This window comes from Parageobacillus caldoxylosilyticus (genome assembly GCF_019272935.1).
GTDB lineage: Bacteria > Bacillota > Bacilli > Bacillales > Anoxybacillaceae > Saccharococcus > Saccharococcus caldoxylosilyticus.
The window spans coordinates 1,483,358-1,714,043 of record NZ_CP040553.1; the positions used below are offsets into that span (position 1 = coordinate 1,483,358).

A 230,686-nucleotide genomic window follows, 5' to 3' on the forward strand; every position below is an offset into this window, starting at 1 on the left:
ATGTTTCGCCATAAACACTTCATGGACGGGAATCCCTGTTACGATAATCCGTCTTTCCTCAATATGATACTTCGTCATCAGCTCCCGTTTTGCGTCGGCATGCGGAACAAAGTGGTAATCAATATTTCGCTTCCCCCACACGCTATTAATAAAAAAATCTGTATAAACGTTGAGCACTGGTGTGCGAATCACTTTCTTCCGCTTAAGCCGCTGCAAAATGCGCGATGGAAAGGAGTGCGTGCAAATAATAAGCTCTGGCTTCTCTCTTTCTAGCATTTTCCTCATCTTACTTTCAAAATAAGGAAGCCACGGCTCGAAAGAAACGAATTCCAACCGATGAACATCATGGTACATGAACGTCTTATAAACACGATGGTACGAAGCAGGATGAGAGCGAATCCAGCGCAAATACATTTCCGATACCATTTTCTCCATTAATTCATTACAATAGCTTAAAAAATCGATTTTTTTGCAAAATACATACGGAAACTGCCTTTGCAGAAAATCGATCAACGTATCGGCTACTTTATGATGTCCTGTATTCATCTGGAACAGCGGTAATACAAGAATTTTCATCATCGTTAGCTCCCTTAGTTTTCCAAAGATTTTTTGCGCAGTCGCTGCCCAATCCATGTTGCAAATAGAAACAATACGAACAATGTCAACCCAATCAGAGGAAAATAAAACAGCGGAATTTGCATATGCCGTCCGAGCAACATTCCGGCAAGCATAACGGGAACAATCCACACCGTTGCGCCAAGCGAAGCAAGCAATAAAAACGAACGAAACGGGAAGTGAATAACCCCTGCCATATACGGAGAAATTTGCCGAACTCCCGGAATGTAATAGCCGAATAAAATACCCCATTTTCCATAGCGATGAAACAGCTGTTTTGCCCGCTCCCACTTTTCTTCTTTAATCCCTAAATACTTTCCGTACTTTTGAATAAATGGCGCTCCAAAAAAGCGCCCGATGCCGTAAGCGGTGATCATCCCGATCACTACGCCGCACCAGCTGGCGATCATACAATATTCCCATAAAAGCTGTTGCCTGGCAATTATGATGCCAAGAAAAAACAATAAACTCTCTTCCGGCGCCGGAATGCCGACAATGCCGAAAAACAAAAACACGAAAATAATGACATATCCGTATGATTCCACATACGAAAAGAGAATACTCGTATCCATAGATCCCCCCATTATATTGACGAGATTTGTTTATTAGTTTGCACGTTCATAACATCTGTAATCGTCACCCAGCGCATTTTTTTCGCCGCTTCTTCCTTTAGCAACAGCTCCAGCGCCGCAAGCATTTGTTCCGGCGCCCGTTTGTCAGCGCCAAGCGCATCACCGTTGTCATGCAGAACAATAATGGCTCCACCCTTCATACTATTTCGAAGGCGGCGGAACAATTCCATCGTGCCAAGCTTTGCATTCCAGTCACCAAGAATGTAAGTCCACAGCACCGTAATATATTTCTTTTGCACAAGCGGGGTAAATAAATTAAAATGCCCCCAAGGCGGACGGTAATAGATGGGCCGCTTTCCAATAATATCTTCAATAATATCTGCTGATTTCTGCAATCCTTTTTCCAAAAAAGGCGGAAGTATCAGCCAATTGCTGATATGCCGGTAATTGTGCATTCCGATTTCATGACCTTCCTCATGCATCCGTCTGACAATATCAGGATATTGTTTTGCTTTGTTTCCAACCACGAAAAATGTCGCTTTCACTTGATGTTTTTTTAATAAATCCAATAATTTTGGTGTATAATACGGGTCAGGACCGTCATCGAACGTCAAAGCAATGTTATTCTCGGACGCTCCTTCGCGATAAATACGAAACTTTTTTTTGCGAATAACAATCGTTGGAACGATGCCATATAATAGTATCCCGCCAATAAGACACGCCAAAATCATCCACAGCATCGTTTTCACCTCTTTATTTGTACTTTACCAATATTTCTTATCTTTGAAAATAGAAAAAAACAAACCGATTTGAATCTATCACCATATCAAAACAATATTTACAGATTAATTATCATATAACACGTTGATAAAAATTAAAACAGAAAATGATGAAAATTTGATGAAACATGAGAACCTGATTCTTTAGCATACGTAAACAACGCCGATCGGTTTTCGCGTTTTCACACATGAAACGGAAAGTATCTGCTATAATACAATACGATACATGGAAAAAAGCTAATAAGCCATTGCATCATGCTGAAAAAGACAGGTGATCAACGTTGAGCAAAAAAATTATTCTTACCGGCGGCGGCACAGCCGGACATGTTATGGTGAACGTCGCTCTGATTCCGAAATTAAAAGAACAAGGCTGGAACATTGCCTATATCGGTTCCCACCAGGGCATTGAACGGGAAATTATCGCAAAAATGGACGGTGTGCCTTACTTTCCGATTTCGACTGGAAAGTTGCGCCGCTATTTCGATTGGAACAACTTTAAAGACCCGTTTAAAGTGCTGAAAGGCACTTGGCAAGCGTACCGCATCATCAAAAAAGAAAAGCCGGATATCATCTTTTCCAAAGGCGGATTTGTGTCCGTCCCTGTCATCATCGGCGCGTGGTTAAGCGGGGTGCCGTCCATCATTCACGAATCGGATATTACCCCAGGACTGGCCAATAAAATCGCGATGCCATTTGCGACCAAAATTTGCGTCACATTCCCGGAAACGATGCGCCACGTCAAGGAAGAAAAAGGCGTTTACATTGGGGCGGTCGTTCGTGAGGAATTAAAGCGTGGGGACGCCGACAAAGGACGAAAGCTTTGCCAGTTTGAAAAAGGAAAGCCGGTTCTTCTCGCCATGGGCGGAAGTCTAGGCTCGAAACGGATTAATGACGCGCTGCGCGCCAATTTGCAAACGCTTCTTTCCGATTTTCAAATCGTGCATATTTGCGGAAAAGGAAATGTCGACGCCAAATTGGCGAATGAAAAAGGCTATAAGCAGTTTGAATATGTTCATGAAGATCTTCCTCATCTGCTGGCGATGGCTGACATCGTCTTATCGCGCGCCGGCGCCAACTCGATTTTCGAGTTCCTCGCCTTGCGCAAGCCGATGCTGCTCATTCCTCTATCCAAAGAAGCGAGCCGCGGCGACCAAATTTTAAACGCCCGCTCTTTTGAAAAATCAGGTTACGCCGAAGTGTTGATGGAAGAAGACTTAACGAACGAATCACTGCAAAGCGCCATTTATCATCTTTACCAAAACAAAGACCGCTACCAGCAAAACATGGAGCGGTCCGACGCAGGAGATGCGTTAGAAAAGTTGTTGACGCTGATTGAAGGGACACGGGAAATGAAATGAAGCTTGAATATTTTGTAAAAACAGTTATAATAATGTAAAAACCATATTTCAGTTCGATGACGAAGAGAGTAGTTATATAGAAAGCGACAGCGAGTCAGGGATGGTGGAAGCCTGATGCGGACTATATAACGAACCGCACTTCCGAGAAGCTCGTCTGAACCCCTTATCGGTTAGTAGGACGGTGCCGGGGATATCCCCCGTTATCCATAAGAGTTGGTTTCCATGTAAACAAGTAGAGTGGTACCGCGGGTGAAACGCTCGTCTCTATACAGAGGCGAGCGTTTTATATTCATGAACAAAGGTGGGAAGCAAAACATGGACTATAAAAAGAACGTTACTAGTTGTCTTGTCTCCTTGCTCGGTGAACATCTTTCCGAACAACAAATTAATGAACTGCTGGAAACTCCAAAACATCCTTCTTATGGGGATGTTGCATTCCCGTGCTTTACGCTCGCCAAACTATTTCGGAAACCTCCCGCCGCCATCGCGACAGAGCTTGCCGAAAACCTTCGTCATCCTCTTTTTGATAAAGTCGAGGCGAAGGGAGCATACGTGAACGTCTTTTTGAACAAATCGGCAATCAGCAAACAAATCATCGAAACCATTGTGAAACAACAGCGTCATTACGGTGATCTATCGTTAGGACAAGGGAAAACGATCGTTCTCGATTTCTCGTCACCGAATATCGCGAAACCTTTTTCAATGGGGCATCTCCGTTCCACCGTTATTGGAAACGCCATTGCCAATATCGCCGAAAAATGCGGCTACCGCACTGTCAGAATCAATCATTTGGGCGATTGGGGCACCCAATTCGGAAAACTCATTGCTGCCTATAAACATTGGGGCGATGAAAACAAAATTAACGAAAATCCTATTCAGGAATTGTTTCGTCTGTATGTGAAGTTTCATGAGGAAGCGGAAACAAACGAACAGCTGGAGCAGGAAGGAAGAGCATGGTTTAAAAAACTCGAGGATGGGGACGAGGAAGCATATCGGCTCTGGAAATGGTTCCGCGACGAGTCTTTAAGAGACTTCAATCGCATCTATGAGTTGTTGGGAATTTCCTTTGACTCCTATAACGGGGAGGCATTTTACAATGATAAAATGGATCGTGTCATCCAGCTGCTGGAGGAACAAGGACTATTAAGCGAATCCGATGGAGCACTGGTCGTTCGCCTAGACGAATATGAATTGCCGCCTTGTCTCATCAAAAAATCAGATGGTGCTACTTTGTATGCTACCCGCGATTTAGCGGCGGCTCTTTATCGCTACGAAACGTATGCATTTTCGCGGGCTCTTTATGTCGTTGGGCACGAACAGCGTCTTCACTTTCAGCAAGTATTTTCCGTGTTGAAAAAACTTGGATTTGCTTGGGCAAACGCCATGACTCATGTTCCATTCGGTCTTATGCTAAAAGACGGCAGAAAAATGTCCACAAGAAAAGGCCGAGTGATTTTGCTTGAAGATGTTCTTAAAGACGCAATCGCCCTGGCGAAGAAAAACATTGCCGAAAAAAATCCGAACGTCAAAAACGAAGATGAAGTAGCGCGTCAAGTTGGTGTTGGCGCTGTCATTTTTTACGATTTAAAACATGAACGAACAAACAACATTGAATTTTCGTTGGAAGACATGTTGAAATTTGAAGGAGAAACTGGACCATACGTGCAATATACACACGCAAGAGCCTGCTCGATTTTACGTAACGCTCCATCGCCTGTAACGGATCATATCCAAGGGCTAACAGACGAAGGGAGCTGGGAGATCGTCAAACTCCTTGCCGCGTTCCCAAACATCATTCAAAATGCTTACGAATATCTCGACCCTTCTCTTATTGCTAAATATCTCATCGATGTGTCCCAAGCCTTTAACAGCTATTACGCTCATACAAAGGTCCTTACCGAAGACGAGCAATTACACTCACGGCTTGCCTTAGTGTACGCGACAACGGTTGTATTAAAAGAAGGGTTGCGGCTGTTAGGAATTCACGCTCCTGAAGAAATGTAACACAAAAATAGTGCTGTCTCTCAACTAATGGACACGGTATCCTGCCGATACCGTGTCTTATTAGTCTAGCTACACGTTTCTTCCATCCTTTAAACTCCTCTTGTCGTATTCATAATGCTTTTCTCCTTTCAAGCGATTCGTAGCTATCTTGCCAACGGAGAATTCGGCGTCCTGCCAGTTCCAGGAGATAATCGGTCAATTTTCCAAGCAACGCAAACAACAGAATGCTGGCAATGATGATCGCCGGACGCCCCGTCGTTTGACCATCAGTCAGAAGAAAGCCCAACCCTTTGCTTGCACCCATAATCTCCGCAGCTACGACAAACATCCATCCTAGTCCGAGACCGCTTCTTAGTCCGACAAAGAAGGAAGGAAGGGCCGCTGGAAGAAAAAAATGGCGGATCAATCTCCACCCTTGATAACCGTGCACCCATCCCACTTCCAGCAGACGGCGATCCACTCCTTGAATGCCGGACACCAAATTTAGATAAACCGGGAAAAAGACACCCAAAGCAATTAATGATATTTTTGAAGCCTCACTGATTCCCATCCATAAAATAAACAACGGCACCCAGGCCAAGGAAGGGATATTGCGCAGCGCTTGGATGAGAGGGTCTAACAAATACCGGATCGTACGAAAATATCCGTTCAGTACCCCAAACAATAAAGCGATAGCCGTACCAAGCAGAAATCCCATGCTTACCCGGTATAATGTAATTCCGATATGTTCTAGAAGCTCTCCTTCACGAAACAAATCCACGATGGTGGAAACGATCTTCAAAGGGGAAGGCATGATATTGGTGGCAATCAAGCCGCTAACCGAGAAGATATGCCACAAGATCACAATAGATACTGGAATGATGAGCCCCATTCCTGTGATAACGAAGTTTTTGTTCCATTGACGCAACCGCAATCCCCCTTAATTCGTGTCGATGTGTTCTATATACTGCGGATCGATTAAATCGTCGATCGTTTTCTTTATATCCACGGATTTGTCAATGACGCCGCTTTTCAATAGGACTTCACCTGCCGCTTCAATTGCCTGCTTATGGATTTCGCCGATTACCGGATTCGTGAAATCTGTACGGCTGAGCACTTTGGCCGCGACTTCTTCGCTCTGTTTGCTTTCCGCAGCCACAATTTTTACGAATTCATTCGGGTTTTCCAATGCCCATTTTCTAGCCTTTTCATAAGCTTTCAGTACTTTTTCCACAATCTCGGGATGGTCTTTCGCGAAAGCTTCCCTGACATTCAGGAATCCGTACGTATTCCAATCCGCGTTGCGGAAAAACAGCTTGGAGTGCTTCTCTATCTCCGTCTGTGCCATATACGGATCGAGTCCCGCCCATGCGTCCACATCTCCTTTTTCCAGGGCAGTTTTGCCGTCAGGGTGTTGCAGCTGGACGATTTCCACGTCTTTTTCGCTCAATCCCGCAGCATCCAACGCCCGTAGCAAAAAGATGTAAGGATCCGTTCCACGTGTGACGGCGATTTTTTTCCCCTTCAAATCTTTTACCTTTTCTATAGGAGAACCAGCACTTGCAACCAATGCTGTCCATTCCGGTTTAGAATAAATATAAATCGATTTTATCGGGTTTCCGTTCGCCTTTCCGAGCAGAGCAGCGGAGCCTGCTGTCGAACCAAAATCAATGCTCTTGCTGTTCAAAAGCTCCAGCGCTTTATTGCTTCCAGCGCTGAAAACCCATTCGACTTCGATGCCGTCCTTCTGCAGTTCATCCTCCAACCATTTCTTTTCTTTTAATACTAGACTGACTGGATTGTAGTAAGCGTAATCGAGTTTTACTGTTTTCACTTCCGACGCTGTTGAAGCTGAACGGCTGCAGCTGCTGAGAACCCCAATTGCGGCAATAATCAGAAAAATGAAGGCGACTTTATACGTTTTTGAAATCATCGCGAAGATCCCTCTTTCATTCGGTAATGATATAAATCGGTAATGATATAAATATGAAACTCTTGAGAATGATTATTTAGGAGGAGACCGCCGATACGGATGCGGGAGCTCCCCGCTCCATGAGGTGATCGAGAATCAGTTTTTCGTAGTATGCGAAGTCGCTGTTTCTTTCCCTCGGTCGCGGTAGAGGTACCGGTATATCGATTGCAATCGCGCCGTTTTGGATGAGAACGATGCGATCTGCTAATGCGACTGCCTCGCTGACGTCGTGTGTTACCAGAATAGCTGAAAATTGCTGTTCCCACCAAATCTGTTCGATCAGCTCCTGCATTTCGATACGTGTCAGCGCATCTAGTGCGCTGAGCGGCTCATCCAACAGCAGGAGACGTGGGGAGCCTGCCAGCGCTCTCGCCAGAGCAATGCGCTGACGCTGTCCTCCGGATAACACGCTAGGCCATTCTTTGGCTTTATGTTCCAGTCCCACCAGTCGCAGAGCTTCTTCCGCTCTAGCTTTGTCTCCATTTCTTGCACCAATTTGTACATTGTCAATGACTCTTTTCCACGGAAGCAATCTGGCATCTTGGAACAAGATCCTAGTATCCGGATGAATTCCATTGACTCTCTCGCCGTCTAGAAGAACTTCCCCTTCTGTCGGAACATCAAGTCCGGCGAGCAGACGCAACAACGTGCTTTTGCCACAGCCGCTGCGTCCGACGATGGCGATAAATTCGCCCGGTTTGATTTCTAAATCCAAGCGTTTCAGCACTTCGACGTTACCAAACCGTTTTCCAACACCTTTTACCTGCAAATGGGAACCTATAGACTTTATACCCAATACTCATTCCTCCCCAATTCTGATTATGCTATTTTGTGGAATATGGTGGATGATCTGATCAGAAAAAATCAACGAGTGTTCCAAGCCGACGCTACACTTCTTTTAATCAGCTGCTTATTACCATGAGAATGAGATGCCACAGGGCACTTTGTTTGAAACGGCCTAAGGGAGTCCCTCAGGCCTGAATTCAACCATACTCTTTCATATGCGTTAAGTTTTAATCTCCACCTTCATACCACAGCTCGAGGGGCAAACCAACAAGGGATTTCCCTATCCATTCACGGGCAATATTGTTGGAAGGTCCCATGGCAATACCGGCACGGGCATCTCTAAACAACCGTTCAAATATTCCCCGCTTATATCCGTACCCCCCTGTGACATCCAGTGCGGCCTCCGTCGCTTTATTGGCGACTTCCGATGCATGAATTTTGAATTCGACAAGCGGTAAAAATAGCTCTACTTGCGGTTTGCCTTGCGCTTGCAACTCGTCCAACTGTTTGGCCAATGTATATTGCCACGGTTTGAGGCTGTCAATCAAAACCTTTACCTCGGCTAACTGTTGGCGGATCACTTGGTAATCCGCAAGACGTTTGTTGAAATCGCGATGAATCATCCCTTTGACATATGAGACTGCCGCTTCCAAGGCTGCCTCCGCAACTCCAAGCCAAGTAGAGCCAAGTCCGATCAAATAAATGGGAGAAACGCCGCTCTCTAGTATTTCTCTTCCCTGGCCTTCTTTCCCAAGTTTGTCTTTTTGATGAACGCGGACACCTTCGTAGGTAATCGGACCGCTGTGATTTCCCCGAACTCCTAGAGCTTCCCATACTCCGGGCTTAATTCCTGGCAACTTCCCGTCTACGATGAAAAAACTGATATCTGTTGGTGACTGTGCTCCCGGCGAACGGGTCTGAACGACATAAAAATCTGCTTGTCCCGCGCTGGTAGTAAATGATTTTTCGGCATTGAGAATGTAATATTTTCCATCGTGGGAAGCTTGGCTCAAATTGAACCACCAGTGGCCTCCCGTCGCTTTTTCGCTCGTGGAATAGGTGCCGATGAGTCCTTGGCGGATCGGCTTCAACCAGCGTTCCTTTTGATCGTCGTTTCCGTACAGCAAAATAGTTTGGGCAGCACCTACATGCATGACGTAAACAAGTGATGTCGAAGGGCAACCTTTGGCGATTTCTTCCGCAGCAATGGCAAAAGCGACATGATCTAGGCCCCGTCCGCCCCACTGTTCGGGAATCAATACGCCATTCCACCCTGTTTCGGCAAGCACTTGAAGATTTTGTTTGGGGAAAATGCCGTCCCGGTCGATGATGTCGGCATTCGGTTTAATGACTTTCTCCACAATGGCGCGGATTTCTTCCCGCAGCGTTTCATAATGCGGTTGTACGATCGAGCTATTCACTGTTACGCTCATATTCACAATCTCCTTTGTAAGTAATTTTTTATACGGCATCCACGTTTAACGTTGCTTCCTTTTCGCGAACTAACGGAATCACTTTTTCACCGAATAGTCGGATGTCTTCGTCATAATGAAGGAACCCAGTCAAGATGAGGTCAACGCCGATTTTTTTGAGCTCGATAATGCGGTCTGCCACCTGTTCCGCCGTACCGATTAATCCGGTTTTGAAACCGTCATTGTATTGGACTAAATCGTTAAAATCTGAATGAGCCCACATACCTTCTCTTTCTGGGGAAGCTTTGCCGGCAAAGCGCACTTGGCTGCGGAAGCCTTCCACAGCTTCGGCATCTGCGTATGCAATGATGTCGCGAAGCACCTGCTTAGCTTCCTCTTCCGTGTCCCGCACGATAACAAACGCGTTGACGCCGAATTTCACCTTGCGGTTGTTTGCTTTAGCCAGCGATGACACTTCATCGATTTGCGCTTTGAGACCGTCGATCGTATTACCGTTCATGAAATACCAGTCGGACACTCTGGCAGCCATCTGCCGGGCGGCACGGGAATTGCCTCCTTGGAAAATTTCCGGAACGTTATATGGCTTCGGCTTTAGAGGGGCGCCGTTAATTCGGTAAAAATCACCGCGAAAATGGGTCTTTTCCTCCGTCCACATGCTGCGTAGGACACGAATGAACTCTTCGGATCTCCGGTATCTTTCGTCGTGATCGAGCCAAGGCTCACCGTACGCGTGAAATTCTCCTTTAAACCATCCGCTCACTACGTTAATCGCAGCACGTCCATGGCTGATTTGGTCAATGGTGGAGAGCATTTTGGCTACCGTTCCCGGATGCCACAAGCCGGGAAGAACAGCCGAAATCAGCTTTAGCTTCTTAGTCACCGCCGCTAAAGCTGCCGCCAACGTGATGGCCTCCAGTTGATTTTCCGCACCGTAGCTTGCAATAAACCTGGTCTGCAGCAACGCATATTCAAATCCGACTTCTTCGGCAATTTGGGCATACCTAGCATTGTCTTCAAAGGACCAGCCAGTTTTTTGAGGAATCTTCGAAATGACCAATCCTCCGCTGACATTGGGTACCCAGTAAGCAAACTTCAAAGACATATTTTTCACCTCTGTTTAGATTTATTTATAGACAAAGGGTTAGACCCTCTGCTATTTAACGAATAATTGGAACGGATAAAAAAGCATTATTCTGAGTGGAATTGGAATAGGTGCATTGAGTTGACTAATAGATGTGCTTCCTTCATCTTGTTGAAATGAAGGTACTGTCTGCTTTACTTGACACTTTCCGGCGATAATCCGGTTCTTCGTTTGATTTCTTCAGCAAATTCCGTGGCCGCTTCATCTAATCTGTGGATCAAATCTTCTGATAGATTGTAACTTTCTTGTTCATGTCGGGTTATCCAAGTATCGACCGCATACACCCCGCCAAGAATGTGCCTGCTGCCCAATGCGGATAGCACCGGCTTCAATGCATAGTCGATGGACAAAAGATGGGCGATCGTGCCTCCGATAAACAGTGGAAGAATAATTTTTCCTGATAACCCTTTTTGCGGAAGCAAATCGAGATAGGCCTTCAATACTCCCGTATACGCCGCTTTATACACCGGACTTGCGATAACGATCGCCTCCGCTTCCTCCACCTTTTTGTTAGCATGCAGAATGGCTTCACTGTCAAATTTGGCTTTGATTAAATCTTCCGCGGGCAATTCCGCGACTCGGATGTGTTCAACTTCAATACCCGCTTGTAACAACCGTTGTTCTACGTATTGAATAATTCCGTTGAGTCTTGATGCCAGAGAAGGACTCCCGTTGATAATGACTGCTTTACCCATATGAAATTCCCCTTTCTACAGTCGGTTCTTATAACATATAAATCCTATATGATTAGTATGTTTTATGTCTGTAATCATACCATCGTTCCCATTTACTGTCAATATCCAAAAGAAAAAAACACTTAACACTCGCTAACGTGCCGAGAAAAAATGAAAGTCTCTCCGGACTCACGAAATTCTCCCCATATTCAATAATGGATCATTCATTTTTACGGCAAGCTCTTCGGAAGTAAGAGCAGGGGACCTTCAAAGCGCTTTTGACAGTGTAAAGCAAAGACATGCTAAATCTCCGTAAGAAGCATGTTTAGGAGTTTCGATCAATTCGTACACTTGTTCTGTGAAAAGAGATGTACTGGCAGTAAAACGGCAGCGCGATTTTGTGGGCTGGCCTCTATACAACCAACTATTGGGTGAGTTTTTTAACGGTTATAGACAGGATAAAATTAGCAAGAAATTCTTAAGAAAAAACATAGTTGTTTTACAGGAGAATTTTTTATTTAATTCAATAATCTAACCATACATAATCCTAATGTAAGCATGGATGATGTTTTGCTTGCCAAAAAAAGAGCACAGATACATGAAGATATTGAGGCTAATACCTATGAGGTATCAAACAATAATTTCAGAAGGTGGATCCAATCTATCTGGCGGTAAAAGGCAGCGGCTTGCTTTAGCTAGAGCTTTAATTGGAAAACCCTTCTATCTTGTTGCTAGACGAGGTGACTGTGCTTTAGATACTGTTACGGAGAGAAAAATCGATGATGCAATTCAGCAATTAAATTACACAAAATTGTAATGGCATATCGTATTAGTACAATTTATAAACTCAGATTTGATTGTAGTTCTCAGTCAGGAAAGTATTGTTGATATAGGTACATACCAACAATTACTCTCAAGATGTGACTATTATAGGGAACTTTATTACAGTAATTTTTTGAATGAATGTAATGAGAAAGATGCCCTACAAGGCATCTGCTTTCCAACAAAAAACGGAAGATAAACCTTATTATCTTCCGTTTTCAACAGTTGTGAATATATGGTATAATTAGGAAAGCAATAGTACGGGAGAACTCAAGGGTGGGTCGGCATGTACCCCTTTATATGCAGAAAGGGGGTGATGCCGATAACAGTGTTTGAAGCGTTAATGTTTGCGATATCTTTTGCAAGTCTTATCGTTTCAATACTGTCTTACAACCAAAAGAAATAATCCACCCTTGAGTTTCCGGAGCTACGGGTGGATTATTTCCGCTCTGCTGCCGATCCCCCTTGCAGGGAACCGTTCTATTGCAGGACCGAGGGTGTTGCAGCACCCTTGGTCTTATTTTATTTATACGAACCTTCTATGTATATTATACATGATTAGTGTTGTAAAATGAAGGCTTTTGTTTGATGCCGCGTATCTTCGATTTTGCGAAAATTAGACGTCGACTCGCGGGCTGGGGCGGTCGTCAAAGCGATGAAGCTTGGACTATTGGAATAAAAACACCCGATGGAATGCATCCATCGGGCATAAAAGCAGTATTCTCCAATCATTCTAGAAATACAAAACGTAAATGACCAGCGCCAAGACAATGCGGTACACCGCAAACGGCACAAGGCGGACGCGGTTGATGAGATGCAAGAAAAAGCGAATCGCGAGCAAGGCAAACAAAAATGCGCTAATAAACCCAGCGATGAAAAACGGGATATCGGCCGCCGTCACGTACTGCCAGTTTTTTAACAGCGACAAGCCACTTGCGCCGGCCATAATCGGAACAGCCATAATGAACGTGAAGTCGGCCGCGGCCCGGTGGCTCATTCCCGCCAACACCCCGCCGGAAATCGTCGAGCCGGAACGGGAGAATCCCGGCCATAACGACAAGCATTGAACAAGGCCGACGATGATCGCCTGTTTGTATGTAATTTGGTCGACCGTTTGCGCTTTCGGAGTATTCTTTTTAGCAAACCAATCAGCGGCAATCATCAACAGCGCCCCAAGCACTAATCCGATCAACACGGTTGCGGTCGAAAATAAGTGCTCGTCAATATAATCATCAAACAACACTCCTAATACCCCTGCTGGAATGAGTCCGACAATCACTTGCATCAGCTTCAGACGCGGCTGTTCATCGCGATGGCGTCCACGCAGCCCAAGCAAGTCGATAAAGCGGTCTTTAAACACGACAACGACCGCCAAAATCGAGCCAAGCTGAATGACAACTTTAAAAGTGTTTGCTGCATACTTCCCTAAAAATTCCTGCGATTTCAGCCACATATCATCGACAATAATCATATGGCCCGTTGAGGAAACCGGTGCAAACTCCGTTAATCCTTCAACCATTCCTAAAATAATGGCCTTTATAATCTCTACAATGTCCATTCGCTAGCATTCCTTTCTTTTCGAAATTATAAGTTGTCTCTACTTATATAGCATATTTTTCCGCTATGCCAAAATATCACGCTTCGCTTTCTCTTTATAGCACTTTCCTGCTCTTTTCCTTTTACCAAATCAATACATACCAAAAAGTCAGCACGCTTTATTTTACTATAAATCTTCTATTTCTACCACCGCCAAAAGAGGTATCTATCTGCCTATAAATTTCCTCTCACTCTAAACTCTTGGAAATTCTTTCTTCACAAAAAAATCCGACGGGCTCTTCTTTGCGAGCCGTCGGACTGTTTTCATCATCATCGAGCGACAAGACCTCCTCTTCAGCCAAAGAAAGGAAAGTGATGAAAGAGATCAATTCACTTTTTTCACCGCACCTATCCAAGTACGCGCCATCAGCATATTGCCGATGGAATTCATGTGAACACCGTCTGTTGTCAGTCTATATGGCGAACGCGCTTGTAAATAGGCGAGAAACGCCTGATGGGTAGGCACTAAAATACCTCGAAACCGCTGCGCCATTTTTTGCACAATTTTCACATACGGTTTCAGCTTTATGTTTCCTTCTGAATGAATATCCTCGCCGATAATGGTCGGCTCCATAAATATCAGCTGCGCTTTCGTTTGTTCCTTCGTTTGCACAGCCAGCTGCGTATATACCTGTTCAAATTGGTCCGGATATACTTGCTCCTTTTCTGGATGGTCGAGCTGGCGCCATACATCATTGATGCCGATCGAAATGGAAACGATATCTGGCTGAAGATCGATAACGTCCCGCTCCCATCTCGCCAGCAGATCGGGAATGCGGTTGCCGCTGACGCCGCGATTAACAACATCAAAGGAGCGGTGCGGATAAGCGGTAATAAGATAGTCGCGGATCAGCCGGACATATCCGTAGCCAATTTGTTCCGGGTCTCTCCATCTTCCCGATTCGGTAATGCTGTCGCCGATGAATACGATTCTTCCTTCGAGTTTCATCTTCTTCCCTCGCTTCCTTATCGTAAAATGACGGTTTTAAATTCAAACGCATCGTAGCGGTGCACGGAAAGCGAATATTCAAACGCCTGTCCGTTATCTAAAAACGCAACCTGTTCGACTTCGGCAACCGGGTCATGCTCTTGCATGTGCAAATGCCTCTGTTCTTCCGCTGTTGATTTGCGGACGCGAATCGTGCGGTGGGCGCTTTGAATTTTCAGCCCCAAGTCTTCTTCAATATATTTGTAAACAGACGCTTCTAAATGTTCCTTTTTTAACCCCGTAATCACATGAATCGGCATATACATCGACTCAATGACCAGCGGCTGATCGTCTACGCAGCGAACTCGGCGAATGGCATACACAAACGAGTCTTTCTGGATATTTAAATAAGTCGCCACCCTTTCCGGTGCGCTGATGACAGAAAAATCCAAAACGATGCTTGATACTTTCCGGTCCGCGTACGTCGCGGTGAATCCGCGGAACTGATTGGACAGCATCATGCGCTGCATTTCCTGCGTTTGAATGTCTTTGACGAACGTGCCCGACCCTCGCTTTTTGACAATCAGCCCTTCGGCGACAAGGAGGTCGAGCGCTTTTTTGACCGTCATTTTGCTGGCATGATATTTTTCGCATAGTTCCTTTTCAAACGGCAGTTGCTCGTTTTCTTTATATATTCCTTTCAAAATTTTACTCCTGATATCGTTGGCAATTTCCCTATATTTTGTCAATCCCATCACCTAATTACAAAGAATTTATATAAACACCGATGATTGTTCTCGATCGGACCGATAAATGGAACCGATGATAGCCCTCGTGCACATCACGTAAATAGACGGGGCAAAGAAAAGGAAAAAAACCGCATTATAGCCACTTAACCATATGATAGCCAAAAACACTAGCAACAGTGCAAAAGAACGAAGAAAATGTTTAACCATTAAATAAAATCCATATAAAGCAGCTTGTTTCGCTGGCAGTTGTAGTTTCACCATCGTATAAGACGTATACATGAACAAAATCCATATAAGCAACAGCATATACAAACAAACAAATTTAATCGTAGCAACAACGGCAGAACTCCATCCTTTAGGAAAAGGAAGAATGACAAAGGCACTAAAATAGATCGTCAATCCGATAAGAAGAAGCGATAGGATCTTGCTGTTGCGATATCTTTTGCTTTTTTCCCGAAATAACTGACGTATCGCCTGCGCGTTGCCACCTAAAATTTCCTCGACCACATCAATCAATGTACAAAAAGAAATAGAAAATCCTAGAACAATGGCATGCTTAAATAAATAAACCCAAAACAACAAACTGGATTTAATCAGGCGATAAGTAGTATCCATAAAGGAAAAATATTTACTGTCCAAAAATGACCGTTTTTTTGTTTTTTTTCGCATTCTCACAACATATCGCCTACCTCTGCTTTCTATTATAAACCAATAGTACAAAAGGGCTATACTTTTTTAATGCGTTCGATAGAAATGTGCTACAATCTGCTCTGCCTGTTTCCATTTGATGCTATACTGTCCAGGTTGTTCGATTTCTTCTTTTGTTGCCGGCGATTTGATTGGCCAATCCCAGAAACAAAATCCGCTTATAAACTCCTTTTTTGCACATATCGATAAAAACTCCGTGTAGTAGTCCGCCTGCTCCTTCTCACTTGGAATTCCCTTATCAATGATTTTCCAGTCATTTGGCACCGCGGAAGCTCCAACGACGGCAGGACAGCCCGCCTCGGCGAAGAAAAACGGCTTTCCATAATGGCGGACGACTTGTTCAATCCGTTCTAACTCATTTTCAATCATTCCTTTCGGATAGTAGCCCGATGAAGAAATATAATCGAGGGCGTCCCACCATTTTACGTTATGCTCTTGATATTTATCACAATTATAGGTTAATGCCCCACCATATACTTGCCGCAACTGGCTAATTAAATAACGCCATTCTTGTTCACGATGATCGGTTCCTACCATTTCACAGCCGATAATTAGCATATCCACACCGTTCTGCTCGCAAAATTGGCCATACGCCAGCATGTATTCATTATAATGGCGAAACCAATCGCTCCATTTTGGCTCGCATGGAACATCTTCATCAAAAAAGCGAATATAGGCGCGCCAGTATCCATCATTGACGTTTACCATTGGTTTGACAATTGTTTTTAATCCTTTAGACTTTGCATAATGAATCAGTTCACTTAATTCATTTAGATTGGGCATGAACCCGCTTTTCCAGTCGATATAAGTGGAATAACAATGCTCTTGTCTTGCCGCAAAAGCAAACGTCACCGTATTGATAGCACACCGTTTCACCATCTCATCTATTTCACGCTTTGCTTGATCCAGTTCCACGTCTTTTGACCAATCCCACGTAACGAAATTAAAACTCTTGATCTCCCAGTTCGTGCCCATCATACCGTCTCCTTTCCTGTACGCCATATTTGTGCGAGGAAAAAGGTGTTTGTTTTCACTGGAAAACAAACACCTCCCTTTAAAAACTAGATTTATTGTAAGTTATATTCTTTTCTGATTTGATCCGCTATTTTCTTCAACTCTTTTTCCACATCTAGATTTTTTAAGTTGATATTATCAATGACTGGCTGTATTTTGTTCACAATTTCTGCATATTCCGGAGTATACGGCGCATTTCGCACGGTTTTCCCTTCTTTTAACGTTTTTGCCAGTGATTTTGCGTTTTCCGGCGCGTTTTTCATGCTTTCAATTTTATCCGCATTTCGCTTCATCACAGATACAGCAGAGATGGTATTTAATTGCAGGTCTTGACCTTTTCCATACGTTAAAAATTTCAACAGTTTCCATGCTTCTTCCGGATGCTTTGTGCCTTTCGAAATACCGATTGGAAGGTAGGATGCAGCAGCTACGTTTCCAGCTTTTCCTGCCGGCATTGGCACAACATCCCATCTAAAATTAGCATTTTTCGCGGTATCGGCCCAGTCCCAAGGACCTAGTAATCTCATTGCCGCTTTTCCAGCTAGGAACATATTCGTCATGCCTTGCGATTGCGCAGAAGTTGGTTGAACATGGTACTTATGAATAAGGTCGCGACCAAATTGAATCGCTTCTATCGATTCCGGGCTGTCAATAATCACTTTTTTGCCGTCTGGGCTGACAAATCCACCACCATTTTCGACCAATAACTCATTCGTATAGAAATTTTCAATGCCAAATTGAACAATTTTCCCGTTTTCTACTTTCGTCAATTTTTTAGCTGCTTCTAAAAAGTCTTCCCATGTCCAATCATCTTTTGGATAAGGGACGCCGGCTTTATCAAATAAATCTTTGTTATATCCCATTTGGAAGGCAGAAGCGTCGCGGATCAATGCATACTGCTTTCCATTTACCTGTCCTAACTCTAAAACGTTCGGCAAAAATTCATCTTTGTTGATTTCTTTTTCCACCCGGTCGGTTAAATCCATCAACAATCCTTTGGCTACAAATTGACCAAACGCGGCAGGCTGAATCCATACTAAATCCGGTTGATCTCCTCCTGCGGACATTGTTAAAAACTTATCATTAAATTTGTCGTAAGGGGCATAAACCGTTTTTACCTTGATACCAGGATTCTCCTTTTCAAATGCCCTGAAAATCTCATTTTCCAGTTTTGTTCCTTCCGGATTGTTGTTCCAAATTAAAATTCGTAATGTAACATCGCCCTTTTTCCCTTCCGAAGCTTTTTCGGAATTAGAACATCCTGCTAAAGCGATAGATAAAATAAGTGCTGCGCAAATACTGAGGATGCTCCACCATCTTTTTGTTTTCTTCATTGTTACAATCCCCCTTTTTATATAAAAATGAATTACTACCTTAATTGGTTGTTTTATCCTTTTACCCCTGTGGTGGCAATTCCGCTGATAAAGTATTTTTGCCCAACAAAGAAAAGGATAATTAGTGGTAAAAGAACTAGTACACTAGCTGCCATCATTGGTCCCCATGAAACAATGAGAGCGCCTTTAAATTGAAGAATACCTAACGCAAGCGTATATTTTGATTCATCATTTAAGTAAATTAGTGGTCCTAAAAAGTCATTCCAATATCCCATAAAGCTTAGCAATGCTACGGTAATGACGGAAGGAATCGAAAGTGGAATGATAATTCTCCAGAAGATCCCAAATGTCCCGCAGCCATCCAGATAAGCAGATTCCTCCAGCTCTCTTGGAATAGTTTTAAAGAATTGACGCAACAAAAATATATAATACGCATTTCCAAAGAACGATGGCACAATAAGCGGCAAAAATGTATTAATCCAACCAAGTTTTGAGAAAATCATATAAACAGGGATCATAGTTACCTGTGGCGGAAGCATCATGGTCGCCAACAGCACGGCAAACCAAAAATCTCTTCCTTTCCCTTTAATGCGAGCAAAACCATAGGCAACAATCGTACACGAAATAACGGTTCCTATCACACCGCCAACGGTAACAATAAGTGAGTTAATATAATATTTAGCAAAAGGGACAATTTCAAATACTTCTTTATAATTCGCCCAATCCCATTTCTTTGGCAGTAATGAAGGCGGAAACGCCATCGCTTCGCTTTCCGGTTTAAGAGATGTGCCGACCAACCAAAAGAACGGAAAAATAAATACAATCGATAAAATAATGAGCAAGGCATAAATAACGATTCTTTCTATCCGCTTGCCTCTCTTCATGCTTCGCATTTTTACCGGCTTTGTCTCTACCCTTGCTTCAGCCAGTTCCACCATACTCCCTCCTCTCTAAGCGAATTATTCATCAAATTCGTAATATACCTTCTTGCCGAATATCTTGAACTGAATTACCGTCACAATGAGAATAATCACGAATAAAATCCAAGCTAGCGCAGAAGCGTAGCCCATCTTGAAAAATTTAAACGCTTCTTGATAAAGATAGAAAACGTAAAACAACGATTTGTAGTTCGGGCCACCGTTTCCGTTACTTACTACATATGCCTGTGTAAATATTTGAAACGAACCGATCAAACCCATAATTAAATTAAAGAAAATAACATTGGACGTCATTGGAACGGTAATATGCCAAAATTTGTGCCACTTTCCTGCACCGTCTAATTCTGCTGCCTCATACAGTGACGATGGTACGCTTTGCAAGCCTGCTAAGTAAATGACCATCCCACCACCTGCTCCCCACAGGCTCATAATAATTAACGTCGGCTTCACCATTGCTTCACTTAACAGCCAGTTGGAAGTCGGCAAATGGAAAAAGGATAAAATAGCATTGGCAATTCCAAATTCCGGCTGAAAAATCAAAATCCATAACAATGAACTAGCTACGGCAGGGACGATGGAAGGTAAATAAAAAATCGTCCGAAATATCCCCATAAATTTTACTTTTGTATTTAATAAGACTGCTAACATGTACCCAACAACCAACCCAAGCGGCACACCAATAATCGTATAAAAGAAAGTATTCCATAATGCTTGCCAAAACAATGGATCGTCGGTAAAGATTTTTTTATAGTTTTCTAGCCCCACCCAATGCGCTTCACCAAAACCGGAATAGTCGGTAAACGACATGTAAAGGGAATAAATCATTGGTCCGGCAGTAAAGATAAAAAACCCAAGCAACCAAGGCAAAATAAACATATAAAAGACAAACGTTCGTGACTTTGTCACCACTCTCTCCCACCTTTCTTGAAAGACATTCCCCCTATTAAAGCGCTTGCAAATAACAAAAAATTTAAATTAATTATTCTATTCAATTAAATTATATACATAAACATTTAAAAAGTCTATACTTTTATTTAAATATATTTATATAATTCATCACCTCCTTCGCTTTCGCGCAAAATAAAAACCTGCTCTATCCGCAGATAGAACAGGTTCTTTTCTTACTCTATTAACTCCCCGCGCCGTTGCATATAATGATAAAGCGCGCCGAGCAGATTGGCGTCGTTTTTAAAATGGCATTTTTCGATGACCGGTCTTACTTTAGCAATACCTATATGGGACATAAGCAAAGATAGTCTTTTCTCAATTTGTTCAATAAAATCCTCGCGATTGCTGATCGCACCGCCGAGAATAATTTTTTCCGGGTCGTATACATATTGAATATTAAAAATTCCCCGCGCTAACGCAAAATAAAATTCATCAATTGCCTTTTGTGCCTGCAGGTCTCCTTGTTCCGTCATCGCAAAAACCTTTTCACCGTTTAGCTCATGGACGCTTAATCCTTTTTCTTTAGCAACACGGCAGACAAGCGCTCCGGTCGCACCAATGTCGCTCCATGTTTTGCATTCTATATTCCCGTTTTCGTTGCGGACATCCATAATCATATAACCAAACTCCCCGCCATGCAGGTGGGCACCTTTATGAATTTTTCGGTCTTTGACAACCGCTCCGCCGATTCCCGTTCCTACTACGACAAATAAAACATCTCGATTATGTTTCGCCGCTCCTTTCCAAAGCTCCCCAAGGGCCGCGCAATTCGCGTCATTTTCCAATTCCACCGGAAGACCGGTTTCACTCCCAAATACTTCTTTAAAATTCGGGCCATGAATGCAAGGAAGAGCACTGCTCCCTCCGATCACACCGCTGTCACTATCCACTCCGCCAGGGCAGCTCATTGCAATTCCCACCACTTCATAACGCTCCTTTGCCTGCCGTACGACAGCCAGCAAATCTTCTTTAAATTTCTCAAAATCATTTCGTTCGGAAGGGTAACTTCCCTTTTCTAAAAAACTGCCTGTCTCATTCATGACGGCATGTTTTACATGGGTGCCGCCAATATCAAATACCATATAATGTTTCATCGTATCCCCACCCCCGTGCTACCTGATTCATTATCATTCATCGAAGCGAAACGGTTTCTTTCCGTTTTTCCACAACGAAAGTAAAAATGACGGTGTCCCTTCCGTATAAACTTAAGATATTGCCTTCAACACGAAAACTTGCGAAGCAAAATCGCCTTTCTTCTCACGCTGCCAATATTCATGGGCACGGTCTGTGTAATTCTCAGCAAAAATCATCCCAACGTTCATCAGCTCATCGCCGTAATGGGTAGTCCCTTTTCCTTCTACAACATAAAGGAAATCCGGATGCAATCCCTTTAACTTGAGACGGTGATAACGATCATTTGGTTTGGCCAGTACTTGATAATAGCCTACGATGGCTTCTTTTTGGTCTTCTGATACAACCATCCATGCCACTTCATTCGAGTGGAACGGGTCAAGCAGCCGATAAAAACGGCCGTGATGAATAAGTTGTCTCTTTTCTTTAAAAAAGGTGACTTGCTGCTTCACCTTTTCTTTTTCTTCGTCCGTTAATTTCGTAATATCCAACTCATATCCAAACGTTCCGAAATAAGCAACATTAGCTCTTGTGTCAAGCGGAGTTATCCGTCCAACTTGATGATTTGGAACAGCTGAAACATGGCTGCCAATCGAACTTAACGGGTATACGAGGGAAGCACCATATTGAATTTTCAGCCGTTCCACCGCATCGGTGTCATCACTCGTCCATGCTTGCGGTGCGTAATATAGCATCCCTGGATCAAACCTTCCGCCACCACCCGCACAGGATTCAAATAAAATGTGAGGAAACGCTTCCAACAATCGTTCGTATAATTGGTAAACTCCTAATATATAACGATGGAATACTTCCCCTTGTCGGTCGGCAGGCAATCCATTGGAGTATGGTTCAGTTATATACCGATTCATATCCCACTTAATATAAGAGATCTTTGCATTTTCTATTACGTGACTCATTAAGCCGAAAATATAATCTACCACTTCCTGTTTGGAAAAATCCAAAACAAATTGATTTCTGCCATGGGACATGCGGCGGTTCGGTGTAGCAATCACCCAATCGGGATGTTCTTGGAACAGTTTTGTGCCTTTACAAACCATTTCTGGTTCAAACCATAAACCGAACTTCATCCCTAACGCTTCAATTTTTTCCGATAATCCTTTAATACCACTTGGGAGTTTCTCCCTATTTTCAAACCAGTCGCCCAGCGAGCTTGTATCATCATTCCGATTGCCAAACCAGCCATCGTCCAACACGAACAATTCTATTCCAAGTTCTTTTGCCGTTTTAGCGATTTGCAAAATTTTTTCTTCATTAAAATCAAAATAGGTCGCTTCCCAGTTATTAATTAAAATAGGGCGAGGACGATCCCGCCATGGTCCTCTTACTAAATGGGTACGGTATAAATCGTGATACGTTTGGCTCATTCCATTTAATCCTTGGTCGGAATAAACCATCACACATTCGGGCGTTTGAAACGATTCGGTCGGATACAGCTTCCAACGAAACTGAAATGGATGAATGCCCATTAGCACGCGGGTCACATCATACGTATCGACTTCGACTTGCGCCAAGAAATTTCCGCTGTAGACAAGACTAAAACCGTAAACTTCCCCCTTATGTTCCGTTGCATCCGGTCGTTTTAAAGCAAGAAATGGGTTATGAATATGACTGCTTGCCCCGCGAACACTATATACAGACTGGATTCCCTTTGTTATTTTTTTTGTTTCCAAATGAAACTCTCTTGCCCATGCTCCCGATAACTGCACCATTTCAAAATCACTGTCCGGAAAATCAACACTGCTGCTCATGGCATGGTGGATATAAAACGCCTTTTCCCCTTCATTCACTAATTTGGCATTTCGACAAATAACATTGCGATGACGATAAATCGTATAGCTTAAAACCAACTTACACTGTAGGACATCGTCGATTAATGTCACTTCCAATGTATCTGCTTCTTCTGGGTTCTCCACATATGTAGCCGGCAGAAAAGGAAGTTTCGGCTTTCCAGCAATAATTCGATAACTATCATATTGGAAATTCGTCACGGTGCTCCCGATATCATTCATGATCACATAGGACGGATAGCGATAGTCCGTCGTTCCGTAGCTTGGATATTCCTGTTTAATATGTTCAAGCGATGAAGTATAGTCGCCTTCAAACATATTGCAAGACGGCCGTACTTCCCGTTCAATGAGATGCTGAAAAGAATCACGATGTTTGATTCGCTTTCCATAGTACAAATGTTCCAATTGGTTGCTTTTTTCTAGCACCCGAAAAATATAACTGATATTCTCATTAAATAAATGAAATTCTTTTGTTTCCTCATTTACTTGAATCGGCACAGCTATCCCCCTCCGCTTTTTGTTATGCCATCTCAATCATTTATACGTTGGACAGAGTCCCGATAAATAATTTGTCCTTTCACTAAAACCCTGCCATACTTTTTATTCCGGTCTTTACTTTTCTCGATGATCATCTTTACAGCCAAATCGGACATTTCTTCCATATTCACTTGTACAGTCGTTAAGTTAGGCTCCGCCAATGTGGCATAAATGTCATTATCAAATCCTACAACAGAACAATCTTCGGGAACACGGTACCCTAACTCTTTGAGCGTATGAACCAAATGATAGGCTACTTGATCACAGTTGCATACAAAAGCAGTCGGCATGTTTTTCGGCAATACAAAATCAATATATTTCCCTTTTTCATCACGGTCGCTAATGATATATTCCTCTCGTAAAGGAATACGATGTTCCAACAATGATTTATAGTAGCCTAAAAAACGGTCTTGAATGCTGCTTGTAGAGTAAATATTCCCGACAAAAGCAATTTCCCGATGGCCACATTGAATTAAATGATTAGTCAACTCATACATACCAAAAAAGTTATCCGTTAACACGCAGTCAACATCTTGGTCATGATAGAAATCAAGAAATACGACAGGCAGCTCAATTTGTTGAAAAAGCGAGGCATATTCTTTATTTACTTGTCCAAGCATAATGAAACCGTCTACTTTCCGTTCATTATACACCCGCGGCAGCTGCAGCTGCTCCTCGTCTTCCGCAGTCAAAATGTGTAATATACTGCAATAGCCGTAATGATCTAATGCTTTGGCGATATGCTGGTAAAACCGCAAATAAAATGATTGTGTATCTCCAATAAATCGTTCCGGAATGACGACACCAACGTTATACGAATACCCTTCCTTCATCGCTTTGGCCAGCGTATTCAAACGATACCCCATCTCCCGGGCCGTTTCCTTAATTTTTTTCCGCAGCTCTTCACTGACACCTTCCTTATCATTTAGTGCTTTTGAAACAGTGACGCTGCTCACTCCAAGTTTTCTGGCTATATCACGCATCGTTACACGTTGTTTCACGATGTTCAACCCCGTCCTCAAAGAATGATAGAATTTTTTAAGATTTACTTAACGTTTCTCTTTTGGATTGGAAAGAAGATCGGCAAAAAACAGATAAGCACGGTCTCCCATAGTCGGTAAATACTCATGACCATACTCGTAAAACAAAACCATGTCTTTTTTTGACTTAATTTTATTATAAACAGCAAATTGTGTGGACGGGGGACAAATATGGTCTTCTAGCGCAACAGCCCATAAAACATCGGCACAAATCCGATCGGCTAAGTGTTGAATATCAATATAGCCTAGTTTGTAAAATACTTCTTCTTCCCGCTCATGTGTGGGATCTAAAAATCGAAAATAATAATGAATTTCCTCATACGCGGTATTTTTCATATCCAACTCTTGCGCCCGCTTATAATCCGATAAAAATGGATAGAGCACAACCGCTTTTTTCACCACCGATGGTTCCAGAGCAGCACACGCTAATGCCAACGCTCCTCCTTGGGAAGCGCCATATACACCAATTCGTTCACGATCAATATGATCCATAGAGCATAAAATTCTTACCGCCTGAACTGTATCTAAAAAAACATTTCGATAATAAAGATGATGAGGATTTGGATCCTCAATTCCGCGAATAATATGGCCCTTCAATGTTGGGCCTTTCACTTGCAAATTATCCTCTGATTTTCCTCCTTGGCCGCGGCAATCCATCGCCAATACAGTAAAACCTGCCGCAGCATATGCCAGTTTATCGACCCAATCGCCGCTATTCGTATGGTAGCCATGAAACCATACCAACCCCGGGCCTTTCTGCTTCTGCTCTCTCGGTTTTACTAACTGACAATGGACTCTAGCCCCGCCGACTCCCGTGAAATACAAATGGTAGCAACTCGCCACTGTCGTTTGAAATGTTGCCGGAATCAGCTCATAATGCAACGATTGGGCAGATAATTCCTCCAACGCTCGACTCCAAAAGTCAGCAAAATCAGCCGGCTTCGGATTTGTCCCCATGTATTTCTGTAATTGTGCTAACGGCATATCGAACATGGTGAACGTTCATCCTTTCTCTACTTAAATAACACAATACAACGATCTATAGGTTTATAGATTCGGCATTTTTATTTTATATTCCTGCTAAATTAACTTCATTTAGTTATAATTTTAAACTTAACGATTACTTAAATTTAAGTTGACAACATAGAAAACGTTTTATAAAATTTCCCTAACAGCATCCAGATATTTCCCCTATATCCACCACGAGTTAATTACCTGTCTTCCTACAAACCTTTCATTCTCCACTACACCATGGTTTGACTGCCCAGATCTTTCACTTAGAAATTCATAAAAGAAGGAGGAGTTTAATCCATGAACAAAAAATGGAGTTACACCTTCATCGCGCTTCTTGTTAGTATCGTTTGTGCTGTAGTACCTATCTTTTTCTCCCAAAACAACGTACATGCAAAAACAAAGAGGGAACCTGCCACTCCAACAAAAGACAATGAATTTGTTTACCGCAAAGGCGACAAATTAATGATTGGCAACAAAGAGTTTCGCTTTGTCGGAACCAATAACTATTACCTTCATTACAAATCCAATCAAATGATTGATGACGTCATTGAATCAGCAAAAAAAATGGGAATAAAAGTGATTCGTCTTTGGGGATTTTTTGACGGGATGACTTCGGAAAACCAAGCGCATAACACGTACATGCAATATGAAATGGGCAAGTATATGGGAGAAGGACCCATTCCTAAAGAATTAGAAGGGGCGCAAAACGGTTTTGAACGTTTAGACTACACCATTTACAAAGCCAAGCAGGAAGGAATTCGCTTAGTCATCGTATTAACAAACAACTGGAATAACTTCGGCGGCATGATGCAATACGTCAACTGGATTGGAGAAACGAATCACGATTTATTCTATACAGATGAAAGAATTAAAACCGCTTACAAAAATTACGTTCATTATCTAATCAATCGGAAAAACCAATATACCGGCATCATTTATAAAAATGAACCGACGATTATGGCATGGGAATTGGCTAACGAACCTCGCAACGACTCTGACCCAACAGGGGATACGCTTGTTCGCTGGGCCGATGAAATGAGCACATATATTAAATCAATGGACCCTCATCACCTTGTTGCAGTAGGAGACGAAGGATTCTTCCGCCGTTCGTCGGGTGGATTCAATGGTGAAGGTTCCTATATGTACACTGGTTATAACGGGGTGGACTGGGACCGGTTAATTGCTTTAAAAAATATAGACTACGGGACATTCCATTTATATCCTGAACATTGGGGAATTTCGCCGGAAAACGTCGAAAAGTGGGGAGAACAATATATTCTTGACCATCTTGCTGCCGGAAAGAAAGCGAAAAAACCAGTTGTGCTCGAAGAATACGGAATTAGCGCCACAGGAGTGCAAAACCGTGAAATGATATATGATACATGGAATCGGACGATGTTCGAACACGGCGGCACCGGTGCAATGTTTTGGCTTCTGACTGGCATCGATGACAACCCTGAAAGCGCGGATGAAAATGGTTACTATCCTGATTATGACGGATTCCGGATTGTCAATGATCATAGCTCGGTTACTAACCTGCTAAAAACATATGCTAAATTGTTTAACGGAGATAGACATGTCGAAAAAGAACCAAAAGTATATTTTGCCTTCCCTGCAAAACCACAAGATGTTTGCGGCACTTATCGTGTAAAAGTAAAAGTGGCGAGTGACCAGCACAAAGTGCAAAAAGTACAGCTGCAACTTAGCAGCCATGATGAAGCTTATACGATGAAATATAATGCTTCATTCGATTGTTACGAATTTGACTGGGATACCACAAAAGAAATAGAGGACAGTACAGTTACCTTAAAAGCAACTGCCACTTTAACGAACAAACAAACGATTGCATCCGATGAAGTGACGGTCAATATCCAAAATGCTTCCGCATATGAAATCATCAAACAATTTTCTTTTGATTCGGATATGAATAACGTATATGCAGATGGCACATGGCAAGCCAACTTTGGAATTCCTGCATTAGCACGCGAAAACGAGATGCTGCGTGTAAATGTAGATCTTCCTGGGAATGCAGACTGGGAAGAAGTAAAGGTAAAAATAAGCCCTATCTCTGAATTAAGCGAAACATCCCGTATATCATTTGACTTGCTTCTGCCTCGCGTGGATGTCAATGGCGCTTTACGTCCTTACATCGCCTTAAATCCAGGTTGGATCAAAATCGGTGTCGACCAATACCATGTCAATGTAAATGACTTAACCACTGTTACAATCCATAACCAACAATACAAATTGCTACACGTTAATGTTGAATTTAATGCTATGCCTAATGTTAACGAGCTGTTTCTTAACATCGTCGGAAATAAATTAGCTTATAAGGGTCCTATTTATATCGACAACGTCACGCTATTTAAAAAAATATAACATTTTATGTAAAAGATCCGATGCCCCTTTTCATGAAAGGCCATCGGATCTTTTTCGTCTTTCTTAACGCTCCTCACGATGATGGACGCAGAAAAAAGGGTGTCCCATCATTTTGCTTTTGGAAACACCCTCTGTGATGCTTATATAATATCGTCGTCGCCGTCAAACCAATCGCCGACATCCAGCATGTCTCCTAGGTCATGATCATCAAGCGCATCCTCAACGACGTCCTCCAACAATTCCTCCGTCACCATGCCCGCAAGCATTCCCGCCGCAAATCCGCCAATCGCTCCCATCATGCTATGCCCACCATGATGATGTTGGTGATAAGGATGATGTTGATGATAAGGATCGTATGCATGTGGAGCGGTATAAGGCGGCGCATAGGTAGTGCCCATATGGAAGGAAGGGTTCTGAGCAGCTTGAACCGCTTCTTCGATTGCACGTTGCAACGCTTGAGCTGTTCCGTCCACATCGTCTAACTCTTCATAACGCAAAAACATCTCTTGTTTCATCTCTTTTTCACGTAGCCCAGCAAATCCGTTCCATACGTCTATTTCTAGATACAACCGAACCCCTTCCTCTTCGAGCAGGGCAAAAAATTCTACTTCCTGTACCGTTCCTCTAAACATGTCGGTCGGGAAGAAGGCAAATTCTTGGCCGTACGCACTTATTTTGCCCGAAGAAGGCTTCTCGCGGAAACCAAGTTTCGCAAACGCTTGAAACAATTTCTCAAGGGCTAACGGCGGAAGAATATGAATCGCATCCTGGTCAAAGGCGTCGGCTCCATCGGCAATATCCAAACGCGTCACAAACGTATAGCGCACACTATGACGGGTAATCGGCAAATGCAACGGTAGAACATAAGAAAACGGCAATACCTTTCTTTCCCCGGGCTGAATGGTAAACGCGGGAGCAACGGGAATGACGGCCACCGTTCGGCGATATGCTTTTCCATCAGCCTGAACGGTGAGTTGCAGTTCCACTTCCAGCTTGCGAATTTGTTGTGCCACCGTCCCCCCTTCAATCAAAAATTCTCCTTCCAATTTTTCACCTAGACGTACGTGAGGACGGTGCAGCACAAGGTCTACTTTTGCAGCTCCTACTCCAAGTTTAGACAACAACTTTTTCCACATTTGTTCATCTCTCCTCATGGAAATATTGTTTCTATGAATAGTTACGAATATAACGGCCAAAGAGATTCAATATAATCCATCCTAAAGGCAACGGCTTTTAGGATGGTCAAAAAAATATTTTCGTGATGCCGAGGCAGATTAAAATCGCTCCAGGGATGACCGTAGCCTTTTTCACTGCCTTTGTCTTGGAGAGCAGATTTCCAGCTTTTAACCCTAAACCAATAAAAATGATATTTAATGTGCATACAAGCAAGGCAAGCAGCAATGGCGAATACCCTAGAAACGAGGCACTGATTCCCGCGCCAAACGCATCCATCGACAGCGCGAAACCAATCAATATCGCCTCTGTCATACTGATGCTTCCGGAACGGTCCAAATCCCCTAGCGTCGGGCGTTTTAGCACTTGAACGACGATGCCAAATCGCTCCAATTGAAACCTCCATACTTTAATGCGAGGCGGAGCCGCCACCAACGGTTCAATCCTTTCGTGCTTATCCTCTTCTTTAACTACATTATAAATCGCCCAAATGCCAAGGGCAATTAATATAGAGGAAGCCAGCCATCGCTCCGCCTGCACCGGCAAAAACAACAAAAGAACGCTGCCGACATACATGGATGACAATAACATCGTGCCGGACATGCATGCGATGACGAGCCTTGAGCGAAGCGGAAATTGAATTTTCCTAATTCCGTATGTCACCCCAACGCTTAAACTGTCCATACTGACGGCAAAGGCTAACATGATCATTGATATATATTTCCACATTATTCGTTCCTCCTGCGTTACTATATGCAATGATCCACACAGGGGGAACTTTTTTTGCCCATTCGACACATGTCGATTTCCAAGGAAATATTTCTGCTTCTGTCGACACATTATTTCCGTAAATGATACGGTAATGTCGCAATAACAATGTCCTTTTTCATAATCAAGAAAAAGCGCAAAATAATCGCCGTTTGGTTATGCAAAAGCGTATGCCACCATTTTTTTACGATAAATTGCGGCATTAAAATCGTAATCGGCGAACCATTTGCTTGTTTTTCCACCTCGTTAATATAGTCTAATATTGGAGACAGAATCGTCCGATAAGGAGAATAGATCACCTGCAATGGAATATCAGGATAAAATTTTTCCCATTTTTCTCTTAGCTTTTGTTCCTCCTCCTCGTAGAAAATTACAGAGATCGCCGTAATATCGTTGGAGATGCTGCGTGCGTACTGCACTGATTGCGCGACTACTTTACTTACCCCTGAAATCGGAATAATCACTTTCGGCTTTAACATTTTTTCGCGACGCGCCCACTCCGGTTCGTCCAGTTTTAGCTGCTCTCCTAATTTTTCATAATGATCGTGAATGCGGTAAAACATCCACACTAATAATGGAATGGCGACAATGACCAGCCATGCGCCTTGCGTAAATTTCGCCACCACTGTAATAATGGTGACCAGCCCCGTTACAATCGTTCCTGCCCCAATGGTCAGAATCGTGGTCGCACGTCGCATTTCTTTATCTTTCCATATTTTCTTTAGCATTCCGCTTTGGCCGATCGTGAACGAAAGAAACACACCGACTGCATACAGCGGGATCAGTGAGTGAGTTTCACCGTGAAATGTAACAATCAGCACGATGGCCAAAATACTTAGCAGAATAATTCCGTTCGAAAATACAAGGCGGTCGCCGCGCGCCGCCAAGCTTCTCGGCAAAAATCGATCGTTGGCAATAATGGAAGCCAGCTGCGGAAAACCGGCAAAGCTTGTATTTGCGGCCAGTACTAAAATAAGCATCGTAATCATTTGAAATAGGTAAAAGAATATACTATTCCCGAAAACATGATGGCCAATTTGGGAAATGACCGTCTTATGTTCTAATGGCGTCACACCAAACCCTGCCGCTAAAACGGTAATTCCTAAAAACATCGTCCCTAATAAAACGGACATCCAGCCCATTGTTATGGCTGCATTTTTTGAGCTATTCGGTCTAAATGCCGGGACACCGTTGCTAATGGCTTCTATCCCTGTCATCGCCGAACATCCTGATGCAAATGCTCTTAATAAAATAAACACACTATAACCTGAAGCAAAAAAATGTGCAGCAGAAGCATGCTCTTTGTAATTAAACCCATGCCATCCTTCATGCCACAGCTGCCATCCCCCTACAGCAATAAGCACTAACACGGAAATAATAAACAAGTACGTTGGGTACGCAAACACTGTGGCTGACTCGGTAATTCCACGCAAGTTTAAAATCATCAGCAGCAATACGAGCGCTACTCCGATTTGTACTTTCCACGGCAGCAAGCTTGGAAACGCCGATGTTAACGCCGCCACGCCTGAGCTAATGCTGACCGCTACAGTAAGAATATAATCAATCATTAATGCCGCGCCGGCAACGAGGCTGGTCGCCGTTCCTAAATGATCTCTAGCAACTACGTAAGCTCCGCCTCCGGACGGAAATGCGTAAATAATTTGGCGATAGGATAACGTCACAAGCAGCAGCAGCACTAAAATGGCAACTGCAATCGGCAGCGAATAAAAAAACACGCTCGTTCCTAACAACATTAATACTAATAAAATCTCTTCCGTTGCGTACGCAACCGATGAAAGCGCATCGGATGAAAACACGGCTAAAGCCTTCCATTTTGGCAACTTTTCGTGTTTTAGCCGTTTTGTTTCCATCGGCGAACCAATTAGCCATCGTTTCAAAGAAGCCATCGTTCTATCTCCTCCTTACGTATTAGCTTTCCTTTTTCATCCATCATCATTCAAAAAGAAAAAAACCGTTGAGGATGTACTCAACGGTTAGATTAGGCGAACATTTCCCTTTACATCCCTCCCCAGAACGCTTACGAGGTTAGCTGTCGGGTTAGGGCATGGAGAGATAGCCCTTCCTTTTCAGGATTCACCCCAAGTAACGGACGTTACAACATTGGGTCCCCCGCTCCATTAAGGATTCAGCGATTTTCCTATATAGTGTTGCATCATAGCAGCTATATTACTCGCTTCTTGTTTCCCTGTAAAGGAGCAATAAGGAAGGAATTGAACACGATTTGGCTCATTTTATCTTTTCTTTTTCTTTCTTTCTCACACTTTTGCTTATTTTTGCATTCCTGCTTAACCAATCATAATTTTCCCTTTTGGATAGCGGAACGGATCCGGCTTGCGATGCAATGTTACAGCGTAAGCGATCGTTAATGGCCCGACTCTTCCCGCAAACATCGTAAATATAATTAACACCTTTCCGAATGGAGATAGCTCCGGTGTCAGTCCCATAGACAATCCTACCGTGCCAAATGCTGACGTCGCTTCAAATAAAATCATTAAAAAGTCTTTCCCCTTTTCCGTAATGGTTAATAACATCGTGACAAACATGACGATAAACAACCCGCTGATAGTAACAGTTAGCGATTTATAAATGGTATCGTATACAATACGCTTTTTAAAAAAAACGACATCTTCCTTTCCCTTTATTTGTGACCAAACCGCTCCCAACAAAGTCGCAAACGTGGTCGTCTTGATGCCGCCGCCAGTTGAACCGGGAGAGGCGCCAACAAACATAAGAAATATAATCAAAAACAATGTCGGCTGCGTTAAATCAGCAATATTCAATGTATTAGATCCAGCAGTCCTTGGTGTTACCGCTTGATAGAAAGAGGCCAAAAACTTGCCAAGCGGCGACAACGGTTGCAGTGTTTTCGGGTTATGGAACTCTAGCAAGAAAATAAACAAAGTGCTGAACACTATCAATAAGCCGCTCGTTGTTACCGCGACTTTCGTATGCAGCGAAAAGCGGCGCGTCTGCCGATATTCGTACACCTCATTTATGACGATAAAACCAATGCCACCTAAAATAATAAGGGCGCATACAACAAGCGTAACAACTGGATCTTCCACGTATCCTGTTAGACTTCGGAAATCTCCCATTAAATCAAAACCTGCGTTATTAAAATTGGAGATCGCATGAAACATCCCAAAATAGAAAGCCTTTAGCGGCGGCATATCAAATGCAAAACGAATGGCCAATATAAGGCCGCCGATCCCCTCAATTATTACCGTAAAAATTAATACCCTCTTCACTAAACGGACGATTCCCTCGAGTGTTAAATTATTCATCGCTTCTCGAAGCAATAACCGTTCTTGCAACGAAATCCGCTTTCCAAGCAGAAAGGCAAACATCGTTGCAAATGTCATAAATCCAAGTCCGCCTACTTGAATAAGCGCTAAAATAACAAGCTGCCCAAATAGGGTAAACGTCGTTCCCGTATCAACAACCACTAATCCCGTTACACATGTAGCCGATGTTGCCGTAAATAACGCATCTAAAAAAGACAATCCTTTTCCATCATTCGTCGCCACTGGAAGCATTAACAACATAGCGCCGATGAAAATAATCACGGCAAATCCAGTCACCAATACTTTCGGTGGGTCTAAATAATATTTCCGTGCCGTGGTCATCCTAGTATCCCTTCCTCTTTTCTTCATTCTAATTTCTACATAGTTATAGGTTATGCATAGAAAAATATACCAAAAAACAGCAAAATCCGGTACATCCAATTATTTTTTATCATAATGCGTCACTCGCTTAATAAAATGGTTAGAGGGCATGGCCGTTCAATTGGACAGAATTTTTTCCATAAACGTGAAACCATTTCCTTTCCACTTTCGTCTATATAAAACAGAAAGAAACGCTTGGCAAATGGCAGAGAAAGGGGGGACAGACAGCGAGGAAAGCGAAAATAAAGTGGAAATAGAATAAAAACATTCCATTGACTTTATATAAAATAGGTATTATGCTACTTGACGTGGAGATTTTTCAACGTAAAATGATGACAGAATGCCTCGCATGCTGCACGCGGCACTTTGTGCAGCTGTTGTTCATATATGTATATGTGCTATCCATTGCACTAGGCGTTCAAATAATAAACAAGGAGGCGAAGAGAACGTGAAGAGGATTGGTACAAAACTGTTAAACAAATACCGTTCTCTCCCTAACCAATATATTGGTTTTTTTATTTTTGCTGTATTTTTGTTTTGGATGAAAACGTATGTAGCTTATCTAGCTGAATTTAATCTGGGCATCAGCAATTCCATGCAGGAGTTTCTGCTGTTTATTAACCCGATCAGCTCTGCTGTTTTCTTTTTAGGATTAGCGTTATTGGCGAAAGGAAAACGAGCGTATACATGGCTCATTATTATTAATTTCATCTTATCGTTTATTTTATACGCCAATATTGTATACTACCGTTTCTTTAGCGACTTTATTACATTTCCAACGCTCACGCAGACGAAAAACTTCGGCGATCTTGGCGGAAGTATTTGGGAATTGCTCAAGTGGTACGATATTTTCTATTTTTTAGATACGATTATTTTAATAGCGATTGTCGCTTCGAAACGTTTCTCCCTGCCAGCGGTGCAGGTCGGACGCTACAAAAAAAGCATTGTGTTCGCGACTGCTGCCCTCATTTTTACCGCGAACCTTGCGCTGGCTGAAGTGGACCGCCCGCAACTGCTGACAAGAACGTTTGACCGAAACTACATCGTGAAATATTTAGGGGTCTACAACTACTTAATTTATGACGCTGTGCAAAGCATGAAATCTTCGACACAGCGCGCGTTTGCGAATAAAAGCGATATTACAACGGTTTTAAACCATGTACAAGCAACATATGCGAAACCAAATCCGAAGTATTTCGGTGTCGCAAAAGGAATGAATGTAATTTACATTCATTTAGAATCGTTCCAAAACTTTTTGATTAACTATAAATTGCATGGCCAAGAAGTAACTCCATTTTTAAATTCGCTTGTGCATGATCCGAACACCTTTTACTTTGATAACTTCTTCCATCAAACCGGTCAAGGGAAAACATCGGATGCAGAGTTCATGTTAGAAAACTCGCTGTTCGGCTTGCCACAAGGAGCTGTGTTTACAACCAAAGGACAAAACACGTATCAAGCAGCACCGGCAATTCTTCGCCAGTATGGATATACGTCGGCGGTGTTCCATGGTAACTATAAAACGTTCTGGAACCGTGATGAAATTTATAAATCGTTCGGGTTCGATCATTTCTTTGATGCAAGCTACTATGATATGAATGACCACGATGTGCTTAACTATGGATTAAAGGACAAACCGTTCTTTAAAGAATCGATTCCATTGTTGGAATCGTTGAAAGAACCGTTTTATGTCAAATTTATCACGCTATCAAACCATTTCCCTTATCCAATTAGCGAGGAAGACGCAACGATCGAACCGGCGGATACAGGCGATGGCTCGGTAGACCGTTATTTCCAAACCGCCCGTTATTTGGATGAAGCGGTAAAAGAGTTCTTTGATTATCTGAAAAAATCCGGCTTATACGACCGTTCCGTCATCATTTTATATGGTGACCATTATGGAATTTCCGAAAATCATAATAAAGCAATGTCGCAACTACTAGGAAAAGAAATTACGCCGTTTGAATACGCGCAATTACAACGAGTGCCTTTGTTTATCCATATTCCTGGCGTCAAAGGCGGCGTTATTCATAAATACGGCGGACAAATTGACTTATTGCCGACAGTTCTTCACCTGTTAGGCATTGATACAAAAAATTATGTCCATTTCGGTACAGACCTGTTGTCGCCGGAACATCAGGAAATCGTGCCGTTCCGCAACGGCAACTTCGTCACTCCGACCGTAACGGCGGTAAACGGAAAATATTATGATTCGAAGACGGGCGAACCGTTGAAAGAAACTCCAGAAATTAAACGAATGGAACAAATTGCCCGTACGAAACTGGACCTTTCCGATAAAGTCGTATACGGTGATTTGTTGCGGTTCTATACTCCGAAAGGATTTAAGCCGGTCGATCCGTCCAAATACAATTACAACAATAATCGCAAAGATAAAGAAGAGGGAAGCGGCGAATAACGCTTTCCTCTTCTTTTTTATGCTTTTAGTAATTCAATTGCTTTTTTGGCGTTGACATACCCCGCTCCATATACATTAGGGTCAAGCCCTTTCCATAGATCAGTACCTTCTTTTAGGGCCTGTTTAATTTCATCTGGCGTGGCATTTGGTTTATGCTGCAGCATTAAAGCAACAATGCCCGCGCAAATCGGTGTCGCCATGGATGTTCCTGACATGCTCGTATAATATTGGTCGATGCGACTTTGTTTCTGATATTTGTCCAACGTGGATCTCGGCGCGCGCAGCGAAATGATATTGACTCCCGGCACGACAATATCAGGCTTTGTCACCCCGTAATTGGTAGGCCCTCGGCTGGAGAAATCGGCAACTTTATCATCCGCCCTTGTCTCGGCCGTATCAAGGTCATCGAGGGCTCCGACGGTAATAATTTTATCGCTGATTCCTGGACTAGAAATCGTTCTATATTCCGGCCCCGCATTTCCAGCTGCAGCACAGACGACAATGCCATGATCCCATGCCTTTTCCACCACCTGCACAAGCGGATCGTCATTTTCGGCAGGAAACGGCTGCGGTTCGCCGCCTAGTGACAGTGAAATAATATCAATCTTGTTGTTTGGATTCGTTTCATTATATTGGATGCACCATTCAATTCCGCGAATGATTGTATCAAGGGTGCCAGCTCCTGCCTTGTTCAGCACTTTTACTCCTACCACATTTGCCTCATATGCCGGCCCCGCATACAATCCGGAAGACATGCGGCCGTTTCCCGCCGCATCGCCGGCGCAATGGGTTCCATGTCCATTATCATCATACGGGGCAGTACGCCCATTAACAAAATCGACAAACTCAACAATCCGTCCTTCCAAGTCCGGATGCGGATAAATTCCTGTGTCAACAATCGCAATCGTTACCCCTTTTCCGCTTAACGTTGTCCCGTTCACTGTCACATGTTTCGCATTCGCTGATGGAACAGCATTATTCAATAGCGCGCTTACTTTTCGGTTTAAGTATACTTTTTTCACATCGGAGCGCTGTAAAATTTGCTCTAACGCTTGCGGAGTCACCTCGGCACTGCACGAAGGGATATAACGGAATTGATGATGAATTTTCATGCGAAAATGTTGTTTTTCGATTTCCTTGAGAGCGAAAATACCATCCTCATCATGAAAATGAATGATGACCGGAATTTTTTTCGTCTTTTTCATCCATCTTTCTAGATGTTTATGAATAATACACGGAGTATATATAAAAGGCTTATACATACTTACCATAAAATGACGCAAAGGACGGTCTAATTTATGTGCGTAATTACGCGCTAGCTGAACAATAGAATATCCGTACATTCGATCTCCTCCTCTAGTGAAACCTTGATATACTCTATGAAAAAGGAGGGGATTGGCAACGGCTTGTATCTTGAGACAAACCAATCAAAAAAGCCTATCGCACTTCACAAAGTGCGATAGGCTTTGCTATACAAACTCATCTTTTCACTCGTTCCAGCTCGATTTTATTAGCCTTTTCTAAATAGTATTCTACTTGTTTCAATACATTTTCCTTGTCTTCATAGACACCGATTTGTTTCCCATCGACAATGACACGAATCAAATCGTTCGCATCTGACTTTTTTGTTAAGTGGAATGCTTTCGCTAACCCATTCACATGCCCTCTTGCGATCGTTTGCAGAAAAGCAGGATCTTTCAACTTTTCCGCGTCTTCCTCTCGATCGACAAATCCGTTTTCCGTAAGCACCGCTGGCATGGCCGTTTCTCTTAGCACGTAAAAGTTTGCTTTCTTTTTCCCGCGGTCGCGGAATCCTGTCGCCCGTACCACTTCTTCGTGAATGATATCGCGAATCCGCGCTGTTTTGGAATGATCGGAAAGTCCTTCATAAATATAATCCTCATACCCCGTTCCTCCCCCAGCATTTACGTGAATGGCTAGATAAACGTCGGCACCCCAGCGGTTCGCTTTTGCCGCCCGCTGACTTAATGGTACAGCCGTATCGCTCTTACGGCTTAACTGCACAGAAACGTTTTCATATTCGTCTTGCAATATGCGTTGCATCTCCAATGCAATGGATAACGTAATATCTTTCTCTTGCAGCCCGTTTCCAACCGCGCCTGTATCTTTGCCGCCATGCCCCGGATCGATAAAGATTTTGGGCATGTTTTCACCTCAATCTATTCTTCATGGTATCGTATCCTAATACTAATATATAGTGATGTTTTGTAAAATGATCACCTATATTTGCCTAACCATGGGAAAGAGACATTGGTTATAAAAAATTGCCCACAAAACATCATCATTGAACAGGCGAGGATTGAACGGAAACGATCACTGTATATTTTGGTCTGTCCACAACCTCATCCCTTTGATTTACGATGGCGTAATTGATACAAAAAATGGGCGACAATAGTAGACGGCAGATTCGCTATGTTTCCTTGTATATGGAAATGTAATTGCTCTTCCTCAAACGACATGTTTTGATACATTTGTTCTTGCGAAAGCTTCCATTTTCTTGCCCGTTCTTTTATTCCCGATATATACAAATATTGAATCGGGATCATCACAAGAAAATATAGCAAAGCAAGGCTTCCAAAAAATAGCCATGCAGATGACATCATACACTCCCCCTTTTTATTATATTACGAAAAAATTTTCCAAAAGTTTCATTGGATTCATGATGCCGAGCTTTGCTATGCTTTGCTGCAGGCGATGTTGAAAGGATATATATAAAAACGCTTGGACCATTAACAATCCAAGCGTTTTCTTACCGCACCGATGAGGCACGAACGCGTAATCGGGGCGGAACGGGACTGGGTCTGGCAATCGCCAAAGAATTCGTATTGGCCCACGATGGTACGATCGACGTAGAAAGCGCCCCAGGGCAAGGGACAACCTTTATCGTCAAACTTCCTTACTAACCATATCCTGTTCTTCTTTGGTATAATCAGAAAGGGAAACAAATTCCAAAAGGAGGAATGCACATGAGCCGGGCGCAAAAACTTGTGCAATACTTTTTATCCCACCGCAATGTCACGGTAGAGTTAATTAACAAAATCGAAGAAAAGCATTATGATTACAAACCGACACCAACGTCGATGACGGCAAAAGATTTAGCCACTCATATTCTTCTCAGCTTTTATAAATTCGCCAACACTGCAAAACATGGAGATCCAACGCTATTTACAGAAAAAATCGAAGAAACGGAGACCAATTTGCAAAAGCTTGCCCAAACATATACAGAAAAAACGAAGCAATTGCTGGAATCCCTTACCGATGAAGATTTCGAGCGTGTTTTAGATCTCACGAACGTATTTGGCGCGAAAATCCCGACAGCGCAATTTTTGCAAATGGCGATGGACCATGAAATCCACCATAAAGGCCAGCTTTTCGTATACGTCCGCGAAATGGGGCATACCAACTTGCCATTGTTTGTCAAACGCGGATAACAAAAACACAACCAGGCGGCTCTCTCCAAAGACCGTCTGGTTGTGTTTTCATACACTCGCCTATTCCAATTGGCAGCTGCCGTCCGTGCATTGTCCTCCTCCATCCGCTGCCAGCGGCTGCAATGGCGAGTTTTCGTTTTCCTCTTCCCATACTTTTTCAAGCGCCTGTATAAACACTTCTATCGGCTGCGCTCCGGAAATCGCGTATTTTCGGTTCAGCACAAAAAACGGCACGCCGCGGACGCCAAAACGGGCCGCCTCCTCCTCGTCCTTTCTCACCTCATCGGTATAGCGACTGCTTTCGAGAACTTGTTTCACTTCCTCCCGGTCCAGCCCGGCTTCGCCAGCCAGCTCGACGAGTACATCATGGTCGCTAATCCATTTCGAATCGGTAAAATAAGCTCGAAACAGCCGTTCCGTCATTTCTGAAAGTTTTCCTTGCGCTTTGGCATATTTGGCAAGGCGGTGAGCGTCAAACGTATTCGTCGGCTTCATCGTGTCAAATCGGAACGTCAGCCCGACGGACTCTGCCTGTCTGCCAATATCGGCATTGACCCTTTTCGCCTCTTCAACCGAAATACCGTATTTTTTCGCGATAATTTCATGGATTGTCATATCGTACTGTTTTTTCGCATTGGGATCCAGCTCAAAGCTGCGGAATACGACTTCGACCTGATCTTTATGCGGAAACTGCTCAAGCGCTTCTTCCAACCGGCGTTTCCCAATATAGCAAAATGGGCAAACAAAATCGGACCAAACCTCTATTTTCATCGTATATGCACCTCGGTTTAGGCTCTCCGTTGCATCAACAACAAGAAAGCGAAATATTCATGTTTCCACCTTATTGTAGCGAATCTCCAGGCAGGCATTCAAATAAATGAACTTGGCATGCGTAAAAGAAATGCCGCTCATTATCATTTTGTAATGCGAAACTTCTTATTGAGCCACCATGTCACAGCCAATACAAGCAAGCCGAAAAGGATGCAAATCATTCCTCCCGCTTCGATACGGTAACCAAATTCATGGACAAATTGATATATCAAAATCGATATGGCTGTCGTAAAAATGATAATAAACATGAGGATGGTAAAAGGTCTTTCTCTCACACGAATGGTAAAAAATTACTTTTTACAAAAACTGCAACACAATCGCGACGCCGGAGAAAATAATAATACAATCTACCATAAAAGTGATGAACTTAAGGCTGCTTCTTTCGTTTCTTGAGACGGGCTATTATGGTGTACAAAAAAGCCCAGGTAAACGCCTAAACCTTTACCTTGGATAAAACAATTATACTCTTACTTTGGAATATTCTTTCCTTAATTCATTGGCGATAATATTGCGCTGGATTTCCGATGTTCCTTCATAAATTTTCGTAATCCGCGCGTCACGGTAGAAACGCTCAATTGGATAGTCTTTCATATATCCTAATCCTCCGTGAATTTGGACGGCCAAATCGGCAATTTTGTTATATACTTCAGAACCAAACAGCTTAGCAATCGCCGCTTCTTTGACGACCCGCATTTTTTGGTCCGTCATCCAAGCGACGCGATATGTAATCGATCGCAACACTTCGATAAGCATGCTCATTTCCGCCAGCATATGCTGAATGGCTTGCTGTTCAAAAATAGGCTTGCCAAATTGCTCGCGCTGCTGCGCGTATTCCATACAATATTCCAACAATCTAATGCATGATCCTAAATTTCTTGCCGCCAATCCAGCGCGGCCGTTCGCCAATATTTTCAAGGCATTGACATACCCTTCTCCCTCTTTGCCGAGCACGTTTTCAACCGGGACTTCCAAATTATCAAAGAAAATTTCCGCCGAATGCGAGCCTCTTAGTCCCATTTTCCGTTCCACTTTTCCTAAAATAAAGCCCGGAAAGTCTTTTTCGACGATAAAGGAAGTGATCCCCTTCGCCCCTTTGGAAGGATCGGTAACCGCCATTACGGTAAAGACATGAGCTTCGACCGCATTTGTAATATAATGTTTCGAGCCATTGATAATGTAGCGGTCTCCTTTTCTCACCGCTGTCGTTTTCAATGCGGCCGCATTGGAACCCGCGCCAGGCTCGGTAAGCAAACGCGCCGATCCATTCTCCTGTCGCCATTTTCGGCAAGTATCTCCGCTTTTGTTCCTCCGTGCCAAGTTCGACAATGCCAACGGTGCCGATGCCGGTATGTGCGCCAATCAGTGTCGTATAGCCGTTGTGCGTTTTCCCAAGCTCCTCGTAAATCGCGCATTTGCCGACCATTGACAAGCCTAAGCCGCCGTATTCTTCCGGAATGCTCAGCCCAAACAAGCCCATTTCTTTCGATTTTTCGATAATGTGCTCCGGAATTTGATCGTTTTCTTCAATTTCCATCGCGACCGGGTCGACTACTTCTTTCACGAATTTTCGAACATTTTCTTTTAAAAATTCAATCTCTTTCGGCAAAGTAAAATCCATTGTATATCCCCTTCCTATTTTTCTTTGTCGTATTTTTCCATTTGCAATCCAAATAAAATTTCCGTTTCTGTAAATCCCCCGACTAAATCGCCAAAACGGTTATATACCAATCCCCCTTTGCTTTTTTGTTGACTAGGAAGTTAGCGGTTTCTTCGATAGAATCATTTCCATAAAACTTTACAAAAGTTCTCGTCATCACTTCCTTCATAATCATCGTTTCACTCCTCAGTGCCAAAGCACCCGTTATTTTATGGTGCAAATCCCGTACCAGCATTTTAAAAGAATTAATATTAAAAATTTTATTAATTTTATTTATTATTTTTTATATTATCATCTAAAATTGTTGCAAAACAACAACATATTGTTGCTAATATGCAACAAAAACGGAAACTGCAAACAAAACACCACATGAATCATGGCTGTATCCTTCAGAAAGTGTTGCCTTTTTGCAACACGTGAAGAAGGCAAATGTTTGCGGGTATTAGCCATTCATTTCCGCCAAAACCAAAAAAATCAAGTCATTTCATTGGAGAGCCTAAAATACACTAAACCCCAGGTCTAAAACCTGGGGCTTAAAATAAATGGTTGAATTTTTACCTGACAAAGAATAAAAAAATAGGCGCTTATCCCACCATGGTGGAAAGACTTACTTAAGCAACTGCCTTAATTCCTCGGTCATTTGCTTGACTAACTCAGGCCTTCCATGAAACTGAGCCGGAGTATTCTGAAAAAGCTCGATCCGCCAGCCCTCTTCGCTCTTGACTGCGACAAGTGTATGATGTGCGTTGAGTTTAGGATCGATGTCTGAGTGTCCAGGCGGCACCATTCCTGCTATAGCGCGTAAAATGGCAATATCAGAACCGAGAAAACGCACATTTTTCACTTTGCTCACATATGGGGGAGTGGGATGATTTTCAGAGATGGGTTGAAGATGAGAAAAGATCTCTTCTCGTCCAATCGCCTGGCTCCCATCAAAGCCGATAAGCTCGCCCTTCTCTGTAAACTGCTCTGCCATTGCATCGGCACTTCGGTTATTCCAAGCATCTAATAGCTTTTGATAGAGTGAGATGACTTCATTTGATGCAGAAGATTTCACAATCATGTTCTCCTTCCCCGCTTGATAGGATGGCTCTATTATAGCACATATGTTCGTTTTCAGGGAATCAAAAACTTCCCGATTCATCTCCCCTTCTCTTCGTTTCGAGGAGGGAGACTTCTCAAACCCCTTTTAAAATCGGCCAATTATATTCTACAATATGAAACAAGCGCTTTATTATCAAATTCAGAGGTTTTCTTCGCATAAATTTTTGCATTTTGTACGAAATATCACTGCGTTATACGAGCATAAATGGTGTATGATTAAGGTAGAAAGCGCAACTTACCTCAGCAGAGAGGAAGATTCTTATGACAACATTTTATAAAATTCTTGTTTTTATACATATTTTTTCAGCGATATTAGGGATGGGGCCGGGTTTTATTTTAATTCATGTCGTAAAATCGGCAAAAACAATGACGCAACTTAAATATGCTTACGCAATTAGACGGAAGTTGCATACGTTCGTTATGATCGGGGGGACGCTTTTACTTATTACAGGTTTGTTAATGGGATTTTTAAATCCAGGCTTATTTCAAATGGGTTGGTATGTGACAAGCCTTGTTCTCTTCTTAATTGCACTCGCGATGGGACCGCTTGTATTAGCACCTAAATCAAAACCATTAAAACATTTGTTAGAAACTTATAAAGGAGAAGACATACCAGAGGAATATATACGTTTATCCAATCAGCTTTTTCGTTACGAGCACATAGAAAATGGTATTTTTTTAATCATTATTGCACTTATGATTCTAAAACCATTTTGAGCATGTGCGGATATGCAGAAAATCTATTTAAAAATTCATAAATAGCCTATAAACCCCTCATCCGTCTATCAAAACTTGAGCCCCTAGGTCATAATGACTTGGAGCTTCAACAGTCTGAACAAAAACAGGGCAATGCCCTGCTTTTGTTCACATTATTTTTTGTTTTGATCCGCGAAAACCGCCATGGCATCGCGCATAAATTTCGCTAAGCCTTCACCAAATTGGTCGATATTTTTGGTGAATCGTTCATCATCCACATACATTTGACCTAATCCTTTGAATGCTTCGAGTGAGTAATTGCCGAAGTTATGGTTCAAAAAGTCATACCATTCTTTAATTGCGGCTTGTGCCTCTTCTGATTCAGGCGAACCGTGGCGAAGGGCCGCAAGTTTTTTATAGATCGAATTCATTGCTCGAACCATAGCTTCTTGTTCTGCTTTAGACATGCTCCCGATTTTAGCGTTTGCTTTGTCGACAGCTTCATCTCCCCAAAGTTCACGGGCTTCTTGTTCGTATGGATTATGACGAAAATCAAAACCTTCAAATTTCTCTTTGTTCGTCATTTGAATTTCCCCTTTCATATGCTGAATGGTCTTATCAATCGTAGCAATCATTTTATCAAGCTGTCTGCGTTTCTCCAGCAACATTTTTCGTTGCAGCACCAACGCCTTATGCCGATCAAATGAAGGATTATTGATAATTTCTTTAATTTTCTTCAAAGGGAAGCCAAGTTCTTTAAAAAATAAGATTTGTTGCAATTCCTCAAGGTCATCATCCGTGTAAAGGCGATAACCGGATTCCGTTGTCTTCTCTGGGGTCAATAACCCGATTTCATCATAATAATGCAGTGTGCGCACACTAATGCCAACTAAATCCGCAACCTCTTTTACTCTCATCGCCATCCTTTTGGCCTCCCTTCAACACTCACTATAAAGTATCACGTGGCGTGAGAGTCAACACAAGTTTTGAAAAAATATTGCACTCGATGCACAAAATATGCATAACACCGTTCAGAGATCCGAACGGTGTGAAAAAGTAGCCATTTTCTTTCTGTTTATCCGTCTCCTGAAACAAAGCCATTTGTAAACGCAAAATGACCTTATTTTGTTTTATTTTTTCCAACTAAAATATCTAGATCGATGGTTATTTCGCCTACATTCATATTTAACAATGCCTGTACCTTTTCCGCTGTTGCAGACCATGATAAAGGAGTCATACGAATCAGCGGCGGAATCAGCGATTGATTCAAGGAAACACTATAACACAATCGAAACTTATCTACAGCCTCAAAGTTAGCATTAAATCTTCGAACGGTCTTTTGATTAGAATAAGACTGCTTTTCCGGTTCATCAAAGAAAACTTCTCTTAGTTCTTTTAGATAATCACTTCGAGGAATCACTTTTATGACGATACCATTGCCATTCAACAGTCTTTGGAATTCTCTATAATTTGCTGGCGACAAGATGTTAAGGATTACATCAAATGTGTTATCCTTAAAAGGGCTGTGAGCAAGATCAGCGACGCACCAAATCATGTTGGAATGATTCTTAGCCGCTACCAAAATACCTTCTTTAGCTATATCAATCCCCACTCCCAAGACTTCGCCGGCGGAAGGAAAGCTGATTTTCTGCTTGATGCTGGATAAATGCGAACCTTCTCCGCATCCCGTATCTAGTATTTTCACCGTTTCTCCCTCTAAACGCACTTCATTTTTTATCCATTCACTAATCATCTTGTGCAATGGTTCAAAAAATCCATTTTCAGCAATAATCTTACGTGATTCAAATAATTCCTTATCGTACTTCGTTGCGAGAGGACGAGTCATCAAATTTACATATCCCTGCTTAGCGATATCAAAAGTATGGTTGTTAGAGCAAACTAAACTTTTCAAGTCCACGATTCCCATAGGGGATGAACAAATGGGACATTGAAAAATCTTTTCAAATTTATTGATCAGTTTGGCACATATTATTTTTTTGCTCATTTTAACAATGCCTCCCACCCTTCATCATAATTAGTTATTTTTGTACTTTTTTGCTTTTCATATATATCCTTACTTTTACAAAATAAAAAACACAGGCGATCTGCCTGTGTTTCAGTAAAGGAATGTGGACCTATCTAAGAAACCAAAAAAGATAAGTTATTTTCAGAAGAAAACAAAAATCCTTCCCTGGTTATCATTCTGGTCTTCCAACAAAGAATGGCATACTTAACAAAGCTGATCCACTCGTAATAAATCTTTAGCAACCATCCTGAACTGCAGCACAAAATTCAAGCATATCTTTACGTGGATAAGCATACTAAGAAGCATTCCTTACCTTTGTATGGCTTTCTATTTTTAAAGACATAAAAGGGGGACAGATTCGTCCCCCTCTTTTTCTCATATTCTCATAATCGTATAACAATAGGTTTCCTTAAAAATAGGCAGACCAATCCCATTTGCTCTACACACAGGCAGAGCCTTTGAACGTATTCAATTACCCGTTCAAAGCTTGGGATCGAAGTCTATAAAATGCCACAAGGAAACCCTCCATTCTCAAAAGTCGATAGTAGTATAACATAATAATTACCTTATCATCAACAGTAAAAAATATTAAAGCAAAAAAGGCTCTCAATCAATCTTAGTGATTTTTTTGTTTTTTTAAGATAAGCCACTCAACGATAACGAAGTTAAGAACGATGCCGACTCAAATGTTCACATTTAATGCTTCTTCGACAATTTAGATTTCTTTTCCCTTTTTCCCCATGGTTTGAACACTGAAAGGATAAACATCGCTATAAGCGAAACAATCTGTAGTGATATTCCGATGAAAAGGTATGTTCGATTAACCAAAAAATCGGGATTTTGCAGGGATTCCATTCCTTGAACAGTTATAATAGAAACGGCTTTTAATGACCATAAGTACATCCCCACCATACCAAGACCGATCGAAAGAATCGTTAGCAACTCTTTGACGATGATCCAATAATATCGGAAGAAACCCCAATGGGTAAGCAACGAAAGCAATACGCCAGTAACTACGGTGCCGATCGTGGATGCTCTAACCGACGTTTTGGCTAAAAGATGCATACTTGTATAGGAAGCCTTCAGCACGCCCTCATCCGTCGTGACCGCCGCGGCAATGCTTAAAACCAAGAAAGTGACGGTTACGCCAAACATGATAGCCGCAAATAAGATGTGCAAGGTTAACAGCCATTTCTTAGGTGTTAATCCGATTTTCTTCATACCAGTATCCTCCTATCTATAAGTTAAATCGGTAACCCACTCCCCAAATAGTCTGAATGTATTGCGGGTTGGACGGATCGAGCTCAATTTTCTCACGCAGTTTACTGACATGCACGGTAACAGTGGCCATATCACCGAACGAATCCATCCCCCATATTCGTTCAAAAATCTGTTCCTTGCTAAAAACCTGATTCGGGTGCGTTACAAACAACAGCAACAAGTCATATTCTTTCGATGTAAGCATTACTTCCTTTCCGTTGATGAAAACCTTGCGTGACCCTTTATCAATGACAATACCCCGGATGCGAATTTCCTCTGTTTTTCGTTCAACACTACCGACCAGCCTTTCGAAACGAGAAAGATGGGCTTTAACCCTAGCGACCAGTTCGCCGAGGCTGAAAGGTTTGATGATGTAATCGTCAGCCCCCATCCCTAAACCAAGGATTTTATCTACATCTTCTTTCTTAGCCGAAACCATTAGAATAGGAATGTTCTGTACTTCACGAACCTGTCTGCATATTTCAAATCCATCTGTATGCGGAAGCATCACATCCAGAAGAATAAGATCATACGACCCGTTCAACGCCATCTCTAAACCTTTGTCTCCGCTTGAAGCGATATCTACCGAAAAGCCGCTTGCCTCTAAGTAATCCTTTTGTACTTCTGCGATCACGGTATCATCTTCAATGATTAATATTCGTTTCATACCTATTCCTCACTTCATTACCTTTGATTTTTGCAACGTGAAATATATGGTTGTACCTTTTCCTGCTTGGCTTTCCGCCCATACCTTCCCGCCATGTTCTTCGATGATTTGCTTCACAATAGCCAGTCCAAGCCCGCTGCCGCCAGTCTCGGTATTCCGTGATTTCTCCGCCCGGTAAAATCGCTCAAAGATACGTTGAAGCGCTTCTCTTTCGATTCCAGGCCCGTTGTCGCAAATAGCGATGGTAACATCCTTTTCTCCAACGATTAGATCAAATCCGATTTCCAGCGTTTTATCCCGTTTATATTTGATACTGTTATCCACGATATTCATAATGACTCGACGAAGTTGTTCGCGATCCGCGACGACGGTTACGGGCTCCTTTCCGTCATATAGAAAGTTCATCTTCACGCCATTCAGATTCGGATCATACCGCAGTTCATCCACGCAATCGGTTAAATAATCAACAATGTCGATATTCTCAAAGTGGAATGGCACCCTTTTTAGGTCCAGTTTAGAGAACAAAAACAAATCATCGATTAGACGATCCATGTCATCCGCCTTTTTGTAAATCATGTTCATATACTTGTCCAGCTTTTCTTTCGTATCGGCAATCCCGTCCATCACTGCTTCGACGCACCCTTTTATCCCTGTAATCGGAGTTTTCAGATCATGGGAGATGTTAGCCAACAGCTCTTTTCGGTTCTCTTCGTATTGTAGTTGAAGCTGTATCGATTCTTTTAACCTGCATCTCATTTCTTCAAACGCTTCACTCAATTCGCCGATTTCGTCTTTGCGCTTCATGTTCACTTCGTAATTCAGATTCCCTTCCTTGATTTGTTCCGCTGCATGTTTGAGTGAATATATCGGTTTAATGATGCTTCGGGAAACAAAGAAAGTAAGTAATCCGTTGGTCAAGCCGATCACTAACAGCAAAGACAATATTACAAGAGGAAAAAACTTTTCCATAAAGTGGGCAAGCGGACTGGTGTCAGTGAACAAATACACTGTTCCGACAGACCCATCTTGAAAATGAAAATCGTGTGTTTGAATCACAAAAAAACGATCTTTTTCTCTTTTCCACATCTCCCATCTTTCTGTATCTTTTCTTAAGAGTTCTTTTGACAAATCTACGTCTTTTAGGAATGCAGATGCAAAAACGGTTTTATTCTGTTTCGTGATAAGAAGACCAGAATTATTCGTACGCAGTTCTTTGTCTACATTTTGCAAAAAAGTATGGTCCATTAGACGTTCAGGGTCATACCTAGATACCATTTTGATTCCCGAAAAAATCTCATCCCGTTTCTTAAACGTTTCTATGAAAGAAAACACCCACTTCTTTTGTTGATCGTCCTTGTAATATTCGTTGATTCCTTTAATGTCGTCCAAAAAGATTCCAATCAGCATCATAACCGACAAAATAAACAAAACTATTGGAATCAGCACCATGCCAATGTATGATAGCAGCAGTTTTGTGCGAATAGACATCATCAACTCTCCCGTATGATGAATAAATGATCTAGTTCTTATCTTAGTATTAAGCTTTAAAAAAACTCTAAACAAATTCTAAAAAAAGTATAAAATCCCGAATAAATAAATCGTTTTAATACTATTGTGCTTTTTCATAATGCTTATTCTTCCGACCGGAGGTTTTCACTTCCAACAAAACTTTGAATAGAATCCTCTTTATAGCCGCTTCCCCATTTATGCAATTCGAGCAGTTTCAGCGCTGGTGTTTCCTTCTTCTATGATTAGTTTGACAGCATGAAGGTTCAAGCGTTTTCCCGCGTTGAACACTCTCTTCTCCATGTAATTAGTTTTGTTATATTGGCGTGTCCACTTTTAGGCTAACATTCACTATCCCTTCCTCCTCTTTTTGTTCCAAAATAAAAAGGAATCGAGAAAAGCACTGTCAGGTACTTTCCTCGATTCCCTTCAATCCCATTCCTTCTCCCTTGTTTTATTTTCCAACATCGTCACACTTTTTTGTGTCGTCAGGGTTTTTTGTAGGGAGACAAACGGGACGCGTGTTTTTAACTTTTATTCGACCGTCACGCTCTTTGCCAAGTTGCGCGGTTTGTCAACGTCGCAGCCTCGGTGCAATGCCGCATAGTACGCGATCAGCTGCAACGGCACGACGGAAACGAGCGGAGTAAGCATTGGATGAACCGCTGGAATAACGAAGCGGTCTTCCTCTGTCTCTAAACCGCGCATCGAAATGATGCATGGATTGGCGCCGCGGGCGACGACTTCTTTGACGTTACCGCGAATGCTTAAGTTGACGTGCTCCTGTGTCGCCAAGGCGATGACCGGCGTGCCGTCTTCGATTAAAGCGATCGTCCCGTGCTTTAATTCGCCGCCGGCAAATCCTTCCGCTTGGATATAAGAAATCTCTTTTAGCTTTAACGCGCCTTCCAAGCATACATAATAGTCAACGGCGCGACCGATAAAGAAACAGTTGCGCGTTACCGCTAAATATTCACGCGCGATTTTTTCCATTTCTTCTTTCGCATCGCACAGCATCTCCATCACATTGGCGACAATGGCAAGTTCTTTTACAAGATCAAAGTCAAGCTCAATGCCTTTGGCCTTCGCAGTTGCAACCGCTAAAATGGCAAGCACGGCAATTTGCGCTGTATATGCTTTCGTGGAAGCAACGGCGATTTCCGGACCGGCGTGAAGCAATAGCGTATAATCGGCTTCACGGGACAGCGTCGAGCCTGGAACGTTCGTAATCGTAATTGCTTTATAACCAAGTTTATTGGTTTGCACTAGCACCGCCCGGCTGTCTGCTGTTTCGCCGCTTTGCGAAATGTAAATGAAAAGCGGCTTTTCCGACAGCAATGGCATATTGTACGAAAATTCGCTTGCGACATGGACTTCAACTGGAATTTTCGCCCATTTTTCGATCAATTGCTTGCCGACCAAACCGGCGTGATAGCTCGTTCCGCACGCAATAATATATATGCGGTCCGCATTTAGAACTTCTTGAATGATTTGCGGATCAATCGTCAGCTGGCCGTTCTCATCCTGATATTTTTGGATAATGCGGCGCATCACAAACGGCTGCTCATCGATTTCTTTTAGCATGTAATGCGGATAGGTGCCTTTTTCAATGTCGCTTGCATCCAATTCGGCCGTATATGGTGCGCGTTGGACGATATCGCCGTTCAATGTTTTAATCGTAATGTCTTCACTTGTCACAATCACCATTTCTTTGTCCATTAACTCGACGAATTGGTTGGTGACTTGAAGCATCGCCATCGCGTCGCTCGCCACCACATTGAAACCATGGCCGAGCCCGACAAGCAACGGGCTTTTATTTTTCGCGACATAAATAACTTCTTGATTTTCCGCATCAATCATGGCGATGGCATAAGAACCCTTCAACAATGTTAATGTCTTGCGGAACGCTTCTTCGACAGAAAGACCATCGTTTACAAATTTTTCAACAAGCTGCACGATCACTTCCGTATCCGTATCACTGCGAAACGCGACATCTTGCAAATATTCGCGTTTTAAAATCGCATAGTTTTCAATGACACCATTGTGCACTAACGTAAAACGTCCCGATGCGCTTTGGTGCGGGTGTGCATTGACACGGCTTGGCGCCCCGTGCGTCGCCCAACGCGTATGGCCGATTCCGATCGACGCGCTCACCGTCGGGTCAACGACATTACGTAAATCAGCAATGCGGCCTTTTTCTTTAAACAAATGGATGCCTTCATCGTTTAGCACGGCAATGCCTGCCGAGTCATAGCCGCGATACTCTAATTTTTCCAATCCACGCAATAAAATTTCCTTTACGTCTTGGTAGCCAATATAACCAACAATTCCGCACATAGATATAGTTCCTCCCTTTAGTGGGAGCCCGTCTTACAAAACGACCCAAAAACGTTTATTCTCTTGTCAAAGAACGATATCAGGGGTCTGACCTTTTTGTATAGACAGACTCCCTACTTTTTCGTTTTTTTGCGATTACATCCTCCCCTTTGTCCAAAGGGTCACCCCTTTGTTTTAAGGAAGGACTTGCGGCTGTAATCGCCACAGCCGGGAGGCATCCGCCGAAACCTCGATAAACCTCCTCCTCGTCAACTAAGCGTTTTGCCGTCCCACGCTTAGTCCAGGCGCTTTGAAAAAAGAACTAGTAACTCTTTATCCTCCTTTCCTTAAAAATAACAACAACGTTAATATTACAGTACATCCAAAGAAGCGTCAACTGTAATATGGTTATTGTTCATAAACTGTAATATTTGTTATTGTTCATAAAATAACCTATGCATAAATGGAATACAATGTTCCATTTATGCATAGGTTGGCGATAAGCCATTCTTTTTATTCCACTCCCATTTCTTCACGAATGACCGCAACAATCCGCTCTACATAGCTTCGGCAAGCTTCTTCTGTCGGCGCCTCCGCCATAACACGCACGACTGGCTCCGTTCCCGAAGGGCGGACAAGCACGCGGCCATTTCCATTCATTTCTGCTTCCACCTCTTGAATGGCTGCTTTTACTTTTTCGTTTTCCATCACTTTCTCTTTATCCGCCACCTTTACATTAACAAGCAGCTGCGGATATTTTTTCATTTCGCCTGCCAGCTCGGACAGCGGTTTTCCTTTGATTTTCATAATATTGACAAGCTGCAGCGCCGTCAGCAACCCGTCCCCTGTCGTGTTATAGTCAAGGAAAATAATGTGTCCTGACTGTTCTCCGCCTAGATTGTAGCCGTTTTTCTTCATTTCTTCGACTACATAGCGGTCGCCGACCTTGGTTTGCACGCTTTGAATTCCTTGGGCTTCAAGCGCTTTGTAAAACCCAAGGTTGCTCATCACGGTAGTAACGACTGTTTGATGTTTCAACCGCCCGATTTCTTTGAGATATTTGGCACAAATGTACATAATTTGATCGCCGTCCACGATATTGCCATGTTCATCGACAGCAATGAGGCGGTCACCGTCGCCGTCAAAGGCAAGTCCAACATCGGCGCCTTTTTCTTTCACAAATGCTGCTAATGCTTCCGGATGAGTGGAGCCTACTCCTTCGTTAATGTTAAGTCCGTTTGGCGATGCGCCCATCGTGACAACATCGGCTTCTAAATCGGCAAATAAATGCGTCGCCAACGACGAAGTAGCTCCATGCGCGCAGTCCAGTGCGATTTTCAGACCGGAAAAATCTTCATCAATGGTTTGCTTTAAATATTGTAAATACTTTTGCCCGCCCTCAAAATAATCATTCACTTGTCCTAAAGCTTTGCCGATCGGTCTTGGCAGCATATCTTCCGGACTGTCAATCAATTCTTCAATCTCTCTTTCTTGTTCGTCGGATAGCTTAAAACCATCTGGACCGAAAAATTTAATCCCGTTATCTTGAACAGGATTATGAGACGCCGAAATCATAATCCCTGCCTGTGCTCCCAACGCCTTTGTTAAATAAGCAACCCCTGGAGTGGAGATGACGCCGAGGCGCATGACTTCCGCTCCGATGGAAAGCAATCCAGCGACAAGCGCTCCCTCGAGCATATGGCCGGAAATCCGGGTGTCACGACCGATTAACACTTTCGGACGTTCTTCGCTTTTAGTTAATACATATCCGCCGCAGCGCCCGATTTTAAACGCTAGCTCTGGTGTCAGTTCTCGATTCGCTACCCCGCGTACACCGTCAGTACCAAAATATTTGCCCATTATGTCAATCTCTCCTTACATCCATGAAATTATATTATTGTTCATTGTTTTTTTCGCTTATTTTAATTTTTACATTTTCTTTTGGCAGTTCCCATTTTATATTTTGTGGTCCATTCCATTTTATCTTTACCTCATGTTCACCGAGGTCTAAACCGCTAACATCAATATATAATTCCACGTCATCTTCTTTAATATCATTTAGGATGTCAGGCGCTCCATGAAGCCGAACATCCATTGCTTGTTCTTTTGGGTCTATAAATTCCACTGTATATGGTTCTCCTAATCCTAACACATGAATTGGCACGCCCTTGAGCGTTTTTGTTTCTTCTTTTTGCACATCGATATGGATTTTTACTTTAGATGGATCAACGCTTTTGACTCCTTCCGGCAACGGAACAGCCATTTCCAACGTCCTATCTTCAGTAATTTCATCTAAATGAATCGTAAGCCCATCGATAAATTTAATAGAATCAATTTTTTCTTTAGGACCGAAGATCGTCACTTCATCTGGAACTGTTTTTATTTTTACAATGTTTACTCCTTCCGGCAACGTTCCTGTCCGGTTGATTTTTAGAGGAACGGTTTTGCTTGGACTTTTTATCGGAACGGTTACTTCAACAATCGAAGGATGCGCATGGATATTTAATACCCTGCCGCTATGGTCATAAACAGTTACTTTTGATTCTTGGGTTATCGTATCCGTGGCGCCTTCTAAATTCACTGTCGCTGTTACCGATGAGATGCTATCAATTAATTCTTTGGCGCCCGTGATCATAACCGAGTTGGGCTTAACAACCGGCTGTTCCACGGCATAGCCTTCTGGTACTTTATTTTTATTAATGAATGCAACCCCGACATGGAAATCTTTTGAAACTTTTTCTCGAATGGTTACTTTTGCTGTCGAGGGCTGAATGTTTACCTTTAGTTTGTCGGATATGTCCTTATACTTGATCGGAACAGTATATGTTCCTAACGGTAAATCAGTTAAATCCATATATACTTCGAAATTCCGCTGCAAAGCGGTCGGTTTGACAATGCTTGCCGGCCCTTGCAACGTCACGTTGACGTATTTTGGAATGCCGGAAACCATTAAATTTTCCTCGTCATAGTAAACGACGACGGGGACATTCGTCAGCGTTTCCGTATCCTCTTGTCCGATCGCATTGCGAATGATCTCTCCGGATTTTGCTCCTTTTTCAATATTGGCTGACATATAGAGCATGATGGCTACTAGTAAAGAAAACACTTTAATAAACCAATGATTGTTCATTAACTTATCCATGTTTCTTCCCCCTCCATTGCCAACGGGATGAGGAAGTCGCTTTTGTTTTTGTTGCCGGCACTAATTCTCTTGTAAGCAACTCCCGAAACTGCTCCGGAGTTAAATCCCGATGTAGCTCCCCATTTTTTGTAATCGATACCGAGCCGGTTTCTTCCGATACCACAACCGTTACACTGTCAGTCACCTCACTAATTCCCAATGCAGCACGGTGGCGAGTTCCTAATTCTTTCGAAATAAATGGGCTTTCTGAAAGCGGCAGATAACAGGCTGCGGCAGCAACATGGTTTTTTTGAATAATCACCGCTCCATCATGCAGCGGAGTGTTCGGAATAAAAATATTAATTAATAGTTCGGAAGAAACACGCGCATTCAAAATAATTCCCGTTTCAATATAATCCCCCATTCCTGTTTCCCGTTCAACAGAAATTAACGCGCCTATTCGTCGCTTTGCCATATATTCGGTGGCTTTAATAATGGCTTCAACCATTTTCACCTGTTCTTCATCCTCATTCACGCTACTTCGAGAAAACAGCTTTCCCCGCCCTATTTGCTCAAGCGCACGCCGCAATTCCGGCTGGAAGATAATAATAATAGCAAGAAATCCCCATATAATCGCCTGATCCATTAGCCACTGCAAAGTAGTAAGCCCGAGAAAGTTACTAACGATTCGCACTAATATAATAAGAATAATTCCTTTTAAAAGCTGGACTGCTTTCGTTCCGCGAATCATCATAATTAATTTATAAATCACGTACCAAACAACGAGAATATCGACGATTTTCGCTAAATAATCTATAACCGGGAGCTCTCCGAAAGGCATTTTCACACTTCCTTTATCACTAATTCCAACATCCATGTTTATGGAAACAGCTCTTTTATTATAACATATCATTGAAAAAAGCCATCAAAAAGATGGCTGACACTATTCGAACGTTTCCATTGTATCCTTGATCCGTTCCTTAATATTATACCAAATCCATTCAAATACTTGATTAATTTCTTCAATTTCCCCTGTTACTTGCCCTGCGGAAGCTAAATATTTTTCTCCGTGAATCACGGTAACATCGCCTTCCACTTTCCCTTCTATCCTAATAGAACCATTGCGGACAACGATATCCCCTTTCACCGTCTCCCCTTTTGGAACAATGACGGTATGGCCGCGAATAATCACATTTTCGCGTGTAGAAACCGAAAATTGTTCCTCTCCATTCCATGCCGTAAACAGACTTCCGGTAGTTAAAAGAATAAACAGCGACGCAGCAGTAAGAAACGGGTGGCGTTGCATCCATCTTTGCACTCGAATCCTCTTCTTTTCTCTCGGTAACTTCTCCATCACCCGCATCGTAAAATCAGATGGCGAAGGGACATGAGAAGCATACTGAATAAAGGCCACTGTTTTTGTTAATTCATGGAAATGAGCGGCGCATGCTGGGCATTGCTGTAAATGCTCTTTTAATTGTTTTTCATCACCCGGACCTATATCGCCATCTAGGTAATCATGCATAAGATTTATAATATGCTCTGGACACTTCATGTTTTTCACCCTCTTACAGATGACCCAAATGCTTTCGTAATGCTTCCCTGCCGCGATGAAGCCGTGTTTTCACCGTACCGATCGGCAGCTCTAAAATCTCGCTAATTTCTTGTAATGATAAATCTTCTATATACTTTAGCACGATCACGCTGCGATATTTTTCCGGCAGCTTTTCGATCGCCTCCTGTACCGTTTCACGCAGCTCCAGGGTTTCTACTGTTTCCTCGGGGGAAGCTTCGCGAGAAGAAAGCTGGGCATACATCGTAAGCCCATCGGTGCCGCTGACTTCCTCATCCAAATACGCATCTGGCTTCTTCTTCCTAATTTTATCAATCGCCAAGTTCGTTGCAATGCGGTAAAGCCATGTCGAAAATTTCATCTTCGGGTTATACGTATCAATATGAACATAGGCGCGGATGAATGCTTCTTGCGCCACGTCTTCCGCCTCATGGCGGTTTCCTAGCATCCGATAGCATAGACGATATATTTTATCTTTGTAAAGATCAACAATATCGGCATAGGCATTTTGATCGCCTTTTTTTATCGCTTTAATCCGTTTTTTCACAAATATATCCATAATAATACAATACCCCCGCCCCTGCGGCTACAGTATACTACGGTTCTTCTCTAATAAAAGTTTCATGAAAACATATAATTTATTTTATCATAATCGAGCAAAAAGAGCTCCACTTCATCCAAAAGAAAGTGAGGGAGGAGGCCAGCATATGCAAAAAGAAATACAGCAGATTTTCCGGAATCTGCTGTTTTTATGCCATTACACTAACTTTTCGCCAAAAAGAGACCCCATCAATCCCACGGCGACAGAAGCAGTCTTATTGCGCTCATCTAAAATAGGATTTACCTCGACAAATTCTGCCGATGTAATTAACTGCGCCTCGGCGAGCATTTCCATTGCCAAGTGGCTTTCCCGATAAGTAAGACCGCCAATCACTGGAGTGCCTACCCCTGGTGCATCATGAGGATCCAATCCGTCTAAATCAAGGGACAAATGCACCCCGTCTGTCCGCCCTTTCAAATAAGCAATGGTTTCTTCCATCACCGTCGTCATCCCAAGGCGATCTACTTCATGCATCGTATATATTTTAATCCCTTTTTCGCGAATTAATCGTTTTTCGTCTTCATCAAGGGAACGAACACCGATCAGAACGATATTTTCCGGCTTTACTTTCGGACTATAACCGCCAATATGCGTTAATGCCGGATGTCCTAATCCGAGACTTGCAGCCAGCGGCATTCCATGAATGTTTCCAGACGGCGACGTTTCAGCGGTATTCAAATCGCCATGGGCGTCATACCAAATCACTCCTAAATTTTTATAATGCTTGGCAACACCGGCCAACGTGCCAATGGCAATGCTATGATCGCCGCCCAAAACGAGAGGAAATCTTCCCCGTTTAATCACACCATCCACAACCGTAGCCAATTTTTCATTCGCTTCCGCAACCGCTTTCAAATTTCGCAAGTTAAGACAAATCCCTCCATCATCAGGCCGTTCAGCTCTTCCTATCGAAATATCTCCCAAATCTTCAATATCATAATGAAGGCGCTCCAAGCGCTCAACGACCCCTGCATAGCGCATGGCACTCGGCCCCATATCGACGCCGCGGCGCGTCTGTCCTAAATCCATCGGCACACCAATAATCGATATTTTCTTCATCTGCCTCCCCTTTCCCGTTGTATTACGTTATTATTGTAGATGAAAACGCCACCATGACTCAACTCAACAATTTTTTGAATATTTATTCTTATTTCAAGGGGAAAGGGAAAATAAAAAAGCACCCCATTTCGTGTTTTTTCGAAACGGGATGCTTTAATGGAGCCTATCGGGATCGAACCGATGACCTCCTGCGTGCAAAGCAGGCGCTCTCCCAGCTGAGCTAAGGCCCCGCATAGCGGGATAAAAAAGCGGAAGACGGGACTCGAACCCGCGACCCCCACCTTGGCAAGGTGGTGTTCTACCACTGAACTACTTCCGCGCATCGATGAGCCATGGAGGACTCGAACCTCCGACCCTCTGATTAAAAGTCAGATGCTCTACCTACTGAGCTAATGGCTCATGGCTGGGCTAGCTGGATTCGAACCAGCGCATCACGGAGTCAAAGTCCGTTGCCTTACCGCTTGGCTATAGCCCAATGATATTCAAACACCGTCAGCTGAAACATATTATTTCACAATATCCAAACATTATACTTGATTGAATGGCTGTTTCTTATGTATATGGAGGGGGACGGATTCGAACCGCCGAACCCAAAGGGAGCGGATTTACAGTCCGCCGCGTTTAGCCACTTCGCTACCCCTCCGTATCGTGATGCCGGCTGCAGGACTTGAACCCGCAACCTACTGATTACAAGTCAGTTGCTCTACCAATTGAGCTAAGCCGGCATAAGCAATGTGTCTATACTCAAATTATTTTCGTCGCCTCTTCCTCTGCTAGCGAATTCAACGATGCCAAATGCGTCGAGGCAACTCGTAGCTTATTTGATGAAGCTTAGGCTCGTCTCTACCAATTGAGCGAAGCTAGCTAATAAAAAGTGAAACATGGTGGAGGATGACGGGATCGAACCGCCGACCCCTTGCTTGTAAGGCAAGTGCTCTCCCAGCTGAGCTAATCCTCCAAACAAAAAGAAAGTGACCCGTACGGGATTCGAACCCGTGTTACCGCCGTGAAAGGGCGGTGTCTTAACCACTTGACCAACGGGCCAAAAAGGCAAACATCAAAGCTTCCAACCGGACTTGAACCGGTGACCTCTTCCTTACCATGGAACAATTTAAATTAAAAATCCATGGAAGTCAAGAAGCTCAAGGCTCGAGAGTAGCTCAAACACTTCTCTCTCGCGAGCTGACATGAATAAGTATATATAGTCACAATACCCTTGTCAAGTGTTTTTAAAAAAATTTTTGGGATGTTGTTATAAGCATTAAGTATTATGAAGCAAAGTCAGGGTTGCAATACATAAAATTGAACTAACATCGTAAAACTAATCCCCGGAAGTAAATAATATTGGATTAAACTCTGGCTTGTCTGACTCATACCATTGCTTTATACGAGCATAGCTTTTGGGCTGTTTCTTTTCATGGACAGTGAGCATTACCCCGAGCGCATTTATGTGGATATTAAAACAATTGTTTTCACCTTTTTTGGAGTGCCAGACTTTAATCTCCGAGACGGTTCTTTTGCTCATCTGCTTCATCTCTCTCTTTCAATTACATATAATAAAGATAAAACTCTACAAAAGATGTAGTATGAGTAGGAAGAGTTGAACCATCCTTTGCTCTCCCTACTCAGTGGTTTTTGTATAAACTCCTTGTACCCGTTATTTTTTTCTTATTTACTGTGCTTCAATATATATTCTCCTTAAAAATTATCTTCACTGAAAAGTAACATTTGGAAATTTACCTTTATAATCAAAATCAGAACCTAAGACTGAATCCGAATATTTTTTGATTTGAGTGTTATCATATTTAGCATCTCTACGACCATGACATTGACGGTTTCTGTTGATACCGTCATACAGAGAAAGAAAATGTTCACGGTTAAAATGCTTCAAGTTAGGTTCAATAAAAAGTCTAAAAGTATGGTCAGCTGTATCATAATTACTACTATGAATAAATTGTTGAATCAATAAATGATAATATTTATCTAAGCAATCATTCTCTGAAGCCCAAGAGAAAAGCAGGTCTCTTTCATTTTTATCCAACAAAATATAACTTTCATAAAATTTTTCTTCACTATATCCATATTCTGTCCAGTGCATTTCTTTAATCAAATAATCAAAATGTTGTTCCATGCTTTCTCTTAGAAAAGGAGACCTAACTTTCAAACTCCACTCTTGTTCAATTTGTGCTTTAAGTTTTGTTTTTGTAGGATCATCAAAAAATTTATAAACCTCTGGATTGCTCCCAATAAACTCTGTTAAACGTTTTAAAATAGATTCGCTACCCTCTTTAAATTTATTAAATGGTATAGGATTTTCACTTATGTACTTCAACAAACTCGCTTTGTATTTCTTGAAAAGAATTTTAAGGGTACGAAAGTTTATTTCTCTATTTGAGTTACAATCTTCACTTGTACAGTTAAAAACAATTCCCCATAAATTTTTGAATATTAAGTTTCTCATTTGTTCATTAGTGTTTTTTAAGTATCTCGACTCAATATATTCTTCTAACGATGAATCATTTGGAAAGAATTTCTTATGTTGTGCTAAATCCTGAAGAATTGTATCGAAAACTTTTCTGGACATTACTGGATTTTTGGTAAGCAAACCTTCCAACATATTTCTCATAAGTGCTCTAACAGTTTCTTTATTTGGTGTAGATAACAAATCCTCTTGAGTTAAAACTGGGTGAGCTGACAAGTGTCTGTGTTGTCTTAAAGCATCTATGCTTATTTTGTCTGCTGGCTCCAACAACAAAGTTTTTTCTTTTACTTCTTCTATAAGAACCTTTTCCCAATCACCACTATTAGGGTTTGCTCTTTGCGCTTTTTCTACTTTTTCTAATATACCTTTGGCTGTTTCATCATCATATAACTCTTTAAGGTCTTTTAATTTATAAATTAAATCACACACTACAACAGAATAAAGCATAACAACAGCAGAGCGATAACTTCCATTAATATAAGACTGAAGAACTTCTTTAAAATACTCTTTAATTTTCGGGTGATAAATCTGCTCTGCACTCTGTTCGATAGAGAATGAAGACATTAGCATCCCCCTTTTAAAAAAACAAACTCCATTAGTATATATATAAAAAGAGCTTGCTTGAGCTAGCTTATCAAATCAATACATATCTGGTAAATCCAAAATCCACTCAACCCATTTACTAACTGTTTATGCTCTTCTTTAATAATATTTAGAGTCTGAACTAACTTTTCCTTCTCTTTAAAGTAATTTCCTAATGCAAAGCGAATTTTAACCTTCAAAATTCACACCCGTTTTAAGAAATTTCCAAATAAAGTGTAGCACAGGTTCAGATAAAAGAAAAACAGTTGGGGAAAGCCCAACTCGCAATATTTAATTGCCATGTCATAATTACATTATATTAATGAAGGTTTTAGTCTCTTTGAACGCTTCTTGTGGAACGTCTCCAAACTATTCATCAATATCAGCGAGAAACTTATCAGCGTCCAACTCCCTTTCTGTTCAGTATAATTAGTCTTTTCATGAAGTTCGGGCTTGTTAGTATAACTTTAAGAGCTAGAAAATACAGGTAAGTAATGGTAAAATAAATTCAGTAAATTTATACTATACCATCTTTAGCTTTACTACTTAGTATTAGTCAGATTGGTATCACTAAAAGGGGGATGACAATGACACAAGAAACTTCTGAGCATCAGACACTAAGTGAAGAAGCCCTAAATGAAATCATTCAAAAAGCTAAGGATTTTTTCAAGAACGAAATTGCTCCTAGCCATGTGAAAAATACAAAAAAATTAAAAAGGTTAAAAGAGTTTAACTTAAACCCATTCTTGGACAAGTATAAGGCAAGTTTCTTGACAGGAAATGATGACCCTGTAAGTATTGCAAAAGCTTTGGTATATCCAAGGGTATTAGGTACATCAATCAACACTACCTTTGGAAACAAGCTCCAAAAATTTTGCAGTGAGGTATTAGAGGGGTTTGCTTCTACAACATCAGGAATAGATATTGAATTTATTGACAAATTGGATGGCAGAAGAAAATACTGTCAAGTAAAAGCAGGTCCAAATACAATCAACAAGGATGATGTGGAAACAATTAAAAATCACTTCGCAGGTGTTAAAAACCTTGCAAGAACAAATAATCTTAATATTGGTCTTAATGACTTGGTTGTAGGAGTTCTTTATGGAACACCTGCTGAATTAAGTAGTCACTATAAAAAAATCAATGAAGAATATCCTGTAATTGTAGGACAAGAATTTTGGCATAGACTTACGGGCGTTGAAGACTTCTATCAAAGATTAACAGACGCTATTGGTGATGTCGCCACTGAGTTTGACTCTTCAAAGCTTATCGAAGAAGTAATTGAGGCTTTAGCTAAAGAGATTGAGAAGACTTTAAAGCCTGAAAATAAGGAAACAAAAAAGACCGATGAGGAACTAGAGGCAAAACAGCTTTCCATTGATATGTAAAGTTTTTTTTTGGAGAAGGAGATATTTAAACATCCCCTTCTCTGTTTATTTTATTTAGGACATTAACAATTGATAGCCCTACAGCTTTAGCCATATTAACAGGTACAGCATTACCTATTTGTTTGTAAGCATTGTTCATAGAGCAGTCAAATACCCATTCATCAGGGAAACTTTGTATTCTTGCATATTCTCTCACTGTAAATGGTCTCGTTTCTTCAGGATGACATCTTTCTGTCTGTTTTTGGGCAGGAGAGCAGGTCAAGGTTAAACATGGCTCATCCCATGACAGTCTTCTAGCCATTCCTGTTCTGCCCCCACCTGAATAATAGCTTTTACCCATGTATTGTTTTGCTATTTCTTCAGGTAAGTCTCTCCAATATCCCCCGGGAGGAACAAGCTCGAGAACTTTCCTTTTTTCCTCAGGATATTTAGCTCCCTCGGATGGAGGTACATTTTGCAAAACATCCCTTAGAGTCAACACATATCCATAAGGTTGAGGAAAACTGTAAGAAATATTGTATTTCTCCACTAAGTCATTTCTTATTCCTATAATAAATATTCTTTCTCTTTTTTGAGCTACATCATAGTCCACGGCATTTAGCACTTTCCATTGCACTTTATAGCCAATGTCCATAAAAACTGAGAGCATTGTTGCTAATGTTCTGCCATTATCATGGTTTACAAGCCCTTTAACATTCTCAGCTAAGAACATCTTAGGTCGTAGCTCTTCAAGAATTTTGGCGTAATAGTAGAACAATGTACCTCTCGCATCATTTAATCCTAATTTTTTACCTGCATAGCTGAATGCTTGACAAGGATAGCCTCCAGATAAGAGGTCAATTTCATCAGGACAATTATCAATAAAGTTTTTGATACCCTGCTCAGCAACATCAATAATGTCTTTTTCAATTACGTTCCAATTAGGTCTATTTTTTCTGAGGGTTTGACAGGCATACTTGTCAACTTCCACTAATCCCAAAGTATGAAAGCCCGCCATCTCAAGACCAAGAGCTAGACCTCCTGCTCCTGCAAATAACTCCACAACAGTATATTGCTTGTCTGGAGTTATTCCTCTGACTTCCACAAAGTCATGACCCTCATAGTCAAAAACATTGAAGGTATCCTCTTGTTCAGAATCATTTACTGTATCTGTATCCCCTAAATCAAACGCAAGTTGCTCTGAATTATCAATAATGTCCTCAAGATCTACCCCTAGAGTTTCACAAAGTTTCAAAGCATTAGACTTAATAGGGTTAAATCTAGGTGAGAGGAGCATAGACAATTGGTTTTTACTAATCCCCATTTTTTCCGCCAACTCTTTCTGTGTAGCAATACCTAATCTTTTCATATGTACTCTAACCTTTTCTTTGCTGATATTATACAATTTAATAACCCCCATTGGAGTTAAAATATTTTTTTAACTTTTATAGGGCTATTATATGAACTTGTGGACTTATAGTCAACACAAAAGAATTATGTACTTATAGTCAACACATTTATAAGAACTAGTTAAAGTGTATAATTTAGGGCAACAATTCATTTGGCTAAAAATCAACAACAAACCATAACAAAACAAAAGCCAGAGCTTGAAGCTCCAGCTTTCTCAGCATTTTATTTATCAAAAGAGTTGACTTTTTCAAACTCCCTAAGCACTCAGCATTCTGCGAACACACTCCTCAAAAGCCCAATAAGCCATAGCTACATCAAGGTCATCGAGCCTAGTAATTTTTATGTCTGGTACTCGCCCAGTCTTTTCTAAATATTCCTGTGCTAGCTTGTCAATGTCGTTTGCATACTTTCTGTAAAAAACCCTTGCTTTCTCAGGGGTATCCAACTCCTCAACCACTATGGAGCATCCATATTTTAGAACGCTCTGCTTAAAATACGCACTGTCACCCTTTGAGCTGACAATCCTTCTAACTGCTTTCTCAAGCTCTGTCATTTTTATCCCCCCCTCAGTTTTTGAATGTATTAAAGAGCCATCGAGGTAGTTTTTTACCAAGCATATACCCGTACATATCAACCTCTGCAATATCAACTTTGCCCAGCGTGTAACCCTGTTTGCTAAGTGTCATAATCGTCGCCTTCTTGAATAAAGCTTTATACTCCTCAAATGTTTCCCCGTCGTCCTCTACTGGTACAATTCCCGAGACTCTGTGAATTTTACCGTTTTTATCAAAATAAGTTTTAATCCACTTGGAAAAACTTATGTTTTTTCTTTTTCATGCTATCACCCTCCTAGAAAAGCTTTAAGGTTACAGTCTCATTCGTCTCCTCGTGAATGAGAAGCACTTCTGAGAAAGCTGAATACTGAGTTAGTTCTCTTTTAAGTTCCTCTTTAGAGAGGTCTTTCCAAGGGCTTTCACTATCCCGTGATGAGATGAACACGATAACTTTTTCATCGAATTGAAATGAGCTTTTTATCAACTCTACTCGCCTCACGAACATCAAGTTTTTTTATACTATCTTGAATCTTTTTGAGAATGGAGCTAGCTCAGTCGCTGGCATTGACTATAATGTCACCCGAGTTCTTAGCCACCTTGTTTCACCTTCTTAACTGTCCAGCCACTCTTGAAAGAGCTTTTCTGTCTCCTCTCGAGCTTCTTTCATAAGGTCTGGCATTTCCTCAAACAAAAAGAGCTTGACAAAGTGAAAGAGCAAGAAACCATCTTGCTCCAACTGTTCAAGCTCTTGAGATACCGCTTTAATTTTTAATTCCAAAGTTTCAACTGTCTTGAGTTCACCTCGGAGTTGTGCTAAATCTCTTTGAGTGAATAAATGGTTTAACCTCTCGTTCAAGTGTTTGACCTTGAGCTCATGCTCCTTATAAAATAACAGTGCGAGAAGTTTTTGCTCCTTTCTCATTTTCACACCTCACTTAATACGCTTAATTTTTGGTGGCTCGTTGGAGCTTTTTCTTGGCTTGTCGAGTTCATTAATGAGTTTCAGCATAACCTCTGCACTAACTCCTTTTGTCTTGTTATCTTCTTTACGTTTCCAGCCTTGAGTTTCAATAATTCGCAAGAATTTAGTGAGAAACTCGCTTGTGTGTTTGCTTTCTTTCTCAAAGCGAGTATTTACCATACGGAAATGTCTTAGAGCTTCCATTATGAGCATTTGTAGAGCTGTCTCCTCAAGAGGTGTACTCACTTCATAATGAGTTTTTACTCCTTCCTCGAGCCAGTGCATGAAAGCTATTTCATCATCTGTCAGCGTCGAAAGAAAGTCTTTTGTGTATAATCCATGTACCGGACTTTTACCTCTTAAATTGTCGAGAGCTTTTTTCTTACCTTCTTTGGTCTTAGCTCCAGTGGACTTTCCACCATGCCAAATACATCTTCCATTTGTCGTTCCATTCTCTTTATAGTGTGGTTTATTTATGCAAATTTTCCCCGAGTTGGACAGAGCTCCACAAATCTCTTTGCTCTTTTTAAGCTCTCTGTAATACTCATGAGCTCTCGCCTCGTCTTTATCCTTCTCAGCAATCGCCTCGAGAGTTCTAACCTTGGCTTGAAGCTCTGTACTCAAATCCTTAAAGCTCGGCATTACTTCTCACCCCTTTTGAGCTCCTCAATTACAGGGAGCAAAATAACGTTCACAATCGCATTTTCCCTCGAGAGCTGGCTCGCAAAGGTGCAAAGAACTTTGCCAGTAAACTCCTCGCCAGTTAGCTTGTCGAGCTTTCCAACATGTTCATAAAAACGAGCTAAGTCCTCGCTGAGAATGGCTTCCTGCAAAGCCACCATAACCTCAGCGACCTTTTGCTTGTCTACTTCCATAGCGTCTCACCTCGAGGTGGGGTTAGAAAGTATTCCCCATGCGACGGACATAATCTCTATACCAAGCTTCAAACTCCTCTTTTTCACGCTTTTCTCGCTCTTTCTTCTCAAGTTCTTTCACTGCCCAGCTTTTCTCAAAGTATTCTTCAACTTCTTTAGTTTTCTTCTTGAGCCATTCGAGCTTTTCGCTAAGAGTCATTTCATTGAAGCGTTGCTTCTCTTGAATCTTCTTCTCATATTTGCTCCAAACTTTATTAAAAGCCTCGTCAAACAATTTATTAAAGTCTTTCATCGTTAAATCACCTCACTTGTTGTTAGTGTCCCATCTGGAAAGAGTTCCAATTGTAACTCGAGAAGCTCCTCAAGGGAGTAAGCCTCAATAAACTTTCTCTCGAATTGTTCCAACCGCTCAAGCGCATAAGCTAACAAGCTCATTCTTCCAGTCTCAATAAAGACTCTGCTCGCTTCTTGGTAGTCGAGAAGGAGACTTTTATAATGGTTTTTCACATTTTCCATACAATCACCTCGAGGTGTTGAATTTACTCCTCTGAGAAGGAGTTCATGTACTAACTCTCGAGTAGCTCTCTTTGAGGTTTCGTTTTATTTTCAAGAGTTTGAGCTCATGCTTTAACATAAATTCTCTAAATGCAAGCTCTCTCTCGTGCTCCATCTTGAGAATTTCTAACTTGAAATCTCTGAGACTCTTTTGCTTCATGGCTGTTCACCTCAGAGACTTAACCTAAGAAATCCTCAAGCTGTTTTTCTAGCTCAGCAAGTTCTTTTTCAACTTGTTCCTCAACTTCTGCTCTCTTGCGTTCCCAGAGCTCTAAATAAGGTTTGTGAGCTTCGTTTGTTTTGTCAAAGTGACCTATTTCAACTCCAGCTTCTTTTAAGAGACCCTTTGGTGTTGTAGCGTCTAAAATTTTTGTTTTTTGGTGAATTATCTTGCTAACTTTCTCCTCCCATAGCTTCTTGAGTTTATAACTTCTGTAATATTCCTCAAATCGTTCAACATCGTTGTCAGCAATCGCTTCAATTTCTGCTTTGCGTTTTTCCATGTTCAAGCGTGCAATCTCAACAGCAACTTTTTGCACTTTCTCTAAAACAGTAGCTCGCTCTTTTTCTAACTTCTCAAGGGCTTCTTTAAACTTGTCAACTTTCTTCTTGTTTGTTGTGGAGCTGTCAACCATGAGTTCAGCTTGAGCTAGGTTTAAAAGGCTTTGTACTTGGTTAACCTTTTTTGTCATCTCGCTATATTCGTTTTCTAAGGCTTGTTTCTCAGCCATCAATTTTTCTAAATCGCTTTGTTTTTTGAAATAATTCATAAGCTTCACTTTCATCGACCTCCGTTAGTTTGCTTTATTTTCGTTCTCAAAAAACTCTTTTATGTCCTTGGCGAGCTCCTCAGCTCTGTAAAGGAAATCTAAATACTCTTGAGGTGTCATACCGTTTGCGTCTGCCAAGTAGCGAATCGTTCTCTCGAGTTGTTCTCTGTCAACGAGCCCTCTTGAGCGTTCACTTTGAAGAAACTCAAACAAACTCATATCTCGCTTTGCTTGGTTGACTTCCTCGCAAACGAGAATTATATTGCCCTTTGTGCTTCCTAGGACTCGCTTAGAGAGAGTTTGGACGTGCTCAACCTGAAGGTTGTCGGTCTTTTTTCCGCTTATCATGCACCTGCCATTAGCGAAAGCTTTCAACTCGAGGTAGTCCTCAAGATTGTAATTGTCGGGAGCTCCAACTTCTCTCGCTCTATTTCGTTGTCTGTAAACTGTTCGCAAGTCTCTGTTTTCTTGAATGTATTTTCTTTGCCACTTGTTAAAACACTCGTGACAGTCCGGTCTGTAATGACCTTGAGTGTATCTGAGAAACTCGCTCGCAAGTTTAACCTTGCCACAAGTACGACAAACCTTTTGAACGAGTTTTCCGTTTTGGTAAAGCTCAAACCGTCCGAGTCTGTTTGTTCTCACTTCAAAAACTTTCTCATTAGTGTTCATCACAAGCCCACCTCGCTAGGTTTTATTTTTCTTTGTTTTTGTCATCGACTTTAGCAACCAGAAAAAGCTCATCTAAGGAGTTTAAATCGAAAACGTCCATCAGTTTGCCAGCTACCTCAAGGTTTATGTGCTTCGCTCGTTTTAGCGTTGACACGTAATCCTTAGACTTACCGAGGCGCTTTGCAAGCTCTTTTTGAGTCCACCCCATTCTCTTCAAGTGTTCTTCGACGTTCAAAAGTAAGACCGTTTTTTTATCCATCTAGCTCACCTCGCCTTAAAACTGTTCGAATTTAAGCCCACTGCTCAAAAAAGAATCGAGTCATTTTTCGACTCGAGAACAGTGGGCTTGTGATGGGCTCTAACGAGTTCCCCTTGGTAAAGGGCTTACTTTTTGCTGTCAATCTTAACGAGTTTATTACTGGAGCTTACACTGAGCTAACAATGTTTTTCCCTCTATTTCCCCTCTCACTAAATATATATCAGAGGGGGGTTACACTTTTCCTAATAACTAGGAACGCAAGAATGCGGGTTTGAGGAGCTGGAAAAAATTACAGCTAAAAAAATTTTTTCTAACCCACTGGAGAGGAATTGCAGGAGGACGATAGCATGAGATGATAAACTCATGAGCAACAAGACAGAGCCAGCTCAAGAGCAAGCCTCATTGAGCCAGCTCGTGAGTGAAGCACTCAAAGACTTCTCTCCGTCAATGGAGCGGTACGAGGTATATGTTGAAAGTAAACCTTGAGGAACAGCCATGGAGCAAAGAGCCTTTTAGGGGTCTATTTCCCCTCTCACTATATATATATCAGTGGGGGGTTACACCTCGAGGAGATGTCAGAGAGTTATTTTTTGAAATCAACTCGCTGAGCCAGTTTTGAGGAGCTTTTGAAGAGTGTTTGCTTAGTTGTGTCTCGCAAGGGAATTTTAAAAGAGCCAGCTCTCGAGAGAACCCCCCCGAAGAAGGCTCTCTCTGAGGCTGGCTCGCTGGTGTTTATTTCGAGAGGAGAGAGAAAGATTATTCAACTCACGAGAAGGAGCTCTTGAGCTATTCTTAATTAGTCCTAGCTCGAGAAAGAAAATATAAAAATAAAAACATAAAATAGTGAGGAGCTCGAACAGAGGAGCTTATGAGTATTAACTAATTAGTTTCCATCTCAGAGAAATAAAATAAAAAACATAAACATAAATCAATAAACCCTCGAGAAGTTAAACTTAATTAGTATCACCTCGAGGAGTTTACTCTTTAGAGTTAAACTAATTAATACTATCTCATGTATTTTTTTATTTATGTTTTTCTAAGAAGATAACTCTTTAGTGTAAACCTTATTAGTTAAACCTCAGTAATGTTTTTATATTTATGATTACTGAGTTAGAAACTGATTAGTTAAACTAATTTTAGACACTAATTAGTTAAACTAATAAATAAATAATAAATATATATAACACTATTTAGTTATACTCTTTAGAGTTCCCTCTTGAGTTACTCTCACTAATTATATATCAGTGAGGGGTTACACTTTTTCACCTCGAAAAGGGACATTCTAGAAAAAAATTTACAAAATCTTAACATAAACCCCGAGGTGTAACCAACTTGAGAACTGACTGGCGAGGGGCACCTCGAGGAATAACTTAGCGAGTGAGCTCTTGGCGTCTGCGAGAAGCGAGCTCGAGGATGGAATGACTCAGAAGGGAATAACTACCAGAGGGAATTTGAAAAATTTTAGTTTCTAAAAATGTCACAATGTGTGTGTGAAAGCCCCCCCTACCCTTATTTTTTTGACTACCCCTTCGAGCCAGCTCTCAAAAGGGACACCTCTCAGAAATGCCCTCAGAGGCTCAGAATTGCCCTGTATTGAGTTTGGGGTACCTACCTACTGACCCCCTCTACAAAACGTCTCTATGCCCCCTTAGAACGCTTCTGAGAGCGTGTTAAAAGTCGAGGGAGAGGACAACTCGTGAGAAGAAAAAACTTGAGAGGATACCCCCTCGGAGGGTATTGCTTGCAGAGTTCGCTTGTGAGGTGGGGTTCTTCAGAGGGACAGCTCAAGAGGGAGCTTCTCGATTACAACAGACTATAACAGTTATCATAAAAAACATTATAACAGTTTTAGTTAATTTTATTATAACAGACATATCAAAATAACTATAACAGATTAAAAATAGCTCATTATAACAACTTTGTAAGAAGCATTATAACAGAAATGAGTTCGCTCTCGAGGGGACTCTCTCTTTTGTATTCTAGCTCAGCGAGGAGTCTCTGGAGATTTACTCACCATACAGGTTTTTCAAGAGGCTGGCTCACGAGGGGAAACTCTTGAGGAGGAGCTCGTCTGTTCTCGCCAGCTTTCTACTTGAAGTTTTTCTCTTGCGAACTGTTTTCCTCCAAAGAAAGCTATCTCGTGATTAAAACAGAAAAGTTAAAATAAGTTATAACAGTTTTCTGTTTCTCATTGTAACAATCAGCGAGGAGAAACTCAAGAAAGACCTCCTCGAGAACGTTGGCGAACGGGATTTTAACCTCAAGCGAGGAAAAGCCTTGTGAAAAACACCTCGAAAGTGGAGCACCCTCTCAGAGCCCCATTTTTGCCCTCTGAGGGGCTTTTCTTCTTGGGGGTAGTTACACCATTACCAAGTCCGTTAAAACGTCTCTATGAGCCTTCTGTGAGGTCAATTTTTACGAGCTTACTCCTCAAGGATTATTTTCCCTCTGAGCCAGACACCTTCTGAGAACTCCATATTTGCCTTCTGAGACCTGTTTAGAAAAAGGGGTATAAATCCACCCTCACCTCTCCAAAGCGTCTTATAGAGCCATTTCTGAGCGTTTTATGGCATGTTAGTTTGTAGGGAGCAACCCTAGGGAGTTAATACTTGCTTGTTTCACCTCGGGGTATTAGTAAGCGGGATTTTAAACCCCGAGGAGCTTTGCTGACAAGGGAAACTCTGCGAGGGCTCTACGAGGGGCTAACTCGTGAGTGATAACAAACGAGTGCAACTTGAGAGCGTTCATCTTGCGAGGGAAAGTCTTGTTCATTCCAGTTCGCAAATGCACCTCGAGAGGGAAACGTTCGTTTGCATTTCTCCCCTTGACTACTTAACTATCAAGAAAGTGGTCAACAAAATGCTTTAATATCAACATTCTTGGGAGGAGTCCTAAAAAATCCCCCCTTTTATACACTTTTTATGCAATGTTATTGAATAAAAATAAGGCGTTCTCTTGAGCTGATTACTTGTTAGTTTGCCCTCTCTAGCTTGGCTCTAAAAGAACACCTCACAAGGAAGCAAGTGAGGAGCGCTATGAGAGTTTTCCTTGCAAACTTGCTCCCCCACAAGCTTAACACTTGAGAAGGGTCTCCAAAGGGTTTCTAGTGGGGTTTCTGACTGTATCAAATGGGAGTGAATAGTTCAAAAACTGGAACTCAAGAGGAGCACTCGTGAGGATGGGAGAGTTTACCCTTGAAGTTCAACCTCTTGAGTTAACTAAAAACTTTTCATTAGCAAAAGTATCTCAATTACCAAACAGATTAAACTTAATAAACATAATCCTTATACAAATCTGATTGAACAACTTTTTTATGAGATAACCCATATTGTTTAACCATATCTCTTATCTCATCAACAAATGCTTTAGAGCTTTTTGGAGAGACGTATATCTCACCAATTAATGTATCTAAGTTACAAGCTACTAAATTACCTGTATTATGAGAAAAATTGTAAGATTGCTCTTCTAATTCATCCATTCTTTCTTCCCATTCATAATAAGGGAGACCTTGTGCTTCAAATATTACTTCTAATAGCTTTTCATCTATTCTACTAGCAATTATAAGTAACCTTAACTCATTCTCATAGCTAAATGATTTTCTTTTGTAAAACAGTGTGTCAAAAATATTTCTACTTGTCATTTCATTATGAAAGTCTATGTATTGTACTTTTGCAGAAAATACTCTGTATCTTAAATCCTCTATACTGTTAATTAAACTCTTGTAGTCTGTCTTGATTGCAACCCCATCATTTGAGTCTAAGTATAAATCCCACATTGCAGCTGACTCATACTCATTCATATGCCAACACGAAACTGCTGAAAACTCTTGAATTTTCCTCATATATTCTCTCGAAGTTAATGGTTCATTATCTTCCATAAATTCTTTTATATCCCACATTGAATAACTACCCTCAAGCGGGTCTACAAACGTGCTAGGTTTTGCAAAAAATAGAGCTTTATTTTTCAGTAACGACTCGAATTTATAAAAACTCATGTACCTCCAAACAGTTGGATTTCCTCTTACTTTATAATGGTCACTGTAATCGTATATTGACTCAAAATCCATAGCGTGTTTATATGCTTTATATTTATAACTTAAATCCATACTCTTCCCCTCTTTTTATTTCTTCAATTGTGTATTGGTCGAGGAGTATACTATTAAAGCTTATTTATATCAATTTTACTCTCAATGTATTTCATTATTAAAAACTCCAGAAACCTTTTACTTTCATGAGTTAACTCCATAGTAATTGGATTGTTTTTCTTCTGATTAGCATATACTTTTCCATGTCCTGCTCGGTTTCTAGCAATCAGAAGTTTCTTTATCATGGTTGAAACTTTTGAATACCTTTTCTTTCTTAAATCATCATATCTAACTTTATCGAAAGCTTTTAAATACTTTGTATTCCATTTGACTCCTGGAATACGGTCATTAATAATCTTTTTGTAGTAATCGTTTTCAAAGTGTCGCTCTCGAAAATTATAATCCATAATTGCTTCTATTCCTCTATAAGCAGAGGTCAAAGAAGAGCATAACCTCTCATAATTAATCATGTTTAAAAAGCTGTATTCGTCTCTTTCATAAGAATATAAATCTACACGAGAATGAGAGGAGATATAAGAGCCTACAAGGTGAGTGTAATAAGTTACTTGTGATTGATAAAAACAAGCCAATGCTGTCCTTAATCTGCTATCACGAAAAATGAGTTTGAGTAATTCCTTTAACTGCTTAATTCGTTGGCTACCCAGAATAATCCCACTTTCTAGTTGGTCTTGTGCAAAAAAATTACTGTGGTGGTAAAGGTCATAAATTTTATAATTTTTTGTTTCGCTCAAATCATTGTCTAATCTAAAAATGCTCATATCTTCATCATAATAGAGCTCAACAAAAGCCAGTAATAATTTTATGGACTCAAATAATCGTATCGCTGTTTTAACGCTTTTGGTCTGGATGACTAATGAACCATATTTTCCAACTAACAAAACATTTAAAATTTTGAATGACTTATCTTTAATTAAAATTTCCACATGACTATCTTTGTCTAAATAAGGTTTATAAGATACAACCCCACCATCTTCTTCCATTTCACATAATCTAACCCCAGTAACTATATATAAATCTTGTGCCATTTTTTCTCTCCCAATTCCCAAAAGTTTCTTTAATAAATAGCATAAGAAAAAGCCTTAGAAAGAGCAACTTTTATTCTCCAAGCCAATTCCATAATTTCGCTCCAGCAACTCTCCTTTGCTCAACAGAGAATATCCCAGAGAGAGCTCCCCAAAAGTAAGCTCCAAAGCTCTTTTTGATTCGCCTCATTTTATACGCCAATACAGAAGCTTTAAAAGCCCTTATAGCTGGCTCAACAATGTCAAGCACTGAGGGAGCATACTTTTTGGCAACAACTTGCACTTTTCCCCAGAGAGAATAAGCCTCCTCGGGGCTCACAAAAGGTTTAACAACTTGAATAAACTCCTCGGGTACAAACTCGGTTAAATATGAGTAATCGAGCTCAGCTTGCTGTCGTATGTATTTTATATCTTGAGTATATTTTATATCTCCAGAATATGTTTTAAAATAAAAGGTTTCTTTGCGAGCTGAAGCCTCTTGAGTTCCCTCTGGAGCTTCCTTTGTGGCTTCCTCACGATAGGTCAACTCGATAGGACAAATAATAGTTATACTTGCCCCAAAGCCTCCTCGAGTCGGTCTTAGAGTTCTTATTCTCTTTATTATTCCAAGCTCCTTGAGGCGCTTCAAAGCTCTTTGAACTGTCTTATAGCTCACTCCTAGAGCATCAGCCATTGACTCAACCTTGAGCCAGCTTACCCCAATAAACTTGCAAGAATGACCAGCAAGTAACCTTAAAAGCCTTCTATCCAGCTCGCAAAGGTCAAAATACTCCAGAACTTCACTTATAAAATTGTCCATTTCTTCGACGCTCGAGAAAGTCTCAAGCTCCCTTAAATTTTCCATAATAAAGCCCTCCAGTTATCCTCTGGAGGTTGCCCCAAGCTCTCTCAGTAAGTATAATAAAAAACGAGAGGGCAACCCTTAGGGCAACCTCTCGGAGTGTGTTGCGTGAGGAGCTTCCCTTCAAAGTTTGGCGACTCGGGAGGGAGCTCCTCGTTTGTTTTTTTAATACAATTCTTCATCTAATAGCGTCGCTTTAGTAGCAACAAGTCTGAGTTGTGTTTCCCCTCGAGGGGTTTTAGCAAGTTCTAAGAAATGTCCATTTTCTGCGAGGTCGTTTATTGCCTCCTTGAGGTTGGAAATTGTTGAATTGTCATCGAGTTTGTAGTCTAACTCATTTAATACCTCTAAAATGGCATTCAAAAGCTGAGTATTTATCTTCATGTTTTTCTCCTCCTTAAATTAAGTTATTGAGAGGGTTATGTACCTCGTTCATGTCTTTGAGAGTGTTGCTGAAGTAGTGTAGATAAATCTCTGTCGTTTTTATGGAGCTATGTCTGAGGAGCTTACTCAAAACAGAAACGTCTCCTCCAGACTCAATAAACTTGCGAGCAAACGTATGTCTGAGCATATGAGGTGAAACTTTAATACCAGTTTCATTCGTGAGTCGTTTAAAAACTTGCTTTGTTCCATTCTCCCCGAGACGCTCTCCCTTTATGTTTGTAAACACGTACTCTGGGAGCTTTCCTAGAGAGTCTGAGCTGTATTCCTTCCAGAGAGCTAACTCGGAGAGGAGCTTGCTATTAAGTGGAATTGTCTCAACCTTGCGAGCCTTGCCAAAGATTTTTGCTCTCTGGCTCGAGAAATCAATGTCCTCCCATTTGAGGTTGCATAGCTCGCCAAGTCTCATTCCAGTTCCGAGTAGCGTCACAAATATGGTGTAATCTCTGACAGTATAAAAGCTGTTATTGCGTCTCTTTTGACGTTTTAACCAAGTGATGAGGGAATTCACCTCCTCATCAGTTAATGTCTTGAGAGTTTTCTCCTCCTTGGCTTTCTTGAGTTGTTTCACTGGGTTGTCACCATTGAGGAGTCCCTCTGAAATGAGGAAGTTAAAAAATACGCTCATAAGTTTTCGTTTCGTGTTTAGGGACACTGGGTTATTTTTGCGCTCCTCAGCGAGATACATAAAGTAGTTTTTTAATACCCGAGGAGTCACCTCTTGAATGGTTTTTATTCCCTCTTTCTCTGTCCAGCTCATGAAATCAGAAAATAACAGCTCATACCCTTCGAGAGTCGCTCTGGAGAGGTTTTCAATGGTTTTCTTCTCGGAGAGAAACTCTCTGATTGCATACTTCAAGAGCATAATAAAAAAGACACCCCTCTCACTAGAGTTTTGCCAACTCCAGAGAGAGAAGTGTCTCCGTACAGTGTATAAGTTAAGTGTTTGTTTTCTAGCTGTGAATGGTTTGACCTTGACCACTTTACTAAAAAAGCTACGAGCCATTGTGAAGCTTCCAACCGGACTTGAACCGGTGACCTCTTCCTTACCATGGAAGTGCTCTACCAACTGAGCTATGGAAGCATGATGGCTCCGCAGGCAGGATTCGAACCTGCGACCAATCGGTTAACAGCCGATTGCTCTACCACTGAGCTACTGCGGAATAACAGATTATTGGTTTATACTCCATTTTTTTGTTGTCCCTTCCTCTTCTAGCACATTCAGTGATGTCAGATGCGTCGGGACAACTCATTGGAATTTTCCAGTTCGTTGCCTCTTCCTCTGCTAGCAAGTCCAAAGAAGCTGGATGCGTCGAGGCAACTCGCAGCAGATTCATGGAAGCATAAGCTCGTTGCTCCCCACTGAGCTACTGCGGAACATTGAACTTGCCTAGCGACGACCTACTCTTGCAGGGGCGCTGGCCCCAACTACCATCGGCGCTGGAGAGCTTAACTTCCGTGTTCGGGATGGGAACGGGTGTTTCCTCTCCGCTATAGTCACTAGGCAAGTAATGGACAAGTTTTATTATAATGGAACTATACTCATTGTCAAGAAGTTTTCATTCCTTCAAAACTAGATAACCGTCTGCTTGGAAGAAGCCAAGCGCCTACGCTTTTCTTGGTTAAGTCCTCGATCGATTAGTATCCGTCAGCTCCACGTGTCGCCACGCTTCCACCTCGGACCTATCGACCTCGTCATCTTCGAGGGATCTTACTCGCTTGACGCGATGGGAAATCTCATCTTGAGGGGGGCTTCACGCTTAGATGCTTTCAGCGCTTATCCCTTCCGCACATAGCTACCCAGCGGTGCCCCTGGCGGGACAACTGGTACACCAGCGGTGCGTCCATCCCGGTCCTCTCGTACTAAGGACAGCTCCTCTCAAATTTCCTGCGCCCGCGACGGATAGGGACCGAACTGTCTCACGACGTTCTGAACCCAGCTCGCGTACCGCTTTAATGGGCGAACAGCCCAACCCTTGGGACCGACTACAGCCCCAGGATGCGATGAGCCGACATCGAGGTGCCAAACCTCCCCGTCGATGTGGACTCTTGGGGGAGATCAGCCTGTTATCCCCGGGGTAGCTTTTATCCGTTGAGCGATGGCCCTTCCATACGGAACCACCGGATCACTAAGCCCGACTTTCGTCCCTGCTCGACCTGTCCGTCTCGCAGTCAAGCTCCCTTGTGCCTTTGCACTCTCCGAATGATTTCCAACCATTCTGAGGGAACCTTTGGGCGCCTCCGTTACCTTTTGGGAGGCGACCGCCCCAGTCAAACTGCCCACCTGACACTGTCTCCCACCCCGATAAGGGGTGCGGGTTAGAATTTCAATACCGCCAGGGTGGTATCCCACCGGCGCCTCCACCGAAGCTGGCGCTCCGGCTTCCCAGGCTCCCACCTATCCTGTACAAGCGATACCAAAATTCCATATCAGGCTGCAGTAAAGCTCCACGGGGTCTTTCCGTCCTGTCGCGGGTAACCTGCATCTTCACAGGTAGTATGATTTCACCGGGTCTCTCGTTGAGACAGTGCCCAAGTCGTTACACCTTTCGTGCGGGTCGGAACTTACCCGACAAGGAATTTCGCTACCTTAGGACCGTTATAGTTACGGCCGCCGTTTACTGGGGCTTCGGTTCGCACCTTCGCTTTCGCTAAGCGCTCCCCTTAACCTTCCAGCACCGGGCAGGTGTCAGCCCCTATACTTCGCCTTTCGGCTTCGCAGAGACCTGTGTTTTTGATAAACAGTCGCTTGGGCCTTTTCACTGCGGCTCCCTCGGGCTCATCACCCAAGAGAGCACCCCTTCTCCCGAAGTTACGGGGTCATTTTGCCGAGTTCCTTAACGAGAGTTCTCCCGCGCACCTTAGGATTCTCTCCTCGCCTACCTGTGTCGGTTTGCGGTACGGGCACCTCTCACCTCGCTAGAGGCTTTTCTTGGCAGTGTAGGATCGGGGACTTCGGGACCGATGGTCCCTTCGCCATCACGGCTCAGCCTTTATGCCAGACGGATTTGCCTATCTGGCAGCCTAACCGCTTGGACAGGCTATTCCAGCAGCCTGCTCGCCCTACCTTCCTGCGTCCCCCCATCGCTCAAACGGTGAGGAGGTGGTACAGGAATCTCTACCTGTTGCCCATCACCTACGCCTTTCGGCCTCGGCTTAGGTCCCGACTAACCCTGAGCGGACGAACCTTCCTCAGGAACCCTTAGGCTTTCGGTGCAGAGGATTCTCACCTCTGTTTTCGCTACTCACACCGGCATTCTCACTTCTAAGCGCTCCACGAGTCCTTCCGGTCTCGCTTCGACGCACTTAGAACGCTCCCCTACCGATGACCAGCGGTCATCCCACAGCTTCGGTGGCACGTTTAGCCCCGGTACATTTTCGGCGCAGAGTCACTCGACCAGTGAGCTATTACGCACTCTTTAAATGATGGCTGCTTCTAAGCCAACATCCTGGTTGTCTGGGCAACTCCACATCCTTTTCCACTTAACGTGCACTTTGGGACCTTAGCTGGTGATCTGGGCTGTTTCCCTCTCGACCACGGATCTTATCACTCGTAGTCTGACTCCCAAGGATAAGTCGTTGGCATTCGGAGTTTGACTGAGTTCGGTAACCCGATGAGGGCCCCTAGCTCAATCAGTGCTCTACCTCCAAGACTCTTCCCTTGAGGCTAGCCCTAAAGCTATTTCGGGGAGAACCAGCTATCTCCAGGTTCGATTGGCATTTCACCCCTACCCACACCTCATCCCCGCACTTTTCAACGTGCGTGGGTTCGGGCCTCCAGTAGGTGTTACCCTACCTTCACCCTGGACATGGGTAGATCACCTGGTTTCGGGTCTACGACGACGTACTATACGCCCTATTCAGACTCGCTTTCGCTGCGGCTCCGTCTTTTCGACTTAACCTCGCACGCCATCGTAACTCGCCGGTTCATTCTACAAAAGGCACGCCATCACCCATCAACGGGCTCTGACTACTTGTAGGCACACGGTTTCAGGTTCTCTTTCACTCCCCTTCCGGGGTGCTTTTCACCTTTCCCTCACGGTACTGGTTCACTATCGGTCACTAGGGAGTATTTAGCCTTGGGAGATGGTCCTCCCTGCTTCCGACGGGATTCCCCGTGTCCCGCCGTACTCAGGAGCCACTCGGGAGGGAACGAAGTTTCGACTACAGGGCTGTCACCTTCTCTGGCGGGCCTTTCCAGACCGCTTCGTCTACCCCGTTCCTTTGTCACTCCCATGTGAGTGGTCCTACAACCCCAAGAGGCAAGCCTCTTGGTTTGGGCTGTTCCCGTTTCGCTCGCCGCTACTCAGGGAATCGCGTTTGCTTTCTTCTCCTCCGGGTACTAAGATGTTTCAGTTCCCCGGGTGTGCCCTCCATACCCTATGGATTCAGGTATGGATACTGCCCCATTACGGGCAGTGGGTTCCCCCATTCGGACATCTCCGGATCAACGCTTGCTTACAGCTCCCCGAAGCGTTTCGGCGTTTGCCCCGTCCTTCATCGGCTCCTAGTGCCAAGGCATCCACCGTGCGCCCTTTCTAACTTAACCAACATCAGCGCTTCTCGGCTTCTTCCTTTCGGTTATCTAGTTTTCAAGGAACGAACTTATTTTCCGCATCTGCTTATAGATACAGACCTAAACCATTGAAGGAATAACTAATATTCCTTCAAAACTGAACAAAACTCTGCGTCCACCTTTCACGTTAACATCCTTAGAAAGGAGGTGATCCAGCCGCACCTTCCGGTACGGCTACCTTGTTACGACTTCACCCCAATCACTTGCCCCACCTTCGGCGGCTGGCTCCCTTGCGGGTTACCTCACCGACTTCGGGTGTTGCAAGCTCTCGTGGTGTGACGGGCGGTGTGTACAAGGCCCGGGAACGTATTCACCGCGGCATGCTGATCCGCGATTACTAGCGATTCCGGCTTCATGCAGGCGAGTTGCAGCCTGCAATCCGAACTGAGAGCGGCTTTTTGGGATTGGCTCCCCCTCGCGGGTTCGCAGCCCTTTGTACCGCCCATTGTAGCACGTGTGTAGCCCAGGTCATAAGGGGCATGATGATTTGACGTCATCCCCACCTTCCTCCGGTTTGTCACCGGCAGTCCCCCTAGAGTGCCCAACTGAATGCTGGCAACTAGGGGCGAGGGTTGCGCTCGTTGCGGGACTTAACCCAACATCTCACGACACGAGCTGACGACAACCATGCACCACCTGTCACCCTGTCCCCCCGAAGGGGGAACGCCCTGTCTCCAGGGTTGTCAGGGGATGTCAAGACCTGGTAAGGTTCTTCGCGTTGCTTCGAATTAAACCACATGCTCCACCGCTTGTGCGGGCCCCCGTCAATTCCTTTGAGTTTCAGCCTTGCGGCCGTACTCCCCAGGCGGAGTGCTTAACGCGTTAGCTACAGCACTAAAGGGTTTGACCCCTCTAACACTTAGCACTCATCGTTTACGGCGTGGACTACCAGGGTATCTAATCCTGTTTGCTCCCCACGCTTTCGCGCCTCAGCGTCAGTTACAGACCAGAGAGCCGCCTTCGCCACTGGTGTTCCTCCACATCTCTACGCATTTCACCGCTACACGTGGAATTCCGCTCTCCTCTTCTGCACTCAAGTCCCCCAGTTTCCAATGACCCTCCACGGTTGAGCCGTGGGCTTTCACATCAGACTTAAGGGACCGCCTGCGCGCGCTTTACGCCCAATAATTCCGGACAACGCTCGCCCCCTACGTATTACCGCGGCTGCTGGCACGTAGTTAGCCGGGGCTTTCTCGTTAGGTACCGTCACCGTACCGCCCTATTCGAACGGTACTTCTTCTTCCCTAACAACAGAGCTTTACGATCCGAAGACCTTCTTCGCTCACGCGGCGTCGCTCCGTCAGACTTTCGTCCATTGCGGAAGATTCCCTACTGCTGCCTCCCGTAGGAGTCTGGGCCGTGTCTCAGTCCCAGTGTGGCCGGTCACCCTCTCAGGCCGGCTACGCATCGTCGCCTTGGTGAGCCGTTACCTCACCAACTAGCTAATGCGCCGCGGGCCCATCCGTAAGTGACAGCCGAAGCCGCCTTTCAACCAAAGACCATGCGGTCTTTGGTGTTATCCGGTATTAGCTCCGGTTTCCCGAAGTTATCCCGGTCTTACGGGTAGGTTACCCACGTGTTACTCACCCGTCCGCCGCTAACCGAACAAGAGCAAGCTCCTGTTCGGTCCGCTCGACTTGCATGTATTAGGCACGCCGCCAGCGTTCGTCCTGAGCCAGGATCAAACTCTCCATAGAAAGTTGATTGGCTTATTTTCAGCTTCAGCACCGACACCGTAAGGTGTCGCTCGCCTTCGCTTTTCGTATTGTCCAGCTTCAGCGTCTAGCTCTCTTGCGCCAAATAACCTTCCCCTTCGAAGTGCAAGCACTTCTGCGGGTGAAGAACATTTGGCTTCGAGAGCTGATCTCGGTGCTTCCGCTTTTCTATGTGGACGCTTCGTTTTGTTCAGTTTTCAAGGAACATTTTTTCCTGTTCGCGACCTCTTTATACTAACATAACCATCAGCAGTATGTCAATACTGTTTTTGTTGTTTAAATTAGCGACGTACTATAATTTATCATGGTATTTTCCTGTTGTCAATACTTTTTTATTCAAATTAAAAAAGATTGTTTCAAAATATGTTTCATAACATTCCCGATGACAAGCATAAGATGGTCACAGGACGACTTTAGGACAAAGGGGGAAAATATAATGAACTTTTTCTACGCACTAAATGGGAGGTCCCTAAAAAAAGCATTGATTATCGTTCTTTCTGCATTTTTTACCGCCGCTATTTTATATGCACATGGAATGTATAATACCACTCTTTCTCTCTCTGCCGGTCCAAAGGCTATCTATAAAGTGGGGAAAAGCAAAGATGAAATAGCATTGACATTTGATATTAGCTGGGGGGATCAAAATGCTTTGCACATCCTCGATGTATTAAAACAAAACGGCATCAAAAATGCAACCTTTTTTTTATCGGCTTCGTGGGCAGAACGCCATCCAAACATCGTGAAGCGAATTAAAGAGGACGGCCACGAAATCGGCAGCATGGGTTATAACTTTTTGAACTATACGGAGCTAGAAAATGCGAAAATACGGCAAGATCTTATGCAAGCCAAGAAAGTATTTGACACCCTTGGAATAAAGGAAATAACATTATTGCGTCCTCCGGGAGGCAACTTTAACAAAAACGTGTTAAAGATTGCCGATTCCCTTGGCTACACAGTCGTTCACTGGAGCATTGATTCTAAAGATTGGCTTAATCCTGGCACCAACACCATTGTGAAAAATGTTGTCACCGACATGGAAGCGGGAGACATTATTTTACTTCATGCATCCGATTCTGCCAAGCAAACAGCAAAAGCACTTCCAAAGATTATTGAGGTAATGAAGGAAAACGGATACCGGAATGTTAGCGTTTCGCAGCTGATTGCGAATGGAGATGTAAGCAGCAAGGAAATCAATTAAACGATCATATGTTTGATCCGATTTTTACAAAAAAGGAGGAGCTCCTCCTCCTTTTCGGTTATGATTTCGCGCCGCCTGTTAATTTATGCAGTATAAGCAGCTGATAAGCATTGCAAGCTAATAAAGGAAACAACATTAAATAAAGCCAGTTTCGGTCATTAATACGCAATACAGGGAACCATTCAATTACCGTCACGACAATCATGAAGAACAAGGCTGGCACAAATGCTCCTTTATTGGTTTGCGCGCTTTTTATATACGCTACAACAAGCCCAACCATTAAAAGAAATAAAGCCACTAATATGTAACTAACCACAGACTCACCCTTGGCCGCAAATGCTTGATAACGAAAATATACCAAGTCAAACAGTACAAACAAAATTAACACCATTTGTACAGCGTTCCACAGCGAGGCAGAGCGGAAAATTCCCAGCCCAAAGCGATGGATAGTTAAATAGGCAAAAAAACCCGCTTGGCTCACGACACTAAAAATAAAGCCAACACCAATATGCCACATCAATACAGCGAAAATTTCCACTACGTCCAATTGCAACAGCAGTTTTTGGTATTGGCCCCAATTAAAAACGATTCCTATAATTGCCGTCGTTATTCCTCCGATAGCTAATGTCGTTAAAAATAAACGCACCCATTTACGGCTGTTCACAACTCCATCCTCCATTATTCTCAACATGATTCGCTTTAAATTTTATCAACGACTTCGGAAAAAAGCCAGCTTGGAATAAAGCAAATGCATATTTTTCTGTTGAAAATTCATATTAAGGGTAGGGACTTTTGCAAGAAAGGAGCTTACCTACATGAAAAAAAGTACATTGCTCCTGTTATTGAGCTATTTTCTTATCCTTGGTTCTTGTGCTCCTCAAGAAATTAGTGCACCTCCCCCTGATTATGACGAAACGAAAAAAATGGTCGTTGATATTTTAAAAACCGATGAAGGAAAAAAGGCGATTCAAGAAATCATGACGGATGAAAAAATGAAGCAACAACTCATCATGGAACAAACCGTCATCAAAGACACGTTGCAAAAAGTACTGACTTCTGAACAGGGAATAAAATTTTGGGAGAAAGCACTACAAGATCCCAAAATTGCGGAAAGCTTTGCCAAAAGCTTAAAAACGGAACATGAAAAAACGATCAAAGCGTTGATGAAAGACCCGGAATATCAAGGGATGATGATAGATATTTTGAAAAATCCTGAAATGGAAAAAGCAATGCTAGACGTGTTAAAAAGCAAGGAGTTTCGCCAACATCTGCAGCAAGTCATCACCGAAACGCTGAACAGTCCATTGTTCCAAGCAAAAATTCAAGACATATTAATCAAATCGGCTGAAAACATACAACAGGAAACGAAAAAACAAGGCGATGGTGAAGAGGCGGGAGAGGGAGAAGAAAGCAGCGGAGATCAGCAAGGGCAAGGAGCAGGAAGCTAAAAGGAGAACATCTCTTAGAGATGCATCTCCTTTTTTATTTAACATTTTTCGATAATTTTGCGGGCGATGTCCATATATATTTGTCCAATCGGATGATCCTCGGCATACACCGATGGAGCAAAATCATCATCATTCCAATCTGGTTGCTGCAGCGGCAATTGGCCTAATAGTTCTGTTTGCAACTCCTTGGCAAGCTTTTCGCCACCGCCTTTGCCAAATACATATTCTCTTTCCCCTGTTTTGCGGCTTTCAAAATAGGACATATTCTCAATCACACCGATAATTTCATGCTCGGTACGAAGCGCCATTGCCCCCGCGCGCGCCGCCACAAACGCCGCTGTCGGATGCGGAGTAGTAACGATGATTTCTTTGCACGATGGCAGCATCGTATGGACATCTAACGCAACATCTCCTGTTCCAGGAGGTAAATCCAATAATAGGTAGTCTAGATCGCCCCATTCCACTTCTTTGAAAAAGTTGTTTAACATTTTTCCTAACATTGGACCACGCCAAATAACAGGAGCGTTATCTTCGACAAAAAAGGCCATGGAAATGACTTTTACTCCAAAACGTTCCACCGGAATAATTTTATCACCGCGCACCGTCGGGCGTTCGACAATGCCCATCATGTCCGGAACACTAAATCCATAAATATCGGCATCAATGAGCCCTACCTTTTTGCCAAGGCGAGCGAGAGAAACAGCCAAATTGACGGAAACGGTCGACTTTCCGACCCCGCCTTTTCCGCTGGCAATCGCAATGTAAGTAGTTTTGGACTTGCTCCCTTCATATTTTGCCACTACTTCTTCAGGAAGCTGTGCAAACCGCAAGCCTACCGAAGCAGCGCCCGCATCTTTTAATAATTGGACAACTGTCGTTTGCACCCGAAGCTGTTCTGCTGTTCCCGTTTTGGCCAATGCAATTTTGACGCTAACATGTTTTTTGTCTTCCTTAATTTTAATTTCTTGGATTGCATTTGTTTCTTTAAACGTTTTGTTTAAAAACGGATCTTTGATGTTTTCAAGCAGCGCTCTAACCTCGTTCTCCGTAAGCATCGATCATCACCAGCCCTTATGTATATATTGCGTTTCATATTTTTACTATATCATATATAATGATCGCATAGCCATTATGTAAAAAAAAGGAATCCCCCTACTTCGGGGGATTTTTCTCATTAGAAAAATATCGCAGCACTCCTTTGTATATCGAGGCGGCAAGTTTGGTTTGATAGTGATTGGAAGCTAAAAGTTCCCTCTCCTCCGGATTGGATAAAAAACCAATTTCGACGAGCGCGCCAGGTTTTTTCGCATATTTTAACAAATAAACGGTATCAATAACTTTGGCTACACGGTTTGTATTTTCAAGATTACGCCGCAACTCGTCCTGGATAAACCTAGCAAGCCGTTCATTTTCTATCAATGAACCATAATAAAAGGTTTGCGCTCCACGCCAACGCGGAGAAGGGATCGCATTGAGATGAATGCTAATAAATAAATCCGCTTCTGATTCATTAATAAAAGCGACTCGCTTTCGCAAATCCTCTGTTTTCCGCCGGCTGTAGCCGCGCGTGTCTTTATCAGCAAGATCGCTGTCCGTTTCCCTTGTCATCAGCACGAGCGCTCCTTGCTGCTGCAAGTAGTCACGCAATTTCGCCGCCACTTTCAGCGCCACTTCTTTTTCCACCACATCGCCGCCGACCGCTCCGCCATCTGGTCCGCCGTGACCAGGGTCTAAAATGATAATCCTTCCAGATAGCGGAAGATTCCATGATTTTGTTGAAGTGGGATCGGAAAAAAGGTATTGGAACAAAACAATAATAATGGCCAAACTAATGACAAGAGCACCCAACCATTTTCCTTTCATTATTTCTCCTCCTGCGTTTCCCCTACTCTATGTTATATGGGACAAGAGGCTAAAATAGAACTTCTTTCAGTGAAGTTTCAAGCGCCGGCGTTTTTTTCCTTTTTCAAATCCTTCTGTCCACCAATAAATGATATAATGCTCGCATGTATAATAAAGCGATTCGCTTACCAATCCGTCATCGATATTGCCCCAAAAGCAAAGGAAATCGAATAATGTATCGATTAAATATTTTTCCTCTTGCGCACATCGTCTTCTTACGCTTTCTGTCGACTCCCCATAGTAACCAAACCGGCTGTAGTTTGCACCGAGCAAATACGCCTCAATCGCGATATCGATGCATCCTTCCTCAATAATGGCTGGGAATACGCGATACATATGATAAAAAGGACCAAATTGTTCAATGACTTTCGTTTTTAACTTTTCCAACGACAACTCGCGCAACATTTTTCGCTCGTATAGTATTTGCTTTTCGCGTTTTTTTTCCTTAAATGAAGTAATGACATTCATGTTCTTTCACGCTCCTTTAGGATGTAGTTTTCAACGATTCATCCTAAACATGCGTGAAGAAAAAAGGTGAGGGAAAAGAAAAAAATCCCAGCCGATATGGCTGAGATTTGTGGAAAAATAAGATTAACGTTTGGAGAATTGTGGAGCGCGACGAGCACCTTTGAGACCGTATTTTTTCCGTTCTTTCACGCGAGCATCGCGTGTTAATAATCCTGCGCGTTTTAATATTGGGCGATAATCCGGGTCTACTTGCAATAACGCACGGGCAATGCCGTGGCGAATCGCACCTGCTTGACCAGCAAATCCGCCGCCTTTTACGTTTACCAACACATCATAATTTCCTAATGTTTCTGTTAACACTAGCGGTTGTTTCACCACTTCGATTAACGCTTCTGTTGGAATATAGTCACGAATGTCACGGTTGTTGACGATAATGCGTCCGTCTCCTGGAACAAGGCGCACGCGTGCAACAGAGCTTTTGCGACGACCTGTGCCATAATATTGTACCTGTGCCAAAATAATACCCTCCTTCATCGATTATCCGCGAATTTCATAAACTTCTGGTTTTTGTGCTTGATGTGGATGTTCGCTTCCACGATATACGTGCAGTTTTTTAAACATTTGACGACCTAAGCGGCCTTTTGGAAGCATTCCGCGTACCGCTCTTTCAATCATTTGCTCTGGATAGTTTGTACGCATTTCTAAAGCCGTTCTTATTTTTAATCCACCTGGATGCAAGCTGTGACGATAATAAAGTTTTTTCGTTAATTTTTTCCCGGTTAATTCCACTTTATCTGCATTGATCACGATGACATGATCGCCGCAATCCACGTGTGGTGTGAATATTGGTTTATGTTTGCCGCGCAAAATTGCTGCTACTTCACTTGCAAGGCGTCCTAACGTTTTGCCAGCAGCGTCGACAACGTACCATTTACGTTCTACTTCATTTGGCTTCGCCATGTAAGTTGTACGCATTCTGTTCCCTCCTAAAATAAAAAATAAACATGCAATTTGCTATAAAATTTATCTCAACACGATTACTTTCCGGGGCTAATCGTGGAAAAATACATACCATATTACATAATATCTCTTTAGCATATCAATGTCAAGAAAATGTTACACCAGGACTAGTTGTCATAATATACTTTCCATAAATACAGACCTTGAGGCGGAGCAGTCGGGCCAGCATAACGCCGGTCTTTTGCCTCCAAAATAGTGGAAATGCTGTCTGCGCTCCGTTTTCCTTGACCAACCTCCAAAATAGTCCCAACAATAATCCGCACCATATTATACAAAAATCCATTGCCAATCAGACGAAATTCTAACATCTCTTGATCAACGGCCATGTCCGCTTGATAAATAGTCCGTATACGATCATCTATATCGGTTTTTGCGGAACAAAAGCTCGTAAAATCATGTGTGCCTTCCATTAGTCGTAATGCACGTCTCATTGCTTCCATATCAAGTGGATAAGGGTAATGATAGCAATAATTACGCAAAAATACGTCACGTTCTTGGGCAATTCGTACTTTATATCGATATTCTTTTGCTTTGGCACTAAAACGCGCATGAAAAGAAGGATCCGCTTCTTGCACATCTTTAATCACTATATCATCCGGTAACTGGGCATTTAATGCTTTTTTCCATTGATCTGCAGAAAGCGATAAAAACGTATCGAAATGAATCACTTGCCCGTATGCATGAACACCCGCATCTGTCCTTCCTGAAGCAGTAGCACGAATCGCTTTCCCTTTATGCATTTGTTCCAGCACGCGTTCTAACTCGCCTTGCACCGTTCGTTTGCCAGGCTGAATTTGATAACCGGAAAAATGTGTACCGTCATAGGAAAGCGTGCATTTGATCCGTTTGCTCATTTTTCCCCTCCCTGTTATGAGCGTAGTACAAACAAAACAACAGCTAATAATAAAACTGCCGCTAAAAAAGCTGTATCTGTCCATTTCCATACCAACTGGCGAAATTTCGTTCTTCCCTCGCCGCCGCGGTAGCCGCGCGCTTCCATCGCGGTTGCCAGTTCCTCAGCGCGTTTAAACGAACTGATAAATAGCGGCACAAGCAGTGATACAATCGCTTTCATTCTTTCCGAAAATCGGCCTCCAGTAAAATCGACGCCGCGGGCTGTTTGTGCTTTCATAATTTTCTCCGTTTCTTCCATTAGCGTCGGGATAAAACGAAGAGAAATAGACATCATTAGCGCCAGTTCATGGACAGGAACGCGCATTTTTTTTAGCGGCGCCAGTAGGATTTCCACTCCGTCAGTCACTTCGATCGGGGTGGTGGTTAAGGTTAATAAAGTAGTAATAATAATGAGCAGTAGAAAGCGTAGCGAAATAAAAATTCCTTGCTTGACGCCGCCTTCGTAAATCGAAAAGGAACCAATTTGGTATAGCACATCCCCCTCTTTTGTCATCAAGACATGCAGCAAAAAAGTAAAGACGATAATCCATATAATCGGCTTTAAACCTCTAATCACAAACGATAACGGGATGCGCGACAATGCGAGAAAACCAAATGTAAATACCGTTAATACGGCATAAGTAACACTATTATTCGCTAAAAAGACGATAAATACGTACATAAAGATGATTAACAGTTTGGCACGCGGGTCCATGCGGTGAATGACGGAATTGCCAGGTACATATTTCCCAATAATCATGCTATTCATCATGAGTGTTCACCTTGGAAAATAATTTTTGAATGGCGTCTACGGTCTCTTCGATCGTCAAACACGGAGATGGCAGGGTAATCCCTAACTTTTTCTCCAATTCTTTTTTTAGACGCACTGTCTCCGGTACATTGAGCCCAATTTCCTCTAAAGAATCGCTATCTTGAAAAATTTGTTGTGGTGTTCCCGTTTTCCACACGGTCCCTTTATGCATAACAATCATATAATCTGCATATGCGGCAGCATCCTCCATGCTATGGGTAACTAATACGGTCGTCATCTGTTTTTCACGATGAAGGCGGTAGAACATTTCCATGATTTCTTTACGCCCGCGTGGGTCTAGGCCAGCCGTCGGCTCGTCCAACACAATCACATCAGGTTCCATCGCCAACACCCCGGCAATGGCAACACGGCGCATTTGCCCGCCGCTTAAATCAAACGGCGACTTGCTTAATACGTCCTCCGGAAGCCCGACTAGCTTAATCAGCTCTCTTGCCTTCCTTTTTGCTTTCTCCTCGGGAACACCGAAATTCATTGGTCCGAAACATATATCTTTCTCCACTGTTTCCTCAAACAGTTGGTGTTCTGGAAATTGAAAGACAATACCAACCTGTTTGCGGAGCGGTTTTAAGTCCCTTTGGCGTTTTTTATTTGTAATCGTTTGATTTCCTACCGTCACTGTGCCGCTTGTCGGCTGAAGCAACCCGTTTAGATGTTGCAACAACGTCGATTTTCCTGAACCAGTATGACCGACAACCGCCACATAAGAGCCGCTTTCAATCATGATGTCCACGTCGTATAACGCTCGACGGGCAAACGGTGAGTTGGCATTATATACATGTTCTACCTTTTGGAATATAATGTCCATAATTCTTCTACCAACTCCTCTATCGTAAAGTAGCTTGAAGATAGCGGGATTCCGCACTGTTTTAGCCGGTCTCTTATTTTTACCGCAAACGGCAAATCCAAGCCTATTCGTTCTAGTTTTGTCCCAAGCGCAAAAATTTGTTTCGGCGTTCCTTCTGTCATTATTTCCCCTCTATTCATGACAATAACGCGGTCGGCCTTAGCGACTTCCTCTAAATCATGGGTGATGGACAACACAGTGATACGTTGTTTTTTGTTTAAATCACGGACGGTGTCTAATACTTCCTGCCTTCCTTTTGGATCTAGCATCGATGTTGCCTCATCTAAAATGATGAGATCCGGCCGCAAGGCAAGGATGCCTGCAATCGCAACGCGCTGCTTTTGACCGCCGGAAAGGTGATGTGGTTCATGGTGCAAAAACTCTTCCATATGAACTTGCCGAATCGCTTCATGAACTCTTTTGACCATTTCGTCGCGAGGAACCCCATTGTTTTCCAGAGCAAAAGCGACATCATCTTCTACCGTCGTTCCGACAAACTGATTATCTGGATTTTGGAATACCATGCCAACGCGACGGCGGATTTCCCAAACTGTCTGCTCATCAAGCACATGATGAAACAGCTTAATCACACCGCTTTCCGGTCTTAACAACCCGATAAGCAATTTAGCAATGGTTGATTTTCCTGAACCGTTATGCCCGACAATCGCCAGCCATTCCCCACGCTTCGCTTGGAATGTTACGTTTTGCACAGCATAATCAGATTGATTTGGATAGCGAAAACATAGCTTTTCCACGGATAAAATGGTTTCTGTCATAATTCCTTCTCCTTGTCTCTTCTATCTCTCACCTCTACTCTACTACAAACCAGTAAAATAAAAAAAGGGCATAGATCCAGTTCGAAAGAAACTGTCTCGCCCTTGTTAGTCAACAGAACTGCTTTACATTACACTAGTTCAATGATCACCATTGGCGCTCCATCGCCGCGGCGAGGACCAAGTTTCATAATCCGAGTATAACCGCCTTGGCGATCTTGATAACGCGGTGCAATATCGCTGAACAGCTTTTGCAGTGCGTCTTGACCTGTTTCACTGTTTGCTACTTCTTTACGAATAAATGCTGCCGCTTGACGGCGTGCATGCAAATCACCGCGCTTGCCAAGCGTGATCATTTTTTCAATCACAGAACGCAATTCTTTCGCACGCGCCTCTGTTGTTTCAATACGCTCATTAATGATTAAATCTGTTGCTAAATCGCGAAGCAATGCTTTGCGTTGAGCGCTTGTACGTCCTAATTTTCTGTATGACATGAGATGTCCCTCCTTTATAATATTTTCGCATGATATCCGATGCAAATCTCTTATTTAGCTGCTAACAAGAATGGTAACAATAATGTTTCTCGAACAAAATGAAACTGCAATATTTAGCAAGTCAACCAACAAATAGACGAACATGCCCTATTCCTGGCTGTTTTCGTTCGACAAAGCCGATTTCCATAGTAACATGAAAATACTAGTTAAACAACGTTAACTAGTCATCTTTCCGCAGGCTAAGCCCAAGTTCAGCCAGCTTCGCTTTTACTTCTTCAAGAGATTTGCGACCAAGATTGCGCACTTTCATCATATCTTCTTCTGTTTTTTGCGTCAGTTCTTGAACCGTGTTAATACCGGCACGTTTCAAGCAGTTGTAGGAACGGACAGAAAGATCAAGCTCTTCAATAGTCATTTCGAGCACTTTTTCTTTTTGATCTTCTTCTTTTTCCACCATGATTTCCGCATTTTGCGCTTCATCTGTCAGGCTGACGAAAATATTTAAGTGCTCGGTTAAAATTTTCGCACCGAGGGAAATGGCTTCTTTCGGTCCGATGCTTCCATCTGTCCACACATCAATGGTTAACTTATCATAGTCCGTCACTTGTCCGACACGCGTATTCTCTACTTGATAAGAAACGCGTGAAACAGGTGTATAAATCGAATCGATAGGGATAACGCCTATTGGCTGATCCTCGCGCTTGTTGGCCTCAGCTGGAACATACCCACGTCCCCGTTTGGCGGTCATTCTCATACGCAAACGCCCGCCTTCTGCCAACGTAGCAATATGAAGGTCCGGGTTTAAAATTTCCACATCGCTGTCGTGAGTAATATCAGCAGCTGTGACAACTCCTTCACCCTGTACATCGATTTCCAACGTTTTTTCTTCATCGGAATAAATCTTTAACGCTAATTTTTTTATGTTCAAAATGATTGCTGTCACATCTTCTACGACGCCATCAATCGTTGAGAACTCATGCAGTACACCATCTATTTGTACCGATGTCACAGCAGCACCAGGGAGTGAAGATAATAGGATACGACGTAAGGAGTTACCCAAAGTTGTACCATATCCACGCTCAAGCGGTTCGACGACGAATTTGCCATATTTGGCATCTTCGCTGATTTCAACCGTTTCGATTTTCGGTTTTTCAATTTCAATCATCGATTATTATACCCTCCTTCAAAACGTCGAGACCCCGACCAAACGATACACGCCTAATCGAAATTCCCCCATGAATAAGTTCCCAAATGTGTAAATGGCTAAGCAATATTTTCCCTGTACATAATGATACTTATCATATCCCATTATTGACAAGGATACAAATTCTATACAGGGATATTACACACGGCGACGTTTTGGCGGACGGCATCCATTGTGCGGGATAGGAGTTACGTCTTTAATTGCTGTAATTTCCAATCCAGCTGCCTGCAATGCGCGAATCGCTGCCTCACGACCAGCACCAGGTCCTTTTACGTTTACTTCTACTGTTTTCATTCCATGTTCCATCGAAGCTTTTGCAGCTGCTTCCGCTGCCATTTGCGCCGCAAATGGTGTCGATTTACGGGAACCTTTAAAACCTAACGCTCCAGCGCTGGACCAAGCAATCGTATTTCCGTGAACGTCTGTAATCGTTACGATCGTATTGTTAAAAGTGGAACGAATATGGGCAATACCCGTATCAATATTTTTTCTTACACGGCGTTTGCGTGTATTTGTTTTACGTGCCATTCGTGGAATTACCTCCTTTGCTTAATTATTTTTTCTTGTTCGCTACGGTACGGCGTGGACCTTTACGTGTACGAGCATTGTTTTTCGTATTTTGGCCGCGAACCGGCAAGCCGCGACGGTGGCGAAGGCCACGATAGCATCCGATCTCAATTAAACGTTTAATATTTAACGATACTTCGCGACGAAGATCTCCTTCCACTTTCAAGCGGCTGACGATCTCGCGAATTCTCCCTAATTCTTCCTCTGTCAAGTCACGAACACGAGTATCTTCTGATACACCTGCTTCTTTCAAGATTTTTTGAGCAGTTGGTTTGCCGATTCCGTAGATATAAGTTAACGAAATAACTACACGTTTATCACGTGGAATATCTACACCTGCAATACGTGCCATATTGTACACCTCCTTAAAGATTAACCTTGTCGTTGTTTATGTTTTGGATTTTCGCAAATCACCATAACTTTACCACGTCTACGAATAACTTTACATTTTTCACAAATAGGTTTTACAGATGGTCTTACTTTCATGTCTTTTACCTCCCTGTCAAACGGAGTGCTTTCATTATTTATAACGATACGTGATTCGACCGCGTGTCAAATCATACGGAGATAATTCTACCGTAACTTTATCTCCAGGTAAAATCCGAATGAAATGCATGCGAATTTTACCAGAAACATGCGCCAATACAGTATGACCATTTTCTAATTCTACACGAAACATCGCATTTGGCAATGTTTCGACTACAGTGCCTTCCACTTCAATTACATCGTCTTTAGCCATCGAGCGGCTCTCCCTCCTTCGAATGAGTAACATAGTGTTACGAAAAACCGAATGAACACCATATTGGCCAACGGCTCCACAATCCGTGTCCATCATGATTATATTAGAGGGTTGTCAAGATTTCATAGCCATTTTCTGTAATGGCGATCGTGTGCTCAAAATGGGCACACATCTTTCCGTCTACCGTAACGACGGTCCAGTTATCAGCAAGTGTTTTGACATAGCGGCTGCCCGCATTGACCATCGGTTCAATACATAACGTCATTCCTGGTTTTAAACGCGGTCCTTTATTCGGCGGACCATAATGCGGTATTTGCGGGTCTTCATGTAAGTCTTGACCAATTCCGTGCCCAACATACTCGCGAACGATCGAAAAATGGTGAGATTCCACATACGTTTGAATCGCGTGAGAAATATTGGACAAACGGGCACCTGGTTTTGCTTCTTCTAATCCTATATATAAGGATTTTTCCGTTACTTCAAGAAGCTTTTTCGTTTCTTCCGCAATTTCCCCAACAGGATACGTCCATGCGGAATCAGCATGATAGCCATTATATTGGGCGCCGACATCAATGCTGATAATATCTCCTTCTTTTAATACCCGGTTGCCAGGAATTCCGTGAACAAGCTCTTCATTTACAGAAGTGCAAATGCTTCCTGGAAATCCGTTGTATCCTTTAAACGAAGGAATGGCACCGTACTGGCGTATTACGTCTTCCGCAATCGCATCCAACTCTTTCGTTGTAATCCCAGGACGAATATGTTTTTCTAACTCTTTTCGGGTCAGCGCCACGATTTTCCCGGCCTCGCGCATGATTTCAATTTCACGCGGAGTTTTGCAAATAATCATTATTGTAATCCTCCGAGAAGTTCACGAATATCTGCGAATACTTTTTCAATATCTTGCTGTCCGTTAATGTGGCGTAAATACCCTTTTTTCTCGTAAAAATCCAGCAACGGCTGCATTTGTTTGGCGTTTACTTCGAGCCGGTTCGCTACCGTCTCTTCATTATCATCGGCGCGTTGGTATAGTTCGCCGCCGCATTTATCGCAAACGCCTGGCTTGGCCGGCGGATTAAATACAAGATGGTACGTTGCGCCACAGTTTTTACAAATTCTTCTTCCTGTCAACCGTTCCATTAAAATATCTTTATTTACATGAATATGAATCACATAATCAATCGTGCGATTTAATTCGGCAAGAATGTTTTCTAACGCCTCCGCTTGGGCAACCGTCCGTGGAAACCCGTCTAGCAAAAATCCTTTTTGACAATCGTCTTTGCTTAAACGCTCGCGAACGATGCCGATGGTCACTTCATCCGGAACAAGATCACCGCGATCCATATATTCTTTCGCTTGCAATCCTAATGGTGTTCCCTCTTTAATGGCCGCACGGAACATATCACCAGTGGAAATATGCGGAATTCCGTATGTCTCAACAATTTTTTCCGCTTGAGTACCTTTTCCGGCACCTGGTAAACCCATTAGTACTAAATTCATCCTCGCTCCCCCTCAGCTCTAAGAGGCAAGGGGCGGTTGCTCCTGACCTCTTTATTTAATAAAACCTCGATAGTGACGTTTCACAAGCTGGCTTTCTAGCTGTTTCATTGTCTCGAGCGCAACACCGACGACAATGAGCAAACTGGTTCCACCGATGCGAGCGGAAGGTGGCAAATTAGCAAAATTGACAAAGAACACAGGAAGGACCGCAACTGCTGCTAAAAATATCGAACCGACAAATGTAAGCCGGTATAAAATTTTGGTGACATACTCCTGTGTATTTTTCCCTGGACGTATCCCTGGGATATAACCACCTTGTTTTTTCAAGTTGTCCGCCATTTGTTCAGGATTGACTTGAACAAAGGCATAGAAATACGTAAAGGCGATAATTAATAGCACGTAAAGAACCATGCCAACTGGGTGTGTATAGTCGAATGTTTTCCGAATCCACAATGTTACATCATTCGATCCAAAAAACGATGCAATTGTCGGTGGAGCAACAAGAAATGACACGGCAAAAATCACTGGAATAACTCCCGCTGGATTCACTTTCAGCGGCAAATGGGTAGAATGCCCGCCAACCGGGCTCCGTCCTTCCAGTCGTTTAGCATATTGAATCGGAATTTTCCGGAATGCTTGTTGAATGTAAATAACGCCAACGATAACAACAACTACCGCTAACGCAACAAGCAGAAGCTTCACAATGCGCAAAAACAACTCTTCGCCGGCATTTTCAAATTGCTGTGCATAAATTTGATTGAGCACAGCAGGGATACCGGAAACGATCCCGGCAAAAATAATAATCGAAATGCCGTTTCCTACACCTTTCGCAGTAATTTGTTCACCAAGCCACATCAGAAATGCCGTTCCGGCTGTTAAAACCGTTGCGATTAATAAATAGGTTGGTATACCAGGGTCTTTAATGAGCGCTCCCGATGCCATACGGTTAAAACCATACGACATTCCGAACGCCTGAATAAAACCTAAAATGACCGTAAAATAGCGGGTAAACTGAGCTAATTTACGTCGTCCAACCTCACCTTGCTTCGACCACTCCGTAAATTTAGGAACAACATCCATCTGCAGCAGCTGCACGATGATGGATGCTGTAATATACGGCATCACGCCCATCGCAAAAATCGAGAAGTTTTGCAATGCCCCGCCGCCGAATATGTTAAGAACGCCAAAAGCGTTTAGCTGATCCTGCACTTTTAAGACATCCGCATTCACATTCGGAACGGGGATAAATGTTCCAATCCGGAACACAATGAGCATAAGAAGAGTAAAGATGATTTTTTTTCTTATATCACCGACGCGCATAAAGTTGGAGATTGTCCGAAACATTAAATCACCTCAGTTTTACCGCCAGCAGCTTCGATTGCCTCTTTGGCAGAAGCAGAGAATTTGTGAGCTTTTACCGTTAGCTTTTTCTCAATTTGTCCTTTGCCTAAAATTTTCACGCCCGATTTCAATTTGCTGATGACGCCTGTTTCCAGCAGCAACTCAGGTGTTACTTCTGTTCCGTCTTCAAAACGGTTTAATTTGTCAAGGTTAACAATGGCGTATTCTTTGCGGTTGATATTGGTGAAACCGCGTTTTGGAAGACGACGGAATAAAGGAGTTTGACCACCTTCAAAACCGAGGCGTACTCCACCGCCAGAGCGGGCGTTTTGACCTTTTTGACCTCTGCCAGATGTTTTGCCGTTACCAGAACCGATACCGCGGCCGACGCGATTACGTTCTTTCCGGGAACCCGGTGCTGGTTGTAATTCGTGAAGTTTCATGGCGAAGCACCTCCTTATGATCATTATTCTTCAATTTCTTTTACTTTGACAAGGTGTGCAACTTTGTTAATCATCCCGCGGATCGCAGGATTATCGTTATGAATGACAGTTTGATGCATTTTCCGTAAACCTAACGTTTTAACGGTAATCCGTTGATCTTCCGGACGACCGATAACGCTGCGAGTGAGGGTAATCGCTAATTTTTTTGCCACTATATTTCCCTCCTTATCCTAACAGTTCCTCAACTGTTTTGCCGCGCAATCTCGCTACATCTTCAGCACGTTTTAATTGTTTTAATCCATCCACGGTAGCGCGCACCATGTTCACTGGCGTGTTTGAACCGATCGATTTGGAAAGAATATCGCTGATACCTGCTAACTCCAATACAGCACGTGCCGGACCACCAGCGATAACCCCTGTACCTTCGGATGCAGGTTTTAAAATGATTTTTCCGGCGCCAAAATGGCCGATCACTTCGTGAGGAATCGTTGTGCCAACGATCGGTACTTCAATTAAATTTTTCTTTGCATCTTCAATCGCTTTGCGAATCGCATCCGGAACTTCTTGTGCTTTACCTGTACCAAAACCAACATGACCGTTTTTATCGCCGACAACGACTAATGCGGAAAAGCGTAAACGACGTCCACCTTTTACTACTTTTGCAACACGGTTCACCGCTACTACGCGCTCTTCAAGTTCAAGTTTATTTGGATCGATACGACGCATCTTTGTCCCTCCTTTATGATTAAAATTCTAAGCCAGCTTCACGAGCGGCATCGGCAAGTGCTTTTACCCGTCCATGGTATAAGTATCCGCCGCGGTCAAACACCACTTTTTTAATGCCTTTTTCCAATGCCCGTTTTGCTACTAACTCACCGACTTTTTTAGCTGCTTCAATATTTCCAGTCGATTCCAAGTCAAATTCTTTATCTAGTGTCGAAGCACTGACAAGTGTCACAGCTTTCATATCATCAATAATTTGCGCATAAATGTGTTTGTTAGAACGGAACACATTTAAGCGTGGACGCTCGGCAGTTCCAAATATTTTTTTACGAACGCGTGCGTGTCTTCTTTTACGAACTGCGTTTCTATCAATTTTCGTGATCATTTATGTCACTCCTTTCATTTCGCTAAGCCGCGTTATTTACCAGTTTTCCCTTCTTTAAGACGTACAACTTCACCTTCGTAGCGAATGCCTTTACCTTTATACGGCTCAGGTGGACGCACCGCGCGAATGTTCGCGGCAAGCTCGCCAACACGTTGTTTATCCGCACCTTTTACAACGATTTTCGTTTGCGAAGGAACTTCAATTTCTAATCCTTCTTCCGGTTCAATTTCTACCGGATGAGAAAAACCGACGCTAAGGACAAGTTTTTTACCTTGTTTAGCCGCACGATATCCGACACCAACGAGCTCAAGCGCTTTTTCGTATCCTTTCGATACGCCTTCCACCATGTTTGCAAGCAAGCTGCGAGTCGTACCATGAAGCGCACGATGAAATTTCTCATCGCTCGGACGAGTAACTGTGATCATATTATCTTCTACTTTGATAGTCATATCTGGATGAAAAGTGCGAGTTAATTCTCCTTTTGGCCCTTTCACTGTAACGGTATTGCCGTTTACCGTTACTGTTACACCAGAAGGAATTTCAATTGGCTTTTTACCGACACGTGACATGTACAAACACCTCCATTCTTAACAAAATGAATTACCATACGTATGCGATTACTTCGCCGCCAGTTCCTTTTTGACGCGCTTCTTTATCCGTTAAAATGCCTTGCGATGTAGAAAGAATTGCAATTCCTAATCCGTTCAATACACGAGGCACTTCATGCGCTTTAACATAAACGCGCAAACCTGGTTTGCTAATGCGTTTTAAGCCAGTGATTACACGTTCATTATTTGGACCGTATTTTAAGAAAATACGAAGAATGCCTTGTTTGTTGTCTTCAATGTATTCGTAATCACGAATAAAACCTTCGCGTTTTAAAATTTCCGCGATTTCGCGTTTCATTTTCGAAGCCGGTACTTCAAGCTTCTCATGACGTACCATGTTCGCATTACGAATGCGAGTAAGCATATCTGCAATTGGATCTGTCATCACCATTATGTTTTACCTCCTTCCCAATTCGTGGGTTTATTACCAGCTTGCTTTTTTAATGCCTGGAAGTTGACCTTTATATGCTAGTTCACGGAAACAAATACGGCAAAGTTTAAATTTGCGATAAACCGAGTGCGGACGGCCGCAGCGTTCGCAACGGGTATACGCTCTTACTTTAAACTTTGGCGTACGTTTTTGTTTCGCAATCATTGATTTTTTAGCCACGATTTCGCCTCCCTTGCTTTACGGATGGGATTCATTATTTTTGGAATGGCATGCCGAGCAATGTTAAAAGTTCACGTGCTTCTTCGTCCGTGTTGGCTGTCGTAACAATGACGATATCCATGCCGCGCACTTTATTGACTTTATCATAGTCGATCTCAGGGAAAATTAATTGTTCTTTAATTCCTAGCGTGTAGTTGCCGCGACCATCAAACGATTTTTTCGATACACCTCGGAAGTCACGGACGCGTGGAAGCGATACGGAAATCAGTTTATCTAAAAATTCATACATACGTTCTCCGCGCAATGTTACTTTCGCACCGATCGGCATTCCTGCACGAAGACGGAAGCCAGCGATCGATTTTTTCGCGCGAGTCACAACCGGTCTTTGACCAGCGATTAATGTTAATTCTTCCACTGCGCTGTCAAGCGCTTTTGGATTTTGTACTGCATCGCCAACACCCATGTTAATGACGATTTTTTCAATTTTTGGGACTTGCATTATAGATTTGTAGTTAAACTTGCTCATAAGAGCAGGTACCACTTCTTTTACATATTTCTCTTTCAGGCGGTTCATAAGAGTACCTCCTTTCTGACATCACGATTATTTATCTAAAATCTCACCGGATTTTTTTGCATAACGTACTTTTTTGCCGTCAACAATCTTATAGCCAATGCGGGTTGGAGTTCCCGTTTTTGGATCTAAAGGCATTACTTTTGATACGTGAATTGGTGCCTCTTTTGTGATAATACCGCCTTGCGGGTTTGCTTGTGATGGTTTCGCATGTTTTTTGACGATATTGACACCTTCAACAATCACGCGGTTTTTCTTAGGAAATGCCGCTAGAATAACGCCTTGTTTCCCTTTATCTTTACCGGAGATTACTTGTACTTTATCACCTTTTTTTACATGCATTGCAGTTCGCACCTCCTTAAAAGGCTTTTCCTGTCCGTTAAATTACTTCTGGAGCTAAGGAAATGATTTTCATAAAGTCTTTATCGCGCAATTCACGAGCAACTGGCCCGAAAATACGCGTACCGCGCGGGCTTTTGTCATCGCGAATGATAACGCAAGCATTTTCGTCAAAGCGGATGTAAGAACCGTCAGAACGGCGAACACCGCGTTTTGTACGGACAACCACTGCTTTTACGACTTGACCTTTTTTAACAACGCCACCTGGTGTAGCATCCTTGACCGTTGCAACGACAACGTCGCCAATGTTTGCATAGCGGCGACCAGAGCCACCTAAAACTTTAATAACAAGCACTTCCCGTGCACCTGAGTTATCAGCCACTTTTAAACGAGATTCTTGTTGAATCATCGACGAAACCTCCTTTCGGAATTATATCACCGAACCAAACCTTGTAATGATTAAACGATAACTGCTTTTTCAACGATTTCCACTAAGCGGAAACGTTTTGTTGCCGAAAGCGGGCGGGTTTCCATAATTTTTACGATGTCGCCAACTTTTGCAATGTTATTTTCGTCATGCGCTTTATATTTTTTCGAATATTTCACGCGTTTGCCGTAAAGCGGATGCTTTTTGTATGTCTCAACAAGAACGGTAATCGTTTTATCCATTTTGTCGGATACAACGCGGCCTACGTATACTTTGCGTTGATTGCGTTCACTCATGTCGCAAACCTCCTCTCAAACGTTTATTTATTGGCAGCGATCTCTCTTTCACGGATGATCGTTTTCATGCGTGCGATATCTTTACGCACTTGGCGAATGCGTGCCGTGTTTTCCAATTGCCCTGTTGCCAATTGGAAGCGAAGGTTGAATAACTCTTCTTTTAATGCTTTAATTTTTTGTTCAATTTCGGCAGTGGTAAGTTCACGAATTTCCTTAGCTTTCATTTGCTTCACCACCAATTTCTTCGCGTTTTACGAATTTGCATTTAATCGGAAGTTTGTGAGAAGCAAGACGCAATGCTTCACGTGCCACTTCCTCTGAAACACCGCCAACTTCAAACATTACTTTACCTGGCTTAACAACCGCTACCCAACCTTCAGGAGCACCTTTACCGGAACCCATCCGCACTTCCAACGGTTTGGCTGTATATGGTTTAGAAGGGAAAATTTTAATCCAAACTTTACCGCCACGTCTCATATAACGAGTCATCGCACGACGAGCTGCCTCGATTTGGCGGTTGGTAATCCAAGCGGATTCCAACGCTTGCAATCCGTATTCACCGAAATGTACTTCCGTGCCGCCTTTTGCGCGACCTTTCATGCGTCCGCGATGTTCACGACGATATTTTACGCGTTTTGGCATTAACATAATTATTTTCCTCCTTCCTCAGTTTTCTTTTTTGTCGGAAGGACCTCTCCACGATAAATCCATACTTTTACGCCGATTTTTCCGTATGTTGTATCCGCTTCTGCCGTTCCGTAATCGATGTCAGCGCGAAGTGTATGGAGTGGAACAGTTCCTTCGCTGTAATGTTCCGAACGAGCGATATCAGCACCGCCGAGACGACCGGATACCATCGTTTTAATCCCTTTTGCACCTGCGCGCATTGCGCGTTGAATTGCTTGTTTTTGCGCACGACGGAAGGAAACGCGGTTTTCTAATTGGCGAGCAATGTTTTCCGCTACTAGTTTCGCATCTAAATCTGGTTTTTTGATTTCAACGATGTTAATGTGAACACGCTTGCCAGTTAATTGCGTTAACGCTTTGCGGAGCGCTTCTACCTCCGAACCGCCCTTACCGATGACCATGCCTGGTTTGGCCGTATGAATCGTAACATTAACACGGTTTGCCGCACGTTCGATTTCAATGCGAGATACCGCAGCATCTTGCAAACGTTTATTAATATACTCACGGATTTTTAGATCTTCATGTAAAAGGTCCGCATAATCTTTTTCAGCGTACCATCTAGAGTCCCAGTCACGAATAATGCCGATGCGGAGACCGACTGGATTCACCTTTTGACCCACTTATTATCCCTCCTTCTTTTCTGAAACAACGATGGTGATATGGCTTGTGCGTTTATTAATCGCGCTTGCACGTCCCATTGCGCGCGGGCGGAAACGTTTCAGCGTTGGACCTTCGTCCACATATGCTTCCGTAATAACCAGTTTGTTCACGTCCATGTCATAGTTATGTTCAGCGTTTGCTACCGCAGATTTTAACACTTTTTCAATAATCGGAGAAGCAGCTTTTGGCGTGTGGCGAAGAATGGCTACTGCCTCACCAACTTCTTTTCCTCGAATTAAATCAATCACTAAACGTGCTTTACGAGGAGCAATCCGGACTGTTCTTGCAACAGCTTTAGCTTGCATGTGTTTAACCTCCTCTCATTAACGTTTTGTTTTCTTATCGTCGCCAGCGTGGCCTCTGAACGTACGTGTTGGCGCGAACTCGCCAAGTTTGTGTCCGACCATGTCTTCCGTAATATAAACCGGTACATGTTTGCGTCCATCATATACGGCAATCGTATGACCAACAAATTGCGGGAAAATTGTCGAACGACGAGACCATGTTTTAATTACTTGTTTTTGTCCTGTCTCATTTAATTTTTCGATTTTTTTCATTAAATGCTCATCACAAAACGGACCTTTTTTTAAGCTGCGACCCATAAATGAACCTCCCTTCGTGATTGTGCTACGGTTCTTAAGAACCGTAGTTCAACCCCGTTATTTTTTACGACGGCGGATAATAAATTTATCCGATTTATTTTTCTTTTTACGAGTTTTAAATCCAAGTGTCGGTTTGCCCCAAGGAGTCATTGGCGATTTACGTCCGATTGGCGCTTTACCTTCACCACCACCGTGCGGGTGATCGACAGGGTTCATAACCGAACCACGAACTGTTGGGCGAATACCTAACCAACGAGCACGGCCTGCTTTACCGATGTTGACCAGTTCATGCTGTTCGTTACCTACTTCACCAACTGTTGCCCGGCAAGCACCTAAAATCATGCGTACTTCGCCAGATGCAAGACGAACAATGACATATTTTCCTTCTTTCCCAAGCACTTGTGCGGATGTGCCAGCTGCGCGAACTAACTGTCCGCCTCTTCCTGGTTTCAGCTCGATATTGTGCACAAGCGTACCAACTGGGATATTTTCAAGCGGCAATGCGTTGCCGACTTTGATGTCTGCATTTGGTCCAGACATAATTTCCATGCCTACTTTAAGGTTTTTCGGCGCAATAATATAACGTTTTTCACCGTCTGCATAATGAATTAATGCAATGTTTGCGGAACGGTTTGGATCGTACTCGATTGTAGCAACGCGGCCTGGAATTCCATCTTTGTCGCGTTTAAAATCAATGATACGGTATTGACGTTTATGACCGCCACCTTGATGGCGTACTGTAATTTTCCCTTGGTTGTTGCGACCCGCTTTTTTCTTTAATGGCGCGAGCAACGATTTTTCCGGCTGATCGGTTGTGATTTCTGAGAAATCAAGCACTGTCATGCCACGACGACCGTTGGATGTCGGTTTATATTTTTTAATCGCCATGTTGGTTTCCCTCCTTCGCTTTTAAACTTTATACTTCGAAGAGTTCGATCTCTTTGCTGTCTGGCGTTAGCGTTACAATCGCTTTGCGGCGACGGTTTGTATAACCGCTGTAACGGCCAACGCGTTTAAATTTCCCTTTATAGTTCATAATGTTGACTTTCGCTACTTTTACGCCAAAGATTTTTTCAACAGCATCTTTTACTTCGGTTTTATTGGCTTTTACATCTACCTCAAACGTGTATTTTTTTTGCGCTGTTAAATTCATGGTATTTTCCGTGATGATGGGGCGCTTAATAATATCGCGAGGATCTTTCATTATGCAAGCACCTCCTCTACTTTCTCCACGGCCGCTTTCGTGATTACAAGCTTATCATGGTTTAACACATCAAGAACGTTAATGCCGTTCGCTGTAACCACAGTAACGCCTGGAATATTGCGCGCAGATAGTGCAACATTTTCATTGACGTCATCTGTTACAATCAGCGCTTTGCGATCAACTGAGAGATTGTTTAAGATTTTTACCATTTCTTTTGTTTTTGGCGCTTCTAATGTTAAGCTGTCTAAAACAACAATGTTGTTTTCAAGAACTTTAGAAGATAATGCCGATTTAATTGCTAAGCGACGGACTTTTTTCGGCAGCTTATAGCTGTAGCTGCGCGGAACCGGGCCGAATACTGTACCACCACCACGCCATTGTGGAGCGCGAATCGAACCTTGACGAGCGCGACCTGTTCCTTTTTGGCGCCATGGTTTGCGGCCGCCGCCACTTACTTCCGAACGATTTTTTGTTTTATGCGTTCCTTGACGCAGCGAAGCGCGTTGCATAATGACCGCTTCGAATAACACATATTTATTTGGCTCAATACCAAAAACGGAATCGTTCAGTTCAATTTCACCGATTGTTTCTCCGTTCTGGTTATACAATGCTACTTTTGGCATTGGATAGTTCCTCCTTTCCTAGCAAAATGTTATTTTGCTTTCGCTTTTACTGCGCTTTTTACGATCACTAAACCTTTTCTTGGACCAGGTACGTTTCCTTTGATAAGAAGAAGGTTGCGTTCTGGATCCACTTTCACGATTTTCAAGTTTTGGATCGTTACACGTTGTCCACCCATGCGGCCTGGCAATTCTTTCGATTTAAATACGCGGTTTGGAGCAATCGCACCCATCGAACCAGGACGACGATGATAGCGAGAACCGTGTGCCATTGGTCCGCGCGATTGACCATGCCGTTTGATCGCGCCTTGGAATCCTTTCCCTTTTGAAATTCCAGTCACATCGACAATATCGCCTTCAGAAAAAATATCTACTTTGACTTCCTGACCAACTTCGTATTCATCGACATTTGCGCCGCGGATTTCGCGGATGAAGCGCTTAGGTGCAGTATTCGCTTTCGCAGCGTGGCCGATTTGCGGCTTATTGGCGCGTTTTTCGCTTAAATCCTCAAAACCTAATTGGATCGCCTCATAACCGTCCTTTTCAATCGTTTTCTTTTGCAATACCACGTTTGGAGTTGCTTCAATGACGGTTACAGGAATTAAATCGCCATTTTCTGCGAATACTTGCGTCATACCGATTTTTCTCCCTAAGATTCCTTTGGTCATTCGTCACACCTCCTGCTTAATTAAAGTTTAATTTCAATATCAACGCCAGATGGCAAATCAAGGCGCATTAATGAATCTACTGTTTGTGGAGTAGGGTTTACGATATCGATCAAGCGTTTATGTGTACGCATTTCGAATTGTTCACGAGAATCTTTGTACTTGTGAACAGCGCGTAAAATCGTATAAACAGTTCTTTCCGTTGGCAACGGAATCGGACCGGATACTTTTGCGCCGGAACGTTTTGCTGTTTCTACGATTTTCTCCGCAGATTGATCAAGAATTCGATGATCGTAAGCTTTTAAACGGATACGAATTTTTTCTTTTGCCATTGTTTTCCCTCCTTCTTCGCCTATTTTCAAAATAGACATTCTCCATGGAAATTTCCTGCACACTCGCCATGGCAAAGCGACCGGGTGTGTCAGCAACCTTCCACTTCATCGCAGTCAAAGACCAACATTTGATATTATACAGATATGTAAACGGGATTGCAAGCTATTTCTTCGTTTTTCTGCGCACTTCTTAATTATACATAGCTAAATGTCCATTTTCAACCTGTCGAAAAATTGCATAAAAAAACAAGCAGGTTTGCATAAGGCAAACCTGCTTGTTTTTCTGCCACAGAAGCGCAAGTATATTACTCAATGATTTCAGATACAGAACCTGCGCCTACTGTACGTCCACCTTCACGGATTGAGAATTTTGTACCTTCTTCGATCGCGATTGGCGCGATTAATTCTACTGTCATTTCAACGTTGTCGCCAGGCATAACCATTTCTACGCCTTCTGGAAGCGTGATGATGCCTGTTACGTCTGTTGTGCGGAAGTAGAATTGTGGACGATAGTTAGAGAAGAATGGAGTATGACGTCCACCTTCTTCTTTTGTTAAAACGTAAACTTGCGCTTTAAATTTTGTATGTGGTGTGATAGAGCCTGGTTTCGCAAGTACTTGACCGCGTTCTACTTCGTCACGGGAAATACCGCGAAGAAGCGCACCGATGTTGTCACCAGCTTCTGCTTGGTCAAGAAGTTTGCGGAACATTTCTACACCAGTAACTGTTGTAGATTTTGGCTCGTCAGAAAGACCAACGATTTCTACTGCGTCACCAACTTTTAGCGTACCGCGTTCTACACGGCCAGTTGCTACCGTACCACGACCAGTGATCGAGAATACGTCTTCAATTGGCATCATGAATGGTTTGTCAATTTCACGTTGTGGAGTTGGAATGTATTCGTCAACTGCATTCATCAATTCAACAATTTTTTCTTCCCATTGCGGATCGCCTTCAAGCGCTTTTAATGCAGAACCTTTGATAACAGGCACTTCATCGCCAGGGAAGTCATATTCAGATAATAGATCACGAACTTCCATTTCAACTAGTTCTAATAATTCTTCGTCGTCTACCATGTCGCATTTGTTCAAGAATACGACGATGTATGGTACACCTACTTGGCGAGAAAGAAGAATGTGTTCGCGAGTTTGTGGCATTGGACCGTCAGCTGCAGATACAACAAGGATCGCGCCGTCCATTTGCGCTGCACCTGTGATCATGTTTTTCACGTAGTCCGCGTGTCCAGGGCAGTCAACGTGTGCATAGTGGCGTTTGTCAGTTTCATACTCAACGTGTGCAGTAGAGATTGTGATACCGCGTTCACGTTCTTCTGGAGCTGCGTCGATTTGGTCATACGCTTTTGCTTCTGCTTTACCTTGTTTAGCGAGAACCGTTGTAATCGCAGCAGTTAACGTCGTTTTACCGTGGTCAACGTGGCCGATAGTACCAATGTTGACGTGTGGTTTCGTACGTTCGAATTTCGCTTTAGCCATGAGAAATATCCTCCTTAAAATTAGAATATAATTTTAATGGTTTATATAAATATAGGATGCCTGGGAACCAATACAGATTGTATTGATTCCCAAGTCTTACATAAGTATTTATAGCGAAACTATGCAGAGAAATCAATTATTCACCTTTATTTTTTTTGATGATTTCGTCTGCAATGTTTTTCGGAACTTCTTCATAGTGGTCAAATACCATCGTGAACGTTCCGCGTCCTTGTGTATTAGAACGCAACGAAGTAGCGTATCCAAACATTTCCGCAAGCGGAACCATCGCGCGGACGACTTGTGCATTACCGCGGGCTTCCATTCCTTCGACGCGTCCGCGGCGGGAAGTGATGTCGCCCATAATATCGCCAAGATATTCTTCTGGAATAATTACTTCGACTTTCATGATTGGCTCAAGCAACACAGGGTCACATTTAGTCGCAGCGTTTTTCAATGCTAAAGAAGCTGCGATTTTGAACGCCATTTCACTCGAGTCGACATCATGGTAAGAACCATCAAATAGTTTCGCTTTGATGTCGACCACTGGATATCCGGCAAGAACCCCGTTTTGCATTGCTTCTTCAAGACCCGCTTGGACTGCCGGTATATATTCTTTCGGAACAACCCCACCGACAATCGCGTTTTCGAATTCGAACCCTTTTCCGCGTTCGTTTGGCGAGAATTCAATCCAAACGTGACCGTATTGACCGCGACCACCGGATTGACGGATGAATTTCCCTTCCACTTGCGCCGATTTGCGGAATGTTTCGCGGTATGCAACTTGTGGAGCGCCAACATTCGCTTCCACTTTAAATTCACGGCGCATACGGTCAACGATGATGTCTAGGTGAAGCTCACCCATACCAGCAATGATCGTTTGGCCAGTTTCCGGATCTGTCCAAGCACGGAATGTTGGGTCTTCTTCTTGTAACTTTTGCAATGCTTGGCTCATTTTATCTTGGTCTGCTTTTGATTTTGGCTCAATGGCTACGTTAATAACTGGTTCAGGGAATTCCATTGATTCTAATACAACAAGGTTCTTTTCATCACATAGAGTATCGCCTGTTGTTGTATCTTTTAAACCTACAGCTGCCGCGATGTCACCGGCATATACTTTCGAAATTTCCTGACGGTGGTTCGCATGCATTTGTAGGAGACGACCGATACGTTCGCGTTTGCGTTTTGTCGAGTTCATGACATATGAACCAGAATCAAGCGTACCAGAGTACACGCGGAAGAACGTTAATTTACCAACATAAGGGTCTGTCATAATTTTAAATGCCAACGCTGCGAATGGAGCATCGTCTCTTGCTTCACGAACAACTTCTTCTTCCGTATCCGGTACAACCCCTTTGATTGGCGGAATATCAACTGGAGATGGCAAATAATCTACGACTCCATCTAACAGCAATTGAACACCTTTGTTTTTAAATGCGGAGCCGCAGAATACAGGGAAGAATTCTACGCTGATCGTTGCTTTGCGAATCGCTGCTTTCAATTCTTCTGTTGTAATTTCTTCCCCTTCTAAATATTTCATCATCAGTTCTTCATCTAATTCCGCAACTGCTTCAATAAGCTTGTTGTGGTATTCTTCCGCCATATCACGGTATTCTTCCGGAATTTCAATGCGTTCAATATTTTTGCCAAGTTCATCATGGTAATGGTACGCGCACATTTCGACAAGGTCAATAATGCCGGAGAATTGGTCTTCCGCACCGATTGGCAATTGCACTGGATGCGCGTTTGCTTGCAAGCGGTCATGAAGCGTTTTTACAGAATATAGGAAATCTGCGCCAATTTTGTCCATTTTGTTGACGAATACAATACGTGGAACCCCGTATGTAGTCGCTTGGCGCCAGACTGTTTCTGTTTGCGGTTCTACACCGGATTGCGCGTCAAGAACAGTAATCGCACCGTCAAGCACGCGAAGGGAACGCTCTACCTCTACCGTAAAGTCTACGTGCCCTGGCGTGTCGATAATATTGATGCGATGACCTTTCCATTGCGCTGTTGTCGCCGCAGACGTAATCGTAATCCCGCGCTCTTGCTCTTGTTCCATCCAGTCCATTGTGGCCGCGCCTTCATGGACTTCACCAATCTTATGAACGCGTCCTGTGTAGAACAAGATACGCTCTGTTGTTGTTGTCTTACCGGCGTCAATGTGCGCCATAATCCCAATGTTACGAGTGTTTTCCAAGGAGAACTCTCTTGCCATGGTGGTTATTTTCTCCTTCCTTCAAATAAGTATCATGTATAATAATCACGCTCATATAAAACAATTAAAACAATACAAAATCATAGGAATATAGGTATAGGCGGCAAGCTGATTTTGCCACCATCACCTATTTCCCTAATAAAGATCTTTAACTGATCATTACCAACGATAATGTGCAAACGCTTTGTTTGCTTCCGCCATTTTGTGCGTATCTTCGCGTTTTTTCACCGCTGCACCGGTGTTGTTGGCCGCATCCATAATTTCATTCGCAAGGCGCTCTTCCATCGTTTTTTCGCCGCGGAGACGAGCATATTGCACTAACCAGCGAAGCCCCAACGACACACGGCGATCCGGGCGAACCTCAACAGGAACTTGGTAGTTTGCCCCACCGACGCGGCGTGCGCGAACCTCCAAAACAGGCATAACATTTTTTAATGCTTGTTCAAATACTTCCATAGGATCTTTACCCGTACGTTCACGGATAATATCAAATGCCGTGTAAAGAATTTTTTGTGCTTTTGATTTTTTTCCGTCCACCATAATTTTATTGATTAGACGGGTTACTAGTTTCGAATTGTAAATTGGGTCTGGTAGTACGTCTCGTTTTGCAACTGGACCTCTACGTGGCATAGTTTTTCCTCCTTTCAGTAAAAAATCCGATTTACTTTATTATTTTTTCGATTCTTTTGGTTTTTTCGCACCGTATTTCGAACGCCCTTGCATGCGGTTTGCCACACCTGCTGTATCTAGGGCGCCACGAATGATGTGATAACGTACCCCTGGCAAGTCTTTTACACGTCCGCCACGAATTAATACGACGCTGTGTTCTTGTAAGTTATGGCCGATACCAGGGATGTAAGCTGTTACCTCGATACCGTTCGATAAACGAACACGCGCATATTTACGAAGCGCAGAGTTTGGCTTTTTCGGAGTCATCGTACCAACACGTGTACAAACACCGCGTTTTTGTGGTGAAGGAACGTTTGTTTGCACTTTTTTAAAGCTGTTGTATCCTTTATTTAACGCAGGAGATTTGGATTTTACTACTTTTTTCTCGCGCCCTTTACGGACTAATTGGTTAATTGTAGGCATGTTAAATTGTCCTCCTTTCACATATAAACTTAAGCCCACATATCCAGGTGGTTCATTATTTATACAAACAAGGTTTTTAAGATAAAAACCGAAATGGTTTTTACCGAAGAATCGCGACAGCAGCTGCTCCTACTTGAATTTTGCACGCTTTGCCAAGCTTTTTCATCGAATCTACTTTCGTAACGGGAACATTAGCCTCTTTTGCTGCTTCCATCACCTTATCAACAATGGATGGATCAGCATCTTCGGCAACGATGACTTCGAGCGCTTTTCCTTCTTTCAGAGCTCTTACTGTTTGTTTCGTTCCAACGACAATCTTTCCAGCCTGTAATACTTTTTCATAAGACATGTAACATATCCTCCAAAGTACCAGGTTTTTGGAACACCTTTGATATACTATCATTTTTGCAAGACATTGTCAACTATATTTTCAATCCATTTAATTTATTGCCAGCAAAGGAGGGTTCTCCTTTGCTGGCACCGAGAGATTTATTTGGATGTAACAGCATCGCTTTCCGTTTCTTTCTTCACTACCGGCTTGACTTTACGATAGCGAGCCATTCCTGTTCCGGCTGGAACAAGCTTACCGATAATGACGTTTTCTTTTAAGCCGAGCAATTCATCGCGTTTTCCTTTAATCGCCGCATCGGTCAACACGCGCGTTGTTTCTTGGAACGATGCAGCCGATAAGAACGAATCTGTTTCAAGCGATGCTTTTGTAATACCAAGCAGCACCGGACGTGCGGTCGCCGGGCGTTTTCCTTCCAGAAGCGCTTTTTCATTGACGTCTGTAAATTGATGCACATCCAGCAGCGTTCCTGGAAGCACATCCGTGTCCCCTGCATCAATGACACGCACTTTGCGCAGCATTTGCCGAACCATCACTTCAATATGTTTGTCGCTAATTTCTACCCCTTGCATCCGGTATACTTTCTGTACTTCACGCAGCAAGTATTCTTGAACCGATGTAATGTCGCGGACTCTTAACAGCTGTTTTGGATCGATCGAGCCTTCGGTCAGCTCTTGACCTCTCTCTACTTGCTGCCCTTCTTCGACTTTTAGTCTTGCGTTGTAAGGGGCAACATATGAACGCGTTTCAACCTCACCTTTGACAACAATTTCATATTGATGATCACGCGTTTCGCTAATGGAAACAACAACGCCGTCAATTTCCGAAATGACAGCTTGCCCTTTCGGATTCCGCGCTTCAAACAGCTCTTGTACCCGTGGCAAACCTTGGGTGATGTCGTCGCCGGCAACACCGCCTGTATGGAACGTACGCATCGTCAGCTGCGTACCAGGCTCCCCGATCGACTGGGCCGCGATAATACCGACCGCTTCGCCGACTTCGACATCGGCGCCTGTCGCCAAGTTGCGGCCATAGCATTTTTTACATACGCCATGCCGCGTATTGCATGTAAAGGCAGAGCGAATCCATACCTCTGTAATCCCCGCTTTAATGATCTCGTTCGCAATATCTTCGGTGATCATTTCATCTTTACGAACGAGTATTTCGCCTGTTTCCGGATGTTTCACCGTTTTTTGCGCATAGCGGCCGACAAGGCGCTCTTCTAATTTGACGATCACTTCTGTGCCGTCTGTTAACGCTCTTGCAAGAATACCGCGGTCTGTACCACAATCTTCTTCACGCACAATCACATCTTGCGCCACGTCGACAAGACGTCTTGTGAGATAACCAGAGTCCGCTGTTTTTAGAGCCGTATCCGCCAGTCCTTTGCGCGCCCCGTGCGTAGAAATAAAGTATTCCAATACCGTTAAACCTTCACGGAACGACGACTTGATCGGCAACTCAATAATGCGTCCTGCCGGGTTGGCCATGAGACCGCGCATTCCGGCAAGCTGCGTAAAGTTCGAAGCGTTACCGCGCGCTCCAGAATCACTCATCATAAAGATCGGGTTGCGTTTATCCAACGATTTCATTAGTCTGTCTTGAATTTTGTCTTTCGCCGCGCTCCAAATCGAAATGACACGTTCATAGCGCTCTTCATCGGTAATTAAACCGCGGCGGAACTGTTTCAATACGGTATCGACTTTCGCCTGCGCTTCGTCAAGAATTTCTTGTTTTTCCGGCAATACTACGATATCAGCGACGCCGATCGTAATGCCGGCTTTCGTCGAATATTGGAAACCTAAATCTTTCATGCGGTCAAGCATCTTCGACGTTTCCGTAATTTTAAACCGCTTGAATACTTCCGCGATAATTTGTCCAAGCACTTTTTTCTTAAACGGCGGCACAAGTTCGCGTTTGCGAATCTCTTCTTTCACATTTACGCCTTTATCAAGGAAATATTTATCCGGCGTCCGTCCCTCAATGTTTTCTGTTGTCGGCTCATTAATGTAAGGGAACGAGTTTGGCAAAATTTCGTTGAAAATCAATTTGCCAACGGTAGTGAGCAATAATTTGTTGTTTTGCTCTTCGGTGAACGTTTCGTTTTTCAATGAGCCGGCATGAACAGCGATGCGCGAATGTAAATGAACATATCCATTATGATAGGCAAGCAACGCCTCATCCGTATCTTTAAATACCATGCCTTCACCGATGGCCCCTTCGCGTTCCATCGTTAAATAATAGTTTCCTAAAACCATGTCTTGCGAAGGCGTAACAACTGGCTTTCCGTCTTTCGGGTTCAAAATATTTTGCGCAGCCAGCATGAGCAAGCGCGCTTCCGCCTGTGCTTCCGCCGAGAGCGGAACGTGAACCGCCATTTGGTCTCCGTCAAAGTCCGCGTTATACGCGGTACATACAAGCGGATGCAAGCGAATCGCGCGGCCTTCGACAAGCGTTGGTTCAAACGCTTGAATGCCTAAACGGTGAAGCGTCGGAGCACGGTTCAAAAGCACTGGATGCTCTTTAATGACATCTTCTAATACGTCCCATACTTCTGGATGCACGCGCTCAATTTTCCGTTTCGCGCTTTTAATATTATGCGCCAATCCGCGTTCCACCAGTTCTTTCATAACAAACGGCTTAAAGAGTTCGAGCGCCATTTCTTTTGGCAAGCCGCATTGATACATTTTTAAGTTTGGACCGACAACAATAACAGAACGGCCGGAATAGTCGACGCGCTTACCGAGCAAGTTTTGCCGGAAACGTCCTTGTTTCCCTTTTAACATATGGGACAATGATTTTAATGGGCGGTTGCCAGGTCCTGTTACCGGGCGGCCGCGGCGACCATTGTCAATCAGCGCATCAACGGCTTCTTGCAACATCCGTTTTTCGTTTTGCACGATAATATTTGGTGCACCAAGATCCAATAAACGTTTTAAGCGGTTATTTCGGTTAATTACGCGGCGGTACAAATCGTTCAAGTCCGATGTCGCAAAGCGTCCGCCGTCTAATTGCACCATTGGCCGCAATTCAGGCGGGATAACGGGCAGCACATCAAGCACCATCCAAGCAGGATCGTTGCCTGAGTTGCGGAACGCCTCTAGCACTTCCAAGCGCTTGATAATACGAGCACGACGCTGTCCTTGCGCCGTTTTCAGCTCTTCTTTTAACGTCGCTACTTCTTTATCTAAATCAATATCTTGGAGAAGCTTTTTAATGGCTTCCGCCCCCATGGAAGCTTGGAACGATTGCCCGTATTTTTCGCGATAGGCGCGATATTCTTTCTCGGAAAGCAACTGTTTTTTCTCTAAAGGTGTATCGCCTGGGTCCGTCACCACGTAGGAAGCGAAATAAATCACTTCCTCTAACGCACGCGGCGACATATCCAACACAAGCCCCATACGGCTTGGGATGCCTTTAAAATACCAAATATGTGAAACAGGAGCGGCTAGTTCAATATGACCCATCCGTTCACGGCGGACTTTCGAGCGAGTAACTTCGACACCGCAGCGGTCGCAGACAACACCTTTATAACGTACGCGCTTATATTTTCCGCAATGGCATTCCCAGTCTTTAGTCGGCCCGAAAATGCGCTCGCAAAACAATCCGTCTTTTTCCGGCTTCAATGTACGATAGTTAATCGTTTCCGGTTTTTTTACTTCACCATACGACCAGGAGCGGATTTTCTCCGGTGAAGCGAGCCCGATTTTCATGTACTCAAATTTATTTACATCTAGCAAGGGGTATACCTCCCTCTTTATCCATCGGTTTTGCCTCAATTGCTTGTTTGTTTGTTGGATAACACCTTGATAGTGATGGAGGAATATTCCCCCATCACTATCGGTTAAGCTTATTCTTTCGTGACGGCGTCTTTTTCAGCTGCTTTTTCCTTTTCTGCCGGTTTCACTTCCGAAACAATCGCATCGGCAGCATGGTCTTCGTCCTCATCGAAGTTTTCCATATTAACTTCTTGTTCATCGCTCGTTAAAATCGTCACATCCATGCCTAAGCTTTGCAGCTCTTTAATTAAAACTTTAAACGACTCCGGCACACCTGGCTCCGGTATGTTTTCCCCTTTAACAATTGCTTCGTATGTCTTCACGCGACCAACCACATCGTCCGATTTGACGGTAAGTATTTCTTGCAATGTATACGCAGCACCGTAAGCTTCGAGCGCCCATACTTCCATTTCGCCGAAACGTTGTCCGCCAAATTGCGCTTTCCCACCGAGCGGTTGCTGCGTAACAAGCGAGTACGGTCCCGTTGAGCGAGCATGAAGCTTATCGTCAACCATGTGCGCCAGCTTAATCATATACATAATGCCGACCGATACGCGGTTGTCAAACGGTTCTCCCGTTCTGCCATCGTATAGAACCGTTTTTGCATCACGCGGCATCCCCGCTTCTTCCAGTATATTCCACACATCTTCTTCTGTAGCGCCGTCAAATACCGGCGACGCAATATGAAGACCGAGTTTTTTCGCGGCCATCCCAAGATGCAGCTCAAACACTTGCCCGATGTTCATCCGCGACGGAACGCCTAACGGGTTTAACATAATATCAATCGGTGTGCCATCCGGCAAGAACGGCATATCTTCTTCCGGCAAGATGCGGGAAATAACCCCTTTGTTTCCGTGGCGGCCTGCCATTTTATCGCCTTCGGAAATTTTCCGTTTTTGCACAATATAGACGCGGACAAGCTGATTGACGCCAGGCGGAAGCTCATCGCCGTCTTCGCGGTTAAATACTTTCACATCGAGCACAATACCGCCGCCGCCATGCGGAACGCGCAGCGATGTATCGCGCACCTCGCGTGCTTTTTCCCCGAAGATGGCGTGCAACAACCGTTCTTCGGCTGTAAGCTCCGTCATTCCTTTTGGTGTTACTTTACCAACGAGCAAATCGCCGTCTTTTACTTCCGCACCGATGCGGACAATTCCGCGCTCATCTAAATTCTTTAGCGCATCCTCCCCGACGTTTGGAATATCGCGCGTAATTTCCTCTGGACCAAGTTTCGTATCGCGGGATTCCGCTTCATACTCCTCGATATGGATCGATGTATATACGTCCTCTTTGACGAGGCGTTCGCTCATAATAATTGCGTCTTCGTAGTTATAGCCGTCCCAAGTCATAAAGGCAACAAGCACGTTGCGGCCAAGCGCAAGCTCACCTTTGTCCATCGACGGACCGTCTGCTAAAATTTCACCTTTTTCAACAATGTCACCTTTTTTCACAATCGGACGCTGATTGTAGCAAGTTCCTTGGTTCGAGCGGACAAATTTCAACAGACGATATTTGTCAAGGTCTCCTTTTACTTCCTTTCCGTCTACTTCAATGAGACGGCGAACCCAAATTTCTTTGGCCTCTACCCGTTCGACAATACCGCGATGTTTACAAATAACAGCGGCACCGGAGTCTTTCGCCGATACATATTCCATTCCTGTACCGACAATTGGCGCTTCCGGCTCTAACAGCGGAACTGCTTGACGCTGCATGTTCGCACCCATAAGCGCGCGGTTCGAGTCGTCGTTTTCTAAGAACGGGATGCACGCCGTCGCTGCCGATACAACTTGCTTTGGCGACACGTCCATATAGTCAACGCGGTCGCGTTTGACGACAATGTTTTCCCCGCGGAAACGTGCGACAACATTTTCTTCTAAGAACGTTCCATCTTCCGCAAGCGGGACGTTCGCCTGAGCCACAACATAGTTGTCCTCTTCGTCTGCCGTTAAGTAATCAATTTGATCGGTTACTCTTCCTGTTTCCGGGTCGACGCGCCGATACGGCGTTTCAATGAAACCGAATTTATTGACTTTCGCATAAGTCGATAACGAGTTAATTAATCCAATGTTTGGACCCTCAGGGGTTTCAATCGGACACATCCGTCCATAGTGGGAGTAGTGAACGTCGCGCACCTCAAACCCTGCGCGCTCCCGCGTCAGCCCACCTGGTCCTAACGCCGAAAGACGGCGCTTATGCGTTAATTCGGCAAGCGGGTTCGTTTGGTCCATAAATTGCGAAAGCTGCGAGCTTCCGAAAAACTCTTTAATCGCAGCGATGACCGGCCGAATGTTGATCAATTGCTGCGGTGTAATCGTGTTTGTATCTTGAATGGACATACGCTCGCGAACAACCCGCTCCATACGAGATAAACCGATGCGGAATTGGTTTTGCAACAATTCACCGACCGAACGAAGACGACGGTTTCCTAAATGGTCGATATCGTCCGTATCGCCAACCCCATGCAGCAAGTTAAAGAAATAGCTGATGGAAGCGATAATATCCGCTGGAGTAATATGTTTGACATCTTCAGCAATATAGCCGTTGCTGATGACGTTGATCACTTTTTCGTTGTCCGGGTCATTTGGCGAGTAAATTTTAATCGACTGCACAGAAATCGGCTCGTCTACTACGCCCCCGTTAGGTTTATAAGTTTGCAAGCCAATGCCTTTTTCAAGGTATGGCAGCAAACGATTTAACATTCTGCGGTCAATGATTGCTCCTTTTTCGGCAATAATCTCGCCTGTTTCCGGATCGATTAATGTTTCGGCAAGACGTTGGTTAAACAGGCGGTTTTTAATATGGAGCTTTTTATTAATTTTATAACGTCCGACGCTTGCTAAATCATAGCGTTTCGGATCAAAAAAGCGAGAGATTAACAAGTTTTTCGCGTTTTCAATCGTCGGCGGTTCGCCTGGGCGCAGGCGCTCGTAAATTTCAATGAGCGCTTTTTCGGTGCTATCCGTATTATCTTTTTCAAGCGTGTTGCGCAAATACTCATTGTCGCCGATCAAATCAATAATTTCTTGATCGGAACCAAACCCGAGCGCACGAAGAAGCACCGTAACTGGCAGTTTACGTGTGCGATCAATGCGAACATATACAACATCTTTGGCGTCAGTTTCGTATTCTAGCCAGGCGCCGCGATTCGGAATCACGGTCGCTGAATAGCCTCGTTTTCCGTTTTTATCCACTTTGTCGCTGTAGTACACGCTCGGAGAGCGGACAAGCTGGGATACAATAACCCGCTCTGCCCCGTTAATGATAAACGTCCCTGTTTCTGTCATTAACGGGAAATCACCCATAAACACATCTTGTTCCTTTACTTCACCTGTCTCTTTGTTAATTAAACGGACTTTTACGCGAAGCGGCGCAGCATATGTAACATCGCGTTCTTTCGCTTCTTCTACCGTATATTTCGGCTCCCCTAAACTATAATCAATAAATTCAAGAGAAAGATTACCGGAAAAGTCTTCGATCGGGGAAATTTCGCGGAACATTTCCCGCAATCCTTCATCAAGAAACCATTTGTAAGAGGAAGTTTGAATCTCAATAAGATTCGGCAATTCGAGCACTTCACTAATGCGCGCGTAACTTCTCCGTTGGCGGTGTCGTCCATATTGAACTAGTCGGCCTGTCAAGTGATTCACCCCTCAAATGTAAACATTAATCAAATTGGAAGGTAAACATGGAGCCATGCTTTTCATGGAGAAAAAAAGAAAATGGTTTCTATCATAGAAAACCATATTTTCACCTGTTTATTGATTTTATCATTTTTTCCATTATCACCAAAATTATACGTACCATCCTACTAGGGAAATGTACACATTTAGCATTGTATAATGTTATCACAACCCAAAAACACTGTCAACATTTTTTCGCCTTTATGATATAATATCCTTTTTTCTTCGCTACCACTTCTGCGTGTGAAAACACTTCTTCCAATTTTTTTAACGCAGACGGCGCCCCTTGCTTTTTTTGAATGACAACCCACAGCTCCCCATTTTCGTAAAGATGGTCAGCGCTTTGTTCAAAAATGGCGTGAACAACGCGTTTCCCGGCACGAATCGGCGGATTGGTTAAAATCGCAGCAAATTTTTTATCGCCTACTTGCGCAAATAAATCACTTTCATAAATCGTTACATTTTTAATATCGTTGGCCTGTTTATTTTCTATAGCCAACTCGATCGCGCGCTTGTTAATATCCACCATGTCTACATGGCGGTGTGGAAAGGACTTTGCAACCGCCAAGCCGATCGGACCATATCCGCAGCCAATATCCAAAAAACCGCCCTCTATATCCGGTTCCATAAACGTTTCAATCAACAGCCGCGTGCCAAAATCGACTTCCCGTTTGGAAAATACGCCGCTGTCCGTGGTAAATACGAACTTATTGCCCCGTAATACAAACGTCCACGTATGAGGATGGCTTTCCGATGACGGGTTGGAAGAATAATAATGTTCGCTCAATTTCATCACCTTTCTTTTGCCCATCTATCTTCCATCATACCCATTTTTGCAGTAAAAAAGCCCGCTGGTTTCAGCGGGCTTTTCTTGTAAACAGCAATTATTTTACTTCTACGCTAGCGCCAACTTCTTCAAGTTTTGCTTTGATTTCTTCTGCTTCTTCTTTCGAAACGCCTTCTTTAATTGGTTTTGGAGTGTTATCAACTAAGTCTTTTGCTTCTTTTAAGCCAAGACCAGTGATTTCGCGAACAACTTTGATAACTTTAATTTTTTGCGCACCAGCATCAGCAAGAATAACATCGAATTCTGTTTTTTCAGCAGCAGCTTCGCCGCCAGCAGCAGCGCCGCCAGCAACCACTACAGGAGCAGCAGCAGTTACGCCGAACTCTTCTTCAATTGCTTTTACTAATTCATTTAATTCTAATACTGTCATATTTTTAACCGCTTCAATGATTTGTTCTTTTGTCATTGTCAGTTCCTCCTTAATTTATAATTTTATGCATATATGGATGCGAGATTATGCGCCTTGCTCTTCTTTTTTATCCGCAACCGCTTTTGTAACAAGCGCAAAGTTGCGAATTGGAGCCTGAAGAACGCTAAGCAACATAGAAAGCAAGCCTTCGCGGGAAGGAAGTTTTGCAAGCGCATTGATTTCTTCCAGCGTTGCAATGTTGCCTTCAATGACACCTGCTTTAATTTCAAGTGCTTCATGGTCTTTGGCAAATTCACTTAAAATTTTTGCAGGCGCTACGACATCTTCATTGCTAAATGCAATCGCATTTGGTCCAGTAAATACGTCGCTTAATCCTTCTAATCCAACTTCCGCCAGCGCGCGGCGGGTTAATGTGTTTTTATACACTTTGAACTCAACGCCCGCTTCGCGGAGCTGCTTGCGGAGCTCTGTAATTTCCGCTACGTTTAAGCCGCGGTAGTCTACGATAACCGTAGATTTGCTGGCGCGGAATTTTTCAGCTATCTCTGCTACAATTTGTTTTTTGAGTTCGATCGCGCTGCTCATTTTTACACCTCCTGTAGAAGATAAAATGAAAACACCACTTATACCGCATCAGTAAAAAACCTCCATGCCACGTAGACATGGAGGTATCGCAAAACGCGCAAAACGGCCTTGAACGCGTTTTTCTATCGCACAAATACCTCGGTAGGAAATTAAGCTCCTAAGAGCACCTACTGTCTACGGTACAAATGATATTCATTTTTTCAGACAAAAGACATTTTACTAAAAGGATGGAAAGAAGTCAATATTTTATTGTGCTACCGCTACTGTAGATGGGTCTACTTTGATGCCAGGCCCCATCGTCGAAGTAACCGTTACATTTTTCACGTACGTACCTTTTGCAGCGGCTGGTTTTGCTTTTAAAATCGCTTCGTAAATCGTAGCGAAGTTTTCTACCAGTTTTTCGTTGTCAAACGACACTTTGCCGATCGGCACGTGGATGTTGCCGGCTTTGTCAACGCGATATTCGACTTTACCAGCTTTAATTTCTTGCACCGCTTTCGCGACATCAAATGTAACGGTGCCAGTTTTCGGGTTTGGCATTAATCCTTTTGGACCTAAAATACGTCCCAGTTTACCAACTTCACCCATCATGTCAGGTGTTGCGACAACGACATCAAAATCAAACCAACCTTGTTGGATTTTGTTGATATATTCTGTATCGCCAACGTAGTCGGCGCCAGCTGCTTCCGCTTCTTTCGCTTTTTCCCCTTTAGCGAATACTAATACGCGCTGTACTTTCCCTGTACCATGAGGCAATACAACCGCGCCGCGAATTTGTTGGTCCGCTTTTTTCGGATCCACGCCTAAACGGAACGCAACTTCCACCGTAGCATCAAATTTAGCAATGTTCGTTTTTTTCACCAGTTCAATCGCTTCTGCGATTGGATACGCTTTAAAGCGGTCTACAAGTTTCAATGCTTCTAAGTATTTTTTTCCTCTTTTTGGCATACATAATTCCTCCTCATTGTGGTTTTAGCGGAATAACCTCCCACGAATAAAGGTTGCGAAAAGGATCACTCCTTGTAGTCGCAACCTCCTCAGCCAACACTATGCACATTAGTCTTCGATAACAATGCCCATGCTGCGGGCTGTACCTTCAACCATGCGCATCGCAGCCTCAATGCTTGCTGCGTTTAAATCCGGCATTTTCATTTCTGCAATTTCACGCACTTTGTCGCGTTTGATTGTCGCTACTTTGTTACGGTTTGGTTCACCAGAACCGGATTCAATGCCGGCCGCTTTTTTCAGCAACACTGCAGCTGGCGGAGTTTTTGTAATAAATGTAAATGAACGGTCCTCAAACACCGTAATTTCAACTGGAATAATCAAACCCGCTTGGTCAGCTGTGCGAGCATTGAACTCTTTACAAAACGCCATAATATTAACACCGGCTTGACCTAATGCAGGACCAACTGGCGGTGCCGGATTCGCTTTCCCCGCAGGAATTTGCAGTTTGACGACTTTTACAACTTTTTTTGCCACGAGACACACCTCCTTAAGTCCGTGATGTGGTATTAGGGATAGTCCCTCCCACTCATAAGGCTAATGTCATATAGCCTTTTTCCATATCTCCCGTTTCGGTTGAGAGGATCTGCGTGTTAAAAAATCACAGTGCTCCCTTATACACTTGTATAAGTTCATTGCCTGTACAGAAATATATTTGTCTCGGTTTACGAGACATACTGACTTTAAAATATTATCACTTTTCGATTTTGATTGCAAGTTCTTTTCCATCATATTTTTTCAATCTGCGAAAATTCCAACTCCACCGGTGTTTCACGGCCAAACATATTCACAAGCACTTTCACTTTTCGTTTATCCACATCGATCGCTTCTATTTTACCAGTAAAGTTAGTAAAAGGACCTTCTTTTACCCTTACCGTTTCATTTAGTTCATAATCTATATCGATGTCTGTCAATGGCATGCCCATCCGTTTTAAAATCATTTTCACTTCTTCTTCCATCAATGGGGTTGGTTTAGAGCCAGCCCCGCTTGAACCGACAAATCCCGTTACCCCAGGAGTATTGCGCACCACATACCAAGAATCATCGGTCATCACCATTTCCACTAGTACATAGCCTGGAAATACTTTCTTTTTCGTCGTTTTTCTTTTGCCGTTTTTCACATCTGTTTCTGTTTCTTCGGGAACGACAACGCGAAATATTTTATCCTGCATACCCATGGATTCGACGCGTTTTTCTAAATTGGCCTTTACTTTATTTTCATAACCGGAATACGTATGAATCACATACCAATTTTTTTCCATTGATTAGGACTTAACTGTCCTTTCCCTCCCCAAATCGGTTTCATTTCCTTTTTTAAGCAAAACAAAAACCCGTTACCGGGTCAGACGCTCACATTATTATCTTTCATTATATCATATCGGCAGCAGACTTATTCAAAAACAAAACGAATTAATTCGGAAATACCTAAATCAATAACGGCAAAAAACACCGTAAAAAACGTAACGGTAGCTAATACAATAGCGGTATAATTAACTAATTCCTTCCGGTTTGGCCAACTTACTTTTTTCATTTCTCGTGCTACTTCTTTAAAAAAGTTTACGATTCGCTGCATGATTAGTAACCTCCAACAGACTTGAAAAACTGCTCACATAGCGCTACTTCGTTTCACGGTGGAGCGTATGCATGTTGCAAATTTTACAAAATTTATTCGCTTCAAAGCGTTCCGCTGCATGGCTTATTTTTTTCATCGTTACATAATTTCGGCTGCCGCATTTACTGCAAGCTAAAATCACTTTTTTTCGCATGGGTGTCCCACCGTTCTATAAGGATGTCCATAAAAATTTACCACACCCTCATTTCACTGTCAACGGCAGATTTTTTTGCCTTTATGCTAGACGTCCTTAAAGGCTGATTTCGCGGTACTCCAAATATTTTTCCAGCTTTCTTTTTACACGCTGAAGAGCGTTATCAATCGATTTGACATGGCGGTTCAATTCTTCAGAAATTTCTTGGTACGAACGTCCATCTAAATACAAAGCAAGCACTTTTCTCTCTAAATCGCTAAGAAGTTCTGCCATTTTGACCTCAATATCGTCTACTTTTTCGCGATTAACAATAAGCTCTTCCGGATCCGTCGCTCTTGTGCCGGAAATGACATCCATCAACGTCCTGTCTGATTCATCATCATAGATAGGCTTATCTAAGGAAACGTATGAATTCAACGGAATATGTTTTTGCCTTGTTGCCGTTTTAATAGCCGTAATCATCTGCCTTGTGATGCAAAGTTCTGCAAACGCTTTAAAAGAGGAGAGCTTGTCCCCCTTAAAATCGCGAACCGCCTTGTACAGGCCGATCATCCCTTCTTGAACAATATCTTCCCGATCAGCGCCGACTAAAAAATAAGAGCGGGCTTTAGCACGTACGAAATTTTGGTATTTATGAATTAAAAAATCTAGCGCATCCCCATCCCCTTGATGTACCAACTCTACTAACCGTTCATCTTCCATGTTTTTGTAATCACTGTACATTTTTTCCTTGAAGCATTGACCCACGCTGATCCCCCGACCGCATAAATCGCTAGAATTTATTATACAGTACAAATTTTTACAGCGTCAACCACTCACTTTTGACCTCTTCGCCATTTTTCGAAAATTTTAGCAACTTCTTCGGTTAACGGGACTTTGGACATCGGGGTTTGTTGCTGCATGTGTTGCAGTTTTTTGGAAATATCTTTTTCGATCGTCTCCATTTCTGCTAAAAGCTCACGGGCTGACTTTCGCAGCGCTCCTTGACTAAAAATCGTCCATTGCTCCGTATAATCCGACGTAGCAACATACACCTTCGTTCGTACATTGATTAAGCTTTTAGCCAACCGTTCAATGCGCTCGTCCGCCGTTTCATGTTCTTTCGTAAATATTACTTCGACTTGATGGTTTTTATATTTTTTCTCATTCCCTTGTACGAGGTGTGCATCAAAAACAATAATGACTCGGTCTCCTGTAAATGCTTGATACTCCGCCATTTTGTCAATCAGCAAATCCCTTGCCGTGGCAAGGTCATCTTCCTCTTTTAGTTCGCGGAGTTCCGGCCAAGCACCGATAATGTTATAGCCATCAACAATTAAAATATTCATCATTTATTCTCCTAACGGATATCGCTTGCGGTACACCTCATACATGAGAATGCTTGCAGCGACGGAAGCATTCAATGATGTCACATGCCCTCTCATCGGCAGACGAAGGAGAAAATCGCATTTTTCTAAAACAAGTCTGCTGATTCCTTTTCCTTCACTGCCAATTACCAGAGCCAATGGCATTGTTCCGTCAAAGGAGCGGTAGTCGTCTTTTGCTTTCGCATCAGTCCCGACAATCCACACCCCACGCTCTTTTAATTCGTCGATCGTTCTCGCTAAATTTGTCACTCTAGCAACGGGAATATGCTCGATAGCGCCTGTGGAAGCTTTCGCTACCGTCGCCGTCAAGCCGACAGAACGCCGCTTCGGAATAATAATGCCGTGCGCCCCTACCGCATCAGCCGTTCGCATAATGGATCCTAAATTATGCGGATCTTCTAGTTCATCGAGAATAAGAAAAAACGGCGGTTCGCTTTTTTCCGATGCCCGGGCGAATAAATCGTCGATTTCGTAGTAACGGTATGCTGCAACTTGAGCCACCACTCCTTGGTGTGTCCCTTCTACCATTTGATCGAGCTTTTTTTTCGGAACGTATTGCACAAGCACACCATTTTGTTTTGCAAGCTGAATAATCGGCTGCACAGAGTGGCGCTGCACCCCTTCTGCGATCCAAATTTTATTGATCTCCCGCTGCGACTTCAACGCTTCCATCACTGGGTTTCTCCCAATAATAAAATCCATCGTTACAACGTCCTTTCCTTACTTTCAATAATCGCAAATGAACAACGAATTAGCTCTTCTACCCGCTTTTCATTTTTCCCTAAAAAATGATAGCCAATCAATGCTTCAAACGCCGTGCTATACCGGTACGTCTGCACGTCCGTATTTTTCGGAATCGTGCCGGATTTGGCGTTTCTCCCCCGGCGTACAATAGCCCGTTCCTCTTCCGTTAATAATTCTTTTTCCAATAAAGCTAGTAACACTTTAGCCTGCGCTTTGGCTGATACATATTGAATGGCTTGGCGATGAAGCTGGTGCGGTTTCACGCTGCCATTGGCAAGAAGGTGATGCCGTACATATACTTCGTAGACGGCATCACCGATGTAGGCAAGCGCTAATCCATTTAGCTGTTTTACATCTTTGATCGGCTGTAGCAAGCTCATCCCTTTTATCCTCTTTTCCATCTTGTTCCTTGCGGCGTATCTTCTAAAATAATGTTTTTCGCTTTTAATTGATCACGAATTTGATCGGCTAAGGCAAAATTGCGGTTTTTTCTTGCTTCATTCCGCTTTTTGATAAGCTCTTCAATTTCCTCATCTAATAATTCTTCCTCTTGCAGCGTAATGCCAAGCACATCGAGCAGCTGTTCGAACTCGCGTAAAAACGCATGAATGACGCGTTCCGATGTATTTTTCTCATGCAAATATAAATTCGCTTGTTTCGCCAGCTCAAATAACACGGCGATTCCATTAGCTGTATTAAAATCGTCGTCCATTTCGCGGATAAACGCCTCATGCTGCTCGTAAATCCGCTCAAGCCATTGCTCGTCGTCATCAGTTAAATTGGTGCTGCTTTGCAATCGATGTTTTAAGTTAAAATAGGATGTTTTTAACCGTTCTAATCCTTTTTTCGCGCTTTCTAACAGCTCGTCGCTATAGTTGATCGGATGGCGGTAATGAACCGAAAGCATAAAGAACCGTAGCACTTGTGGATCGATTTGCTGGATAATATCATGAACGAGCACGAAGTTGCCAAGCGATTTTGACATTTTTTCATTGTTAATATTTAAATATCCGTTATGCAGCCAATATTTTGCAAACGGTTTTCCCGTTAATGCTTCCGATTGGGCGATCTCATTTTCATGATGAGGAAATGTCAAATCCTGGCCGCCAGCATGAATATCAATCGTATCTCCTAAATATTTGCGCGCCATGGCTGAGCATTCGATATGCCATCCCGGACGGCCTTTTCCCCACGGGCTGTCCCAGCAAATTTCCCCTTCTTTTGCCGCTTTCCATAAAGCAAAGTCAAGCGGGTCGTCTTTCTTTTCCCCGATTTCGATGCGCGCTCCCGCTCTTAGTTCGTCAATGGACTGGTGAGAAAGTTTTCCGTACTCCGCAAATTTTCTTGTGCGATAATACACATCGCCGTCGACTTCATATGCATACCCTTTATCGATTAGCGCTTGAATAAACGCAATAATGACATCGATATTTTCGGTGACGCGCGGATGCACATCCGCTTTTTTGCAGCCGAGTGCGGTAATATCTTCAAAATATGCTTGAATAAACCGCTCGGCAATCGTCGGTACATCTTCCCCTAGCTCCCGCGCTGCTTTAATTAATTTGTCATCGACATCGGTAAAATTGGATACATATGTCACTTCATAGCCGCGGAACTCTAAGTAGCGTCGAATGGTATCAAATACGATCGCGGCGCGGGCGTTGCCGATATGAATATAGTTATATACCGTCGGACCGCATACATACATTTTCACCTTATTTGGTTCGAGCGGTTCAAACGTTTCTTTTTTTCTTGTTAGCGTATTATAAAGCCGAATGCTGCTCATGTTCGCTCTTCCTTTCCTGTTTTAAGCTCTCGATTTCGCTGCGCAATTTGGCAATTTCCGCTTCCAGCTCTTTAATGCGATCAGCCACTGGATCTGGCAAGTCTGTATGGTTTAAGTCTTTTTTCACTCTCACCCCGTCACGGACAACCACCCGTCCCGGAATCCCGACAACGGTCGAGTTTGGCGGCACGTCTTTTAAGACGACCGAACCAGCGCCTATTTTCGAGTTTTCCCCGATCGTAATCGATCCAAGCACTTTTGCTCCTGCCGCAATTAAGCAGTTATCTTTGATCGTCGGATGGCGCTTCCCTTTCTCTTTCCCGGTCCCGCCTAATGTTACGCCTTGGTATACAGTTACATTATCGCCAATTTCACACGTTTCGCCAATAACCACTCCCATGCCATGGTCGATGAAAAAGCGACGGCCGATTTTCGCTCCCGGATGAATTTCAATACCGGTAAAAAAGCGGCTGATTTGCGAAATCAAACGGGCGAGAAAATAAAATTTACGTTTGTACAACGCATGAGCAATGCGATGCGCCCAAATCGCATGCAAACCGGAATACGTTAAAATCACCTCTAAATAGCTTCTTGCCGCCGGGTCTTGCTCAAAAATCACTTCAATATCTTCTTTTAGTGTTTTAAACATATAGTCCTCCCTCCACCATTATTCAATAATTTGCATTATATCGATAACGGTTTTGTTTTTTCATTAGAAAAAAGCGCCTCTGTGCCAAAGACACAGAGACGCTCTGCGCGCGGTTCCACTCTGTTTAGCTAAACGATCGTTTAGCCCGCTCTAGTCTGATAACGGAGAAACTCCGCTCCCATCTACTACAGAACGTCCCTGTTCCGGTTCGAAAGGAGGCTCCGAGGGGCATTTCGGAAAACATCGGTCATGAATCACTTCCAGCCAAGGTGATTCTCTCTGGAATGCCAATGTTTCCTACTTCTCCTCATCAACGCTTTTTCCATATTTTCATTTTTACTTAACTATATGAAAAGCGTACAAAAATGGTTAATGAATAACTTTTTCTAATCGGCTGATCACTTTTTCTTTTCCTAGTAATTGGAGCGCAAACGGCAATTCCGGACCGTGAGTTTGCCCGGTTACGGCGACGCGGATTGGCATAAACAATTTTTTCCCTTTTTGTCCTGTCGACTTTTGCACGGATTTAATCGCCGCTTTAATATTGTCCGCCGTAAATGGCTCGAGTTGCTTCACTTCTTCTAAAAATGCTTTCAATACATCCGGAACTTGTTCTTCCGCCAACACTTGTTTTGCCTCTTCATTATACTCAATCTCTTCTTTAAAGAACAGCTCCGATAGCTCTACAATTTCTGCTCCGTAACTCATTTGCTCTTGATATAGGGCAATTAAATCGCGCGCCCATTGCCGCTGTTCTTCGCTCATTTGCTCCGGCAGGCGCCCTGCTTTAATTAAATGCGGCAAAGAAATTTCCACCAGCCGGTCTAAATCTAGCTTTTTAATATATTGGTTATTCATCCATGTCAGCTTTTTCGTATCGAACATCGACGGCGATTTGGACAATCGGGAAACATCAAAAATACGGATTAGTTCTTCTTTCGAGAAAATTTCTTCTTCTCCTTCCGGCGACCAGCCTAACAGCGCAAAAAAGTTGAACATCGCTTCCGGAAGATAGCCAAGCTCCTTATACTGCGAGACAAATTGAATAATCGACTCGTCGCGTTTCGAAAGCTTTTTGCGCTGCTCATTTACGATCAAGGTTAGATGGGCAAATTGCGGCGGCTCCCAGCCGAAATAGTCGTACACCATCAGCTGTTTCGGCGTGTTCGATAAGTGCTCTTCGCCGCGGAACACATGTGTGATTTTCATTAAATGATCATCGATGACAACGGCGAAATTGTATGTCGGGATGCCGTTCGCTTTCATAATAACCCAATCGCCGATATCTTTCGATTCAAACGTCACTTTTCCGCGCACCATATCTTCAAATTCATATGTCTTTCCTTCAGGAACTTTGATGCGGATCGTATATGGCTTTCCTTCCGCTTCCAATTTGGCAACTTGTTCTTTCGTTAAATGGCGGCATTTTCCGCTATATTGCGGCGCCGCGATGCCTGCTGCTCTTTGTGCTTCCCGCTCTTTTTCGAGCTCTTCCGGCGTACAGAAACATTTATAGGCGTATCCTTTTTCTAAAAGTTCATCAACATATTTACGGTATATATCAAGACGTTCTGTTTGGCGATACGGACCATATCCTCCGTCTTTATCGACGGATTCATCATAATCAATACCGAGCCATTTTAAATTTTCCAGCTGCGATTGTTCGCCGCCTTCTACGTTGCGTTCAATATCCGTATCCTCAATGCGTACAATAAATTTTCCGTTATGATGACGGGCAAATAAATAGTTAAACAAAGCTGTCCGCGCCCCGCCAATATGCAAATGGCCGGTTGGACTTGGTGCATAGCGCACTCGTACTTCTTGTGCCATTGTTGATAACCTCCAATATAATCAAGCTTGTACCACTATTGTACATTTTATCGCGGCAGAGTTCAAAATAGATTGTTTTCCGCGATACAGTCCATCGCAGAAGCTTACCGTTTTTGCAATAATACGACTGCCTGCGCAGCAATTCCTTCTTCCCGGCCGGTAAAGCCCAGCTTTTCCGTCGTTGTGGCTTTTACATTGACTTGTGATGGTTCTCCTTCTAACAATTCGGCAATTTTCTCTTTCATTTGTTCAATATATGGCGCCATTTTCGGCTTTTGCGCAATAATCGTGCAATCGACGTTCACAAGCACGTATCCTTGCTGTTTGACTAGCTCCCATACATGTTTTAATAATAACGCGGAATCCGCGTCTTTAAAACGGTTGTCCGTGTCCGGGAAATGCTTCCCGATGTCGCCGGCGCCGATCGCCCCTAGACAAGCGTCTGCAACCGCATGCAGCAATACGTCGGCGTCGGAATGGCCAAGCAGCCCTTTTTCGTAGGGAATGCGAACGCCACCTATAATTAAAGGACGACCATGAACAAACTGATGCACATCAAATCCTTGACCAATGCGAAACATGTCGTTCCCCCTCCCGTTATAAACTGGCGCGGCTCGATAAAATCGCTTCCGCAAACAATAGGTCATCCGGTGTCGTTAATTTAATATTGCGGTAATCGCCTTCCACAATCTTTACTTTTCCGCCGATTCGCTCGACGAGGCTGGCATCGTCCGTGCCGATATAACCTTCCTTTTTTGCTTGCTCATGTGCCTGTAAAATGAGAGAAACATGAAAAGCTTGTGGAGTTTGTACAGCCCACAAGCTAGAACGTTCCATCGTCTCTTTCACAAACTGTCCGTGGACTTTCTTGATCGTATCTTTGACGCGAACCGCCGGAACCGCTGCGCCATACTCATTTGCTGCTGTTACTAATTCATGAATGTGCTCCACGGTAACGAATGGACGGGCGCCATCGTGAATAAGGACAATATTGCTGTTTTTGAGCGCTTTCAGCCCATTGTACACGCTATGCTGCCGCTCTTTGCCGCCGTTGACCACTGCGATAATTTTGTTGAGATGAAAGCGGGAAAATAATTGTTCAAATCGGGTTCTTTCCGCTTCGTTAATCACCACAATAATGCCGTCGCACCATTCATCGCTGTCAAACACTTTCAATGTGCGCACGATCAACGGTTCATGACGAAGCTCAATGAACTGTTTATTCACTCCCGCTCTCATTCGCTTTCCTTGCCCAGCTGCTGGAATGACTACCTCATACTTCATTGCCGTTTCCCCTATTCATTTGTTTAAAGTGCTTTTTGCAACAGTTTTAGCTTGGCAAAAATCATTCTCCCTGCAGATGTTTGTAACACGCTCGTCACCAATACGTCAACCCGTTTGCCAATGTACTCTTTTCCATCCTCGACGACGATCATCGTGCCATCATCTAAATACGCTACTCCTTGATTATGCTCTTTGCCATCTTTGATGACATGGACGTTTAATTCTTCCCCAGGCAGAACAACCGGTTTCACCGCATTGGCTAAATCGTTAATATTAAGAACACGCACATTTTGCAGCTCACATACTTTATTTAAATTAAAATCGTTCGTAACGACAACTCCTGATAACAATTTTGCTAACTTCACCAGCTTGCTGTCGACTTCCTGAATATCATCAAAATCGCCTTCATAAATTTCTACTTTTATATCCAATTCTTTTTGGATGCGATTTAAAATGTCCAGCCCGCGGCGGCCGCGGTTGCGTTTCAACACATCGGAAGAATCGGCAATATGTTGCAATTCTTCCAGCACAAAGCGCGGAATGACAATGGGTCCTTCTAAAAAACCAGTTTGACAAATGTCTGCAATCCGACCGTCAATAATGACGCTTGTATCTAAAATTTTCACTGAACCGCCCTTTGGCTGCTCTGCCTCTCCTTCTCCACTTTTTCTCTTCGCCATTCGGTTAGAAAGAGAAAATAAGTTCATTAATTCATGCCGTTTGCTAAAACCAACGCGGAATCCTAAATAACCGAGCAAAATCGTCAAAAAGATTGGCAGAACCGTATTGACAACTTGAATGTGAAACGATTGCAGCGGCATGACAACTAAAAATGCGATAATAAGGCCAAAAATAAGCCCTAAACTGCCAAACAATAAATCGGCAACAGGCACTTTAACGAGCGATTCTTCCATCCAACGAATCATATCAACTACATAATCGACTAGCCAAAATGTCAACATAAAGAAAATAATTGCCCCTAATATTGCCAATGTATAGGAATTATTTAAGAGCGGGACAGTGCTTATATGCATGATCCGCAATAAATCAGGCAAAAAAACAGCACCTAATGTTCCTCCGACAACAAGAAAAAATAGCTGCACGATCCGCTTTACCATGTCTGGATCTTCACCTCCCTATTTAACATTATAAACAGTTTCCAATGTTTGAAACCAATAATAGCATAGTTTTTAATGTTTTTTAAACATTTGGCATAGGTTTGTAACGATTTTACTGCAACGTATGCTCGAGCGCCTCGGAAACGTGGGATACACCAATGACCGTTATATGCTTAGGAGGATTCCAGCCCGTTAAGTTGTTTTTTGGAATAATAATACGAGAAAAGCCTAATTTGACGGCCTCTTGCACGCGCTGTTCGATGCGGGACACGCGGCGCACTTCCCCGGTTAAACCGACCTCGCCGATAATCACATCAGACGGATTCGTCGGCTGGTCGCGAAAGCTGGAGGCAATGCTGACGGCGATCGCCAAATCAATCGCTGGTTCATCCAATTTGACTCCTCCTGCCACTTTCAAATAGGCATCTTGATTTTGCAAAAGCAGACCTACCCGCTTCTCTAATACCGCCATCAACAAAGAAACACGGTTATGGTCAATACCGGTTGCCATCCGCCGCGGATTGCCAAAGCTCGTTGGCGATACTAACGCTTGAATTTCGACTAATACAGGACGAGTTCCTTCCATCGCCGCGACAACCGTTGAACCCGCCGCACCGCGGGAGCGTTCTTCCAAAAACACCTCTGAAGGATTTTCGACTTCGGCAAGCCCTACATCCCTCATTTCGAAAATGCCAATTTCATTGGTAGAACCAAACCGGTTTTTTACCGCCCGCAAAATGCGATACGTATGATGCCGCTCCCCTTCGAAATAAAGAACAGTATCAACCATATGCTCTAAAATTCGCGGACCGGCAATGGCACCCTCTTTCGTCACATGCCCGACGATAAAAACAGCGATTCCTTTCGTTTTCGCGATTTTCATTAATTCTGCCGTGCATTCGCGCACTTGCGCCACACTTCCCGGAGCAGATGTAATATCAGCGCGATACACGGTTTGAATAGAGTCAATGACCACACAAGCAGGGTGAATATTTTCTATTGCTTCTACAATATATTCCAAATCTGCCTCCGCTAACACATACAATTGATCGGAGACCACATGGAGGCGGTCAGCGCGCAGCTTCATTTGCTTAATCGATTCTTCGCCTGATATATACAATACTTTATGCTGCATCGCAGCAAGCTGCGCAGAAACTTGCAACAAAAGCGTTGACTTTCCAATACCAGGATCCCCGCCGATTAACACGAGCGAACCTTTTACAATTCCTCCGCCTAATACGCGGTTAAATTCGGACATATTCGTTTGCATGCGCGGCTCCTGCGTGGTCGTTACGGTAGTAATCGGCACCGGTTTAGCCAAGGCATCAGATGCAGAATGGACAAACACTCCTCTTGTTGCCGGCTTTACTCGCTCTATTTCTTCGACCAGCGAATTCCAAGTGTTGCATCCCGGACATCTTCCAAGCCATTTCGCTGATTCATAGCCGCATTCTTGACAAACAAATTTCGTTTTCTTTTTCCCCATCGAAAAAACCCTCTCTTTTTTTACATTGAAACAAAAAGGTATGGGCAATGGAGCTGCCGCATACCTTTCGCAAAAACTTTGATTACATTACCGCTTGTTCTGATAATACAACGAATTCTCCGTCTTTAACATCGACAATGACTTTTTGTCCTTTTGCAATCGTTCCTTTTAACAGCTCTTCCGACAAACGGTCTTCGATATGTTTTTGTAGAGCGCGGCGCAGTGGGCGAGCACCATACTCTGGGTCATATCCTTCCGAGGCAATTTTTTCAATCGCCGCATCCGTCAGCTCTAAATCAATATCTTGCTCTTTTAAGCGTTTGATTAATGTGTCTGCCATCAGTCTGACAATTTGTTTTAAATGTTGTTTTTCGAGCGAATGGAAGACGATAATTTCATCAATTCGGTTTAAAAACTCCGGACGGAACGCTTTCTTTAACTCATCCATGACTTTTCCTTTCATGTCTTTGTACTTCTGATCTTCATCTTGGACGCTAAAGCCGACGTATTTATTCCGTTTCAACGCGTCCGCGCCGACGTTCGACGTCATGATGATAATCGTATTACGGAAATCTACCGTTCTTCCTTTCGAATCGGTTAAACGACCGTCTTCTAGCACTTGCAGCAAAATGTTAAATACGTCCGGATGGGCTTTTTCCATTTCATCCAGCAATACGACCGAATACGGCTTGCGGCGCACTTTTTCGGTCAGCTGGCCGCCTTCTTCATATCCGACATAACCAGGAGGCGATCCGATTAAACGGGACGTCGAGTGTTTCTCCATGTATTCCGACATATCGATGCGGATAAGAGCGTCTTCATCGCCGAACATCGCTTCAGCAAGCGCTCGGGCCAGCTCCGTTTTTCCAACCCCAGTCGGTCCAAGGAAAATAAATGAGCCGATTGGACGTTTTGGATCTTTTAATCCAGCACGGGCGCGGCGCACTGCTTTTGCTACGGCTTTGACGGCCTCGTCTTGCCCAACGACACGCGAATGTAAAATTTCTTCTAGTTTCAGCAAGCGCTCGGTTTCTGTTTGCGCCAATTTTGAAACTGGGATTCCTGTCCAGCTCGATACGACCATGGCAATGTCCTCGACCGTTACTTCCGAATTTTCTTGGCCTTGCTTTTCCTTCCATGCCCGTTTTGTTTCTTCTAGTTCTTCACGCAGCCGTTGCTCCATATCACGCAAGGAAGCCGCTTTTTCAAATTCTTGGCTTTGTACTGCAGCATCTTTTTCTTTCCGGATTTCCTCCAGTTTTTGTTCCAGTTCTTTTAATTTCGGCGGAGCGGTAAAGGAACGAAGACGGACTTTTGAGCAAGCTTCATCAATTAAGTCAATCGCTTTATCCGGGAGAAAACGATCTGTAATATACCGGTCGGATAATTTGACCGCTTGAATGATCGCTTCATCGGAAATAGAAACACGGTGATGCGCTTCATAACGGTCACGCAGCCCTTTTAAAATTTGAATCGATTCTTCCACCGTTGGCTCGTCAACATAAATCGGCTGGAAGCGGCGTTCTAGTGCTGCATCCTTTTCAATATATTTGCGGTATTCATCCAATGTCGTCGCACCGATACATTGCAGCTCCCCGCGAGCAAGAGCCGGTTTTAAAATGTTCGATGCGTCGATCGCGCCTTCTGCTCCGCCGGCGCCAATCAAAGTATGAAGCTCGTCAATGAACAGAATGATATTCCCCGCCTGACGAATTTCATCCATCACTTTTTTCAAACGATCTTCAAACTCGCCGCGATATTTCGTACCGGCTACGACCGTTCCCATATCCAGCGTCATCACCCGCTTATCGCGGAGCGTTTCCGGCACTTCATTGTTGACAATTTGCTGCGCAAGCCCTTCAGCAATTGCCGTTTTCCCTACACCAGGCTCCCCGATCAACACCGGGTTATTTTTCGTGCGCCGGCTTAACACTTCAATTACGCGCTGAATTTCTTTGCTTCGGCCAATAACAGGGTCCAATCGACCTTCGCGGGCAATCGCCGTTAAATCGCGGGCCAAGCTGTCTAATGTCGGCGTGCTGACATGGGAAGCACCGCTTCCTGAATGGCCCGAAACCGATTCGTTGCTTCCGAGCAGCTGCAATACTTGCTGGCGCGCTTTATTCAAGCTGACTCCCAAGTTGTTAAGTACACGGGCCGCCACCCCTTCGCCTTCGCGAATAAGACCAAGCAAAATATGTTCGGTGCCCACATAGGAATGGCCAAGTTTTCTCGCTTCGTCCATGGATAATTCAATAACCTTTTTCGCCCGCGGTGTATAGTGAATCGTATGGGAAACTTCTTGTCCGCGACCAATCAGCGACTCCACTTCTTTTTGAATTTTTTCCGGCCCAAGTCCCAACGCCATTAATGCTTTCGCTGCGATTCCTTCCCCTTCGCGGATCAGTCCTAACAAAATATGTTCCGTGCCAATATTGTTATGGCCCAGGCGTATCGCTTCTTCTTGGGCTAGCGCTAATACTTTTTGCGCCCGTTCCGTAAATCTGCCAAACATCATTATTCATCACCCTCCATATTTTTTCTCTCTTCCATTTTCAGACGTTCCCGTATTAATGCCGCTCGACGAACATCCCTCTCCTCTGGTCTCAGCGCACCGCCGGCGTATTGTTGCAAAAACCCAGGCTGCGTCAAAATCATTAGCTCATTTAAAATATTGCGCGAAATATTTTTAATGTATCCTAAATCAATTCCTAAACGCACGTCGGACAAACACTGCGCCGCTTCTTTCGATTCAATCATCCGACAGTTGGCCAATATTCCATACGAGCGGAATACTCTGTCTTCTAATTTTATGTTTAAAGTTTTGACTAATGCCTCCCTTGCCATTCGCTCTTGGGCGATTAATTGCTTAACGATGCTTTGTAAATCTTCGACAATATCTTCCTCTGATTTTCCTAATGTAATTTGGTTTGATATTTGAAATATATTACCTAAAGCCTCACTTCCTTCTCCGTATGTTCCGCGTACTACCAACCCCAATTGATTAATAGCTGGAATAATGCGGTTGATTTGCTGTGTTAAAACGAGGGCAGGAAGGTGCATCATCACAGAGGCGCGCATCCCTGTCCCAACGTTGGTTGGGCAGCTTGTTAAATAGCCGAGTTTTTCATCGAAGGCATAATTCACATGCTCTTCAATCCAATCATCCAGCTCATTCGCTGCTTCCAATGCTTCGGTTAATTGCAACCCTGGAAATAAGCATTGAATGCGAATATGGTCTTCTTCGTTAATCATAATACTCACTTCTTCATTTTCCGATAGCAGGCAAGCACCGAATGGCGAATCTTCTGCCAAATGTGGGCTAATTAGATGTTTTTCTACTAATACCCTTTTTTCAATCGGCTGAAGCTCTGACATTTTTAACAATTCAAAACGTCCGACCGAATGATAAGAGCGATGGGCAAATGTCTGTTCGAATAGGGAAACAATTTGTTGTGCCTCCTCGCTGCTAAACACGGTTGGGAAACGGAAGTCAACGATGTTTCGTGCCAAACGGATACGGCTGCTTAACACGATATCGGAATCAGGACCTTCCTGGCTCATCCAAGAACTAACGGCCGTATTAAAAAACTTTTCAAATGACATACCGCTACATTTCCCCCTCTCCACGCTGACGCAGCTGATATTCCAAAGAACGAATTTGGTCGCGGACTTCTGCCGCCTTTTCAAATTCCTCTCTCGCTACAAGTTCCTGCAGCTTTTGTTTTAGGACGAAGATTTGTTTGCGCAGATGAAGCACTCCGCCTTTTCGTTTCGGTATTTTCCCGGAATGGGTCGTATTTCCGCTATGAAGTCTTTTTAATATTGGGGGCAAATATCGCGCAAATGTCCGATAACAGTCGGAGCAGCCAAAGCGCCCGATTTGGGTGAATTGATGATAGGTCATTTTACATGTTTCACATTGTAAAATATCCGGGCCTGAGAACGTATTGGTGGTCATTTCTTTCATCGGCGTTTGGAAATTAAGCAATCCGGCTAATAGATTGTTTAAAGAAAAATCATCGTTTTCGTAAAACATAAACATATCGCCATGCTCTTTCGCGCATTGTTCACAAAGATGAAATTCGGTTTTTTCGCCGTTGATAATTTTCGTAAAATGCATCGTCGCTGGTCTTTGTTTACACTCTTGACATATCAACGCGGTCCCCTCCCCTATTTGTATTTCAGCGATGTTAACATCGCTTTGAGCATGCGCGCCCGCAGCTCATCCCGCTGCGGCAAATCGATATATAAAACAGAGCGATCCATCACGCTTAACATAATCTTTGCTTCCCGCTCAGAAATGACTTTTTCCTCGACAAGGCGTTCAATGATATCTTCTGCATTGGATTGGCTGATGCGGTGTCCGACTAATTCCAACAATTGATCGATTAATTGCGCCTCGCTTTTCGTTTTCACTTTCATAATGCGGATATAGCCGCCGCCTCCACGTTTGCTTTCGACAATATACCCTCTCTCGAGCGTAAACCTTGTATTGATCACATAATTAATTTGTGATGGAACGCACTGAAATTTATTAGCAATTTCACTGCGTTTAATCTCGACAATGTCTTCGTCGCTCATATTTAATACCTGTTTTAAATATTGCTCAATGATATCAGAAATATTTGGCACTCTACCCTCCTCCTTAACAATCAAAGTTGACTTTGACTATATTTGACCTTACCTCTACTATATAGTGTATTACAAAAAAATGCAAGAGTTACCGACAAAAATGACTAGTCATAGGATATCCTTTTTTGCCAAAAATGAAACACCAATATCGGTTTTACATATGGTCAAGGAAAGAAAAATAAACAAATGAGGCAAAAAAAGAAGCATGCCCTTCATAAGAAAGACATGCTTCTTCATCCTGCCTAGCGACGACCTACTCTTGCAGGGGCGCTGGCCCCAACTACCATCGGCGCTGGAGAGCTTAACTTCCGTGTTCGGGATGGGAACGGGTGTTTCCTCTCCGCTATAGTCACTAGGCAAGTAATGGACAAGTTTTATTATAATGGAACTATACTCATTGTCAAGAGGTTTTCATTCCTTCAAAACTAGATAACCGTCTGCTTGGAAGAAGCCGGGCGTCCTGCGCTTTTCGTACTGTCTAGCTCCGGCTCGCCGCCGCTCGGGGTCAAATAACCTTCGCCTTCGGGATGCAAGCATCCCTCCAGGCGAAGAACATTTGCCCTTCGCGGCGAACCGCTCGCCTACGCTTTTCTTGGTTAAGTCCTCGATCGATTAGTATCCGTCAGCTCCACGTGTCGCCACGCTTCCACCTCGGACCTATCGACCTCGTCATCTTCGAGGGATCTTACTCGCTTGACGCGATGGGAAATCTCATCTTGAGGGGGGCTTCACGCTTAGATGCTTTCAGCGCTTATCCCTTCCGCACATAGCTACCCAGCGGTGCCCCTGGCGGGACAACTGGTACACCAGCGGTGCGTCCATCCCGGTCCTCTCGTACTAAGGACAGCTCCTCTCAAATTTCCTGCGCCCGCGACGGATAGGGACCGAACTGTCTCACGACGTTCTGAACCCAGCTCGCGTACCGCTTTAATGGGCGAACAGCCCAACCCTTGGGACCGACTACAGCCCCAGGATGCGATGAGCCGACATCGAGGTGCCAAACCTCCCCGTCGATGTGGACTCTTGGGGGAGATCAGCCTGTTATCCCCGGGGTAGCTTTTATCCGTTGAGCGATGGCCCTTCCATACGGAACCACCGGATCACTAAGCCCGACTTTCGTCCCTGCTCGACCTGTCCGTCTCGCAGTCAAGCTCCCTTGTGCCTTTGCACTCTCCGAATGATTTCCAACCATTCTGAGGGAACCTTTGGGCGCCTCCGTTACCTTTTGGGAGGCGACCGCCCCAGTCAAACTGCCCACCTGACACTGTCTCCCACCCCGATAAGGGGTGCGGGTTAGAATTTCAATACCGCCAGGGTGGTATCCCACCGGCGCCTCCACCGAAGCTGGCGCTCCGGCTTCCCAGGCTCCCACCTATCCTGTACAAGCGATACCAAAATTCCATATCAGGCTGCAGTAAAGCTCCACGGGGTCTTTCCGTCCTGTCGCGGGTAACCTGCATCTTCACAGGTAGTATGATTTCACCGGGTCTCTCGTTGAGACAGTGCCCAAGTCGTTACACCTTTCGTGCGGGTCGGAACTTACCCGACAAGGAATTTCGCTACCTTAGGACCGTTATAGTTACGGCCGCCGTTTACTGGGGCTTCGGTTCGCACCTTCGCTTTCGCTAAGCGCTCCCCTTAACCTTCCAGCACCGGGCAGGTGTCAGCCCCTATACTTCGCCTTTCGGCTTCGCAGAGACCTGTGTTTTTGATAAACAGTCGCTTGGGCCTTTTCACTGCGGCTCCCTCGGGCTCATCACCCAAGAGAGCACCCCTTCTCCCGAAGTTACGGGGTCATTTTGCCGAGTTCCTTAACGAGAGTTCTCCCGCGCACCTTAGGATTCTCTCCTCGCCTACCTGTGTCGGTTTGCGGTACGGGCACCTCTCACCTCGCTAGAGGCTTTTCTTGGCAGTGTAGGATCGGGGACTTCGGGACCGATGGTCCCTTCGCCATCACGGCTCAGCCTTTATGCCAGACGGATTTGCCTATCTGGCAGCCTAACCGCTTGGACAGGCTATTCCAGCAGCCTGCTCGCCCTACCTTCCTGCGTCCCCCCATCGCTCGAACGGTGAGGAGGTGGTACAGGAATCTCTACCTGTTGCCCATCACCTACGCCTTTCGGCCTCGGCTTAGGTCCCGACTAACCCTGAGCGGACGAACCTTCCTCAGGAACCCTTAGGCTTTCGGTGCAGAGGATTCTCACCTCTGTTTTCGCTACTCACACCGGCATTCTCACTTCTAAGCGCTCCACGAGTCCTTCCGGTCTCGCTTCGACGCACTTAGAACGCTCCCCTACCGATGACCAGCGGTCATCCCACAGCTTCGGTGGCACGTTTAGCCCCGGTACATTTTCGGCGCAGAGTCACTCGACCAGTGAGCTATTACGCACTCTTTAAATGATGGCTGCTTCTAAGCCAACATCCTGGTTGTCTGGGCAACTCCACATCCTTTTCCACTTAACGTGCACTTTGGGACCTTAGCTGGTGATCTGGGCTGTTTCCCTCTCGACCACGGATCTTATCACTCGTAGTCTGACTCCCAAGGATAAGTCGTTGGCATTCGGAGTTTGACTGAGTTCGGTAACCCGATGAGGGCCCCTAGCTCAATCAGTGCTCTACCTCCAAGACTCTTCCCTTGAGGCTAGCCCTAAAGCTATTTCGGGGAGAACCAGCTATCTCCAGGTTCGATTGGCATTTCACCCCTACCCACACCTCATCCCCGCACTTTTCAACGTGCGTGGGTTCGGGCCTCCAGTAGGTGTTACCCTACCTTCACCCTGGACATGGGTAGATCACCTGGTTTCGGGTCTACGACGACGTACTATACGCCCTATTCAGACTCGCTTTCGCTGCGGCTCCGTCTTTTCGACTTAACCTCGCACGCCATCGTAACTCGCCGGTTCATTCTACAAAAGGCACGCCATCACCCATTAACGGGCTCTGACTACTTGTAGGCACACGGTTTCAGGTTCTCTTTCACTCCCCTTCCGGGGTGCTTTTCACCTTTCCCTCACGGTACTGGTTCACTATCGGTCACTAGGGAGTATTTAGCCTTGGGAGATGGTCCTCCCTGCTTCCGACGGGATTCCCCGTGTCCCGCCGTACTCAGGAGCCACTCGGGAGGGAACGAAGTTTCGACTACAGGGCTGTCACCTTCTCTGGCGGGCCTTTCCAGACCGCTTCGTCTACCCCGTTCCTTTGTCACTCCCATGTGAGTGGTCCTACAACCCCAAGAGGCAAGCCTCTTGGTTTGGGCTGTTCCCGTTTCGCTCGCCGCTACTCAGGGAATCGCGTTTGCTTTCTTCTCCTCCGGGTACTAAGATGTTTCAGTTCCCCGGGTGTGCCCTCCATACCCTATGGATTCAGGTATGGATACTGCCCCATTACGGGCAGTGGGTTCCCCCATTCGGACATCTCCGGATCAACGCTTGCTTACAGCTCCCCGAAGCGTTTCGGCGTTTGCCCCGTCCTTCATCGGCTCCTAGTGCCAAGGCATCCACCGTGCGCCCTTTCTAACTTAACCAACATCAGCGCTTCTCGGCTTCTTCCTTTCGGTTATCTAGTTTTCAAGGAACGAACTTATTTTCCGCATCTGCTTATAGATACAGACCTAAACCATTGAAGGAATAACTAATATTCCTTCAAAACTGAACAAGGCTACTGCCTTTGAATTCACTTCTTTGCTGCCTTGCGCCGAGGAATCCAGCTTCTTTGAATTCACTGGAAGACGCAGGCGCAAAACTCTTGAAGGAATAGTTATATTCCTTCAAAACCGAACAAAACGTAAGCGCCCACTTCCGACTAGCCCATAAGGGCAGTCGCCTTCGCTTTTCGTGTCATCCTTAGAAAGGAGGTGATCCAGCCGCACCTTCCGGTACGGCTACCTTGTTACGACTTCACCCCAATCACTTGCCCCACCTTCGGCGGCTGGCTCCCTTGCGGGTTACCTCACCGACTTCGGGTGTTGCAAGCTCTCGTGGTGTGACGGGCGGTGTGTACAAGGCCCGGGAACGTATTCACCGCGGCATGCTGATCCGCGATTACTAGCGATTCCGGCTTCATGCAGGCGAGTTGCAGCCTGCAATCCGAACTGAGAGCGGCTTTTTGGGATTGGCTCCCCCTCGCGGGTTCGCAGCCCTTTGTACCGCCCATTGTAGCACGTGTGTAGCCCAGGTCATAAGGGGCATGATGATTTGACGTCATCCCCACCTTCCTCCGGTTTGTCACCGGCAGTCCCCCTAGAGTGCCCAACTGAATGCTGGCAACTAGGGGCGAGGGTTGCGCTCGTTGCGGGACTTAACCCAACATCTCACGACACGAGCTGACGACAACCATGCACCACCTGTCACCCTGTCCCCCGAAGGGGGAACGCCCTGTCTCCAGGGTTGTCAGGGGATGTCAAGACCTGGTAAGGTTCTTCGCGTTGCTTCGAATTAAACCACATGCTCCACCGCTTGTGCGGGCCCCCGTCAATTCCTTTGAGTTTCAGCCTTGCGGCCGTACTCCCCAGGCGGAGTGCTTAACGCGTTAGCTACAGCACTAAAGGGTTTGACCCCTCTAACACTTAGCACTCATCGTTTACGGCGTGGACTACCAGGGTATCTAATCCTGTTTGCTCCCCACGCTTTCGCGCCTCAGCGTCAGTTACAGACCAGAGAGCCGCCTTCGCCACTGGTGTTCCTCCACATCTCTACGCATTTCACCGCTACACGTGGAATTCCGCTCTCCTCTTCTGCACTCAAGTCCCCCAGTTTCCAATGGCCCTCCACGGTTGAGCCGTGGGCTTTCACATCAGACTTAAGGGACCGCCTGCGCGCGCTTTACGCCCAATAATTCCGGACAACGCTCGCCCCCTACGTATTACCGCGGCTGCTGGCACGTAGTTAGCCGGGGCTTTCTCGTTAGGTACCGTCACCGTACCGCCCTATTCGAACGGTACTTCTTCTTCCCTAACAACAGAGCTTTACGATCCGAAGACCTTCTTCGCTCACGCGGCGTCGCTCCGTCAGACTTTCGTCCATTGCGGAAGATTCCCTACTGCTGCCTCCCGTAGGAGTCTGGGCCGTGTCTCAGTCCCAGTGTGGCCGGTCACCCTCTCAGGCCGGCTACGCATCGTCGCCTTGGTGAGCCGTTACCTCACCAACTAGCTAATGCGCCGCGGGCCCATCCGTAAGTGACAGCCGAAGCCGCCTTTCAACCAAAGACCATGCGGTCTTCGGTGTTATCCGGTATTAGCTCCGGTTTCCCGGAGTTATCCCGGTCTTACGGGTAGGTTACCCACGTGTTACTCACCCGTCCGCCGCTAACCAAACAAGAGCAAGCTCCTGTTCGGTCCGCTCGACTTGCATGTATTAGGCACGCCGCCAGCGTTCGTCCTGAGCCAGGATCAAACTCTCCATAGAAAGTTGATTGGCTTGTTTTCAGCTTCAGCTTTTCGCATTGTCCAGCTCCGGCTCGCAACGCCTTGCGGAAAATAACCTTCCTCCGTCGACATGCAAGCATGTCTCGTCGGAAGAACATTTTCCTTCCGGCGTTAGGCGCTCGCCTTCGCTTTTCGTATTGTCCAGCTTCAGCGCCTAGCTCTCTTGCGCCAAATAACCTTCCCCCTCGAAGTGCAAGCACTTCTGCGGGTGAAGAACATTTGGCTTCGAGAGCTGATCTCGGCGCTTCAGCTTTTCTATGTGGACGCTTCGTTTTGTTCAGTTTTCAAGGAACTTACCTAAAATGTGGAGCCTATCGGGATCGAACCGATGACCTCCTGCGTGCAAAGCAGGCGCTCTCCCAGCTGAGCTAAGGCCCCATATGACCAAAATCGGGAAGACAGGATTCGAACCTGCGACCCCATGGTCCCAAACCATGTGCTCTACCAAGCTGAGCTACTTCCCGCTATGGCGCGCTCGAGAGGATTCGAACCCCTAACCTTCTGATCCGTAGTCAGATGCTCTATCCAATTGAGCTACGAGCGCACGTGCCGAGAGCCGGACTCGAACCGGCACGGTAGTTACCTACCCCAGGATTTTAAGTCCTGTGCGTCTGCCAATTCCGCCACCCCGGCGAATGATGGAGCGGAAGACGGGACTCGAACCCGCGACCCCCACCTTGGCAAGGTGGTGTTCTACCACTGAACTACTTCCGCAATTAATATTATCAAGAAAGAATGCGGGTGAAGGGACTCGAACCCCCACGCCCGTAAAGGGCACTAGACCCTGAATCTAGCGCGTCTGCCAATTCCGCCACACCCGCAAGATGGTGAGCCATGGAGGACTCGAACCTCCGACCCTCTGATTAAAAGTCAGATGCTCTACCTACTGAGCTAATGGCTCATGTGGTGAAGACACTCATTGTTTTTTCGTTACCTCTTCCTCTACTAGCGAATTCGAAGATGTTGAATGCGTCGAGGCAACTCGTAGCGAATTCATGGATGTTTAGCTCGTCGCTTCCCACGAAGCTAATGTTTTTTATTTATTGAAAATGGTGGAGGATGACGGGATCGAACCGCCGACCCCTTGCTTGTAAGGCAAGTGCTCTCCCAGCTGAGCTAATCCTCCACAACAACTGCCTAGCGACGACCTACTCTCGCAGGGGCGCTGGCCCCAACTACCATCAGCGCTGGAGAGCTTAACTTCCGTGTTCGGGATGGGAACGGGTGTTTCCTCTCCGCTATAGCCACTAGGCAAGTGATAGACAAATTCTATTATAGTTCAACCGATAACATTGTCAAGAACTATTTTATTGCATCAAAATTCGCTAAAACTCGCTTCTTGCTGTTCATAAAAGCAAAATCTTCTCTTAATTTGACAGCTTTTTCTTTAGGTGTTTCTTATGTATTGTATTCGCCTTTAATACACCGTCATCTGTCTTTCAAAGCAGCTTTCATAATATATCATCTAAAAATCTTATTGTCAACTCTTGATTCCTCTTTCTTTTTTCGAAAACAGCATTTATTATTTTATATAATTTATACTTAAAAGTCAACTATTTATTTTTAAAACATTTCCCCTATGGGCAAAACACCCATAGGGGAAAGGAACATCCTATTTATGACGCATTTGCGGGAATAACAATACATCACGGATAGACTGGGAATTGGTTAACAACATGACAAGACGATCCACACCAATCCCTAAACCGCCTGTTGGCGGCATTCCGTATTCAAGAGCTTCGAGGAAGTCCTCATCCATCTCATGCGCTTCGTCATTTCCTTGTTCACGTTCTTTTAGTTGCGCTTCAAAGCGTTGGCGCTGATCGATTGGATCGTTTAATTCGGTAAAGGCATTTGCGTGTTCACGGCCGACGATAAACAACTCAAAACGATCGGTAAAGCGTGGGTCATCTGGATTTTTCTTCGCTAACGGCGAGATTTCTACCGGGTGGCCGTAAACAAATGTTGGCTGAATGAGCTTGTCCTCTACTTTTTGCTCGAAAAATTCATTGACAATATGCCCAAACGTCATATGCGGCGCTATTTCTACACCGTGTTCTTTTGCTAATTCCCGCGCTTCCTCATCGCTCATTTGCTTCCAAAAGTCAACCCCTACGTATTCTTTAATCGCATCGACCATGTGAAGCCGTTTCCATTCTGGCGTTAAATCCACTACATGCTCGCCATATTGAATTTTGGTCGTTCCTAATACTTCCTGCGCGATATGGGCGATCAGATTTTCTGTCAACTTCATAATATCGCGGAAATCGGCATATGCTTCGTATAGTTCCAGCATCGTAAATTCTGGATTATGCCGTGTCGAAATGCCTTCATTGCGGAACACGCGTCCGATTTCATACACTTTTTCCAAGCCGCCGACAATTAAACGTTTCAAATGAAGCTCAATCGCAATTCGCATATACAACGTCATATCAAGTGCATTGTGATGGGTGATAAACGGACGCGCTGCCGCTCCCCCAGCAACAGTATGCATCATTGGCGTTTCTACTTCCAAATAGCCATGGTTATCCAAATAGCGCCGCATTGATTGAATAATTAAACTGCGGGTAATAAATGTATTTTTGCTTTCTGGATTCATAATTAAGTCTAAATACCGCTGACGATAGCGCTGTTCAATATCTTTTAAGCCATGATATTTCTCTGGAAGCGGACGCAGCGATTTCGTTAAAAATTCGTAGGATGATACTTTAATCGAAAGCTCCCCTACTTTTGTTTTGAATACTGTTCCACGAACGCCGATAATATCGCCTAAATCGGAAATTTTAAAAAGCTCGTATTGGTCTTCGCCGACCTCATCTTGGCGAACGTAAATTTGAATTTGCCCCGTCACATCTTGGATATGGGCAAACCCCGCTTTTCCTTTGCCGCGTTTTGTCATAATCCGTCCCGCGACGGCCACTTGTATTTGCCGCTCCTCAAGTTCTTCCTTCGACAAATCGCCATATAAATCAAACAGCTCTTGCGCTTTATGTGTGCGTTCAAACCGTTTTCCGAACGGATCTACTCCCATTTCCTGCAATTTTTTTAATTTTTCCCTACGGACGAGTAATTGATCATTTAATTCTTCGTGACTCATACACCATTCACTCCATTTAACAAGTTTTTTATGAAAAATACTGCCAGCGAAGGCTGGCAGTCGTCACTGCAATCGTTTCATTCGTTTCTTATACAGCCTGTGCATCTGTTTTCGGTCTGTTTTCCACTTCTTCGACGAAATTGAGCAATAGAGTAGCGAGCTGTTCACGAGTTTCGCATTCATTAATCGCGTTGCGAATTTTTGCCGCTCCGCGCACCCCTTTTAAATACCATGCCGCATGTTTGCGCATTTCCTTGACAGCAATATATTCTCCTTTTAATGCAATTAAACGGTCTAAATGCAAAAGACATACATCCACCTTTTCTCTAGCCGTTGGTTCTGGAATTAACTCTCCTGTTTCTAGATAACGGACTGTACGGTAGATGACCCATGGATTTCCGAGAGCCGCACGTCCAATCATTACTCCGTCAACCCCTGTCTCTTCCAACATCCGTTTTGCATCTTGCGGGGTTTTTACGTCGCCGTTTCCGATCACAGGGATGTTGACTGCCTCTTTTACTTGTTTAATGATATTCCAATCTGCTTTTCCTTCGTACATCTGCACTCTTGTTCGTCCATGGACTGCGACTGCTTTACCGCCGGCCCGTTCGACGGCTTGGGCATTCTCTACCGCATAAATATGATTTTCATCCCAGCCGATCCGCATTTTTACCGTTACCGGTTTTTCCACCGCATCTACAATGGCGGCAACCACATCATAAATTTTATTTGGATCTAAAAGCCATTTCGCCCCTGCATCACATTTCGTAATTTTTGGAACAGGGCATCCCATATTAATGTCAATGATATCGGCATTCGTGTTTTTGTCGACAAATTTGGCCGCTTTGACAAGCGTTTCTTTTTCCCCACCAAAAATTTGCAGGCTTAACGGCTTTTCCCGCTCGTCAATATATAACATTTCTAGCGTCTTTTCATTATGATAGACAATTCCTTTATCGCTTACCATTTCCGCACAAACAAGCCCTGCCCCAAATTCTTTCACCGTAAGGCGAAATGCGGAATTGCACACTCCAGCCATTGGGGCAAGAACGACACGGTTTTTAATCTCTACATCGCCGATTTTAAACATCGGTTTACCTCCTTTCCTATTCTCTCGACTCTAACTGCGGCGGAGCCAGCTCCTCTACAGATATATTTAACCGTTCGGCAATTTGTTGGATTAATTGCTCCGACGGAAAGCGATTTCCTCGTTCAATTTCTCCCAGTATCGATATGGAAATCCCCAGTTCTTTTGCCAACCTTTCTTGTGTATATCCTTTTAGCTTCCGAAAAGCGCGAATACGTCTTCCCCATTTTTCTGCTTCCATATACGAACTCCTTCTCTGTCAGGTAGTCGATCTATGAAGTCTTCCAGGCATTGGGAAACATTTGGGATATGAATATCATGATTTATTTCTAATAATGGAATCATCACAAACGCCCGTTCCGTCATACGCGGGTGTGGAATGATAAGCTGCTCTGTTTCAATATTTTCATGATTATATAGTAAAATGTCAAGGTCTAACGTTCTTGGTCCCCAGCGTATTTCCCTCTTTCTTCCAAATCTTTGTTCGATTTTTTGCGTCACCTCAAGCAATGCAAAAGGAGAAAGGGCAGTAGTAATTTTGACAACCATATTTAAAAACTTATCTTGGTTGATGTAACCGACTGGTTCTGTCTCGTAAATAGACGAGGTAGCAGTGACAGAAATTTGCTCATGGTTGTCCAATGCTTTGACTGCTTCCCGCAAATAATATAGTCGGTTCCCGATATTAGACCCTAACGCAATATACGCATAATTTTCCATCTAACGACCCCTTACGATTTCTACCGCTACGGATTCATAATGGCCTGGAATAGGCGGATTTGGTTTGGTGACTTTAACGGTACAGCGAATAACAGTTGGAAAAGAAGATAAAATTTGCCCAGCGATCGCCTCTGCTACTGCTTCAATCAGCGCGAACTTTCTTTTCTCAACAATTTGGCGGCACATATTGTATACTTCCGCATAATTAATCGTATCTTCTAACCGATCGCTCTTTCCAGCCCTCTGTAAATTCGTTTCCAAGGTGACATCGACAACAAAGCGTTGCCCAAGCGCATTTTCTTCCGGAAGAACACCATGATACCCATAAAACTCCATTCGCTGAAGATAAATTTTATCGATCGCCCTCCACTCCTTTTCCTAACATCGCATCCATCATTTTCGCCATTCGCGCAATCGGCAATACATCATGTACGCGCACGATATGAGCGCCCTTCACAATCCCCAGGCATACCGTTGCCCCTGTTCCTTCGACCCGCTCATCAACTGGCAAGTCCAACACACGACCAATAAACCGCTTGCGGGACGTTCCAAGCAGCAGTGGGTATCCGAGCTGGGTAAATTCGTCTAAACGGCGCATGATTTCTAGGTTATGCTCAAATGTTTTCGCAAATCCGATACCTGGATCTAAAATAATGTTTTCGTCTTTCACCCCCGCACGTTTTACGATCGCAACGCTTTCCATCAAATCTGCGATCATATCGGAAATTAAATCCTGATACTCTAAATGATGGCGGTTGTGCATTAAAATAATTGGAACATCATAGGAAGCGGCGACTTCCGCCATTTTGGCATCCGCTTTGGCTCCCCATACATCGTTAATGATATGGGCCCCCGCTTCAATGGCCTGTTTGGCGACTTCCGCTTTATACGTATCAACGGAAATCGGAACTTTCACCTCTTTCGCAACGGCCTTTACGACTGGAATGACGCGGCGCAACTCCTCTTCTAACGATACTTTTTCCGCTCCCGGACGAGTCGACTCGCCGCCGATATCAATGATATCAGCTCCGTCTGCCACGAGCCGCTTGGCATGCTCGACGGCGCGATCGACATCATAAAACCGTCCGCCGTCAGAAAAAGAATCAGGTGTGACGTTGACAATTCCCATGACCATTGTTTTTTTACGTAAATCTAACTCATAATCCCCGCAACGCAGTACAAAAGGAGCTGCATTCGCTATGCTCATTGATCCCCAATCCTTTCTGTCAATTCATGTCTTGTCCATAAAAAGGGCGTAAAGCGTCTATAATGTTTCTGCAATAATGATGTAATGGTCCCATCGGCGCCTGCATAGGCGCGGCCCTCGACTTGATAAATCGGAACGATTTCCTGAATCGAATTCGTCACAAAGATTTCATCGGCTTGCTTTAGATGCGTTAGTGGATAAAACCCTTCCTTATAAGCGATGTTTAGCGCCCTCAACATCGCAAGCACAAACTGTCTTGTGACACCATTTAAAATGCCTGTACGAATTGCCGGAGTATATACGGTTTCGTTTTTTACCCAAAAAATGTTCGAAACGATTCCCTCGGCAACATACCCTTGTTCATTCAGAAAAATGCCTTCTGCATCTGTGCGGCTGCCCAATTCCCGTTTTCCTATAATATTGTTGAGATAATGATGCGATTTTAACCGTTCGGTTCCCTCCGGGGTATTTCGTCTTGCTTTTAAAATGATTCCTACTTTTCCTTTTGTAAAGGATGGCGCAGACAATGGCTTCATATACATAATAATCGTCGGCTCGCCGTAAGCAGCCGTTTGCAAGCCAATATCGCCAATGCCTGCAGAAACATTCAAACGAACATAGGCATCTCTTAACCCGTTTACTTCTAGCAATCGGTAAAGTATTTCTTTCACTTCATCGCGCGTAAAAACCTTGACAATATTCATCTCCCGCAAGCTGCCGTTTAGCCGCTCCAAATGGTCATCGAGCAAAAACGGATGACCGTCATAGGTGCGAAACGTTTCAAATACGCCAAGCCCATATAAAAAGCCGTGATCAAATGGTGAAATGCGCGCTTCATCTTTATGGACGATGTCTCCGTTGATATATATGTACATGTTACTATCGAACCCTTTTATATGTTTCTATAAAGTTTTTCAACAACTGCATTCCGTGGCTGGTCATAATTGACTCCGGGTGAAACTGCACTCCTTCCACTGGCAGTGTCTTGTGACGAATCGCCATGATTTCGTTTTCTTCTGTCCACGCGGAAATCTCGAAGCAATCCGGCAACGTTTCTTTTTCAACAATAAGGGAATGGTAGCGAGTAGCGGTAAACGGACTAGGAATGCCGCTAAAAATCGTTTTTCTATCATGGAATACTTGCGACGTCTTGCCGTGCATTAAACGGTCAGCGCGAACGATTTTTCCGCCAAATGCTTGTGCAATCGCTTGATGGCCAAGACAAACGCCAAAAATCGGAATTTTCCCAGCGAAATATGCGATCGCTTCGAGGCTGATGCCAGCTTCATTTGGCGTGCAAGGTCCGGGAGAAATCATAATGAAATCTGGATTTAACCCCTCTATTTCTTGAATGGTCACCTCGTCATTTCGTTTCACGATCAATTCTTCGCCTAGCACACCTAAATATTGCACTAAGTTATATGTAAAGGAATCATAATTATCAATCATGATAATCATTTCTATCTCACCTCATGCTCTGATATAGTTTCTCTGCTTCGCTCAGCTCTTTCGCTTTCCAAAGGGCTGCCGCCTTTTTCAAACATTCCTCATATTCATGTTCCGGATGCGAATCAATGACAATTCCAGCTCCTGCTTGCACATGGGCTATGCCGTCTTTCGCGATCATCGTGCGAATCGCAATGTTGAATTCCATATCTCCATTAAATCCGATCCATCCAATCGAACCGGTATACAATCCCCGCCGTACCGGCTCGAGTTCTTCAATAATTTCCATCGTTCGCACTTTTGGTGCACCAGTAATGGTGCCGCCAGGAAACATGGCTTGGATAACATCAAATGCATCTTTTCCTTGTTGGAGTTTTCCCGATACATGCGAAACGATATGCATCACATGGGAGTATCGTTCAATCGTCATCCACTCATCCACTTTCACCGTACCGTATTGACATACACGTCCCAAATCATTGCGCTCTAAATCGACGAGCATGGCATGTTCGGCAATTTCCTTTTCGTTGGCCAGTAACTTTTGCGCGATCCGCTCGTCTTCTTCTTTTGTTTTCCCGCGTGAACGCGTTCCGGCAATCGGTCTTGTGCTAATGTCATTTCCCCGTTTTTTGACGAGCAATTCAGGCGAACCGCTAACAATTTGAAACTCTGGAAAATGAATATACGCCATATACGGAGATGGATTGATGACGCGAAGCTGCTCGTAAATATGAAATGGATGTACCAACAGCGGCTTTGATTGGCGCACCGATAAATTTACTTGAAATACGTCGCCTTGGGCGATATATTGCTGCACCCGGCAAACGGCTTGCACAAACTCCTCTTTTGTCATCGAAACCGAGGGATCGACTTTTTTAGTCTGAAATGCCCAACGAATGTCTTCTTTCTTTTCCTGCAGCCAACACATCTCATAAAAGGAGAGCCGCCGCTCTGCTTCAAATTCTTCTCCATCCCTGTAATGAACAATCATATGCAGCTGATGCTTTTGATGGTCGTATACAAATACATCGTCAAAAATGAAAAAATACATATACGGAAGCTGCAAGTCGTCTTTGGCATAGGACGGGATTTTTTCAATATATCGCATACCATCATAGCTGATATAACCGATTACCCCGCCCTGAAAAGGAATGTCGTCATCCGCGGCGGAAAAAGAGACACCGGCAAACCATTGCTTCAACAATAATAGCGGGTTGCCTTCATACCGTTTTTCTTCCCCATGATAAACAATATGGAGCTGATTTTCCGTCGCGCGAATGATGCCATTGGGGGCGAATCCGATGATGCTATACCGTCCGCCTTGACCGCTTTCTAATAAAACATGATACGGCTGTTCATGCGCAATCATCTTATATTGCAAGAACCAGTCTCGGTACGCATAAGAAACTGTCCGCCTCTTTCTTTTTCGCTTTTGTTCCATAGCAAGATCACTCCTTGCCTTCTACCGCTATATACCTATTGTACAATGAGTCGGCCAACATATCATTATAAAAAAAGTTCGACAGGGTTTCTTTCCCCCTGCCGAAATAGGACGATTTAGTCTTCGAATTGGTAAAGCGGCGTGCTTAAGTAGCGTTCGCCATTACTTGGAATAATGGCCAATACTTTCTTTCCTTTTCCAAGTTGTTTCGCCACTTTCAACGCGGCATGAATGGCAGCACCAGAAGAAATTCCGCCAAGGATTCCTTCTTCGCGGGCAGCGCGGCGAGCAGCGGCAAACGCTTCCTCCGTTGTCACCGTAATGACTTCATCGTAAATGTTTGTATCTAAAACGTCTGGCACAAATCCGGCTCCAATTCCTTGAATTTTGTGCGGGCCTGGTTTTCCACCCGATAATACCGGTGAATCAGCAGGCTCTACGGCATAAATTTTAATATTTGGATATTTTTCACGAAGAACTTGTCCTGCTCCGGTAATCGTTCCGCCCGTACCGACGCCGGCAATGAACGCATCTAATTGATCGCCCATTTGTTCAACAATTTCCTTCCCTGTCGTTAAGCGGTGAATTTCTGGGTTAGCCTCATTTTTAAACTGTTGGGGCATAAAATAGCCATGTTCTCTGACTAATTCTTCTGCCTTTTCAATGGCGCCCCGCATCCCTTGGCTTCCCGGCGTAAGCACTAATTCAGCGCCATATGCACGCAATAAATTGCGGCGCTCTAAACTCATCGTATCTGGCATGACTAAAATCGCTTTATAGCCTTTTGCGGCGGCAACCATGGCCAAGCCAATTCCCGTGTTTCCACTTGTCGGCTCGATAATCGTATCGCCTGGTTTTAATTTCCCTTCTTTTTCCGCCGCTTCAATCATCGCCAAGGCAATCCGGTCTTTGACGCTGCTTCCTGGGTTCATAAACTCAAGTTTTAGATAGACATCGGCACTGTCTTCATCGACAATACGATTTAGTTTCACTGCCGGTGTATCACCGATTAATTCCGTGATGGAGTTTACTGTTCTCGCCATGTTTCCACCTCTAATCCCGATTAATTTTATCGAATTTGTTTCCAATGTATCAATTATTGGCTTAATTGTCAATCATTTTGATCTTTTTAAATTTTTTATGCTTTTTTCGCATCTGCAAGCTGCTTCAGCTGCTTAAGCTCCTCTTTGGTGAAGTGGTACGTTTCATTGCAAAAATGGCATGACGCTTCGGCGTATCCTTCTTTGTCGATAATATCTTGAATTTCCTGCGCGCCTAAACTGATCAACGCATCGGCAATTCGTTCCCGTGAACAGCGGCAAACAAACGCGACCGGAAGCGTTTCTAACACTTTGACATTTCCCTTCCCAAGCAGTTCTTCCAAAATCTCTTCGGGTGTCAATCCGCTTTCCACCATTCTCGAGACAGGCGGAATAGTCTGTAAGCGCCTTTCAATCTGATCAATCGTCTTTTCTTCCGTTCCTGGCATTAGTTGAAGAATAAAGCCTCCCGCCGCCAATATCGTATGATCTGGATTGACGAGTACGCCAACCCCAACGGAAGACGGAACTTGTTCCGAAGAAGCGAAATAGTACGTAAAATCCTCACCGAGCTCCCCGGAAATAATTGGTACTTGTCCAGTAAAGAAATCACGCAGCCCCAGGTCTTTCACGACCGTTAACATTCCATTTTTTCCTACGGCTCTCGCCACGTCTAATTTTCCATGTTCGTTTAGCTCAAAGTGCACATGTGGATTAGTGACATACCCGCGTACCTCTCCTTTGGCATTGCTGTCGACAAGAATGGTGCCGATCGGGCCGCCGCCGTCAATTTTAATCGTTAATGTTTCATCGCCTTTTAACATCGCTCCCATCATCACTCCCGCGGTAAGCGCCCGTCCAAGCGCTGCAGAGGCAGTTGGCCACGTTTGGTGGCGGCGCTGTGCTTCGCCAACCGTTTCTGTCGTGCGGGCCGCGTACGCTCTTACTTGCCCGTCATAAGCCAATGCTTTCACTAAGTAATCTCCCATACCAACTCAACCTTTCATTGTTTTTTATCTACATTTTTCTCATACAAAATTTTTAATCCCGTTAGCGTCAAAAACGGATCCACAATATCAATGACATTCGATTCGCTGGCAATTAAGGACGCTAATCCTCCTGTCGCAATCACTTTTGGCGGAACAGGGCTTTTTGCCTTCATCCGTGAAACAATGCCTTCTACTTGCCCTACATAGCCATACAAAATTCCCGCCTGCATCGCACTAACCGTATTTTTTCCAATAATATCGTCAGGACGGGCGATTTCGATGCGCGGCAATTTCGCCGCCCGCGCAAACAGCGCCTCCGTTGAAATCATAATCCCTGGAGCAATCGCGCCCCCCATATATTGTTTATGTTCGTTAATATAACAATACGTCGTCGCCGTACCGAAATCGACAATAATGAGCGGGCTGCCATACAAATGGATGCCGGCAACCGCATTGACAATCCGATCGGCGCCTACTTCCCTTGGATTGTCATATTTAATATTTAGACCCGTTTTAATTCCTGGCCCGACAATGATTGGCTTAATATGAAAATATTTTAAACACATGCGCTCCAGCGCAAACATAATTGGTGGAACAACGGAAGAAATAATAATGCCATCAATGTCGGAAAACTGAAGACCGACATGGTTCAATAGCGCCTTGATCGTCATTCCGTATTCATCTTCAGTTTTGCCGCGGCTTGTTTCAATGCGCCAATGATGTTTTAATTCATCCCCGTCATATACCCCCAGCACCGTATTCGTGTTGCCAACATCTAACACAAAAATCATTGCCTCATCCCCACTTTTCACAAAATTATTACTTCCTACATCATATCATACATTGTTTTTTCTGGATAAAAAAAGATGTCCCTGTAAAAGAGACACCTCTACTCATCTTTCTTTTGAATATTAATTTTGACGTCGTTGTTACCGCCTTGGTCTTTATTGTCTTGGTTGTTGCCTTCATCACTTTGATCGCGGTTTGGCAATGTGCCGTGCTCAAACAAATGTTTAATTTGTTCGGCATCCAACGTTTCTACTTCTAACAGTGTTGTAGCGATTAAATCCAATTTATCGCGATGTTGCGTTAAAATGCTTTTTGCCTTTTCGTAACACTCTTTAATAATGCGTTGAATTTCTAAATCAATTTCATAAGCAATTTTATCACTATAATTTTGCTCATTATGCAAATCGCGGCCTAAAAATACTTGCCCGCTCGGCTGGCCAAACTGCATCGGACCGAGTTTTTCGCTCATTCCGAATTCCGTCACCATGCGGCGGGCAATATTGGTTGCGCGCTGGAAGTCGTTATGCGCGCCTGTGCTGACTTCATTAAACACGATTTCTTCTGCTACCCGTCCGCCTAGCAAGCCGGTGATTTTATCCATTAACTCTTGTTTTGTCATAAAATAGCGGTCTTCTTTTGGAAGCATCACCGCGTAACCGCCCGCCTGACCGCGTGGTACGATCGTTACTTTATGCACCATTTCCGCATCAGCAAGCACCATGCCGATGACGGTATGCCCTGCTTCGTGGAACGCAACAATGCGGCGCTCTTTTTCGGAAATGACGCGGCTTTTCTTTGCCGGCCCGGCAATGACGCGGTCCGTCGCTTCATCAATATCGCTCATATCAATTTTCTTTTTGTTCCGCCGCGCTGCCACCAGAGCCGCCTCGTTCAGCAAGTTTTCCAAATCCGCGCCGGAAAAACCTGGTGTACGCATCGCAATCGTTTTTAAGTCAACCGATTCATCGAGCGGCTTATTGCGAGCATGTACACGCAATACTGCTTCACGGCCTTTGACGTCTGGGCGATCTACCGTAATTTGCCGGTCAAAGCGTCCAGGGCGCAGCAGCGCTGGGTCTAAAATGTCTGGACGGTTGGTTGCTGCGATAATGATAATTCCTTCATTGCCGCTAAAACCATCCATCTCAACAAGCAATTGGTTGAGCGTTTGTTCGCGTTCGTCGTGTCCACCGCCAAGTCCTGCACCGCGTTGACGACCGACCGCATCAATTTCATCAATGAAAATGATACATGGAGCATTTTTCTTCGCCGTTTCAAACAAATCGCGCACACGCGATGCACCGACACCAACAAACATTTCCACGAAATCCGAACCGCTAATGGAGAAGAACGGCACGCCTGCTTCTCCAGCAACCGCACGCGCAAGCAACGTTTTCCCTGTTCCCGGAGGGCCTACGAGCAGCACCCCTTTTGGAATACGGGCGCCAAGCTCGACGAACTTGCGCGGATCTTTTAAAAATTCAACAATTTCCACGAGTTCTTGTTTTTCTTCGTCCGCACCAGCAACATCACGGAAACGAACTTTTCTTTTATCGTCCGTATATAGCTTTGCCCGGCTTTTTCCGAAGTTCATCACCCGGCTGCCGCCGCCTTGCGCTTGATTCAGCAAGAAGAAAAACAAGATAAAAATAATGACAAATGGGATGATCGAGGTAAAGAAGGTGACCCATCCGCTCGTTTCATCCGCCGGCAGGACTTCCACTCGCGTCCGCTTCGCCGCCGCATCAATACGGTTTAACACCGTATCGCTATTCATGACATAAGTAGAAAAGTATTGATCTTCATTGTATGTCTTAAGCTGCCCTTTAATTTCATATACGCCGCGCTCCGGCTTCATGGAAAATGATTTCACATCGCCATTTTCCAAATGGGTAATAAACGCATCGTATGTCATCGGTTCTGTCCGCTGGTTGCTTCCGTTAAAGAAGCTGACCACGCCGATGACAACGAGAAAGATCAATAGATAAAATATTGTATTTCGGAAAATCCGATTCATTTCGTGCCTCCTCCCATATGAAACACACTATACTCAATACTATCATAGAAATTTGTATAAATACAAACGATTCGCTAGCAGCCGAAAAAAGCAATTTTATTTATTATACACTTCCGGCTTCAACACCCCGATAAAAGGAAGGTTGCGGTATTTTTCGCAATAATCCAAACCGTAGCCGACAACAAATTCATCTGGAACAATAAACCCAGCGTAATCCGCTTGAATGTCCGCTTTTCGTCCGGAAGGTTTGTCTAGCAGCGTCACAATTTTAATCGAGTTTGCCTTGCGGTAACGGAACAGGTCGACTAAATAACTTAACGTCAAGCCACTGTCGATAATATCCTCAATAATTAAAATGTCCCTTCCTTCCACCGATGTATTTAAATCCTTTAAAATTTTCACTTCACCGGACGATACAGTCGCATTCCCGTAACTAGACACATCCATAAAATCCATTTCTAAATATGTATCAATATGCTTTAGCAAATCAGCCATAAACGGCATGGCTCCTTTTAGTACGCCGACCGCCAACGGAAACCGCCCATCATACTCTTCCGTCAAAATTTTGCCTAACTCCTTTACTTTTTCTTGAATTTGCTCTTCGGTAATCAGTATTTTTTGAATATCGTCTTTCATCCCCATGTTTCTTTTCCTCCTAGCTGTTCATCTGCTCTTTATAGTGTAATACAATATAGTGTGTTTTGGTAACATCGGTTGCTTCAAAAGCCGATTTTTTTAGCTTCGGAATCCATATAATATTTCCTTGTCCATCCTCGACAATCGGCCAGCGTTCTCTTTCATGCAACGGAATTTTCGCTTCAATGAAAATTTCTTTTACTTTTTTTGTTCCTGTCATCCCTTTCAACGTCATCCGGTCACCCGCGCGGCGCGTCCGTACCCGCAGCGGGAGGCAAACTGCCTCTGGATCGATAATAAACATATCATTTCCTTTCTGCTCATTCGGATAGTGTTCCCAAAATTCGCTAACGATTACATGATGATTTGGGAGGGGCAATACAGCCGGAATATGTAATTCGAATATATAGCCTGCATCTTTTTTTTCTTCCTGAAAAGTAAACAGGCAGCAATCATAAGAGCGAATAACCTTTAAGCCATTTGGCAAGTCTAACCTCCCCGAAGGACGGCGGCAACGCAAAAGCGTCAATATACTATGGATATGTACTGAAGAGAGGGAAGAAGGGACGCCTTGATAAAGATCGCCAAGCAACAACTGAAGTCCTCTTCTCTGCAAAGGCTTTGCCAACGCAAGAAACGGCTTAATTTTTAACATCACCGCATCGCGTTGTTTTTCCATTACTTTATTCAGCGCATCCCTCGCTAATTCCTCTAAAAACTCCTCATCTTCCATTACCATTTCGCTATACAGTTGAAACCGTTCATGAAGGCGCGGATTTTCTTTTTTTAACAATGGAATAATGTGATGGCGAAATCGATTTCGCGTATAATCTTCTTTATCATTGCTAGCGTCATGGCGCGTCGTGATTTGGTGCTGCCGGCAGTACGCTTCAATATCCGTACGGCTTACCGCCAGAAACGGACGGATAATGTATCCGCCACAAAACGGGCGCTTTGCAGGAATGCCGGCATAGCCTTTGCTCGTGCTTCCGCGCACGAGCCGCATTAAAATCGTTTCGACCTGATCATCGCCATGATGGCCTAAAGCTAAATATTGCGCTTGATATTTTTTCATTACTTCCGCAAAAAATTGATAGCGGCATTGACGCGCTGCCTCTTGGGCTCCTAGTTTCGACCGGCGCTGGAACGCCGGAACATCGATTTGCTTCGCCTCACATATAATACCGCGTGTCGCGCAAAAATGTTTCACGAAATGCATATCTTCTTCAGACTGTTTGCCGCGAAACATATGATCTACATGGGCAGCGATCAATGTGATATTCCATTTCTTTTGCATCGACCAAAAAAAATGCAATAGCGCCAGCGAATCCGGGCCGCCTGATACTCCAACAATCACTGTTGCATTCCGGGTAAGCAGTGCATGCTTTTCGATAAACTCGTACACTTCCGCGATCATTTCGAAAAAACCTCTTTGTCCAAACGTAGTCTTTCATTCTCATCGTACCATTATTGCAGTATTTTCTCAAAAATCTCGCCCATTATTTTATCAAGAAATAGCCGTGCTAGCGATAAAAAAATTTTATTAATGGAGCACTTGATGATACACATAGATGGCGTACACGCATAAAAGAACCGCAGCGATCAATACCGTTTCTACCACTCCTTTGGCTTTGCGGTGCTTTTTCTTTTTACTCCGGCGCGACATCGGCTTCATTTGCCGAGCCGGCTGCGGATGATAACGGGAACGGGATGAACGATGAAAAGCTGCTAAAATGTCCTGTCTCATCTCAGATGCACGCTTATACTTTCCATCGATCGCCTTCAACAATACCCCCTCATATTTTCGTAACATTGTATCTTTCCGAATGATCGACAGCAGTTGGCTTCGTCCATCCCCTTTTCTCTCCAATTTCATCGGGCAGCAAGCGGTGATCATGATCATTGTTGCTGCAAATAAATCATATGATGGCTCTGCCCTGCGCGAACCTAATCCCCAGTAACCGCGATCGTAAAGCTCCGTGAATTCCTTAATCGCCCTCCCTTGTAATGTCGTGCCGCCTACATCGAGAAGCCGGATCGTAGGAGGCGGACCGGCAACAAGCAAATTTTCCGGTTTCAAATCGCCAAATACCCATCCTTCCTGATGAAGCTGATCAAGGGCAGATAAAAGCTGCAACAAAAGAATAATAACCCACTCTTTCCCGTGTTTGCGAATAAAAGCAGGAAAACTTTCTCCTTTGATATATTCCATCACATAAAACGGGACCGTTTTATGTAAAAAAGGATTCATCCAATCATCGACATCTAGTAAAGAAGGTCCAAGGGCGACTCCCTGGACCTTGGAAAACCGGCGCAATATATTGACTTCCGATGTGACCGACGCGTGGTCATCGCTAAGCTTTACAGCAACAAGCCCTTTCCTGCTTTCCGCCAAATAAACAACTCCGTTTGCCCCGCTGCCAAGCTGTTTCAGGAGCTTGTACGAATGGCGATGCCATTTTCCCGTAATGACCGTTCCCTGCGGAAGATTACATAGATGATTCCTCAAAGTATGACTCATCATCGCCAATCCAGCTCCTTAATGATCTTTTTCTGCCGAAATACGCTAATGCTTCACGCAAGGCCGGCCCTGTTGGCGTCAATCCTCCCGATGTTAATTTTGGAAATACCGTCGACAGCTCTTCAATTCGCGGCGTCCAGTCAACAATTTTCTCCACATCCCCCGTTTTCCTGGAAATACAAATACAGCAAAGCGATTATCTCCCATCCGTGCGTTCAGACTAAGCGATAAATCAAGCAGCGCTTCTTTCACCGTTGGCAGTTTTGTTTTCATACTTCCGCTTGTATCTATCAATATTAAAACTTCTAATTTCACTGTCTCGCCAAGTTCATCGACTACTTCCATCACTTGGCCGCGTTTTTCTGGTGGCAAATCTTCAAGCGACACATCGGAACCTAATATTTGCTTCAATTCTTTATTTACGACGCCTTGAAGGGTTTGCGTCATCGCTTTTCGCGTTACCATTTGCACCGTCTGTGACAACTGCTTTGCATAAACGACTTGGCTAATCCCGCCACCGGATAAAGCAATCTCTTCAATTTCGCGCAATCCACTCTCATCAATCGTATCTTGATCAAGCACACCGATCACGTTCACGGTAATTCCCTGTTCTTTCGCTAGTGCAGCCATCGCAACTGGATTTTCTCCATGATTGGAACAACCATCAGTAATGAGCAAAATTTGCCGTAACGTCCCTTTACGCACTTTTTCTTTCCCTCCTCAGCTCTGATGTATTACCATCATCGCCGGAGGATAGGGTTTTTATACTATTACTGCGCTTTTTTTGTATACATATAAGCCGGAATCGTGGCCCATTTCGGCGTGTTATGTTTAATTTTCGCGACGACTACCGTCATATCATCGTCAATCCTTCCCGCCCGGCTACGAATCACTTCTTCCATGATTAAATCCGCCACTTCCTGAGGATCGTTCGTTTTTAATTCTTTAATTTTCCGTTTCATCCATAGGTCTTGATTTTCCACGTGCACCGGTCCTTCAAATACCCCGTCGCTCATCATAATCAATAAATCGCCGGCTTTTAATTGTTCGCTGACAATTTCAAATTCTACTTCCTTAATAATACCGATTGGCAAATTGCTTGCTTCAATTTTCATGACTTTATCGCCTCGTTTGACAAAACTCGGGGTGGAACCAATTTTTAAAAACTTTGTCACAGCGTTTTGCAAGTCGATAATCGCTAAGTCGAGCGTCGAATACATGTCTTCGGTCGTCCGCAAGGATAAGATGGAATTAATCGACTTAATGGCAATCGATTCATCAATCCCCGTTTGTAAAATTTTTTGCAAAAGGCGCAGCGTCTCGTTGCTTTCGTTATGGGCCCTCTCTCCATTTCCCATGCCGTCGCTGATGGCAATCGCATACTTTCCTGTGCCAAGCTCAATCATGGAATAGCTGTCGCCTGACACCAGTCCGCCGCCTTTTGCCGCAAACGCGACGCCTGTCTCGACGACAAACGCTTTCGTCGAGCCAAAGGCCACCCGGCAGTAGCCGTTCGGATATGCAGCGCATTCTTCCCGTTTGACAACGATTGTTTCTCCTAAAATATCCGACAGCATCGGCGCAATTAACTTTTCACATTCACCGCGGCCTTCGCAATACGGAATGCTCATTTCAATATCAATGTTTCCTTTTTCAAGGCTATAAATATCGACATGGCCGATTTCGATTCCGAATTCCTGCAAAGCATGGAAAATTTGTTCTTCCTGCAAATAATGGTTTTCGCGTTCCTTCTGAATTTCCTTAGCAAAATCCTCCATCACTTGTGAAACTCCTAACAGCTGTTCGGCGACCAATTTTCTGCTTTCGTTGATTTGTCTCCGCAGTTTGCGATTCGCCTGATACACCATCACGTCTTTTTCAATGAGATCCACTACTTTGTCCGCTTTGACGCAGTGGCGGTCCCATTCCCGCAATAGTTGGTGATTGTGTGGCAGCGTTTTCGCATCTGCTTCTAGCATAATTTGTTTCATATATTCATATGTTGTATCAAAGTTGTACGACCAGCACTGCTCTTTCTTAAAACAAGTTTGGCACGTTTTTTCGGTAATATCGCTCAAAAAGTAGTCAATCTCCCGTTCGCTATAATCGTCAGAAGCAGACAAACCTCCTGTGGAAAAGCTGTTGGCCAGCGCCTGGAATACATTTGAAAATTGAGAAACTCGCTGTGCCGTCACATCACGGATTTTTCGGACATATTGCTGTTGTTCATTCGTATATTCCACTGTACCGGGGATATGTTTTGCGATTTTTTCCGTTATGGAGCGGGATGTCAAAGTAAAGAGAATCACGGCAAAACATGATTCCATAATCGTCGGCACAATCTCCGTTTTGCCGTTCCCGTACAGTCCAATTAACAATGTGGCAATCAGCAATCCGAAAGACACGCCAGCTTTCTTTCCTTCTTTTAGCAACCCTCCTAAAAGTCCGGCAAATGCCAGCAAACTCATTTCATATAAATTACCCACATTCGCTAAACTTAAAATCAACCCCGTCACGACTCCCACGGTAGAACCAATCGTCGCTCCTGCCACAAACGCAAATAGCAACACAAGATAGCGCGACATCACATGCTCGAGCGAAAGTCCGTAAACCGTCCAGCCGATCATTCCCGTTAGCATGGATGCCAGTAAAATGATTAACGAAATAATTTCTTCCGCTCTTAATGCATGTTTATATTTACGCACCGTTAGCAGCGGAATGCTTTGGATAAAAATAAGCGTTAACACCAGCCCTAAACCAGCTTCCACCAATGCCATGACGGCCTCGTATAACGTTTGGTTTCCTAACCAATAATACGAAATCGCTAATTTTGTAGAAAAGGATAGACAAAAAACAACAAAAGGCACCAATTTTAACGACTCACTAAAAAATTTTCGAATCCATGCATGGATAATGAGAAAACCGAACACTCCGACAAATACAAACAACGTTGTTTCAAACGATAAAGTAAGAGAACCTGCCAGCAATGCAATAAACGCTAATGCAGCCTTGTCGCGGCGCAACATATAAACAGCGGCGAAAAACGGCAAAGCAAACGGAGTTAATTTAGACAGAATAAGAGCTCGTCCAAGTAAAAAGCCGATAATAATAAGAAGAAACCCCTTATGAATAAATAAGTGTCCCAGCCGCAATTTCACATGGCGAACCCAGCGCGACAACACTGCTTGTGTTTCGTTAATAGACACTTCCGAAATTCGATTCATCAACCTTCTTTCCACTCTTTCCATTCCGATCCTCTCCTTTGCTTTTCTCTTGACCCTATTATATATTTGTAATAATCAAAAATTTGTCAAAAAAAGAAAAGCAAGAAAAAAAAACGTTCGACGCATTTCTTGCTAACACGTCATAAATTCACAAATTGGTTCTTCAAAAACACAAAAAAAGAAAAAACGAGGATGTTCCTCGATCGAGAAACATCCTCGTTTTCATAGTGACCCGTACGGGATTCGAACCCGTGTTACCGCCGTGAAAGGGCGGTGTCTTAACCACTTGACCAACGGGCCTCATATGGTAGCGGCGGAGGGAATCGAACCCCCGACCTCACGGGTATGAACCGTACGCTCTAGCCAGCTGAGCTACGCCGCCACGCAACAACATCTAATATAATAATGGATCTAATATATTATTGTCAATAGGTTCCCGATCTAAATTTGATTAGTGAAATCTTCCATCGGCGTAGCGAAAATAGAGAAGACGATATAAATGTAAATGGGTGTTTCATATTTTGCGCTTTGTATCCAAGGATTGCGATGTTTTTCTTCTGTCACGCGCTAGCGTGACGAAGGCAAGCCACTGACTTGCCGTAGACTGTCGAAAAACGGTGCAATGATATTCCTATCCATCGGAAGTCGAATCTTCAAGTTAAACTGATATAGTCGCACACCTTCTTCCATCATGTGCCTTGGTAAATGAAATAGGACGCCCCTCGCCGAAAAGCCGAAACAAGAAAAGCATCCATCAAAGAAATGGATGCTTTTTATCCGTTATTCCATGATCTTAACCTGTTATACATTCAGCAGCAAGTTACCCACGTCTTGCTCCACGACCTCCCCGCTTCGACTCCATATGACGTCTCAGTGACGCCAGACGGTCTTCGCTTTCTTTCAAGAAACGACTGATTTTTTGTTCGAAGCTTTCTGCAGCGGCTCGGTCGTTCGTTTTATGTCGCGGACGCTGTGAAGACGGCGTGTCTTTTGCTTTTTTAATGGACAAGCCGATTTTCCCATCTTTCTCTACATTAATGACTTTGACATAAACGATATCTCCAACCTTCAGATGATCGTTAATGTCTTTTACGTAATTATCCGCCACCTCACTAATATGAACCAGTCCAGTGACTCCTTCTGGCAGCTCCACAAACGCCCCGAATTTCGTAATTCCTGTTACTTTGCCCTGTAACTTGCTGCCTACTTCAATTGACATAAAAAAAGTGCTCCTCCTTAAAAAACTTTAAAAATTATTTTCTTTCATTATAACGAATGCAAAAAACAAGTGTCAATAAGGCGGGCGCCCGTATTTCACCGGAAGACGCAAGCTGAACCTTCACACGACTAAAGTCGGTGGGCTCTGACGTACTAAAGAGTTTTCCTGCACCTGCGTGCAGGCACTCACTCTTGTTCCGCCAAACTTTCATCGACAAACACCCCACTGGTGTTTAGCGCCCTGTCGGCTCGGCTCAAAACCGTGTTTCACTCCATCCCAAGACTTAAGTTAATACTTTTGCAAAAATTACTTTTCTGGGGTGACGAAAATAATCTCCCCATCTTTGGATAAATAGTATTTTTTGCGCGCCAGCTCCGCGATATATTCATCGTCGTGCAGCTTTTTAATTTCCTCCTTCAGCTGTTTCTGCTGTTTTTCCAGCTTGTCTAACTTTTGTTCAAGCTGCTTTTTGCTGGCTTGTTTTGCTTCAATATCCTTTGCTTGAGATTGCATCGTATAAACAAATGCCGAAGAAACTAGCGCCAGTACAATCCCCAAAAAAGTAAAGCGGACGACGGCAATCCGCCGTCTTCTTGACGCTTTCTGCTTTTTCTCCTCCTGCGCTGATATGTATGAAGATTTTAATTTTGTTACATTCGTTTTGTGCGGTACACTCATTATTTCTGCACCTCTGCTTTTATTTTTGCCATTTTGATATCCACGTTCTAATCCTATCTTTCATATTCTTCACCTGGCGAATAATTCCTGTTAGATAGGCAAAAATTTTTGTGCTTATCCTTTTCCAACTTGGCGGAGTGATCTTCCAAATGATCAAGCCCGTCCAGCGAAACGGAGCAAACAACAGCTTTGTACATTGATACAACATACGCAGAAATAGGCGAAGCAAAGAAAGAAGCGCTTTCCATATAAACAGTATGAGAACCAATAACATTTGAAAGAAGAACTGAACCGGGCGAATGAGGAGATAACGGCACAGCTGGATGAAAAATTGGTACAGTCTTGTTGCAAACCAAATCAGCCATTCTAGCACTTTTAAATAGATCGTGCGAAACAAACTTTGATAAGCGGCATAACCGCATAAAATCGCCAAGAAAATATAAAAGCGCAGCTCGCCTTGATTGACGAGCAGTAACACATAGAAAATGATTAAACCTTGAACGATCCAAAATAAAATGTCATTGATAAACACAATCCAATGGGCGCGATCCTGTCGCTGCAAAAAGCGATTATACGTATCCAATGCGGCGCCAAGCCAGCCTCCCATTCCAATCATCGCGAGCATGGTCGCCAACTGTGTTGTTAAGCTCATTTGAACAACTTGCTAAAGAATCCTTTAGCCTTCTCCTGATGGTCGTCTAAATAAACGAGATCGAAGATTCTTCCTTTAATCGAAACGACCCCTTTATCGACATCTAAATTTTTCATTTGCAAATTTTGCCCGCGGATCGATAAAAATCCCATTACCGTTTCTAGCAAAAATTCCTCATTATCAAAGCTTTCCACCTGTTTGACCCCGGTGATATCAAGGAGACGTCTTCCCCGCATAATCACATCGTGTTCTTGGACAGGACCTTTATTTGTATTTCCACCAAAATCATAATGTTGGCTCATTTTCATCCCCCGCATTCCTATTAAAATCAAGTCTAAGACAGAAACATTCTTTCCTAACCTAATGTTGGTACCATATGTATGAATGCGGGAGCCATTTTAGAACAAGCCTATATGCATAAATTAGATTTCTTCATCATCCTCTATTTTCGGAGCAATTCGTTCTTCGCGGATTACTTCATATAAATGGGCCGCCTCGTCTTTTTTGGTTGTTTCTTTTAAATCAATCACCCTTACTGTCAGCCGTTTTTGCCCAAATTGAATCGTCAATTCATCCCCTATTTTTACCGTCGAACTCGCCTTCGCCACGGCGCCGTTAATCGTAATCCGCCCTTGATCGGCTACTTCTTTTGCCAGCGTACGGCGTTTAATGAGACGGGAAACTTTTAAAAATTTATCTAAACGCATACCTTATCTCTCCCTTTTACAATCCTTTTTCTTTTGCTTCTTCCCAAAAGCGGTCCAGTTCGGCAAGGGGAAATGATGTGATCGCCCTGCCGCTTTTTCTCGCCTGCTCCTCTATATAAGAAAACCGCCGATAAAACTTTTGGTTGACTATATGCAGCGCTTCCTCTGGATTAATGTCGTAGTAGCGGGCGACATTAATGAGCGCAAATAAAATATCGCCAAACTCGCTGATAAGCCGGGAACGATCATGTAGTTTTGCCGCCTCTTGCTGAAATTCAGCTATTTCTTCGGCAACTTTCTCCCACATCGGCTCGACATCATCCCAATCAAACCCTACTTTTGCCGCTTTTTTCTGCAACTCATACGCTTTTAACGTACCCGGCAGACTCTTTGGAACATCTGCAAGCAGCGAAACGGGCTCATCATTCGTTTCTTTTTCCTTTTCTTTAATGCGCTGCCAATTTTCCACGACCTGTTCGGCGCTTTCCACCGTAACGTTGCCGAATACGTGCGGATGGCGGCGAATCATCTTCTCCGTAATTCCGCGGATGACATCATCAATGGAAAACATCCCTTCATCTTCGCCGATTTGCGCATGGAGCATCACCTGCAGCAGCACATCGCCAAGCTCTTCGATCATATGATCATCGTCATGATCATCGATCGCCTCAAACAGTTCATATGTTTCTTCGAGCAAATATCGTTTTAGCGAGGCATGGGTTTGTTTACGGTCCCACGGGCAGCCGTTCGGTCCTCTTAATGTCGCGATGACGCGCCGCAATGTTTCAAAACGGTGATAAAGCAGTTTCTCGTCACGGACAGGAGGAACATATACGCTCGTTAAATTGTTCAATGTCGCCACACGGTCCAGCTCATATAGTGGAACTTTCGTTACCCTCTCCTCTTTGCTTCCCGCTGCCGTTACGATATAGACGGGATAATCGTCGGGAAGCTGTTCCATTAACGTCAATTTCACGTCCGATGCGATAAACGAATCATATACTTGACAAAAAATCGTATGCTTTGTTAATGGCCATTCGTCCCCTTGAAATGAGGTAGCATCCATCAGCTGAAATCCTTCAATGGGATCGATTTTTAATGTGGTAAACAGCGCATCGAGAAAGCTTTGCCCGCCCTCAATGACAACGCGGCATTCATTGCGGCGTTCGGCTTCTAATAAAAGCTGCACCGTTTTTTCCGCTACCAGCGGATGGCCAGGAACAGCATAAAAGATGTCGCCTTTTTTCGCTTGTTCCAATAAAACTGCTGCAATTTCCTGATACACCTCTGTAAATTGTTCATGTTTTTCGTAAATAAAGTCAAAGGAGGTAAACGTGATTCCCTCTTCCTGCAATTCCTTGACAACAGGATGCTCCTTTGTCCGCAAAAAAAGCGGAGAAGCGGCTTTTAACTTGCGGTATACCCCTAACGGCAACTGTTCGATATCCCCAGCGCCTAATCCAAAAATATAAATCGTATTCATCTCTCATCACCTATTTCCTAATAATAAACGCAGTTTGTTTCCCAACGGAAGAAGAGATAATTCTTGTTCAGAAAATACATGTTCTTTGATCACTATGGCAAGATACGTAACAGCCCCAAGCAAAACGCCGCCTAGCGCTTCGCCGACGGCGAACAGACGGCTGTCATCCCACGTTTCGACGAGCAATGCATACAGTCGCAATACAACTGCCATCGCTGCGGCCGCTTTCACAACGGAATATATATAGTTTTTTTGGGGGGCGTAAAAAGGCAGTTTTTTTCGCAATGCGATGTATAAAAAGCAAGCCATTGCCGCATAAGACCCCGTTGTCGCAATGGCGGCGCCAATCATCCCAAGCGCAGGAACCAAAAGATAATTCAAAACGCTTTTCGTTGCCACCGCTACAAATACACCCGCTACGGCAATCCATTCATATCCCATTCCTTGCAATAGCGCCGAAATCGTAAGCGCTAATGTCGTAAAGAAAACAGAAGCTGTTAAAATTGCCAGAGAAAACGAACCGAGATCGTTTTCAAACAGCATGATATTAATTGGGCGAATGAGACAAATCAATCCTAAAGAAGCGCCTAATCCGATTACCAATGCGACGCGCAGCGACAAATCGGTTTTTTCACAAAGAAATTGATCGCTGCGATGTTTTTTCGCACCGGAAATAAGCGGAACAAGCGCTAGCGAGAAAGAAGTCGCTACTACCGTGCCGAGCTGAATAAGAGGCTGGCCGCGGTCGTATATTCCTTTTAACAGTTTGGCGTGTTCCATGCCCTCTCCGCCTCGTTCGCCAAGCAAAGACAATAATAAAAACGAGTCTACTAATGGAATAAGCGTCAACACCATATTGGTAACGCAAATAATAACTCCTTTGACAAATAAATACGATATAATGCTCCTTGCTTCCGCACTCTTTATTTTGATATGTATTCTTCCTCTATTTTCCCTTCTTATCCAAAACGCTGTCAATAAAAGAAGTGCAGTCACCATTCCCGCCAATGTGCCGGTCATCGCCGCCGTTCCACCTGCATAGACGTCATATCCGCTTGTTATCAACGAATACGACAAAAAAAGGATGGCAGACACACGGACAAGCTGTTCGCCAACTTGGGAAACCGCAGTCGGCATCATATGGTTATGCCCTTGAAAATAGCCGCGCATCAATGCAATAAATGGAAATAGCAGGAACGAAAAAGAAAGAAGGCGAATGAGCGGGGCGAGCTGGCCGTCGCCCATCCATATCGCAAGCTGTTTTGCCCCTATATAAAGGCTGGTAAAAATAAGCAGGCCGAGCATACATAAAAACAAAAACGAAATTTGCAAAACGGAGGTAATTCCGTTTTGGTCGCGCTCTGCTATCCGCTCTGCGATCAGTTTGGAAATGACAACCGGATATCCATACAATGAAAGCGACATAGCAATGCCGTAAATCGGATACACTTGCTGGTAAATATAAAAACCGACGTCTCCGACGATATTTTGATACGGGACGCGATAAACAGCGCTCAATAGTTTTGTTACAAAGGCAGCGATCGTTAAAACGACCGTCCCTCTCCATATGCTCCCTTCTTGCAGTTTCATTGTGTTTCTCCTTCCGCGCGCATAGCTTCATAAAAATCCAGTAACGATTGCTATTATAGCGCAAAAGAAAAAGGTAGCATAGCACGCTACCTTTTCTTGTCGATCCTTTGTTGCTACAGCTGTTACTGTTCCATTTGCCGTGCCAAAAAACTGGCGGCTGTTTCCACTGCTTTATGTTCCACTTCGCCAAGCTCTTTTTCTTTGGATAAAATGATGACAGCTCCGATCGGATCGCCGTTGGCCACAATCGGGCCAATCGTATACGACTTTAACTTTTCTGTAACTCCATCGACGAGCTCGGCTTCTCCCTCTTCCGTATGAAGTACGGAATTGCGCTCTTCCATCACCTTTTCCACTAATGAGCTGACATTTTTATTTAAATATTCTTTTTTCGACACACCCGCAACAGCGATGAAAACATCGCGGTCACAAATCAATACTGGCTGTCCTAAACTGTCAAATAGCGCTTCGGCATATTCTTTCGCAAAATCGCCTAATTCACTAATCGGCGAGTATTTTTTTAAAATGACTTCACCATCGCGGTCAACAAATATTTCGAGTGGATCTCCTTCACGAATGCGCAAGGTTCTTCGAATTTCTTTCGGTATGACAACCCTTCCTAAATCATCAATTCGACGAACTATACCCGTTGCTTTCATCTGCAGATACCCTCACTTTCATCTAGGATTTGAAGAATACTCCGATGAATCCTTGTTATGGGGAATTCACCATTGCTGTGATTAGTATCCTTCATAATCCAAGTTATATACGCGATGAAAGTGATTTTTTGAATTTTAGATAAAATTACCCATCCTACATTATCGCCGAGCTTTTTTAAACATAAACATTGTTTGATTTAAGCAATAATCGATTTTTCATCTTTGACACAGGAAAGCTCCTTTAACGTTTCGTATAAAATCATCAGCCACTCTTGCGGCTTGAAATCTTTAATATATAACACAATTTTTAATTTAGCCCCTTCCATACCAAAGCCAAACAAGCGTCCGTATTGCCCGCCAATTTTGGATAGGCGCTGTATTTCGACATTTTTTGATGCATGTTCAGCAAATAAAATTTCTACTTGCTGCTTTTGCTGCTTAATGGATTCGACACCGATTTGTTTAGCGAACACTTTCACTTCCGCTACTTGGAACAAGTAAGCGACTTCATCTGGATAATCGCCGAAGCGGTCCACCATTTCCTCACGCAGCGCTTCCACGTCTTCCATCGTTTCCACCGCTTTAAACCGCTTGTACATATCGATTTTTTGCAACCCATCGGAAATATACGTATCTGGAATGTACGCGTCGATTTCCAAGTCGATCGTCACTTCCTGTTTTTCTTCTTCCCGTTTGATGCCTTTTCGTTTCTCGATGGCTTCTTTGAGCATTTGCGAATATAAATCAAATCCAACCGAATCGATAAATCCGTGTTGTTCCGCCCCTAATATATTGCCAGCACCGCGAATCGATAAGTCGCGCATTGCAATTTTAAACCCTGATCCAAGTTCGGTAAATTCTTTAATTGCCTGAAGCCGCTTCTCTGCCGCTTCATTGAGCACTTTATCTTTTCGGTATGTGAAATATGCGTACGCAACGCGGTTGGAGCGACCGACACGCCCGCGCAGCTGATACAATTGCGACAGCCCCATGCGATCAGCGTCGTAGACAATCAACGTATTGACGTTTGGAATGTCCACGCCTGTTTCAATAATCGTCGTCGTCACCAGTACATCGTACTGTCCTTCTAAAAACGCCAACATCGTGGATTCCAACTCGTTTTCTGACATGCGCCCGTGCACATAGGTTACACGCGCTTCCGGCACAAGCTGTGAAATTTCTTCCGCCTTCCTATCAATATCTTCAATATGGTTGTACAAGAAAAACACTTGTCCGTCTCTAGCCAGCTCCCGTTCAATCGCTTCCTTTACGAGTTCAGGGGTATATTCCATCACATACGTTTGCACCGGAAAGCGATTTTCCGGCGGCGTTTCAATAATCGACAGGTCGCGCACTCCGATCATCGACATATGCAAAGTTCTTGGGATCGGCGTTGCCGTTAATGTCAGCACATCAATATTAGCCTTCATCTGCTTGATTTTTTCTTTATGGGTAACGCCAAATCGCTGCTCTTCGTCAATAATGAGAAGCCCTAAATCTTTAAACTGAACATCTTTGGATAATAGGCGGTGTGTGCCAATGACCATATCAATGGTTCCTTCTTTTAGCCCTTTAATCGTTTCCGCTTGCTGTTTTCTAGTGCGAAAGCGGTTTAACAGTCCGACGTTAATTGGGAACCCTTGAAATCGCTCGCGCACCGTTTCGTAATGCTGCTGTGCTAAAATTGTCGTCGGTACGAGAAATGCGACTTGTTTGCCGTCCATAATCGCTTTAAACGCGGCCCGCAGCGCTACTTCCGTCTTTCCGTAGCCAACGTCGCCGCAAAGAAGGCGATCCATCGGCTTGTCGCTTTCCATATCGCGCTTGATTTCTTCAATCGAACGAAGCTGATCTTCCGTTTCCTGGTACGGAAACGCCGCTTCAAATTCCCGCTGCATTTCTGTATCCGGGGAAAACGCGTATCCTTTGCTTGCTTCCCGTTCAGCGTACAGCTTAATTAAATCTTCAGCGATATCTTGGACGGACGACTCGACTTTCTTTTTCACCTTTTTCCATTCGGAGCCGCCTAATTTGTAAATCTTCGGCTCTTTCCCTTCAGAGCCTACGTATTTTTGCACTTGATCAATTTGATCGACCGGCACATATAACGTATCGCTGCCTTGGTATTGAATATGGATATAATCTTTATGCACACCGTTAATCTCTAATGTTTCGATTCCTAAATATTTACCGATACCGTGGTTGACATGGACAACGTAATCGCCAACTTGCAGTTCCGAGTAACTTTTAATCCGCTCCGCATTCGATAATTTTGGACGGCGAATCAGTCTTTTTGCCCGTTTTTTAAACAATTCTTCTTCCGTAATCACAGCAAGCTTTTGCATCGGCAGCTCAAACCCTGTATTTAAGTCGCCTTCGATCATCTGATATTTGCCGTGCATCAGCATCGCGTCCTTGCTTAACGGGGCAACATCGATTTCATAGTCTTCCAAAACGGATTGCAGCTTTTTCATCCGCTCTGCGTTCGGCGCCAAAAAAACTACCGCATAGTTGGCTTTTTTCCATCTTTCTAGCTCGGATTTCAGCAACGACATTTGCCCGTGGAAATTCTGCATTTGTTTGCAGGAAATATTGACAATATTTTCTGGATGGGTATGCGGGACATGCCGTAAAAATAAGGACAAATAAATCCGCTGTTTGCGATGTTTTTGCAACAATTCCGAAAATGAGTGAGAAATTGGCACATCATGGATTATTTTTCCATTACCAAGCAAGCTGGTGTACCATTCTGCCTCTTCTTTATCTAAGCTTTCAGCCGCCTCTTGTAATCTGCTCATCTCATCCATCAGCAATATGCCATTTTCCGGAAGATAGTCTAGCAAACTAGCAGGCTCTTTGTAGAAGAGCGCCATATATTTATATTGTTGTTCAATTTCTTGTCCTTGTTTTAATTGCTCAAGTTCTCCTGATATATGTTCTAGCAATAATTGTTTGGCCTTCTCATCTTTTAATTTGTTGAGACTTTCCGCTAACCCTGCTTCGATTCGTTCGATTCCCCGCTCTAGCGCCTCTCCATAAACAATCATTTCATCAGCAGGTCCGATGGTTACTTGTTGTACTTCATCACGGGAACGCTGATCATCCGCGGTGAATGTACGTATCGATTCAATTTCCGTATCAAACAGCTCAATCCGATACGGAAATTCAGTAGTTAACGGATAAATATCAATAATGCCGCCGCGAATGCTAAATTCCCCAGGGGCCGATACCGTCGCTACACGTTTATATCCCATTTGTACGAACTGTTGTTTATAATGGTCAATATCGATATCTTGGCCAACCGTGAATGTGAATAGATGATCCCTCCATAACGATGCAGGAGGAAGCAACCGACGCAATCCAGCAACTGGACAAATAACGATGCCTTGTTGCCGTTTCGCCCAATAATTCATCACTTCTAAACGCTGCGCCCTTAACTCCGGACTGGCGATCGCCATTTCAGCGGCAATAACCTCATTGACCGGATATAAAAACACCTCTTCGGTTCCGAGCAATTGAACAAGGTCGTCATACATTTTTTGCGCGTGAAACAAATTATGGGTAACGAGTAGAATCGGTCTATTCGTTTCCTTGTATAATGTCGAAACAAAAACAGACCGGGCCGACCCGGATAACCCGGCAACGAGCTGTTCTTTCAATCCCACTTTTACGCCTTCGATAATGGAACGAACATCTTGATTTTCAGCTAAATAGCGATGCAACGAAAGCACCCCTATTCTCCCTCCTCTCAATATCATTGTATTTCTCTGTTGTTATATTTGTATACAAACCGATCGTTTTATTCCATATATAACCGTATATGGATATATTTATAAGAAAAAAAATACAAAAATGCTTTGGTTGCCCAAAGCCCCGTTAATGGATAAACTTCTCATACTGATGTAACTCTGGATTTCTTGTCAATGCCTCTTGGCAATCTTCGCAAATTGTTTTTACATGAATATCACCGTTCGGCTGATACGAAATCATCTCTAAACGTTCTTCCTCTGTCAAATGATGAAACCCTAATTGTTCACTATATATGGAAACTTGATCAATCGTCCCTACTTTCGTTCCACAATGCCGACAATAATAATGCAATGCCATTGCCAACAAACCTCCTAAAGGGCGTATTCCATACTTTCATTTTGCACCGATTAGGAGGAAAATATTCATTTGTTAAATTCATTCATCACTTGCAGAAACGGCGTCGTCACCGCTTTTTCACACGCATCAGCCGAACGTAAAATCGCTTCCATTACCGCGTCACTTTCTTCTTTCGCAAAACGGCCTAACACATAATCGGTTACCTTTTGCCCGTTTGCCGGGCGCCCAATACCGATGCGAATCCGTTTAAATTCTTGGGTGCCTAAATGATAAATCAGTGATTTAATGCCATTATGTCCGCCGGCGCTTCCTTTCATGCGCAAGCGAATTTTTCCAGGTGGAAGGTCAAGGTCATCGTATACGACAATGACATCATCGACATCAATACCATAGTAATCCATTAACGGTCGAACACATTCCCCTGATAAATTCATATATGTCAACGGTTTGCATAATGCTACTTTTTCTCCAGAAATAATGGCAGATGCCATCATGCCGCGAAACTTGGTTGTTTGAAAAGAAATATTCCATCGTTTTGCCAGTTCATCCATGACCATAAAGCCAACGTTATGCCTCGTTTGTTCGTATTCTTTTCCTGGATTCCCAAGGCCGACAAATAACTTCAATACTCGGTCTCCTCTCTTTACGATGATACTACAAAAGACGTAACCGAAAACGGTTACGTCCTAAATTTACGACTCTGGAGTCGTTTCTCTTCCCTCTTCTGCATCAGGATGACCAGGTTCTTGCTGTTCACCGCTATGGATTTCCTCTTCTTGTTGCGGAGGCAAGATGGTCGCAATCACTTCAGAAGGCTCATGATTAATTTCATATTTTCCGTCTGTTTTTACATCTCCTACCGTAATCACATCGCCTACTTGAAGGTGCGAGATGTCAATATCAATCGACGACGGAATATTCGCCGGCAATACGCGAATCGATAATTGATGCAGATTTTGCTGCAATACGCCGCCGTCTTTTACTCCGGCAGCTTCGCCGATCAAGCGCACATCAACATCAATATCTACTTCTGTCGACATATCTACTGCTTGGAAATCAACGTGAAGAATATTGCCGCGCAGCGGATCTCTTTGGATCTCGCGCATCAGGACGGAATAATCTTTTCCGCCTATTTTCAGCGTCATTAAGCTATGGCGTCCACCTTCACGAATCGTTTTTTCCAGTTCTGCACCACTGACAAAAATCATTTTATTATCAACATTTTTCCCATACAATATTCCAGGAATGTTTCCTTGTAAACGAATGCGTCGAAGTGTGGAATGTTTTTTGTCCGTGCGTTCTTTTGCTTCTAGTACTATAGCCATGTTTCCTCACCTTCCTGAATTAGAATTAGAATCTATTGATACTTTATCCTAAAACAAGAAGGTCTAAACATGTTTTTCCATTAATCAAACAATACGCTGACAGACTTCATTTCATATACGCGTGTAATGGCCTCCGCAATCAGCGGTGCAACTGACAGCTCTACAATTTTATCAATTTTCTTTTCTTCTGGCAACGCAATTGTATTGGTAACAACCAGTTCTTTAATTTGTGAATTTTGAATGCGTTCAATTGCCGGACCGGACAGCACCGGATGCGTACAGCACGCGTACACTTCTTTCGCTCCGCTTGCGACCAAGGCGTTGGCGGCCAATGTAATCGTTCCGGCCGTATCAATAATATCATCAATTAAAATAGCAGTTTTCCCTGCTACTTGTCCAACGATATTCATGACTTCCGCCACATTTGGCTTTGGTCGGCGCTTATCAATGATGGCAATCGGCGCTTTTAAACGGTCGGCAAGTTTTCTTGCCCGTGTCACACCGCCGTGGTCTGGAGAAACAACGACGATATCATCGAGATTTTTGCCTTTAAAATAGTCAGCTAAAATCGGAACTCCCATCAAGTGGTCGATTGGAATATCAAAAAATCCTTGAATTTGCGGCGCGTGCAAATCAAGCGTAATGACGCGCGAAGCTCCTGCTGTTTCCAAAAGATTGGCTACCAGCTTCGCCGTGATCGGTTCACGGGAGCGCGCTTTTCGGTCTTGACGGGCATACCCGTAATACGGCATCACAATATTAATCGTTCGTGCCGAGGCGCGTTTTAATGCATCGATCATAATTAATAATTCCATTAAATGCTCATTGACCGGGACGCTTGTCGATTGAAGAACGAAAACATCATCACCCCGGATGCTTTCCTCAATGTTAATTTGAATTTCCCCATCGCTGAAACGGGAGACAGAACATTTGCCTAATTCAATTTCCATAATTTCCGCAATTTCTTCTGCCAACTTCATGTTTGAATTTAACGCAAATAATTTTAGGTTGTGATAACACTCAGACATTGATAGACCTCCACTAAGAATTTTTCTTGATCGACAGACGGTCGACGTAGTTTTCTTTATTTACTTGCCGCGCACGGGCAATCGATAATGCATTTCCAGGAACATCCTCGGTAATGGTGGAGCCAGCCGCAACATAAGCGCCTTTTCCAATCGTCACAGGAGCAATTAAATTGGCATTACAGCCAATAAACGCCCCATCTTCAATTTTTGTCATATATTTATTTTTTCCATCATAGTTTACGGTAATGGATCCGCAGCCAAGATTGACGTTGGCGCCGACTTCCGCATCGCCGATATAGCTTAAATGCGACGCTTTGCTTCCTTTGCCAAACGTCGATTTTTTCACCTCGACAAAATTTCCGATGCGGACCTCATCATCGATTTTCGACAATGGGCGAATATGAGCAAACGGTCCAATCGTGACATCGTTCCCAATTTCGCTGTCATGGGCAACGGAATGACGAATCGTTGTGCCATTTCCAATCAAACAATCTTTGATTTCCGAGTTTGGTCCAATCGTACAATCTTCACCGATTACTGTTTTTCCTTCAATGACCGTTCCCGGATAAATTACGGTGTCACGGCCGATTTGCGCCTCAACCGATATATACGTATGAGCAGGATCAATAATCGTTACCCCGTTCATCATATGTTTGCGACAAATCCGCTCGCGCATAATTCTTTCTGCTTCGGCGAGGGCAACGCGGTCGTTTACCCCAATCGTCTCTTCAAAAGATGGAGCTTTGTACGCGGAAATGATACTGCCATTTGATTTTAGAATTTCAATGACATCTGTTAAATAATATTCACCTTGTACATTATTGTTTGATACATGTGTAAGCGCTTCAAATAAAGACTTGTTATCAAAGCAATATGTCCCTGTGTTAATTTCTTTGATGGCGCGTTCTTGTTCGCTTGCATCTTTATGTTCGACAATTTTTTCAACATTTCCATGAGAATCGCGAACAATGCGACCATATCCGGCAGGGTTATCTGCGACTGCTGTCAAAATCGTTGCTTTTGCCTTTGTCGCAAGATGATGATGAAGCAAAGCTTGCATCGTTTCAGCAGTAATTAACGGTGTATCCCCGCATACAACGAGCGTTACTCCATCTTTTTCCCGTAAATAAGGGGCTGCTTGCATCACTGCGTGCGCCGTTCCTAATTGCTCTTGCTGAAGGGCATATTCGCTTTGGTCGCCAAGCTGCTGTTTTACTTGTTCCGCCCCAAAACCGACAATGGTAATAAGCTTTTCTATTCCCAGCTGCGAAACTTGGTCCACTACATGCTGAACCATTGGCTTGCCGCAAACAGGGTGCAATACTTTATATTGTTTCGATTTCATCCTGGTTCCCTGTCCAGCCGCCAATATGACCGCATATCGTTTTACCATATATAAGGCCTCCAATTTTACCTTTTTATCCATAATTGAATATATCTCAATTAATAGTGTATTTCAAGGAATCATTGATTTTTCTAGAATAAGGCAAAAAAAAAAGAGCCTGTCCATTTGGCACAGGCCCTTTCTCGTATTTTTATGAAGCACCAGCTTCTTCAAGTTCCTCTTCCAACTTACCTAAGCGATGATACTCAGCTAATATTGCCTCTTGAATTTTTCCGCGCGTGGCTGAGTTAATCGGATGTGCAATGTCGCGAAATTCTCCATCTGGAGTACGCTTGCTTGGCATTGCGACAAACAATCCGTTATTGCCATCGATGACGCGGATATCATGGACAACGAATTCGTTATCCAGTGTGATCGAGGCAATCGCTTTCATACGTCCTTCGGTATTTACGCGGCGTAATCTTACGTCAGTAACTTCCATTATGCTCACCACCTTTTCCCTATATCAGACTTGATTATTTTTATTCCACGTATTTTCTCTATTTCCTTCTTTTTTTTTGAAAATTTTTTATAAATAAAAATACCTAGTTCTTGACTTTTTAGGGAAAAGGCAGGCGATGGAAACTTATTGAATCAACGCGACTACTTCAATTTCGACAAGCGCGTCTTTCGGCAGTCTCGCCACTTCCACGCACGAGCGCGCCGGTTTATGATTTGTGAAATATTGACTATATACTTCATTCATTGCCGCAAAATCATCCATGTTTTTCAAAAACACCGTCGTTTTGACTACTGTATCAAGCGATGCACCAGCCGCTTCCAAAACGGCTTTTAAGTTTTGAAATACTTGATGCGTTTGTGCTTTTATGTCGCCTTGTACCATCTCTCCTTCGGGAGTGAGCGGAATTTGCCCCGAGCTGTAAAACATGTTATTGACGATAATTCCTTGCGAATACGGACCGATCGCCTGCGGCGCTTTATTCGTTTCTACTTTTCTCATTCTGTTTGCTCTCCTTTCTCGTTTATCTATTCCATAAACTGCGTGTAATTTCCTGCTTTTACGGTAATTTGTTTTTCTTTGACATCCACCGATGACAGTCTCACAAGCGAAATATATTCGTCTACGAGCCGTTCTTTCGTTTCTTCCGATTCGACGAGAACACCGATACCGGAAAGTTTGGCGTTAAACTCATTTAGCAAATTTACCATGCCGTTTACCGTGCCGCCCGCTTTCATAAAATCGTCGATAATTAATACATTGGCTCCTTCCGCCAAGCTCCGCTTCGCCAGCACCATCGTTTGAATGCGCTTTGAAGAACCGGAAACGTAGTTGATGCTGACCATCGATCCTTCCGTTACTTTATTGTCATGGCGGACAATAACGACCGGAACATACAAAAAGTGGGCGACCGCATAAGCGAGCGGAATTCCTTTTGTCGCAATGGTCATGACGACATCGACCGGCCGATCGGCAAAAATGGACGCGTAGAGCCTGCCGATTTTGTTCATAATACGAGGGTCACCGAGAATATCGGTCATGTATAGGTATCCACCGGGCAACAACCGATCCGGACGCGATAGCTGCTCGCATAAATATGTCACAATTTCTTCTGCTTCCTGCTCCGACATTTTTGGAATATATTGTACGCCGCCAGCAGCCCCCGGCAACGTTTTAATCGTTCCGATCCCTTGCTGTTCAAACGTTTGTTTAATAATGGCTAAATCTTCGCTAATCGATGACTTGGCCGATTCATAACGCTCCGCAAAAAACGTAAGCGGAATAAGTTGATGTGGCCGTTCAAGAAGATAATGGGTCATATCCACTAAACGGCCGCTGCGCCTTAACTTCATAGCGGACCTCCCAAAACCGAATGTTATAAAGTAAATATACCAAAAATGTACGTGTTTAATCAAGTGAATGACGTTCGCCTAATAAACGAACAGCAAATACTTGTTCACAAAAACCGCGAAGCCCATTGTAAATGCGCTGCATTCTTGAATCATGCTGGACGAGCCCGAATACCGTCGGCCCACTGCCGCTCATTAATACTGCATCTGCTCCAAACCGTCTCATTTGCTCTTTAATATGCGCTACTTCCGGATGCATTTTCAACGTTACTTCTTCTAATACGTTCCCGACTAATTGGCAAATGGCAAAATAATCTTGGCGTCCAATTGCCTCGACCATGGCATCGACATCCGGATGCACTACTTCCTTCACCTTTAAATTCCGATACACTTCCGCGGTAGAAACGCCAATGGACGGTTTTGCCAACACAACCCAGCATGGAGGCGGTGAAGGGATGGGGGTAATTTTTTCACCGCGCCCGGTGGCAATCGCCGTTCCGCCGTAAACGCAAAACGATACGTCAGAACCGATTTGCGCTCCTAATTCTGCTAATTCATCAAGGGTAAGACCTAAATTCCAAAGCTTATTTAATCCCCGCAATGTTGCGGCGGCATCGCTGCTTCCTCCCGCCAGACCCGCCGCTACCGGGATATGTTTGGTAATAGAGATCGCCACACCTTGTTTAATGGAAAAGGTCTCCTTTAATAACTTTGCCGCTTGATATGCCAAATTGCGGTGGTCATCTGGAACAAACCGATTTTGTGAAATAATCTGTATTGCATCATCGGCACGCGGAATTAATTCAATCCGATCTGCCAAATCAATCGTTGTCATGACCATTTTCACTTCGTGATACCCATCCGGCCGCTTATGTAACACGTCTAACGACAAGTTAATTTTTGCTGGTGCCTTCACTAATAGCCTCAAACGTTCCACCTACTTTAACGACTTCCAACTTTCTTCATAAACCCATTTTATCATAATAACACAAATCATGAATGTTGCTAAATAAAGAAAAGTATATTTCATCCACCCATGTCAAACAATATAACAAACGGCGTCAAATAAAAGCCGAAGCGGTCGCGCTTCGGCTGTCGCGGCATTTTCATTTTCCAACATTGCAAACAATGGAGTTACTCCATCTTTCCGGCAAGCTGTCGCTCTGCTTTTTCAATCGCCAATTTTACCATATTTCCCGCGTCTTTGGCGCGGATCGCTCCCCAACCTTCTCGCTGCACAACATCATAAAAGCCTAATTCTTTTGCTAATTCTTCTTTAAAGCGCTGCGACATAATTCCATGGCGACGACCCAATGTCAACAACCCCCTCTTATCTACCGCGACAGTTTTAGTATGAAAAAAAATAAACGTCTTTATGTTGACCTATTTATGACAAAACAAAAAGCAGCAAACAAAATTGTCTACTGCCCGCCAGCTTTATCATCATCTAAAAATGTCAATTTTACCGTTTCCGTCAACACGTCCGCGTAACTAAACGATACTCGTTCAAACGCGTTCTCTTTTTGGTCGAGTTCAATTACAAATACCGATGGATACGTTTCTGCTAATATTCCACAGCGTTCAATCGTCTTTCTTCGCCCGCCGTTTGCCCGCAATGTCAAACGTCTGCCGATATTAGAATCCAACGTTTTTTTAATATCGGATAAAGTTTTTGGCATTCACTATCCACCTCACTGTTTTTAATTGTAACAAAAATTCTTTTCAAAGTCAAAAATAAAAATTATATCAATGCATTTTCATTACTGTCAATGCATATTTTTCTACAAAATTCTTCTTTTATGTATATTATGGCGCTTTTATGTAAAAATATGTATCGATTAAAAATAAAAAACCGCCTTTTCATCATGGCGGTTCTAATCACCTGTATCATGAATTAAACGGAAGGGCATTCCCGTACGCAGCACTCCCTTGGTTTCCACCCCTCCAAGTCCTTTTTCTCCGGTTAATGTATTGCGGAGCACATCCCAAACATTGACGGTCTCCATAAAAGGAGTGAAACTAATCCGCGAAACAATATAGACGGGATCGAGCGCATGAATGTTTACTCGTGCCGGGGAGCTGGCAAAGTTGGCACCGGCGCGGATCAGTGATTCAAAGTGGGACTGGCACGCCCCCGCGAAAATAACAAGCTGGTCAAGATGAGGAACTTTTTTGCGCGCTTCCTTTACCGTCTGCACAAAATGTTTCGAATGGCGGTAAGCCTTCAAATCATTTACTTTTCCTTTTGATTTCGAATAGGAATCATGGCCGGTAATGACTAAAATATCCGGGCGAAACTGTTCAATCAGTACACCAACTTTTTCCGGCATTTCGCTTTCCTCACAATACACTCCGTATACCGGCACACCAATCCGTTCGTATAAATCCAAACATTTTCGTAAATATAAAGGGTCACCGTCCAAATGAAGGACGCGCCCCGGGATTTGAAAAAAATCCTTTTCCGTTTGATATCCTCCTGTTGCCCGATATTCAATTTTTTGCTTCATTGCATGGTAATCTTGGCGAAACAGTTTATATGACTGTTCAATCAGCTCGATTTCCTTTTTCTTCCTTTCCTGCTGTTCCCGTTCGTCGATGATGACTAAATCGCTGCATGGAGCATCAGCAATCAGTCTCACATCTTCGCCATATAAAATGGCTTCCCTTTCGTCCCCTTTTTCTTTTATATCGATTACGCGAAACAATAAATCACATTTATATGATTTTCTAGCCACAATATCGCCGATCTTAATGTCCATCACCCATCACTCCATTATGAAATGAATGCCTACTAATAAATACCATATGCATATTCGGACAATAGGTGATAGACATTATTTCATTCCTTGCTGCACGCCAGCTCAAAAACGCATTTAAAGGTTCAATAGGTTGCGTAATACATTGCTTAGTGCGGCGAACTCCTCCATCGTCAACGTTTCCCCGCGACGGCGCGGATCAATGCTCGCGTTAGCTAAGGAGATTTCGATTTGCTCTTTCATCGCCCTTCCGTTTGGCAAATTGTTGACTAAATTGTTTAAAATCGTTTTTCGGCGCTGTGCAAAGCTAGCCCGCACCACTTGAAAGAAAAATGCCTCATCGTTTACCGCTACGGGCGGCTGTTTTCTCTTTATTAATCGAATCACGGCGGAATCGACGTTCGGCTGCGGAATAAACACGGTCCGCGGCACCGTCATGACGACCGCTGCTTCTGTATAATACTGGACTGCAATGGACAATGAGCCATAATCTTTCGTCCCTGGCTTGGCAGCTAGACGGTCGGCTACTTCCTTTTGCAGCATCACCACCATGCCGCGAATCGGCAGGCGGTCGGTCAACAGCTTCATAATAATCGGCGTGGTGACATAGTACGGCAAATTAGCTACCACCATAATATCGGCTACATCTGTAAATTCGTCCGCAATCACTTGATGAATATCTGCTTTTAACACGTCCTGATGAATAATTCGCACATTTCCATACGGAGACAGCGTATCGGCCAAAATCGGCAATAATCGCTGGTCTATTTCAAAGGCGACCACTTTTTTTGCCCGACGCGCCAATTGTTCTGTTAATGCCCCAATTCCTGGACCGATTTCAATCGCTCCTGTTTCAGAGGAAATTTCTGCAGCGTCGACAATTTTCCGTAAAATATTGGTATCAATTAAAAAGTTTTGTCCTAAACTTTTTTTAAAGGAAAACCCGTATTGATCCAAAATTTCCTTTGTACGCCTTGGTGTGGCAATATCTTTATGCATCATTTGTTTCCTCCTGCATCACTTGCTCTAAAGCTGCATAAAACGTTTCCTTGGAGATTTGAAACACTTTCAGCCGCTTATAAAGCTGTTTTCCGTTCGCATAGCCGATTTTTAGCCTTTCCCCCAATCGCTGCCGCCGCTTTTTCGCCAACTCTCCTCCGATTAAGCCGGCAGCGACAAGTTCGTCAAACGTGATCTCTTCCTTCCACTCGGTTGTTTCTTCATATACGTTTGCTAGCGCTTGGCGAATATCTTCCACAGACGCATGTTCAACGCCAATTCCTTTTCCGTCTTTCGCGATGGCCGCTTTCCTTGGCAAAAAAGCATGTTTGCAGCCAGGAACATGCTGGGTAATCGTTTTACGAATTTTTTCCCCTGGAAAATCCGGATCCGTAAAAATAATGACTCCCCGTTTTTCTTTTGCCAACTTAATGCGTTCGATAATTTCTTCGCTGATCGCCGAACCGTTTGTTTCAATCGTATCCGCATCAACAGCGCGCCGAACCGCCGCTGTATCGTCTTTTCCCTCGACAACAATAATTTCCTTAATTCTCATCACCAATGCGCAGAAATCATTTCCTCATTCCGCAATGGGAATAAGTCTTTTTTCCTATTTCTGCAATGCCTCCTTTCCGGTAAAATAATGTTTGGATAGTTTTTCTACTGCTCATGAAACGGTATATTTATTTTTTGCAAAATCAGTGAAACTTTTTTTCGATTTTCTCCGTCTAAATAGGTGAAATATCTTCTTTCATTATAACGAAAAAGCAGAGGGTGAAAAACCCTCCGCCTGCTTTCCCTTTATTGCAGAACCCTTATTTTTACGCGTTTTCTACCCCAATGAATTGCATCGGATTGTTTAGGCAAAAACACATCAATTTCATAACCGTGAATACCTGAACCTGTATCTGCAGCAATAGCATATCCATACCCTTCTACGTATACTTTTGATCCGAGCGGGATAATATTTGGATCAACGGCAATAACTTTTGCAGAAGGGTTTCTACGCAAATTAATTCCCATTCTCGTTGTTCCCGAACAGCCTTCGCAATATGCGGTATAGGCGGTAGCGGTCACATAAAACTCTTTCGCCGCACTATGTTGACCGCGTGATGTCGGACGGTTTTGCACATTGACAGATCGTCTTTCAGCCACTGCAGGCCGTCTTTCAACTACTTTTGTACCAATAGCCACAATGCGGGTTTCGCTTTTTTTAATCGTCTTTGTGGCAATTAATTTACGCGATACTTCTTTTCCGTTTTCCAATACTATTTCATACGTTTTGGCAACAAGCCCTTTTTCTCCAGGTTGGATAACCCGTCGTTCTCCTTTTGGCAATGTGGCGTCTTGTTTCGTGACGACTGCAAATTCCACTGGTTCTTCCACTACATCGGTGACTTTTTTAACTTTTATCACGTTAATGGTCATATTTTCTTTTATACTTTCGTGCAGAGACGGCTCTACTCGATCCAGTTTGTCTAATTGTACCCCTTGTTGTTTCAAAAAGTCAGCGACAGTAGTCGAAGTTGCCCACACTTGTTGCTGTTTACCACCGACATTTAGTCGGACTGGGAATGCCTTCTCCACGTTCACTTCCATTCCCTTTTTAATTTTTGTATTTAGCGCTGGGGCAATTTTGTCGTACTTTCCGATTTTAATATGTTGCGAGTTTAATAGCTCGGCAACGTCCTTTGCAGTCGTCCATATTTCTTGTTCTTTCCCATCTATTGTCAAAGTGACTTTCTTGCTCGCTTCCCAAACGATGTTTAAATCGTCTGTAATTGGCGTATCTAACGATGGATAGACGTAATCTTCTTTCCTTGGCTTAATATTTTGCTCCTCTAATACTTCTTTTACCGTTTTTGCATGAGTACGGATCTCTTGTTTTTTTCCGTTTGCCGTTAGTGTCACATCATCTTTGGCTATTTCGTACCCAGCAAATCCTGTTGTCGCTGAAAAAGCTATAAAACTACTAGCAGTAACAGTGAAGTTTTTCCTCAATGAATCGGAAATTCTCTTCATATTGGGCAACATGATGTAAAACGCCTCCTTCTTTCGCTAATTTCCCCTCTCCCTCTAACATGTACGCATAAACACACTCTATTATGCAGAAAATTCGGTTAAAAGGGAAGGAAGACTTGTCGACATGTTTATCATATGTAACGTCCTAAATTTGTAGAACTTTTTTTTATTCGATCATGTTTAGACAAGTCTCCTTATCATTTGACAAATGTTTTTAGCGATAAATGCCGAATAATTTTTTCGCATTCTCCGTCGTCGCTTTTGCTACTTCCTCAAAGGAAATACCTTTAATCTCGGCGATCGCTTCCGCTACGTATTTGACGTAGCTCGGTTCATTTCGCTTTCCACGGAAAGGGTGAGGCGTTAAATACGGACAGTCTGTTTCAATCAATAAATGCTCAAGCGGAATTTGCGCCGCTACTTCCTTCGGCTTTTTCGCATTTTTAAACGTTACCGGTCCGCCAAGCGAAATAAAGAAGTTCATATCAATGCATTGTTTCGCCACTTCTACACTTCCGCTAAAACAATGCATAATTCCGCCCACTTCAGCAGCGTTTTCCTCTTTTAAAATTTGTAAAATATCCGCTGTTGCCTCGCGGTTATGAATAATAATCGGCAATTTTACTTTTTTCGCCAAAGCGATCTGTCGCCGAAATACGTCATGTTGTATTTCCTTTGGTGATTTATCCCAATAGTAGTCCAAACCCATTTCTCCTAAGGCCACTACTTTTGGATGAGCTGCTAATTCTTCGATCATCTGTAAATCATCATCCGTCATATCGACCGCATCTACAGGGTGCCAGCCAACCGCAGCATAAATAAAATCATATTGCTCCGCTAGCTCGATCGCCCGTGCAATCGTAGGGCGGTCAAAACCGACGACGACAATATGAGAAACTCCTTCGTTAAGAGCACGGTCAATTACTTCTTGCAAATCCTCGTTATATTGAATCGCATTTAAATGCGCATGGGTGTCAAAGAGCATAACAGTAAACCCCTTTTCTACCTTGTTGTTAAGTGTAACATAGAAATCCATTACATATATCACAGGCTGTTAACATTTTTATTACAAAATGACAACAAAGAGGTGTCGTGTACCGATGAACACCACACCTCTTATGTTTACCATTATTTTATTTTTGTCCCATTCGGAACATTTTTATCAACGGTAGCAACAGACAGCACTCCGTTTTCTTCCCCGGCAAGAATCATACCTTGAGACAATTCGCCGCGCAATTTTACTGGTTTTAAATTCGTTACACAGATGACTTTTTTGCCAACCAGTTCTTCTGGTTTGTAAAATTGCGCAATTCCCGAGACGACCTGACGTTTTTCATCGCCAAGGTCAAGCTGCAGCTTTAGCAGCTTATCGGCGTTTTTCACCGGCTCCGCGTGCACCACTTCGGCAACGCGCAAATCGACTTTTGCAAAATCGTCGATCGTGATCTCTTCCGCTTTTGGTGCTTGCTGTTCCTCCTTCTGCTTTGCCGGCGCGCCGCCTTGCATATGCGCTTTAATATATTCCACTTCTTTTTCAATGTCTAACCGTGGAAATAGCGGTTCACCTTTTGTTACTTTCGTGCCTTCTTTGATGAGGCCGAACTCGTATAAGCTGTCCCATTGTTTTAATGGTTCATCAACAATGCCAAGCTGCTTGAAAATTTTTTCCGGCGTACGCGTTAAAAACGGCTGCAACAAAATAGCCACATGGCGAAGCGATTCCGCTAAATGGGCCATTACCGACGCCAGCTGTTCTTTTTTGCTTTCATCTTTTGCGAGCACCCAAGGCTGCGTTTCATCAATATATTTGTTAGTCCGGTTAATCAGTTGCCATACAGATGCAAGCGCCACCGAAAATTCCATTTTTTCCATCGCTTCTTCATATTGCTTCACTACTTCTTTTGCCGTTTCAACAAGATCGTTGTCAAATGCTGTTTTCGCGCCGCGATATGGTGGAATAATGCCATCAAAATATTTTTCCACCATCGCTACCGTGCGATGTAACAAGTTGCCTAAGTCGTTTGCTAAGTCATAATTAATGCGTTCGACAAACCCTTCTGGAGTAAACACGCCGTCAGAACCAAACGGAACTTCACGAAGCAAATAGTAACGAAGCGCGTCTAACCCATAGCGGTCAATTAATGTAACAGGGTCCACGACGTTTCCTTTCGATTTCGACATTTTGCCGTCTTTCATTAACAGCCAACCGTGCGCGAACACTTTTTTCGGCAGCGGCAAATCGAGCGCCATTAACATAATTGGCCAATAAATCGTATGGAAGCGGACGATTTCTTTTCCGACTAAATGGACATCCGCCGGCCAGTATTTGCGAAACTTCTCATCGTTATCAGTGCCGTAACCTAACGCCGTAATATAGTTCGTAAGCGCGTCAATCCATACATAAATAACGTGCTTCGGATCGCCCGGAACTTTAATGCCCCAGTCAAACGTTGTACGAGAAACCGCCAAATCCTCAAGCCCTGGTTTAATAAAGTTGTTAATCATTTCATTTTTGCGCGACTCCGGCTGGATGAACTCCGGATTTTCTTCATAGTATTGCAAAAGGCGATCGACATATTTGCTCATTCTAAAGAAATACGATTCTTCTTTTACTTTCTCTACCGGACGACCGCAGTCCGGGCAGTTTCCATCAACGAGCTGCCGTTCAGTATAAAATGATTCGCATGGTGTGCAATACCATCCTTCGTATTCACCTAAATAAATATCACCTTGTTCGACAAGACGCGCAAAAATTTTTTCTACTACTTTTTTATGGCGTTCTTGTGTCGTACGGATGAAGTCATCATAAGAAATATCGAGCTTTTTCCACAATTCTTGAATGCCTTCGACAATTTCGTCGACATATTGTTGCGGTGTTACTCCTTTTTCTTCCGCTTTGCGCTGAATTTTTTGCCCATGCTCGTCCGTTCCGGTTAAATACATGACATCATAACCGCGCAGGCGTTTATAGCGCGCCATCGCGTCCCCCGCTACGGTCGTATAGGCGTGGCCAATATGCAAGTTTCCGCTCGGATAATAAATCGGGGTCGTAAGATAAAACGTCTTTTTCTCCATCTTCATACCTCCCTATTCTGTTAGAACAAAAGCCCCCGCCCGACGGACGAGAGCGATGTTACTTCTATTTTACATAATTTTTTCATTCTACAAAAACATCTATTTCTCCTGTGGAAAAAAAATATACATCAGGCATATAAAATTACGTCATATTTCGATCAAAACGGGCGAATTAATTATAGGAGGATAAGTATAAATAAAATAGCGATTATACTGCCTAGCAGACGGACCATGCAACTTGGCGTTTTTTCATAAGACAAAAATGGAATGCCAATGGTGTACGTCTATCTTTTTCAAAATAATAATATACATTTTTTTTAAATTTTACATATAAAAGGATTGACGTATAATGGAAACGCTGATATGATTAGGATGTAGGAAATTTGTCGAATATTGACGAATAAATCCTAGTGAAATAAAAAACTATTTTTATGGAGAGGGGAAGCGTTCCATGAAATCAACAGGCATTGTCCGTAAAGTTGATGAGTTAGGCCGTGTCGTAATTCCGATTGAATTACGTCGTACGTTAGATATTGCTGAAAAAGACGCATTGGAAATCTATGTAGACGACGACCGCATCATTTTGAAAAAATATAAGCCAAACATGACATGTGTCGTCACTGGCGAAGTTTCTGATGACAATTTCAAATTAGCCGGCGGTAAAATTATTTTAAGCCGTGAAGGCGCGGAAATTCTTTTAAAAGAAATCCAAGAACATCTGCAACAATCGGCTACCAATAACGATAAATAAAAGAGTTTCTCTAGCTTCTGAGAAACTCCTTTTTTTTACTCGTTATGATACTTCTGATAGACATCGCGTTTCGACATATTTCGATCTTTTGCTGTCTGTTTAATCGCCTCTTTTGTCGAAAGTCGTTTTTCCTTTATATAATATTCTACATGCTCTACTAATGTCAGCGAATGCCACCATGTTTCTTTCTCTTCATTCACTTCCTGTGCCCCTTCAATAATCAAACAAAATTCCCCGCGGATTTCATTCGTTTCCGCCCATTCCACCGCCTCGCTCAAATTGCCGCGAATGAACTCTTCAAACCGTTTCGTCAGCTCACGACAGATGACGGCGCGGCGCTCGCCAAACACTTCATACATCATAGCCAGTGTTTCTTTTAGGCGATGGGGGGCTTCATAAAAAACCATCGTTTCGCGAACCGTTTTTAATGATTCCAACTGCCGTTTTTTTTCTTTCTTCGTTCGCTCGAGAAAGCCGAAAAAATAAAAGTGATCGGTCGGCAGCCCCGACGCAACCAGCGCGGTTAAGGCTGCGTTGGCGCCGGGAAGCGGAACGACGGTGCATCGCTCTTTGAGCGCAGACACAATCAGTTCATGTCCCGGGTCGGAAATTCCCGGCATTCCCGCATCGCTGACAAGCGCTACCGATTTTCCTTCTTTCAGCCGCTCGATAATTTGCGGTCCGCTCGTGTATTTATTATGTTCATGGTAACTCATCACTGGCGTGTGAATGTCAAAATAATTGAGCAGCTTTTTCGTTTGCCGCGTATCTTCCGCCGCGATCATATCCGCTTCTTTCAAAACCTGCACCGCCCGAAACGTCATATCTTCGAGATTGCCGATTGGCGTTGGGACAATGTACAATGTTCCCTTATCTTTATGCTCTGTAAAGCTTTTTTGCTGCCAAAGCATGTTCTTCTGCTCCTTTATGATGGGATAATACCGTATAATATTTGCTTCACTTCATCGGTATATTCATTATTGTCATTATACACCACCAGTGGCGGCAACACTTTCAAATCCGGATTTCCATCTTTGATTCCTTCTACCAAAATCGTATTGGCCTCTTTTCCCATTTTCGGATAGACAAAGCGCAGCCGTTTCGGCTCTAACCGGTGCTCACGCATCAAGGTGATCAAATCAAGGAGACGCCCTGGGCGGTGCACAAACGCTGCTTTTCCGCCTTGCTTTAACAGCTGGCTGCTTACGCGAATCACATCTTCAAGCGTACAATAAATTTCGTGACGGGCGACGGCCAAATGAATATTTTTGTTCATTTCCTCCTTGCTGACTGTCGGAAAGTAAGGAGGATTGCACGTCACCACGTCATATTTGCTATATCCTAACTGTTTAGGCGCTTCTTTAATATCGCCGTGAATAATTTCTATCTGTTTTTCCAAGCCATTATATTGCACACTCCTCTTTGCCATATCGCAAAGCCGTTCCTGAATTTCAATGCCGATAATTTTTCCTTTTGTTCTCCTGCTTAACAATAGCGGAATAACACCGTTTCCCGTACATAAATCGACAATGTTTCCCTTTTGAATCGGCATATAGGCGAACTTGGCCAGCAGCACCGCATCGAGCGAAAAGGAAAACACCGACGGGCTTTGAATAATGCGGATCTCTTCGTTTAAAAGATAATCCAGCCTCTCATCTTCATATAATTCGACCATCATCCATCCTCCCTACGTTCAAAAAAATAACCTCTCCGAAAATGGAAAGGCTACAACCTATACTTATTTTTTGTTTAAAAAGGATAAGCAAAACAGACAATCTCCTTCCTTTCGGACGCTTCCATAATGGACATGACAAATATGAAACCCTTCCTGGTAAAGACGCGCTAAATTATCATACCCTTCGCCGATATCAATCAGTTTGCGCTCATGGCCATGCCTATGATCTTTGCGCTTTTCCTCCGTCCATTCATTAGCCATTTGCTCAAGCCGCCGGCGCAAATGCGCATTTTCAATTTGTAAATGGTGATTTTCCTCAAGCAGTTGCGATACATACTCCTTTAATTGCACAAGCTGGCGGTATAAATGGCTAAGTTGTTCTTCCATGCTTGTTACAGATTGAAAAATCTCTTTCTTATCCACATTGCCCACCCCAATTAATCTGCGGCTCGAATTGGCAGAGTTCCGTCTTTCATCAATTCATCAAGCGTATATTCCACGACTCGTCCATGTTCGGACAGCTCTACTTGTAATACCCGTTCCAAAATATTTAATCCAATCACTTTGCCAAGACCGTGCGGAGTTTCCACAAATTCGCCTAAATCAGGGAGCTGTTCTTTTGCTGTTTCATACTCCTCATTTTCGTATTTCAAACAGCACATCAAGCGACCGCAAAGACCAGAAATTTTGGTCGGATTGAGCGATAAATTTTGATCCTTTGCCATTTTAATGGAGACGGGATCAAAATCGCCTAAAAACGTGGAACAGCACAGCATTCTTCCGCACGGACCGATTCCGCCCAGCATTTTTGCTTCATCGCGCACGCCAATTTGCCGTAGCTCAATGCGCGTGCGGAAAATAGCTGCTAAATCCTTTACAAGCTCGCGGAAATCCACACGCCCGTCTGCGGTAAAATAGAAAATCACTTTATTGCGGTCAAATGTATATTCCACATCAACTAGCTTCATTTCCAATCCGTGCTCTTCCACTTTTTTCAGACAAATATCATACGCTTCGCGCGCCGCTTTTTTATTTTCTTCGACAATCCATTTATCTTTCGCATCGGCGATGCGGATCACTTTTTTCAGCGGCAGCACAATATCGTTTTCATCGACTTGCTTATTGCTGATCACTACTTTTCCATATTCAATCCCGCGCACGGTTTCTACAATAACAAACTCCCCGGCAGGAATAATTAACTCCCCAGGGTCAAAATAATAAATCTTTCCTGCTTTTTTAAAACGAACACCGACGACATTATACAAACGCTTTTCCCTCCTTTAAATCAAGAATGAGTTGCTCCATTAAAAGCGGTACGCTCATATTCGTTGTATTTAAACGTGCTTTCGCCTGTAAAATGATTTCCATGCTTTGGACGATCTGCCGCTGGGAGCAAGCGAGCGCCCATTGCTGCAAATCGTCGATCTTATCCCGATACACAACATAATCCGGTTGCCCTAATTGTATATGCAACATATCTTTATATATATATAAAAGCAAATCCAGCCCTAAATCAATTTGCTGCTTTTCCTGAAAGTGCGGAACCCATTGATCATGAAGGAAAAAAAGAGCCTGCAAATCGTTTTTCTTTAACATTTCATATAATTGTAACACTATTTTTCGCGCTTGCGCAAACCAACTATCTCGGCTTAATTCAAGCGCTTCTTCATAATTGTTTGTCACATGGGCAGCAAGAAAAGCCATATGAGGCGGAATTTGCTGCTCTATTAAATCATTGGCAAGCAAAGCAGGCGGCAGTGGTTGAAACGAAAAAACTTGACAGCGGGAAACAATTGTTTCCAATATGCGATGGTATTGCTCTGTCAGCAAAATCGCCACCGTTCCCGGACGGGGTTCTTCTAAAAATTTCAGCAAGCTGTTCGCTGCACTCGTGGTCATTTGATCAGCGTGTTCAATAATATATAGTTTTTTATCGGCCTCCATTGCCGTTTTCGTAAATTCCTGCTGCAGCAGTTCAATTTGTTCTTTTTTAATCGATTGTCCATCCGGCGCAATAACATGAACATCCGGATGGTTTCCCGAATCGATGCGGCGGCAGTTTCGGCATTCATTACAAGGTTTTATTCCCAACGGATGCAAGCAAAACAAACTTTTCGCCAGCAAAAGGCTTGCCGCTTTTTTCCCGGTTCCGCGCTGCCCTTCAAATAAGTAAGCATGGGAAACTCTTCCTTTTTCAAGACTTTTGGTGAGCATCTTTACTACGACAGGCTGGTATTGCTCAAGCTGTTCCCACTGCATCGTCATCGTCATCACTCGCTTATTTCCTTTATCATTATTCTACCATGTCCTGTTCTTCCTATCATGTTTTGTTTCATGGAAATACCGCTGCTATCTTCCTTCTATTTGCTTCATTACCGCCGTTACGGTCATGGCAAATACTTCATCAACCGGCTTGGAAGCATCAATAGTAACAATCCGCTCAGAAAACCGTTCGGCCAGCTTTAAATATCCTTCCCGTACCTTATAATGAAAGGACAAGCTTTCCATATCGAGCCGGTTTATTTCTCGCTGCTTATTTTTTTGAATTCTCTCCAGCCCCATTTTCGGATCAATATCAAAATAAATGGTTAGTGATGGAAAATATCCATCAATCGCGAATTGATTGATTTGCAATACTTCGTCCACACCCAATCCTCTAGCAAACCCTTGATACACTAAAGAACTGTCAACAAACCGGTCGCACAACACAATGTTACCAGCCTCGACGGCTGGAATAATTTTTTCTAAAAGATGCTGCCTTCTCGCCGCAGCATAAAGCAGTGCTTCAGTACGTCCATCCATTTCTGTATGATCTGGATTTAGAATAATCGAGCGGATGGCCTCCGCAATGCGCACGCCCCCCGGTTCTCTTGTCGACAGTACGGCAAATCCTTTTTCCCGTAAAAATGTTTCTAGCTTCGCAATCATCGTCGTTTTTCCTGCGCCATCAGGTCCTTCGAACGAAAAAAAGCATCCTTTCATACGCTACATCTCCCTTATTTTATAAGATCATACACTTCTATTTGCTGAGTAGATAAATATCTTCCGCCTTGAAAGCGTGCATGGCAACGTTTTAGCTGTTCGATTTGTTCGATATGTTCCTTGCAAATTCGTTCCCCTATCCATAACAGAGGCACCCCGGGCGGATAAGGTATAATCGTTTCCGCGGCAATATATCCTTCCGCTCTCTTTAAATCTACTACTTTTTTCGGCAACGTTTGCAATTCCTTATACGAGATCGCATCCGTAGATGGCAAAAACGAGAAAGAATGAAACGAATATAGCAACTGCTCACTATAACGCAAGCCGCGAAACGCCTGTTGTATTTTTTCCACCACTTGCTCCATCTGTTCAATCACAGCAAGCGGATAGATAAGCAAAACGTTAAACGGATCGGCTAGCTCGGCAAAAATTCCTTCGCGCTCTAGCAACTGCTGCAACTCATAGCCTGATAATTCGCTCCGTGTTTGCAGCGTAATTTTCAACAAATCGGTCTGTACAAGCGGCTGGTGCGAATGCACGATGGCAATTCCTTCAATCGTTGCTAAAGCATCTTTAAACTCTCTGATTTGTTCAGCCACCTTTTTGACATCGTTTTTTGTCAAACAAGCGACATAGCTTCTCGCTAAATCCAGCGATGCCATAATCGGATAAGATGGGCTGCTCGATTGAAATACTTGCAAAAAATATTTCAGTTTTTCTTTATCGACCAATGAACTATTGAAATGTAAATACGAACCCATTGTCATAGCCGGCAGCGTTTTATGAGCTGACTGAACAACTACATCCGCTCCGCACGCGACCGCTGTTTTCGGAAAAGGCTGGCCGAGAATAAAATGGGCGCCGTGCGCTTCATCGACAAGTACGGGAATGCCGTAGCGATGCGCGAGATGAACTACTTCTGTAAGATCAACGGCCATGCCGTAATAATTGGGATTGGTTAATACTAGCGCCGCGGCATCTGGATGAAGTTCGAGCGCCTTTTTTATCGTGTCATAGGCCACATAAGAAGCAACACGAACGTCTTCATCAAATTCAGGAGAAAGAAAAATAGGAGTGGCCCCTGCTAACTGAAGCGCATGCATCACCGACTTATGGCAATTGCGCTGTACAATGACTTTCTTTTTTTCCCCACAAACAGCAAAAATCATCGCCAAGTTTCCAGTTGTAGAACCGTTCACAAGAAAAAATGTCTCTTCTACATTATACAGTTTTGCCGCTAGCAACTGTGCCTCGGCAATAACCGATTCCGGATGGTGTAAATCATCTAATCCGGTTAACTCCGTAGCATCCAGTTTTAATAATGGTTCGTAATCATTTCTTGCGTTTGCCGGAAATACAAAACCGTATTTATGACCTGGCACATGAAAGGAAAACGGATGGATGGCATCATGACGTTTTAGAGCGGTATATAAAGGGGTTTTCCCTTGATCCATGAACAACCCTCTTTTCTTTCCAAGGTCATTTTTTAATTGCTGTGCATCAATAACAAAATATATATTAACATTAACGAACCGCCTTGAATAGAAGCAGGCAAAACGAAATGATTTTCCGATTGATTCATAGCAAACGGACACGACGGCATAATAAAAACAGGCCCCATATCAATAGGACCTCATGAATATATTTCAGAAGATATAATTTTCTTTAATTGTTTTACGTAAAATCTATATTTCGGATCGGCTGTATCAGTTTGAACCATTGCTTTTTCACAGTCTAGACAAAGAAATCGGCCAAGAATGTGAATACCTTCTTGTTTTGACTGCTCACAAACGATACATACCTTTTCCATATCATCTTTGCTAGTAATGGATGTCCCCACCTTCTCCACCTCCCACCCATTATTTTCCCCACATTAATAAGTTTCTATACTAATAGATCATTATATGCATTTGGAAAGTTATAACATGATGGGAAACCCCATATGTCTTTCCGGCCGTTTGAGTTTAATAGGGATGAAAAATAAAAACAGCTGATTAAGCGTTACGCCTAATCAGCTGTTCCAGCAACAATTGCCTAGCAACGACCTACTCTTGCAGGGGCGCTGGCCCCAACTACCATCGGCGCTGGAGAGCTTAACTTCCGTGTTCGGGATGGGAACGGGTGTTTCCTCTCCGCTATAGTCACTAGGCAAGCTGTTCTATTGAACATATATCATTATATTCATCTGATGGATTTTGTCAAGAAGGAGTTCATTCCTTCAAAACTAGATAACCGTCTGCTTGGAAGAAGCCGGGCGTCCTGCGCTTTTCGTACTGTCTAGCTCCGGCTCGCCGCCGCTCGCCTACGCTTTTCTTGGTTAAGTCCTCGATCGATTAGTATCCGTCAGCTCCACGTGTCGCCACGCTTCCACCTCGGACCTATCGACCTCGTCATCTTCGAGGGATCTTACTCGCTTGACGCGATGGGAAATCTCATCTTGAGGGGGGCTTCACGCTTAGATGCTTTCAGCGCTTATCCCTTCCGCACATAGCTACCCAGCGGTGCCCCTGGCGGGACAACTGGTACACCAGCGGTGCGTCCATCCCGGTCCTCTCGTACTAAGGACAGCTCCTCTCAAATTTCCTGCGCCCGCGACGGATAGGGACCGAACTGTCTCACGACGTTCTGAACCCAGCTCGCGTACCGCTTTAATGGGCGAACAGCCCAACCCTTGGGACCGACTACAGCCCCAGGATGCGATGAGCCGACATCGAGGTGCCAAACCTCCCCGTCGATGTGGACTCTTGGGGGAGATCAGCCTGTTATCCCCGGGGTAGCTTTTATCCGTTGAGCGATGGCCCTTCCATACGGAACCACCGGATCACTAAGCCCGACTTTCGTCCCTGCTCGACCTGTCCGTCTCGCAGTCAAGCTCCCTTGTGCCTTTGCACTCTCCGAATGATTTCCAACCATTCTGAGGGAACCTTTGGGCGCCTCCGTTACCTTTTGGGAGGCGACCGCCCCAGTCAAACTGCCCACCTGACACTGTCTCCCACCCCGATAAGGGGTGCGGGTTAGAATTTCAATACCGCCAGGGTGGTATCCCACCGGCGCCTCCACCGAAGCTGGCGCTCCGGCTTCCCAGGCTCCCACCTATCCTGTACAAGCGATACCAAAATTCCATATCAGGCTGCAGTAAAGCTCCACGGGGTCTTTCCGTCCTGTCGCGGGTAACCTGCATCTTCACAGGTAGTATGATTTCACCGGGTCTCTCGTTGAGACAGTGCCCAAGTCGTTACACCTTTCGTGCGGGTCGGAACTTACCCGACAAGGAATTTCGCTACCTTAGGACCGTTATAGTTACGGCCGCCGTTTACTGGGGCTTCGGTTCGCACCTTCGCTTTCGCTAAGCGCTCCCCTTAACCTTCCAGCACCGGGCAGGTGTCAGCCCCTATACTTCGCCTTTCGGCTTCGCAGAGACCTGTGTTTTTGATAAACAGTCGCTTGGGCCTTTTCACTGCGGCTCCCTCGGGCTCATCACCCAAGAGAGCACCCCTTCTCCCGAAGTTACGGGGTCATTTTGCCGAGTTCCTTAACGAGAGTTCTCCCGCGCACCTTAGGATTCTCTCCTCGCCTACCTGTGTCGGTTTGCGGTACGGGCACCTCTCACCTCGCTAGAGGCTTTTCTTGGCAGTGTAGGATCGGGGACTTCGGGACCGATGGTCCCTTCGCCATCACGGCTCAGCCTTTATGCCAGACGGATTTGCCTATCTGGCAGCCTAACCGCTTGGACAGGCTATTCCAGCAGCCTGCTCGCCCTACCTTCCTGCGTCCCCCCATCGCTCGAACGGTGAGGAGGTGGTACAGGAATCTCTACCTGTTGCCCATCACCTACGCCTTTCGGCCTCGGCTTAGGTCCCGACTAACCCTGAGCGGACGAACCTTCCTCAGGAACCCTTAGGCTTTCGGTGCAGAGGATTCTCACCTCTGTTTTCGCTACTCACACCGGCATTCTCACTTCTAAGCGCTCCACGAGTCCTTCCGGTCTCGCTTCGACGCACTTAGAACGCTCCCCTACCGATGACCAGCGGTCATCCCACAGCTTCGGTGGCACGTTTAGCCCCGGTACATTTTCGGCGCAGAGTCACTCGACCAGTGAGCTATTACGCACTCTTTAAATGATGGCTGCTTCTAAGCCAACATCCTGGTTGTCTGGGCAACTCCACATCCTTTTCCACTTAACGTGCACTTTGGGACCTTAGCTGGTGATCTGGGCTGTTTCCCTCTCGACCACGGATCTTATCACTCGTAGTCTGACTCCCAAGGATAAGTCGTTGGCATTCGGAGTTTGACTGAGTTCGGTAACCCGATGAGGGCCCCTAGCTCAATCAGTGCTCTACCTCCAAGACTCTTCCCTTGAGGCTAGCCCTAAAGCTATTTCGGGGAGAACCAGCTATCTCCAGGTTCGATTGGCATTTCACCCCTACCCACACCTCATCCCCGCACTTTTCAACGTGCGTGGGTTCGGGCCTCCAGTAGGTGTTACCCTACCTTCACCCTGGACATGGGTAGATCACCTGGTTTCGGGTCTACGACGACGTACTATACGCCCTATTCAGACTCGCTTTCGCTGCGGCTCCGTCTTTTCGACTTAACCTCGCACGCCATCGTAACTCGCCGGTTCATTCTACAAAAGGCACGCCATCACCCATTAACGGGCTCTGACTACTTGTAGGCACACGGTTTCAGGTTCTCTTTCACTCCCCTTCCGGGGTGCTTTTCACCTTTCCCTCACGGTACTGGTTCACTATCGGTCACTAGGGAGTATTTAGCCTTGGGAGATGGTCCTCCCTGCTTCCGACGGGATTCCCCGTGTCCCGCCGTACTCAGGAGCCACTCGGGAGGGAACGAAGTTTCGACTACAGGGCTGTCACCTTCTCTGGCGGGCCTTTCCAGACCGCTTCGTCTACCCCGTTCCTTTGTCACTCCCATGTGAGTGGTCCTACAACCCCAAGAGGCAAGCCTCTTGGTTTGGGCTGTTCCCGTTTCGCTCGCCGCTACTCAGGGAATCGCGTTTGCTTTCTTCTCCTCCGGGTACTAAGATGTTTCAGTTCCCCGGGTGTGCCCTCCATACCCTATGGATTCAGGTATGGATACTGCCCCATTACGGGCAGTGGGTTCCCCCATTCGGACATCTCCGGATCAACGCTTGCTTACAGCTCCCCGAAGCGTTTCGGCGTTTGCCCCGTCCTTCATCGGCTCCTAGTGCCAAGGCATCCACCGTGCGCCCTTTCTAACTTAACCAACATCAGCGCTTCTCGGCTTCTTCCTCTGTCTAGCTTCGGCGCCTAGCTCTCTTCTGCCAAATAACCTTCCCCCTCGAAGTGCAAGCACTTCTGCGGGTGAAGAACAGTTGGCTTCGAGAGCTCACCGCGGCGCCTCCGCTTTTCTTTCCGGTTATCTAGTTTTCAAGGAACAAGGCTACTACCTTGAATCAGCTTCTTTGCTGCCTTGCGCCGAGGAATCCAGCTTCTTTGAATTCACTAGAAGACGCAGGCGCAAAATAAATTAAAGTATTTTTTCGCTAAAATGGTGGAGCCTATCGGGATCGAACCGATGACCTCCTGCGTGCAAAGCAGGCGCTCTCCCAGCTGAGCTAAGGCCCCACACATTGATGGGCCTAAGTGGACTTGAACCACCGACCTCACGCTTATCAGGCGTGCGCTCTAACCAGCTGAGCTATAGGCCCATTATGGAAATGGTTAAGGAGAAGTTCCCTCAAAACTAAACAAAACGACAAGCGTCATTATAACTTATTTTAGTGTCATTGTCAATAGGAAGTCGCCTACGCGCTTCCGCTTTTTGTATGTCTAGCTCCAGCGCCTAGCTCTCTTCTGCCAAATAACCTCCCCCCTCGAAGTACAAGCACTTCTGCGGGTGAAGAACATTTGGCTTCGAGAGCTAATCGCGGCGCTTCCGCTTTTCGTGTCATCCTTAGAAAGGAGGTGATCCAGCCGCACCTTCCGGTACGGCTACCTTGTTACGACTTCACCCCAATCACTTGCCCCACCTTCGGCGGCTGGCTCCCTTGCGGGTTACCTCACCGACTTCGGGTGTTGCAAGCTCTCGTGGTGTGACGGGCGGTGTGTACAAGGCCCGGGAACGTATTCACCGCGGCATGCTGATCCGCGATTACTAGCGATTCCGGCTTCATGCAGGCGAGTTGCAGCCTGCAATCCGAACTGAGAGCGGCTTTTTGGGATTGGCTCCCCCTCGCGGGTTCGCAGCCCTTTGTACCGCCCATTGTAGCACGTGTGTAGCCCAGGTCATAAGGGGCATGATGATTTGACGTCATCCCCACCTTCCTCCGGTTTGTCACCGGCAGTCCCCCTAGAGTGCCCAACTGAATGCTGGCAACTAGGGGCGAGGGTTGCGCTCGTTGCGGGACTTAACCCAACATCTCACGACACGAGCTGACGACAACCATGCACCACCTGTCACCCTGTCCCCCGAAGGGGGAACGCCCTGTCTCCAGGGTTGTCAGGGGATGTCAAGACCTGGTAAGGTTCTTCGCGTTGCTTCGAATTAAACCACATGCTCCACCGCTTGTGCGGGCCCCCGTCAATTCCTTTGAGTTTCAGCCTTGCGGCCGTACTCCCCAGGCGGAGTGCTTAACGCGTTAGCTACAGCACTAAAGGGTTTGACCCCTCTAACACTTAGCACTCATCGTTTACGGCGTGGACTACCAGGGTATCTAATCCTGTTTGCTCCCCACGCTTTCGCGCCTCAGCGTCAGTTACAGACCAGAGAGCCGCCTTCGCCACTGGTGTTCCTCCACATCTCTACGCATTTCACCGCTACACGTGGAATTCCGCTCTCCTCTTCTGCACTCAAGTCCCCCAGTTTCCAATGACCCTCCACGGTTGAGCCGTGGGCTTTCACATCAGACTTAAGGGACCGCCTGCGCGCGCTTTACGCCCAATAATTCCGGACAACGCTCGCCCCCTACGTATTACCGCGGCTGCTGGCACGTAGTTAGCCGGGGCTTTCTCGTTAGGTACCGTCACCGTACCGCCCTATTCGAACGGTACTTCTTCTTCCCTAACAACAGAGCTTTACGATCCGAAGACCTTCTTCGCTCACGCGGCGTCGCTCCGTCAGACTTTCGTCCATTGCGGAAGATTCCCTACTGCTGCCTCCCGTAGGAGTCTGGGCCGTGTCTCAGTCCCAGTGTGGCCGGTCACCCTCTCAGGCCGGCTACGCATCGTCGCCTTGGTGAGCCGTTACCTCACCAACTAGCTAATGCGCCGCGGGCCCATCCGTAAGTGACAGCCGAAGCCGCCTTTCAACCAAAGACCATGCGGTCTTTGGTGTTATCCGGTATTAGCTCCGGTTTCCCGGAGTTATCCCGGTCTTACGGGTAGGTTACCCACGTGTTACTCACCCGTCCGCCGCTAACCGAACAAGAGCAAGCTCCTGCTCGGTCCGCTCGACTTGCATGTATTAGGCACGCCGCCAGCGTTCGTCCTGAGCCAGGATCAAACTCTCCATAGAAAGTTGATTGGCTGATTTTTAGCTTCAGCACCGACACCGTAAGGCGTCGCGGTGCCTCCACCTTTCTTATCGTCTAGCTTCGGCTCGCAACCGCTCGGGGGTCAAATAACCTTCGCCTTCGGGGTGACAAGCACCCCTGCAGGCGAAGAACATTTGCCCGTCGCGGTTAAGCTACGAGCCTCCGCTTTTCTTGATTGACGCTTGCGTTTTGTTTAGTTTTCAAGGAACTTTAACACACTTTATATATTATACATATCAATTTATATGCTGTCAATATAATTTTTATATTTATTTAACAGCGACGTTTATTAATATAATACATATAAAAATGAAAGTCAATAGGTTTTTCTAAAAAATATAAAAAGGCGTTTCTAAGATATATAACGCCTTTCCATCATCGAAAAATTCCGCTACTAGCATTATTTCTTTATCTTTTACATGACAATATACTTATCGATAATGATTAACGCCGCAGCTCCTGGTACTCCTAGAAACCCGCATATGAACGACGTTACGAGATTGATCGGTATATGAACACTAAAATTTCCCCCGATTGCATTAATCACAAATAACGCCAACGCGCCAATGACCAGCCTGATCGCCCCATATCCTATAAACCGAAGCGCTTTTAATCGCGCGCCTACTAATAACAAAACCACAATCATCGACAATATTAAAAGAATGACTACCTTTGGTTCCATTCTCTATGCCCCCTTTTATTGCTTGTACTACAAAGGTATGATAAACGGGGGAAAAAAGAACAAAAAAATAAAGGAAGTTTAATTCACTCCCTTTAGTGATATACGTCGATGCTTTGCTTCCCGGATGAGAAAAAAATATTTCGCTTCGGCGATATGAAGCGCTACTAATACGTCCTCCGATGGATCTACGCTTTTTTCAATGAGCCGTTTCTGCTCATACCATTCGTCTCTCATCTCCTGTAATTGCCTTGCTAGCTTTAAATCAAACTCCTTTTTCAACCAGCCTTTCCGTCGCCATAACAAGGGTCTCCACCTCTTTCTCTTTCTACAATTCCCGGCGTCCTTCTAAGGCTTTTGAAAGCGTTACTTCATCGGCATATTCCAAATCGCCGCCCACTGGGAGGCCATGGGCAATTCTTGTCACCTTAATTCCCGTCGGCTTTAATAACCGCGATATATACATCGCTGTCGCTTCCCCTTCAATATTCGGGTTTGTCGCTAAAATTACTTCCTGTACTGTTTCGTCTTGCAGCCTTTTTAACAACTCGGCAATTTTTATATCTTCTGGGCCGATGCCCTCCATCGGCGAGATCGCGCCGTGCAACACATGGTAAAGCCCATTATACTCTTTCATTTTTTCCATAGCAATGACATCTTTCGGATCTTGCACAACACATATCGTCGTTTTGTCGCGTCTTTCATCTTTGCAAATATAACAAGGGTCTGTATCCGTAATATGGCCGCAAATCGTACAATACTTAATATTGCGTTTGACGTCCACAAGCGCTTTAGCAAATTCCAACACCGTATCTTCTTTCATCGTTAAAACAAAAAAGGCAAGACGAACTGCTGTTTTGGGCCCGATTCCGGGAAGCTTCATAAAACTGTCAATCAGCTTAGATATCGGCTCAGGATAATGCATAAAACTCCTCCTAGAACAATCCCGGAATATTCAATCCTTTTGTAAATTGTCCCATCATTTCGTTTGCAAGCTCATCCGCTTTTTTCAACGCATCATTGGTTGCTGCCAACACTAAATCTTGAAGCATTTCGATATCTTCCGGATCCACTACTTCTTCTTTAATTTTCACTTCCAAAATTTTTTTATGACCGTTCGCGATCACTGTCACCATACCGCCTCCTGCGGTGCCTTCTACTGTTTTTTCACCTAGTTGTTCTTGTGCTTTCTGCATTTCCTTTTGCATTTTTTGCATTTGCTTTAACATTTTTTGCATATTTCCCATTCCACCACGCATCATCGTGTTTTCCTCCTTCATACCATTTCTTTATTCTTTAATTTCAATTAATTCCTCGCCAAACAGCCGCTTTGCTTCCGCTATTAAAGGATCTTCTTCCTCCTGTTCCTGCTTGGCTTCTTTTCCACGAATAAATTCTTCCCTTATCCTGCCCCATTCTTCTTCAGGAACAGCTACCATTTCAAAGCGCTTTTTCGTTAGTTCAAATAAAATGGCCTCTAAATTATCTTTCACATAATTCGTATTATCAGCCGCCATCTTGCAGTGAATTTCATACTTAAACTTTAACACAAATGCAGTTGGACTGGCGGCAACTGGCTCGCTTTCTTGCAGTAAGGCCGCGTGAGATACTTTATGTTGCTTTTTCAGCGTATCCAGCATCTCGGCCCAATGGCTTTTAATCAACGCCAAATCTTGATGAGTCGCTTGCTTTAATATTTCGTAAATCCGGCCAACTGGTGTTTTATATCCTCCTGTTTTTAGCCCTTTTGTTTGTCTTTTAGCTGGCGCGGCAGTTGCTGTCGCGGCAGCTACATTTTGTTCCTTCATACGGCGCAGTTCCGCTTCCAAATATTCTACCCTTTTTATCAGCGATTGAAGTTCTTCGGAAGGCGGCAATGCGTGTGAAGCTTGTGGATGGCATAGCTTTACTAGTGCAACTTCTAAAAAAATGCGCGGATGATTCGTCCATTTCATCTCTTGCTGGCTTTTATTTAACACTTCAATCGTTTCATATAGGTCAGAGACCGGCACGGCCTCCGCCAGATGTTTAAACGCGTCATCCACGATAGCGCCTTTTATTGCCCCTTCTACATGCGGTGCCGTTTTGTAGAGCAAAAGATCGCGATAATAAAAAATTAAATCTTCGATAAGACGGTTCGGATCTTTCCCTTGATCCATCATGTTCTCAAGCAGCTGCAATACTGCTGCCGTATCTTTCTCATATATGGCCTGCGCTAGCGAAGCCAATGTTGCAGAGGATACAGCTCCGGTCATAGCAAGGACGTCTTCAAGCAGCAACTGTCCGTCACTAAAGGAAATCGCTTGATCAAGCAAACTTAGCGCGTCGCGCATCCCGCCATCAGCCGCGCGCGCGATTGCAGACAACGCCTCATCGGCAGCTTTGATGCCTTGCTGACTGACGACATGTCTTAACCTTGCGACGATGGAAGGCAAAGGAATTCTCCGAAAATCAAAGCGCTGACACCGGGAAATAATCGTAAGCGGAATTTTATGAGGTTCTGTTGTTGCTAATATAAAAATAACATGCTTTGGCGGCTCCTCTAGCGTCTTTAACAACGCGTTGAAAGCACCGATCGAAAGCATATGCACCTCATCGATAATATACACTTTGTATCGAACCGATGTCGGCGCAAATTTCACTTTATCGCGAATATCGCGGATTTCATCCACCCTGTTATTCGAAGCCGCGTCGATTTCTAGCACATCTGGAATGGTGCCGTTCGTAATGCCAATGCACGCTGGACATTCGTTGCACGGTTCCGCCGTCGGGGCATGCTCACAATTTACCGCTTTGGCAAAAATTTTGGCAGCGCTTGTTTTTCCTGTACCGCGCGGACCGGAAAACAAATAGGCATGAGATATTTTATTTTGAAGCAGGGCACTTTGCAATGTTTTCGTTACGTGTTCTTGACCGACTACATCAGCAAATCGCTGCGGCCGAAAAACACGATATAAAGCTTGATACGTCACGAAATGGCCCTCCTCTTTTTCTCGTCTCATCTATTATATAATGTCTTCTTCTTTTTTTAAAATAAGAAATAAAAAAAACTCACTCGCAAGGAGTGAGTTTGCTTTTCGATATGTAAGGCCGTGCACCTTCTGTCGATTAGCTGCCCCAAGCGTTGCTCAAGCAGTTAGCTCAGTCCAGGCACCCCCGCGGCACATGGGAGCATCCGCTTACTGCTGCTTCCTTCCGGACCTGACAGGGTTCACGGAATCCCATTGCGCGGGACCCAGACGTCAACACCACTTACTTGAGACAGACCTTACAGCAGACTAACCTCGAGAAGGAATTCAGCCTCGCTAGAGCGGATTGCGAGTACAGGGCACCGCTACCTCCCCGCTTAGCACGGCAATATAAGTATAGCGGTTTTGCGAAAAAAATGCAATGACTGCACGTTGTAATTTAATTGGAACTTTGCCCAACATTTTTCTTTTTCTCGCGAAGCTTGCGGAAAAAATTGCTTAACATTTGCCCACATTCTTCGCCCAATACCCCGCTTGTCACTTCAGTCTGATGATTAAACCGCTCTTCTTGAAGTAAATTCATTAACGTCCCAGCACAGCCCCCCTTTGGGTCGCTAGCGCCGAACACAACACGCTTGATGCGGGCAAGGACAATGGCGCCGGCACACATCGCACAAGGCTCTAGTGTGACATATAATGTTGCATCTTCTAGGCGCCATGAACGTGTTGCTTTGCATGCTTCATCAATCGCTAAAATTTCTGCATGGGCAATCGCGCGCTGCTCTGTTTCCCTTAAATTATGGGAACGGGCAATAACACGGCCACCTTGAACAATCACCGCTCCAATCGGGACTTCTCCTATCTGTTCCGCTTTTTTTGCTTCTTCTATGGCCAAACGCATATAGTATTCGTCGCTGATCATGCTCCACTCCTCGCAAAAACGGTCATTTCTGCTCTTTTTCCATCATAAAATAAGAGGAACGAAGACGCAACTGGGAGGTAAAGTATGCAAATCCATGTCATACAAAGCGGGCAAACGTTAAGTGGAATCGCGCAAGCGTATAATACGACTCCAGAAGACATCATTCGGGCAAATCAGTTGCCAAATCCTAACGATCTTGTCGTCGGCCAGGCAATTGTGATTCCAATCGTCGGCCGTTTTTACTGGGTGCAGCGCGGCGATAGTTTATGGTCGATTTCCCGCAGATTTTCCATTCCAATGCAGCGGCTTGCCGAAGTAAACCGTATTTCTCTTAACAGTCCGTTACAAGTTGGACAGCGGTTATATATCCCTCCAGCAACCAAGCGCAGAGCTGAATTTAACGGATATATCGAACCTCGCGGAACAACTGTCAGCCCAGCTTTGGAGGAAAGCGCTCGCCAAGCCGCTCCATATTTAACTTATTTAGCTCCATTTCGTTTTCAAATCCAGCGAAACGCGACACTGAAAGAGCCTCCATTGAATAATTTTCCATCTATCGCCCGCGCGAATCGTGTTACTTTAATCATGGTCATCACTAATATTGAAAACGATCAGTTTAGCGATGAACTAGGAGCGATTATTTTAAACAATGAATCACTGCAAAACCGGCTTTTAGAGAATATCGTCACGACCGCCAAAAAATACGGATTCCGCGATATCCACTTTGATATGGAATACTTGCGCCCTCAAGACCGCGAGGCGTATAATTCGTTTTTACGAAAAGCGAAGCGGCGGTTCGAGCAAGAAGGATGGATGATGTCTACGGCGTTGGCTCCGAAAACGAGCGCCACGCAAAGAGGACGCTGGTATGAGGCGCACGACTACCGTGCCCACGGCCAAATCGCCGATTTCGTCGTCATTATGACGTACGAATGGGGGTATAGCGGCGGCCCGCCGATGCCGGTTTCTCCAATCGGCCCCGTCCGCAGGGTGCTCGAATACGCGATTTCTGAAATGCCTGCAGGGAAAATTTTAATGGGACAAAACTTATATGGATATGACTGGACCCTTCCATATGTTCCAGGCGGACCATATGCGCGGGCGATCAGCCCGCAGCAAGCCATCCGTCTTGCTGCCCAACACAACGTTGCCATTCAATACGATACGAGAGCACAAGCTCCACATTTCCGCTATCGGGATGAAAACGGAAAAGAACATGAAGTTTGGTTTGAAGACGCCCGCTCCATTCAAGCAAAATTTAATTTAGTCAAAGAGCTTGGCTTACGGGGAATGAGCTATTGGAAATTAGGATTAGATTTCCCGCAAAACTGGCTGCTTCTAACCGACAATTTTACTGTCGTAAAAAGATAAATCCTTTTTTCCCTCGCACTTGGAAACATGCCCAAGTGCGTTTTTTTATGCTAGAATAAAAATTGTTTGTTTACGAAGAAGGGAGAAGTAGAACATGAGGAACGTTCCATTTGTTGCAGTGGAAGGCCCAATAGGGGTAGGAAAAACCTCGTTAGCTGCAGCAATCGCCAAACAGTTCCATTATCATTTAGTAAAAGAAATTGTTGAGGAAAATCCATTTCTCGGGAAATTTTATGAAAATATGGAGGAATGGAGCTTCCAAACCGAAATGTTTTTTCTTTGCCATCGCTACAAACAATTAGAGGAGATTCACTGCCGTTTTCTTCAACAAAAAATCCCAGTCGTTGCGGATTATCATATGATAAAAAACTTGATTTTTGCGAAAAGAACGTTAAAAAATCACCACTATCAAAAGTATGCAAAAATCTATGATATTTTAACCGATGGTTTGCCACAGCCGAATATCATCATTTACTTGCATGCCAGCCTTGACACCTTGTTGACACGTATCCAACAACGCGGTCGTGATTTTGAAAAAAACATCGATCCGCTCTATTTACAGCAGCTTTGCACCGACTATGAAGAAACTTTTTCCCTATTCGAGCGGAAACATCCGCACATCCCTGTTCTCCGCTTTAATGGAGATCAGCTTGACTTCGTGCAACGGAAAGAAGATTTACATTACATATTAGAACAAATAAACCATGCAGTAAAAGGAGCTTCATCATGATGAATCTACGTGAAAAATACTACATTCCAGATCATGCAGTCATTACGATCGCCGGCACTGTAGGCATTGGTAAATCGACAATGACAAAAGCATTGGCAAAAGCATTGAATTTCCGCACTTCGTTGGAAAAAGTAGATACGAATCCATACTTGGAGAAGTTTTACGACGATTTTGAGCGTTGGAGTTTTCATTTGCAAATTTATTTTCTCGCCGAGCGGTTTAAAGAGCAAAAGCGGATGTTTGAATACGGCGGCGGGTTTGTTCAAGACCGTTCTATTTATGAAGACGCCCAAATTTTTGCAAAAATGCACTTTGAAAACGGGACGATGACAGCGGTTGATTACGAAACATATACAAGCTTATTCGAGGCAATGGTGATGACACCGTATTTTCCTCATCCCGATTTGCTTATTTATTTGGAAGGGAATTTTGACGAAGTGATGAAACGCATTCGTGAGCGCGGACGTCCAATGGAGCAAAAAACACCCGTATCCTATTGGAAGGAAATGTATGAACGCTATGAAGCATGGATTAACAAATTTAACGTCTGCCCTGTTTTGCGTATAAACATTAACGAATACGACATTATCGAAGATGAGCGATCGATCGAACCGATTATTCAAAAAGCAGCAGCGATTATTCGTGAATATGAACACATAAAAAATAACCGCCTTCGTTAGGCGGTTATTTTTCTTGAAAATAAAAATTCGTTACGATAACGTAACGAATTGTTCCGGATGACAATCTCCACTTATGCGCGTTGGTACTCTTCATTTGCTTTCATGGCGGAGGAGGAGGGATTCGAACCCCCGCGCGCCTTGCGGCGCCTCTCGGTTTTCAAGACCGACCCCTTCAGCCACTTGGGTACTCCTCCGTGCCGACGTCATTCAATATAACATTATCGTCGATAAAAGTCAACATCTTTGTATAGTGAAAGCGGGGCGCAACCCCGCTTCTTTTTGGCTAGCGAATAACGTCTCTGTTTCCCATATATGGGCGCAATACTTCTGGAATGACAACCGTTCCGTCTTCCTGCTGATAATTTTCCAAAATAGCGGCAACCGTACGGCCGATAGCCAAACCTGAGCCATTGAGCGTATGCACATACTCCGGCTTCGCTTTCGGATCGCGACGGAAACGGATATTGGCGCGGCGTGCCTGAAACGCTTCAAAATTGCTGCAAGAAGAAATCTCCCGATACGTTCCGTAGCTTGGCAGCCAGACTTCAATATCGTACGTTTTCGCAGCCGAAAAGCCCAAATCTCCCGTACATAAACATACCACACGATAAGGCAGTCCGAGCAGCTGCAAAATTCTCTCCGCCTGATTCGTCAGTTTTTCTAATTCCTCATACGAATCTTCCGGTTTGACAAACTTCACCAGCTCCACTTTGTTGAACTGATGCTGGCGAATCAGCCCTCTCGTGTCGCGCCCTGCAGAGCCGGCCTCAGCGCGGAAACATGCACTGTAAGCCGCATAGTAGATCGGTAAATCTTCGGCTGATAAAATTTCATCGCGATGCAGATTCGTCACTGGTACTTCCGCCGTCGGAATAAGAAAGTAGTCTTCGTTTTCGACGCGAAATGCATCCTCTTCAAATTTTGGCAGTTGCCCTGTACCCGTCATGCTGGCCCGGTTGACCAAATACGGCGGCAGCACTTCCTGATAGCCAAACTCTTCAATATGCACATCAAGCATAAAGTTAATCAACGCACGCTCCAAACGGGCACCTAGCCCTTTGTAAAAGACAAATCGGCTTCCTGTGACTTTCGCAGCCCGCTCAAAATCAAGAATGCCAAGTTGATCAGCAATTTCCCAATGCGGTTTCGGCTCAAACGAAAACGACCGCGGCTCTCCCCATTTGCGAATTTCCACATTATCTTCCTCTGACTTGCCAACAGGCACCGATTCATGCGGAACGTTTGGAATGGACAACAACAGGGCATTTAGCTCCTCTTCCACTTGTCGGATCTCTTCATCCATTGCTTTAATGCGCTCGCCAACTTCGCGCATCTGCATAATCAGATGTTCCGCATCTTTTTTCTCACGTTTTAGCACGGCGATTTGTTGCGATACTTCATTTCTTGTATTTTTTAGTTCTTCTGCTTTCGTAATCAGTTCACGCCGCTTTTTGTCAAGCTCTTCAAAGCGATCTATATTCGCCAAATCTTCGCCGCGCTGTTGCAGTTTTTCTTTTACTTCTTGGAAATGGTTGCGTAAAAATTTGATATCGAGCATGAGCCAATACCTCCTTCGTTTATTATTATATAAAATAAAAACTCTCGTCCCAAAAAGGGACGAGAGCAATCCCGCGTTGCCACCCTTATTGAAGACAAGGTTGTCTTCCGCTTGCACCGATAACGGCGAAAAACCGAAAATGCTTACTAGCTTACGCATTCAGCATTTTGCTCAAGGACGGATTCACAAGCGTTCCCCATCGGTTCACACCACCCACCGACTCTCTGAAGAGAAACGGTCTTGCTACTAGTTCCTTTCATCGCTTTCGCGTTATACACTTTTGCCGCATTACTTGTATCAATAATGTACTACAAGTTTTTCTCAAACGCAACCCGTTTTATGCTTTGCTTCTTTCACCATATTAAGAAAATATTGCGTCATGCGGTGGTCATCCGTCAATTCAGGATGGAATGAACATCCAAGAAATTGTCCTTGTCTTGCTGCGACAATGCGGTCCTCATATTTGGCCAAAATTTCGACGTCTTCGCCGACTTCCACAATATGTGGAGCGCGGATAAACACGCCGATAAAATCATCAGCAATCCCTGCAATCGAAAGTTCCGCTTCAAAACTTTCGCGCTGACGACCGAAGGAATTTCGCTCGACAGTAATATCCATCAGTCCTAAATGTGGTTCATCGTAGCCGACAATTCGTTTCGCCAGCAAAATTAACCCCGCACACGTGCCGAACATCGGTTTTCCTAACGCGGCAAATTGTTTTAACGGCTCCATAAATCCGTATTTATCCATAAGACGGCGCATCGTTGTACTCTCGCCGCCAGGGAGAATGAGACCATCCAGTTCTGCAAGCTGGTCTGGTTTTTTTACGACAACTGCTTCTGCCCCACATGCTTCAATAGAGCGAACATGTTCTTGTACCGCACCTTGTAAGCCAAGTACTCCAATTTTCATTGTCCCATTGCTCCTTTACTTACCAACCACGCTCTTGCATCCGTTGCTCTGGCAATAATGATGCGACATCAATGCCGCGCATTGCGCCGCCTAATCCTTTCGATAAATGAGCAATTAACTCATAGTCTTCGTAATGGGTGGTAGCTTCAACGATTGCCCGTGCGTATTTTTCTGGATTTTCCGATTTGAAAATACCAGAGCCGACAAATACGCCGTCTGCCCCTAAGTGCATCATCAGTGCCGCGTCTGCCGGAGTCGCGACCCCGCCAGCGGCAAAGTTGACAACTGGAAGACGGCCTAACCGCTTAATTTCACGCAATACTTCGACTGGAGCTCCTAAATTTTTGGCTTCTGTCACTAATTCGTCTTCGCTCATGCTGACCACTTTACGTATTTGCGCATTGACTTTGCGCATATGCCGCACTGCTTCGACAATGTTTCCCGTTCCTGGTTCCCCTTTTGTCCGCAGCATCGATGCGCCTTCCGCAATGCGGCGCGCTGCCTCTCCTAAATCACGGCAGCCGCATACAAAAGGAACGGTAAATTGTCGTTTATCAATATGAAACTCTTCATCGGCTGGCGTCAATACTTCGCTTTCGTCAATATAATCTACCCCTAGCGCCTCCAACACGCGCGCCTCTACGTAATGGCCGATGCGCACTTTGGCCATCACAGGGATCGATACGGCATTCATCACTTCCTCAATGACCGTTGGATCCGCCATGCGAGCCACGCCGCCAGCAGCGCGAATATCAGCAGGAACGCGTTCTAACGCCATTACCGCCACTGCGCCGGCTGCCTCGGCAATTTTCGCTTGTTCCGCATTGACGACATCCATGATGACGCCGCCCTTTTGCATTTCTGCCATCCCTCGTTTGACACGGTCCGTACCCGTAATTGCCATCTTTTATTCCCCCTTATTTCTATCTTCATACTGTGATAGCTGGGTTGAAATATCACAGTTTAGATGATTACATTTTTCTATTTTACCTCAATTTTTTTAAAAATCACAATAGAAAAAGCTCCCTCCAAAGGAAGAAGCTCTTAAAACCAGCCTTTGACCGTTTTTGCTACACTTGTCCATAGATCGCCGAACAATCCGCCGATTCCTCTCATAGTGAGCACAAACCAGTTCGCCTTTTCGACGCTCTCTTTTGCTACGATATTTACGCTCACATTTTTCTTCATGTCCGGATTTAAGAAGCTATACGAATCTTCGCCTTTGTATTGCAATGTCATATATCCAACTTTTTCTCCTTTTTTGATTGGAGCCGTTAATTCGCCTTGATCGGTCAATTTCTTTTTATCGAAAACATAAACAGGACGATAATTTTTTTCTTCGCCGCTTTTCACTAATACAGAGAGCGGCTTGTCCGTTGCAATCGATACAGTCTTTTCTTTCCCCTTTACGACCGGAAGGGTTTTATTCCCTTTCAGTTGATATCCTTTCGGGTATAGTTCTTTCTTAGAGTAATTGCTGAATCCATAGTCAAACAGTTTCCGCGTCTCTTCGAAGCGAGCCTCCCTCGTTGATTTCCCGCTGTTGTCTTTTGCGTTCATCACCACCGTGATGAAACGGACGCCGTTGCGCTTCGCTGTCCCTGTAAAGCAATTTCCTGCAAATTCCGTATATCCTGTCTTTAAACCATCAACTCCTGGGTAGGCATAAACCAACCCTGGCAGCATCCAGTTCCAGTTATCCATCTTAATTTCATCGTCTGTTCCTTCACGGAATGTTTTATGGGTGATACTTGCTGTTTTCAGCACTTCCGGATGATCCTTTAACAAACGGTAGGCCAATGTTGCCATTGCACGTGCTGACATCACATTTTCATCATTTACATTCGTTCCTTCTGAGTGAAAACCTTTTAAATCTTTATTGCTTAATCCAGTCGCATTGACAAATTTGTAGTCTCTCAATCCTAATTGTTTCGCTTTTTCGTTCATCATTTTTACGAAATTTTTCTCGGAACCGCCGACAATTTCAGCAATCGCTACTGTGGCTCCGTTGGCTGAATAAATGGCCATTGCTTCGTAAAGTTCGCGAACAGTATATTTTCCATCTTTCCGCAACGGAACGTTCGACAAACTACGATCTTGCGAAAGCCGGTAAACGTAATCGCTTGGCGTATATTGTTGATCCCATTTTACCCGTTTTTCCTTAATGGCATCTAGCAGTAAATATTCCGTCATCATTTTTGTCATGCTGGCGATACCAAGAACAGTGTCAATGTTTTTTTGATACAAAATTCTCCCTGTGTCGGCGTCCACCAAAATTGCCGCATCAGCATTGATATCCAATGGATCACTCTCTGCTTTTGCTGCTTGAAACGGCAATAAACCTAAACATAAGCAAGCAACAAGGAAACCAATCATCGTTTTTTGTATGACTCTCTTCACTTTCGAACCCTCCTCACACAAACGTTATTGTAACATACCCGCTCACAAAAAAATAGACGGAGAAATTTCTCCGCCTTAAGTTAGGTAAATAGACACAGCCCTATCGTTAGAAAACAGAGTAGTTTGGAGCTTCTTTCGTAATTTGCACGTCATGCGGGTGGCTTTCACGCAATCCGGCACCCGTCATCCGGATAAATTGCGTTTTTTCGCGCAGTTCTTCTAAATTTCTTGTTCCGCAATATCCCATTCCCGCACGCAGGCCGCCAACAAGCTGATAAATAGTGTCCGCTAGCGGTCCTTTGTACGGAACACGCCCTTCGATTCCTTCCGGGACAAATTTTTTGTTGTCCTCTTGGAAATAGCGGTCTTTGCTGCCCCGTTCCATGGCAGCGACCGAACCCATTCCACGGTACACTTTAAACCGTCTTCCTTGATAAATTTCCGTTTCTCCTGGGCTTTCCGATACGCCGGCCAAAAGGCTGCCCAACATCACGGCATGAGCTCCCGCCGCTATCGCCTTTACGATGTCTCCGGAATATTTAATTCCGCCATCAGCGATAATCGGGACGCCATGTTTGCGCGCTTCTGTCGCACAATCGTATATCGCCGTAATTTGCGGCACCCCAACCCCGGCGACGACACGTGTCGTACAGATGGATCCAGGCCCGATTCCGACTTTGATGATGTTGGCGCCTGCCTCGATCAAGTCGCGTGTCGCCTCTGCTGTTGCGACATTGCCCGCGATAATGTTTAAATCTGGATATTGCTCACGAATTTTGCGGACAGTCTCGAGGACACCTTTCGAATGGCCGTGCGCCGTGTCCACGACAATGACGTCCACGTTTGCTTCTACAAGCTTTTTCACGCGGATCATCGTATCAGCAGTCACGCCGACAGCAGCCCCGACAATGAGACGTCCTTTGGCGTCCTTAGCGGAGTTTGGAAATTCAATGACTTTTTCAATATCTTTAATGGTAATAAGCCCCTTTAATACTCCATTTTCATCAACGAGCGGTAGTTTTTCCACTTTATACTTTTGCAAAATTTTTTCTGCTTCTTCCAGCGTCGTCCCGACAGGTGCAGTAATTAAATTTTCCTTTGTCATTACGTCGGCGATTTTAATGGAATAATCTTGGATAAAACGCAAATCACGGTTTGTAATAATGCCGACGAGCTTTTGTTCTTTCTCATTGTTCACAATTGGCACGCCGGAAATTCGGTATTTGCTCATTAAATGTTCTGCATCATACACTTGATGCTCAGGGGTTAAGAAAAATGGGTCGGTAATAACTCCTCGTTCCGAACGCTTTACTTTGTCGACTTGCTCGGCTTGCTGTTCAATGGACATGTTTTTATGAATAATGCCAAGACCGCCCTGCCTTGCCATGGCAATCGCCATTTCTGCTTCCGTGACCGTATCCATTCCCGCGCTAATGATCGGAATGTTCAATTGCAACGTTTCACTTAATTTCGTCGTCACATCGACATCACGAGGCAATACATCGGATTTGGCAGGAATGAGAAGCACATCGTCAAAAGTTAATCCTTCTTTGGCAAATTTGGATTCCCACATGTTTTCTCCCCCTTGTCCGGAAATTATTATTAGTAGCTTAACAACTGGTTAAACTACTGTCAAGGAGTATAGAAAATGTTCAACTTTTCAGTTATTTCCACTAAATGATGATAATAAGGAGGATGGAAATGTTTGATTACGGAAACATGCAAAACAAATTTATCATCTTTCATTCAGCTGATACAGCCCAACAGCTTCTTTACCAGTGCTATATTGAACAAGAACGGGCAGATGCCGTGCAAAAGAGCTATACGAACTGTTATCCGTTTCTTTATTATTTAGAACACGGACAAAGCTTTTATGCAACGGCACGTCATGCTCCGTTGTCCATCAAGCCTGTCCTTTTATTTTACGGAATGGTACAGCTTCTAAAGGCTTGTCTCCTTACCGTCGATGCAGATTATCCCGAATCCACTTCCGTCTTGGCGCACGGAGTATCGACAAGAAAAAGAAAGAAACAAGGCTATGAATTTTTGGATGATGAGGTAAAAGTACAAAAGAACGGATTGTTTACTCATTTTTCTGAAAAAATGTTTCATGTGAAACAGCTAACAGGGGAAAAATTTCGCATGGGCACACTGCTGCAACGAATATGTGAGCTACATGAAATGTTTTCGCTATTTAGTGGCAATAAAAAAATATTATCCTTAAAAATAATACATAACCCTTCGAATCATTCCATCGCCATTCCAAAAGATATTTTGGACTATTATCATATGACGTTAAATCGATTTATTTACCACATAGAGCAAGAATGGCATTTTTTAAACATTACGTTTGCCAAAGAGGAAGAGCGGTTTCTTCATTTCCATATGGAATCACCGTTACAGCCAATTGGTTGTGAGCCATTTCTATTTCATCTCAATGGGACATATTACATTCCTACGAAAAGAGAAAAAATATTTATGTTCCCCGAAATCATTGTCCATTATTTATTATTATACAACTTAAGCATGATTTCTCGGTACGAAACGGAGTGGTGGAGTGAGTTATTGCACTCTTATCCGAGCAAAGCATATATCTTGATCGTCCAATTTCTATCTTTAACCGCAGAGAAAGTGCCGTTATTGCTTTATCAATACTTAATAAAGAAATTTCATTCCCTTGATTTTCGATAAAATGAAAAAGCATCCTGCCTATGTGTAAGAGGCAGGATGCTTCATAAACATAATTGCCTAGCGACGACCTACTCTTGCAGGGGCGCTGGCCCCAACTACCATCGGCGCTGGAGAGCTTAACTTCCGTGTTCGGGATGGGAACGGGTGTTTCCTCTCCGCTATAGTCACTAGGCAAGTAATGGACAAGTTTTATTATAATGGAACTATACTCATTGTCAAGAAGTTTTCATTCCTTCAAAACTAGATAACCGTCTGCTTGGAAGAAGCCGGGCGTCCTGCGCTTTTCGTACTGTCTAGCTCCGGCTCGCCGCCGCTCGCCTACGCTTTTCTTGGTTAAGTCCTCGATCGATTAGTATCCGTCAGCTCCACGTGTCGCCACGCTTCCACCTCGGACCTATCGACCTCGTCATCTTCGAGGGATCTTACTCGCTTGACGCGATGGGAAATCTCATCTTGAGGGGGGCTTCACGCTTAGATGCTTTCAGCGCTTATCCCTTCCGCACATAGCTACCCAGCGGTGCCCCTGGCGGGACAACTGGTACACCAGCGGTGCGTCCATCCCGGTCCTCTCGTACTAAGGACAGCTCCTCTCAAATTTCCTGCGCCCGCGACGGATAGGGACCGAACTGTCTCACGACGTTCTGAACCCAGCTCGCGTACCGCTTTAATGGGCGAACAGCCCAACCCTTGGGACCGACTACAGCCCCAGGATGCGATGAGCCGACATCGAGGTGCCAAACCTCCCCGTCGATGTGGACTCTTGGGGGAGATCAGCCTGTTATCCCCGGGGTAGCTTTTATCCGTTGAGCGATGGCCCTTCCATACGGAACCACCGGATCACTAAGCCCGACTTTCGTCCCTGCTCGACCTGTCCGTCTCGCAGTCAAGCTCCCTTGTGCCTTTGCACTCTCCGAATGATTTCCAACCATTCTGAGGGAACCTTTGGGCGCCTCCGTTACCTTTTGGGAGGCGACCGCCCCAGTCAAACTGCCCACCTGACACTGTCTCCCACCCCGATAAGGGGTGCGGGTTAGAATTTCAATACCGCCAGGGTGGTATCCCACCGGCGCCTCCACCGAAGCTGGCGCTCCGGCTTCCCAGGCTCCCACCTATCCTGTACAAGCGATACCAAAATTCCATATCAGGCTGCAGTAAAGCTCCACGGGGTCTTTCCGTCCTGTCGCGGGTAACCTGCATCTTCACAGGTAGTATGATTTCACCGGGTCTCTCGTTGAGACAGTGCCCAAGTCGTTACACCTTTCGTGCGGGTCGGAACTTACCCGACAAGGAATTTCGCTACCTTAGGACCGTTATAGTTACGGCCGCCGTTTACTGGGGCTTCGGTTCGCACCTTCGCTTTCGCTAAGCGCTCCCCTTAACCTTCCAGCACCGGGCAGGTGTCAGCCCCTATACTTCGCCTTTCGGCTTCGCAGAGACCTGTGTTTTTGATAAACAGTCGCTTGGGCCTTTTCACTGCGGCTCCCTCGGGCTCATCACCCAAGAGAGCACCCCTTCTCCCGAAGTTACGGGGTCATTTTGCCGAGTTCCTTAACGAGAGTTCTCCCGCGCACCTTAGGATTCTCTCCTCGCCTACCTGTGTCGGTTTGCGGTACGGGCACCTCTCACCTCGCTAGAGGCTTTTCTTGGCAGTGTAGGATCGGGGACTTCGGGACCGATGGTCCCTTCGCCATCACGGCTCAGCCTTTATGCCAGACGGATTTGCCTATCTGGCAGCCTAACCGCTTGGACAGGCTATTCCAGCAGCCTGCTCGCCCTACCTTCCTGCGTCCCCCCATCGCTCGAACGGTGAGGAGGTGGTACAGGAATCTCTACCTGTTGCCCATCACCTACGCCTTTCGGCCTCGGCTTAGGTCCCGACTAACCCTGAGCGGACGAACCTTCCTCAGGAACCCTTAGGCTTTCGGTGCAGAGGATTCTCACCTCTGTTTTCGCTACTCACACCGGCATTCTCACTTCTAAGCGCTCCACGAGTCCTTCCGGTCTCGCTTCGACGCACTTAGAACGCTCCCCTACCGATGACCAGCGGTCATCCCACAGCTTCGGTGGCACGTTTAGCCCCGGTACATTTTCGGCGCAGAGTCACTCGACCAGTGAGCTATTACGCACTCTTTAAATGATGGCTGCTTCTAAGCCAACATCCTGGTTGTCTGGGCAACTCCACATCCTTTTCCACTTAACGTGCACTTTGGGACCTTAGCTGGTGATCTGGGCTGTTTCCCTCTCGACCACGGATCTTATCACTCGTAGTCTGACTCCCAAGGATAAGTCGTTGGCATTCGGAGTTTGACTGAGTTCGGTAACCCGATGAGGGCCCCTAGCTCAATCAGTGCTCTACCTCCAAGACTCTTCCCTTGAGGCTAGCCCTAAAGCTATTTCGGGGAGAACCAGCTATCTCCAGGTTCGATTGGCATTTCACCCCTACCCACACCTCATCCCCGCACTTTTCAACGTGCGTGGGTTCGGGCCTCCAGTAGGTGTTACCCTACCTTCACCCTGGACATGGGTAGATCACCTGGTTTCGGGTCTACGACGACGTACTATACGCCCTATTCAGACTCGCTTTCGCTGCGGCTCCGTCTTTTCGACTTAACCTCGCACGCCATCGTAACTCGCCGGTTCATTCTACAAAAGGCACGCCATCACCCATTAACGGGCTCTGACTACTTGTAGGCACACGGTTTCAGGTTCTCTTTCACTCCCCTTCCGGGGTGCTTTTCACCTTTCCCTCACGGTACTGGTTCACTATCGGTCACTAGGGAGTATTTAGCCTTGGGAGATGGTCCTCCCTGCTTCCGACGGGATTCCCCGTGTCCCGCCGTACTCAGGAGCCACTCGGGAGGGAACGAAGTTTCGACTACAGGGCTGTCACCTTCTCTGGCGGGCCTTTCCAGACCGCTTCGTCTACCCCGTTCCTTTGTCACTCCCATGTGAGTGGTCCTACAACCCCAAGAGGCAAGCCTCTTGGTTTGGGCTGTTCCCGTTTCGCTCGCCGCTACTCAGGGAATCGCGTTTGCTTTCTTCTCCTCCGGGTACTAAGATGTTTCAGTTCCCCGGGTGTGCCCTCCATACCCTATGGATTCAGGTATGGATACTGCCCCATTACGGGCAGTGGGTTCCCCCATTCGGACATCTCCGGATCAACGCTTGCTTACAGCTCCCCGAAGCGTTTCGGCGTTTGCCCCGTCCTTCATCGGCTCCTAGTGCCAAGGCATCCACCGTGCGCCCTTTCTAACTTAACCAACATCAGCGCTTCTCGGCTTCTTCCTCTGTCTAGCTTCGGCGCCTAGCTCTCTTCTGCCAAATAACCTTCCCCCTCGAAGTGCAAGCACTTCTGCGGGTGAAGAACAGTTGGCTTCGAGAGCTCACCGCGGCGCCTCCGCTTTTCTTTCCGGTTATCTAGTTTTCAAGGAACAAGGCTACTACCTTGAATCAGCTTCTTTGCTGCCTTGCGCCGAGGAATCCAGCTTCTTTGAATTCACTAGAAGACGCAGGCGCAAAATAAATTAAAGTATTTTTTCGCTAAAATGGTGGAGCCTATCGGGATCGAACCGATGACCTCCTGCGTGCAAAGCAGGCGCTCTCCCAGCTGAGCTAAGGCCCCACACATTGATGGGCCTAAGTGGACTTGAACCACCGACCTCACGCTTATCAGGCGTGCGCTCTAACCAGCTGAGCTATAGGCCCATTATGGAAATGGTTAAGGAGAAGTTCCCTCAAAACTAAACAAAACGACAAGCGTCATTATAACTTATTTTAGTGTCATTGTCAATAGGAAGTCGCCTACGCGCTTCCGCTTTTTGTATGTCTAGCTCCAGCGCCTAGCTCTCTTCTGCCAAATAACCTCCCCCCCTCGAAGTACAAGCACTTCTGCGGGTGAAGAACATTTGGCTTCGAGAGCTAATCGCGGCGCTTCCGCTTTTCGTGTCATCCTTAGAAAGGAGGTGATCCAGCCGCACCTTCCGGTACGGCTACCTTGTTACGACTTCACCCCAATCACTTGCCCCACCTTCGGCGGCTGGCTCCCTTGCGGGTTACCTCACCGACTTCGGGTGTTGCAAGCTCTCGTGGTGTGACGGGCGGTGTGTACAAGGCCCGGGAACGTATTCACCGCGGCATGCTGATCCGCGATTACTAGCGATTCCGGCTTCATGCAGGCGAGTTGCAGCCTGCAATCCGAACTGAGAGCGGCTTTTTGGGATTGGCTCCCCCTCGCGGGTTCGCAGCCCTTTGTACCGCCCATTGTAGCACGTGTGTAGCCCAGGTCATAAGGGGCATGATGATTTGACGTCATCCCCACCTTCCTCCGGTTTATCACCGGCAGTCCCCCTAGAGTGCCCAACTGAATGCTGGCAACTAGGGGCGAGGGTTGCGCTCGTTGCGGGACTTAACCCAACATCTCACGACACGAGCTGACGACAACCATGCACCACCTGTCACCCTGTCCCCCGAAGGGGGAACGCCCTGTCTCCAGGGTTGTCAGGGGATGTCAAGACCTGGTAAGGTTCTTCGCGTTGCTTCGAATTAAACCACATGCTCCACCGCTTGTGCGGGCCCCCGTCAATTCCTTTGAGTTTCAGCCTTGCGGCCGTACTCCCCAGGCGGAGTGCTTAACGCGTTAGCTACAGCACTAAAGGGTTTGACCCCTCTAACACTTAGCACTCATCGTTTACGGCGTGGACTACCAGGGTATCTAATCCTGTTTGCTCCCCACGCTTTCGCGCCTCAGCGTCAGTTACAGACCAGAGAGCCGCCTTCGCCACTGGTGTTCCTCCACATCTCTACGCATTTCACCGCTACACGTGGAATTCCGCTCTCCTCTTCTGCACTCAAGTCCCCCAGTTTCCAATGGCCCTCCACGGTTGAGCCGTGGGCTTTCACATCAGACTTAAGGGACCGCCTGCGCGCGCTTTACGCCCAATAATTCCGGACAACGCTCGCCCCCTACGTATTACCGCGGCTGCTGGCACGTAGTTAGCCGGGGCTTTCTCGTTAGGTACCGTCACCGTACCGCCCTATTCGAACGGTACTTCTTCTTCCCTAACAACAGAGCTTTACGATCCGAAGACCTTCTTCGCTCACGCGGCGTCGCTCCGTCAGACTTTCGTCCATTGCGGAAGATTCCCTACTGCTGCCTCCCGTAGGAGTCTGGGCCGTGTCTCAGTCCCAGTGTGGCCGGTCACCCTCTCAGGCCGGCTACGCATCGTCGCCTTGGTGAGCCGTTACCTCACCAACTAGCTAATGCGCCGCGGGCCCATCCGTAAGTGACAGCCGAAGCCGCCTTTCAACCAAAGACCATGCGGTCTTTGGTGTTATCCGGTATTAGCTCCGGTTTCCCGAAGTTATCCCGGTCTTACGGGTAGGTTACCCACGTGTTACTCACCCGTCCGCCGCTAACCGAACAAGAGCAAGCTCCTGTTCGGTCCGCTCGACTTGCATGTATTAGGCACGCCGCCAGCGTTCGTCCTGAGCCAGGATCAAACTCTCCATAGAAAGTTGATTGGCTTGTTTTTGATTGACGCTTGCGTTTTGTTTAGTTTTCAAGGAACTTTAGGAACTTTCATCTCTTAAAGATGACAGCTATTAAATAGTAACTCATAGACAATTAAAAGTCAACACTTTTTTACAAATTATTTATCAAAACACATTGAATCAAGCAAAATTGATTCTATCATGTTTGTCTTTCATGGTACCGTCAAGAATTTTGTGTAATATAATGGGGGTAGGGTTTCTCTGAAATGGATTTGGAATGAATAGGGAACTAGTTTCCTCCACACAGGAGACTGAATATTCAGTCTCCTGTGTGGAAAGGGAGAATCCCCCTATTTTGTTTATTTACAGTATTTGGTTAATGATAACGTTCTTCAAACATTCGCTCGAGGGCTTCCTGTGCTTCGGCAAATCCTCGTAACTTTCGTCCTGCCCATTTCTCATTAAAATCTTGAATGGTCAAATATACGACTTTTTCAGCGGCTTCTAAACTATTCAAACTGTTCATCGGCTTTAGACGTTTCCGAATCTCCTTGATCGTTCGTTCGATGGCATTGGTCGTATAAATCACACTTCGAATACTGCTTGGATAATCCATAAATGTAAGGAGGACATCCAACTCATTGGCCCAAGATTGGACTTCTCTCGGATACTTGCTTGACCATTTCGACTCAAACTGTTGAAACATCTGTAACGCCATCTCCTTATTCGGCGCGCGATAAATCAGCTTGAGATCCTCGGCCACTTCAAATTGGTCTTTTTTCCGAACACGATGGAGCGTGTTACGGACTTTGTGAACGACACAACGCTGCACATCGGCTTTCGGATAAACCGCCTTAAAGGCTTCCTCCAACCCTGGTAGTCCATCGAATACGCCCAGAAGCACTTCCTTGGCGCCTCTTTGGTAGAGGTGTTGAAGAATTTCCTGCCATACATAGGCGCTTTCTTGTCCTCCCACAAAAAAATCAAGAATTTCGCGATATCCTTCTTCGTTCACCCCTAACACCACATAAATGACTTCTTTCTCCACGGTTTCGCGACGAAGTTTTACGTATAAACCATCCAAATATAAGACGGAATAACGCTTGTGCAGTGGACGAGTGTGCCATTTCTCGATGTCTTCCTTCACTACATCGGTAATACGGCTGATCGTTGCAGGAGAATAGGCATTGCCTAAAATTCGTTCAATAAACTTGCCAATTTCACGCGTACTCATGCCACTTTGATACATCCTGATGATGGCTTCCTCCAGCCAGCCGGTGTGGCGTTGGTAAGGAGCGAACAATTGGGTTTGAAATTCTCCGTTTCGGTCTCTAGGGACCAAAAGACCTTCAATCCGGCCATATTGCGTATCTAGATTTCGTTGATAGTAGCCGTTTCTCATATTTGATGTTCCGGCCTGTTCTATTTCGAGGAAATTCTTGATTTCTTCCCGCATGATCAGTTCTAATTTTTCCTTTACAAACTGACGAATGACACTTTCCAGTTGATTTGCCCAGTCGACATTCGGTATACTTTTAGACATAGGTAGGGTTCTCCTTTCTCTGGAATGTTTGGGTTCAATCAGAGAATACCCTACCTTTTTTATTTTGATCTAGTAAAATGCTTTACACAAAATTTTATACATCATCTCTTTCATATTCAACAGTATTTTTTTAAGAAAAAATATTTATCCACCAGCGTTATTAATGAATAATTTCCTCGATATATATATCTCGATGTTCACTTAGAGAAAGAAATTTCTCTTTGTTGGCTAGTTTAACAATTGGTCTTGTCGGTTCTTCCGGCTGTATAAAAATAATTTTGCCTATTTCGCCGTTTGATAATTTAACCACCGTCCCTGTTTGAAAGTTGGCTAAGTGATCTAGCAGTACTTTTATTGCCTCCATGCTTAATTTGCCAAATTGCTCGATTTGCATTTTTTCCAGCGCTTTAAAGGGCGACTGTTTGCGTCGATAAAGGCGTTCGGAAGTCATCGCATGATACATGTCCGCTACCGCCACTATTTTGCTGTATGGATGAATTTGCTGGCCACGAATGCCAAACGGATAGCCGCTTCCGTCAATGCGTTCATGGTGCTGCAATACTGCTAGCTTTGTCCCTTGTTTTAAAGCTGTTATTTTTTGCACCATTCGATAGCCAAATATGGTATGTTGCTGTACTTCTTTGTATTCGCTAGCAGTAAGTGCGGACCGCTTTGTTAAAAGCCTTTTATCGACCTTTGCCATTCCACAGTCGGACAATACACCCGCAAGCGCGATTTGATAACACCCCCCTCTGCTATAATCCATTTGTTTTGCTAAAAAACCTGCTAGCAACCCGACGCTAACCGCATGGTGATATAAATAATCTTCGTCTGTCGCATAACGGTATAATATTAACAACTCTCTCTTATTGTGTATAAATTTGTCTAACAATGGAATAATCATATTTCTTACTTCGGCGATGTCAATCGGGAAACCAGATTGCCATGACTGAAACGCTTTTTTATATTTTTGAACCGCTTTCAGGTAAAGAGATATCGAATGTTCGTTGCTTATAGAACCGTCATGGTGCGCTTCAGGCAATTCTGTCGGGCGGAACGGCTCGCCGTTCGCCAAAACTGGCTCGACACATACTTCCTCAATTAAAAATTTTTCTAATACGTTTAATAACGTTGATGTCACTACCGTATTTTTTAGCATAATTGGTTTTTTCGTTTTCCCCAGCACATCTTCAGCAAGAATACATCCTTCTTGTAACTGGCGAAGCTTTACCCGAATCATCGCTATACACTCCCATGTTTTATTCGTGTAATTTTATACTAACATTATTAGGAAATTAGTTGTAGTACTTTATGCGTATATAAAAAAGAAAGGTGTCACGAAAACAAAGCTTTCGGACACCTTTATTATTTATAATGAATAACTCTCTTGCCTCTCTTGGCTCTCTTCCTCTTTTTCTTCTGTTGGAACTTTCGCTACCGTAGCAACATATTCATGTTCATTTTCTTCCGATAGACGAATTAACTTTACCCCTTGCGTATTTCTTCCTACTCGTGAAATATCGCTGACAGCAATGCGAATGAGGATACCGCTTGTCGTGATAAGCATTAAGTCTTCGTCCCCGTTGACCGTTTTCACCGCAACAACTGGACCGTTTTTCTCCGTCACATTACATGTTTTAATTCCTTTTCCGCCGCGGCTTTGCAGACGATATTCAGAGGCAGGGGTGCGCTTGCCATATCCGTTTTTCGTCACGACTAATACATCACAATCATCCTCTAAAATTTCCATGCCTACTACTTCATCATCCTCATCAAGCGTGATCGCCTTCACTCCCGTTGCACTCCGTCCCATTGTGCGGACATCGGTTTCCGGAAAACGGATAAGCATTCCGTTTTTCGTCCCGACAATAATATGTTTCGATCCATCCGTTAGCTTAACCGAAATAAGCTCGTCCCCTTCGCGCAGATGGATTGCGATTAAACCGTTGTTTCGAATATGGGCGAAGGCAGAAAGTGGACAACGCTTGGCAATGCCTTGTTTTGTGGTAAAGAACAAATATAAATTGTCGTCAAATTCGTCGTGAATAGGGATAATCGTATTAATCCACTCATCTTTATCCAGTTCTAAAAGATTAATAAGCGGAAGTCCTTTCGCGGTCCGACTGTATTCCGGAATTTCATATCCTTTCGCCCGGTATACTTTGCCTTTATTCGTAAAGAATAAAATGGTGTTATGAGTCGACGTAATCAAAAGATGTTCGACAAAATCGTCTTCGGTCGTATGCATGCCTTGGACGCCTCGTCCACCGCGTTTTTGGCTTCTGTACGTAGAAACAGGCAAACGCTTAATATACCCTTTATGTGTGAGGGTGATGACGACATGTTCGCGCGGAATTAAATCTTCATCGTCAAATTCTTCGGCTCCTCCAATGACGATTTCCGTTCTCCGCTCATCGTTAAACCGCTCTTTAATTTCCGTTAGCTCGTCGCGAATAATTTGCAATACTTTTTCCTCATCCGCTAAAATCGCTTTTAATTCAGCGATGAAACGGACAAGATCTTGATATTCTTGTTCAATTTTTTCTCGTTCTAATCCAGTTAACCGTTGCAAACGCATATCTAAAATTGCTTGCGCCTGTTTCTCGCTGAGCGAAAACTGCTTCATCAGCCCTTCCCTAGCGATTTCCGTCGTCTGTGAGCTACGGATTAGGCTAATCACCTCGTCAAGGTGATCAAGAGCAACGCGAAGCCCTTCTAAAATATGGGCGCGGGCTTCCGCCTTTTTCAGCTCGTAAGCTGTCCGGCGGCGGATCACTACTTTCTGATGTTCCAAATAATGCTCCAGACATTCTTTTAAATTTAACACTTTCGGCTGACCATCAACAAGCGCAAGCATGTTAATGCCAAAGCTTGTTTGCAATGCTGTATGTTTATATAGATTGTTTAAAATGACTTTAGCGTTGGCATCGCGGCGCACTTCGATGACGATCCGCATTCCGTTCCGGTCTGACTCGTCGCGTAAATCGGTAATGCCATCAATTTTCTTTTCGCGGACAAGCTCCGCGATGCGTTCAATTAATTTTGCCTTGTTGACTTGATAAGGAAGCTCACGGACGATGATCGTTTCTTTTCCGTTGGACTGCTGTTCGATCTCAACTTTCGCACGCAATGTGATCGAGCCGCGCCCTGTTTCGTATGCTTTACGGATTCCGCTGCGGCCGATAATTTGCCCCGCCGTCGGAAAATCTGGCCCTGGAATGTATTCCATTAAATCGGCCACCGTCATATCAGGATTTTTGCTTAATGCCAAAATGGCGTCGATCACTTCGCCGAGCTGATGCGGCGGAATATTTGTCGCCATCCCTACGGCGATTCCGGATGAGCCGTTTACCAATAAATTAGGAAAGCGCGACGGCAAAACGACTGGTTCTTTCTCCGAACCGTCGTAGTTATCCTGATAATCGATCGTGTCTTTGTTAATGTCGCGTAACAGTTCCATCGCGATTTTGGACATGCGCGCTTCTGTATAACGCATCGCGGCAGCTGCGTCGCCGTCAATCGATCCGAAGTTTCCGTGTCCATCGACAAGCATGTAGCGATAGTTAAAATCTTGCGCCATGCGGACCATCGTGTCGTATACGGCTGCATCGCCGTGCGGGTGATATTTCCCGATGACTTCGCCGACGATGCGGGCCGACTTTTTGTATGGTTTGTCCGCGGTCATGCCAAGATCATGCATGGCATATAAAATACGGCGATGCACAGGCTTTAGCCCGTCGCGCACATCAGGCAATGCCCGCGATACGATGACGCTCATCGCATAATCGAGAAACGAGGAACGCATTTCCTGGCTAATGTTGACTTCACGGATGCGCGGATGTTGATTTTCTGCCATTCAAGAAAACCTCCCTTATAAAAAATTTGGAGTGGGGAGGGTGATTGCTCAACACTCTCCAAACTAAATATCTAAATTTCTTACATACCTTGCGTTTTCTTCGATAAATTGTCTTCGTGGTTCTACTTTGTCTCCCATCAAAATTTCAAACGTTTCATCAGCTTCAATTGCATCTTGCAAACTAACTTGAAGCAGCGTTCTTGTTTCTGGATTCATCGTTGTTTCCCACAACTGCTCTGGGTTCATCTCGCCAAGACCTTTATAACGCTGAATCGTCGGCTTTGGGTTTTCTGGCAATTCCGCAAGAATTTTCTCGAGCTGCCGGTCGTTATAGGCGTACCTTACTTGTTTGCCTTGCTCAATTTTATAAAGCGGCGGTTGGGCGATGTATACATATCCCCGCTCGATAAATTCGCGCATATAACGGTAAAAGAACGTAAGCAGCAATGTGCGAATATGGGCGCCATCGACGTCCGCATCGGTCATAATAATGATTTTATGGTAGCGCGCTTTTGTAATATCGAAGTCTTCACCAATTCCCGTGCCCAGTGCGGTAATAATGGCACGAACTTCATTGTTCGACAAAATTTTATCTAGGCGTGCTTTCTCAACGTTAATAATTTTCCCGCGCAGCGGTAAAATCGCTTGGAAATGACGATCCCGTCCTTGTTTGGCCGAACCGCCGGCAGAGTCTCCTTCGACCACATACAATTCACTGATGGAAGGGTCTTTTGAGGAACAATCCGCTAGTTTTCCAGGCAAGTTAGAAATTTCAAGCGCGCTTTTTCGCCGCGTCAGCTCGCGTGCTTTTTTTGCCGCTACGCGCGCTCGGGCCGCCATCATTCCTTTCTCCACAATTTTCCTTGCTATCGTTGGATTTTCCAATAAAAATGTTTCAAACTGTTCCGAGAAAATCGCATCAGTAACCGTCCGGGCGTCGCTGTTTCCAAGCTTTGTTTTCGTTTGTCCCTCAAACTGCGGAGCCGGATGTTTAATCGAAACGATTGCTGTTAACCCCTCGCGGACATCTTCGCCAGTTAAATTTGGATCATTATCTTTAAAAATTTGCTGTTTGCGTGCGTAATCGTTAATAATGCGCGTCAGTGCCATTTTAAAACCGGATTCATGCGTTCCGCCTTCGTACGTATGAATGTTATTCACAAATGAATAAATATTGCTGCTATAACTATCATTGTATTGAAGCGCAATTTCGACATGAATGCCGTCGCGCTCGCCGGCGATATAAATCGGCTCTTCATGAAGCACTTCACGCGTCCGATTTAAATGTTGAACGTAAGATTGAATACCGCCTTCGTAACAATATTCATTTTTTCGGTTTTCTACCCGCTTATCTTCAAGCGTAATTTTGAGACCGCGATTTAAAAAAGCTAACTCACGGAGACGAGTTGCCAACGTTTCATAATCGAATTCGGTCGTTTCTGTAAAAATTTCTGGATCAGGTTTAAAATGAACGGTAGTGCCTGTCCGATCTGTATCGCCAATCACTTGCAAATCGGTGCAAGGAACGCCGCGCTGATATTTTTGATAATGTATTTTTCCGTCTCTGTATACATATACTTCCAATTTCTCTGATAAAGCATTGACAACAGAAGCGCCAACTCCATGCAGTCCACCCGATACTTTATAACCGCCGCCACCGAATTTGCCCCCGGCGTGCAGAACGGTCATAATCACTTCAACAGCCGGACGTCCCATTTTCTCTTGAATGTCAACAGGGATGCCGCGACCGTTATCTGTAACCGTAATGCTATTATCTTTTTCGACCGTCACGTTTATTTCCGTACAATAACCGGCTAACGCCTCATCGATACTGTTGTCGACAATCTCCCATACGAGATGATGCAGCCCTTTTGGGCCAGTGGAACCAATATACATCCCCGGTCGTTTTCGGACTGCTTCCAGCCCTTCTAATACTTGAATTTGGCTCGCATCATACGTATGTTCGACTTTTTGTTCCATTGTCATGTCCAATCACCTACGCTTTCTTTCCAAACGTTCAAAGCATTAATGACAGGAAGGGGCGGTTATGGAGCCGGAATGGACTTTATAAATGGCTGCTTCCTTAATGATGTCATGTTTAATCCCGTCAATGCTTGTCGTCGTCACAAATGTTTGTACTTTTCGCCGGATCGTATCAAGGAGGTGGGTTTGCCGATAGTCATCCAGTTCCGATAGCACATCATCAAGTAAAAGAATGGGGTAATCGCCAAGTTCAGAAAAGATTAATTCAATTTCCGCTAATTTGATGGATAATGCTGTTGTGCGTTGTTGCCCTTGAGAGCCAAAGATTTGCACATTTTTCCCATTTACAATAAATGAAATATCGTCACGATGCGGGCCGGCAAGCGTCATTCCCCGCTGGATTTCCCTTTCTTTTATTGTAGCAAACTTTTCGCTATATGCTTCTATTATTCTCGACAATTCTACCTTTTCTGATACATCAATAGACGATTCATATTGAATTTGCAGCTGTTCTAATCCGCGGCTGATTTCATGGTGAATGGGCGCTGCCCATTTTTCGAGCAAAAACAAAAATTCATGGCGCTTCAGCGTAATTTTCGCCGCCAGCGGAATCAGCTGCTCTGTTAAAATATCTAATATCGTTTCATCTTGCCGCTCGCGCGTCTGCATCATTTTTAAATAGTGATTGCGCTGCTGCAGAAGCTTTTGATATTGACTTAAATCATGTATATAAACGGGGGAAACTTGCCCGATTTCCATGTCAATAAAACGGCGTCTTACTTGCGGGCTTCCTTTCACTAAATTTAAGTCTTCCGGGGCGAACATCACAACATTTAAATGACCGACATACTGGCTTAGCCGCTGCTGTTCAATATGATTGCATTTCGCCTTTTTCCCTTTCTTGGAAATGATTAACTCAAGCGATAACGCTCCGTGTTTTTTTACTGCTTTTCCTTCTATTTTAGCATAGTCTTCATTCCAGCGAATAAGCTCTTTGTCGTTTGTCGTGCGATGC

Annotated in this window: 210 protein-coding genes, 25 tRNA genes, 13 rRNA genes, 1 other RNA gene, 3 pseudogenes, 1 riboswitch and 4 other annotated features (2 of these 257 cut by a window edge); of the genes and pseudogenes, 16 read left to right on the plus strand and 236 right to left on the minus strand. The window is 44.2% G+C overall.

What is annotated here, in order from left to right:
- The 3 genes in view from BV455_RS07535 to BV455_RS07545 are tightly spaced (at most 11 nt apart) and all read right to left on the minus strand, a layout consistent with a single transcriptional unit that may run on beyond the window.
- Positions 1 to 579 carry the 5' portion of an MGDG synthase family glycosyltransferase gene (locus BV455_RS07535; protein ID WP_061580358.1) on the minus strand. 564 nt of this gene lie to the left of the window's left edge, so only the first 579 of its 1,143 coding nucleotides appear in the window; the start codon lies at positions 577 to 579; its stop codon lies off the left edge, out of view.
- Positions 580 to 590: 11 nt separating this feature from the next.
- Positions 591 to 1,187: a DedA family protein gene (locus tag BV455_RS07540; RefSeq protein WP_017435878.1), complete on the minus strand. Its 597-nt coding sequence runs from the start codon at positions 1,185 to 1,187 to the stop codon at positions 591 to 593.
- Positions 1,188 to 1,198: 11 nt separating this feature from the next.
- On the minus strand, positions 1,199 to 1,927 hold the full coding sequence (locus BV455_RS07545) for a polysaccharide deacetylase family protein (RefSeq protein ID WP_218687910.1): 729 nt from the start codon (positions 1,925 to 1,927) through the stop codon (positions 1,199 to 1,201).
- A 320-nt stretch (positions 1,928 to 2,247) separates the two neighbouring features.
- Here BV455_RS07545 and BV455_RS07550 point away from each other — a divergent pair, with 320 nt between their 5' ends.
- Both BV455_RS07550 and argS read left to right on the plus strand, forming a co-directional pair.
- Positions 2,248 to 3,324, plus strand: a complete 1,077-nt coding sequence (locus tag BV455_RS07550; RefSeq protein ID WP_061580357.1) for an undecaprenyldiphospho-muramoylpentapeptide beta-N-acetylglucosaminyltransferase — start codon at positions 2,248 to 2,250, stop codon at positions 3,322 to 3,324.
- A gap of 47 nt (positions 3,325 to 3,371) precedes the next feature.
- Positions 3,372 to 3,593, plus strand: a binding site (T-box leader).
- 46 nt (positions 3,594 to 3,639) lie between these two features.
- On the plus strand, positions 3,640 to 5,328 hold the full coding sequence (gene argS, locus BV455_RS07555; protein ID WP_017435881.1) for an arginine--tRNA ligase: 1,689 nt from the start codon (positions 3,640 to 3,642) through the stop codon (positions 5,326 to 5,328).
- 109 nt (positions 5,329 to 5,437) lie between these two features.
- On the opposite strand, the gene BV455_RS07560 is transcribed toward argS, so the two are convergent.
- The 6 genes from BV455_RS07560 to ssuE all read right to left on the minus strand — a co-directional run bounded on the left by BV455_RS07560 (position 5,438) and on the right by ssuE (position 11,334).
- Positions 5,438 to 6,235, minus strand: coding sequence for an ABC transporter permease (locus tag BV455_RS07560; RefSeq protein ID WP_017435882.1), 798 nt, complete (start codon positions 6,233 to 6,235; stop codon positions 5,438 to 5,440).
- A 12-nt stretch (positions 6,236 to 6,247) separates the two neighbouring features.
- Positions 6,248 to 7,240 carry an aliphatic sulfonate ABC transporter substrate-binding protein gene (locus tag BV455_RS07565; RefSeq protein ID WP_017435883.1) on the minus strand — a complete coding sequence of 331 codons (993 nt, stop codon included), beginning with the start codon at positions 7,238 to 7,240 and terminating at the stop codon, positions 6,248 to 6,250.
- Between the two features lie 76 nt (positions 7,241 to 7,316).
- On the minus strand, positions 7,317 to 8,075 hold the full coding sequence (locus BV455_RS07570; protein WP_017435884.1) for an ABC transporter ATP-binding protein: 759 nt from the start codon (positions 8,073 to 8,075) through the stop codon (positions 7,317 to 7,319).
- Positions 8,076 to 8,292: 217 nt separating this feature from the next.
- The gene (locus BV455_RS07575) at positions 8,293 to 9,498 is read right to left on the minus strand and encodes an acyl-CoA dehydrogenase family protein (protein ID WP_061580356.1); all 1,206 of its coding nucleotides are present in this window, start codon (positions 9,496 to 9,498) and stop codon (positions 8,293 to 8,295) included.
- Between the two features lie 28 nt (positions 9,499 to 9,526).
- Complete coding sequence (gene sfnG / locus BV455_RS07580; protein ID WP_061580355.1) at positions 9,527 to 10,600, minus strand: dimethylsulfone monooxygenase SfnG; 1,074 nt, start codon at positions 10,598 to 10,600, stop codon at positions 9,527 to 9,529.
- A 173-nt stretch (positions 10,601 to 10,773) separates the two neighbouring features.
- Positions 10,774 to 11,334 carry an NADPH-dependent FMN reductase gene (gene ssuE, locus BV455_RS07585; RefSeq protein ID WP_017435887.1) on the minus strand — a complete coding sequence of 187 codons (561 nt, stop codon included), beginning with the start codon at positions 11,332 to 11,334 and terminating at the stop codon, positions 10,774 to 10,776.
- Positions 11,335 to 11,887: 553 nt separating this feature from the next.
- Between ssuE and BV455_RS07590 the strand changes: the two genes are divergently transcribed.
- A complete protein-coding gene (locus BV455_RS07590; protein ID WP_026078520.1) occupies positions 11,888 to 12,130 on the plus strand; it encodes an ATP-binding cassette domain-containing protein in 243 nt (80 codons plus the stop codon).
- Positions 12,131 to 12,868: 738 nt separating this feature from the next.
- Here BV455_RS07590 and BV455_RS07595 read toward each other — a convergent pair.
- The 12 genes from BV455_RS07595 to BV455_RS07650 all read right to left on the minus strand — a co-directional run bounded on the left by BV455_RS07595 (position 12,869) and on the right by BV455_RS07650 (position 25,859).
- Positions 12,869 to 13,693 (minus strand): undecaprenyl-diphosphate phosphatase, encoded by an 825-nt coding sequence (locus BV455_RS07595; protein ID WP_061580354.1) that lies wholly within the window; start codon positions 13,691 to 13,693, stop codon positions 12,869 to 12,871.
- Positions 13,694 to 14,056: 363 nt separating this feature from the next.
- Positions 14,057 to 14,680: an SGNH/GDSL hydrolase family protein gene (locus BV455_RS07600; protein WP_061580353.1), complete on the minus strand. Its 624-nt coding sequence runs from the start codon at positions 14,678 to 14,680 to the stop codon at positions 14,057 to 14,059.
- A gap of 17 nt (positions 14,681 to 14,697) precedes the next feature.
- Positions 14,698 to 15,363, minus strand: a complete 666-nt coding sequence (locus BV455_RS07605; protein ID WP_244380499.1) for a GntR family transcriptional regulator — start codon at positions 15,361 to 15,363, stop codon at positions 14,698 to 14,700.
- A gap of 69 nt (positions 15,364 to 15,432) precedes the next feature.
- Positions 15,433 to 16,083 (minus strand): hypothetical protein, encoded by a 651-nt coding sequence (locus BV455_RS07610; RefSeq protein ID WP_042409233.1) that lies wholly within the window; start codon positions 16,081 to 16,083, stop codon positions 15,433 to 15,435.
- 60 nt (positions 16,084 to 16,143) lie between these two features.
- Positions 16,144 to 17,094: a glycoside hydrolase family 113 gene (locus BV455_RS07615; RefSeq protein ID WP_155835560.1), complete on the minus strand. Its 951-nt coding sequence runs from the start codon at positions 17,092 to 17,094 to the stop codon at positions 16,144 to 16,146.
- An 89-nt stretch (positions 17,095 to 17,183) separates the two neighbouring features.
- Positions 17,184 to 18,464 (minus strand): ABC transporter substrate-binding protein, encoded by a 1,281-nt coding sequence (locus BV455_RS07620; protein WP_042409227.1) that lies wholly within the window; start codon positions 18,462 to 18,464, stop codon positions 17,184 to 17,186.
- A 53-nt stretch (positions 18,465 to 18,517) separates the two neighbouring features.
- The gene (locus BV455_RS07625) at positions 18,518 to 19,402 is read right to left on the minus strand and encodes a carbohydrate ABC transporter permease (protein ID WP_174407489.1); all 885 of its coding nucleotides are present in this window, start codon (positions 19,400 to 19,402) and stop codon (positions 18,518 to 18,520) included.
- A gap of 21 nt (positions 19,403 to 19,423) precedes the next feature.
- A complete protein-coding gene (locus tag BV455_RS07630; RefSeq protein WP_223813721.1) occupies positions 19,424 to 20,308 on the minus strand; it encodes a carbohydrate ABC transporter permease in 885 nt (294 codons plus the stop codon).
- A gap of 215 nt (positions 20,309 to 20,523) precedes the next feature.
- On the minus strand, positions 20,524 to 21,444 hold the full coding sequence (locus BV455_RS07635; protein ID WP_042409221.1) for an ROK family protein: 921 nt from the start codon (positions 21,442 to 21,444) through the stop codon (positions 20,524 to 20,526).
- Between the two features lie 111 nt (positions 21,445 to 21,555).
- Entirely contained in the window at positions 21,556 to 23,787 is a 2,232-nt protein-coding gene (locus tag BV455_RS07640; protein ID WP_042409220.1) for an alpha-galactosidase, read from the minus strand.
- 32 nt (positions 23,788 to 23,819) lie between these two features.
- Positions 23,820 to 24,827 (minus strand): substrate-binding domain-containing protein, encoded by a 1,008-nt coding sequence (locus BV455_RS07645; protein WP_042409217.1) that lies wholly within the window; start codon positions 24,825 to 24,827, stop codon positions 23,820 to 23,822.
- Positions 24,828 to 24,875: 48 nt separating this feature from the next.
- Positions 24,876 to 25,859 (minus strand): acetylxylan esterase, encoded by a 984-nt coding sequence (locus BV455_RS07650; RefSeq protein WP_042409215.1) that lies wholly within the window; start codon positions 25,857 to 25,859, stop codon positions 24,876 to 24,878.
- A 318-nt stretch (positions 25,860 to 26,177) separates the two neighbouring features.
- Between BV455_RS07650 and BV455_RS07655 the strand changes: the two genes are divergently transcribed.
- Positions 26,178 to 28,259, plus strand: a complete 2,082-nt coding sequence (locus tag BV455_RS07655; protein ID WP_218687912.1) for a glycoside hydrolase 5 family protein — start codon at positions 26,178 to 26,180, stop codon at positions 28,257 to 28,259.
- Between the two features lie 140 nt (positions 28,260 to 28,399).
- Here BV455_RS07655 and BV455_RS07660 read toward each other — a convergent pair whose 3' ends face one another.
- The 4 genes from BV455_RS07660 to BV455_RS07675 form a co-directional block, all read right to left on the minus strand.
- A complete protein-coding gene (locus BV455_RS07660) occupies positions 28,400 to 29,395 on the minus strand; it encodes a sporulation protein (RefSeq protein WP_017435893.1) in 996 nt (331 codons plus the stop codon).
- 106 nt (positions 29,396 to 29,501) lie between these two features.
- The gene (gene ytaF, locus BV455_RS07665) at positions 29,502 to 30,161 is read right to left on the minus strand and encodes a sporulation membrane protein YtaF (protein ID WP_061580352.1); all 660 of its coding nucleotides are present in this window, start codon (positions 30,159 to 30,161) and stop codon (positions 29,502 to 29,504) included.
- A gap of 110 nt (positions 30,162 to 30,271) precedes the next feature.
- Positions 30,272 to 32,107, minus strand: a complete 1,836-nt coding sequence (locus BV455_RS07670; RefSeq protein ID WP_218687913.1) for an APC family permease — start codon at positions 32,105 to 32,107, stop codon at positions 30,272 to 30,274.
- Positions 32,108 to 32,220: 113 nt separating this feature from the next.
- A riboswitch (cyclic di-AMP (ydaO/yuaA leader) is annotated at positions 32,221 to 32,362 on the minus strand.
- 144 nt (positions 32,363 to 32,506) lie between these two features.
- Positions 32,507 to 33,847, minus strand: a complete 1,341-nt coding sequence (locus BV455_RS07675) for a TrkH family potassium uptake protein (RefSeq protein WP_061580350.1) — start codon at positions 33,845 to 33,847, stop codon at positions 32,507 to 32,509.
- Positions 33,848 to 34,334: 487 nt separating this feature from the next.
- Here BV455_RS07675 and BV455_RS07680 point away from each other — a divergent pair, with 487 nt between their 5' ends.
- Positions 34,335 to 36,302: a lipoteichoic acid synthase gene (locus BV455_RS07680; protein ID WP_061580349.1), complete on the plus strand. Its 1,968-nt coding sequence runs from the start codon at positions 34,335 to 34,337 to the stop codon at positions 36,300 to 36,302.
- A gap of 17 nt (positions 36,303 to 36,319) precedes the next feature.
- Here BV455_RS07680 and BV455_RS07685 read toward each other — a convergent pair whose 3' ends face one another.
- The 3 genes from BV455_RS07685 to BV455_RS07695 form a co-directional block, all read right to left on the minus strand.
- Complete coding sequence (locus tag BV455_RS07685) at positions 36,320 to 37,645, minus strand: S8 family peptidase (RefSeq protein WP_061580348.1); 1,326 nt, start codon at positions 37,643 to 37,645, stop codon at positions 36,320 to 36,322.
- A 136-nt stretch (positions 37,646 to 37,781) separates the two neighbouring features.
- Positions 37,782 to 38,468 carry an N-acetylmuramoyl-L-alanine amidase family protein gene (locus BV455_RS07690; protein WP_061580347.1) on the minus strand — a complete coding sequence of 229 codons (687 nt, stop codon included), beginning with the start codon at positions 38,466 to 38,468 and terminating at the stop codon, positions 37,782 to 37,784.
- Between the two features lie 197 nt (positions 38,469 to 38,665).
- On the minus strand, positions 38,666 to 38,923 hold the full coding sequence (locus tag BV455_RS07695) for a DUF3949 domain-containing protein (RefSeq protein ID WP_061580346.1): 258 nt from the start codon (positions 38,921 to 38,923) through the stop codon (positions 38,666 to 38,668).
- 150 nt (positions 38,924 to 39,073) lie between these two features.
- Here BV455_RS07695 and BV455_RS07700 point away from each other — a divergent pair.
- Both BV455_RS07700 and BV455_RS07705 read left to right on the plus strand, forming a co-directional pair.
- A pseudogene (locus BV455_RS07700) lies at positions 39,074 to 39,226 on the plus strand (ATP-binding protein); the annotation flags it as partial.
- 63 nt (positions 39,227 to 39,289) lie between these two features.
- Positions 39,290 to 39,754 carry a DinB family protein gene (locus BV455_RS07705; protein WP_061580344.1) on the plus strand — a complete coding sequence of 155 codons (465 nt, stop codon included), beginning with the start codon at positions 39,290 to 39,292 and terminating at the stop codon, positions 39,752 to 39,754.
- A 60-nt stretch (positions 39,755 to 39,814) separates the two neighbouring features.
- Here the strand turns inward: BV455_RS07705 and BV455_RS07710 are convergent, their stop codons facing one another.
- The 3 genes and pseudogenes from BV455_RS07710 to BV455_RS07720 all read right to left on the minus strand — a co-directional run bounded on the left by BV455_RS07710 (position 39,815) and on the right by BV455_RS07720 (position 43,299).
- Entirely contained in the window at positions 39,815 to 40,525 is a 711-nt protein-coding gene (locus BV455_RS07710) for a DsbA family oxidoreductase (protein ID WP_061580343.1), read from the minus strand.
- Positions 40,526 to 41,044: 519 nt separating this feature from the next.
- Positions 41,045 to 42,203 (minus strand): annotated as a pseudogene (locus BV455_RS07715) (acyl-CoA dehydrogenase family protein).
- 646 nt (positions 42,204 to 42,849) lie between these two features.
- Positions 42,850 to 43,299, minus strand: coding sequence for an SgcJ/EcaC family oxidoreductase (locus tag BV455_RS07720; RefSeq protein ID WP_042409271.1), 450 nt, complete (start codon positions 43,297 to 43,299; stop codon positions 42,850 to 42,852).
- 308 nt (positions 43,300 to 43,607) lie between these two features.
- Here BV455_RS07720 and BV455_RS07725 point away from each other — a divergent pair, with 308 nt between their 5' ends.
- Positions 43,608 to 44,063, plus strand: a complete 456-nt coding sequence (locus tag BV455_RS07725) for a DUF2269 family protein (RefSeq protein ID WP_042409183.1) — start codon at positions 43,608 to 43,610, stop codon at positions 44,061 to 44,063.
- A gap of 152 nt (positions 44,064 to 44,215) precedes the next feature.
- Here BV455_RS07725 and BV455_RS07730 read toward each other — a convergent pair whose 3' ends face one another.
- The 21 genes from BV455_RS07730 to BV455_RS07830 form a co-directional block, all read right to left on the minus strand.
- A complete protein-coding gene (locus BV455_RS07730; protein ID WP_061580342.1) occupies positions 44,216 to 44,965 on the minus strand; it encodes a MerR family transcriptional regulator in 750 nt (249 codons plus the stop codon).
- Positions 44,966 to 45,162: 197 nt separating this feature from the next.
- Complete coding sequence (locus tag BV455_RS07735; RefSeq protein WP_017435920.1) at positions 45,163 to 46,047, minus strand: putative RNA methyltransferase; 885 nt, start codon at positions 46,045 to 46,047, stop codon at positions 45,163 to 45,165.
- 717 nt (positions 46,048 to 46,764) lie between these two features.
- A complete protein-coding gene (locus BV455_RS07740; RefSeq protein WP_042409176.1) occupies positions 46,765 to 47,289 on the minus strand; it encodes a hypothetical protein in 525 nt (174 codons plus the stop codon).
- Between the two features lie 16 nt (positions 47,290 to 47,305).
- A complete protein-coding gene (locus tag BV455_RS07745; protein ID WP_218687914.1) occupies positions 47,306 to 47,995 on the minus strand; it encodes a response regulator transcription factor in 690 nt (229 codons plus the stop codon).
- A 9-nt stretch (positions 47,996 to 48,004) separates the two neighbouring features.
- Positions 48,005 to 49,486, minus strand: coding sequence for a sensor histidine kinase (locus BV455_RS07750; RefSeq protein ID WP_244380488.1), 1,482 nt, complete (start codon positions 49,484 to 49,486; stop codon positions 48,005 to 48,007).
- A gap of 549 nt (positions 49,487 to 50,035) precedes the next feature.
- Positions 50,036 to 51,838, minus strand: a complete 1,803-nt coding sequence (glmS, locus tag BV455_RS07755; RefSeq protein WP_017435926.1) for a glutamine--fructose-6-phosphate transaminase (isomerizing) — start codon at positions 51,836 to 51,838, stop codon at positions 50,036 to 50,038.
- 492 nt (positions 51,839 to 52,330) lie between these two features.
- Complete coding sequence (gene glmM, locus BV455_RS07760) at positions 52,331 to 53,677, minus strand: phosphoglucosamine mutase (RefSeq protein WP_017435927.1); 1,347 nt, start codon at positions 53,675 to 53,677, stop codon at positions 52,331 to 52,333.
- A gap of 34 nt (positions 53,678 to 53,711) precedes the next feature.
- On the minus strand, positions 53,712 to 54,959 hold the full coding sequence (locus BV455_RS07765) for a CdaR family protein (RefSeq protein WP_061580427.1): 1,248 nt from the start codon (positions 54,957 to 54,959) through the stop codon (positions 53,712 to 53,714).
- Positions 54,952 to 55,779, minus strand: a complete 828-nt coding sequence (gene cdaA, locus BV455_RS07770; RefSeq protein ID WP_061580426.1) for a diadenylate cyclase CdaA — start codon at positions 55,777 to 55,779, stop codon at positions 54,952 to 54,954. Before cdaA ends, BV455_RS07765 begins: the two co-directional genes overlap by 8 nt.
- Before the next feature lie 102 nt (positions 55,780 to 55,881).
- Positions 55,882 to 56,493, minus strand: coding sequence for an anti-sigma-W factor RsiW (gene rsiW, locus BV455_RS07775; protein WP_061580425.1), 612 nt, complete (start codon positions 56,491 to 56,493; stop codon positions 55,882 to 55,884).
- 13 nt (positions 56,494 to 56,506) lie between these two features.
- Entirely contained in the window at positions 56,507 to 57,070 is a 564-nt protein-coding gene (gene sigW, locus BV455_RS07780) for an RNA polymerase sigma factor SigW (protein WP_061580424.1), read from the minus strand.
- A gap of 198 nt (positions 57,071 to 57,268) precedes the next feature.
- Positions 57,269 to 58,171 (minus strand): arginase, encoded by a 903-nt coding sequence (gene rocF / locus BV455_RS07785; protein ID WP_081162065.1) that lies wholly within the window; start codon positions 58,169 to 58,171, stop codon positions 57,269 to 57,271.
- Positions 58,172 to 58,328: 157 nt separating this feature from the next.
- Positions 58,329 to 58,401, minus strand: a tRNA-Ala gene (locus tag BV455_RS07790).
- 17 nt (positions 58,402 to 58,418) lie between these two features.
- Positions 58,419 to 58,490: transfer RNA gene (locus BV455_RS07795), tRNA-Gly, on the minus strand.
- A 7-nt stretch (positions 58,491 to 58,497) separates the two neighbouring features.
- Positions 58,498 to 58,570: transfer RNA gene (locus tag BV455_RS07800), tRNA-Lys, on the minus strand.
- A 1-nt stretch (position 58,571) separates the two neighbouring features.
- Positions 58,572 to 58,646: transfer RNA gene (locus BV455_RS07805), tRNA-Gln, on the minus strand.
- Between the two features lie 86 nt (positions 58,647 to 58,732).
- Positions 58,733 to 58,814: transfer RNA gene (locus BV455_RS07810), tRNA-Tyr, on the minus strand.
- A gap of 9 nt (positions 58,815 to 58,823) precedes the next feature.
- A tRNA-Thr gene (locus BV455_RS07815) sits at positions 58,824 to 58,896 on the minus strand.
- Between the two features lie 157 nt (positions 58,897 to 59,053).
- Positions 59,054 to 59,129 (minus strand) — tRNA-Val (locus BV455_RS07820).
- A 14-nt stretch (positions 59,130 to 59,143) separates the two neighbouring features.
- A tRNA-Glu gene (locus tag BV455_RS07825) sits at positions 59,144 to 59,215 on the minus strand.
- Between the two features lie 667 nt (positions 59,216 to 59,882).
- Positions 59,883 to 61,217 carry a hypothetical protein gene (locus tag BV455_RS07830; RefSeq protein ID WP_061580422.1) on the minus strand — a complete coding sequence of 445 codons (1,335 nt, stop codon included), beginning with the start codon at positions 61,215 to 61,217 and terminating at the stop codon, positions 59,883 to 59,885.
- A 605-nt stretch (positions 61,218 to 61,822) separates the two neighbouring features.
- On the opposite strand from BV455_RS07830, the gene BV455_RS07835 reads away from it, so the two are divergent.
- Positions 61,823 to 62,623 (plus strand): PmeII family type II restriction endonuclease, encoded by an 801-nt coding sequence (locus BV455_RS07835; protein WP_235605656.1) that lies wholly within the window; start codon positions 61,823 to 61,825, stop codon positions 62,621 to 62,623.
- Between the two features lie 25 nt (positions 62,624 to 62,648).
- On the opposite strand, the gene dcm is transcribed toward BV455_RS07835, so the two are convergent.
- The 20 genes from dcm to BV455_RS07935 all read right to left on the minus strand — a co-directional run bounded on the left by dcm (position 62,649) and on the right by BV455_RS07935 (position 81,340).
- Positions 62,649 to 64,007, minus strand: coding sequence for a DNA cytosine methyltransferase (gene dcm, locus BV455_RS07840; RefSeq protein WP_235605655.1), 1,359 nt, complete (start codon positions 64,005 to 64,007; stop codon positions 62,649 to 62,651).
- Positions 64,008 to 64,268: 261 nt separating this feature from the next.
- Positions 64,269 to 64,565: a hypothetical protein gene (locus BV455_RS07845; protein WP_061580419.1), complete on the minus strand. Its 297-nt coding sequence runs from the start codon at positions 64,563 to 64,565 to the stop codon at positions 64,269 to 64,271.
- Between the two features lie 611 nt (positions 64,566 to 65,176).
- The gene (locus BV455_RS07850; protein ID WP_125009063.1) at positions 65,177 to 65,488 is read right to left on the minus strand and encodes a hypothetical protein; all 312 of its coding nucleotides are present in this window, start codon (positions 65,486 to 65,488) and stop codon (positions 65,177 to 65,179) included.
- A 9-nt stretch (positions 65,489 to 65,497) separates the two neighbouring features.
- Positions 65,498 to 66,169 carry an HGGxSTG domain-containing protein gene (locus BV455_RS07855; protein ID WP_218687915.1) on the minus strand — a complete coding sequence of 224 codons (672 nt, stop codon included), beginning with the start codon at positions 66,167 to 66,169 and terminating at the stop codon, positions 65,498 to 65,500.
- Entirely contained in the window at positions 66,169 to 66,402 is a 234-nt protein-coding gene (locus BV455_RS07860; RefSeq protein WP_218687916.1) for a hypothetical protein, read from the minus strand. Before BV455_RS07860 ends, BV455_RS07855 begins: the two co-directional genes overlap by 1 nt.
- Before the next feature lie 22 nt (positions 66,403 to 66,424).
- Positions 66,425 to 66,694, minus strand: coding sequence for a hypothetical protein (locus BV455_RS07865; protein WP_008881873.1), 270 nt, complete (start codon positions 66,692 to 66,694; stop codon positions 66,425 to 66,427).
- A 2-nt stretch (positions 66,695 to 66,696) separates the two neighbouring features.
- Positions 66,697 to 66,918: a hypothetical protein gene (locus BV455_RS07870; RefSeq protein ID WP_008881874.1), complete on the minus strand. Its 222-nt coding sequence runs from the start codon at positions 66,916 to 66,918 to the stop codon at positions 66,697 to 66,699.
- A 218-nt stretch (positions 66,919 to 67,136) separates the two neighbouring features.
- Positions 67,137 to 67,742, minus strand: coding sequence for a hypothetical protein (locus BV455_RS07875; RefSeq protein WP_011887655.1), 606 nt, complete (start codon positions 67,740 to 67,742; stop codon positions 67,137 to 67,139).
- Positions 67,743 to 67,751: 9 nt separating this feature from the next.
- Complete coding sequence (locus tag BV455_RS07880) at positions 67,752 to 68,399, minus strand: hypothetical protein (RefSeq protein WP_008881877.1); 648 nt, start codon at positions 68,397 to 68,399, stop codon at positions 67,752 to 67,754.
- Positions 68,400 to 68,421: 22 nt separating this feature from the next.
- Entirely contained in the window at positions 68,422 to 68,658 is a 237-nt protein-coding gene (locus BV455_RS07885) for a helix-turn-helix transcriptional regulator (RefSeq protein ID WP_008881878.1), read from the minus strand.
- A gap of 3,268 nt (positions 68,659 to 71,926) precedes the next feature.
- The gene (locus tag BV455_RS07890) at positions 71,927 to 72,763 is read right to left on the minus strand and encodes a DUF2971 domain-containing protein (RefSeq protein WP_061580412.1); all 837 of its coding nucleotides are present in this window, start codon (positions 72,761 to 72,763) and stop codon (positions 71,927 to 71,929) included.
- Between the two features lie 53 nt (positions 72,764 to 72,816).
- Positions 72,817 to 73,788 carry a hypothetical protein gene (locus tag BV455_RS07895; RefSeq protein WP_061580411.1) on the minus strand — a complete coding sequence of 324 codons (972 nt, stop codon included), beginning with the start codon at positions 73,786 to 73,788 and terminating at the stop codon, positions 72,817 to 72,819.
- A gap of 70 nt (positions 73,789 to 73,858) precedes the next feature.
- The gene (locus BV455_RS07900; protein ID WP_218687917.1) at positions 73,859 to 74,629 is read right to left on the minus strand and encodes a helix-turn-helix domain-containing protein; all 771 of its coding nucleotides are present in this window, start codon (positions 74,627 to 74,629) and stop codon (positions 73,859 to 73,861) included.
- Between the two features lie 162 nt (positions 74,630 to 74,791).
- Positions 74,792 to 75,010 (minus strand): hypothetical protein, encoded by a 219-nt coding sequence (locus tag BV455_RS07905; RefSeq protein ID WP_008881903.1) that lies wholly within the window; start codon positions 75,008 to 75,010, stop codon positions 74,792 to 74,794.
- A gap of 13 nt (positions 75,011 to 75,023) precedes the next feature.
- Entirely contained in the window at positions 75,024 to 76,073 is a 1,050-nt protein-coding gene (locus BV455_RS07910; protein WP_218687918.1) for a tyrosine-type recombinase/integrase, read from the minus strand.
- Between the two features lie 5 nt (positions 76,074 to 76,078).
- Positions 76,079 to 76,151 (minus strand) — tRNA-Thr (locus BV455_RS07915).
- Positions 76,152 to 76,155: 4 nt separating this feature from the next.
- Positions 76,156 to 76,230: transfer RNA gene (locus tag BV455_RS07920), tRNA-Asn, on the minus strand.
- 225 nt (positions 76,231 to 76,455) lie between these two features.
- Positions 76,456 to 76,572, minus strand: a 5S ribosomal RNA gene (gene rrf / locus BV455_RS07925).
- Positions 76,573 to 76,685: 113 nt separating this feature from the next.
- Positions 76,686 to 79,616, minus strand: a 23S ribosomal RNA gene (locus tag BV455_RS07930).
- Positions 79,617 to 79,783: 167 nt separating this feature from the next.
- Positions 79,784 to 81,340, minus strand: a 16S ribosomal RNA gene (locus BV455_RS07935).
- Together the 16S, 23S and 5S rRNA genes with 2 tRNA genes alongside form the textbook arrangement of a ribosomal RNA operon.
- 454 nt (positions 81,341 to 81,794) lie before the next feature.
- On the opposite strand from BV455_RS07935, the gene pdaB reads away from it, so the two are divergent.
- On the plus strand, positions 81,795 to 82,556 hold the full coding sequence (pdaB, locus tag BV455_RS07940) for a polysaccharide deacetylase family sporulation protein PdaB (protein ID WP_017433984.1): 762 nt from the start codon (positions 81,795 to 81,797) through the stop codon (positions 82,554 to 82,556).
- Between the two features lie 58 nt (positions 82,557 to 82,614).
- Here the strand turns inward: pdaB and BV455_RS07945 are convergent, their stop codons facing one another.
- Entirely contained in the window at positions 82,615 to 83,220 is a 606-nt protein-coding gene (locus tag BV455_RS07945; RefSeq protein ID WP_061579349.1) for a KinB-signaling pathway activation protein, read from the minus strand.
- Positions 83,221 to 83,371: 151 nt separating this feature from the next.
- Here BV455_RS07945 and gerD point away from each other — a divergent pair, with 151 nt between their 5' ends.
- Positions 83,372 to 84,004, plus strand: a complete 633-nt coding sequence (gerD, locus tag BV455_RS07950; protein WP_042410105.1) for a spore germination lipoprotein GerD — start codon at positions 83,372 to 83,374, stop codon at positions 84,002 to 84,004.
- A 38-nt stretch (positions 84,005 to 84,042) separates the two neighbouring features.
- On the opposite strand, the gene BV455_RS07955 is transcribed toward gerD, so the two are convergent.
- From BV455_RS07955 to metG, 127 genes and pseudogenes are all read right to left on the minus strand, one after another.
- Positions 84,043 to 85,059, minus strand: coding sequence for an Mrp/NBP35 family ATP-binding protein (locus BV455_RS07955; protein ID WP_017433987.1), 1,017 nt, complete (start codon positions 85,057 to 85,059; stop codon positions 84,043 to 84,045).
- Positions 85,060 to 85,156: 97 nt separating this feature from the next.
- Complete coding sequence (gene cwlD / locus BV455_RS07960; protein ID WP_017433988.1) at positions 85,157 to 85,867, minus strand: N-acetylmuramoyl-L-alanine amidase CwlD; 711 nt, start codon at positions 85,865 to 85,867, stop codon at positions 85,157 to 85,159.
- A 66-nt stretch (positions 85,868 to 85,933) separates the two neighbouring features.
- The gene (locus tag BV455_RS07965; RefSeq protein ID WP_218687919.1) at positions 85,934 to 86,374 is read right to left on the minus strand and encodes a YbaK family protein; all 441 of its coding nucleotides are present in this window, start codon (positions 86,372 to 86,374) and stop codon (positions 85,934 to 85,936) included.
- A gap of 123 nt (positions 86,375 to 86,497) precedes the next feature.
- Positions 86,498 to 86,890: a 30S ribosomal protein S9 gene (rpsI, locus tag BV455_RS07970; protein WP_017433990.1), complete on the minus strand. Its 393-nt coding sequence runs from the start codon at positions 86,888 to 86,890 to the stop codon at positions 86,498 to 86,500.
- A 21-nt stretch (positions 86,891 to 86,911) separates the two neighbouring features.
- Positions 86,912 to 87,349, minus strand: a complete 438-nt coding sequence (gene rplM / locus BV455_RS07975) for a 50S ribosomal protein L13 (protein ID WP_042410108.1) — start codon at positions 87,347 to 87,349, stop codon at positions 86,912 to 86,914.
- A 152-nt stretch (positions 87,350 to 87,501) separates the two neighbouring features.
- Positions 87,502 to 88,248 carry a tRNA pseudouridine(38-40) synthase TruA gene (gene truA / locus BV455_RS07980; protein ID WP_017433992.1) on the minus strand — a complete coding sequence of 249 codons (747 nt, stop codon included), beginning with the start codon at positions 88,246 to 88,248 and terminating at the stop codon, positions 87,502 to 87,504.
- 14 nt (positions 88,249 to 88,262) lie between these two features.
- Positions 88,263 to 89,060: an energy-coupling factor transporter transmembrane component T family protein gene (locus BV455_RS07985; protein ID WP_017433993.1), complete on the minus strand. Its 798-nt coding sequence runs from the start codon at positions 89,058 to 89,060 to the stop codon at positions 88,263 to 88,265.
- Positions 89,050 to 89,925, minus strand: a complete 876-nt coding sequence (locus BV455_RS07990) for an energy-coupling factor ABC transporter ATP-binding protein (protein WP_042410110.1) — start codon at positions 89,923 to 89,925, stop codon at positions 89,050 to 89,052. The genes BV455_RS07985 and BV455_RS07990 overlap by 11 nt, the downstream gene beginning before the upstream one ends.
- A complete protein-coding gene (locus BV455_RS07995; RefSeq protein ID WP_017433995.1) occupies positions 89,901 to 90,740 on the minus strand; it encodes an energy-coupling factor ABC transporter ATP-binding protein in 840 nt (279 codons plus the stop codon). The genes BV455_RS07990 and BV455_RS07995 overlap by 25 nt, the downstream gene beginning before the upstream one ends.
- 128 nt (positions 90,741 to 90,868) lie before the next feature.
- Complete coding sequence (rplQ, locus tag BV455_RS08000) at positions 90,869 to 91,231, minus strand: 50S ribosomal protein L17 (RefSeq protein ID WP_017433996.1); 363 nt, start codon at positions 91,229 to 91,231, stop codon at positions 90,869 to 90,871.
- A gap of 220 nt (positions 91,232 to 91,451) precedes the next feature.
- Positions 91,452 to 92,396 carry a DNA-directed RNA polymerase subunit alpha gene (locus tag BV455_RS08005; protein WP_017433997.1) on the minus strand — a complete coding sequence of 315 codons (945 nt, stop codon included), beginning with the start codon at positions 92,394 to 92,396 and terminating at the stop codon, positions 91,452 to 91,454.
- A 177-nt stretch (positions 92,397 to 92,573) separates the two neighbouring features.
- The gene (rpsK, locus tag BV455_RS08010; RefSeq protein ID WP_017433998.1) at positions 92,574 to 92,963 is read right to left on the minus strand and encodes a 30S ribosomal protein S11; all 390 of its coding nucleotides are present in this window, start codon (positions 92,961 to 92,963) and stop codon (positions 92,574 to 92,576) included.
- A gap of 25 nt (positions 92,964 to 92,988) precedes the next feature.
- Entirely contained in the window at positions 92,989 to 93,354 is a 366-nt protein-coding gene (gene rpsM / locus BV455_RS08015; protein ID WP_017433999.1) for a 30S ribosomal protein S13, read from the minus strand.
- A gap of 20 nt (positions 93,355 to 93,374) precedes the next feature.
- Positions 93,375 to 93,488: a 50S ribosomal protein L36 gene (rpmJ, locus tag BV455_RS08020; protein ID WP_003247619.1), complete on the minus strand. Its 114-nt coding sequence runs from the start codon at positions 93,486 to 93,488 to the stop codon at positions 93,375 to 93,377.
- A gap of 34 nt (positions 93,489 to 93,522) precedes the next feature.
- Positions 93,523 to 93,741: a translation initiation factor IF-1 gene (gene infA, locus BV455_RS08025; RefSeq protein WP_003247618.1), complete on the minus strand. Its 219-nt coding sequence runs from the start codon at positions 93,739 to 93,741 to the stop codon at positions 93,523 to 93,525.
- Positions 93,742 to 93,844: 103 nt separating this feature from the next.
- Positions 93,845 to 94,591 (minus strand): type I methionyl aminopeptidase, encoded by a 747-nt coding sequence (gene map / locus BV455_RS08030; protein WP_017434000.1) that lies wholly within the window; start codon positions 94,589 to 94,591, stop codon positions 93,845 to 93,847.
- Positions 94,591 to 95,241, minus strand: coding sequence for an adenylate kinase (locus tag BV455_RS08035; RefSeq protein ID WP_017434001.1), 651 nt, complete (start codon positions 95,239 to 95,241; stop codon positions 94,591 to 94,593). The genes map and BV455_RS08035 overlap by 1 nt, the downstream gene beginning before the upstream one ends.
- 51 nt (positions 95,242 to 95,292) lie before the next feature.
- Positions 95,293 to 96,585 carry a preprotein translocase subunit SecY gene (gene secY, locus BV455_RS08040; RefSeq protein ID WP_042410113.1) on the minus strand — a complete coding sequence of 431 codons (1,293 nt, stop codon included), beginning with the start codon at positions 96,583 to 96,585 and terminating at the stop codon, positions 95,293 to 95,295.
- The gene (gene rplO, locus BV455_RS08045) at positions 96,585 to 97,025 is read right to left on the minus strand and encodes a 50S ribosomal protein L15 (protein WP_017434003.1); all 441 of its coding nucleotides are present in this window, start codon (positions 97,023 to 97,025) and stop codon (positions 96,585 to 96,587) included. Before rplO ends, secY begins: the two co-directional genes overlap by 1 nt.
- 23 nt (positions 97,026 to 97,048) lie before the next feature.
- Entirely contained in the window at positions 97,049 to 97,237 is a 189-nt protein-coding gene (gene rpmD / locus BV455_RS08050) for a 50S ribosomal protein L30 (RefSeq protein WP_017434004.1), read from the minus strand.
- A gap of 13 nt (positions 97,238 to 97,250) precedes the next feature.
- Positions 97,251 to 97,751 (minus strand): 30S ribosomal protein S5, encoded by a 501-nt coding sequence (rpsE, locus tag BV455_RS08055; protein WP_017434005.1) that lies wholly within the window; start codon positions 97,749 to 97,751, stop codon positions 97,251 to 97,253.
- Positions 97,752 to 97,770: 19 nt separating this feature from the next.
- Complete coding sequence (gene rplR / locus BV455_RS08060; RefSeq protein WP_017434006.1) at positions 97,771 to 98,133, minus strand: 50S ribosomal protein L18; 363 nt, start codon at positions 98,131 to 98,133, stop codon at positions 97,771 to 97,773.
- A gap of 32 nt (positions 98,134 to 98,165) precedes the next feature.
- Positions 98,166 to 98,702 carry a 50S ribosomal protein L6 gene (gene rplF / locus BV455_RS08065; RefSeq protein ID WP_017434007.1) on the minus strand — a complete coding sequence of 179 codons (537 nt, stop codon included), beginning with the start codon at positions 98,700 to 98,702 and terminating at the stop codon, positions 98,166 to 98,168.
- 31 nt (positions 98,703 to 98,733) lie between these two features.
- Positions 98,734 to 99,132 carry a 30S ribosomal protein S8 gene (gene rpsH / locus BV455_RS08070; RefSeq protein WP_017434008.1) on the minus strand — a complete coding sequence of 133 codons (399 nt, stop codon included), beginning with the start codon at positions 99,130 to 99,132 and terminating at the stop codon, positions 98,734 to 98,736.
- A gap of 33 nt (positions 99,133 to 99,165) precedes the next feature.
- The gene (locus BV455_RS08075) at positions 99,166 to 99,351 is read right to left on the minus strand and encodes a type Z 30S ribosomal protein S14 (protein WP_003247599.1); all 186 of its coding nucleotides are present in this window, start codon (positions 99,349 to 99,351) and stop codon (positions 99,166 to 99,168) included.
- Positions 99,352 to 99,385: 34 nt separating this feature from the next.
- Positions 99,386 to 99,925, minus strand: coding sequence for a 50S ribosomal protein L5 (gene rplE / locus BV455_RS08080; RefSeq protein ID WP_017434009.1), 540 nt, complete (start codon positions 99,923 to 99,925; stop codon positions 99,386 to 99,388).
- A gap of 27 nt (positions 99,926 to 99,952) precedes the next feature.
- Positions 99,953 to 100,264: a 50S ribosomal protein L24 gene (gene rplX, locus BV455_RS08085; protein WP_017434010.1), complete on the minus strand. Its 312-nt coding sequence runs from the start codon at positions 100,262 to 100,264 to the stop codon at positions 99,953 to 99,955.
- A gap of 37 nt (positions 100,265 to 100,301) precedes the next feature.
- Positions 100,302 to 100,670 carry a 50S ribosomal protein L14 gene (gene rplN, locus BV455_RS08090; RefSeq protein WP_008881934.1) on the minus strand — a complete coding sequence of 123 codons (369 nt, stop codon included), beginning with the start codon at positions 100,668 to 100,670 and terminating at the stop codon, positions 100,302 to 100,304.
- A 50-nt stretch (positions 100,671 to 100,720) separates the two neighbouring features.
- A complete protein-coding gene (gene rpsQ, locus BV455_RS08095; protein WP_003247581.1) occupies positions 100,721 to 100,984 on the minus strand; it encodes a 30S ribosomal protein S17 in 264 nt (87 codons plus the stop codon).
- Positions 100,985 to 101,007: 23 nt separating this feature from the next.
- Positions 101,008 to 101,208, minus strand: a complete 201-nt coding sequence (gene rpmC, locus BV455_RS08100; RefSeq protein ID WP_017434011.1) for a 50S ribosomal protein L29 — start codon at positions 101,206 to 101,208, stop codon at positions 101,008 to 101,010.
- On the minus strand, positions 101,198 to 101,632 hold the full coding sequence (gene rplP / locus BV455_RS08105; RefSeq protein WP_017434012.1) for a 50S ribosomal protein L16: 435 nt from the start codon (positions 101,630 to 101,632) through the stop codon (positions 101,198 to 101,200). Before rplP ends, rpmC begins: the two co-directional genes overlap by 11 nt.
- 2 nt (positions 101,633 to 101,634) lie before the next feature.
- Positions 101,635 to 102,291 (minus strand): 30S ribosomal protein S3, encoded by a 657-nt coding sequence (gene rpsC, locus BV455_RS08110; RefSeq protein ID WP_017434013.1) that lies wholly within the window; start codon positions 102,289 to 102,291, stop codon positions 101,635 to 101,637.
- Positions 102,292 to 102,294: 3 nt separating this feature from the next.
- The gene (gene rplV / locus BV455_RS08115) at positions 102,295 to 102,636 is read right to left on the minus strand and encodes a 50S ribosomal protein L22 (RefSeq protein ID WP_012748888.1); all 342 of its coding nucleotides are present in this window, start codon (positions 102,634 to 102,636) and stop codon (positions 102,295 to 102,297) included.
- Positions 102,637 to 102,654: 18 nt separating this feature from the next.
- Entirely contained in the window at positions 102,655 to 102,933 is a 279-nt protein-coding gene (rpsS, locus tag BV455_RS08120; protein ID WP_003247570.1) for a 30S ribosomal protein S19, read from the minus strand.
- A gap of 57 nt (positions 102,934 to 102,990) precedes the next feature.
- A complete protein-coding gene (gene rplB, locus BV455_RS08125; RefSeq protein WP_017434014.1) occupies positions 102,991 to 103,821 on the minus strand; it encodes a 50S ribosomal protein L2 in 831 nt (276 codons plus the stop codon).
- Positions 103,822 to 103,849: 28 nt separating this feature from the next.
- A complete protein-coding gene (rplW, locus tag BV455_RS08130) occupies positions 103,850 to 104,137 on the minus strand; it encodes a 50S ribosomal protein L23 (RefSeq protein ID WP_017434015.1) in 288 nt (95 codons plus the stop codon).
- Entirely contained in the window at positions 104,137 to 104,760 is a 624-nt protein-coding gene (rplD, locus tag BV455_RS08135) for a 50S ribosomal protein L4 (RefSeq protein ID WP_017434016.1), read from the minus strand. The genes rplW and rplD overlap by 1 nt, the downstream gene beginning before the upstream one ends.
- A gap of 29 nt (positions 104,761 to 104,789) precedes the next feature.
- Complete coding sequence (gene rplC, locus BV455_RS08140) at positions 104,790 to 105,425, minus strand: 50S ribosomal protein L3 (protein WP_017434017.1); 636 nt, start codon at positions 105,423 to 105,425, stop codon at positions 104,790 to 104,792.
- 20 nt (positions 105,426 to 105,445) lie between these two features.
- The gene (gene rpsJ / locus BV455_RS08145) at positions 105,446 to 105,754 is read right to left on the minus strand and encodes a 30S ribosomal protein S10 (protein ID WP_003247558.1); all 309 of its coding nucleotides are present in this window, start codon (positions 105,752 to 105,754) and stop codon (positions 105,446 to 105,448) included.
- A 305-nt stretch (positions 105,755 to 106,059) separates the two neighbouring features.
- On the minus strand, positions 106,060 to 107,247 hold the full coding sequence (tuf, locus tag BV455_RS08150; RefSeq protein ID WP_017434018.1) for an elongation factor Tu: 1,188 nt from the start codon (positions 107,245 to 107,247) through the stop codon (positions 106,060 to 106,062).
- Between the two features lie 136 nt (positions 107,248 to 107,383).
- Positions 107,384 to 109,462 (minus strand): elongation factor G, encoded by a 2,079-nt coding sequence (fusA, locus tag BV455_RS08155; protein ID WP_017434019.1) that lies wholly within the window; start codon positions 109,460 to 109,462, stop codon positions 107,384 to 107,386.
- A gap of 159 nt (positions 109,463 to 109,621) precedes the next feature.
- The gene (rpsG, locus tag BV455_RS08160; protein ID WP_017434021.1) at positions 109,622 to 110,092 is read right to left on the minus strand and encodes a 30S ribosomal protein S7; all 471 of its coding nucleotides are present in this window, start codon (positions 110,090 to 110,092) and stop codon (positions 109,622 to 109,624) included.
- Positions 110,093 to 110,131: 39 nt separating this feature from the next.
- The gene (rpsL, locus tag BV455_RS08165) at positions 110,132 to 110,554 is read right to left on the minus strand and encodes a 30S ribosomal protein S12 (protein ID WP_017434022.1); all 423 of its coding nucleotides are present in this window, start codon (positions 110,552 to 110,554) and stop codon (positions 110,132 to 110,134) included.
- 100 nt (positions 110,555 to 110,654) lie between these two features.
- Positions 110,655 to 110,903 carry a 50S ribosomal protein L7ae-like protein gene (locus BV455_RS08170; protein WP_017434023.1) on the minus strand — a complete coding sequence of 83 codons (249 nt, stop codon included), beginning with the start codon at positions 110,901 to 110,903 and terminating at the stop codon, positions 110,655 to 110,657.
- A 140-nt stretch (positions 110,904 to 111,043) separates the two neighbouring features.
- Entirely contained in the window at positions 111,044 to 114,643 is a 3,600-nt protein-coding gene (gene rpoC / locus BV455_RS08175) for a DNA-directed RNA polymerase subunit beta' (RefSeq protein ID WP_017434024.1), read from the minus strand.
- A 110-nt stretch (positions 114,644 to 114,753) separates the two neighbouring features.
- Positions 114,754 to 118,323 (minus strand): DNA-directed RNA polymerase subunit beta, encoded by a 3,570-nt coding sequence (gene rpoB, locus BV455_RS08180; RefSeq protein WP_042410124.1) that lies wholly within the window; start codon positions 118,321 to 118,323, stop codon positions 114,754 to 114,756.
- A gap of 226 nt (positions 118,324 to 118,549) precedes the next feature.
- The gene (locus BV455_RS08185) at positions 118,550 to 119,152 is read right to left on the minus strand and encodes a class I SAM-dependent methyltransferase (RefSeq protein WP_026078351.1); all 603 of its coding nucleotides are present in this window, start codon (positions 119,150 to 119,152) and stop codon (positions 118,550 to 118,552) included.
- Between the two features lie 97 nt (positions 119,153 to 119,249).
- Positions 119,250 to 119,618: a 50S ribosomal protein L7/L12 gene (gene rplL / locus BV455_RS08190; RefSeq protein WP_017434027.1), complete on the minus strand. Its 369-nt coding sequence runs from the start codon at positions 119,616 to 119,618 to the stop codon at positions 119,250 to 119,252.
- A 48-nt stretch (positions 119,619 to 119,666) separates the two neighbouring features.
- A complete protein-coding gene (rplJ, locus tag BV455_RS08195; RefSeq protein WP_017434028.1) occupies positions 119,667 to 120,167 on the minus strand; it encodes a 50S ribosomal protein L10 in 501 nt (166 codons plus the stop codon).
- A 44-nt stretch (positions 120,168 to 120,211) separates the two neighbouring features.
- Positions 120,212 to 120,365 (minus strand) — a sequence feature (ribosomal protein L10 leader region).
- Between the two features lie 48 nt (positions 120,366 to 120,413).
- The gene (gene rplA / locus BV455_RS08200; RefSeq protein ID WP_017434029.1) at positions 120,414 to 121,115 is read right to left on the minus strand and encodes a 50S ribosomal protein L1; all 702 of its coding nucleotides are present in this window, start codon (positions 121,113 to 121,115) and stop codon (positions 120,414 to 120,416) included.
- A 108-nt stretch (positions 121,116 to 121,223) separates the two neighbouring features.
- Complete coding sequence (gene rplK, locus BV455_RS08205) at positions 121,224 to 121,649, minus strand: 50S ribosomal protein L11 (RefSeq protein ID WP_017434030.1); 426 nt, start codon at positions 121,647 to 121,649, stop codon at positions 121,224 to 121,226.
- Between the two features lie 251 nt (positions 121,650 to 121,900).
- On the minus strand, positions 121,901 to 122,434 hold the full coding sequence (gene nusG / locus BV455_RS08210; RefSeq protein WP_017434031.1) for a transcription termination/antitermination protein NusG: 534 nt from the start codon (positions 122,432 to 122,434) through the stop codon (positions 121,901 to 121,903).
- Positions 122,435 to 122,562: 128 nt separating this feature from the next.
- Complete coding sequence (gene secE / locus BV455_RS08215; protein ID WP_017434032.1) at positions 122,563 to 122,745, minus strand: preprotein translocase subunit SecE; 183 nt, start codon at positions 122,743 to 122,745, stop codon at positions 122,563 to 122,565.
- A 43-nt stretch (positions 122,746 to 122,788) separates the two neighbouring features.
- Entirely contained in the window at positions 122,789 to 122,938 is a 150-nt protein-coding gene (rpmG, locus tag BV455_RS08220) for a 50S ribosomal protein L33 (protein ID WP_017434033.1), read from the minus strand.
- A 96-nt stretch (positions 122,939 to 123,034) separates the two neighbouring features.
- Positions 123,035 to 123,661 carry an RNA polymerase sporulation sigma factor SigH gene (sigH, locus tag BV455_RS08225; protein WP_100225052.1) on the minus strand — a complete coding sequence of 209 codons (627 nt, stop codon included), beginning with the start codon at positions 123,659 to 123,661 and terminating at the stop codon, positions 123,035 to 123,037.
- Between the two features lie 92 nt (positions 123,662 to 123,753).
- Positions 123,754 to 124,266 carry an NYN domain-containing protein gene (locus BV455_RS08230; RefSeq protein WP_026078353.1) on the minus strand — a complete coding sequence of 171 codons (513 nt, stop codon included), beginning with the start codon at positions 124,264 to 124,266 and terminating at the stop codon, positions 123,754 to 123,756.
- A 3-nt stretch (positions 124,267 to 124,269) separates the two neighbouring features.
- A complete protein-coding gene (rlmB, locus tag BV455_RS08235; protein ID WP_017434036.1) occupies positions 124,270 to 125,007 on the minus strand; it encodes a 23S rRNA (guanosine(2251)-2'-O)-methyltransferase RlmB in 738 nt (245 codons plus the stop codon).
- A 2-nt stretch (positions 125,008 to 125,009) separates the two neighbouring features.
- Positions 125,010 to 125,429 (minus strand): Mini-ribonuclease 3, encoded by a 420-nt coding sequence (locus tag BV455_RS08240; RefSeq protein WP_017434037.1) that lies wholly within the window; start codon positions 125,427 to 125,429, stop codon positions 125,010 to 125,012.
- 5 nt (positions 125,430 to 125,434) lie between these two features.
- Positions 125,435 to 126,835, minus strand: a complete 1,401-nt coding sequence (gene cysS / locus BV455_RS08245) for a cysteine--tRNA ligase (RefSeq protein WP_017434038.1) — start codon at positions 126,833 to 126,835, stop codon at positions 125,435 to 125,437.
- A complete protein-coding gene (gene cysE / locus BV455_RS08250; RefSeq protein WP_017434039.1) occupies positions 126,813 to 127,484 on the minus strand; it encodes a serine O-acetyltransferase in 672 nt (223 codons plus the stop codon). Before cysE ends, cysS begins: the two co-directional genes overlap by 23 nt.
- Before the next feature lie 91 nt (positions 127,485 to 127,575).
- Positions 127,576 to 127,807: a binding site (T-box leader), on the minus strand.
- A gap of 46 nt (positions 127,808 to 127,853) precedes the next feature.
- The gene (gene gltX, locus BV455_RS08255; RefSeq protein ID WP_042410139.1) at positions 127,854 to 129,314 is read right to left on the minus strand and encodes a glutamate--tRNA ligase; all 1,461 of its coding nucleotides are present in this window, start codon (positions 129,312 to 129,314) and stop codon (positions 127,854 to 127,856) included.
- Positions 129,315 to 129,418: 104 nt separating this feature from the next.
- Entirely contained in the window at positions 129,419 to 129,895 is a 477-nt protein-coding gene (gene ispF / locus BV455_RS08260) for a 2-C-methyl-D-erythritol 2,4-cyclodiphosphate synthase (protein WP_042410141.1), read from the minus strand.
- 16 nt (positions 129,896 to 129,911) lie between these two features.
- Positions 129,912 to 130,598 carry a 2-C-methyl-D-erythritol 4-phosphate cytidylyltransferase gene (gene ispD, locus BV455_RS08265; protein WP_042410144.1) on the minus strand — a complete coding sequence of 229 codons (687 nt, stop codon included), beginning with the start codon at positions 130,596 to 130,598 and terminating at the stop codon, positions 129,912 to 129,914.
- A gap of 23 nt (positions 130,599 to 130,621) precedes the next feature.
- Entirely contained in the window at positions 130,622 to 131,716 is a 1,095-nt protein-coding gene (locus tag BV455_RS08270) for a PIN/TRAM domain-containing protein (RefSeq protein WP_042410146.1), read from the minus strand.
- Between the two features lie 112 nt (positions 131,717 to 131,828).
- Positions 131,829 to 133,202, minus strand: coding sequence for a DNA repair protein RadA (gene radA / locus BV455_RS08275; protein WP_017434044.1), 1,374 nt, complete (start codon positions 133,200 to 133,202; stop codon positions 131,829 to 131,831).
- An 82-nt stretch (positions 133,203 to 133,284) separates the two neighbouring features.
- A complete protein-coding gene (gene clpC / locus BV455_RS08280) occupies positions 133,285 to 135,720 on the minus strand; it encodes an ATP-dependent protease ATP-binding subunit ClpC (protein WP_017434045.1) in 2,436 nt (811 codons plus the stop codon).
- On the minus strand, positions 135,720 to 136,808 hold the full coding sequence (locus BV455_RS08285; protein WP_017434046.1) for a protein-arginine kinase McsB: 1,089 nt from the start codon (positions 136,806 to 136,808) through the stop codon (positions 135,720 to 135,722). The genes clpC and BV455_RS08285 overlap by 1 nt, the downstream gene beginning before the upstream one ends.
- Before the next feature lie 4 nt (positions 136,809 to 136,812).
- The gene (locus tag BV455_RS08290; protein WP_017434047.1) at positions 136,813 to 137,361 is read right to left on the minus strand and encodes a protein-arginine kinase activator protein McsA; all 549 of its coding nucleotides are present in this window, start codon (positions 137,359 to 137,361) and stop codon (positions 136,813 to 136,815) included.
- Between the two features lie 14 nt (positions 137,362 to 137,375).
- On the minus strand, positions 137,376 to 137,837 hold the full coding sequence (locus BV455_RS08295) for a CtsR family transcriptional regulator (protein WP_017434048.1): 462 nt from the start codon (positions 137,835 to 137,837) through the stop codon (positions 137,376 to 137,378).
- Between the two features lie 240 nt (positions 137,838 to 138,077).
- Positions 138,078 to 138,194 (minus strand): 5S ribosomal RNA (gene rrf, locus BV455_RS08300).
- Positions 138,195 to 138,429: 235 nt separating this feature from the next.
- Positions 138,430 to 141,360, minus strand: a 23S ribosomal RNA gene (locus BV455_RS08305).
- Positions 141,361 to 141,683: 323 nt separating this feature from the next.
- Positions 141,684 to 143,239: ribosomal RNA gene (locus tag BV455_RS08310) — 16S ribosomal RNA — on the minus strand.
- A 325-nt stretch (positions 143,240 to 143,564) separates the two neighbouring features.
- A tRNA-Ala gene (locus tag BV455_RS08315) sits at positions 143,565 to 143,637 on the minus strand.
- Between the two features lie 12 nt (positions 143,638 to 143,649).
- Positions 143,650 to 143,723, minus strand: a tRNA-Pro gene (locus BV455_RS08320).
- Positions 143,724 to 143,726: 3 nt separating this feature from the next.
- A tRNA-Arg gene (locus tag BV455_RS08325) sits at positions 143,727 to 143,803 on the minus strand.
- Positions 143,804 to 143,806: 3 nt separating this feature from the next.
- Positions 143,807 to 143,892, minus strand: a tRNA-Leu gene (locus BV455_RS08330).
- 6 nt (positions 143,893 to 143,898) lie between these two features.
- A tRNA-Gly gene (locus tag BV455_RS08335) sits at positions 143,899 to 143,973 on the minus strand.
- Positions 143,974 to 143,995: 22 nt separating this feature from the next.
- A tRNA-Leu gene (locus BV455_RS08340) sits at positions 143,996 to 144,080 on the minus strand.
- Between the two features lie 4 nt (positions 144,081 to 144,084).
- Positions 144,085 to 144,160 (minus strand) — tRNA-Lys (locus BV455_RS08345).
- A gap of 149 nt (positions 144,161 to 144,309) precedes the next feature.
- A tRNA-Val gene (locus BV455_RS08350) sits at positions 144,310 to 144,385 on the minus strand.
- 9 nt (positions 144,386 to 144,394) lie between these two features.
- Positions 144,395 to 144,511: ribosomal RNA gene (gene rrf / locus BV455_RS08355) — 5S ribosomal RNA — on the minus strand.
- A 360-nt stretch (positions 144,512 to 144,871) separates the two neighbouring features.
- Entirely contained in the window at positions 144,872 to 146,356 is a 1,485-nt protein-coding gene (gene lysS, locus BV455_RS08360) for a lysine--tRNA ligase (RefSeq protein ID WP_017435424.1), read from the minus strand.
- 88 nt (positions 146,357 to 146,444) lie between these two features.
- Positions 146,445 to 147,446: a tRNA dihydrouridine synthase DusB gene (gene dusB / locus BV455_RS08365; RefSeq protein WP_017435423.1), complete on the minus strand. Its 1,002-nt coding sequence runs from the start codon at positions 147,444 to 147,446 to the stop codon at positions 146,445 to 146,447.
- Between the two features lie 16 nt (positions 147,447 to 147,462).
- A complete protein-coding gene (locus BV455_RS08370) occupies positions 147,463 to 147,684 on the minus strand; it encodes a helix-turn-helix domain-containing protein (protein ID WP_017435422.1) in 222 nt (73 codons plus the stop codon).
- The gene (gene folK, locus BV455_RS08375) at positions 147,636 to 148,163 is read right to left on the minus strand and encodes a 2-amino-4-hydroxy-6-hydroxymethyldihydropteridine diphosphokinase (RefSeq protein ID WP_017435421.1); all 528 of its coding nucleotides are present in this window, start codon (positions 148,161 to 148,163) and stop codon (positions 147,636 to 147,638) included. The genes BV455_RS08370 and folK overlap by 49 nt, the downstream gene beginning before the upstream one ends.
- Entirely contained in the window at positions 148,164 to 148,499 is a 336-nt protein-coding gene (folB, locus tag BV455_RS08380) for a dihydroneopterin aldolase (protein ID WP_017435420.1), read from the minus strand.
- Positions 148,500 to 148,515: 16 nt separating this feature from the next.
- On the minus strand, positions 148,516 to 149,370 hold the full coding sequence (folP, locus tag BV455_RS08385; protein WP_017435419.1) for a dihydropteroate synthase: 855 nt from the start codon (positions 149,368 to 149,370) through the stop codon (positions 148,516 to 148,518).
- A complete protein-coding gene (pabC, locus tag BV455_RS08390; protein WP_017435418.1) occupies positions 149,367 to 150,245 on the minus strand; it encodes an aminodeoxychorismate lyase in 879 nt (292 codons plus the stop codon). The genes folP and pabC overlap by 4 nt, the downstream gene beginning before the upstream one ends.
- A gap of 4 nt (positions 150,246 to 150,249) precedes the next feature.
- Positions 150,250 to 150,828, minus strand: a complete 579-nt coding sequence (gene pabA, locus BV455_RS08395; protein WP_042410355.1) for an aminodeoxychorismate/anthranilate synthase component II — start codon at positions 150,826 to 150,828, stop codon at positions 150,250 to 150,252.
- Between the two features lie 7 nt (positions 150,829 to 150,835).
- A complete protein-coding gene (trpE, locus tag BV455_RS08400; protein WP_042410357.1) occupies positions 150,836 to 152,257 on the minus strand; it encodes an anthranilate synthase component I in 1,422 nt (473 codons plus the stop codon).
- Between the two features lie 116 nt (positions 152,258 to 152,373).
- A complete protein-coding gene (cysK, locus tag BV455_RS08405) occupies positions 152,374 to 153,300 on the minus strand; it encodes a cysteine synthase A (RefSeq protein WP_042410391.1) in 927 nt (308 codons plus the stop codon).
- Positions 153,301 to 153,395: 95 nt separating this feature from the next.
- Positions 153,396 to 154,286 carry an Hsp33 family molecular chaperone HslO gene (gene hslO / locus BV455_RS08410; RefSeq protein WP_017434494.1) on the minus strand — a complete coding sequence of 297 codons (891 nt, stop codon included), beginning with the start codon at positions 154,284 to 154,286 and terminating at the stop codon, positions 153,396 to 153,398.
- A gap of 14 nt (positions 154,287 to 154,300) precedes the next feature.
- Complete coding sequence (locus BV455_RS08415) at positions 154,301 to 155,077, minus strand: type III pantothenate kinase (protein ID WP_026078399.1); 777 nt, start codon at positions 155,075 to 155,077, stop codon at positions 154,301 to 154,303.
- Between the two features lie 98 nt (positions 155,078 to 155,175).
- Positions 155,176 to 157,092, minus strand: a complete 1,917-nt coding sequence (ftsH, locus tag BV455_RS08420) for an ATP-dependent zinc metalloprotease FtsH (RefSeq protein ID WP_017434492.1) — start codon at positions 157,090 to 157,092, stop codon at positions 155,176 to 155,178.
- Positions 157,093 to 157,188: 96 nt separating this feature from the next.
- Positions 157,189 to 157,734, minus strand: a complete 546-nt coding sequence (hpt, locus tag BV455_RS08425; RefSeq protein WP_017434491.1) for a hypoxanthine phosphoribosyltransferase — start codon at positions 157,732 to 157,734, stop codon at positions 157,189 to 157,191.
- Between the two features lie 13 nt (positions 157,735 to 157,747).
- Positions 157,748 to 159,145, minus strand: coding sequence for a tRNA lysidine(34) synthetase TilS (gene tilS / locus BV455_RS08430; RefSeq protein ID WP_042410395.1), 1,398 nt, complete (start codon positions 159,143 to 159,145; stop codon positions 157,748 to 157,750).
- Between the two features lie 126 nt (positions 159,146 to 159,271).
- Positions 159,272 to 160,252, minus strand: a complete 981-nt coding sequence (locus BV455_RS08435; RefSeq protein WP_017434489.1) for a protein kinase domain-containing protein — start codon at positions 160,250 to 160,252, stop codon at positions 159,272 to 159,274.
- Positions 160,218 to 160,954, minus strand: a pseudogene (locus BV455_RS08440) (VWA domain-containing protein). The gene BV455_RS08435 and the pseudogene BV455_RS08440 overlap by 35 nt, the downstream one beginning before the upstream one ends.
- Before the next feature lie 65 nt (positions 160,955 to 161,019).
- A complete protein-coding gene (gene spoIIE / locus BV455_RS08445) occupies positions 161,020 to 163,497 on the minus strand; it encodes a stage II sporulation protein E (RefSeq protein ID WP_218687920.1) in 2,478 nt (825 codons plus the stop codon).
- Between the two features lie 204 nt (positions 163,498 to 163,701).
- Positions 163,702 to 163,773 (minus strand) — tRNA-Glu (locus BV455_RS08450).
- A 5-nt stretch (positions 163,774 to 163,778) separates the two neighbouring features.
- Positions 163,779 to 163,855, minus strand: a tRNA-Met gene (locus BV455_RS08455).
- Between the two features lie 438 nt (positions 163,856 to 164,293).
- Complete coding sequence (locus BV455_RS08460) at positions 164,294 to 164,692, minus strand: S1 domain-containing RNA-binding protein (protein ID WP_017434486.1); 399 nt, start codon at positions 164,690 to 164,692, stop codon at positions 164,294 to 164,296.
- Between the two features lie 306 nt (positions 164,693 to 164,998).
- Positions 164,999 to 165,370: an FtsB family cell division protein gene (locus BV455_RS08465; RefSeq protein ID WP_042410399.1), complete on the minus strand. Its 372-nt coding sequence runs from the start codon at positions 165,368 to 165,370 to the stop codon at positions 164,999 to 165,001.
- A 19-nt stretch (positions 165,371 to 165,389) separates the two neighbouring features.
- The gene (gene yabQ, locus BV455_RS08470; RefSeq protein WP_017434484.1) at positions 165,390 to 166,022 is read right to left on the minus strand and encodes a spore cortex biosynthesis protein YabQ; all 633 of its coding nucleotides are present in this window, start codon (positions 166,020 to 166,022) and stop codon (positions 165,390 to 165,392) included.
- Positions 166,019 to 166,324, minus strand: a complete 306-nt coding sequence (gene yabP / locus BV455_RS08475; protein ID WP_003247459.1) for a sporulation protein YabP — start codon at positions 166,322 to 166,324, stop codon at positions 166,019 to 166,021. The genes yabQ and yabP overlap by 4 nt, the downstream gene beginning before the upstream one ends.
- A gap of 120 nt (positions 166,325 to 166,444) precedes the next feature.
- Positions 166,445 to 166,729, minus strand: coding sequence for an RNA-binding S4 domain-containing protein (locus BV455_RS08480; protein ID WP_042410401.1), 285 nt, complete (start codon positions 166,727 to 166,729; stop codon positions 166,445 to 166,447).
- A 16-nt stretch (positions 166,730 to 166,745) separates the two neighbouring features.
- Positions 166,746 to 168,212 (minus strand): bifunctional methyltransferase/pyrophosphohydrolase YabN, encoded by a 1,467-nt coding sequence (yabN, locus tag BV455_RS08485; RefSeq protein WP_042410404.1) that lies wholly within the window; start codon positions 168,210 to 168,212, stop codon positions 166,746 to 166,748.
- A gap of 6 nt (positions 168,213 to 168,218) precedes the next feature.
- Positions 168,219 to 169,802: a putative polysaccharide biosynthesis protein gene (locus BV455_RS08490; protein ID WP_042410406.1), complete on the minus strand. Its 1,584-nt coding sequence runs from the start codon at positions 169,800 to 169,802 to the stop codon at positions 168,219 to 168,221.
- 122 nt (positions 169,803 to 169,924) lie between these two features.
- Positions 169,925 to 170,461, minus strand: a complete 537-nt coding sequence (spoVT, locus tag BV455_RS08495; RefSeq protein WP_017434480.1) for a stage V sporulation protein T — start codon at positions 170,459 to 170,461, stop codon at positions 169,925 to 169,927.
- 197 nt (positions 170,462 to 170,658) lie between these two features.
- A complete protein-coding gene (mfd, locus tag BV455_RS08500) occupies positions 170,659 to 174,192 on the minus strand; it encodes a transcription-repair coupling factor (RefSeq protein WP_042410411.1) in 3,534 nt (1,177 codons plus the stop codon).
- A gap of 145 nt (positions 174,193 to 174,337) precedes the next feature.
- A complete protein-coding gene (locus BV455_RS08505; protein WP_017434478.1) occupies positions 174,338 to 174,568 on the minus strand; it encodes an anti-sigma-F factor Fin in 231 nt (76 codons plus the stop codon).
- Between the two features lie 65 nt (positions 174,569 to 174,633).
- Positions 174,634 to 175,194: an aminoacyl-tRNA hydrolase gene (gene pth / locus BV455_RS08510; RefSeq protein ID WP_017434477.1), complete on the minus strand. Its 561-nt coding sequence runs from the start codon at positions 175,192 to 175,194 to the stop codon at positions 174,634 to 174,636.
- Between the two features lie 66 nt (positions 175,195 to 175,260).
- Positions 175,261 to 175,893 (minus strand): 50S ribosomal protein L25/general stress protein Ctc, encoded by a 633-nt coding sequence (locus BV455_RS08515; RefSeq protein WP_017434476.1) that lies wholly within the window; start codon positions 175,891 to 175,893, stop codon positions 175,261 to 175,263.
- Between the two features lie 80 nt (positions 175,894 to 175,973).
- Complete coding sequence (locus BV455_RS08520; RefSeq protein WP_017434475.1) at positions 175,974 to 176,921, minus strand: ribose-phosphate diphosphokinase; 948 nt, start codon at positions 176,919 to 176,921, stop codon at positions 175,974 to 175,976.
- A gap of 13 nt (positions 176,922 to 176,934) precedes the next feature.
- Positions 176,935 to 178,314: a bifunctional UDP-N-acetylglucosamine diphosphorylase/glucosamine-1-phosphate N-acetyltransferase GlmU gene (gene glmU / locus BV455_RS08525; protein WP_017434474.1), complete on the minus strand. Its 1,380-nt coding sequence runs from the start codon at positions 178,312 to 178,314 to the stop codon at positions 176,935 to 176,937.
- Positions 178,315 to 178,456: 142 nt separating this feature from the next.
- Positions 178,457 to 178,747, minus strand: coding sequence for a septation regulator SpoVG (gene spoVG / locus BV455_RS08530; RefSeq protein ID WP_003247437.1), 291 nt, complete (start codon positions 178,745 to 178,747; stop codon positions 178,457 to 178,459).
- A gap of 144 nt (positions 178,748 to 178,891) precedes the next feature.
- Positions 178,892 to 179,266, minus strand: a complete 375-nt coding sequence (locus BV455_RS08535; RefSeq protein ID WP_017434473.1) for a RidA family protein — start codon at positions 179,264 to 179,266, stop codon at positions 178,892 to 178,894.
- 26 nt (positions 179,267 to 179,292) lie between these two features.
- Positions 179,293 to 180,117, minus strand: coding sequence for a pur operon repressor (gene purR / locus BV455_RS08540; RefSeq protein ID WP_042410413.1), 825 nt, complete (start codon positions 180,115 to 180,117; stop codon positions 179,293 to 179,295).
- Positions 180,118 to 180,172: 55 nt separating this feature from the next.
- Positions 180,173 to 181,042, minus strand: coding sequence for a 4-(cytidine 5'-diphospho)-2-C-methyl-D-erythritol kinase (gene ispE / locus BV455_RS08545; protein WP_042410415.1), 870 nt, complete (start codon positions 181,040 to 181,042; stop codon positions 180,173 to 180,175).
- Positions 181,043 to 181,248: 206 nt separating this feature from the next.
- Positions 181,249 to 181,428, minus strand: a complete 180-nt coding sequence (locus BV455_RS08550) for a small, acid-soluble spore protein, alpha/beta type (protein WP_169735611.1) — start codon at positions 181,426 to 181,428, stop codon at positions 181,249 to 181,251.
- 107 nt (positions 181,429 to 181,535) lie between these two features.
- Positions 181,536 to 181,793: a biofilm formation stimulator Veg gene (veg, locus tag BV455_RS08555; RefSeq protein ID WP_017434468.1), complete on the minus strand. Its 258-nt coding sequence runs from the start codon at positions 181,791 to 181,793 to the stop codon at positions 181,536 to 181,538.
- Between the two features lie 195 nt (positions 181,794 to 181,988).
- The gene (yabG, locus tag BV455_RS08560) at positions 181,989 to 182,873 is read right to left on the minus strand and encodes a sporulation peptidase YabG (RefSeq protein WP_017434467.1); all 885 of its coding nucleotides are present in this window, start codon (positions 182,871 to 182,873) and stop codon (positions 181,989 to 181,991) included.
- Positions 182,874 to 182,987: 114 nt separating this feature from the next.
- Entirely contained in the window at positions 182,988 to 183,869 is an 882-nt protein-coding gene (gene rsmA / locus BV455_RS08565; protein ID WP_042410433.1) for a 16S rRNA (adenine(1518)-N(6)/adenine(1519)-N(6))-dimethyltransferase RsmA, read from the minus strand.
- Positions 183,862 to 184,425: a ribonuclease M5 gene (gene rnmV, locus BV455_RS08570; protein WP_026078397.1), complete on the minus strand. Its 564-nt coding sequence runs from the start codon at positions 184,423 to 184,425 to the stop codon at positions 183,862 to 183,864. The genes rsmA and rnmV overlap by 8 nt, the downstream gene beginning before the upstream one ends.
- A gap of 245 nt (positions 184,426 to 184,670) precedes the next feature.
- A complete protein-coding gene (locus tag BV455_RS08575; RefSeq protein WP_042410419.1) occupies positions 184,671 to 185,903 on the minus strand; it encodes a G5 and 3D domain-containing protein in 1,233 nt (410 codons plus the stop codon).
- Positions 185,904 to 186,105: 202 nt separating this feature from the next.
- Positions 186,106 to 186,876, minus strand: coding sequence for a TatD family hydrolase (locus tag BV455_RS08580; RefSeq protein ID WP_042410421.1), 771 nt, complete (start codon positions 186,874 to 186,876; stop codon positions 186,106 to 186,108).
- A 143-nt stretch (positions 186,877 to 187,019) separates the two neighbouring features.
- Positions 187,020 to 188,966, minus strand: coding sequence for a methionine--tRNA ligase (metG, locus tag BV455_RS08585; protein ID WP_042410423.1), 1,947 nt, complete (start codon positions 188,964 to 188,966; stop codon positions 187,020 to 187,022).
- Positions 188,967 to 189,417: 451 nt separating this feature from the next.
- On the opposite strand from metG, the gene BV455_RS08590 reads away from it, so the two are divergent.
- Positions 189,418 to 189,717: an AbrB/MazE/SpoVT family DNA-binding domain-containing protein gene (locus BV455_RS08590; RefSeq protein WP_017434461.1), complete on the plus strand. Its 300-nt coding sequence runs from the start codon at positions 189,418 to 189,420 to the stop codon at positions 189,715 to 189,717.
- A gap of 35 nt (positions 189,718 to 189,752) precedes the next feature.
- On the opposite strand, the gene rsmI is transcribed toward BV455_RS08590, so the two are convergent.
- The 20 genes from rsmI to tadA form a co-directional block, all read right to left on the minus strand.
- Positions 189,753 to 190,628: a 16S rRNA (cytidine(1402)-2'-O)-methyltransferase gene (rsmI, locus tag BV455_RS08595; RefSeq protein WP_042410424.1), complete on the minus strand. Its 876-nt coding sequence runs from the start codon at positions 190,626 to 190,628 to the stop codon at positions 189,753 to 189,755.
- 14 nt (positions 190,629 to 190,642) lie between these two features.
- Complete coding sequence (locus BV455_RS08600) at positions 190,643 to 191,392, minus strand: tRNA1(Val) (adenine(37)-N6)-methyltransferase (protein ID WP_017434459.1); 750 nt, start codon at positions 191,390 to 191,392, stop codon at positions 190,643 to 190,645.
- 63 nt (positions 191,393 to 191,455) lie between these two features.
- Positions 191,456 to 191,815, minus strand: coding sequence for a DNA replication initiation control protein YabA (yabA, locus tag BV455_RS08605; protein ID WP_017434458.1), 360 nt, complete (start codon positions 191,813 to 191,815; stop codon positions 191,456 to 191,458).
- A 14-nt stretch (positions 191,816 to 191,829) separates the two neighbouring features.
- Complete coding sequence (locus BV455_RS08610; RefSeq protein ID WP_017434457.1) at positions 191,830 to 192,657, minus strand: PSP1 domain-containing protein; 828 nt, start codon at positions 192,655 to 192,657, stop codon at positions 191,830 to 191,832.
- Complete coding sequence (gene holB, locus BV455_RS08615; protein ID WP_026078396.1) at positions 192,650 to 193,657, minus strand: DNA polymerase III subunit delta'; 1,008 nt, start codon at positions 193,655 to 193,657, stop codon at positions 192,650 to 192,652. The genes BV455_RS08610 and holB overlap by 8 nt, the downstream gene beginning before the upstream one ends.
- An 84-nt stretch (positions 193,658 to 193,741) precedes the next feature.
- Positions 193,742 to 194,374 carry a dTMP kinase gene (gene tmk, locus BV455_RS08620; protein ID WP_017434455.1) on the minus strand — a complete coding sequence of 211 codons (633 nt, stop codon included), beginning with the start codon at positions 194,372 to 194,374 and terminating at the stop codon, positions 193,742 to 193,744.
- Positions 194,375 to 194,388: 14 nt separating this feature from the next.
- Positions 194,389 to 195,828 (minus strand): aminotransferase class I/II-fold pyridoxal phosphate-dependent enzyme, encoded by a 1,440-nt coding sequence (locus BV455_RS08625; RefSeq protein WP_042410427.1) that lies wholly within the window; start codon positions 195,826 to 195,828, stop codon positions 194,389 to 194,391.
- A 179-nt stretch (positions 195,829 to 196,007) separates the two neighbouring features.
- A complete protein-coding gene (locus BV455_RS08630) occupies positions 196,008 to 196,214 on the minus strand; it encodes a sigma factor G inhibitor Gin (RefSeq protein ID WP_042410430.1) in 207 nt (68 codons plus the stop codon).
- Positions 196,215 to 196,406: 192 nt separating this feature from the next.
- A 5S ribosomal RNA gene (gene rrf / locus BV455_RS08635) occupies positions 196,407 to 196,523 on the minus strand.
- Between the two features lie 164 nt (positions 196,524 to 196,687).
- Positions 196,688 to 199,618, minus strand: a 23S ribosomal RNA gene (locus tag BV455_RS08640).
- A gap of 286 nt (positions 199,619 to 199,904) precedes the next feature.
- Positions 199,905 to 199,980: transfer RNA gene (locus tag BV455_RS08645), tRNA-Ala, on the minus strand.
- A 9-nt stretch (positions 199,981 to 199,989) separates the two neighbouring features.
- A tRNA-Ile gene (locus BV455_RS08650) sits at positions 199,990 to 200,063 on the minus strand.
- A 249-nt stretch (positions 200,064 to 200,312) separates the two neighbouring features.
- Positions 200,313 to 201,868 (minus strand): 16S ribosomal RNA (locus tag BV455_RS08655).
- 434 nt (positions 201,869 to 202,302) lie between these two features.
- Complete coding sequence (locus tag BV455_RS08660) at positions 202,303 to 202,569, minus strand: pro-sigmaK processing inhibitor BofA family protein (protein ID WP_042411991.1); 267 nt, start codon at positions 202,567 to 202,569, stop codon at positions 202,303 to 202,305.
- A gap of 78 nt (positions 202,570 to 202,647) precedes the next feature.
- Positions 202,648 to 202,872, minus strand: coding sequence for a YaaL family protein (locus tag BV455_RS08665; RefSeq protein WP_042411990.1), 225 nt, complete (start codon positions 202,870 to 202,872; stop codon positions 202,648 to 202,650).
- 22 nt (positions 202,873 to 202,894) lie between these two features.
- Complete coding sequence (gene recR, locus BV455_RS08670) at positions 202,895 to 203,491, minus strand: recombination mediator RecR (protein WP_042411988.1); 597 nt, start codon at positions 203,489 to 203,491, stop codon at positions 202,895 to 202,897.
- 10 nt (positions 203,492 to 203,501) lie between these two features.
- Positions 203,502 to 203,828 carry a YbaB/EbfC family nucleoid-associated protein gene (locus tag BV455_RS08675; protein ID WP_017434507.1) on the minus strand — a complete coding sequence of 109 codons (327 nt, stop codon included), beginning with the start codon at positions 203,826 to 203,828 and terminating at the stop codon, positions 203,502 to 203,504.
- 27 nt (positions 203,829 to 203,855) lie between these two features.
- Positions 203,856 to 205,538, minus strand: a complete 1,683-nt coding sequence (gene dnaX / locus BV455_RS08680) for a DNA polymerase III subunit gamma/tau (protein ID WP_042411986.1) — start codon at positions 205,536 to 205,538, stop codon at positions 203,856 to 203,858.
- A 118-nt stretch (positions 205,539 to 205,656) separates the two neighbouring features.
- Positions 205,657 to 205,921: signal recognition particle sRNA large type (ffs, locus tag BV455_RS08685), an RNA gene on the minus strand.
- Between the two features lie 53 nt (positions 205,922 to 205,974).
- A complete protein-coding gene (gene tadA, locus BV455_RS08690; RefSeq protein WP_017434505.1) occupies positions 205,975 to 206,457 on the minus strand; it encodes a tRNA adenosine(34) deaminase TadA in 483 nt (160 codons plus the stop codon).
- Between the two features lie 84 nt (positions 206,458 to 206,541).
- Here tadA and BV455_RS08695 point away from each other — a divergent pair, with 84 nt between their 5' ends.
- From BV455_RS08695 to BV455_RS08705, 3 genes are all read left to right on the plus strand, one after another.
- Positions 206,542 to 207,828 (plus strand): glycoside hydrolase family 18 protein, encoded by a 1,287-nt coding sequence (locus BV455_RS08695; protein WP_042411984.1) that lies wholly within the window; start codon positions 206,542 to 206,544, stop codon positions 207,826 to 207,828.
- Positions 207,829 to 207,922: 94 nt separating this feature from the next.
- The gene (locus BV455_RS08700; protein ID WP_042411982.1) at positions 207,923 to 208,558 is read left to right on the plus strand and encodes a deoxynucleoside kinase; all 636 of its coding nucleotides are present in this window, start codon (positions 207,923 to 207,925) and stop codon (positions 208,556 to 208,558) included.
- A complete protein-coding gene (locus tag BV455_RS08705) occupies positions 208,558 to 209,238 on the plus strand; it encodes a deoxynucleoside kinase (RefSeq protein ID WP_042411993.1) in 681 nt (226 codons plus the stop codon). Before BV455_RS08700 ends, BV455_RS08705 begins: the two co-directional genes overlap by 1 nt.
- A 103-nt stretch (positions 209,239 to 209,341) precedes the next feature.
- Here BV455_RS08705 and BV455_RS08710 read toward each other — a convergent pair.
- From BV455_RS08710 to guaB, 6 genes are all read right to left on the minus strand, one after another.
- Positions 209,342 to 209,432, minus strand: a tRNA-Ser gene (locus BV455_RS08710).
- Between the two features lie 89 nt (positions 209,433 to 209,521).
- Positions 209,522 to 210,796: a serine--tRNA ligase gene (gene serS / locus BV455_RS08715; RefSeq protein WP_042411980.1), complete on the minus strand. Its 1,275-nt coding sequence runs from the start codon at positions 210,794 to 210,796 to the stop codon at positions 209,522 to 209,524.
- Between the two features lie 52 nt (positions 210,797 to 210,848).
- Positions 210,849 to 211,065: a binding site (T-box leader), on the minus strand.
- A gap of 52 nt (positions 211,066 to 211,117) precedes the next feature.
- The gene (gene pdxT, locus BV455_RS08720) at positions 211,118 to 211,708 is read right to left on the minus strand and encodes a pyridoxal 5'-phosphate synthase glutaminase subunit PdxT (RefSeq protein WP_017434500.1); all 591 of its coding nucleotides are present in this window, start codon (positions 211,706 to 211,708) and stop codon (positions 211,118 to 211,120) included.
- Positions 211,709 to 211,727: 19 nt separating this feature from the next.
- Positions 211,728 to 212,612, minus strand: coding sequence for a pyridoxal 5'-phosphate synthase lyase subunit PdxS (pdxS, locus tag BV455_RS08725; protein WP_017434499.1), 885 nt, complete (start codon positions 212,610 to 212,612; stop codon positions 211,728 to 211,730).
- Positions 212,613 to 212,752: 140 nt separating this feature from the next.
- A complete protein-coding gene (locus BV455_RS08730; protein WP_100225060.1) occupies positions 212,753 to 214,084 on the minus strand; it encodes a serine hydrolase in 1,332 nt (443 codons plus the stop codon).
- A gap of 130 nt (positions 214,085 to 214,214) precedes the next feature.
- The gene (guaB, locus tag BV455_RS08735) at positions 214,215 to 215,681 is read right to left on the minus strand and encodes an IMP dehydrogenase (RefSeq protein ID WP_017434497.1); all 1,467 of its coding nucleotides are present in this window, start codon (positions 215,679 to 215,681) and stop codon (positions 214,215 to 214,217) included.
- Between the two features lie 128 nt (positions 215,682 to 215,809).
- Between guaB and BV455_RS08740 the strand changes: the two genes are divergently transcribed.
- Complete coding sequence (locus BV455_RS08740) at positions 215,810 to 216,799, plus strand: YaaC family protein (protein ID WP_042411976.1); 990 nt, start codon at positions 215,810 to 215,812, stop codon at positions 216,797 to 216,799.
- A gap of 55 nt (positions 216,800 to 216,854) precedes the next feature.
- Here the strand turns inward: BV455_RS08740 and rrf (BV455_RS08745) are convergent.
- The 10 genes from rrf (BV455_RS08745) to recF all read right to left on the minus strand — a co-directional run.
- Positions 216,855 to 216,971 (minus strand): 5S ribosomal RNA (gene rrf / locus BV455_RS08745).
- Positions 216,972 to 217,128: 157 nt separating this feature from the next.
- Positions 217,129 to 220,059: ribosomal RNA gene (locus tag BV455_RS08750) — 23S ribosomal RNA — on the minus strand.
- Positions 220,060 to 220,345: 286 nt separating this feature from the next.
- Positions 220,346 to 220,421, minus strand: a tRNA-Ala gene (locus BV455_RS08755).
- A 9-nt stretch (positions 220,422 to 220,430) separates the two neighbouring features.
- A tRNA-Ile gene (locus BV455_RS08760) sits at positions 220,431 to 220,504 on the minus strand.
- A 250-nt stretch (positions 220,505 to 220,754) separates the two neighbouring features.
- Positions 220,755 to 222,310: ribosomal RNA gene (locus tag BV455_RS08765) — 16S ribosomal RNA — on the minus strand.
- A 355-nt stretch (positions 222,311 to 222,665) separates the two neighbouring features.
- Positions 222,666 to 223,832: an IS256 family transposase gene (locus BV455_RS08770; RefSeq protein ID WP_218687363.1), complete on the minus strand. Its 1,167-nt coding sequence runs from the start codon at positions 223,830 to 223,832 to the stop codon at positions 222,666 to 222,668.
- A 160-nt stretch (positions 223,833 to 223,992) separates the two neighbouring features.
- The gene (locus BV455_RS08775) at positions 223,993 to 225,072 is read right to left on the minus strand and encodes an HD-GYP domain-containing protein (protein WP_042407015.1); all 1,080 of its coding nucleotides are present in this window, start codon (positions 225,070 to 225,072) and stop codon (positions 223,993 to 223,995) included.
- 129 nt (positions 225,073 to 225,201) lie between these two features.
- Positions 225,202 to 227,688, minus strand: coding sequence for a DNA gyrase subunit A (gyrA, locus tag BV455_RS08780; protein WP_042407012.1), 2,487 nt, complete (start codon positions 227,686 to 227,688; stop codon positions 225,202 to 225,204).
- 63 nt (positions 227,689 to 227,751) lie between these two features.
- Positions 227,752 to 229,674, minus strand: a complete 1,923-nt coding sequence (gyrB, locus tag BV455_RS08785) for a DNA topoisomerase (ATP-hydrolyzing) subunit B (protein WP_042407008.1) — start codon at positions 229,672 to 229,674, stop codon at positions 227,752 to 227,754.
- A 39-nt stretch (positions 229,675 to 229,713) separates the two neighbouring features.
- Positions 229,714 to 230,686, minus strand: partial view of a DNA replication/repair protein RecF gene (gene recF / locus BV455_RS08790; RefSeq protein WP_042407006.1) — the 3' portion only. 152 nt of this gene lie beyond the right edge of the window; 973 of the gene's 1,125 nt are visible here — the last part of the coding sequence; its start codon lies off the right edge, out of view — the gene reads right to left on this strand; it ends in the stop codon at positions 229,714 to 229,716.

Excerpts from the sequence above, each read along its gene's own strand:
- BV455_RS07540 (WP_017435878.1), bottom strand. The coding sequence starts at position 1,187 with ATGGATACGAGTATTCTCTTTTCGTATGTGGAATCATACGGATATGTC.
- BV455_RS07545 (WP_218687910.1), bottom strand. The coding sequence starts at position 1,927 with ATGCTGTGGATGATTTTGGCGTGTCTTATTGGCGGGATACTATTATAT.
- argS (WP_017435881.1), top strand. The coding sequence starts at position 3,640 with ATGGACTATAAAAAGAACGTTACTAGTTGTCTTGTCTCCTTGCTCGGT.
- BV455_RS07565 (WP_017435883.1), bottom strand. The coding sequence starts at position 7,240 with ATGATTTCAAAAACGTATAAAGTCGCCTTCATTTTTCTGATTATTGCC.
- BV455_RS07575 (WP_061580356.1), bottom strand. The coding sequence starts at position 9,498 with ATGAGCGTAACAGTGAATAGCTCGATCGTACAACCGCATTATGAAACG.
- sfnG (WP_061580355.1), bottom strand. The coding sequence starts at position 10,600 with ATGTCTTTGAAGTTTGCTTACTGGGTACCCAATGTCAGCGGAGGATTG.
- ssuE (WP_017435887.1), bottom strand. The coding sequence starts at position 11,334 with ATGGGTAAAGCAGTCATTATCAACGGGAGTCCTTCTCTGGCATCAAGA.
- BV455_RS07595 (WP_061580354.1), bottom strand. The coding sequence starts at position 13,693 with ATGGACATTGTAGAGATTATAAAGGCCATTATTTTAGGAATGGTTGAA.
- BV455_RS07600 (WP_061580353.1), bottom strand. The coding sequence starts at position 14,680 with ATGAAACTCGAAGGAAGAATCGTATTCATCGGCGACAGCATTACCGAA.
- BV455_RS07615 (WP_155835560.1), bottom strand. The coding sequence starts at position 17,094 with ATGATGGGCACGAACTGGGAGATCAAGAGTTTTAATTTCGTTACGTGG.
- BV455_RS07620 (WP_042409227.1), bottom strand. The coding sequence starts at position 18,464 with ATGAAGAAAACAAAAAGATGGTGGAGCATCCTCAGTATTTGCGCAGCA.
- BV455_RS07625 (WP_174407489.1), bottom strand. The coding sequence starts at position 19,402 with ATGGTGGAACTGGCTGAAGCAAGGGTAGAGACAAAGCCGGTAAAAATG.
- BV455_RS07635 (WP_042409221.1), bottom strand. The coding sequence starts at position 21,444 with ATGAAACATTATATGGTATTTGATATTGGCGGCACCCATGTAAAACAT.
- BV455_RS07650 (WP_042409215.1), bottom strand. The coding sequence starts at position 25,859 with ATGTTCGATATGCCGTTAGCACAATTACAGAAATACATGGGGACAAAT.
- BV455_RS07655 (WP_218687912.1), top strand. The coding sequence starts at position 26,178 with ATGAACAAAAAATGGAGTTACACCTTCATCGCGCTTCTTGTTAGTATC.
- BV455_RS07660 (WP_017435893.1), bottom strand. The coding sequence starts at position 29,395 with ATGTGGAAAAAGTTGTTGTCTAAACTTGGAGTAGGAGCTGCAAAAGTA.
- ytaF (WP_061580352.1), bottom strand. The coding sequence starts at position 30,161 with ATGTGGAAATATATATCAATGATCATGTTAGCCTTTGCCGTCAGTATG.
- BV455_RS07670 (WP_218687913.1), bottom strand. The coding sequence starts at position 32,107 with ATGGCTTCTTTGAAACGATGGCTAATTGGTTCGCCGATGGAAACAAAA.
- BV455_RS07675 (WP_061580350.1), bottom strand. The coding sequence starts at position 33,847 with ATGACCACGGCACGGAAATATTATTTAGACCCACCGAAAGTATTGGTG.
- BV455_RS07685 (WP_061580348.1), bottom strand. The coding sequence starts at position 37,645 with ATGTACGGATATTCTATTGTTCAGCTAGCGCGTAATTACGCACATAAA.
- BV455_RS07690 (WP_061580347.1), bottom strand. The coding sequence starts at position 38,468 with ATGCCCAAAATCTTTATCGATCCGGGGCATGGCGGCAAAGATACAGGC.
- BV455_RS07695 (WP_061580346.1), bottom strand. The coding sequence starts at position 38,923 with ATGTCATCTGCATGGCTATTTTTTGGAAGCCTTGCTTTGCTATATTTT.
- BV455_RS07705 (WP_061580344.1), top strand. The coding sequence starts at position 39,290 with ATGAGCCGGGCGCAAAAACTTGTGCAATACTTTTTATCCCACCGCAAT.
- BV455_RS07710 (WP_061580343.1), bottom strand. The coding sequence starts at position 40,525 with ATGAAAATAGAGGTTTGGTCCGATTTTGTTTGCCCATTTTGCTATATT.
- BV455_RS07725 (WP_042409183.1), top strand. The coding sequence starts at position 43,608 with ATGACAACATTTTATAAAATTCTTGTTTTTATACATATTTTTTCAGCG.
- BV455_RS07730 (WP_061580342.1), bottom strand. The coding sequence starts at position 44,965 with ATGGCGATGAGAGTAAAAGAGGTTGCGGATTTAGTTGGCATTAGTGTG.
- BV455_RS07735 (WP_017435920.1), bottom strand. The coding sequence starts at position 46,047 with ATGAGCAAAAAAATAATATGTGCCAAACTGATCAATAAATTTGAAAAG.
- BV455_RS07740 (WP_042409176.1), bottom strand. The coding sequence starts at position 47,289 with ATGAAGAAAATCGGATTAACACCTAAGAAATGGCTGTTAACCTTGCAC.
- BV455_RS07745 (WP_218687914.1), bottom strand. The coding sequence starts at position 47,995 with ATGAAACGAATATTAATCATTGAAGATGATACCGTGATCGCAGAAGTA.
- BV455_RS07750 (WP_244380488.1), bottom strand. The coding sequence starts at position 49,486 with ATGATGTCTATTCGCACAAAACTGCTGCTATCATACATTGGCATGGTG.
- glmS (WP_017435926.1), bottom strand. The coding sequence starts at position 51,838 with ATGTGCGGAATTGTTGGTTATATTGGCTACCAAGACGTAAAGGAAATT.
- glmM (WP_017435927.1), bottom strand. The coding sequence starts at position 53,677 with ATGGGCAAATATTTTGGTACTGACGGTGTACGCGGGGTAGCGAATCGA.
- BV455_RS07765 (WP_061580427.1), bottom strand. The coding sequence starts at position 54,959 with ATGGATAAGTTAATGAACAATCATTGGTTTATTAAAGTGTTTTCTTTA.
- cdaA (WP_061580426.1), bottom strand. The coding sequence starts at position 55,779 with ATGCCTTTCGGAGAGCTCCCGGTTATAGATTATTTAGCGAAAATCGTC.
- rsiW (WP_061580425.1), bottom strand. The coding sequence starts at position 56,493 with ATGAAGTGTCCAGAGCATATTATAAATCTTATGCATGATTACCTAGAT.
- sigW (WP_061580424.1), bottom strand. The coding sequence starts at position 57,070 with ATGGATATATTTGTGAAAAAACGGATTAAAGCGATAAAAAAAGGCGAT.
- rocF (WP_081162065.1), bottom strand. The coding sequence starts at position 58,171 with ATGAAGAAAATATCGATTATTGGTGTGCCGATGGATTTAGGACAGACG.
- BV455_RS07830 (WP_061580422.1), bottom strand. The coding sequence starts at position 61,217 with ATGTCTTCATTCTCTATCGAACAGAGTGCAGAGCAGATTTATCACCCG.
- BV455_RS07835 (WP_235605656.1), top strand. The coding sequence starts at position 61,823 with ATGACACAAGAAACTTCTGAGCATCAGACACTAAGTGAAGAAGCCCTA.
- BV455_RS07845 (WP_061580419.1), bottom strand. The coding sequence starts at position 64,565 with ATGACAGAGCTTGAGAAAGCAGTTAGAAGGATTGTCAGCTCAAAGGGT.
- BV455_RS07850 (WP_125009063.1), bottom strand. The coding sequence starts at position 65,488 with ATGAGAAAGGAGCAAAAACTTCTCGCACTGTTATTTTATAAGGAGCAT.
- BV455_RS07855 (WP_218687915.1), bottom strand. The coding sequence starts at position 66,169 with ATGCCGAGCTTTAAGGATTTGAGTACAGAGCTTCAAGCCAAGGTTAGA.
- BV455_RS07860 (WP_218687916.1), bottom strand. The coding sequence starts at position 66,402 with ATGGAAGTAGACAAGCAAAAGGTCGCTGAGGTTATGGTGGCTTTGCAG.
- BV455_RS07865 (WP_008881873.1), bottom strand. The coding sequence starts at position 66,694 with ATGAAAGACTTTAATAAATTGTTTGACGAGGCTTTTAATAAAGTTTGG.
- BV455_RS07870 (WP_008881874.1), bottom strand. The coding sequence starts at position 66,918 with ATGGAAAATGTGAAAAACCATTATAAAAGTCTCCTTCTCGACTACCAA.
- BV455_RS07875 (WP_011887655.1), bottom strand. The coding sequence starts at position 67,742 with ATGAAAGTGAAGCTTATGAATTATTTCAAAAAACAAAGCGATTTAGAA.
- BV455_RS07880 (WP_008881877.1), bottom strand. The coding sequence starts at position 68,399 with ATGAACACTAATGAGAAAGTTTTTGAAGTGAGAACAAACAGACTCGGA.
- BV455_RS07885 (WP_008881878.1), bottom strand. The coding sequence starts at position 68,658 with ATGGATAAAAAAACGGTCTTACTTTTGAACGTCGAAGAACACTTGAAG.
- BV455_RS07890 (WP_061580412.1), bottom strand. The coding sequence starts at position 72,763 with ATGGATTTAAGTTATAAATATAAAGCATATAAACACGCTATGGATTTT.
- BV455_RS07895 (WP_061580411.1), bottom strand. The coding sequence starts at position 73,788 with ATGGCACAAGATTTATATATAGTTACTGGGGTTAGATTATGTGAAATG.
- BV455_RS07900 (WP_218687917.1), bottom strand. The coding sequence starts at position 74,629 with ATGGAAAATTTAAGGGAGCTTGAGACTTTCTCGAGCGTCGAAGAAATG.
- BV455_RS07905 (WP_008881903.1), bottom strand. The coding sequence starts at position 75,010 with ATGAAGATAAATACTCAGCTTTTGAATGCCATTTTAGAGGTATTAAAT.
- BV455_RS07910 (WP_218687918.1), bottom strand. The coding sequence starts at position 76,073 with ATGGCTCGTAGCTTTTTTAGTAAAGTGGTCAAGGTCAAACCATTCACA.
- pdaB (WP_017433984.1), top strand. The coding sequence starts at position 81,795 with ATGAACTTTTTCTACGCACTAAATGGGAGGTCCCTAAAAAAAGCATTG.
- gerD (WP_042410105.1), top strand. The coding sequence starts at position 83,372 with ATGAAAAAAAGTACATTGCTCCTGTTATTGAGCTATTTTCTTATCCTT.
- BV455_RS07955 (WP_017433987.1), bottom strand. The coding sequence starts at position 85,059 with ATGCTTACGGAGAACGAGGTTAGAGCGCTGCTTGAAAACATCAAAGAT.
- cwlD (WP_017433988.1), bottom strand. The coding sequence starts at position 85,867 with ATGAAAGGAAAATGGTTGGGTGCTCTTGTCATTAGTTTGGCCATTATT.
- BV455_RS07965 (WP_218687919.1), bottom strand. The coding sequence starts at position 86,374 with ATGAATGTCATTACTTCATTTAAGGAAAAAAAACGCGAAAAGCAAATA.
- rplM (WP_042410108.1), bottom strand. The coding sequence starts at position 87,349 with ATGCGTACAACTTACATGGCGAAGCCAAATGAAGTAGAACGTAAATGG.
- truA (WP_017433992.1), bottom strand. The coding sequence starts at position 88,248 with ATGAGCAAACGGATCAAATGCACGCTTTCCTATGACGGTACACATTTT.
- BV455_RS07985 (WP_017433993.1), bottom strand. The coding sequence starts at position 89,060 with ATGATGAATAGCATGATTATTGGGAAATATGTACCTGGCAATTCCGTC.
- BV455_RS07990 (WP_042410110.1), bottom strand. The coding sequence starts at position 89,925 with ATGGACATTATATTCCAAAAGGTAGAACATGTATATAATGCCAACTCA.
- BV455_RS07995 (WP_017433995.1), bottom strand. The coding sequence starts at position 90,740 with ATGACAGAAACCATTTTATCCGTGGAAAAGCTATGTTTTCGCTATCCA.
- rplQ (WP_017433996.1), bottom strand. The coding sequence starts at position 91,231 with ATGTCATACAGAAAATTAGGACGTACAAGCGCTCAACGCAAAGCATTG.
- BV455_RS08005 (WP_017433997.1), bottom strand. The coding sequence starts at position 92,396 with ATGATTGAAATTGAAAAACCGAAAATCGAAACGGTTGAAATCAGCGAA.
- rpsK (WP_017433998.1), bottom strand. The coding sequence starts at position 92,963 with ATGGCACGTAAAACAAATACACGCAAACGCCGTGTAAGAAAAAATATT.
- rpsM (WP_017433999.1), bottom strand. The coding sequence starts at position 93,354 with ATGGCACGTATTGCAGGTGTAGATATTCCACGTGATAAACGTGTAGTT.
- rpmJ (WP_003247619.1), bottom strand. The coding sequence starts at position 93,488 with ATGAAAGTAAGACCATCTGTAAAACCTATTTGTGAAAAATGTAAAGTT.
- infA (WP_003247618.1), bottom strand. The coding sequence starts at position 93,741 with ATGGCTAAAGACGATGTAATTGAAGTGGAAGGCACTGTAGTCGAAACA.
- map (WP_017434000.1), bottom strand. The coding sequence starts at position 94,591 with ATGATTATTTGCAAAACTCCGCGTGAAATTGAAATCATGCGCGAGGCC.
- BV455_RS08035 (WP_017434001.1), bottom strand. The coding sequence starts at position 95,241 with ATGAATTTAGTACTAATGGGTTTACCAGGTGCCGGAAAAGGTACTCAA.
- secY (WP_042410113.1), bottom strand. The coding sequence starts at position 96,585 with ATGTTTCGGACAATCTCCAACTTTATGCGCGTCGGTGATATAAGAAAA.
- rplO (WP_017434003.1), bottom strand. The coding sequence starts at position 97,025 with ATGAAACTTCACGAATTACAACCAGCACCGGGTTCCCGGAAAGAACGT.
- rpsE (WP_017434005.1), bottom strand. The coding sequence starts at position 97,751 with ATGCGTCGTATCGATCCAAATAAACTTGAACTTGAAGAGCGCGTAGTA.
- rplR (WP_017434006.1), bottom strand. The coding sequence starts at position 98,133 with ATGATCACGAAAATTGATAGAAACGCAGTTCGTAAAAGAAGACACGCA.
- rplF (WP_017434007.1), bottom strand. The coding sequence starts at position 98,702 with ATGTCACGTGTCGGTAAAAAGCCAATTGAAATTCCTTCTGGTGTAACA.
- rpsH (WP_017434008.1), bottom strand. The coding sequence starts at position 99,132 with ATGGTGATGACAGATCCAATTGCAGATATGCTTACTCGCATTCGTAAT.
- rplE (WP_017434009.1), bottom strand. The coding sequence starts at position 99,925 with ATGAACCGCCTGAAAGAGAAATATGTAAAAGAAGTGGTACCTGCTCTT.
- rplX (WP_017434010.1), bottom strand. The coding sequence starts at position 100,264 with ATGCATGTAAAAAAAGGTGATAAAGTACAAGTAATCTCCGGTAAAGAT.
- rplN (WP_008881934.1), bottom strand. The coding sequence starts at position 100,670 with ATGATTCAACAAGAATCTCGTTTAAAAGTGGCTGATAACTCAGGTGCA.
- rpsQ (WP_003247581.1), bottom strand. The coding sequence starts at position 100,984 with ATGAGTGAACGCAATCAACGCAAAGTATACGTAGGCCGCGTTGTATCC.
- rpmC (WP_017434011.1), bottom strand. The coding sequence starts at position 101,208 with ATGAAAGCTAAGGAAATTCGTGAACTTACCACTGCCGAAATTGAACAA.
- rplP (WP_017434012.1), bottom strand. The coding sequence starts at position 101,632 with ATGTTAATGCCAAAACGCGTAAAATATCGTCGTGAACATCGCGGACGC.
- rplV (WP_012748888.1), bottom strand. The coding sequence starts at position 102,636 with ATGCAAGCTAAAGCTGTTGCAAGAACAGTCCGGATTGCTCCTCGTAAA.
- rpsS (WP_003247570.1), bottom strand. The coding sequence starts at position 102,933 with ATGGGTCGCAGCTTAAAAAAAGGTCCGTTTTGTGATGAGCATTTAATG.
- rplB (WP_017434014.1), bottom strand. The coding sequence starts at position 103,821 with ATGGCGATTAAAAAATATAAACCGACATCCAACGGTCGTCGTGGCATG.
- rplW (WP_017434015.1), bottom strand. The coding sequence starts at position 104,137 with ATGAAAGATCCTCGCGATATTATTAAGCGCCCCATCATCACGGAAAAT.
- rplD (WP_017434016.1), bottom strand. The coding sequence starts at position 104,760 with ATGCCAAAAGTAGCATTGTATAACCAGAACGGAGAAACAATCGGTGAA.
- rplC (WP_017434017.1), bottom strand. The coding sequence starts at position 105,425 with ATGACCAAAGGAATCTTAGGGAGAAAAATCGGTATGACGCAAGTATTC.
- rpsJ (WP_003247558.1), bottom strand. The coding sequence starts at position 105,754 with ATGGCAAAAGAAAAAATTCGTATCCGTTTAAAAGCTTACGATCATCGA.
- tuf (WP_017434018.1), bottom strand. The coding sequence starts at position 107,247 with ATGGCTAAAGCGAAATTCGAACGTACGAAACCACACGTCAACATTGGT.
- fusA (WP_017434019.1), bottom strand. The coding sequence starts at position 109,462 with ATGGCAAGAGAGTTCTCCTTGGAAAACACTCGTAACATTGGGATTATG.
- rpsG (WP_017434021.1), bottom strand. The coding sequence starts at position 110,092 with ATGCCACGTAGAGGTCCAGTTGCAAAACGAGACGTACTACCAGACCCA.
- rpsL (WP_017434022.1), bottom strand. The coding sequence starts at position 110,554 with ATGCCTACAATTAACCAATTAGTCCGTAAAGGGCGCGAGAAAAAAGTA.
- BV455_RS08170 (WP_017434023.1), bottom strand. The coding sequence starts at position 110,903 with ATGTCTTATGAAAAAGTATTACAGGCTGGAAAGATTGTCGTTGGAACG.
- rplL (WP_017434027.1), bottom strand. The coding sequence starts at position 119,618 with ATGACAAAAGAACAAATCATTGAAGCGGTTAAAAATATGACAGTATTA.
- rplJ (WP_017434028.1), bottom strand. The coding sequence starts at position 120,167 with ATGAGCAGCGCGATCGAACTCAAAAAACAAATTGTAGCAGAGATAGCT.
- rplA (WP_017434029.1), bottom strand. The coding sequence starts at position 121,115 with ATGCCAAAAAGAGGAAAAAAATACTTAGAAGCATTGAAACTTGTAGAC.
- nusG (WP_017434031.1), bottom strand. The coding sequence starts at position 122,434 with ATGGAAAAAAATTGGTATGTGATTCATACGTATTCCGGTTATGAAAAT.
- secE (WP_017434032.1), bottom strand. The coding sequence starts at position 122,745 with ATGCAGCGAATCGTAAACTTTTTTAAAGAAGTAGCACGAGAAATGAAA.
- rpmG (WP_017434033.1), bottom strand. The coding sequence starts at position 122,938 with ATGCGAAAAAAAGTGATTTTAGCTTGCAGTAAATGCGGCAGCCGAAAT.
- sigH (WP_100225052.1), bottom strand. The coding sequence starts at position 123,661 with ATGTACAGTGATTACAAAAACATGGAAGATGAACGGTTAGTAGAGTTG.
- BV455_RS08230 (WP_026078353.1), bottom strand. The coding sequence starts at position 124,266 with ATGAATATTTTAATTGTTGATGGCTATAACATTATCGGTGCTTGGCCG.
- rlmB (WP_017434036.1), bottom strand. The coding sequence starts at position 125,007 with ATGGATTTTATTATTGGGAGAAACCCAGTGATGGAAGCGTTGAAGTCG.
- BV455_RS08240 (WP_017434037.1), bottom strand. The coding sequence starts at position 125,429 with ATGAGCTTGCTACAGCCGATCAAAGATGTAAAACAGCTAAATGGATTA.
- cysS (WP_017434038.1), bottom strand. The coding sequence starts at position 126,835 with ATGAGCAGCATTCGGCTTTATAATACGCTAACAAGAAAAAAAGAAACG.
- cysE (WP_017434039.1), bottom strand. The coding sequence starts at position 127,484 with ATGTTTAAAACACTAAAAGAAGATATTGAAGTGATTTTTGAGCAAGAC.
- gltX (WP_042410139.1), bottom strand. The coding sequence starts at position 129,314 with ATGGCACAAGAAGTACGAGTGCGCTATGCACCAAGTCCAACCGGCCAT.
- ispF (WP_042410141.1), bottom strand. The coding sequence starts at position 129,895 with ATGTTTCGCATTGGTCAAGGATTTGATGTGCATCAGTTTGTTCATGGT.
- ispD (WP_042410144.1), bottom strand. The coding sequence starts at position 130,598 with ATGAAGTATGAGGTAGTCATTCCAGCAGCTGGGCAAGGAAAGCGAATG.
- BV455_RS08270 (WP_042410146.1), bottom strand. The coding sequence starts at position 131,716 with ATGGTAAAGCGGATCGTGCAGCTATTTTTTCTTGTTGTCGGAGGAACA.
- radA (WP_017434044.1), bottom strand. The coding sequence starts at position 133,202 with ATGGGGAAAAAGAAAACGAAATTTGTTTGTCAAGAATGCGGCTATGAA.
- clpC (WP_017434045.1), bottom strand. The coding sequence starts at position 135,720 with ATGATGTTTGGCAGATTTACGGAACGGGCGCAAAAAGTATTAGCGCTA.
- BV455_RS08285 (WP_017434046.1), bottom strand. The coding sequence starts at position 136,808 with ATGTCATTTGAAAAGTTTTTTAATACGGCCGTTAGTTCTTGGATGAGC.
- lysS (WP_017435424.1), bottom strand. The coding sequence starts at position 146,356 with ATGAGTCACGAAGAATTAAATGATCAATTACTCGTCCGTAGGGAAAAA.
- dusB (WP_017435423.1), bottom strand. The coding sequence starts at position 147,446 with ATGTTTAAAATCGGCGATGTAGAGATTAAAAACCGTGTCGTTCTTGCC.
- BV455_RS08370 (WP_017435422.1), bottom strand. The coding sequence starts at position 147,684 with ATGGAAGCAGAAAAATGGGGAAGACGTATTCGCGCTTTTCGGAAGCTA.
- folK (WP_017435421.1), bottom strand. The coding sequence starts at position 148,163 with ATGGAAAATTATGCGTATATTGCGTTAGGGTCTAATATCGGGAACCGA.
- folB (WP_017435420.1), bottom strand. The coding sequence starts at position 148,499 with ATGGAGTTTTATGGGTATCATGGTGTTCTTCCGGAAGAAAATGCGCTT.
- folP (WP_017435419.1), bottom strand. The coding sequence starts at position 149,370 with ATGAGCATAGCGAATGCAGCTCCTTTTGTACTGCGTTGCGGGGATTAT.
- pabC (WP_017435418.1), bottom strand. The coding sequence starts at position 150,245 with ATGTACATATATATCAACGGAGACATCGTCCATAAAGATGAAGCGCGC.
- pabA (WP_042410355.1), bottom strand. The coding sequence starts at position 150,828 with ATGATTATCATGATTGATAATTATGATTCCTTTACATATAACTTAGTG.
- trpE (WP_042410357.1), bottom strand. The coding sequence starts at position 152,257 with ATGGAACAAAAGCGAAAAAGAAAGAGGCGGACAGTTTCTTATGCGTAC.
- cysK (WP_042410391.1), bottom strand. The coding sequence starts at position 153,300 with ATGGCGAGAACAGTAAACTCCATCACGGAATTAATCGGTGATACACCG.
- hslO (WP_017434494.1), bottom strand. The coding sequence starts at position 154,286 with ATGGGAGATTACTTAGTGAAAGCATTGGCTTATGACGGGCAAGTAAGA.
- BV455_RS08415 (WP_026078399.1), bottom strand. The coding sequence starts at position 155,077 with ATGATTTTTGTGTTAGATGTTGGCAACACGAATACGGTGCTGGGGGTA.
- ftsH (WP_017434492.1), bottom strand. The coding sequence starts at position 157,092 with ATGAATCGGATTTTCCGAAATACAATATTTTATCTATTGATCTTTCTC.
- hpt (WP_017434491.1), bottom strand. The coding sequence starts at position 157,734 with ATGGGGATGAAAGACGATATTCAAAAAATACTGATTACCGAAGAGCAA.
- tilS (WP_042410395.1), bottom strand. The coding sequence starts at position 159,145 with ATGATCGCGGAAGTGTACGAGTTTATCGAAAAGCATGCACTGCTTACC.
- BV455_RS08435 (WP_017434489.1), bottom strand. The coding sequence starts at position 160,252 with ATGATGAGTCATACTTTGAGGAATCATCTATGTAATCTTCCGCAGGGA.
- spoIIE (WP_218687920.1), bottom strand. The coding sequence starts at position 163,497 with ATGGAAAGAGTGGAAAGAAGGTTGATGAATCGAATTTCGGAAGTGTCT.
- BV455_RS08460 (WP_017434486.1), bottom strand. The coding sequence starts at position 164,692 with ATGTCAATTGAAGTAGGCAGCAAGTTACAGGGCAAAGTAACAGGAATT.
- BV455_RS08465 (WP_042410399.1), bottom strand. The coding sequence starts at position 165,370 with ATGAGTGTACCGCACAAAACGAATGTAACAAAATTAAAATCTTCATAC.
- yabQ (WP_017434484.1), bottom strand. The coding sequence starts at position 166,022 with ATGAGCTTAACAACACAGTTGGCGACCATGCTCGCGATGATTGGAATG.
- yabP (WP_003247459.1), bottom strand. The coding sequence starts at position 166,324 with ATGAGCCAACATTATGATTTTGGTGGAAATACAAATAAAGGTCCTGTC.
- BV455_RS08480 (WP_042410401.1), bottom strand. The coding sequence starts at position 166,729 with ATGCGTTTAGATAAATTTTTAAAAGTTTCCCGTCTCATTAAACGCCGT.
- yabN (WP_042410404.1), bottom strand. The coding sequence starts at position 168,212 with ATGAATACGATTTATATTTTTGGATTAGGCGCTGGGGATATCGAACAG.
- BV455_RS08490 (WP_042410406.1), bottom strand. The coding sequence starts at position 169,802 with ATGAAACTGCAAGAAGGGAGCATATGGAGAGGGACGGTCGTTTTAACG.
- spoVT (WP_017434480.1), bottom strand. The coding sequence starts at position 170,461 with ATGAAAGCAACGGGTATAGTTCGTCGAATTGATGATTTAGGAAGGGTT.
- BV455_RS08505 (WP_017434478.1), bottom strand. The coding sequence starts at position 174,568 with ATGGCATTGCATTATTATTGTCGGCATTGTGGAACGAAAGTAGGGACG.
- BV455_RS08515 (WP_017434476.1), bottom strand. The coding sequence starts at position 175,893 with ATGGCTATAGTACTAGAAGCAAAAGAACGCACGGACAAAAAACATTCC.
- BV455_RS08520 (WP_017434475.1), bottom strand. The coding sequence starts at position 176,921 with ATGTCTGAGTGTTATCACAACCTAAAATTATTTGCGTTAAATTCAAAC.
- glmU (WP_017434474.1), bottom strand. The coding sequence starts at position 178,314 with ATGGTAAAACGATATGCGGTCATATTGGCGGCTGGACAGGGAACCAGG.
- spoVG (WP_003247437.1), bottom strand. The coding sequence starts at position 178,747 with ATGGAAGTTACTGACGTAAGATTACGCCGCGTAAATACCGAAGGACGT.
- BV455_RS08535 (WP_017434473.1), bottom strand. The coding sequence starts at position 179,266 with ATGAGAAAAGTAGAAACGAATAAAGCGCCGCAGGCGATCGGTCCGTAT.
- purR (WP_042410413.1), bottom strand. The coding sequence starts at position 180,117 with ATGAAGTTAAGGCGCAGCGGCCGTTTAGTGGATATGACCCATTATCTT.
- veg (WP_017434468.1), bottom strand. The coding sequence starts at position 181,793 with ATGCCAAAAACTTTATCCGATATTAAAAAAACGTTGGATTCTAATATC.
- yabG (WP_017434467.1), bottom strand. The coding sequence starts at position 182,873 with ATGGACATTAAGATCGGCGATATTGTGGCTAGAAAATCATATAAATGT.
- rsmA (WP_042410433.1), bottom strand. The coding sequence starts at position 183,869 with ATGCATAAAGATATTGCCACACCAAGGCGTACAAAGGAAATTTTGGAT.
- rnmV (WP_026078397.1), bottom strand. The coding sequence starts at position 184,425 with ATGAGAATTAAGGAAATTATTGTTGTCGAGGGAAAAGACGATACAGCG.
- BV455_RS08575 (WP_042410419.1), bottom strand. The coding sequence starts at position 185,903 with ATGTTGCCCAATATGAAGAGAATTTCCGATTCATTGAGGAAAAACTTC.
- BV455_RS08580 (WP_042410421.1), bottom strand. The coding sequence starts at position 186,876 with ATGCTCTTTGACACCCATGCGCATTTAAATGCGATTCAATATAACGAG.
- metG (WP_042410423.1), bottom strand. The coding sequence starts at position 188,966 with ATGGAGAAAAAGACGTTTTATCTTACGACCCCGATTTATTATCCGAGC.
- BV455_RS08590 (WP_017434461.1), top strand. The coding sequence starts at position 189,418 with ATGAAATCAACAGGCATTGTCCGTAAAGTTGATGAGTTAGGCCGTGTC.
- rsmI (WP_042410424.1), bottom strand. The coding sequence starts at position 190,628 with ATGCTTTGGCAGCAAAAAAGCTTTACAGAGCATAAAGATAAGGGAACA.
- BV455_RS08600 (WP_017434459.1), bottom strand. The coding sequence starts at position 191,392 with ATGGTCGAATTATATGAAGATGAGAGGCTGGATTATCTTTTAAACGAA.
- holB (WP_026078396.1), bottom strand. The coding sequence starts at position 193,657 with ATGACGATGCAGTGGGAACAGCTTGAGCAATACCAGCCTGTCGTAGTA.
- tmk (WP_017434455.1), bottom strand. The coding sequence starts at position 194,374 with ATGAAAGGATGCTTTTTTTCGTTCGAAGGACCTGATGGCGCAGGAAAA.
- BV455_RS08625 (WP_042410427.1), bottom strand. The coding sequence starts at position 195,828 with ATGGATCAAGGGAAAACCCCTTTATATACCGCTCTAAAACGTCATGAT.
- BV455_RS08660 (WP_042411991.1), bottom strand. The coding sequence starts at position 202,569 with ATGGAACCAAAGGTAGTCATTCTTTTAATATTGTCGATGATTGTGGTT.
- recR (WP_042411988.1), bottom strand. The coding sequence starts at position 203,491 with ATGCATTATCCTGAGCCGATATCTAAGCTGATTGACAGTTTTATGAAG.
- BV455_RS08675 (WP_017434507.1), bottom strand. The coding sequence starts at position 203,828 with ATGATGCGTGGTGGAATGGGAAATATGCAAAAAATGTTAAAGCAAATG.
- tadA (WP_017434505.1), bottom strand. The coding sequence starts at position 206,457 with ATGATCAGCGACGAATACTATATGCGTTTGGCCATAGAAGAAGCAAAA.
- BV455_RS08695 (WP_042411984.1), top strand. The coding sequence starts at position 206,542 with ATGCAAATCCATGTCATACAAAGCGGGCAAACGTTAAGTGGAATCGCG.
- BV455_RS08700 (WP_042411982.1), top strand. The coding sequence starts at position 207,923 with ATGAGGAACGTTCCATTTGTTGCAGTGGAAGGCCCAATAGGGGTAGGA.
- BV455_RS08705 (WP_042411993.1), top strand. The coding sequence starts at position 208,558 with ATGAATCTACGTGAAAAATACTACATTCCAGATCATGCAGTCATTACG.
- serS (WP_042411980.1), bottom strand. The coding sequence starts at position 210,796 with ATGCTCGATATCAAATTTTTACGCAACCATTTCCAAGAAGTAAAAGAA.
- pdxT (WP_017434500.1), bottom strand. The coding sequence starts at position 211,708 with ATGAAAATTGGAGTACTTGGCTTACAAGGTGCGGTACAAGAACATGTT.
- pdxS (WP_017434499.1), bottom strand. The coding sequence starts at position 212,612 with ATGGCAATTACGGGTACGGACCGTGTCAAACGAGGGATGGCAGAAATG.
- BV455_RS08730 (WP_100225060.1), bottom strand. The coding sequence starts at position 214,084 with ATGATTGGTTTCCTTGTTGCTTGCTTATGTTTAGGTTTATTGCCGTTT.
- guaB (WP_017434497.1), bottom strand. The coding sequence starts at position 215,681 with ATGTGGGAATCCAAATTTGCCAAAGAAGGATTAACTTTTGACGATGTG.
- BV455_RS08740 (WP_042411976.1), top strand. The coding sequence starts at position 215,810 with ATGTTTGATTACGGAAACATGCAAAACAAATTTATCATCTTTCATTCA.
- BV455_RS08770 (WP_218687363.1), bottom strand. The coding sequence starts at position 223,832 with ATGTCTAAAAGTATACCGAATGTCGACTGGGCAAATCAACTGGAAAGT.
- BV455_RS08775 (WP_042407015.1), bottom strand. The coding sequence starts at position 225,072 with ATGATTCGGGTAAAGCTTCGCCAGTTACAAGAAGGATGTATTCTTGCT.
- gyrA (WP_042407012.1), bottom strand. The coding sequence starts at position 227,688 with ATGGCAGAAAATCAACATCCGCGCATCCGTGAAGTCAACATTAGCCAG.
- gyrB (WP_042407008.1), bottom strand. The coding sequence starts at position 229,674 with ATGACAATGGAACAAAAAGTCGAACATACGTATGATGCGAGCCAAATT.